A 230686-nucleotide genomic window follows, 5' to 3' on the forward strand; every position below is an offset into this window, starting at 1 on the left:
CAAGAAGATTTAAATCCAACATTGGCTCAAGATGATCGTGAACTGGATAGGCGAGAACAACTACAACTTAGCCAGGATAAAACCGATGAAATGAATGCTGTGTATGAAAATCGATTGAATGATATTAATCTTGAATTAGAATCCATCACGCATGCTAGACAATCTGCAGGTTATTGGGATCAGTCTGCCGATATTCTCAACAAAGATATGGCAGCCTTTAATCAACTGACTGCAGAAAAACATGAAATTTATGATGTATTAGATAAATCACTGCAGGAGTAAATTGTATATTTAGAAACTCACCCAGAATTAGGTGTATTTGTATCTAAAGTTTCCGATCAAGATTTATCTCAAATCGATAATTTCTTAGAAAAGATGAATCATAACGTGATACCTGGCAAAGAAGTCACTGATCAGGATATTGAAGATGTTTCACGTTCATTAAAAGAGATTGCTGATCAAGATAAATCCTGGATAGAAAAATCAGATGATACCATTAAAGAAGGGCTTAAAGTTGATAAAGATGACGGCCTTGCCTTAGCAACTGTAAAGCGAACTGGCGCTGTTACTTTGGGTGGCATCACTGGTACAGTAGATTTTGCCACAGATACGCTTGAGGGTTTATATCATTTAGCCGACAACTCAGCGAATTATCTATGGGGTAATGCTGTGGGTGCAGTCGATTTTTTAACAGACCATACTTTAAGTGATAATTTTGAATATGTTCAAAATATCAATATCCAAACCAATTAAACCCATGATCAAATTGGCAATACTTTAATAACCGGCTATGACATAGGAGTTTCTGGCTTTGCTGAAATGGGTGCTAATTACGTGGGCAATTCATTGAGCGCCATCGGTGAAGGTTGGGAAACTGGTGACGTTGATAAGATCCGCAGCGGTACAAAAGGTGTGATCAATACTGCAACATTTGTTGCCCCTGCAGCTGCAGCAACTAAATTAGGTGCTGTTAATGCATTGAATAAAATTGATCACTACATGGATGCTTCTAAAGTTGCTCATACCTTAGATAAAATCGAGGATGTTAGAGTGGTGGATGCTCTTAGCAAAGTGAATACACCACACATAGAAATGCTCTTGAGTAAATCAGAAGTCCCCACCGAAACATTGGCCCAGCATTTAAGAAATACTGATAACTACTTAGCAAGGCAAGGGAAAGAAAGTCATTTAGCTGAAGAGTTTTTAGAACATGGCAAATGGCCAGAACATTTACAAATACCTAGAGACCCTGAGTTCCTATTAGAAAATGGTAATATCAATTGGGAAAAATTTGCACCACAGAATGGATATACACTAGACATGAATGGGCAAGCAATTAGGGAAACTTTTATTCCACAAAAAGGTGAGATCATTGATCGTTACGGTTCTCCTAATGGTCGTTATACATCTCCAGTGGAAGATGGTGTGCCATATAGTTATGAAAAACGTTCATTACCTTATGTGGAAGATGCGAATATGTATCATCAATATGAAGTCATTGGTGATTTTAGTAAATTAGAAGAATATGTGATGAATACTACGAATGCTAATTTACGTGATGATATTTTAAATATTGTACTTGATTATAATGACGGTGATTTTAGTAAACTTACAGCAAAAAAAGGAATTGCAGCGGAAGCTTTTGGTAAAGGAAATGGTGGTGCTACTCAATATGAATTGCCTTTGAGTATTGAAAACTTATTAGATTTAGGGTTGTTAAAAGAAATTAAATAGAAGGAAAAATACTATGAGTAAATTATTAGATAAGGAAGAATTCTTAAAAATCTTGGAACAAAAAAGAATGGCTAAACATATTGATGAAAATGAATTCTTGAAAATTATGAGAGAAGAGGAACTACCTTCATGTTCTTGGTATCAAACTAATGGGTTTGAAATGGATCAAATTGGAATTATTTTTGAAAATGGAAAGTGGAAAACGTTTGTAACATCTGAAAGATGCGCCATATTAGATTCAAGTGTTTCAGAGTTTGATAATGAAAGCGATGCTTTAAATAGTTTACTTTTTAGATTACGAGCAAGAAAACGAATAATTGAAAAAAATAAAACACAAGGAATTACTATTAAATGACAAGAGAAGAAGCAAAGCAAATTATTGATTCTGAGAATCTTAGTTTTTATAACTGGTTTGAGCTTAGAGATGCACACTATGATGAAGTTGGAATTATTGTGAATGATAATAAGTGGGAAGTATATTCTAGTGATGAACGAGGATATATTGTCACAAAAAAATATTTGAGTGTGAATCTGATGCATTAGATAATTTTATAAAAAGATTAAGATCAAACAATAATTATTTAAAAGGAAAATACGTTATTCGATAAATTAAAACCTCACAAGGTATTTTCTAAGAAGCTTTTGGCAAAGGCAATGGTGGTGCAATACAGTATGAGTTTTCCCTTTCAGTACAGCAATTAATTGATTTAGGGCTTTTACGAGAGATACCTTAAGGGAGAGTAAAAAATGACAAAAGAAGAAGCTTTAAAAATTATTAAAGAAAAAAACTTAAATTTTTATAACTTTTTCCAGTTAGAAGCGTTGAAAGCTGATGAGGTTTGTATAGGAAAAGAAAATAGCAAATGGATTGTTTTTTTAACTACAGAACGAGCTGGTAAATTTGATCCATCTATTGCTATATATGATAATGAAAATAATGCTTTTGAAGATTTTATTAAAAGACTCAGATCATTTAATGAAAATTATTGATCTCTGTCTAACAGAAAAAATTTACCAGTTGTTCGGCAACAAATATCACATTATTTAGTGTTTGCATTACTAGTGCTTGGGGTGGAAAACTATCAACAATGAACTTAGAACCTTCCTCGGAGAACCATTTACAGAGAATGCTTTCACGTTCAACTTCTATTACTGCCATTTCAGGTCCACCAGACGCTAATGTAACAATCATACCTATAGAGAATGTCATAACAAATATCCTTTTGAATTGTAAAAGATAATAATGGCATTTATTTTTTACAATTCAAACTCCTGTGAATCTTATCTAAAACAGAGGTCTTTATGAGATTATTAGAACATGAGAAACAACACTTAGAACTTCTTGAAAATTTAATAAATGAGGCAGAAAAATATGAGGATAAAATAGCTATCCTCGAAAAAAAACAAAATTTCATTATCAGTTTAATGGAGCTGGAAAAACATAAAGATAAATACAGTCTTGATAATAAAATTCAGGATGATAGTTACTTTATAGAAAAAGGTCGTCATCAAGAATAATATCTTTATTTTTTTTGGTAACTAGATAAAACGGAAATTATTGCACGCTAAGGCATTTTATCTAGTCCAATAAGGGGGAGGATTTACGAGGCATTTCTAATTTTACCTTTAGAAAATCACTCGTATTTTACAAAACCAGCTTTTTTAGGCTGGTTTTTTGTTAATTGATCATCACCAAATTTTGAGAATATTGAAAAAATATGAAGAATTAAAATGTTATTAATTTACATTTAATGCAATTTTGTTTCGTTTAAAGTGATCGAAAAATTTATGTAGTTTTCATTATTTTGAGTTTTTTTATATTTTTCACATCGTGAAAAATAATATATCTAATTGATATTAAATGTAGTATATGATTTGTTTTTCGCTACATCAAAGCTACTTTTTGACTGTTCCATAAAAATGATCTAATCGGTCAAACCTTCAGAGGGAGGATTGAATCTTTTAATGAAGTCCATTATAAAAGTACGGCAGGCAGTTTTAAAGCTAATCACTTTTCTAAGGATAGATTATGAATATTCAAGCAGCATCTGAGTTACAACAAGATCGTAAGATCAAAAAATTATTGATCGCTAACCGATCAGAAATTGCAATTCGTATTATGCGTGCAGCATCTGAGTTGGGTATTAATACCATAGCAATTTATTCTGAACAGGATATTAAAGCTGTTCACCGTTATAAAGCAGATGAAAGTTATTTGGTGGGTTTAGGCAAGCCACCGTTGGCAGCATATTTGGATATTCAAGACATTATCCGTATTGCTAAAGAATCTGGTGCAGATGCCATTCATCCTGGATATGGCTTCTTAGCTGAAAATCCAGAATTGGCGAAAGCATGTAAAGAAAATGGCATCATTTTTGTTGGTCCAGATCAACGCATTCTAGAATTATTGGGCAATAAAGTTTCAGCACGTAATTTGGCTGTGTCAGCAGGTGTGCCTGTAATGCCAGCATCTAAGCCATTGCCTTATGATGATGAAGAAATTTTGAAAATTGCTGAAGAGATCGGCTATCCAGTAATGTTAAAAGCAAGCTGGGGTGGTGGTGGTCGTGGTATGCGTGTTGTGGAAGGTGCTAATAAGCTACTAGAAGCAATTGAAGTGGCACGCCGTGAAGCAAAAGCTGCTTTTGGCAATGATGAAGTTTATTTAGAAAAATTAGTTGTGCGTGCTCGTCACGTTGAAGTCCAAATCTTAGGTGATCAGGCAGGTAATATTGTTCATTTGTTTGAACGTGACTGTACTGTACAACGTCGCCACCAAAAAGTTGTGGAACGTGCACCTGCACCATATTTAGATGACAAACTACGTGCAGAAGTTTGTGGTTATGCTGTTCAAATTGGTAAAACAGCTAAATATGAGAATGCAGGTACTGTTGAATTCTTAATGGATGCGGATACTCAGAAATTCTACTTTATTGAAGTGAATCCTCGTATTCAGGTTGAGCATACTGTTACAGAAGCTATCACTGGTATTGATATCGTGAAAGCACAAATCGGCATTGCTGAAGGTTTAAGTATTGGTGCAAAACAATTAGAAGTACCAACGCAAGATAAGATCGAAATGAATGGTGCGGCATTGCAATGTCGTATTACAACTGAAGATCCTGCGAATGGTTTCGTGCCTGATCACGGTACAATCAATGCTTATCGTTCACCAGCAGGCTTTGGTATTCGTTTAGATGGCGGCACAGCTTATGCAGGTGCTGTAATTACACCTTACTATGATTCATTACTAGTTAAAGTCACAACTTGGGGCAGAAATAGTGCAGAAGCGATTTATCGTATGGATCGTGCTTTACGTGAATTCCGTGTACGTGGTTTAGCAACCAACTTATTATTTGTTGAAAACGTGATTAATCATCCATCTTTCATTAAAGGTGAATGTATTACACGTTTCATTGATGAAACACCTTCATTATTCCAATTCCCAGTTCGTCGTGACCGTGCAAGTTATTTGTTGAAATACTTGTCTGAAGTTCAAGTGAATGGCAATCCTGAAGTGGAAGGCCGTGAAATTCCTAAACATTTTGCAACACCAGTTTTACCTAATGTTAAACCTCGTGCTGAGGATAAAAATGTTAAAGGCACAAAAATTATCTTAGATGAATTGGGTGCGAAAGGCTTCAGTGATTGGATGCTTAAACAAAAAGAAGTTTTAATCACTGATACAACTATGCGTGATGCGCATCAGTCACTGTTTGCAACGCGTGTTCGTAGTCATGATTTATTGAAAATTGCACCCGCTTATCAAGAATTATTGCCTCAAATGTTTTCTATGGAATGTTGGGGTGGCGCAACATTTGACGTTGCAATGCGTTTCTTGAATGAAGATCCATGGGAGCGTTTGGAAAAATTGCGTGAAGCAATGCCAAATATCTTATTACAAATGTTGATTCGCGGTGTGAATGGAGTGGGTTATACAAGCTATCCAAACAATGCGATCAAGTTCTTTGTAGAACAAGCAGCGAAAAAAGGTATCGACTTATTCCGTGTATTTGACTCATTGAATATTATTGATAATATGCGTTACTGCATGGATTCAGTGATTGATACAGGTAAATTATGTGAAGCGGCGATTTGTTATACATCAGATATTCATGATGTAGCGCGTCCTAAATATCAATTGGATTACTACGTTAAATTGGCGAAAGAGCTAGAAAAAGCTGGTGCGCATATCATTGCAATTAAAGATATGGCTGGCTTATGCCGCCCATTGGCAGCAAAAGAATTAGTGACTGCGTTGAAAAATGAAGTGGGTTTACCTGTGCATTTCCATACGCATGATACTTCTGGTATTTCTGGTGCAAGCGTATTGGCGGCGATTGAAGCTGGCGTAGATGCTGTTGATGTTGCGATGGATAGTTTCTCAGGCTTAACAAGTCAACCACCAATGGGCTCAATCTTACGTGCTTTAGAGCATACAGATCGTGATCCAAAAATGAATTATGATGCAATCACGCAGATTTCTACATACTTTGAAGGTGTTCGCTCACTGTATGCACCATTTGAATCTGGTGTTCGTTCAGGTACTTCGGATGTTTATCGCCATGAAATGCCAGGTGGACAATATACAAATTTGAAGGAACAAGCGCGTAGCATTGGTTTGGAATCTCGTTGGGATGAAGTTGCAAGAGCATATTCTGATGTGAATACGCTATTTGGTGATATTGTTAAAGTAACGCCGAGCTCTAAAGTTGTGGGTGATATGGCATTGATGATGGTGACGCAAAACCTAACAGCAGAAGATGTTAAAAATCCTGAGCGTGAAATTGCATTCCCTGCATCAGTTGTCGGTTTATTCAATGGTGAATTGGGTATTCCAAATGGTGGATTACCAGCAGATTTAACTAAGAAAATCTTACAAGGCAAAAAACCAGAAGTTGTGAATGCAGGTAGCCAATTGCCAGAAATTAATTTTGATGCACTGCGTTTCGAATTGAGCAATAAGTTTAAATATGATGTATCTGATACAGATTTAGCATCTTATGTAATGTATCCGAAAGTATTCAGTGATTTCGTGAAATTCCGCTATGAATATGGTGATGTTTCTATCATTCCAACGAAGAACTATTTCTATCCAATGACAGAAGATGAAGTGTTCTCTGTACAGTTAGAAAAAGGTAAAGACTTGTTAATCAGCATGTTGGTTGTTTCTGAGCCTGATACAAAAGGCGAATGCCAAGTATTCTATGAATTGAATGGTGAACAGCGTATTTTCAAAACTTTGAAGAAAGGTTTAGAAGGCATTGGCGCTAAACGTGTGAAAGCGGATGCAGGCAATAAGAACCAAGTGGGCGCACCAATGCCAGGAATGATCGGCTTAATGCGTGTGAAAGTTGGCGATAATGTAAAAGAAGGTGATGCATTACTAACAATGGAAGCAATGAAAATGGAAACAATCCTACGTTCAGAGAAAATTGGCGTGGTGAAAAATGTCTATGTTCAAGCAGGTGATACAGTAGATGCAGGTGATTTACTAATTGTGATTGAATAACCATTCACTCGAATTGAATCTTAATTTGAAAGCCACTAATTTTACTCAGTGGCTTTTTATTTATTTGGCTGAATGAATAAACATATAATCACAATCACTCCTGAAATAACAGCGCCCAGCATTGCAATATTAAAGCCATAAGCCCAAGCTGATTGCACTTGGTTAATGGAAATATCGCTTGATATTAATCCTTGTGTAATGACATCATTCACCATGCTTTCATAATTAGGGAAGGATGATTGTAATGCTTGGATTGCGCTAGACGTCATGATTGCGCCTAGCAATGCAATGGAAATCGCCATACCTGTTTGCCTAAAAGCATTCATAATGGATGAAACTGAGCCTATTTTATCCTTTGGTGCATCTTTTAATGTCAATAAACTCACAGCAGGGATAGAAACTCCCATGCCAATGCCCATGATAAACATCGCAATCGCTATAAAAGTATAATGACTTTGTGAGGTAAATTGCACCATCATCAATGATGAAATGACAATTAACCCGAAAGCCACTAGTAATAAAGTTTGAGTTTTAAACATCTTGGCAATCTTGCCATAATTGATTGCAAAGATGCCCATTGCAATGAATTCTGGCACTAAACGAAAGCCCGTTTCGATCGCGCTGTAACCTTGTGCATTTTGAAAGAACAAGGAAAGAAAGAAAATATTGCTGTATGTTGCAAAGCCGATTACAAAGGCTGCAATGTTATTTCGACTAAATTCCCAAGACCTAAATAGTGATAATGGTACTAATGGTGCAATGATCTTGCTTTCCCAGAGGATGAATAGAATAAAAGCGGTGATAGAAAAGGTAAAAACTGTGACTAAAAACAGTAGAGAAGGTGATTGTGATAACTCAATGAGCCCAAAAGTTAATGTGCCCAACATAATCATGGTTAATAATTGGCCAATAGGATCAAGAGAAATCTCATGGTTTTTAGGTTCGGCTTTAATAGCGTATGTGCTCAATACAATGATCAATATACCAATAGGGATATTGATGGAAAATATCGTTGCCCAACCAAAATAATTGACGAGAATTCCACCCATCATTGGTCCAACAATCAATGCAATTGCAGTAGAAGATGACCAAATCCCCACCATTTTATTGCGGATATGATGATCTGAGAATGTCATCATAATGATGGACATAGCGCCAGGAATCAGTGCAGCGCCACCAATTCCTTGTGTAATTCTGCCTACAATTAACCATATGTTATTGGGTGATAGAGCACAAATGATGGAGCCTAATGTAAAAATGGCAACACCGATATTCCATATCTGTTTCTTACCAAAACGATCACTCATAACTCCAGAAGATAATATCAATGCAGATAATGTTAGTGCATATGCATCTACGATCCATTGTAGATCTGTCATTGATGAATTCAATTCTTGTTGAATGGCTGGTAATGCGACATTTACAATGCTGATATCCAGTGTAACCATAAAGGAACCTAGAGAAACAGCGATCATTGTGATGAATTCTTTTTGAGTCATTGAGAATATTTCCTATTTGTATCAATTTTCTGATTATATAAAACGACTGACCGTCGGTCAATGTGCTTTTTAAATAAATAATAGGTACAATATGCCATAGTTAAAATGCAGGAAAACCTATGAAAGTCACAAAATCTTACGATGAAAGACATGCTGAAATTCTCGAAATTTCTTTACAGCTATTTATAAAGCAAGGCATGAAAGAAACTACCGTGAATGACATCGTTAAAGCTGTCAATATTGCTAAAGGTACGTTTTATCATTACTTTGAATCTAAAGATGATTTGATCCTAATGTTGCGTGCGAATTATATGCGTGGCTTTTTAGCATTGACTGCGGACTATATTGCTCAATGTAAAAGTAGTGATTGGCATGGCAAAATTCATGCTTGGTGCATGGGCAGTATTCAGCATTATTATGATCATAAAGAAGAACATGATGCATTATTTCACCAGAATCATCATGTAGAAGATCGACAAGATCGCACAACAATTGTGAGATTTGTTGAATCTTTAATTATAGAAGGGAATGAAGTCAAAGCTTGGAATGTTGAATCGCCAGATTTAGCAGCGCTCTTGATATATCATGGCATGCATTTAGCACTCGATGAATGTAGAAATGATGACTTTGATTCCTTGAAACAAATAGCTGAGCGTTTTTATCAATTATTCATTAAAATGTTATCTTGATTGTTCATCATCGTTAGGTATGAATATGAAGAAATATTGGCAAGTTATTACTGCTTCAATAATAGTATTGTGTGCGACATCGTTCGCACAATCGTTAACACCAGATATGCAAAACTTTCTGCGTTTGGCCATTGATAAAAATGGTGATCAAAAAGGTTATACAATTGAAGATGCAGAGCAATATTTGGGTGTAACTTTCACAAAACAAGGTAAAAAATCCTATTCGAATCGTGTGATGGCAAATGATTCAGATCAATCTGTTTTTGAATATTCTGCAAGCAAAGGTAATCGCTATTTAACTTTGTACTTTAATGAACCTGTGAAAAATTTTGAAAGAACTATCAGTAGATTGCGTGATTATGAATCTTCATGGTTTGATACAGTGCAAGCTAATGGATTGCCAGTTTATTATTTCATTGGTAAAAATCCTAGTGAGCATATTAAAACGCGTAAATTGTATATTAGAATTTATGAATGCTCAGAAAAGCCACAAGAACGCTGCACACGGCAAGCACAACTTATTTTTGGACAAAGACGATAATTATGGTACTCAATAACGTAAAGAACTTGCTCACAGAGCAACGCAATAGCCGCAGTACAAATATTGATCAAATGAGCGCGTTAGAAATGGTTCAACTTATGAATCATGAAGATCAAAATATCATCAATGCTATTGCAAATGTTACTAAATCTATTGCTGCTGCTGTGGATATAATTGCTGAAGTGATACAAAATGGTGGTCGTTTAGTCTATATCGGTGCTGGAACATCAGGACGCTTAGGCGTATTGGATGCTTCAGAGTGTTTACCAACATTTGGCGTTGGTGAAGAAACAGTGATTGGCATCATTGCAGGTGGAGATCGCGCTTTACGCAATCCTGTAGAAAATGCAGAAGATAACAGGGAAGCAGTGATCACAGATTTGCAAAATATTCAGTTCAATAGCAAAGATATATTGTGTGCAATCGCTGCATCAGGCAGAACGCCATATTGTATTTCAGGATTAGAGTATGCCAAACAATTGGGTGCAAAAACCATTGCATTAGCATGTACTGAAAAAAATCCAATGTTTGAAATCGCTGACACTAATATTCCTGTTTTGGTCGGCGCAGAAGTGATCACAGGTTCAACGCGCTTGAAATCAGGTAGTGCACAAAAGATGGTTTTGAATATGCTCACAACTTGTAGCATGATCAAAATTGGTAAAACGTATGGCAATTTAATGGTGGATGTTAAGCCAACCAATGAAAAGCTTCATCATCGCGCAGTGAATATGCTATCTATGATTTTAGATATAGATGATGAATCGGCAGAAAATTTATTAAAAGCTGCCAATAATCATGTCAAAACTGCCATTTTAATGCATTTAAAAACCATTAATTATGATCAAGCTATTCAACTTTTAGCAGTAAATCAATCACGTTTATCAGAAGCTTTAAAGGATTAACCAAAGATGGCTTACGCAATTGGGATGATGTCTGGCACATCTTTGGATGGCATTGATGTCGCTTTGGTGGATATATCAGGTTATGATGAATCCACAAAGTGCGAATTGATTCATTATAAAAGCTATCCTTACGATGCAATCACTCAGCAGGAAATTTTAGCGGCAAGCCATATTGAAACTTCAAATGTTGCCTTAATTTGCTCATTGAATTTTAAATTGGGTAAGTTATACAGCGAAGCTGTTGCTCAATTTTTGAAAGAATTTAATGTTCAATCGCCGCTGGAATTCATAGCCATTCATGGGCAAACGATTCATCATTTACCCAATCCAACGAGTGGTTTAACACATTCTACTTTGCAAATTGGGGATCCTGCACAATTAGCCTTTGATCATAAAACAACAGTGATTTCTAATTTCCGTCCTATGGATATGATTGCAGGTGGCAATGGTGCGCCTTTAGTGCCTTATACGGAATACATTCTATTTCGTGATCCTAATAAAAATCGATTATTACAAAACATTGGCGGCATTGGTAATGTGACAGTATTACCAAAGAATTGCACAGAGGATGAAATGTTTGCCTTTGATACAGGTCCAGGTAATATGATGATCAATGCCGCTATGCAATATTTCTACCAAAAAGATTATGATCATAATGGTGAGGTTGCAAAAAGCGGTAAAATTATCCCAGAGCTCTTGAAAAATTTACAATTGATCCCATATTTTAGTGAAGCACCACCCAAAGCAACAGGCAGAGAATTATTTGGTGAGCATTTAGCGAACGAGATTTGTCAAAAATATCATCAATCCCCGAATGATGTTATCAATACATTCACAGAACTAACTGCTTGGAGTATTGCAGATAGCTACCAAAAATTTGTGATGCCAAAGCTGCACATTGATGAAGTTATCGTGGGCGGTGGTGGTGCATATAATCAATTTTTAATGGATAGATTACGTTATAATCTACCCAATATAGCTGTTAAGAGACAAGAAGATATTGGCTTAAGCAGTGAAGCAAAAGAAGCCATAGCTTTTGCAATTTTAGGGAACCAAACCATACATCGTCGCCCGAGCAATTTAATGAGTGCGACTGGTGCACAGGTACCCATTATTTTGGGTAATATCACACCAAATCCATGGAATTTTAAATTAGGGTGATCAGAATTGTGAAAAATTTCTTATACTTAATAGTAACAGGGGCTGTATTTCTCCTAACCGCTTGCAGCGACAATGATGAGTCTGCGAATCGCCACTATGCTGTGGAGCAGAAAAAACAAATGGAAGTCGAACTGAATAAAAGTTTAGAGAGAAATATGGAAAGGTTAGAGTCGCAAGAAGAGTATTAAACTTGAGTGTTTAGCTATTGAAGTTGAATAAATAATTACCATTGTATAACACATGGAATAGGCATGTAGGCCACTGAAATTTTAACTTCACAGGCAGTTATTATACTATGCTAAATATGGTATAATACTAAATTGCGTTTTTTACATTATTGGGGTTATCGGAATTCATATGAGCAAGCAAAATGCTTTAACTGTTACAGAACAACAAGAACGTATTAAGGAACTGATCGCTCAAGGTAAAGAGCAAGGTTACTTAACGTATGCTGAAATCAACGATCACCTTCCTGAAGATATTATAGATCCAGAACAAATAGAAAGCATCATTTCTATGATTTCAGAGATGGGCATCAAAGTTAGTGATGAAGCTCCCGATATGGACAGTTTGTTATTAACCAATGATTCAATTGGCTCTGATGATGACGCTGTAGATGAAGCTGCTGCTGTATTAGCTAACATTGATAGCAGTGAAATTGGCCGTACGACAGATCCTGTTCGTATGTACATGCGCGAAATGGGTACTGTTGATCTTTTGTCTCGTGATGAAGAGAAATCTATTGCGATTCGTATTGAAGAAGGCTTAAACAACGCACTTTTACATTTAGCAAACTTTTATCCAGCTGTAGATTTATTGATCCAACGTTATGAAGAAACTTTAGGCACAGAACAACGTTTGGCGGATATTGCAACAGGTTTTGTGGATGCAAGTTACTATTCAGAAGTCGTTGAAGATAAAGAGGATGAAGAATTAGAGATCGTTGATGATGAAGCGCCAGCAGAAGAAATCGAAGAAGATGATGAATCTGAAGGCGGTAGCGGTGCAGCTGCGGAAACCGGTCCAAACAAAGAACTCTTTGCTGAAAAAATTACTGAACTAAAAGCAATCATTGCTGAAATTGATGCACTTCGTGCTAATAAGCGTAAGAAAAATGCAGATGCTTTGATTGTAGAAGCTCAAGAACGCTTAAAGAGTAAATTCATCGAATTTAGATTGGCACCAAAAATGCAAGAAGATATGGTGATCTTATTGAAAGATACCATTGATACAATTCGTCCGCTTGAACGCAAAGCGATGAAAATCTGTATTGCAATGAGCAAAATGCCACGTGAAGACTTTATTAAAGGCTTCCCAGGTAATGAAACGAATAAAGAGTGGTTTGAAGAAGTTTCATCTAGCAAAGCTAAATATGCAAAAGCATTGGCTGAACATAAAGATGAAATGTTTAAAGTTCAAGATTCTTTATTAGAAATTGAAAAGAAACATGGTTTAACAATTTTCTCAATCAAAGAGATCAACCGTGAAATTTCAATCAACGAAGCGAAAGCGAAACGTGCTAAGCGTGAAATGATTGAAGCAAACTTACGTTTGGTAATTTCGATTGCTAAGAAATATACAAACCGTGGTTTACAGTTCTTGGATTTGATTCAGGAAGGTAATATTGGCTTGATGAAAGCTGTAGATAAGTTTGAATACCGTCGTGGTTTCAAATTCTCTACTTATGCAACATGGTGGATTCGTCAGGCGATCACTCGTTCGATTGCAGATCAGGCGCGTACAATTCGTATTCCTGTACATATGATTGAAACGATCAATAAATTGAATCGTATCTCTCGTCAAATGCTACAAGATATGGGCCGTGAAGCAACTCCAGAAGAATTGGCAGAAGCAATGGGCTTACCTGAAGATCGTATCCGTAAAGTATTGAAGATTGCTAAAGAGCCAATCTCAATGGAAACGCCAGTGGGTGATGATGAAGATTCACATTTGGGTGATTTCATCGAAGATACTGGTATGGTTTCTCCATTGGAAGCAGCAACAAGTGTTGGTTTAAGTGAAGCAACTCGTGAAGTATTGGAAAGCTTAACGCCACGTGAAGCTAAAGTATTGCGCATGCGTTTCGGTATCGACATGAATACTGATCATACTTTGGAAGAAGTTGGTAAACAGTTTGATGTAACACGTGAACGTATTCGTCAGATCGAAGCTAAAGCATTACGTAAATTGCGTCATCCAAACCGCTCTGAAAGCTTACGTAGCTTCTTAGACAACGAATAATTTCAAACCATTATTTTTTAATCATTATTAATATGTTAAAACCTCTTAAGTGATTAAGAGGTTTTAATTTTTTTAGAATATGAAAGACTATCATCGTTTTAGCGTAGCGCCCATGCTGAATTGGACAGATCGCCACTGTCGTTATTTTTATCGTCTAATGACAAAAGAGACCTTGTTATATACCGAAATGGTAACAACAGGCGCAATTTTGCATGGCGATGAAAAGCATCATTTGTTTTATAAACCTGAAGAAAACCCTGTGGCATTGCAATTGGGTGGCTCTGATCCTGTGGATTTAAAAGCTTGTGCAAAAATTGCAGAAGATTATGGTTACACAGAGATCAATCTAAACTGTGGCTGTCCATCTGATCGTGTGCAAAAAGGCCGTTTTGGTGCATGTTTAATGACAGAACCTGAATTGGTTGCAGAGTGTTTTGATGCAATGCAATCTGTAGTTTCTATTCCTGTGACGATCAAAAATCGTATTGGGATAGATCATCAAGATGATTATGAATTCTCTCATCGATTCATTGAAACCATTAGCAAAGCTGGCTGTGATACATTTATTGTGCATGCACGTAAAGCTTGGTTATCAGGTTTATCACCGAAAGAAAACAGGGAAGTTCCACCTTTAAATTATGATCGCGTGTATGAATTAAAAAATAATTTCCCACACTTAAATATTTTATTGAATGGTGGTATTCAATCTCCTGAAGAAGGTCTGAATGTAATGCAGAATTTGGATGGTGTAATGCTTGGCCGTGCCGTTTATAATTCGCCATTCATTTTGAATGATGTGGATCATCTATATTTTGGTGCAGAGAAATCTGAGAAATCACCTTTTGATATCGTTGCTGAATTAAAACCTTATGTGGAAGAAGAATTAGCCAATGGCGTTCGCATTCATCATATTGGTCGACATATCTTAGGTATTTTCAATGGCATACCGAAAAGTAGACAGTGGCGTCGTTATTTAAGTGAGAACATGTTTGCAGATAATGTAGGCTTTAATGTGTTTGAAGAAGCCGTGAAAAAAAGTTTCGACAGAACGCTTTAAATTCGTTGATTATGATATTATATAGCGCAATTTAACCGAGGATAAAAAATATGAAAAAAACCATTTTAGCAGTTGCTTTGCCATTAATCATTTATGGCTGTTCAGATAACAATGATAATGTACCAGTTGCAGAAAAATTCACAAGCTTTGAAAAGAGCTATATCGCTGCAACGAATACAGTGGTTAAGCAATCATCTGATTTCAGCATGGGTACAATGACGTACACAGCTAAATTAGATCAAGCGAATGATAAAGTAACTTTGAAAGATACTTTTAACTATTCTGAAAACCAAAACAGCGTATTGATTCAATACAACTTCTCATCTGATGCAAATGTTGATTTAGCAAAATATAACGCGAAAGATGGCGTTGCTAAAATTGCTGGTACAACAAATGGTAGCGTAACAGTAGAAATCCCACAAACTGGTGATAAAGTTGTTATCGATAACATTTTAGCAAATGCTAAATATGAAGGTGAATTGAATGAGAAGAACAAAGCATTCGGTTACACTGCAAAAGTTGAAAACAACACTGTACCAGTTTTAGTTTCTGATACTAAAATTGCTGAATTCACATTGACTGATTTAAACAACAACGTTGCAATCAACTTTAATGATGATTACAGCGCAGTTAAATCATTCAAATCAGGCTTTGAAGGTAAAGGCTTGAACTTGAAAGTTGTTGGCCCAATGGCTGAAGAAGTACAAGCATCTGCTGATGTGACTAAATTAGTTGGTTCATCTGAATATGTTGCTAGCCCATTGAAATATACATCAACAGGAACAGCTGCAACTTTTGATATTCAATTTGCATCTGGTAAAGATTCAGGTAGCGCTAAATTAAGCAATTTAGAAGCTAAAACTTCATTGCAAGAAAATGGCGGTTTAATCTCTGCAAACATTGGTTATAATGTTGGTGGAATCAGCGTTGTTAAAGATCAATTGGCTGCACTTGATTTCGGTTCATTATTTGTATCAACAGACATCAAAGGCATCAAAGATATCAAAAACTGGAAAGATTTAATCGAAAAAGCAAATGCATTGTCAACACAAGATCCATCTGACATTGATGAAGCAGAAGCAGTTAACTTCTTGAAAGACATCGCGAACATCTTCACTAAAGATACTCGCATTGAATCAGTCATTGAAAATAAATTAACAATTGGTGATGCTGTTAAAGTAGAAGTTGCTTTCCAAGGTAGCGAAGCTTTAGTTTCAGCTTTACAGGCTGGCCCAGATGCAGCAGCTGCACAATTCGAAGGCAAAAGCCCAGTTGAATTAATCGATACTTTCATTACTGAATTCAAATTCAAAGGTACAATCACTGAAGGTTACATGATTTCTCAATACGAGAAATACTTAACTTTGAATGGCCAAGATACAGCACAGGCTAAAGATGAAGTTAAAGGTGGAATCCAAATGGTGATGATGTTGGTAGCAATGCAAACAGCTCCATTGGGTGTTTCTCCAGTTAAATTTGAAGAAGGTACATTGTTCATCGATGTAGCATTCAAAGATGGCAAATGGAACATTAATGGTACAACATTAACAACTGCTGAAATTTTTGCTGCATTTCAGTAAATAGCATAACCTTTATGCAAAAGCCCTAAGTTTTTTAGGGCTTTTTTTATGAGATTTAATTCGAATCGTTCTATAATATGTGATTTGAAGAAGGAGTTAACCATGAGCTTGAAAGAGACTATTTTAGAAGATATCAAAAACGCAATGCGTGAAAAGAATAAAGAGAAGCTTGCGACACTCCGTTTAATCAGCGCAGAAATTAAGCAAGTTGAAGTTGATCAACGCATCGAAATGGATGATGCTGCTGTGACTGCTGTTTTGGTTAAAATGGTTAAACAGCGTAAAGAATCCATTGAACAATTTTTAAAAGCAGAACGTACAGATTTAGTTGCGCAAGAAGAAGCTGAATTAACAGTGATCATGCCTTATTTGCCAGAACAAATGAAACCTGAAGATATTGAAGCTGCAATCAGCCAAGCAATTGAATCAACTGGCGCAGTTGCAATGAAAGATATGGGTAAAGTGATGGCCGTATTGAAGCCACAGCTAGAAGGCAAAGCTGATATGGGCGAAGTTAGCAAATTATTGAAAGCAGCATTGAATAAATAGTGCAATGAGTAAAGGTTTTATCCCCAATCATTTTATTGATGAAGTTTTAGGTCGCGTTGATATCATCGAGATTGTGAATCAGCGTGTACCATTGAAAAAAATGGGCAACAGCTTTAAAGCATGTTGTCCTTTTCATCAAGAGAAAACCCCATCATTTATGGTTAACCAAAGCAAGCAGTTATATCATTGCTTTGGTTGTGGGGCTAAAGGTAATGTCATCACTTTTTTGATGGAATATGAAAAGCTTGAGTTTGTAGAAACGATTGAGTTTTTAGCCCATCATGAAGGAATGGTGATTCCTTATGAACGTAGAAGTAATGTTTCACCGGAAGCTGAACGTAAAACTCAAACAACATTAACTGCTTTGAATGAAGCCAACCTCTTTTTCCAAAGAGAATTGAAAAAGCCTGATCATCAAAAAGCACGTGATTATCTCCAAAAGCGAGATTTAACGGCTGAAGATATTGAGCGCTTCAATATTGGCTTTGCACCAGATAGCTGGAATGCATTATTGACGACTTTGAAAAGCAAAGGCGCCAATGAACAAATGCTGGAAGAAGCAGGTTTAATCATTCCTGCACAAAATAAGCCTAATCATTTTTATGATCGATTCCGTGATCGTGTGATGTTTCCCATTCGTAATAGAAAAGGTGAAACTATAGCATTTGGCGGCCGAATCATTGGCGATGGTGAACCAAAATATTTAAACTCACCTGAAACGCCAGTTTTCCATAAAGGCAAAGAGCTTTATGGTTTATATGAATTGCGCCGCGATGTTCGCAATTATAATGAGATTCTGGTAGTTGAAGGTTACATGGATGTTGTGATGATGTCGCATTTTGGCATTCAAAATGTAGTGGCAACATTAGGTACAGCAATGTCCAACACACAAGTTTCTAATCTTTTCCGTTATACACATTCCATTGTATTTTGTTTTGATGGAGATAATGCTGGGCAAAATGCTGCATACAAAGCAATGGAAAATGCTTTGCCAGTTTTGCATTCTGAAAAGGATATCAGATTCCTATTTTTACCTGATAATCATGATCCGGATAGTTATTTAAAAGCACATGGCAGGGAAGCATTTAATCAGCTGGTGCAAAATGCATTGCCATTATCTGAATATTTGTTTAATCATTTTGAGAATAAATATTCTTTAGAAACTATCGAAGGCCGATCTCAGTTATTATCTGACATGGGCACTTTGATTAATTCAATGCCAGATATTCCATTGCGTGATTTATTGCGTGCTGAATTGGGCAAAAAAACCAACGTTAATCGTAATATTTTGAATAAACATGTGGAACAAGGCAGAACAGTTAATCAGCGTTTACCACAGAATAATCAGAATCAAGGTAAAAACTTGGTTGAACGTGGAATAGTACTGTTATTAAATAATCTACAATTAGTTAAAACGATTCATAATTATGAGTTTTTGTTAGACAGTGAAGAAAAAGGTGCTAAAGTTTTATATCAGTTGATCACAACAATTTTGGATCATCCTGAAATTAAAACAACTGCACAATTATTGGGTAAATTCCAGGATAAACCTTGGATTCAATATGTTGAATCATTAAGTATTTTGGATCATATGCTAGAAGATTCATTGCATCAAACTGAGTTTGAAGATGCATTGAAACGTTTGGCACAACGCTTAGATCCTCGCAAACAAGTATTAGCCAAGTTTGCAAAAGGCTTATCATTGAGTAGTGAAGAACTCAAATTATTGAATAGTAAGAACTAAATATCATATTTAGTTCTTTAAGTCTTATGATTATGTTAAATTCTAAAAAGTAGGTTCAACACGCTGATTTTTATCAGAATTCCTAGTTTTCTTAGGCTGCTTTTGGTTAGATAATAAAGGCATAATCACCGTATGAATATGCTCCTGGATATTATCCAAATTATGTTCAAAAATAGCATGGTAAACTAAGCCCGCATATTCAACAGCTTGCTGTTTAATTTCATCACGTTCTTGATAGTTGCCACGGAAATGCCCACCACCATGATATTCAATAGCTGCGATCGGCATATAATCAGAATTCACAATACAGAAATCTACACGTTTTTGATTAATGCGATTGAAAGAGCTACGATCAGAGTTCCTGAGAATTTCACCTAAGCTAACTTGAGCAAAAACTTTATATTGGTTGTTAGATTGAATTTGAATATTTTCAACTAGGGCTTCGTAAACTTTAACTTCCTGCTTGTTGAGCAAGCGAACCGCTTCAAAGTTTGTATTATTGAAAAGTTGGCTTTTAAACTTGTTACTCAAATATATTTTGAGCAATGTAATACCAATGACAACTACAAAGACTAAAATAAAAAATGGAAGAAGTGGCTTGAAACCTGCGAAGATGCTACTGATGATTAATTCTGAATTCATTTTATTTCTACTAATAAACCAATTTGACGATAGAAGTAGTATAGCACCTACTTTAATAAAAACAGTCATTTTTAATTTCTACTTCTATATATTATGTTAAATTATAAAAATACTAAGATAGAATCTACAATAAATAACTAGCACATTAATGCACTTGCCAATATCCCATCACATCCACCAAATAAATATGCCACAAATCCCAATAGTGCTAAAAATGCTAACCAACCAAAAAACTCTAAAAAGAATTCTCTAACAAACTTCCATAGTTTTTTGCTCATCACATAACCTCAAATTTAACCAAAATCTACGTTGTTCAGTTTTCCTAGAACCTATAATCATACGTAAAGTTTAATTCTACGCGCGTACGATTAGCTCAATTTCAGTACAATTATACTGTCATATAGATATTTTCTATATAATCATCGTAACTTCAAATAGCACATTATTTTTCAAATAAAATCTGAAGCTATTTCTCTTTTAATATTTAGGAATGAACATGGATAAAAAGATCATTATTGTTGGTGCAGGAATCGTTGGTGTGACATTGGCATGGTATCTCACTCGCTATTCAAAAGCTAATGTTATCCTTTTAGATCAATCAATTGCTGGTCACGGTGCTACAAAATCTTCTTTTGCCTGGTTAAACGTTTCTTATAATCGTCCTGATTTTTATCAGAATTTACGGCTCAAAGCCTTAGATGAATGGCATGCACTCGATGATGCAACTCAAGGCAAACTCAATATTTCATGGAATGGTGCGTTAAGTTGGCACGATACTAATGAGCAAACTGAATCATTTATTCAATCTCATGTAGAACAACAATTTCCTGTTGAACCATTAACCACCAAAGAAATCACTCATAAAGAACCAAAATTATTGAACTACCCTGATATTGCTGCTTTTGTTAAAGAAGAAAGATCAGTTGACCAATTACATGTCATTAAAATTTTATTGGAAGAAGCTTGTCAAAATGGCTTAACTTATTTGCCTAACACAAATGTTGTGCAGTTATTAAAAAATGATAAAAATATTACAGGTGTTTTAACTGACCAAGAAGAGCTATACGCAGATCAAGTAATTTTATCAGCAGGTGTAAACAATACAGATCTTTTAAAGCCACTAGATATTGATTTACCACTTTTCCCTTCTCCTTGTATTCTTCTACATTTGAATCATCCAAATTCTCAAGAATTTATTCATCGTATAATTTCAACACCTGAAATGGAAGTTCGAGCATTTCATGATCATCAAGTGAGAGTTGCTGAAGATTATATTGATGATACAGTAGAAAATTCTCCTGAAGTGATTGCCCAAAATGCATTACAAACGATACAGAATAATTTTGCGTGGTCAGAACAATTAACATTAGATTCTTATTCTGTAGGAATTCGCCCTATGCCCAAAGATGAAATGCCAATCATTGGAAAAATTGGTGACTATTCAGGTTTATATTTAATGGCAATGCATGCGGGGATTGTACTTTCACCATTAATCTGTCGATTGGCCATGAATGAAATTCTCCATGATAAAGTTGAACAAGATTTGGAACCTTATCGATTATCCCGTTTTGGTAATTAAATTAATGGATTTGCATATATGGATAAAAATTCATAGAATGTAGAAAAACTATTACCTTATAAGTTATCTCTACTATGTTACCACGTCATAAACTTCCCTCTTTAAATGCATTACGTGCTTTCGAAGCTTCAGGTCGAAGGCTCAATTTTCGTGCAGCTGCTGAAGAATTAAATGTTACTCAAGGTGCTGTTGCTCAGCAAGTTCGCATGCTCGAGGAATATTTGGATATCGCATTATTTGTTCGTTTACCTAGAGGATTAGCATTAACAACTGAAGGCTCTATTTATCTTGTGAATGTCACACGGGCATTTGATGTACTCGCTGAATCTACAGAAGAAATTCTCAATCAACCGAAAACCATTACAATCAGTGTAACACCAACAGTTGCAACTAAAATTTTATTGCCCAATTTTTCGGATTTGTACAAAGCTTTGCCACATATAAAACTGCAAACCATGGCAACAGAGCATGTTGCAAATTTCGATCAAGATCAAGTGGATATCGCAATCCGATTAACTGAAGGTAATTTTTCAGATGATCTAGAAGCACAATTATTATTTCCTCAGGAATTGATTGCTGTTGCTAGCCCTTTCTTAATCAAAGAATTACCAGATATTGTGAATGTAGAACAATTAGCTAACTTGCCACTTTTACATGATGCTCATAATGCTTGGCCACAATTCCTGAATATTCATACAGAGTTGGCTGGACCAGTTTTTAACCAAACAGCTTTGGCTTTAGATGCTGCGTTAGCTGGTCAAGGCATTGCTTTAACATGTCGGGCATTTGTAGAACGAGATTTGGCAGCCAAAAGATTAGTACAAATTTACCCTAAGACAATGATCTTAGAAGCTAGCTATTATCTTGTGCGAAAAAAACCCTCACAATCGAGTGAGGATCTTAATGCATTGTGGCAATGGTGCTTGGATCATTTAAATCGAGCGAGCTAATCCACCATCCACACGGATATTTTGCCCTGTGATATATCCTGCACCATCCGATGCTAAAAATACCACAGTATTAGCAACTTCTTCCATTGTGCCATAGCGTTTCATTGGTACACTTTGGCTGCGTTCATCCAACATTGGCAAACTATCAATCCATCCTGGTAATACATTATTGAAACGTATGTTATCCATCGCATATTCATCTGAACACATTTTTGTAAAAGCTGCCAAACCTGCACGCGCAACAGCAGATGTTGGGAACAGTACACTTGGTTCAAAAGCCCATGTTGTAGAGATATTAATGATAGAACCTGATTTTTGTTGTTGCATAATCGGTACAACCAATCGCATTGGACGCACAGCATTTAAGAAATATGTATTAATACCTTCATGCCAATCTTCATCTGTTAGCTCTAAAATGCCTTTGCGTGGGCCATGTCCTGCGCTATTCACCAATACATCAATTCTTCCCCAGCGTTTCATGGTTTCATCCACCAAGCGTTGAATATCTTCTGATGATTGGTTGGATCCTGTGATGCCTAATCCACCTAACTCTTGTGCTAATGCTTCACCTTTACCTGAAGATGATAAAATGGCAACTTTATAACCATCCTCTGCTAATTTTCTCGCAACCGCTGCGCCCATTCCGCTACCTGCGGCTGTAATAATTGCAACTTTATTTGTCATAATCTTAATCCTCTTGATTCAGTTATTATTCACTTAGATTCTTGTTAATCTGAAATCAGTATAGATTTGAAAAATCAAAGCCACAAATGATTTTATTTCCATATAGTCAGTAGAAAAACTACTGCCTAATTATTATTGGAGCAAATTTACGCAGAATTTTTATACATCCTCCTTTCTATGTTATAAGCTCTACTATCAAATTTTAGGAAGGTGATTTATGCAAATAACAGTCTATGTAGCAAGTGCATTCAGCAAAGATAATCAAGGTGGAAATAAAGCTGGCGTTGTTTTGATGGATCAGCCATTAACAACAGCTCATAAAATGGCCATTGCGAAAGAGTTAGGCTATGCGGAAACTGCATATATATCACAATCATCACTTGCAGATTATAAATTGGAATATTTCACACCCAAGGAAGAAGTAGATTTATGTGGTCACGCAACGATTGGTTCATTTGTGATTTTAATGCATTTGAATATGTTGTCTAAAGATCACTATACGATCGAAACTAATAGTGGCGTACTTTCAATTACCATCAAAGATGGTTCTATTTTTATGGAACAAAACCAACCTCAATTCTATGATGTGATTCCTACGAATGAATTTACAGATTGCTTTGATAGTGAGAATATTAATGCTGAATTCCCTATTCAAATTGTTTCGACAGGATTGAGAGATATTTTGATCCCGATTCAGAGCGAAGCTCAATTACATAATCTGCAACCTAACTTTGATCAAATTAAAGAAATTAGCGAAAAATATGATGTAGTTGGTACACATTTATATACATTTGATGATGATCGTATTATCTGTAGAAATTTTGCACCGCTCTATGAAATTGATGAAGAAGCTGCAACAGGCACTTCCAATGGTGCATTGGCTTGTTATCTCCATCAAAAACATAACATCCAAAAAGAGCTTTATGTGTTTGAGCAAGGCTATTCTTTAAATTCGCCTTCTGAAATCCTTGTTAAATTAGCAACAAATAATGATAACGAGATCGAAAAAGTCTATGTTGGTGGTAAAGGCTATTATTGTGAAACTAAGGTTTTGGATTTATAAAATATAAGACAAAACTTAATAGTCTACGTTTTCATACTGATCCATACGATAACATTGAGTGCTAATCCACTCTTCATATTTCTCTTCATTATCAACTATTTTTAATAATTCCTCTAAGTCTGTATCAGCTAAAGATAAATGAAGTCCACTTTGAGCATATTTCCATGCCTGAGGAATTTCAATGATTGACAAATATTTATCAAAAGAATCAAATGCTAAACATATGTTTTTAAAGATATCATTATCGATAGGAAAATCATTAAAATGGATACTATTTTTTATCCCAGACATACTAGCCGGAATTATTCCAATATGGTCTAGATGAAAATAAAATGACTGCCCTTCTTTTTCAAAGCCGCCGTGAGCAAATGTATTTCTAAATTTCTCTTTGATATCAATTAAGGAATCGTAATGTATTTTTGCTTGTGCAGAATTAATATTAATAACTCTACGAAACTTATCAGACCAAATTGAGCCAACAAATTTAATTAAATTATCTTTTTTTCTATCATAAGAAACAAATGGAAATGCAAGTACTAATAAATGCTCTAATCTACTAAAATAAGAATCTATCATAGCCAATGCATTATATTGACCTTGTCTCTGCTTGTTATCATGTTCATGCATTTGTTTGAATAATATAGATATGATGGAAGACTGGTCTGTAACTACAGGTTCTTCTTGGGTTACAGACGAATATTCAAATGTAGCTCTTTCCCTAAAATATTGGTATTGATTATCAAGCTTATGAAAATAGTTAATAAGTGTAATATTTCCATTATGAATTTGCTCTTTAGAAAAATCACTTAGAAGTTCTTTTTCACAAAGACCTAATATTTTTTTTAGTTTACCTAGCACTTCTTTTGCTAATTTTAGTTCTTCATCACTTTGTGAATATAAACGCAAACCAAATTTTTCATGTTTAATAGCATATTGTTTTCCCTTATATCTAAATTCTATATGCCAATGTACTTTATCTCCTCTATACATATGAGGAAACTTACAAATATATGTTAGTAAAAATAATAATAAATTAGGAACAGGAAACACATTTTTGTCTATTGGATGATGAGAACATAATTCCAGCGAATTATTTGATGGCTTTGAAAAGTCTTTTAACTGCAACTTAATACGCTCTGTTATTTCCATAATTATTTACATTTGATTAATTTATATAGAATATACAACAAAAACTCCTTAGTACAAAACCAAAGAGCTTTATTTTTAAAAGATTACTTATTCAACAACTGCTCTATTTCCAACAATCTTTCTCGCCACTGTTTCTGTAATAGAGGCTTTTGATGTGTTGGCTTTCGTGCTAAATCATCATTAAGTTTTTGTTCTAATTCAACCCATTCACGTAATAACAGATCTTCATGAATATCTGCTTCATGTTCGGTATTAACTATTTCTGATTGAATTTCAAAAGCATGATCACAAGTATCCAAAGCAGTTGAACCCAATAAAACATGATACGCAGATTCAGGTTCGCTATATTCCATAAACTTCTGCTGATGAATCAACCCAAATCGTTGGCAACTATTTTCAATGAGCCATTGATCATGGCTGACTAATATGATTGCACCTTCAAACTGGGCGATTTGTTCTGCCAAAGCTTCCTTACCTTCCATATCCAAATGGTTCGTTGGCTCATCTAAGAACAATAGCTCATATTGCCCTAAGCTTAGCCCAATGAATAGCAAACGAGATCGCTCGCCACCGCTCAATGTTGAAACTTTTTGATGATGTCGATTGTAAGCAAAACCTGCGTTAATCAATGCCATTTTTCGATCATTTTCAGGTAAAGATGCAAAATTGGATAATGCATCCAATAAAGTATCAGTATCTAATAACTGTTGTAATTGCTGATCATAGTAGCCAACCTTAATCGCAGGATGAAAACGCGCAGCTTGTTCATCTATATTGCTGAGATATTTTTGCCACAATGATTGTAGAAAACTCGATTTACCACAGCCATTTTCCCCAATGATTGCAAGTTTATCACCACTTTTTAAATATAAATGCTCCAACTGAAAGAGAAAGCGCTCATTGCTTGGCGTATCAATAGCTGCATTTTCTAGCACAAGTACACGATCAGCTTTAATCCCCTTGCCATTCAGCTGTAATTGCCATTGATAACCTTCCGTTAATACTGTTTTTTGATCTTCCAAATGGGCGATTTGCTTTTCCATTTTCTTAGCTTTACGTGCAAAGCTTTCATTGTCATAAGTTTTTCCCCACAATGCTAAACGCTTGGCACTAAAAGTAATGCGATCAATCTCTTTTTGCTCCGCTTTATGACGATGTTCATCTGCAATATCCTGTTCAATCAATGCTTGCCTTGCTTCAGAACATGGCAATTGAAAATGATGTAGATTTTCATCACGCAAAATCCACGTTGTATTCGTCACTTGATCCAATAAGTTTTGATCGTGAGAAACTAACACAAATGTGCCACGCCAATTTTGCAAAAACTGAGTGAGCCACATAATCGTTGGTAAATCTAAGTGATTACTGGGTTCATCCAAAAATAATAAATCAGGTTGATTCATTAACGCACGACCAAGCAATAATCGTGTATGCTGCCCACCACTTAGTGTATTAATGCTTTGATGATATTGCGATTCATGAAATCCTAGTTCAGCCAGCAATATTTCTGCTCGCCAACTTTCCATCATTCGCTTATCTTCCGATAACTTACTTAATACTGCTTCTAATACAGTTGCATTTGTGAGACCACTTGGCAAATGTTGCTCAATGTATGCATAAACACAGTGATTTGCAAACGAGATATTGCCATGGCTTAATGGTAATTGCTGGGTGATTAAATGCAACAACGTACTTTTGCCACTGCCATTATGCCCAATTAAGCCGATTCGTTCGCCCAATTGAATGGAAAAAGAGATATTTTTAAATAATTTTTTAATTGAAGTTTCATAAGAAACTGATTGTACTGATAATAAAGTGCTCATAACTTACTCTCAAGTTAGTTTTTTCAAGACGAAAAAAACTATGGATTAATCATTGCGATTACCCAGTAAGCTGAATCAAATTTCTTTTGTTTAGTCTATTTGCTCAGGCCGAGTTATCGCAGTTTAAAACTGAAAGAACCTGAGCTATGGCGATTACCAAAGAAATGTGTATATTCGATTAATTTACACAAACTCATTGTTTTTAGCCTCCTTCTTTAAAATGAGCACATCAAAAAGTGCTGTGAATCATTCGCGTATTGTAATTCAATTAATCTAAGAGTCAATTCTAATAATTAGAACACTATTCTAAATTTACTCGCTATTAGCTGTATATGATCCCCTGTTTAATTCTGCTAGACTCCGATTGGTGTAAACATTTTTACACACAATAATAATTACAAAAAATGGTCATGTATTTGTTTAATCACAGAGGAGTTTTTATGCAGCAATCTTCACAAAAGCTCAAAAGAGCTTTTTTAGCATTGAGTGTTTCATTGGCTTTAATCACAACATCAGCTTTTGCTCATGATGTTGTTAATCCACATAAAGATGAGCCAATTGGTACAGTGCGTCAAGTTTATGATGGTGCGCTCACGCCAGATTTACAGGTGAATACTTTCCGTAATATTGATCGCCTATTTGCAACGGCTAAAGTTGCACATGATCCTAGCAATATAAAAATATTGCCACATGCAAAAGAAAAATTAGGCAATGTGAAATTCAAATCCCACGGCAAAGATTACGATCTTTATGATTATCTATCCATCAATAGAATCAGTGGATTAATCATCATTAAAGATGGTGAAATCGTATTGGAAGATTATGAATTGGGTAATAATGAAAATACGCGCTGGATGTCGATGTCCGTTGTGAAATCCATCACAGCAACATTGATTGGCATGGCAATTCAAGATGGTTATATCAAAAGTATTGATGATCCAATTGTAAACTACTTACCTGAATTAAAAGGTAGTAGCTACGATGGTGTAACTGTTAAGCATATTCTACAAATGGCTTCTGGCGTTGCTTGGAATGAAACTTATACAGATCCAACATCTGATCGTCGTAAGCTATTGGAAATTCAATTAGAACAAAAGCCAGGTGAAGCATTGAAGTTAATGGCAAGCTTGCCTCGTGCTGGTGAACCTGGCACAGTTTGGAATTACAGTACAGGCGAAACACAAGTTGCTGGTGCTTTAGTGAAAGCTGCCGTTGGTAAGCCAGTGAGCGAATATTTGTCTGAAAAGATTTGGACAAAAGCTGGCATGGAATCTGATGCAACTTGGTGGTTGGAATCTCCTGAAGGCTTAGAAGTTGGTGGCAGCGGTTTATCTGCAACTTTACGTGATTATGCTCGCTTTGGTTTATTGCTATTAAATGAAGGCATCATTGATGGCAAAGAATCGTTACCAAAAGGCTGGATGAAAGAAGCTGGTGCACAGCAAATGATCGGCGGTAAAAAAGTCAATTATGGTTATATGCTCTGGCCTGTTGTAAATTCAGATTATGCGACTAATGAAAGTGCTTATGAGGCTGTAGGAATTTTTGGCCAACATGTTTATGTGAATCCTAAAGAAAACCTAGTGATTGCTGTTTGGGGCGCTCAGCCAAAACCAACAACAGTAATTCCAATTGAAGATACTGATTTCTTTGGTGCTGTAGCTGATAAGTTAAAGAAATAAGCTTCAATCCCCAATATTTAATGAATACATTGCCCTACTTTTGTAGGGCTTTTTATTGGAATGCGTTGAAGTTTTTATTTATATTTAACCACATTGACCGACGGTCAGTCGCTTTATAGCTTATTAAAAAGCCCATCTATATCCTATAGATAGGCTTGATAAATTTTTGTAACTTTACTTAATCTGCTTTAAGCGATTGACATCACGAACTGCACCAAATGCTGCCGATGTTGCCAATGCACCATAAACTTGCAATGCAGCTGATATTTTACGTGAACGTTTTTCTTTCGGTACAAAGCCAAATTGAGCTTGCTCCACTAAACGTGCATCAATCACTTCTTGAGATAAATTTAAATGAATTGAACGGTTTGGAATATCAATGATCATCTCATCACCTGTTTCCACAATCGCAATCACACCACCTTCAGCTGCTTCTGGTGAAGCATGACCGATGGATAAACCTGATGTACCGCCCGAGAAACGACCATCCGTTAACAATGCACATGCTTTGCCCAAACCTTTTGATTTTAAATAAGATGTTGGATACAACATTTCTTGCATGCCTGGTCCGCCCTTTGGACCTTCGTAACGAATGATCACAACTTCATTAGCCTGCACTTCATTATTCAAAATTCCTTTAACTGCTGAATCTTGGCTTTCATACACACGTGCTTTACCTATGAACTTCAAGATAGAATCATCTACTCCCGCAGTTTTTACAATACAGCCATCTTTCGCGATGTTGCCATATAACACAGCAATACCACCATCTTGGCTATAGGCAAATTCGCCACTGCGAATACAACCATTTTGACGATCATCATCCAATGAATCGAAGTAACGATCTTGGCTAAATGCTTCCGTTGTGCGTACACCACCTGGTGCAGATTTAAAGAAATGATGCACATTTTCATCATTCGTTTGTGTGATATCCCACTTTGCAATCGCTTCAGCTAAATCTTTCGCATGAACAGTATGGCAATCTGTATGTAATAAATTCATACGCGCCAATTCACCTAAAATACCAATGATACCGCCTGCACGATGAACATCTTCCATATGATATTTACTGGTTGATGGTGATACTTTAGATAAATGCGGAACCTTACGTGATAAGCGATCAATGTCCTTCATTGAGAAATCAACGCCAGCTTCATGAGCAGCTGCCAATAAGTGCAATACTGTATTACTTGATCCGCCCATTGCGATATCCAACATCATCGCATTTTCGAATGCTTTGAATGATGCGATATTTCGTGGCAGAACATTTGCATTATTATTCTCATAATAATCACGCGTATTTTTAACAATTTGGCGTGCTGCTTCTAAGAATAAGCCTTCCCTATTTTTATGCGTTGCCAACATTGAGCCATTGCCAGGTAAAGACAAACCTAACGCTTCTGTTAAACAGTTCATAGAGTTTGCAGTGAACATACCTGAACATGAACCACATGTTGGGCAAGCATTTTCTTCGATCGCTTGTACTTTATCATCTGCTTCACGATCATCCGCTGCCATAACCATAGCATCCACAAGATCTAAGCGTAAATTTTCACTATTCCAAACGAGCTTCCCTGATTCCATTGGTCCACCTGAAACAAAAATCGTAGGAATGTTTAAACGCATTGAAGCCATCAACATTCCCGGTGTGATTTTGTCACAGTTTGAAATACAGATCATCGCGTCCGCGCAATGTGCATTCACCATATATTCCACTGAATCAGCGATTAAATCTCGGCTTGGCAATGAATACAACATGCCATCATGACCCATTGCAATACCATCATCCACCGCGATTGTATTAAATTCTTTTGCAACACCACCAGCTTTCTCAATTTCACGAGCAACCATCTGCCCTAGATCTTTTAGATGAACATGTCCTGGAACAAACTGAGTAAATGAGTTGACCACAGCAATGATTGGTTTCTTAAAATCTTCATTAGTCATTCCTGTTGCACGCCACAACGCACGTGCTCCCGCCATATTTCGACCCTGTGTCGAAATATGTGAACGATATTTTGGCATATTCTATCCCTGTTAAACTTTCTTGAAATTCTATTAAATTAATTACCAATAATGTCTGATCAAGTTCGGTCGTATGATCGTTTTATCCTGCCTTGTGGGCACGACATTACACATTAATTATATAGCACGCCTAGCGAGATAAAAGCAACTATATTGCAATAACCTTAAATTTTCGTGTTTATTATCCTAAATTTTTATCCTTTTAATGATTTTTTTTGTTAGACAAATGTAGTTTTATTGAAAATATTTTGCATTAAAAATAGTCAACTTATTTTCTTGTATTTATATGAATGATCTAAGCATACCAATGCTGACCAAAGGTTTTATCTAAAATTTACTGCATTCCTTTTTTCTTGAAAAACAGTTTTCATTTGCAAATTCTACAGAAATTTGTATCTTCTTACGTGAGGAGGCGTTTTAGATATTAAAAAAAATACGTACAAAATGCGTTGACGATTTAATTTAATAAATAATGACAAATTAAAAAATTTAGGAGGATTTATGGCTGAACCCATAAAAATTGATGATTCGAAGCTTCTCTATGATGAAGCGATTGTGAATCGTATTTATAATGATCAAAGATTTAAAGATATGGTTGCGGAAAAGCAAAGATTCAGTTTGATTTTGTTAACACTCACATTAGGCTTATATATATTAATCGTTGTAGCAGCAGCATTCGCACCTAACATTGTAGGCTTGCCATTGGCAGAAAAAATGGTTACGACATGGGGCATTCCAGCAGGATTCTTCTTGATTATTTGGACGATTTTAGTGACATGTTATTACGTGCATAAGACTAATACTTATTTCGATCCAAAAACTATCAGAGTATTGAAGGAGATCGGCAATGAGAAATAATATTCTAAGACAATTCTTATGCTTGATTGCATTTGGATTATTTGGTGTTGCTGTTGCTCAAACAACACAATCAGGTGGTAAAAACTGGACTGCAATCATCATGTTCTTCGTGTTTGTTGCAGCAACCATTGCTATCACTTTCTGGGCATCGAATAAAACTAAATCAGCATCAGACTTCTATACTGCTGGTGGCGGTATTTCTGGCTTCCAAAACGGTTTAGCAATCGCAGGTGACTATTTATCATCAGCATCATTCTTGGGCTTATCAGCGTTGGTATTTGCTTCAGGTTTTGATGGTTTGATTTATGCATTCGGTTTCTTCATCGGCTGGCCAGTTATTTTGTTATTGATGGCAGAAAGATTCCGTAACTTAGGCCGCTTTACATTTGCGGACGTAACTGCATTTAGATTACAACAAACACCTATTCGTATCTTGGCTGTATTCTCTACATTAACGATCGTATTGTTATATTTGATCGCCCAAATGGTGGGCGCAGGTAAATTGATCGAGTTATTGTTTGGTTTGAACTATAACATCGCAGTATTCATCGTGGGTATCTTGATGATGATCTACGTATTGTTAGGCGGTATGTTGGCAACAACATGGGTTCAAATGATTAAAGCTGTATTGATTTTGATTGGTGCGACATTCATGTCAATTGTAGTGTTGTATTGGGTAGGTTTCAACTTAGAAACTTTATTCGTAAAAGCAACTGAAGTACATCCAAAAGGCATCGAAATCATGGTTCCTGGTTTGAAATACCCTAACCCAATCGATACGATTTCTTTAGGTATTGGCTTGATGTTCGGTACAGCAGGTTTACCTCATATCTTGATGCGTTTCTTCACAGTTAAAGATGCAAAAGAAGCTCGTAAATCAGCATTGTATGCGACAGGTTTTATCGGTTATTTTTATTTGTTAATGTTCATCATCGGTTTCGGTGCGATCGTTTACATCATGAATCAACCTTCATACTCAACACCAGAAGGTGCGATCATTGGTGGTGCTAACATGGTTGCAATCCATTTATCACACGCAATTGGTGGCAATATCTTCTTAGGCTTCATGTCAGCAGTAACATTTGCAACATTGGTTGCAGTTGTTGCAGGTTTAACATTGTCTGGTGCTTCAGCAATCAGCCATGACTTCTATGCAAATGTGATCAAAAAGGGTAAGCCTGTGATGAAAACTGAGTTATTAGTTTCTCGTTTCACAACTGCTGCTTTAGGTGTAATCGCAATCTTGTTAGGTTTATTATTTGAACAACAAAATGTTGCATTCTTAGTAGGTTTAGCATTCTCAATTGCAGCTTCAGCTAACTTCCCATTGTTATTCTTATCTATGTACTGGAAAGGTTTAACAACTAAAGGCGCTGTAGTTGGTGGTGCGGCAGGTTTGATCACAGCGGTTGTTATGATCTTATTTGGACCAGAAGTTTGGATCAATGTATTGGGCCATGAAAAAGCATTGTTCCCATACAATAACCCAGCTTTATTTTCTATCCCAATAGCATTCATTGTAACATTCATTGTATCTTCAATGGATAAATCAAAAGCTGCTACTGAAGAGAAATCTAAGTTTATCAGCCAGTATGTTCGTTCTCACGTTGGTGGCGAAGGTATCTCTGAAGCAGTCCAGCAATACCGTCAAGTTAATCATCCTGAGTTCTTAGAAGAACAAGCAAAACAGTATGCAGAAACTAATTAACAATTAAATAAAACTTAATTGTTAAATTTAAAATCCTGACTAAAGCCTTAGTCAGGATTTTTTTAATGCCTTTGATACAATACAATCCACAATCAATATATATAATTGATTTATATATAATATATTTTCAATCTCAGTCAAACTTTTAAAGATAACTAAGCAATTTTTTCATGTCATCTATAAAAAACTTGAAAAGTATTGTAAAGATAATATAATAAATACAGTTTCAACATTCAATGGAACTGTTTTATACGATTACTCTCCCCCCCTTAAAAAGCCCTGATCATGTCCATGTCAGGGCTTTTTTCTATCTAGTTGAAAACATTTTTATTGATCATTTAGCTGAACTTTCTAACGTATAGTTAGCGCCTTCACCTTGGCCCAATGTTTTGACTAAAACTGGCATTAGCTTTTCTAATTCTTTTTCTAATGTATAAGGCGGATTCAAAATGAATAAGCCACTGCCATACATACCAAATTCATCATGTTGGCCTTCGTAAACAGATAAAGTAACATTTAAGAAATTACCATTTTTAAATGCTTTACCTAATTTATTGGGTAAATTCAAACTTTCATCGCGTGGCAATAATGGATACCAGATCATGTATGTGCCGGTTGCAAAACGTTTGTGAGCTTCTTGCAATGTATTCAAGACAGTTTTGTAATCACTTTTATCTTCATATGGAGGATCAATTAAAATCACAGCACGACGCGTTGAAGGCGGCAATAAACTGATTAAACCTTGAAAGCCATCACTTTTCTGAATTTGATATTTAACACCTTGACCTTTGAAGTTATTGATCAAGTGTTCACTGTCAGCAGGATGCAATTCAAAAAGCTTCACACGATCCACTGAGCGTACCAACTTCTGTGCAATCACAGGTGAACCTGGATAAAGCTTTTTATCCATTTGGAATTGAACTAAAAACTCTAAAAAGTTAAAAAGCTCTGCTGGCAAATTTTTCTCTTTCTGTAATAAGCCAATACCTTCATGGTATTCGCCTGTTTTCTCAGAAAACTCAGAATTAATATCATATAAACCCGCACCAGAATGCGTATCAATGTACCAATATGGCTTATCTTTCTCATTGTAATAATTGAGGACAGAAAAAAGGACGTAATGTTTTAGTACGTCCGCATGATTCCCAGCATGGAATCCATGTCTATAACTTAGCATAAATTATTTTTTAGACTCAGAATAAGTAATGTACAAAAGCGCAGCTATCATGATGATGGCGCCAATCCAAAATTGTGTACCAACTGCCCAACCAAAGAAGATAAAACCTAATAATGTATTTAAAGGTAATTTGATGTAATCAAAGGCCTGAACATAGATCGCATCTGCTGCTTGATAGGCCTTCACTAATGTGAAATGGGCAACCATGGTTAAAAAGCCTAAAGTCAATAAGTAACCCAATAATTCTAATGTGAATTCAAAGCCTAAACCTGCAATCCCATGAGAGAAATTGCTAGTTAGCGCAAGTATTAGATTAATTGGGAACATCAATAAATATAGGTAAAACAATAATGTTAATGGATGATCTTTATCTGTTAAGTATTTAATCAACAATGAATAGATAGCCCAAAACAGCGCTGCTGCCAATGGCAAAAATGCAATATAGTTCATTGTTTGATAACTTGGGCTCAAGATGAGCATTGCACCCATAAAACCAATGATCGTCACCACAATGCGCGTCACTGTGGCTTTCTCTTTCAAAAATAGAGCCGCACCTATGCTTGCAAATAATGGTGATGTCATTAACAACGCAACGCCTTCACCAATTGGGAATTGCAAGCTCAACGCTTTCACCCACAATTGAACACCTACAATGGCAGCCAAAATTCTTAATAGATGAATCCAAAATCGTTGCGTCGTTGCAACTCGTTTTAATCCTGCTTTTAAAAACATTGGAAATAAAAATAAGAAAGCAAAACTATATTGGAAAAATGCAGTCCATTCTGAACTTATAGGATATTGACCACTGATGAATGGTGTAATGACATTGATCGCAGCAAATGCAACACCTGTTGCTATCATCCATAAAGCGCCTTGAACTGATTTTTGCATTTTAAAGCTCTGTTCCCATGTAACCTAATGCATTCAATGAGCGTTCATCATCAGACCAACCTTGGCGAACTTTTACGAAAGCTTTTAAGAATACTTTTTTGTCATACAATTTTTCTAAATCTTGGCGTGCTTGCGTGCTTGCTTCTTTCAAAGTTGTACCATTTTTACCAATCACGATACCTTTTTGAGTTTCACGTTCTACCCAAACCACAGCATTGATACGAATCAATTCAGCTTCCTCTTCAAAGCTTTCAATTTCAACTGTTAACGCATAAGGCAATTCTTGGTTCAAGCGACGCGTTAATTTTTCACGCAACACTTCACTCGCTAAGAATGAGCTAGATGCTGTTGTAATTTCATCTTCACTGAATAAGAATGCTTGTTCTGGCAAATAATGTGTCAATGATTTCACCACCAACTTCATTTGCTTATCATCCAATGCAGAGATGGGTAAACATTCCACAAATTGATGCTTGCTCATCATTTCAGACAAGAATGGGAACAACTCTTCTTTATTCTTAATGTGATCAACTTTGTTAACCACTAAAATTACTGGCTTTTCAATGTATTTTAAACGTTTTAGAGCCAATTCATCATCTGGCGTGAATTTCAATGCTTCCACCATGAATAAAATCACATCAGCCATTTCTAATGAGCTTGTTGCAGTTTTATTCAAATGACGGTTCAACGCAGAGTGTTCTGCTTTATGTAATCCTGGTGTATCGATAAAAATTGCTTGGCAATAATGATCCGTATAAATACCTGTAATCGCATGACGAGTTGTTTGTGGCTTACTAGATGTAATACTGATTTTCTGCCCAATCAAACGATTCATTAATGTCGATTTACCAACGTTAGGACGACCTATGATTGAAACGTAACCGGCATGTTGATTCATAATAATTTCTCAAGCATCATTTGTGCGGCATTCTGCTCTGCACGTTTCTTGCTTGTTCCTTCTGCAATAGTTGTTAATGATTGAGCATGGCAAGCGATTTTAAATGTCTGGGCATGATCCTGACCTTCAATGGCAACCACTTCATACTCTGGAATATTTTGATTAATCGCTTGTAAGTGTTCTTGCAAACGACTCTTAGGATCTTTGACAGACTCTGTAACACATTTGAATGATGTTTCATGAATTGTGTGTAACTCAGAATCATAGAGTGTCAAAACGACTTTTTGAACAGCTTCAAATCCGCTATCAATAAAAACAGCAGCAATGATTGCTTCAACTGTATCTGCTAAGATACCAGCACGTTTTGCACCATCATTTTTACGCTCGCCATAACTGATCACCAAATGTTTTGGTAGCTCCAAAATTTTAGCGATCTTATGCAATGTACTTTCTTTCACTAAATGCGCACGAATATTAGATAACTCGCCTTCCTTTGCGTCAGGAAAACGTTCATACAGCGCATACGCAATGATAAAATTCAGGCAGCCATCACCTAAAAACTCTAAACGCTCATTGTGTGAGCGTGAAACGGATCTATGCACTAAAGCTTGCTTTAATAAAGCAAGATCTTTGAAGTGATAATTTATTTTTTTCTGTAACTGTTCCAACATAACTACTTAAGTATTGTAAAAATGTGGTCACAATCTTTCAATTGCGTCACACATTTATAGTTCATCCATATAAAATTGGCTTTACCAACGAGTTGATCGTCAGCAACAAACCCCCAGAAACGACTATCAGCACTGTTATCACGGTTATCACCAAATGCCAAATATTGACCTTCAGGCACTTTGAATGGGAATTGTTGCTTTAATCCCATACCATGATCAGCTGTTGTATTGTAAGGTGCAACTTGAATGCCATGTTCCACAATACCATCTTGAGATGGTAAAAATTCTGTATAAATAATCTCAGAAGTTGGCTCTAAAGCAGAGCCCACATATTCATATTTAACAGGCTCACCATTGATCGTTAAAACTTTATTTTTATAATCAACAACATCTCCAGGAATGCCCACAATACGTTTAATGTAATTGATGCGTGGATCTACAGGATATTTAAATACAGCAATATCACCACGATTAACACCTTCACCTTCTTCACTGAAAATACGTTTATTTGTAATTGGGTAACGCAAGCCAAAAGACCAACGATTCGCCACAATCATGTCACCCGCATACAAAGTTGGCTGCATTGAACCACTTGGAATGATGAAAGGTTCTGCAATGAAAGAACGCAATACTGTTAAAACTAATACAACTGGAAATAAAAATGCTGCCCAATCCACCACAACAGGCAATTTTGCATCCTTTTCTCTATTCTTCTTAAAATAAAGACGATCCACCAACAAAATAATGCCAGTGATAGGAACAGAAATAACTATCGCGATCGCTAAGTAATGTGTGAATTGGGAAAACATAATAATTCCTTATTTACTTACTACCAGTTTGTAAAACAGCCAAGAATGCAGATTGTGGGATTTCAACATTACCCACTTGCTTCATACGCTTCTTACCTGCTTTCTGCTTTTCTAATAATTTACGTTTACGGCTAACGTCACCGCCGTAACATTTTGCCAATACGTCTTTACGCATAGCTTTTACAGTGCTTCGTGCGATAACATTTGCACCAATGGCTGCTTGAATTGCAATATCAAACATTTGGCGTGGAATCAATTCACGCATTTTCTCAACCAATTCACGTCCACGATATACAGCGTTATCTTTATGAATGATCAAGGCTAATGCATCCACCATTTCACCATTGATCAACACATCTACTTTTACTAAATTTGCTGGTTCATAACGTACAAACTCATAGTCAAATGATGCATAGCCACGAGAAATAGATTTCAAACGATCAAAGAAGTCTAAAACTACTTCACTCATTGGCAATTCAAATTGCAATTGAACTTGAGAGCCTGCATAAACAATATTCTTCTGAACACCACGCTTTTCAATACATAAAGTAATGATATTACCTAAGTATTCTTGTGGCGTTAAAATATTGGCACGAATGATTGGTTCGCGTAACTCTTTAATTTTATTAGGTGGGGGCAAATCATTTGGGTTATCAATCATCACCACTTCACCATCAGTTTTTTCTAATTCATAAATTACTGTTGGCGCTGTTGTGATCAAATCTAGATCATATTCACGCTCTAAACGCTCTTGAATGATCTCCATGTGAAGCATACCCAAGAAACCACAACGGAAACCAAAGCCCAATGCTTGAGATGATTCAGGCTCAAAGTTCAATGAAGCATCATTTAATCTTAATTTTTCTAAAGCTTCACGCAAGTTTTCAAAGTCTGTTGAATCTACAGGAAATAATCCTGCAAAAACACGAGATTGAACTTTTTGGAAACCTGGTACTGGTTCAGAAGCAGGATTGTTTTCCAACGTTAATGTATCACCTACTGGTACACCATCAATATCTTTAATACCTGCAATTACAAAGCCCACTTGTCCTGCTGACAACTCTTTTTTGTCTTCACGTTTTGGAGTAAATACACCCACATGGCTCACTTGATAAACACGTTTACTGCTCATCACTTGCATTTTATCACGAGGGCGTAAAACACCATCAAAAATACGCACTAATGAGATAACACCAACATATGGGTCAAACCATGAGTCGATAATCAAAGCTTTCAAAGGTGCATCAGGATCCCCTTTTGGGGCTGGTACTTTTGTCACTAATTCTTCCAAAACATCTTCAACGCCCATGCCTGTTTTTGCAGAACATGTCACTGCATCCATTGCTTCAATGCCAATGATATCTTCGATTTCAGCTGCAACTTTCATCGGATCCGCCGCAGGTAAATCAATTTTATTCAATACTGGCACAACTTCTAAGCCATGATCTAAAGCTGTATAGCAGTTCGCAACAGATTGTGCTTCAACACCTTGCGCTGCATCTACTACTAACAATGCACCTTCACATGCAAATAAAGAGCGTGATACTTCATATGAGAAGTCAACGTGCCCTGGCGTGTCAATGAAGTTCAAGTGATAAACTTCACCATTTCTAGCTTTATAGTCTAAAGATACTGAGTGTGCTTTAATTGTAATACCACGCTCTCTTTCGATATCCATAGAGTCTAAAACCTGAGCCTCCATTTCGCGGTCGCTCAATCCATCACAAATTTGAATAAAACGGTCAGCAATCGTGGATTTACCATGATCAATGTGGGCAATAATGGAAAAGTTTCTAATGTTCTTCATGCAGTTAATTTCTATCAAATAAAGAGGAGAGAACTCTATATGATTTCTCTCCTGAATTCAAATTATGGACTGTAATTATAGATTAATTACTGAGCTTTTGTTGAGTTTTCTGTAAATACTCTCTATAAACCGTTTCAAACTCATCTGGTAATGGTTTTAAAAGGCCTAAATATTCATATAACTCAATTTGGTAGAGCTTATGTTCTGCTCTATGTTCTTTTGTACTGTATGGATAAGACAATGCATAAATAAAGACTAAAAAGCTCACTGCAAAAATGGCATAGCTCTTAGCATTAGGCGTTTCTGATGGCGAACCAAATTGGTTATTACCTTCCACGCCTGGCAAAGCAAATAATAAAATCGCCCCGCCAATTACAAATATGTACACGATCCATTTAATGATTGAGTCAATTTGTTGTATCAAATGTTTTTGCGAAGCTTCTGTTAGATAAGCATCCAATACTTTTTGCATAGAAAAAAAGTTTTGACTCATGGAGTTATTTTGCAGAAAATCTTTCGCAAATTTAATTTTTGCATCGCTTAATGCATAGTATTCATTAATGAAAAAGCTGATCATTAATGTACCTAATATGATTACCACAAATGCCATCGTTCCAATCGTAAGATTATCAATATCACAGAATCTTTGGCTGATGATCATAATGACGAACATGAAAGCAAAGAATACAAAAAAGAACGAAGGAATAAATCCGCCATTGCCCATATAAGACTTCAAATAAAGTGGCAATATATTTAGGCAAACTACTAAAATTGCCATTGCAAATGTGATACGACACAAAAATCTCAATCGCCCAATTCGCACGCCACTGTGAAATAATGGCGGCTCAACACCCACATCACGATCATCAATTTCGATATGCTCATGGCTCTTTTTAGTAATTCTTTTTAATTTTGCAACTCTATTCTCTTCTTCCATTTGAGCATCATCGTCACTCTTCATTAATGTGAACTCTTGAGCTTCTAGGAATCTGCTGCGAATATCATTTTGTTTTGGTTTAGCTGTTGTCGGCTGAACAGTCAAATCATCCAATGTATTTAATGTGAGAGAAATTTCAGTATCAGGTTGGTTTTGTATAGGTGCGGATTTTTTAGTTGGCATCTTAGGTTTTTGTGTAGGAACATCTGCAATTCCTGTATCAAAACTTGCAAAGTCATCCATATCTAAGTCTAAATCTATGTCAACTTCAACACCAGCTTCAACAAGCGCATCTTTATACTCTACAGCATCAGCGTTACTTAACCCTGAGATCAAAATCTTTTCTCGACCATTCAATGAAAAGAATTTCTGATGAATATCATCTATAGACTCATCGAACAATTCTGATAAATTTTCGAGTATTTCATTTTGATTAACATCAGGGTTAAACTTTCCTCGAAAAACTATTTTATATTTCATTCAATAAGCCTTTAAAAAACTAAACAAAAAACTTTATGTACATATATTATATGTAGTCGATAAGTATAAACCACTCAACAAAAAAAAAATACTGCTAAATTAGATCAATTTATACACAACAACACCCGCGCAACTTATTTCAAATAATATTATAATTATTTGGTAAAGTATTAACAATTAGCATCTTTTTTGACTGAATCACGGATTTTATCACTCTGATATAGCGTATTCTGGTTTTCCACCAAACTCAAATTCCATTTGATACATCATTTTCTAGAGGGTGTAATGCGCATTTTTTTATTTCTAATTTTATTTGTACAAGGTTTATTTCAAACCTCTTTCGCCTCATCCATCACAATTGATGGCACATCTTTATCCATTCTATACACAATCCCATTTGCTGGTTTAATAGCATCCATAGCTTTTTTACCTTTGTTTGCGCCACAATTATGGCTCAATCATTATGGGAAAATAACATTTGCATGGGGAATTGCATTTTTCATCCCGCTATTAATTACTTTTGGCACGCCCATCAGCGTTTCAGTCTTAACGGATACTATTTTATCAGAATACATTCCCTTCATACTACTTTTATTGACACTATACGTTGTCTCAAGCGGAATACAAATCTCAGGTACATTTGTGCCTAGCCCTGCATTAAATGTCACTATATTATTAATCGGCACAATGTTAGCATCCATTATGGGAACAACAGGTGCCTCCATGTTACTCATTCGCCCTATTTTGCAAGCCAACCAACATAGACAATGCAAAGTGCATGTCATCATATTCTTCATTTTCTTAGTGGCCAATATTGGCGGCGGTTTAACACCATTAGGTGATCCGCCATTATTCTTGGGATTCTTAGAAGGTGTAAGCTTCTTCTGGACACTACAATATATGTTAATGCCTGTAATCATTACTTCTGGCATTTTATTAATGCTCTTCTATTTAATTGATAGCAAATTATTTGAAAAAGAAGGCATACAAGCACAGCCATTAAAAGCTAATCATATTATTATCAAGGGACAATTCAACTTCCTATTAATTGGTGTTGTATTAGCTGGCATTATCATGTCTGGTTTTTGGAACCCAAATATCTATTTCAAAGTGCATAATACAAACATCGCTTTAGAAAATGTTTTCAGAGATATTATCTTTATTGTTGTTATTTTTATCTCTTTACGTTTTACACCTAAACTCTTACGCCAAGAAAACCAATTCAATTGGGCGCCAATCTTAGAAGTCGCAAAAATATTCTTAGGCATCTTCTTTACTATCACACCTGTAATTTTAATCTTACAGTCACCGGATCATCCAACCACAAAATTCTTAATGAGTTTTGCACATGATGACAATGGAGCACCGATCAATATTGTCTATTTCTGGATAACGACGACCTTATCAGCATTTTTAGACAATGCACCGACTTACTTAGTCTTCTTCAAAATGGCAATTGGTGACAATCCAGATGGTGCAAATTATTTAATGAATACAATCCCCACAACGTTATTGACGATTTCTATGGCAACAGTATTCACTGGACCATTAACTTATATCGCCAATGCACCTAACTTCATGATCAAAAGTATTGCTGAACAACAAGGCATTAAGATGCCAACATTCTTTGGTTATGCATTCATAGCAATTGGGACATTATTGCCTATTTATATTTTATTGAATGTTATCTTTTTAATGTAAATTTTAAAGTATCAAAAAGCATTATCCACCCAAGTAATCATTGGCGGTGTCTCGGATGTATCGATTCCGATCACATCAATCCTTGCACCGCCTTGATGATTAGTTTGTTGCAAATATCTTTCCGCTGTCTTTCTCACTTTTCGTTGTTTTTGAGGCGTAATGCTTTCTAAAGGATTACCATGTAATCGAGTATTACGAACGCGCACCTCTACAAACACAATCGCCTCACCATCCTGCATAACGAGATCAATTTCCCCCATTCTGCATAAATAATTTCGCATAATGAAACTCAAGCCTTGAGCCTCTAAATACTCACGCGCCAATGTTTCGCCCCATGTGCCAATTATTTGCGGTTCGCTCATTGCGTCATTTCCTGTATAATCTCAAACCTTAACTTTATGAATCAGAGAGCTCTATGTCAACTTGTTACGTTGTAGCGACCCCCATTGGCAACATTGAGGATTGGTCTCCACGCGCCATTGAAACCTTAAAAACTGTCGATTTGATCTTTACTGAAGATACAAGGCACTCCGCAAAACTCATGCAACTGTTCAGTATCTCAACACCAACGCGCTCGCTCCATGATCACAACGAAACAGATCGTATTGATGAAATTTTAAACTTATTGAACGATGACAAATCTATCGCCATTATCTCTGATGCAGGCACACCATTAATTTCTGATCCAGGCTTTAAAGTCGTTCGTGCTTTACGTGAACATGAACAAAAAGTGATTCCAATTCCTGGCGTCAGTGCTTTAATCACAGCATTATCTGTTTCTGGCATTGCAACAGATCGATTCAGCTTCGAAGGCTTCTTGCCTGCTAAATCTTCTGGCCGTAAAAGCAAAATGGATGCGTTAAGAAAAGATCCTCGCACATTAATCTTTTATGAATCTAGCCATAGAATCATTGAAATGCTCAAAGATGCTATTTCAGTCTTCGGTGTAGATCGTTATGCTTTCATTGGTAGAGAAATGACAAAACATTATGAAAGCTATCTTTCCAATACATTAGAAGAACTTTTAACCTATTACCAAACTCACAGTGATGAACAGCGCGGTGAATATGTTGTGGTGATTGAAGGCTCTAATGTAGAAGTTGAGCAATCTGAAGGCGTTAATTTAAATGAACTCCTAGAAATTTTATTAGCAGAATTACCGCTTAAACAAGCGGTGAGTATTGCGATGAAGATCACAAAACTATCTAAAAACCATATTTATCAAACTGCACTGACGATTCAAAATAACGTATAATCATCAGCGAATTTAAAGGAATAGAGAGTCAATAATGTTGGAATCATCTGTTAACACAAGCTCTAAATTTACAGCGGATGAGAAAAGTTTAACAGCAAAATTAGCTGGCCTTTTCTCTATTAGAATGCTCGGCATCTTTATCATTTTGCCAATTTTAGTAACGTACAGCCAAAGTTTAGAAGGCTCAACGCCAGTATTAACAGGATTAGTGTTTGCAAGCTATGCCATTACACAAATATTGCTTCAGCCTATTTTTGGCATTGTTTCTGACAAAGTGGGCAGAAAGCCCGCATTAATCGTTGGATTAGCATTATTCACATTGGGTAGTTTAATCTTAGTATTTGCTTCTAACATTTATATTGCAATTCTAGGCAGAATCATTCAAGGCTCTGGCGCTGTTTCTGCGGTTGTATTAGCAATGGCAACAGATCTAACAAGAGAACAGATTCGATCCAAAGTGATGGCATTCATTGGTGTCAGCATCGGCTTAACATTCGGTATCGCAATTTCCATTGCGCCTGTAATTTATTATTTAGCGAAAGGTTATGGTATTTTTGGTTTATGTGCAGCTTTAGGCGTTGCAGGCATTTATGTTGCCATTAAATACATCCCTGAAATTCCTGTGACTCCGAAAACGAGCGATCACAAAGAGAGCGTTAAAGAACTTACACACATTGCTTTTAAAGAAAATAACGTTGTGCGCTTATATTTTGGTGCATTCATGCTGCATCTATTATTAACCATGACATTTGCAACACTACCAATTCTCTTTAAGCAATTAGATATCTCTACAGTTTCTTCTGCATTTTATTACACAGCAACTTTCTTTGTTTCCATCATTGTGATGTTCATTTTTGTGGGATTAGCAGAAAGATTCTATAAACACCGAATTTTATTCTTATTTGCCATTGTTCTATTGGCCGCATCTTATTTATTCATGTTAGTTTCTGGCGATGGTAGCCGCTGGTTAATCATTACAAGCCTTGCACTATTTTTCTTTGGCTTTAACATTATGGAAGCATCACAACCATCATTAATGTCTCGCTTTGCAGATCAAAATTACCGCGGCACAATCATGGGCGTATTCTCTTCCTCACAATTTTTAGGCGCATCCATTGGTGGCATGCTAGGTTCAGTCATTAGCGGATATATGGGTGTTCTGTATGTTTTCTATCTCACATTTATCTTAACAGCGTTATGGTTTGTCATTGCATGGCCAATGCAGAATCCAATCAAGCCTGTTAAAAAACCAGAATCCGAAACAACCGATGAAGAAGTTATCGCATAATGGAAGAACTAAAGTTTAAAGTTGCACAAAAAATGGTTGGGTTGATTGATATGCCTTACCTATTTTTAAATTTCGATGGCAATAAAATTTTGTCAGATATAAACACATTAGGTAAAATAGCATCCATTACAACATTTTCTCAACATGTTGGGCCAATGAGAGAGGCTTTAGGTGCTGATTGCCCTAGAATCTCCACAATCATTAACTATCCAAATGGGGATTTCAACACTTACAATGCAATGCAAGAGATGAAAAATGCCATTGCTGCAGGTACAGATGAAATTGATTTAGTCTTTCCTTATCAAGCATTAGTGAATCGCCAAGCAGGATTATGCTTGCAATTTTTGACAAAATTGAAAGAAGCTTCAGGCGATTATCCCTTAAAATTAACCATTGAAGCTGGCATTCTACAAGATGCTAAATGGATTAGAAAAGCTTCAGAATTAGCTGTACGAAGTGGCATGAACTTTATCAAAACAACTTCAGGCCGTAATCGTCAGCAAGTAACATTAACTATGGTACAGATGATGTTGAATGTTATTCAAGACATGAACCCAAATGTCGGCATTCACATCCAAACCAATAATAATAGCTTCTCAGAAGCTTCACAGTATTTGGAAGAAGTCATCAATCGATTTGGCACATCGTGGGTTGACGCTTCACATTTTCGTTTGAGTGGTCCGAACTTAGAAAGCTCTGTTTTAGAGATTTTACAAGAAAACCACGACATTTCATTAGACTAGTTTGAGAATTTTATGAATCCACAATTAACCGTTGCACAAAAAAGCGTTTCAAAAGTTAGCCGCTTAATTAACCAAATTTTTGAGCAAACTGCAAAATTAAGCCAAGCACAACGTGAAGAAACTGAGCGTTTTACAATTTTTTATAAGCAAATCGAATCTGAAATTGCTAAAGAAATCTTGTACGCTTACCCTGACAATACTGTTGAAACTCGTTGCGATGGTATCCACGGTAAACCTAACAACAGAAACTATTGGTATGTTAGTGGCATCGTTGGCAAAGAAAATTTCCTAGGTGGCAACTCTGATTTTGCAGTATCTGTAGCTTACATGGTTGACGATAAATTGACAGCAGCATATATTTTCATGCCTGTATCACAAAAAGAGTACATGGCTGTAAAAAATGAAGGTGCAACTGTGAACGATCTCCGTATGCGTTTACCTAAGCACAGCGGTAAATTATCTGATGCTTTATTGGTGACAAACGACAAGTCTCTAGCTAAAGAATATGCGCTAATGACATCTCATTTGCATCATTTATCTTTAGGCGTTCGCGTAACTGGCAATACGGCTTTGGCAATCTGCAATATGGCTGAAGGCAAAGCATCTGCTGCTTGGTCAACAGAATTCAATGCTTGTGATCATTTTGCAGCAGTTTTAATTGGCTTAGAAAGCGGTGCATTGGCAGCTGATTTCCAAGGCAATGAAGTTGATTTAAGCTCTGAAAATGTTGCATTTGCATCACCAAAATTATTGAAACCTTTATTACAATCTATTCATCAAGCTAGATAATCTATGCGTAACTGGAAACTTCAACATACAAGCATCACTCTCAGCTTACTGGCACTACAAAGCTTTGCTTTTGCATTAACGATACAAGAACAAACGTACCATAAAGTTGATTTTGCTGTCGTTGAAGTTTCTAAAGATGATGATTTACAACTGTTTTGGAAACAACCCGATGCTGATCAAGCATATCAATCATTCAATGGGTTGACCAAAACATTAGCAAAACAGAAGAAAAATGTTCTGTTTGCCACAAACTCAGGCATATTTGGGCAAGATCAATCGCCCCTTGGTTGGCATGTTGAAAAAGGTGTGAAGTTACAAGCACTGAATCAAGTGACACGCAAAGATGCAACTGGCAACTTTTCATTGATTCCTAATGGCGTATTTTTTACAGATAAAACCGGCCAACATCATGTATTAGAAACAGAAGAATTTCTTAAAAATCAACACAAATACAATGCTGTTGATGCGACTCAATCAGGCCCAATGCTGATCATTGACGGCAAAATGCACCCAAAATTCTTTGCAGCTTCTGATAGCTTAAAATACCGCAGCGGTGTTTGTGTGAACAATGATAAAACCTATTTTGTCGTAACACAAAAGCCCATCAATTTTTATTATTTTGCTAAGTTTTTCCAAGATGAACTAGGCTGTGACAATGCGCTCTATTTAGATGGCACACTATCACAACTCTATTATCAAGGGAAAATTTATGGCGCACCCTTTTGGAATGTGCGCCCTTATGTGGGCATTTGGGCAGTTACTGAGTCTTCACAATAGGCAATGTTAGAATAATCTCTAAACCACCCAATTCGCCATTTCTTGCTTTAATTGAACCATGATGACTTTTCACCATGTGCCCTGCAATAGCCAAACCTAAACCCGCACCATGAGAATCTGCAACCTCGGTATTTTCAGAGCGATAGAAAGCCTCAAACAAGCGCTCTAAATCTGTTGGTTTAACGCCTGGCCCATCATCTGAAATCGTAATGTACAACTCTCCCTGATCCACTTTGAAAGCCACTTCAATTTTATGGCGAGTATAGTGAATCGCATTTCTTAGAATATTCTCTATCCCACTTCTGAAATTTTCTACATTCAATGACAGTTGAACATCTGGAATATCTTGATAGCTTAAAACCTTACCATTGGCTTCAGCTTCAAACATAGCTTCTGCTAAAAGCTCAATCAAAGCATCTTGTAAATGAGCTAACTCATATTTATCACGACTTAAAATTAGTTCACGTGATAATGACAACATTGCTTGAATACGATCTTCAATTAAAATTAAATTTTGCTCTATACGATCAATATCAGGCTCCAAAGAAGCATCAGCTTTACGGCGCAACATACCATTCGTTAAACGAATTCTCGTCAATGGCGTTCTTAATTCGTGGGACATATTACCAAAGAGGCGATTCTTCTCTGCCTCAGCCTCCTGTAATGCAGCAACCATTTTATTGAAGCTTTGACCTAAATAACCAAATTCAACCGCACCTTTTTCTAACTCAGGATCAGTTACCCAATCGCCTTCCGCTACTCTTTCAGAAGCTCTCTTTAATCGCAAAATTGGACGATACAACGAATATGTCAGAATAAAGATAAAGGGTAAACTCGCAAACATCATCATAATGATCAACAATGCTGGCGAGCTAAACATCTGACTCACATAATAGGATTGTGGTAGTTTAGGAAAGAGCAGATAAAATTGATAACGCAAGTTCTCAACTTCAAATGGCCCCATGATCATATTGGAGTTAATGGCTTGCTGATGCGGTTCATCTTCATCCACAACTGCTGTAATGAATTCACGATAATCTTGATTATCAACGCTCGCAATAGAATACGCTAAATACTCAGGATCATTGGTTTTAGGGATCGCAATGAATCGCCCTTGATTGCCATGTTTGGTGCGTAATAAGCGATATAAGCGTTGCTGAACTTTTTCTCTTTCAACGGTTGGCACTTCCCTAATTCTGCGTTGATCCAAGGTTGGAATAATGATCGCAACAGAAACCACTGCAATACAGTAGATCAAGAAAACAAAAAAGATTCGAACACTTAATAGAGAGAAAAACTTCCGCATAATTAATTACTCAATGAACATATAGCCTAAGCCATGAATAGTTTTAAACCAAGGCATACCATTATCACGATCTGGAATCTTTTTACGCAAATTACTCACATGCATATCAATCACACGATCAAATGCTTGATGGCGCTTCCCAAGAATTTCTCGACTCAACTCATCACGACTGATTGCTTTGCCACGATTTTTCACCATATATAGCAATAATGAGAATTCCGTATAAGTAAGATCAATTGGTTCACCAGAGAAAGTTGCTTGAAATTGTGTTTGATTCAATTCTAATTGATCAATCTTGATCACTTTAGAATCTTGAGGAATATCTTCCGCATTGGCACGGCGCAATAGAGCACGAATGCGCGCAATTAATTCACGATCATCAAAAGGCTTCCCAATATAATCATCTGCGCCCAATTCCAATCCTAAAACGCGATCAATACTATCGCCTTTAGCTGACAACATTAATACTGGCAATAATGGTTTAGTTTGTCTAATTTCACGTAATGTATCCCAACCATTCTTTNAGTAAGATCAATTGGTTCACCAGAGAAAGTTGCTTGAAATTGTGTTTGATTCAATTCTAATTGATCAATCTTGATCACTTTAGAATCTTGAGGAATATCTTCCGCATTGGCACGGCGCAATAGAGCACGAATGCGCGCAATTAATTCACGATCATCAAAAGGCTTCCCAATATAATCATCTGCGCCCAATTCCAATCCTAAAACGCGATCAATACTATCGCCTTTAGCTGACAACATTAATACTGGCAATAATGGTTTAGTTTGTCTAATTTCACGTAATGTATCCCAACCATTCTTTTTGGGCATCATCACATCTAGCACTAAAACATCTGGTGTTGTATGCTTCATGTATTCAATGCACTCTTCACCATTATTACAAACATCTACTTTAAAGCCTTCAAACGTTAATAGCTCCGAAATCAAAGATTGCAGTTGTAAATCGTCATCAACCAATAAAATGTGTTCCATAGTCATTATTCTCCTTGCTTTATCGCATTATAGCTTTAATTATTCACTTCAGATAAAGATTTACGCTCATTTACAATAGGTACACTCTCTTTTACATCCTGTATTTTACTATGTATTCAATCCGTAAAACATCATTCACTTGCTTATAAAGGACATACATCATGAAAAATAAAATCGCATTAACAGTGATCGCAATCGCCGCTTTATCTGGTTCAGCAATGGCGCAAATGCATCAAAATAACCAACGCCACAACATGGATGGCAACTGCGATTACATGAGCAAAGAAATTCAACTAACCGACGAACAACGTACGCAAATGAAAGCATTGCATGAAAGCATGAGGACAGAAAATCAAGCAGCACGCGAAGCACGTCGTACTGAAATGAATAAATTCTATGATAATCCTACTTTCAATGCTGATGAAGCAAAAGCACTTGCACAAAAACATAGAGATGATCGTGCTGTACGTAAAATGAAGTATCGCCATGCAATGAATCAAATTTTAACATCAGAGCAACGTGCTCAACACTCAGAAATGATGCAAAATCACCAAAATAATCGTCACATGAAAGGCCAAAAAGGTGAACATCGTATGGATAATCATGGCCACAAAAATTACCATAACAACTAATCAAATAGTTAACAGTAAAAAACCCGCAAATATGCGGGTTTTTCTATTTCACAAACATTATAACTTAAAGTTATATTTATAAATACACTTTCAAAGCAGCTTGAACTGCAGCGCCAGGATTAATGTTTGCACCATGGAACAATAACGTTGCTTCAAATGCCCCAAGCACATGCAAAACATTCTCTTTTCGGCTACTGAATCCCATATTACCAATGCGCCAAACTTTACCAGCCAATGAGCCAAATGATCCTGCAATTTCCACACCAAACTCATTCAACAACATTGTACGAACAGCATCACAATTAATGCCTTCAGGCACCATAATAGAAGTTACTGTCGCCATTTTTGTTTTAGGATTGCCATAAATCGCCAATCCCATTGCTTGAATCCCTGCTTCAATCGCCCTATTATTCAAAGCATGGCGATCCCATACAGCTTCAATGCCTTCATTAATCAATAAACGTAAGCCTTCATGCAAACCATAAACCATCGATGTTGCTTCTGTATGGTGATTGATACGCTCTTTTCCCCAATAACGTTGTAACTGGCTCAAGTCTAAATAGTTACTGGCAATATGGTTGTCGTTACGAATATCTTTACTTAAACCGAGCTCTTTTTGATAACGTGCTGTGAGAACTTGCTCAACACGAGCATTGTATGTCACTAAAGCTAAACCAGATGGCACGCTCACGCATTTTTGCGTGCCTGCAATTGCAATATCCACGCACCAATCATCAATCGCTAAAGGAATGCCACCATAAGTTGCGACAAAATCTACAACAAAGAAAATATCTTGTTCGCGACAAAATTTACCAACCTTATTAATTGCCTGCATTTGACCATTAGCGGTTTCACCATGAACTAACGCTACAATTTTTGGTTGATGCTTTTGAATGGCTTCAATGATCTCTTCTTGCTGAAATGGTTCATACCAATCTTTTTCTAAGTAAATCACTTCCGCTTTAGCACGTTCTGCAATTTCACCGAGCAAATAACTGAATCGCCCATAACATGGGATTAAAACTTTATCACCCGCTTCAATTAAGCCAATCAAAGCTGCTTCCAACCCTGCACGAGATGTACCATCCACAGCAAAAGCTTGCTCATTTTTTGTCTGAAATGGCACTTTAATCATCTCTTTCACATCATCCATAATCTTTAAGAAATATGGATCAAATTGCCCAATGGTTGGCGTTGCCATTTTACGTAAAACAGATGGATGAGCTTCAACAGGACCTGGTGTCATAATTGTGCGAATTGGTGTATAAAACTCTGAAATCATATTTTCCCTCCACTCAAATAAAATAATCACTACATGTAGTTTTATCATATTCATCAATAGAATAGAGAAGAAAATTAACTAATTTTCTTAATACAATTACAGAGAATTAGTTAAATCTATTAACGATTCTCAATAAAACTCATTTTATGTAGCAATATAATCAATAAATTAAAATCATATCACATTGTTTTAATTGGAAATTAAATAAAACTATAATTTATAAAACACAAAAACACATGAAAATTACAAAATAAAACTACAAAACTAGCAACAATATTCAAAACATGCTAATTTACAAAAGTTTTTATGAGAAAGTAAACTACATAATAAAAACATATTTTCATTGCAAACAAATTTTATTTGTAATATAAAAAATAAGAGCTTAAAAATATATGTGCTGTACCAAGTATTTTATAAGTTGCTAAGAATCCAAAATATATCAAAGGAATAAGGGGAAGTTATGAAAAAACAGTTATTAGGTTTAGCAGTTGCATCGACATGTTTAATGGGCGTTAGCTTCGCACAAGAGCTAACAGGTGTATTAAAAAAGATCAATGACACAGGCACGATCTCTGTTGGTCATCGCGAATCATCCATTCCTTTCTCATACTATGATAATAACCAAAATGTTATCGGCTATTCTCATGACATCAGCATGAAAATCGTTGAGAATATCGAGAAAAAACTTGGTAAGAAGCTGAACGTTAAACTTTCTCCAATCACATCACAAAACCGTATTCCGTTAGTGAACAATGGTACGATTGATATCGAATGTGGTTCAACAACTCATAATACAAGCCGTGCACAAGAAGCAGGATTCTCTAATACAATGTTCATCATCAACATTAAATTGGTTGCAGATAAAGATGCTGGCATTAAAGATTTCTCTGATTTGAAAGATAAAGTTGTCATTACGACAGCAGGTACAACATCTGAGCGCGTTCTGAATGAAATGAACCAAAAAGATAACATGAACATGAAAGTTCAATCTTTGAAAGATCACGGTGATGCATTCATGATGTTAGCTGGCGGTCGTGGTGCTGCATTCGTTATGGATGATTCATTACTTTATGGTGAACGTGCAAAATCACGTGATCCACAAAAATGGGTTGTCACAGGTACATCACAAGGTAAAGAAGCTTATGCTTGTATGTTCAAAAAAGATGATGCTGGTATCAAAGAGATTGCAGACGTAACCATCGCAGAGATGTCAAAATCTGGTGAATTGGAAGCGTTATACAACAAATGGTTCACTCAACCAATTCCACCACGCGGTGTTAACTTAGAGTTCCCTGTTTCTGAAGAAATGATCGAATTATTCAAAGCACCGAATGATAAAGCATTCCAGTAATCTTTAAAAATAAACAATAATAATTATTAGCAGTTATTTGTATCAAAGTCACCGCGCTTTTGCGGTGACTTCTTTGTGGGGTTCAAAATGTTTGGCTTAGACTTTAGTTTTCTATTCCAGCCCGCAGTTGGAACAGAAACATATTTTGACTGGATACTTGAAGGTCTAAAATGGACAGTGATTACATCATCACTGAGTTGGTGTTTAGCACTTTTTTGCGGAACCATTGTTGGTATTTTACGAACATTGCCTAACCGTTTTCTCAATTTCATTGGCGCATCTTACGTTGAGGCGTTACGTAACGTGCCAATCATCGTGCAACTTTTCTTTTGGTTCTACGTTTGGCCAGAATTATTACCAAAAAGCTTGGGACAATGGATTAAAGATTTAGATCCTCATGTCCAAATTTTAACAGCTGGTATTTTGTGTTTAGGTCTATTTACATCAGCGCGTATTGCTGAGCAAGTTCGCTCAGGGATTCAATCTTTGGCTGTTGGACAAAGAAATGCAGCTTTAGCAATGGGATTCACATTACCACAAGCTTATCGCTATGTGATTATGCCCCAAGCATTTCGCATTGTAATTCCACCGTTAACATCAGAATTGTTGAATATCTTCAAAAACTCAGCAGTATTACAAACTATTGGCTTAATGGAATTATCTCGCCAAGCAGCACAGATCAACGATTACACAGCGAAAGCTTATGAATCATTCATTGTCATTACTGTGATTTTCATCATCATCAATGTCCTTTTAATGTGGGGAATGCGTTTCATCGAAGTGAAAACCAAGATCCCTGGCTTAATTTCAGGAGGTCATTAATAATATGAGTGATTATACTTTCTTCTCTGTATTGGCAGATACATATCCTACGTTACTCAAAGGATTATGGGTAACATTACAAGTGACAGGCGTTGCTGTAGTTGTTGGTATTGTTTGGGGAACCATGCTTGCGATTATGCGCTTATTCATGCCAAAGCCATTTGCTTGGTTTGCAGCATTGTATGTAAATACATTTCGTTCCATTCCATTAATCATGGTTCTAATGTGGTTCTATCTCATCATCGGCCCAGGAATGCAGAAAATTTTTGGATTAGATGGTTCTAATACCAGTTTCCGATTAGTGCTTGCGATGGTTGCATTCTCACTATTTGAAGCTGCTTACTATTCAGAAATCATTCGAGCAGGTATTTCGAGCGTTAAAAGCGGTCAAAATTCAGCCGCATTAGCATTAGGTATGACGCGCGCCCAAGCATTGCGTTATGTGATTTTGCCGCAAGCTTTCAGAAACATGGTGCCATTACTACTCACACAAGGCATTATCTTATTCCAAGATACTTCCCTTGTTTATATTATTAGTTTGACAGATTTCTTCCGTGCGACAGATATCATTGGCTATAACAACGACTACAAAACTGAATTCATCATTTTTGCAGGTCTTGTATATTTCCTCATCTGCTTCTCTGTTTCAACTGGCGTACGTTATATTCAATCAAGGAACAAAATATGATTCACTTTCAAAATGTAGGCAAATACTACGGAAACTTTAAAGTACTCAATAACTGTACTGCTAATGTTGCAGAAAAAGAAGTTGTGGTTGTTTGTGGTCCTTCTGGCTCTGGTAAATCAACGCTCATTAAATGTGTGAATGCACTGGAACCTATTCAAGAAGGTGAGATCATCGTCAATGGCACAGATGTAACAGATAAACACACCAATTTATCTCATTTACGCTCACAAGTTGGCATGGTTTTCCAACACTTTGAATTGTTTCCACATATGAGCATTGAGAAAAATTTAATCATTGCTCAAATCAAAGTATTGAAGCGCCATCCAGATGAAGCCCATAAAATTGCCATGAATCTATTAGATCGCGTTGGATTATTAGCACATGCACATAAGCACCCTAGCCAAATGTCTGGTGGACAACAGCAGCGTGTTGCCATTGCTCGCGCTCTTGCTATGAATCCAGTTGTGATGTTATTTGATGAACCAACATCTGCGCTAGATCCAGAAATGATCCATGAAGTATTGGATGTTATGGTGGAATTAGCACAAGAAGGCATGACAATGATGTGTGTAACGCATGAAATGGGCTTTGCTCGCAGAGTTGCTGATCGCATCATTTTTATGGATCAAGGTGAAATCATTGATAATGTTTCCAAAGATGAATTCTTCAATGGTGAACCAAGTGATCGTGCAAAAGATTTCTTAAAGAATATCTTTCAGTTCGATTAGCGTCAATCTTTCTGAAAGATATTAACCACAAAAAAGGGAATCTAGTGATTCCCTTTTATTTATGCTTCATTGCCTAATTAAAACCAATCTTCGACATTATATAAAGATAGAAGTTTTTGTAATTGCTCAGATGGATGAGATAACTCTAGTTTCGGATAATCGCGCTTATAACTAATGAGCAATGCAACTAATGCGCTATCAAAACTAGAAATCATATCTAACTGCAATATTGATGGTGCATTTGCTTTAAACAATGAGCGAATAAATTTATCATTTGCAGGAATCGTGAATTTACTAAATTCACCTTGCAATTGATACGTTCCTGAATCATTTAAAGCAACACAACAGACATCCATAACATTACCTTATTTATTTTTTTGAGCCAAAGCGCTGATCATGCCATCAATACCTTTTGCATTCACTAATTCACGAATTTCACCACGATAGCTTGTTACAATGCTCACGCCTTCGATAGACACATCATAAACCAACCATTTACCACCTGATTTAATCATTGAGTAATTCACAGCAACAGGTTTATGACTAGATGAAGTGATTTCTGATTTTACAGTCACTTCATTTTTATTTTTAGCATTGGGTGGCAATGGGAATACATTCACTTTATCATCTGTATATTCCAACAATGCATTACCATAAGCATTGATCAATAATTTTTTGAACTCTTCCATGAACTTCGTTCTTTGTTCTGGCGTTGCATCTCTCCAAGAACGACCCATCACCCACTGTGACATTGTGTTGAAGTCAAAATATGGCACAGCTGTTTTTTCAATAAAGCTATAGAGCTTTTTAGGATCTTTCTTTAAAGTTGACTCTTCTTTCTTCAAAGCATTGATCAATTGAGTGGATGCTTTTTCAATTGTTTGCTCAGGTGTATCAGCTGCATGGCTCATTGAAAACAATGAAAATACACCCAACAAGGCTATAGATTTTAATATATTCATAACTTTCATACGTCTTCTTCCTATTAATAAGTATTCAAAAATAATTATAAAATAATTACTTCTGGTTCTAAACAAATTTTAAATTGCTCTTCCACAGCTTTCATCACTTTCAAGCTATGCTGATGCAGGGCATTGCCAGTTGCACCACCTAAATTCACTAAAATCAGTGCCTGTTTCTCATACATACCAACATTGTCATGATAATCACCTTTAAAACCAAGCATATCAATCAATTGACCCGCAGGTAATTTAACATGTTGATCATCATATGGATATGATGATAATTTTGGAAACTTTTGAATCAATTCTTCGAAATGAAGCTGTGTTACTACAGGATTCTTAAAAAAGCTACCTGCACTGCCAATTTCACCCACTTCAGGCAACTTAGATTGTCTTACTGCAATCACAGCTTGATAAATATCTTTTGGTGTTGGTTCTGTAATATTTTGGTTCAATAAATGATCCTGTAACGCAGGATAAAATCTTTCATATTTCACAGGTGCTTTTGATAAACGAAAATTAACACTGATAACTAATCGATCTTTTAACTCAGCTTTAAAGGCACTGTCACGATAAGCAAAGCGGCAATCTTGATTATCATAATATTCAAAAGCTTTGATTTGAAAATTATAAACGCGGACTTTTTCAATATAATCTTTAGCTTCTACACCATAAGCACCAATATTTTGTACTGGCGTTGCGCCAACTGTCCCNAGGTGCTTTTGATAAACGAAAATTAACACTGATAACTAATCGATCTTTTAACTCAGCTTTAAAGGCACTGTCACGATAAGCAAAGCGGCAATCTTGATTATCATAATATTCAAAAGCTTTGATTTGAAAATTATAAACGCGGACTTTTTCAATATAATCTTTAGCTTCTACACCATAAGCACCAATATTTTGTACTGGCGTTGCGCCAACTGTCCCTGGAATATATGCCAAGCACTCTAAACCAAACCAACCTGCATCAATCGCATACGTTACAAAATTATGCCAATTTTCACCTGCATGCGCACAAACTAGAACCGAATCATGATCCTCTTCAAGAACTTCAATGCCTTTTAAACAATTATGTAGCACTGTACCTGAATAATCTTTCGTGAATAATACATTACTACCACCGCCTAAATAAAATACAGGCTGAGCCAACTGATTCAACTCTGCTAATTGCTCAGTACTTTCAAGACAATAATAGTCATGGGCATGAGCTGCAACACCCAAAGTATTCAAATTCACTAAATTAAAATTATGTTGAATCATTATTTAATATCTTACTATTTATTTTGCTAGACGATTTAGAGCATTTTTAGCTTCAGAAACATTAGAATTTACCGCTCTTTCATACCAAGCTTTTGCTTCATCTAAATCACGTACAGATTCATACTCTTCAAAAATGCGACCCAAATTATATTCAGCATTAGGATCATTCTGTTTAGCAGCTTCACCATACCAGAAAATAGCACGTTCTAAATCTTGATCAACACCCATGCCTCGTTCAAAAGCACGAGCAACAGCGTTTTGTGCAACAGGATCACTAGCTTCAGCTGCAATGCGATAATAATCATAAGCTTTGAGATTATCTTTATCTGCACCTAAACCATTTTCATACAATAAACCTAAAGCAATATTGGCTTTCATGAATTGGTTATTAGCTGCGCGTCGATACCAAAATTTAGCTGTTTCATAATCCTGCTTAACGCCTAAAGCAGATTCATACATATAACCTAATTTATATTGTGCAGAAGGAATATCCTCATTGGCTGCACGTTGAAATAATAACAGTGCATCACCCACTTTTTTAGGATCATCACTGAACTGAAGATAATAATCCCCTAAAGGTTCATAAGCCAGTGCAAAATTCTCATTTGCTGCTGTTTGATAATATGCGACAGCTTGATTAATATCAGCAGGAACACCTAAACCTTTTGCATACATATGTGCCAATGCATATTCAGCAATTGGGTTATTTGCTTGTTTAGAAGCCTCAGTAAACCATGCCAACGCATTTTGTAAATGCTCATTATTCATATCATTATTATCTAAATAATGATTAAACAGATAGATATTCGCATCCTCAAAGCCATTCAAAGCTGATCTTTTATAAAATGATAGCGATTTTACTGAATCCTGAGGAACTTTGATGCCTCTTTCATATAACTGAGCCAAAATATAGTTAGCACGTGCATTATTACGTTCAGACATAATATTCAATACTAACAAGCCATTTTTAACATGCTGAGCATCTTGGCTTGTCAATAACAACTCTGCTTCTTCTAGGATTTCAAAATCTTTTAATTGAGCAGAATTTGGCAATACATCATCTAGTTGCTGGTTGTCTGGTGCTGTTTTTACAGAAACATTCTTATTTACAGCCGATGGCTCAAAAACTGACACAGAGTTAATAGCTCTCATGCTTTCAGCCTTATCATGATCCGCAAGATTTGTAGCATAAATAAAGAAGGCAATCAACCCTATAAATGCTACAACGAAAATTATGCTATTTCTCATTTTATTCTGCTAAAAATGGCACTTGATAAGTTTCAATTTTGCTTTGCTCATACAAACCTTGAATGAATAAAATTGTTTCAGCTTGTGCCATATCAGATTTTAAACGTTCTTTTAATTGAGCTTGTTCATCTGCACTGTATCCAGACAAACTACCAGGTTTTATATCTTTCACCATCACAGCAAACAATGTACCATTTGTTGCAAATGTATTCAATGTTGCAGGCGTTGTTTTTTGTGCTTCAAAACCTTTGATCAATGGCTCAATCAATTGAGGATTTTCTTGTGCTGTTGCAACAATCGTACGAATCTCCACATCATCAAAATTAACCGCATCAAGATTCTGTGCTGTTGTCACTTCATCTAAAGATTGACCTGCTTTTAATTGTTCATTCATTGCAACAATCATAGCATCACCTTTTTTCAATGTTTCGATTGCTGTTAATGTCTCTTGAATATCATCTTTTGCTTCATCCAAAGTTAATGGACGAGCATCTTCATATGCTTCAACACGAACGATACGAATGTCTTGATTATCTGTATGATATGCTTCTGAGTTTTTACCGCCAGTTAATACCATTTCTTGAGAGACAACTTGGAAAGTATTGGCATCTGCCAATTCGCCAGCTTTAGAAGTCATATTCAACCAATCAGTCATTGTTGGCTCAACATTAAATTCTTGTGCAACTAAGTCTAAAGTATCTGAGTTTTTCTCAGCCACTTCTTGGAATCTTTGAACATTGTCAGAAGTTAATGCTTCTTTTTTCTCTTTCAACAATGCTGCTTTTGCATCATCAATCATTGAGTCATCAGCTACATCACTACCATCATTGACAGTTAACAAATGAATCAAGTGTACTGCATTTTCGCTCATCACTGGTTTTGCATATTGTTCATCTTTTGCCATTGCAAACAATGCTTCATCCACAGATTGCATATTAGCAGATTTTTTCACAACACCAGTTTCATAGAATAAGCCATCAGATAATGCTGTGATTTGTGCTTTAGCATCGTCAAACGTTAATGAGCCATTTGTTAACTCATCATATAACTTGTTCAAAGTTGAAACTGCTGCTTCTTTTTCAGCTTCTGTACTGAATTGAATGATCAAATGATTCGCAGAACGTGTTTCGTTATCTTGTTGCTTTGCTTTCAATGCAAGAACGCGCTCTGTAATTTCTTCTTCTGAAACTGTCACATTATCTGTATTCACTTCTGGCAAAGTTACATACGCTAATTTCACACGTGGTTCAGTTAAATATTTTGCTTTATTTTGCTCATAATATGTTGCAATCATTTCATCTGTTACAGCGACATCTTTAGCAAATTGTTCCAATGGTAATGTGATAATCGCTAAATCACGATTTTCACGATCCACTTTAGCAAAGTCTTCTAAATTTGCTTCTGTGATAATCACAGAGTTGCCAATCGCAGAAACTAACAATTGCAAAGTTAGTTGTTGGCGAAGATTCTCTTCCCATTGTGCAGGTGTTAAGCCTTGTTGCTGTAAATACACTTGATAAAGATTAGGATCAAATTGACCTTCAGCATTGTGTAAGAATGTTAACGATTTAATCGCTGTACGAATTTCATCATCTGATGCCACAATGCCCATTTTTTCTGCAGCTTGAGCAATGACCATTTCTTGAATCAAACTATTCAAAACTTGTGTTTTAACAGTTTTTGCATCCACACCTTCAGGTAAAACGCCGCCATTATTTTGCAAATAATTAGTATAAGCATTCGACAAAACGCCCGTTGGAATTTTCTCACCATTCACTTTAGCTACGGTAGAATCATTGATACTGTTAAAAAAGCCAGAACCACCAAAACCAAAGAAAGAGATGATAATCCCTAAGAATAGAAACTTAGCAAATTTACTCGTCGCTCGTTCGCGAATATACTGCATCATAATTGTTTTTTTCCTAAAATATAATCAATTGATCATTCGAACTTAGCAATTCTACCAAACCTCAAGGCTGAATAAAACTCAATTTATCTGAAACGCTGATAAAGAGAATCAGGAATAATCCCCACAACATTCTCTAACCATTTTTCATCCAAGAGTTTTAATTGATGTTTTTTATCTTTTTCATTGCGCAGATTAGTCATCGCAGCTTCCAAAACTCTGACTTGCATCGCTAAGCGTGCATCTTTATCATCTTCTGGTGAAGCTTTATCCAATAGAATTTCACGATGCAACACAAGCTCAAAAGCCAGCGATTCAGCATGCGCAAGCTTTTCCATCAAAAATGCTTTAGCATTTGCCTGTCCTGCCACAATTTGCTCCAAGCACTTTAAGCGCTTTCTCAAAGCAGCATCAGCCACATCATACAATTGTTCATCAATTTCAATAGCCTCATCACGTGCTACTTGAGCTTCTAACTCACCCATTTGAGCCGAAGCATTTAATAAGGCTGTACGTTGATCAATTTCCTTTTGCTGATCCATTTGTTGCAATTGTTTATGTGCTTTATTCATGAGCTCTTTGAACTCATTCTCTAATTTCACGAAATCACGCTTAGCAACAACACCAATATCCATCCAACGATTATCGATATCATTCAATGCTTCTTCAACAGCATGAATATGACTATTAGCATTAATAGATGCACATAATGCTTTTAACTCATTCAATACAATGTGCTTTTGTTCTGCATTCGCTGATTTTTCACTCTCTTCAGCAGAAACGTATTCTTCGCGCAAGGCAAAGATCTGATCATTCACAACACGCAATTCCTTCCACAATAAATTTTCATCATGGCGTTTTGATCGAACAGTTGGATTGAATGATTTATTAAACTGCTTAGCTTTCTCAACAGCTTCTCTGATTTTTTCTTCATCCAACAATGTTTGCAACAAAGCAATTTCATCTTCACGGCGTTTTTTCTCTTTTTTACGCTCATTTTGCATTGCTGTATCTAAGGGTTTTAAAATTTGACGCATAGTGCGCTCTAATTTCTGTTTGTCTTTCGCCAAAAAGAGTGGCGCACCATAACTTAAAGCACCATCTGTTGAATATTGATTCAGATAGCGATTCCATTCTTGCAAGAATTTCTGGCGCATTTCAATCAAATTCGCCCAATTAGGATTTTGCCAATCGAGTTGTTCAATCAATTGAGATAAAGCATTCAATAGCTCTTCCGCTTCTTTCAAATAAACTGCACGAGCCTGATTATCATGATCTCGCTCATTGAGCAAGCGTTGATGCGCTGCTTTACACGCTGATTCAAAACGCTGATATAATTTCTGAGGAACACGTGCAATGCCTTTTTTAGATTGATTCCAATCTTCACGCAATTGCTTCAAAGTCACACTAATTAAATCAATTGAACCGTTATTTGCTAATTCTTCGGCATGATCACACAATGATTCTAAGCCTTGATAAATTCCCCAGCGTGCTGTATCTAATTGATCATACAAAGGCTGGCTAGCCTGTTTTAACAAACGCGTAAAATGTGTCGCATCTTTTGAATGACCAAGTGCTTTTAAATTATTTGTTAATTTTTGGCTCAATTGCTCAGCTTCTTGCAAACTACCTACGTTAATTAATTTTTCTAAACTCCCAAGATCTTGCTGAAATTGCTCACGATCAAAATCAATTTTAATTCGTTCAACTTTTTGTTGTACTGGGATTGTAGTGACTGGTGATTCATGCTTTTGCACTGCAAGCATATTTTGTGCTTTCTTTTTAACATGTGCGAGAAGTAATTCAATTTTCTGAATCAATGATTGGATATTCGCTCTCTCTTTCAATGAAAACAATGAGTCATTTGATAGTTCTTTTAATTGCGCCAACATTTGCTGTGAATCAGATAAATCATTATCTTGAACTTGTTGCTCTAATTGCGTAAGTGCAGCCAATTTTTCTTGTCGTAATTCATTCTGAGCATTATGGCGCGCTAAATAAGCCTCTTTAAAGGAAAGTTGCTCATTGCCCAATTGATTTTCATTCCACTCTTTTTCCAAAGCACTGAAAATATTCAATGGTGCCAATGGTTCTACTTCTGCCAATTCTGCATATTGTTTTAATAATTCTGCTTTTAATGCAGTTTTACGCTCAGCATCTTCTTGTTGCTGAATAGCATCTTTTAAATGCGCCAAAACCTTTTTATCTGTGATATTTGCTTTTTTCACTAAATGACTCAAAACTTCTAAATCATCAATCAGAACCAATTCTTCTACAGAAAATACATAATTTGCATCCACTAACTTTGGTAAATCTTTCTGCAAATTGATCATGGTAAACAATAACTGCTTCAATTGGCGATTATCACAAGCCATCAATAAATCAACTAAAGGAAAATCACGGCGAACCGTTGTTTTCATAAAACTTTGCACAGAAACTTCTAACGAATCCTGCTGTAAAAGCACTGCTGAGATCTGTTTTAAAACAGCAACCTTTCCTTTACTACAAGGTTCTTGCAGTAAAATTGCATAGAGAATATTCAGTTCGGTGATCTTTTGCAATGCAGCAATGCGCACATCCACATCTTTATCAGTTTGAGCAATTTTTAAAATCGTCTCTTTATCAAGTGCTAGGTTATGGATTGCTTCTATTCTTATATTGGAATTACGATGTTGCCATTTTGGCTTGAAGAAACCGAACATATTACTTTCTCGCTTTTTGAGTTACTGAACCTATATTTTCTAAGTCACTGACTGCAAATATTGCTAAATATCTATTTCTAAAAGGTTGATAATACTCTGCAATTTTACTAGTTCGTGGCGTCATGCTATCTAAATACACAACAATCCTACCACTTGGATACAAAGTTTTAAATCTCGTAAAGTCAATTTCATCGTTAATCACAATCAAAGGATCTTCCAATCGACCCAAAAAGTGATATTGCCCCATATAACGACCATTATTGGCAACAACATATCCTTTATCTTGATACCAGCTGATTCGCTCAGAAGCAGGCATCACATCATAGAAATCTCGTGCATTGCGAATCACGCCAAAATTAAAGGCTAATGTCAGCGCAACACTCATTAAAGCTAAAGTAATCAAACGTGTTTCTTTGGCGAATAGTAATAGCATCCCACTGAATACTAATAAACCAATGCCCCACAATGGCGAAACTGTAGATAGCCATTCAATCGCATTATTATCATCAATCCAAATATGCACAATAGATAAAACGATTAATAAAATACCTAATAACGCAATAACAATCGAAACCAAAACAACATCTTTGGGGCGATTCGTGATTGGAAAATAAATACGTGCAATCAATAAACAAAATGCAGGATAAATCGGGATCAATGGCACAATGGATGTTTTCATCGTAATCAACACAATAATGAGTGATGATACCAACCAAGATGCACAGAACTTAAACGCAGGTTCTCGTTTATCCACATAAGAAAAATTTTTATAAAGTGGCAACCAAAAGACCCAAGGGAATAAGACAATGATCAATGATAAAAATGTCATACCAAAAGGCATAGGATCATTGATCTGAGAGATCAATCTTGGCAATCCCATAATTGCAGTCAAAGATGGTGACATTTCATAGTATTGTGCTTTAACCCAATAACCCCAAGTCCAAAAGGTTAAAAATGCCACAATTAAAGCAATCAACGAATAAATATACATGCGCCAATATTTTTGCGCCCAAAATGGGAACATCAATAAAATTGGCAATGCGTAAATTAGAAATGAAACACCTGTGACTAAAAAACCCAAAAGCAAAGAAAAAGAAACAACAAACCACCAATAAGGATTGTATTTCCATGCTCGAATGAGAAAATTAATATAAAGCAACAAAAAGAAAGCAACATAAACTTGTTCAACATGCGCTGTTGCAAACACAGCCCACATTAGGCTTCCAATCAAAATTAATGGTGCATTTGCTCTAACTTTTGGCAGTTCTGGCCATAATTGTTTGGCAGCCAAAGCAGTTAAAAAAAGCGTACTGATACTAAAAACAGCCGCTAAAAAACGAATCGAAAATTCACTAACGCCAAATATCTTCCAAATAAATATTTCGAGCCAGTGAACTAATGGATAAGATTCATCCACTAATTCCCCATTTAAAGTGGGCAACCAAAAATTATCTGATACCCACATTTCCCAAGTAATGCCAACAGTCCCTAACTCATGATAAGGCAATAACGGCCTGCAAAACCATGCAGTAATGACAAGCGCCAACCAAATACCAATCCAGTTAAACGCTTGCTTACGAGTTATTTTAGGTGTTGACAACATAGATTACTTTATTGACATTTCTTACAAATGCCATACAAGGTAACTTTTGCCTCTTGGAATTGATATCCAAAACTTTTGGCAATTTCTTCACTTTTGATTTTAAAATCTTCTTTTTGGAACTCATCCACATAGCCACAACGCACACATACGATATGGCTGTGTTGATCACCGTTATCTAATTCAAACACAGATTGTCCTCCATCAAAGAAATGACGTTGAACTAAACCTGCTTGTTCAAACTGTGTCAAAACACGATATACAGTTGCCAAGCCAACTTCTTCACCTGAATCATTGAGTCTTTGGTAAATTTCTTCAGCGCTCAAGTGATCTTCAGTTGACGCTGTCACCAAAATATTCAAAATTTTAAGTCTGGGAAGAGTAACTTTTAACCCTGCATTTTTTAATTCTTCCGAACCCATTTAATCCGCCTATATAAAAGTAATCAACAACGATTAATTATAACATCAAATACAGAAATATTCCCTTTCTGCGTACTAATTAAAGATAGCATAACTTAAAGCAAATCATTTAGACTTTTATTTATGTGTGAAACCGAGTACTATGTGCGCATTTTTATAACTTGGAGCATATGTAATGCAACTAGGCACTCCGCTGTCTCAGTATTTAATCGAAGAACAACGCCTATACCCTGAAGCTACTGGCTCATTCACATTATTGATGAATGATATTGCACTCGCATGCAAGACAATTTCAGCAGCAGTTAGAAAAGGCGCTTTAGTTGATGTTTTAGGTAATGCTGAAAGTGACAACTGCCAAGGCGAGCAGCAAAAGAAACTAGATATTATTGCTAACGAACTATTTATTAAGAATAATATTTGGCGTGGTCACATTGCTGCAATGGCGAGTGAAGAAATGGAAGAAGTGTATCCAATTCCAGACGGTCAACCAAAGGGTAAATATCTTTTAGTTTTCGATCCATTAGATGGTTCAAGCAATATTGATGTTGATGGTCCAATTGGTACAATTTTCTCCATCATGCGTTCTGATAAAGAAAACCCAACAGAAGCAGACTTCTTACAGGAAGGCACAAAACAAGTTTGTGCTGGTTACTGCCTATATGGTCCTGCAACAATGATTGTAATTTCAATCGGTCATGGTACACACGCATTCACATTAGATCCAGACATTGGTGAGTTTGTTTTAACACACAAAGATATCCAAATCCCTGAAGATTCTGCTGAATATTCAATCAACCATTCAAACCGTTTAGGCTGGGAAAAACCGATGCTACAGTACGTAGAAGATCGTGAAGCTGGCAAAAATGGCCCTAAAGGCAAACGCTATACAATGCGCTGGGTTGGTGCAATGGTAATGGATGTTCATCGTATTTTAATGCGTGGCGGCATGTTTGCTTATCCTATTGATGAAGGCATTCGTGCAAAAGGCGGCCGCTTACGTTTAATGTACGAAGCAAGCCCTATCTCTTTCCTAGTTGAACAAGCAGGCGGCATCGCGACAACTGGTTACCAAAGAATTTTAGATGTTAAGCCATCTGGATTACATCAACGAGTTCCTGTTATTATCGGTTCTAAAAATGAAGTAATAGACATTTTAAACTATCACAAATCATACGCTGAACAGAATTCTATGGAATTCAATCATAAATGTAAATTATTCTCGTAGTTTATATTTTAATAAACAGAGAGTTAACTTTTATCATGATTTTATGAATAAATGTATCGTATAATGCGAGAGTTTTGATAAACAATTTGAAATGAGAATAGGTATTTATGGCAACTTATAGTACAAATGAATTTAAAGGTGGATTAAAGATCATGATCGACAATGACCCTTGTAGCATTGTTGAAAATGAAATGGTAAAACCAGGTAAAGGCCAAGCTTTTAACCGTGTTCGTTATAAAAACCTTAAAACTGGTCGCGTTATTGAAAAGACATTCAAATCTGGTGATACAGTTGAAGCAGCTGACGTTATCGATGTAGATATGGAATATCTATACAATGATGGCGAGTTTTGGCACTTCATGAACCAAACAAATTTTGAACAAGTTGGCGCAGCTGAATCTGCGGTTAGCGATGTTAAAAAATGGTTAAAAGAGCAAGATGTTTGTGTGATCACGCTTTGGAATGGCGTACCAATTTCTGTAACACCACCAAACTTTGTTGAATTAAAAGTTGTTGAAACAGATCCAGGTTTAAAAGGTGATACGGCAGGCACAGGCGGCAAGCCAGCAACTTTAGAAACTGGTGCTGTTGTTCGTGTACCTCTTTTCCTTCAAATTGATGAAGTTGTTAAAGTAGATACACGTACAGGCGAATATGTCTCTCGCGTGAAGTAATAGTTTTAGTCAGTATTCAGTATATTAAAAATACATATCGGAGAATGTGATGAGTGATAACAACAATGTCGATCTCAAAAGACGACGTGTTTTGACGCTAGCAACGTCAGCAGTAGGCGGTGCAGGGGCAATGTTCCTAGCCTACCCTTTCATTGCTTCTTGGATGCCTAGCGAAAAAGCAAAAAACGCTGGTGCACCTGTAGAAGTGGATTTATCAAAACTTAAACCAGGCGAGTTATTGCGCGTTGAGTGGCAAGGTAAGCCAGTTTGGATTTTGAGTAGAACTCCTGAAATGTTGTCTCTTTTAGAAAAAGTACCTGCAACTGATTTAGCAGATCCTGATTCTAAAATGGAACAACAACCAAGCTATGCAACAAATGCTTGGCGTTCTGAGAAAAAAGAGATCTTAGTACTTGTTGGTATCTGTACACACTTAGGTTGTTCACCAACTTATCGTCCGAATGTTATACCTGCTGAAAACTGGATGGGTGGCTTCTTCTGTCCTTGTCATGGTTCTAAGTTTGACTTAGCGGGCCGCGTTTATAAAAACGTACCAGCTCCAACTAACCTAATCGTTCCAAGCTACCAATTCTTAGAAGGTAATCGTCTAATTATCGGTCAAGATAAGGAGAGCGCATAATGGCATTCCAAGAAAATAGTTCTCAAAAAGGTATTGTAGGCTGGATCGACAATCGTTTACCTGTTGTTGAAGCAACTCGTAAGCACATGACACAATACTATGCACCTAAAAACTTCAACTTTTTGTATGTTTTCGGTGTGTTATCCATGGTTGTTTTGGTTAACCAATTAATTACTGGTATTTGGTTGGTCATGCACTATGTGCCTGATGCAACATTGAGTGAAACAGGCATGCCTATTGCATTCGCATCAGTTGAAACAGCAATCATGCGTGACGTAGACTGGATGTGGCTCATACGATATATGCATGAAGTTGGTGCGTCGATGTTCTTCGTTGTTGTTTACATTCACATGTTCCGCGGCTTGATGTACGGTTCATACCGTAAGCCACGTGAATTAGTATGGATCTTCGGTATGTTGATCTATCTATTATTGATGGCTGAAGCATTCATCGGATATGTATTACCATATGGTCAAATGTCATTCTGGGGTGCGCAAGTAATCATTTCATTGTTTGGTGCAATTCCATACGTTGGTGATACTTTATTAGAATTCATCCGTGGTGACTTCGTTATCTCTGCAGCAACCGTATCTCGTTTCTTCGCGTTACACGTTATTGCATTGCCATTGGTATTAGTATTCTTAGTAATTGGTCACATTTTGGCTCTTCATCATGTGGGTTCAAACAACCCAGATGGTATCGAAATCAAAGATCATTTAGATGAAGAAGGCAAACCATTAGACGGTATTCCGTTCCACCCTTACTATTCAGTGCACGATACATTTGCTGTAGGTATCTTTATGATCATCTTCGCATTGATCGTATTCTATGCACCAGAAATGGGCGGTTACTTCTTAGAAAAACCAAACTTTGAACCTGCTAACCCATTAGCAACACCTGCTCACATTGCACCTGTATGGTACTTCACACCGTTCTACTCTGTATTACGTGCGATCCCATCATGGTTCGGTACGCAAATTTGGGGTGTAATCGGTATGGGTGGTGCAATTGCTGTATTGTTCCTATTACCTTGGTTAGATCGTAGCCCTGTGAAATCTATCCGTTACAAAGGACCATTAACAAAAATCTTGTTAACATTATTTGTAATTTGCTTCTTAGTATTGGGATATTTAGGTGTTGTTGAAGCAACAGCTGGTAGAACATTAGTTGCAAGACTATGTACTGTTTACTATTTTGCATTCTTCTTATTGATGCCAATTTGGAGCAAGCTAGATAAAACAAAACCAGTGCCAACAAGGGTGACAATGAAATGAAAAAATTAAAACTTTTATTAATTACGCTCTCATTGATGTCAGCTACAGTTGCAAATGCAGAAAGCTTGCCACCTGTAAATCTCGATGTTAATGATAAAGCATCATTACAAAATGGTGCGGAATTATACATGCAGTACTGCCACAGCTGTCACTCGTTGGAATTCCAACGTTATAACGTGACAGGCCGTGACATTGGCATGACGGATGATTCGGTGAAAGAAAAATTGATTCACACAGGTAGCTTCTCTACTCGTGAGAATGAATTCCAACCAAGCAAAGTGGGTGATTTAATGAAATCATCTATGAATCGTTATGATTCAAACTTATGGTTTGGTAAAGCACCACCTGATCTATCAACAATCACTCGTGCGCGTGATGGTTCACCAAATGGTTCTGTTGAGCCACGTAAAAATGGTGCTGACTATATTTATCACTACTTGAACTCATTCTATTTAGATGATACTCGTCCATTAGGTGTGAATAACATTGCATTCCCTACAGTTGGTATGCCACACGCTTTGATCGAGCTTCAAGGTGAATACAAGCCAGTATACGAAGAGCGTTTGCCTGCAGGCTGTAAAACTGCTGATGATGCTGAATGTAAAATGCAATCAGTAGTTGTGGGCACAGAATTGGTTAAACCAGGTAAAATGACACCTGCTGAATACCAAGCTGCAACACGCGATATCGTTAACTTCTTATCATATGTGGCAGAACCTGCTCAAATCAAACGAGCACAGTATGGCCCATGGGTAATTTTATTCTTAGTTGTATTCACAGTATGTGCATACTTCATGAATAGAGAATACTGGAAAGATGTTAAATAATATGTAATTCGAAAGTGGGCTATCTTATAGATAGCCCATTCTTTTCATTTTGTTTGTGAGTAAAGGAATAAAATGTCTACACGTCGTTCAGGCTTTACGCTCTATCAAGAAAATGCATCTTTAGATGCTGATCGCATTGCAATTACACTATTAGAAAAAAATATTTTAAGCGATGCTGTTTATGTTGATATCACTAATCCACCAGAAGAACTCTTAGATATCAATCAACAATTAATTCTGCCAACTTTAGAAACAAAAGAAGTTACACTCTATTATTCCAGCATCATCTTAGAATTTTTAGATGAGCGTTTCCCTCACCCACCATTATTGCCTCACGATCCAATTAATCGCGGTAAATTTAGATTAATCTTAAAGCGTGTAATCAATGAATGGTATCCATTATTGGAAAAAGTGATCAAAAAAGGCGAAGCTGATAAAAAATCTAGCAAAGCCATCAATGATCTCTTATTACGTTATGATCCATTATTTGAAGGTAACATTTACTTTCAAGGTAATGATTTCAGCATGATTGATGCTTCTTTAGCACCTTTCTTTTGGTATTTAAAACTCTACCAAATCGATGTGCCTGAAAAAGCTACAGCAACAAAAGAATATAGTAGTAATATATTGAATAGAGAAAGTGTTCAACATTACTACAAATCAAAGGGATAAATTATGATGACTTCCAATAAGCCATATATCATCAGAGCGTTTTATGAATGGATTTTAGACAATAATGTCACGCCATACATTGCGATTGATGCTACATTGCCTTATGTTGAAGTTCCCGAACAATATATATCTGAAGGTAAAATCATTTTAAATCTTTTACCTTCAGCGATTCATAATTTAAGCCTTGGCAATGAATGGATTTCATTTTCCACGCGCTTCAATGGTGTATCTGTCGATATTAATGCACCAATTGGTTCTGTCATTGCAATTTATGCACGTGAAAATGGTCACGGCATTGAGTTCCCCGCAGAAGCATTAACAGAAGATCCTTTTGTTAAAGAAGAAGATGTTAAGAGCACCAAAAAAGAAGCTTCACCATTCTCTGTGGTGAGCAACGAGGACAAAGCAGAACCTAAAAAGTCTTCAGCAAAAAAATCAACAAGCAAGAAAACTTCTACTAAAAAGCCAAGTTTAACCATCGTTGAGTAATTACTTTCATCACTGGAGGTTATTATGTCTACTCTGCCCCGCATTGTTGTATTAACTGGCGCTGGCATTTCTGCTGAATCAGGCATTCGTACATTTAGAGCTGCAGATGGATTATGGGAAGAACATCGCATTGAAGATGTGGCAACGCCCGAAGGTTTTATTGCGAATCCTGAATTAGTTCAACGCTTTTATAATGAGCGTAGGCAATATCTTAAGCAGCCTGATGTTAAGCCAAATCTCGCCCACTTTGCATTGGTGGATTTAGAAAAAGCTTTGGGTAAAAATTTCCTATTAGTCACACAAAATGTTGATAATCTTCATGAATGTTCTGGCAATCAAAACTTAATTCACATGCATGGCGAATTACTGAAAGTACGTTGCGCTACTACAGATCAAATCCATGATTGGCACGATGACATTACAGAAAATTCACTATGTGAATGTTGCCAAACGCCAACACTTCGCCCACATATTGTTTGGCTTGGTGAAATGCCATTAGAAATGGATTATATTTATGATCAATTAGCACGCACTGATTTCTTTATCTCAATTGGCACATCTGGCAATGTTTACCCTGCTGCGGGTTTTATGAGCTACGCTAAATCTCATGGTGCTCATACAGTTGAATTAAATTTAGATCCAACGCTGGGTACATCACAATTTGATGAATCACATCAAGGCTTAGCGAGTAAAATCGTGCCTGAATACATTGAGAGATTTATACAAAATCTCAAACAATAAAAAAGCTGCTCAACGCAGCTTTTTGAATATTCACAATAATATAATCACAATCTCTACAAAACCTTATTGCAATATCTTGCCTTATGGACAAAATATTCGAAGCAGGCTCTATACAATTCGATTAATTATTTTTTGTTATTGAACATTTCTAATGATTTAACGATTTCTTTTTCAGCATCTTCTTTAGAACCGAAACCATCTAATTTAACCCATTTGCCTTTTTCCAAACCTTTGTAGTTTTGGAAGAAGAATTCGATTTGTTTAACCAATAATTCTGGTAAATCTTCGATTGATTGGATACTGTCATACATTGGGCACAATTTTGATACAGGTACTGCGATTAGTTTAGCATCACCGCCTGATTCATCTGTCATGTTCAACATACCTAAAGGACGCGCACGTACAACACAGCCGTGGATCAATGGGAATGGTGTTACCACTAAAACGTCTAATGCATCGCCATCATCACACAATGTTTGTGGAATATAGCCGTAGTTTGCTGGGTAACGCATGTTTGTACCCACAAAACGATCAACCCACACTAAATCATCTTCAATTTCGTATTTAACAGGATCAGATTCTGCTGGGATCTCAATAATACAGTTAAAATCTTCTGTGATTTTGCTTAAATCTTTAGCAGCTGGGATTGAATCAAAACTCATATGTAACCTCTATTTTATGATGAAAGATCAGAAACGCGCTATTATACATTTTTATATCCCCAACTTCCACGAAACAAAAGGCACAAAATGTTTTCTCGTTTAGTTTTATTGCTACCAGGCACAGTGAATTATGCAAAATTTGATCATTTCTTTCAGAAGAATGATTATATTATTGCTGTGGATGGTGGCATTGAACATAGCTTGCCATTAAATATTGAACCTAATCTGTGGGTGGGAGATTTTGATTCCTGCAAACTAGAGAGTAAAACACAATTTGCCCATATTCCAACAGAAGTATTTCCAACAGATAAAGATCTGCTAGATACAGAAATTGCCTTGAGTAAAACCAAAGATCTTAATGTTCATGAATGCGTAATGATTGGCGGAATGGGCGGAAGATTGGATCATCAATTAAGCTTATTCATGTTGTTAACCAATCATCCTGAATTACAATTCATTCATACAGATGGTGAAACAGAACTCTACTCTTTAAATCATACAATAGAGCATAAAATTAAAGCTGATTCATTCAAGCATGTCAGCATCATTCCAATTACAACTTTAGAAGATGTCTCTATTGCTAATGTGAAATGGCCGTTACACAATGTGATCTTAAAACCTGGCAAAGGCTTCTCCATCAGCAATGAGCCAACTGAGAAATTTATCCACTATTCCCAAAGCAAAGGTTTAGGTTGGCTTGTGCTCACAAACTAGCTCAATTGTCTTTCGGTATATAAAAGTGTATATTACGCTTTTACTCAATCAGTATAAAGTGGAGCTCGTATGAAAAAACAATTAATCGCGACCGCACTGCTCGCATCTATTTTCACAATGGCAAATGCTGAAGAAATCATGGTTTCAGCGGCAGCAAGCTTAACAGATGCTTTCAATGACATTGCTAAAAATTATGAAAAAGCACATCCTGAAGATCAAGTGATGTTGAACTACGCTGGCTCAGGCGCTTTATTACAACAAATGGAAAATGGTGCACCTGTTGATATTTTTGCATCTGCCGACCAAACAACAATGGATAAAGCCGTAGAAAAAGGTTTAATCAAAGATGGTTCACGCAAAACTTTTGTTAAAAACACATTAGTGGTTGTTGTGGGCAAAGACAGCAAATTAGCAGTCAAAACATTAGAAGATTTAAAAGCCACTGACGTTCATAAAATTGCTTTAGCAAACCCAGCAAGCGTTCCAGTTGGCCGTTATACAAAAGGTGTATTAGAAGCTGCAAACTTATGGGCAGATTTAGAGCCAAAATTCATTGAAACTGAAAGTGTTCGTCAATCATTGGCATACGTTGCGCAAGGTGAAACTGAAACTGGTTTTGTTTATGGTACAGATGCTGCAATTCTCAAAGATGAAGTGAATGTTGCATTCGTCGTGCCAACACAAACTGAAATCACATATCCAATCGCTTTAACCAAAGAAAGCAAAGATGGTAGCGCACGCTTCTATGAATTCATTTTCACGCCAGAAAGCCAAAAAATCTTAGAAGATTACGGATTCACTAAACCTTAATGCTCGAATCCATCTACCCGATTTTATTACTGACACTCAAAATTGCTGGCTTAGCAACGTTGATTGGTTCTGTGCTCGGTATTTTAATCGGGTTTTTCTTGGCCCGTACTGATTTCTGGGGCAAAAACCTTTTAGATACAATCTTAACGCTACCAATGGTTTTACCACCCACAGTTTTAGGTTATTACCTGCTAACTTTGATTGGGCAAAAAAGCTGGTTTGGCCAGTGGCTTTATGAAAGCTTTGGCATTCGGTTAATTTTCACATGGCAAGCTGCTGTCATTGCAGCCACTATTGTTGCCTTTCCATTAATATTAAAACCTGCACGCGCTGCCTTTGAAGATGTGAATCGTGAATACGAACAAGCTGCAAGCATGCTGGGCATTTCTCGTGTTGCAATTTTCTTTCGTGTCACATTACCATTAGCTTGGCGCGGAATTTTATCAGGCATTTTATTGGCATTTGCTCGAGCACTCGGTGAATTTGGTGCGACATTGATGGTCGCAGGTGCTACACAAAAAACACAAACATTATCCATCGCCATTTATCGCGCTTATAATTCATTTGATTATAAAACAGCTAACTATCTCGTACTGTTAACATCTGCTGTTTGCATTGTCATTCTAATGGCAGCAACATTCCTAAATCCTAGAAAGCCAAGGGCATGATATGAATATTGATTTTTCAGTTCATAAAACCCTCACAGCTTATAAGCGTTCATTCACATTGGATGCTACTTATCAAACAGAAGCCAATCGTTTAGTCATTTTAGGTGCTTCAGGTTCTGGCAAAAGTGTTTTACTCAAAACAATTGCAGGATTAATCACACCAGATTCAGGCAAAATTATTTTACAAGATCGTTGCTTATTTGATTCCAAAAATAAAATTAACCTCAAACCACAGCAAAGATCCTTAGCTTATCTCTTCCAAAGCTATGCGCTATTTCCTCATTTAAATGTGGCACAAAATATTAGCTTTGCGCTGCATCACTCCATCATCAATGGCCGAAAGCATTCTGTATCAGAAGCCGTGCAATATTGGTTGGAACTTTTTAAATTAGAAGGCATACAATTTCAATATCCTGATGAAATTTCAGGTGGACAAAAACAGCGAGTTGCTCTTGCCCGTGCTTTAATTGTGAACCCTAAAGCTATTTTATTGGATGAGCCATTTTCTGCTCTTGATACCAATCTCCGAGCAATCATGCGAAAAGAATTAGCTGAAGTACAAGAGAAACTCAAAATCCCTATGATATTGATCACTCATGATCCTGAAGATGCCAAAGTATTTGGCGATGCTATTATTGAGATTGAAAATGGGCATATTGTGAAAACCTCTTAAAGCTGTTTTTCACACAACAAATATTTATATAGCTCAGTCCTCTCAAAATTCATTTAAAAATAATACTCCTTACTAACAGCGAAGAGTATTATTGGGAATTTTTAAAAAATCACTATACAATAAAAATTTAATTCATATTTTAAGCAGAGAATGAATCATTACTTAGCATTTTTAATGGTGGGATTAGGCGGTGGCTTAGGCGCAATGAGCCGACATTTTACTGCGCTCATGATTAATCGCTTTTGGCAGCAATCATTCCCTTTAGCAACATTTTCCATTAATATCCTTGGATCCTTCTTAATTGGTATCTTAGCAACTTGGTTATTGCCGAAAATGGGCAATGACACATTATTAAAATATCTATTGATCACAGGCTTTTGTGGTGGTTATACGACATTCTCCACTTTCTCTATTGAAAATTTGCAATTACTCCAAGAAGGTAAAATATTTACGCTAGCTTTATATGTTAGCAGTAGTATTATTTTAGGCATTACCTTCGCACTGTGTGGCTTATTTGTTGGCCGTGCGATCTCTTAAATTTTAGTCTTTGAAGTTCACATGAAAAAACCATTTCCAGAAACATTATTGAATCAAATCCGTATCGTAATGGTACGAACATCTCATTCGGGCAATATTGGTGCAGCAGCTCGAGCAATGCGCGTAATGGGCTTATATAACCTAGTATTGGTTGAACCTAAACAATTTCCAAGCCAAGAAGCAATTTCATTAGCAAGTGGCGCTGTGGATGTTTTAGACAACGCAATTGTTGTGCCAACATTGGAAGAAGCATTAAAAGATTGCCAAGTTGCATATGCAACCACTGCTCGCCCACGCTATATTTCATCTAAATTGCACACAGTGGAAGAAGCAGCAATTGAAGCTTTACAAGGCATTAAAGATGAAGGACAGAAAATTGCTTTCGTCTTCGGTACAGAACGCACAGGTTTAACCAATGAAGAGATTGATCTTTGCCAACGCATGATGACAATCCCCAGTGAAAATAGTTATAACTCGCTCAACATCAGTGCGGCCATTCAAGTTGTGAGCTATGAATTACATAAAGCTCATAAACAAGCATTAGCATTACCATTGATTCAAGCAACTGAAGCGACAGATGAATTGGCAACAGGTGAAATGCGTGAAGGCTTTTATGAGCAGCTACAAGATATCCTATTCCAAACTAAGTTTTTAGATCCTGCTGAACCTAAAAATATCATGAAGAAGATCCGCCATTTATTCCAAAAACGCGATCTCACAGTTCAAGAAATTCATTTATTACGTGGGATTTTAACTTCCCTCAACAGAAAGATTAACCATGATTAAATATATCAAAGAAGACATCCAAACCATTCATGCTAAAGATCCAGCAGCACGTAATACCATTGAAGTATTGGTTGCTTATNATCAGTGCGGCCATTCAAGTTGTGAGCTATGAATTACATAAAGCTCATAAACAAGCATTAGCATTACCATTGATTCAAGCAACTGAAGCGACAGATGAATTGGCAACAGGTGAAATGCGTGAAGGCTTTTATGAGCAGCTACAAGATATCCTATTCCAAACTAAGTTTTTAGATCCTGCTGAACCTAAAAATATCATGAAGAAGATCCGCCATTTATTCCAAAAACGCGATCTCACAGTTCAAGAAATTCATTTATTACGTGGGATTTTAACTTCCCTCAACAGAAAGATTAACCATGATTAAATATATCAAAGAAGACATCCAAACCATTCATGCTAAAGATCCAGCAGCACGTAATACCATTGAAGTATTGGTTGCTTATCCTGGTTTATGGGCTTTGTGGGGACATAGAATTTCACATTATCTATGGAATCATCATTTAAAACTCATTGCGCGTTGGCTATCAACGGTAACAAGATTTTTAACAGGCATTGAAATCCATCCTGGTGCTAAAATTGGCCGTCGATTTTTTATTGATCATGGAATGGGCGTTGTGATTGGTGAAACCACTGAGATTGGTGATGATTGTACGTTATATCATGGCGTAACTTTAGGTGGGACAAGCTTAAATGAAGGCAAACGTCATCCTACTTTAGGAAACAATGTCATCATTGGTGCAGGAGCTAAAATTTTAGGCCCGATCACTTTAGGTGATAATGCAAAAGTGGGTTCTAATTCCGTTGTAACTAAAGCAGTACCTGAAAACTCAACTGCGGTTGGTATTCCTGCCCGAGTAATTAAAAAAGATACCATTACAGCAGAAATCACAAATAAGCTATTCACTGCTTATGGTGTTGAAAATGATACGCCAGATCCAGCAGCAACTGCCATCAATCTATTGTTAGATCATATTCAAAGCTTGGATAATAGCTTAAAGAATATTTGCAAAGAGTTAGAAGCACAAAATATTCAAATCTGCACTAAAGTGCCTAATCTTCAACAAAAAGAATTGGATGATCTCGAAGCATTTAGCCAATCACCTAAAGATCAATCATAAAATTGAGATAACAAAAAAGGTTAGAATTTCTCTAACCTTTTTTATTTAACCTAATTTTTTAATACAGCAAAATTAATTATTTTTGATCTTTCTTTTCAGAATGATCAGCCAACTCATCAATGATTTTATCTACTTCATCTTGAGTTTTTTCTTTAGCTTCTGTTGCTTGATCAACGACTTTCTCTTTGATCTCTTCTACTTTTTCTTCCGTTTTATCTTTGATGTCAGCAGCTTTTTCTACAACTTCATCTTTAACATTTTTAACTGTCTCTTTTACGTCTTTCACAGCATCCTCAGTTTTATGTGCAATTTCGTCCACTTGAGCATCTGCTTCAATCACTAAACCTTTGAATTTTTCTTTCAATGTAGAGATTTCGTTTTTACTCATGTGCTGATAAAGATCTTTTAGATCTGTGCCAATTTTATGAAGCATATTCTCGCTTTCTGCGAAGTGCTCTGTTTGTTGTTTTAATTTTTCTTTCACTTCATCCAATTCTTTATTCAATTTTGCCACAACATCAGCATTTGAATTACCCATGCGACCTACGATCAAACCAATCACGATGCCTGCAACACCACCCAAGATAAATGCAATTAAGTATTCGCCCATTTTAAACTCCTCAACAGATAGATTGATAACCATTAATCTTTAATATGATCCTTGATTATACTATTCATAGCCATTTAAAATTAATTATTTTCAGTCATCCAGAAAACTTATTGATTTGAAGTAGGCAAAAATCAATTATTTGTTGAAAACTATGCCTTAACTCCATACAATGATCTGCTTTCTTTTTAAAATTGTGTCTTTATATGAAAATCTTAATTCTAGGCGCAGGACAAGTTGGCTCTAACGCCGCAAACATTCTTTCACAAGAGGCAAAACACGAAGTGACAATTGTCGATGTGGATGCCAATGTTTTAGCGAATCTGCAGGATCGCTATGACATTAGAACGGTTGTGGGTAGTGCTTCTCTTCCTCATGTCCTAGACGAAGCTGGTGCAAAAGAAACCGACATTATCATTGCGGTAACCTCAAGTGACGAAGTGAATATGATTGCGTGCCAATTGGCGCATACATTATTCAATGTTCGATTAAAAATTGCCCGCATTCGCTCTCAATCATACATTGAATATGCTGATATTTTTGGTCATGAATTAGAAAAAGCCTTCAATATTGATGTGATCATCAGCCCTGAAATATTAGTGAAAGAGCGCTTAAAAAATATTATTAACTTACCTGGCGCACAGCAAGTTCTACGCTTTGATCGTGGTCGTGTATTAATCGTTGCGGCTGAAGCTGAAGAAGGTGGCCGTTTAGTAGGTTCGCCCATTAAAGATTTGCCCAACCACTTACCTAACATCGATGTTCGCATTGTTGCCATTTTCCGCGGTGATGAAGCATTAGAACTCAGTGGTGAAACAGTGATCTTAGAAGGCGATGAAGTTTATTATCTCTGCCCACAAAAACATGCAAAATTAGTCATGGCAGAAATTCGCCCTTCCACAAAAATTGCTAAAAAAGTGATGATCGCTGGCGGTGGCAACATTGGTTATCGTTTAGCAAGCGCATTAGAAGATGATTTGCGCGTTAAAATTATCGAAATCGATAAGAAAAGCGCCGCTCGCTTAACTTCACATTTAAAAAATGCTTTGGTGCTTAATGGCGACTGTACAGATGAATCTTTGTTATACGAAGAGAACATTGATCAAATCGATGTTTATTGTGCTGTTACAGAAGATGAGCAAACAAATATCTTATCCAGCATGCTTGCAAAACGCTTGGGCGCAAAACGTGTGATTACACTGATCAACCGAAGTGCATTTGTTGACTTAGTGGAAAATGAATCCAATATTGATATCGCTTTCTCACCACAACAAGTGACATTGGGTGTATTGTTAACCTACATTCGTAAAGGCGATGTTGTTCAACTTTATTCATTGGGCACAGGCGATTTAGAAGCGATTGAATTAGTTGCGCATGGTACACCAGAAACATCCAAAATTATTGGGCGTGTTGTGGATGAAATTGATTGGCCAGAAGGCATTACTTTAGCAGGTATCATTCGTAGACAGCAAGTTATCGTATCTCACAGAACTTCAATGATAGAAGAAAATGATCACATGATCTTCTTCATTTCAAATAAGCAAAGTATTCCTGATTTGGAATTCCTTTGCCAAATCAAAGGTAATAATGATTAACATTTCAGTAGGAGAGTTTATTAATGAGTAAAGTGAATAAGGTTGTTCTAGCCTATTCTGGTGGCTTAGATACATCTGTAATCCTAAAATGGTTACAAGATGAGTATCAATGTGAAGTTGTAACATTCACAGCTGATTTAGGCCAAGGCGAAGAAGTTGAACCTGCGCGTGCTAAAGCACAAGCAATGGGCGTAAAAGAAATTTACATCGATGACTTACGTGAAGAATTTGCACGTGATTTCATTTTCCCAATGTTCCGCGCAAATACAATCTATGAAGGCGAGTACTTATTAGGTACTTCTATCGCGCGTCCATTGATTGCAAAACGTTTGATCGAAATTGCTAACGAAACAAATGCAGATGCAATTTCTCATGGCGCAACAGGTAAAGGCAATGACCAAGTTCGTTTTGAATTGGGTGCATACGCATTGAAACCAGACGTTAAAGTGATCGCACCTTGGCGTGAATGGGATTTAATGTCTCGTGAAAAATTGTTGAACTACGCTGAAAAGAACAATATTTCTATTGATCGTGGTGGTAAAAAATCTCCATATTCAATGGATGCAAACTTATTACACATCTCTTATGAAGGTTTAGTATTGGAAGATCCATGGACTGAACCAGAAGCTGATATGTGGCGCTGGACTGTTTCTCCTGAAGAAGCGCCAGATACAGCAACATACATCGAATTAACATTCGAAAAAGGTGACGTTGTCGCAATCGATGGCGTTGCAAAATCACCTGCAACTGTAATGGCTGAATTGAACAAAATCGCTGGTGCAAATGGCGTTGGTCGTGTTGATATCGTTGAAAACCGTTATGTAGGCATGAAAGCACGTGGTTGCTATGAAACACCAGCAGGCACAGTAATTTTGAAAGCTCACCGTGCAATCGAATCTATCACTTTAGATCGTGAAGCTGCTCACTTGAAAGATGAAATGATGCCTCGTTATGCATCATTGATCTACAATGGTTACTGGTGGAGCCCAGAGCGTGAAATGTTACAAGCAGCAATCGACAAATCACAAGAACACGTTTCAGGCGTTGTGCGTTTGAAATTGTACAAAGGCAATGTCATCGTTGTTGGCCGTAAATCTGATGAATCATTGTTTGATGAAAGCATTGCAACATTTGAAGATGATGCTGGTGCATATGATCAAAAAGATGCAAGCGGTTTCATTAAGTTAAATGCATTGCGTTTACGTACTGCTGCTAAGCGTAAAGCAAAATAATTGCTCATTAATTAAATTCAAAAAACCTGCTTCGGCAGGTTTTTTTATTATCCAAATATTATTTCTATTATCTAAATCATCCTATTTTTATCAATCACAATTTATTTAATAAACGCTATAATACTGCATAACTATTAATATATTGGCACAGGAAGAATCTGATGGATGGTAAACAAAGAGTTGTGATAGAAGCCTTATTAGTCATGGCATTAATCATCAGTATTATGCTAATTTTCTTTCCAAGTGAAGTGCCAACTCGTAGATTGCCCTTTTTATATATCAACTCTCCACTTTTTCCATATGCTCGAGCACTTTTCCCAATCTTCACAGTTCTCTTATATATATTTAGGAAAAAATACAAAGGTGAGCTAACTATTGAACAAAAAATGGCACTATGGAGTGATAAAAAACAAGATAAATAGATTCTGTTGAATTTAATAATATCGATAATTCAAAAATATTGGTCGATGATCTGATCCTCGCCACCAACCAATTCGACTGCCGTCCATTTCCGAAAACTCTAAGTTTCTCACCAATATATGATCAATATTAATTAACCCTAATGACCACGTTGGGATTAATCTATTTTTAGTCTCAAATACTCTAGCCACACTCACAAAATCTTTAAAAACTGGTGAATATGGAGAAATATTAAAATCACCCATCACAACGACTGCATTTGATTTTTCATTGCCTATTTGTACTGCAAGATTCATCAAGCTTTCATCTCTAATATTGGCTAGTTCAGCATTAATTGGTGGCGGTGGATGAATACCATAAATCACTAATTCTTGATATTCTGCACGAACATAAGGATATTGCTTTAATCCTTTCATTGGATATAAAACCTCACAACGGTCGAATTTTAATGGGCTGTATAATGCTAAACCAAATGGTGAATCATCGGTTTTTCCACATTGGTATAAATTTTTATATTTTAATTTAAAAACATCATCCCATTCAGAGCCATATTCAATCGCAAATAAAACTAAATTAGGGTCGCTCATTTCTGCTTCTAATTTGATTAGCTCTTTCATCTTTTCATTATGATCGAAGCTCAAATTATAACTCACTAAATTGACCTGGTTTTGTGGCCAGTCTTTTCTAGATTGAACAAACTGCATTGGCTTCATGGAAATATATAGCAAGCTAAGAACCATCGCACAGAACAACACTTTAATGATGATTCTTTTGAAAACAAAAATGCCAACAACTGAACCAATCAAATAGAGCCAAGTAAAATGGCTAAATAAATCAAAAATCCAATATATTTTCCCAAGTTTCCCCAATACAAAAGCAGCTACAGATAATATTGCAATGATCCGTAATCTTTTTTTAATGCCCGCGATGATTTTGTGTTTATTATTCTTTTTCATCTTAATCCCTTATGACAGCGATTAAATTTTATTTAGATGCCACAAATTTAAATAATATAAAGGCAATAAGCAACGCCACAATGATAGGTAAAATCGCACCTACGATTGGTGGATAGCCAAAAATCAAAATCGTATGGCTCAATATTCTTGTGGCAAGATAAATGACCAAACCTATCATAATGCCCAAGAAGATTCTCATACCTAAATTGCCTTGTCGGTTTTGCGAGAAAATCAATGGTGCAACGATCACCAGCATTACAAAGTTCATCAATGGGCTGAAAATTTTCGTCCAAAATGCCAAACGATATTCTGAGCTATCCAAACCATTATTTTCCATATAACGAATAAAACGCCAGAGATTTTTGATGGACAAGTTTTCTGGTTTCGCAATCAATGCATCCAAAATGCGCTTATCAATTAAATTAGGCACAACAATATTAGATTCTGAAGAATGCACAATGATTTCATCTTCAAAAGTGACCTTCTGAATTTCAGGCATGATCCAATCTTTTCGATCTAATCGTGCATCAGGGGCTTGAATGATATTCTTAATTGTTTGCCCTTCAATATCAAACATTGTGATATTTTTGAGATTACCATCATGAATCGCAGATACATTCAAAATTTCTGAATTAGAAATTGCCCAGAAGCCATCTTGCACAACTGTTTTATTACTTTGTTTATTTTGATAAATTTCAGCTTGTACAGAGCTTTTAGGAATCACCACTTCACTCAGAAAGACGGAGAAAATACTCATAATAATGACAGTAAAAATCGCACCACGTAATATACGGAATTTACTCAAAGTCGCTGCACGCATTACAGTTAATTCATTGGTGGAAGCTAATTGCCCCAAACCAATGAGAATGCCCAGTAACAGCCCCATAGGAATCATCCGATTCAAACGAACAGGCANCAAAATTTCTGAATTAGAAATTGCCCAGAAGCCATCTTGCACAACTGTTTTATTACTTTGTTTATTTTGATAAATTTCAGCTTGTACAGAGCTTTTAGGAATCACCACTTCACTCAGAAAGACGGAGAAAATACTCATAATAATGACAGTAAAAATCGCACCACGTAATATACGGAATTTACTCAAAGTCGCTGCACGCATTACAGTTAATTCATTGGTGGAAGCTAATTGCCCCAAACCAATGAGAATGCCCAGTAACAGCCCCATAGGAATCATCCGATTCAAACGAACAGGCAAATCATACAAGAGATATAACAATACATCTGAAACCTTATAATTCTCTTGCCCAACATCACCCAATTCATTCAAGAACGTAAAAAATGTTTCAATGATTGATAGCAACACTAAGCTACCAATCACCGTGATGAAAGTTGTCCATAAAATATAGCGATCTATTTTTATCATCATTACATCCGCTTACTGAATCGATATGCAATCACAGCTGCAATCGCTAACATAACAACATGCACCCACCATAATCCCAACCAATATGGTGTAATGCCTTTTCTCATCCATGTTTGCGCAAGATTTAATAAGTTAAAGTAGATAACATAGATAAAAATTGCTGCTAATAAATTGCCAAATCGCCCTTGTCTTGGCCCTGAATGAGCTAATGCTGGAATCATCAATACAATGATCAATAAACTAATGGCTGATGATAATCGTCTTTCAAACTCCATTTGAAAGAAGATCAAATCTAATCGCTCTATCAAATCAGAACTAGAAAATGCTGCCATCTTAGGAATAACCTGCTCCCCACTGCCATCTAAACGCAAAATTATTTCTTGATAATTTAATACATCAACAGAGCCATTATTTGTAAAAGTATAACGATTACCATCTTTTAAAATTAAAAATCTAGTACCTAACTCAGGGGCAACTTCTTGACGCCCTGATTTTGCAAGAGTAATAGAGTATTCTCCATCTCTCCCCAATGTTTTAATGAATACATCTTGAATTTCCTGTTGATTCTCAGAAATTTCTTTGACATAGACAATATTCTTGCCACGAGACAACTCTTTAAATGTTCCAGCTTTAATAATTGTTAACTGTGCCTCTTCTCTTGCTTGCTGCTGAACATCATGAAAATGCATAGAAAAATAAGGTATCAAGAAAAAATTTAGCAATAACAAAATCGCCGCAAAAGGTATTGCCATTTGAAACAGTAAACGATATAACGCTGATAGCGGCATGCCCAAAGCGAACATTGCCGTCATTTCTGAATCTTTATATAAACGCCCAAATGCAGCAATGGATGCTAATAAAAAGCTTAACGGCACTAATTCTGCAACAAATCTTAAAATCTGTATCCCAATCATCGACAAGATAATATTGGGAGAAATTCCGCCATTAATCACTTCTGTCAATAACAACGCCAAACGCTGTACTAACAAAATGGCTAGCAAAACAATCAACGTAGCACTAAAAGTAAATAATATTTCACGTGAAATATAATGGCGGATAATGCGCATCAATTAATCCTTTGAAAGGGTTTGGCGATCGCTATAGAACTTGCGTTTAAACTCTTGGAACTTACCTGCATCCAAACTATCACGAACTTCTTGCATCAATTGTAAATAATAGTGAATATTATGAATACTATTTAAATGTGCACCCAAAATTTCTTTTGTTTTATCCAAATGGCGCAAATAGCTGCGTGAGAAATTTTGACATGTATAACACGTACAGCTTGGATCCACTGGATTGGTATCGAATTTGTATTTTTCATTACGAATGCGAACATCACCAAAACGCGTAAATAAATGGCCATTACGAGCATTACGTGTTGGCATTACGCAGTCAAACATATCAATACCGCGCTCAACACCTTCCACTAAATCTTCTGGCTTACCAACACCCATTAAGTAACGAGGTTTATCAGCACGCATTTGTGGTGTTAAATGTTCCAAAATGCGATGGCGTTCTTCCATTGGTTCACCCACAGCTAAACCACCTACAGCATAACCATGGAAATCAATGTCTAGCAAAGCTTCGATAGAACGTGTTCTTAACTCTTCGTGCATACCGCCTTGAACAATACCAAATAACGCATTAGGATTACCTTCAAACGCATCTTTAGAGCGCTTCGCCCAACGCATGGACATTTCCATTGATTTACGAGCAGTTTCATAATCAGCAGGATATGGTGTACATTCATCGAATGCCATCACAATATCAGAGCCTAAACGGCGCTGGATTTCCATCGATGTTTCAGGATCTAAAAAGCATTTACGACCATCAAATGGTGATCTAAACGTTACACCTTCTTCTGTAATTTTACGTAATTCTGCTAATGAGAATACCTGGAAACCACCTGAATCCGTTAAGATCGGTTTATCCCATTTCATGAAATCATGTAAATCACCATGCGCATTGATCACATCCAAACCAGGGCGCAACCATAAATGGAATGTATTACCCAAGATAATTTGAGCATTGGCTTCTAATAAATTCTTTGGCGTTAAGCCTTTAACAGTAGCAATTGTGCCTACTGGCATAAAGATTGGCGTTTCAACTACGCCTCTTTCAAATGTCAATCGACCACGGCGAGCATTGCCATCTGTCGATAATAATGAAAATTTCATGAATTCTAATGTCCTAATCTACAATAGGAATAAATATAAACCGTGAATTTTAACCTTTAATCCTGATTTTTTCAGAAAAACTTCATACAATGCTTTTATTTTGCGAATGAATTATGCCAAACGTATCTTTTTATGTGTTAGGAAGCAACAATATCAAAGACTTTTATAAAACAATCGTGCAATTGACAATCAAAGCCCATGAAGCAGAAAACCAAGTGCTGATTCACAGCAATCACCCTCAAATTTTACAACCCATTGATGATTATTTATGGTCATTTTCTGAAACTAGTTTCATTCCACATGTTTTAGTGAACACCGATGATGAAGTGGATGACATTGACCCAATCATTTTAGCTAGCTTTGAGCCAAGTTTGCCTAAAAAAGACTTATTGATTCAACTAGCAGATCAAGTCCCTCAAAATTTTAATCAATATAATCGAATCATTGAGATTCTGTACAACGAACCGAGTTATTTAGCACGTGGCCGTGAACGCTTTAAATTCTATCGCCAAAATGGGATTGAACCTAAAACAATCAAACTATAGTGGTTAATCCTATTGTAAATACTCAAGAATCTCGGGATGATCTTTATATTNTCAAAATTTTAATCAATATAATCGAATCATTGAGATTCTGTACAACGAACCGAGTTATTTAGCACGTGGCCGTGAACGCTTTAAATTCTATCGCCAAAATGGGATTGAACCTAAAACAATCAAACTATAGTGGTTAATCCTATTGTAAATACTCAAGAATCTCGGGATGATCTTTATATTTATCCATCAATTTTGTGCGCTCTTCAATGATGGCTAAACAAACACTATTCACATTTGCTTCAACATGATCTTTGTGGGATTTTTCTAAAGAAGGATCCCATAACTCAATCCATTTTGCACACTCTTTAGATTTTTCTGATAAAGCCAAAACATCTTCTGGCAATTCAAGCACTTCAGGCTCTTCTGCTTGAACATAATTTAATGATGCAACCATCAAGGTCACTATACAAAGTTTTTTGAACATTTATATAATCCTTTACTCTCTGCTGTCATGTACAGTCATCGCTGTACCTCTCAATTATGCTCAGCACTTTAACATAAAAAAGCGCCGTACATCATACAATGTACAGCGCTTTTTCGAGGGAAACTTACAAATTACCAATCGATAAATACTTAGTTTCTAAATAAGGCTCAATACCTTCGATACCGCCTTCTCGACCTAAGCCACTTTCTTTGAAGCCACCAAAAGGAACTTGCGCAGCACTTGGTAAACCATCATTCCAACCAATAATGCCAAAATCTAGATGATCTTGTAGATAAACACCTATTTTGTAATTATTCGTGAAATAGTAAGCAGCTAAACCAAATGGTGTGCCATTTGCAATTGCCAATGCTTCATCAATAGATTCAAAGCTAATGATTGGCGCAACTGGACCAAATGTTTCATCAGACATAATATCCATATCCAATGTTACATTGCCCAATACTGTTGGCTCCACAAAGAAAGTATTTTTCTCTGCATTCACAATAACATTGCCGCCTGCTAATACAGAAGCACCTTTTGCTTTAGCATCTTCAATTTGCGCAGCGACTTTATCAAAGCCTTTTTTATTGATCAAAGGACCAATATCAGTGCTTTCATCCATGCCATTGCCCATTTTTAATGCCTTGGCTGCTGCTGCAAATTTCTCACTGAACTCAACCAATACATTTTTATGAACGATGAAACGATTGGCACACACACAAGTTTGACCAGCATTACGGAATTTAGAAGCTACAGCTTGCCCAATCACAAAATCGATGTCAGCATCTTCACAGATAATGAATGGTGCATGTCCACCTAATTCCATGGAAACATGTTTCACAGTATTAGAGCTCTCGCTGATTAAGCGTTTACCCACAGGCGTTGAACCTGTGAATGTGATCTTGCGCACATATTGGCTTTCTGTGAATACAGGCCCAACTTTCGCGCCTTCACCAATCACACACTGTACAACATCTTTTGGAATGCCTGCTTCATGCGCCAATTCAACCAAACGAATCATGGTCAATGGTGTATCTTCCGCTGGTTTCACGATAAATGTGCAACCTGCTGCTAATGCAGGCCCTGCTTTACGAGTCATCATCGCAGCTGGGAAGTTCCATGGCGTAATTGCAGCAACCAAACCAACACCTTGGCGTGTGACAACAATGCGCTTATTGGTTGAACCCGCAGGAATTGTACGACCATAAATGCGCTTTGCTTCTTCTGCATACCAAGTTAAATAGCTCACAGCATAAGCAACTTCGCCCAACGATTCTTTATAAGGCTTGCCATTCTCTTCTGTCATTATTTTCGCAATGGATTCTTTATGCTGAATGATCAAATCAGCCCATTTTGAAATCAAAGCAGAACGCTCATAAGCAGAAGTATTGCGCCAAGCTACAAACGCATCATGACCTGACTTTAACTTTGCAACAATTTCATCCTGAGTGTCCATTGGCAAAGTTGCCAATAGATCACCTGTTGCAGGATTATACACTTTCAATTCATTCATTGAATTTCAATCCTTACCGACAATTATTTATTTGCTTCTACCAAACCAGCTTCTAAAATTGCTAAACCTTTAGCCAATTCTTCATCACTGATTGTTAATGGAGATAAGAAACGGATAACATTATAATTTAAACCTGCTGATAATAAGAGCAATCCATTATCATTTGCATATTGAGTAATGATTTTAGTACGTTTTGCATCTGGCAAGCCTGTGACAGGATCTGTCAATTCAGCAGCAACCATTGCACCCAAACGACGAATATCACCAATATAAGTATGAGTTTTCTGAGCTTCTCTCAAGAATGCTTCTAATTTAGCACCCAAAATCTCAGATTTTTCGTTCAATTGTTCTTCTTCAACGATATCCATTACAGCCAATGCAGCAGCACAAGCCAATGGATTACCTGCAAATGTACCACCTAATTGACCCGTAGTTGGCTCATTCACAATTTCAGCACGACCGACAACAGCACTTAATGGCATACCTGCTGCTAATGACTTAGATGTTGTCATCAAATCAGGCACAATGTCAAAATGTTCCATCGCAAATAATTTACCTGTACGACTGAAACCTGCTTGGATTTCATCAGCAACAAATACAATGCCATTTTCTTGACAGAAATTATAAACATGCTCAACAAAACGCTTAGGAGGAATAATGAAACCACCTTCACCTTGTACAGGCTCCATCACCACACAAGCAACCATGCTTGGGCAAGCTGTGCCTCTAAAGAATTCATCAAAAGCAGCAATCACTCCATCAATATACTGATCTTCACTCATGCCTTTTGGACGTTCATAAGTGAACGGGAATGGTGCTTGGAATACATCAGAGTTAAATGGGCCAAAACCTTCTTTATAAGGTTTTACTTTACTTGTCATACCCATTGTTAAATTTGTACGACCGTGGAATGCACGATTGAATACAACAACACCTGACTTACCAGTGAAACGACGAGCAATTTTTACAGCATTTTCTACGGCTTCAGCGCCTGAATTTAATAAGATTGCTTTCTTTTCATGATCACCTGCTGTAATTTCACAAAGTTTTTTACAAACTTGAATGTAACCTTCATACATCACAACGTTAAAACCAGGATGCGTGAAATGTTCCAATTGCGCTTTAACAGCTTCGATCACTTTTGGATGGCTATGACCAACGTTCATTACACCAATGGCACCTGCAAAATCGATATATTCTCTACCATCTTCCATCACCACTGTTGCATTTTTAGCTGTTACTGCAACATTTAAGTTACCAGTGCTCACACCACGTGCAACATATTTCTCACGCAATTCTTGTAAATTACTCACGATAAACTCCTACAAATTAAATAAATTTAAAATTTTTGAATGATTTAGTAGATAAAATTATTTAGGAACAAACACATTCAAGCTGATCAACATCTCTTCAATGGATGTCGGTAACAAATCGATGTTATATAGCAAATCACATACAGCATAGATGGCTGCAAAGCTATATAGTAAAACTATGATTGTTTGGATCACTGGGCTTGTAATGAAACGATTACACTGCCACTCAGGTGTGATATCACCATTTTTACGTGAGCTTCTAAGCATTAAGATAGGCACAATGGCTAGAATCACACCACCAACTGCACCTGCAAATTCTAATGCTCGGCCAAATGAAACCATTTCTCTATAAGCTAAAATGAATGGCGGTACAGAAATGATTGCTAAAACGGTTAAACGACGTAATTTATTTGTTTCTGAACCTAATTTGAATTGGTCGAAGATATTTGTGAAATAGCTACCGCCTAATCCCCAATAGGATGTCAACATTGCACACAATGCAAATAAGTTAGCCGTTAAAGCAGCCCAAGAACCTAAATAACGTCCCCAAGTAATGGTTGCGATTTCATCCACTTCATTGATGCCTGCCAATGAGATCACGGATAAAGCAACTGTTGATAACAATAAGAATGTACAGATCATGCCGATGACGATTGCTTTCGGCAATTGCTTTGGTTTATGTGCAAAGCCACGCGCAATTTCTGGCACAATGTATTGCGCTGAATAAGCGAATACAACTAAATAAATGATAGGAATCATGTAAGACCACTGGCCTTCCATTAAATTCTCAATTTTTGTATTCACATTAAAAATCGTTGCTAAAGATAAAACAATGATTAATACAACCATCGTAATACTGATATATTTTTCACCTTTACCAATTGCTTTTAATCCTGCATACAAGATACCAATCGCTGGCACTGCAAAAATTAAACTACCAAATTGGTTAGGAATGCCAAATAACTGGTTCATTAAGCGACCGCTGCCCGCCATATAAGCAATCAATGCACCTGTACTATTGGCAAAAATCGAGATAAAAATGAACCAAGAACCAATTCTACCAACATATTTGCGCGCCAAACCACTCAATTGAAAATGTGACTTTGTGCGTAAAGATGCTTCAGCAACATAAAGCATTGTGATAGTCGTAATGGTTCCAATCACAATCAACCATAAAAACAGTGGTAAAAATCCTGAATTTCTTGATGCATATGGAATAGCTAAAACACCCGCACCGATATTTGTACCCACAATCATTGCTACGCCTTCTAGCAATGTTAATTTTTTAGCAACCAATGTTTCTGTTGCTTCGCTGCTCTCTCGTTCGATAGGTTCTGCGCTCGCAAAACCATTTGCAGGCTCAACTAAGCCTCCAGTATTTATGGAATTCATATCCTCTCCTCATTTCTCTTTGGTGAGCTTCTTAATATTAGTATGCTAATTGTAGCTAGTGTGAAGTCTCATATATTTGCAATTAATCTCTATTTCAAGCCATTCTCCGAATATCTCTGCCTAACAATACCTCTCTAACTCATAATTTTTTCGACTGAGTGATAGTATTGCGTTCTGTAATTTATAACAATTAGATAAAAATAATGAAATATATGCTAAATTCATACGATCGTATGAAAGAGATTTAAAAGGCAAATATGCAACTCACCATAAGAAATTTAATCAACATGCCAGCGCTTAAAATAAAATTATTAAGTGAAGACAAAGGGATAGATAAAAAAATTGTCTGGGCACATACTTCTGAACTAGAAAATCCTAGTGAATGGGTTCAACCCAATTACCTCATCATGACAACAGGATTAGGCATCCCAAAAACTGCTGAGAAACAGAAAGACTACATCCAAAGAATCATTGATGCAGATTTATCAGGTTTGATGATTTCTGACAATATGAGTGCGCCTGAAGATTTAAGCACGTTGATTGATGTGGCCAATGCACACAAGTTCCCTGTACTGTTCATTGATTACCACACACCATTCATTGAGATTGCCCGCATCGTTCACGAAGCCAATAAAGATAAAAAAGATCTCATCAACCATCAACTCAGCAAAGTGCTTTATGAAAATACCCAAGAGCTAATCAAAGAGCATAATGTCAAAGATCTAATGGAGCGCATTCATAACCTTCTCAATATGCCACTTTATTTGATCAATATAGATAGCCCGACAGAAGCTCTGTTTAACTGCATACCAACACCAGCAGATATTCAAAGCCGTTTATTAGATTTTGATTTCAAGGCAACTGAGATTCAAAAAATCTATCAAAAATCCTCTGTGACTTTGCATGCGGTACCACTTAAAGCGCAAGGATTTACATTAATTGTTGCTGATAACAATATCAGTTTAGATTTATTACAAAATCTTGCTCTGCTCTTTAGCTTATATTTAGAAAGTAAAAAAGATCATTTCTACCAAAGAATCACACAAAGCGGTGAATTTTTAGATGATATTTTAAATGAAAATGTGAGTGAAAGTTACATTGATAAAAAATTACCAAGTTTTCACATTAAAACAAACAGTAGTTGCATGCTCATTGCTAAGCCCCACAAAAATATTAACTATAAGAAATTTTTGTTTAAATTTGGCATCAATGGATTAGTATTATTTAAGCAAGATCGTGTTGTATTAATGGCAGATAAAGCACATTTGACTAAGCTAATCCAACTCTTTCCCATGATTGGTATTAGTGACGTTATTAAAAAAACACACAGAATTCATGATGCATTTCAAGAGGCATCTTTAGCATTTAAAAACTGTTCCAAAGAATTTCCCGCACAATATTATGCAGAACAAAACTATTCCAAGCAGACATTGCCTAAAAGCATTGAAGAAGCTCAGAAAATATTTGAATTCAATTTAGGCATGCTTTATGCCAATGATTTAAATAAAAACACACGCTATATTCATACACTCAAAGCTTTTTTAGAAAATGATCGAGCTTGGGAGAAAACCTCTAAAATTCTACACATTCATAAACAGACATTAGTGTATCGTATTCAAAAAATTCAAGAAATGACGCAACGCCAGCTCAACTCTACTGCTGATATTGTTGAACTATGGATTGCTTTAAAAGCAGGAGAAATTTTAGGTATCATTGAAGAATAAATTATTTGGACAATTACACCAATATCTTAAAATAAGTACTAGAATGATTGTCTGACTATAAAATTCATTTTTTGAGGCCATCATGTTTGCTTATTACACTGCGATGAAACATTCCCACCTAATGTTTGTTGTCATCACATTGTGCTTACTGAATTTCCGATTCTTTTGGAAGCAATGTGCACCCAATAAACCTTTGCATAAGATTTTCCGCATTGTGCCACATGTCAACGATACGTTGTTGTTAATCACTGGTGCAATGATGGCTTATACAGTTAAATTTATCCCATTTGTTAATGCTAATTGGTTAGGTTTAAAACTGGTTTTGCTAGTGATCTATATTGGCTTTGGCTTTATGGCAATCAAATCTCCAGCAAGATCATCTAAAGCATTCTTAGGTTATGGGCTATCAATGTTGTCCGTTGGTTTTATGGTGTATTTAGCTTTAGCAAAACCTTTCTAAGGTAATAGTTATGACTGATCGTAAAAAAGAACTCAAAGAAACCCTCTCAGATTTGTCTTATTATGTCACTCAAGAAAATGGCACAGAAAGACCATTTACAAGTGAATACAATGATTTATTTGAAGATGGTATTTATGTTGATATTGTCAGTGGTGAAGCACTCTACTCTTCCAGAGATAAATTTGATGCTGGATGTGGCTGGCCATCTTTTAGTCGTTCCTTAGTTGATTTGGTTAACATCAAAGATCATAGCCATGGCATGATCAGAACAGAGATTAGAAGCCCAAAAGCAGACTCACATTTAGGTCATGTATTTCCTGATGGCCCTGTAGAAATGGGTGGTTTGCGCCACTGCGTTAATGGTGCAGCACTTAAATTTATTCCACTTGGCAACATGGAAAAACTAGGTTACAATCAGTGGTTCTTCTTATTTGAAGAATAAAAAAAAAGCTAATGATTTGTTACAAATCATTAGCGGAGTCAACGTTAAGTAATAATTATAATCGTTACTTCTTAATTAGGCGTTAAGAAGTAACTGTTCCTATAGTACGACCTTGGGCTTGCTATGTCTAAGTAATATAATTAATCAATGAATAGTAACTTATCTCACCTACATCTTTCATTACTATATAAATCATAATGTTAAGAAAAAAACCTCTTTTCTCATTATTTAATATTCTTATATTATTCAGATGATTTTATAACATTTTTTATTATAAATAATATTTATATATAAAATAAAATATATTAATGGATAAAATAACAAGAAGTTATACATATAACCGACTATTTTTTGATCAAACCATCATCAAATAATATTATGACCTGATGAAGTTTATTCCAAAAAATTAATACAAGAAGTTAAATGCTCTTTGTAAAATAAACAACAAGCACTGCCCATCCGAATTTAATCTGGGCATCTCATTCAATTGTATAAATACATCTTCTAATTTTGCTTGATCAGGCACCGATAAACCTTTCATAAGCGGCAAGGTTTCATCAAAAACCTCCTGCCAGCATAAATCGTTATTAAAAGGCAATTGGATATTCAAAAACTCTGCAACATCATCATAACAACGCTTTGCAGATTCAAGATTATGGCTAAAAATAATTGTAGTTGTCATACTCAGCAACTGCGACAAAGGCTTTTCAAAAATCTGAATCGAATCCAAGTGCGTTGAATAATCCAAGGTGCCTTCTTTACCAATTTTTGAGATATGTACACGCACAATCAAAATCATGCAATACTCAGACAATGAAACCTTGTTATCCATATCAATCAAAGTTTGGCAAATATCTTCAATATCTTGAATTTGGAATTTTGCCAAATGATCCATTTTGGGCAGTTCATTTGTTAAAGATTGTAACCGTTGTAGATCCGTCATTTTTTCTAAACGACTAGCTTCTCGAGTCACAAAATTAAATAACTGTGGCGATAACTTTGAACCCAGATAATCTAATTGTTTCTGACGAGTTTCTGCATCATGTGGTGCTATAAACGCAGCATAACATTTTGCCAATTTCATAAAAATATTCTGGCTATTTTTATCCAAGCCTAATTCAATCACAATATTGTGACTCGCATTATTGATCCTACTGGATGCATAATCATGCAATGCAGAGACCAAAATTCTGTCATCTTTTTCACTACTATCTACAAATTTCTGATCCAATACTTGCACCATAGATTTACCTGGGAAGCGATAAGCTGGCTGAATCTTACGAATGCGTTTTAATATTGGTGGATGTGTATCAAAAATACTGGTTTTCTCTTGATAATTCTGCAAATAAAAATGTGCAAATTCTTGATGTGTTGCATCTAATGCAGTTGTATTGTATTGCTCTTCATCACCTTCTAACAAAGCAATTTTTTCCAAAACTTGCACAATATAACGGCCACGTACAAAGCGCACAGATTCAGAATCAGCCAAATACTCTCGTTGACGAGAAATGATTGCTTTCACAATTCTCGCAGAAACTGCGCCAATCGCACCTACACACATAATCAGCAGGCTTAATATAATCACAGGAGACATAACAATCATAATAAACACAGGGAATAAGCTATTACCATCACCAAACTCTCTTGTCCCTGCACCGATTGTGCGCATGCTATAGCCTAAGCAAAATCGATTGATCGTATCAAAATCTCCCATAAAATGACGAGTAAAAAAGCTAAACATTGTATAACCATACAAATAAATACTCTGCAAACCATATAGCCAACCAATCAGTTTAAAATTCAAAATTGGATCTTTATGTAAAATATGGCTAATTTCATGCCCAATCAATGCTTGTAATTCTGAACGGGTTAAGCGACTAATCGAGCCTTCTGTTACAGCAATGGCTGTATCTTTCTTCCCAGTTGCAATCGCAAAAGCATTAATATCATATGATGGTAAAATAAATAAGCGCGGTAACAAAATGCCCGCAGCTACTGACATTTCTGTCACAACTTGCATATATCTTGCAACAATTGGGTGCTGATTAAACTGATTAATCTCAATCGCCCCAAGTTTCTGCATAACATAATCCACGCCTTCACGCATTTCGACAAACTTCGTCCAAACCATGATCAACATAAATACATTACAAATTACGATCCATACCCATGCATCCACAGGTGTTGCCCATGCTAAAACTAATCCCATTGCAATTGATGTGATTGTATAAACAGCCAAAAATGCCAATATAAATATGGAACTTTGAAGCAGATATGAACGTCTATTTTCCCAATTTTTCATGTGTATTACCTTTTAATCCTGTGCCTATCAACCTATTGTAATTATTGTGGATTAGGCTTATTTCATTAATACTTAGATATATTTCTTAATTTCATCCATCAAATTTTGTTGCTCATGTTTTGTGAAAAATGTCATCAATAAGCCTTGTGGGCTGATCAAAAAATATGGTCGACTGCCAAAATTAAAAAGCGTTAAACCATTTCTATTTCTAAATTTAAAACGCTCTGCAAAGGAAAGATGCGTTGTTTTATCAGGATCAATACAAATAATGTTAGGCTGTTCCTTAAACTGATCACTCAATTTAGATGGACCAATTAAAACTACTTGGATTGCGTCATCAAAATTTTCTTGGACTGCATGGATATTTTGACTTAATGCTTCCAAATCATCCTCATAATCCAATAAATCCACAAATAAGCTAAACTTACCTAATAAATCACTCGACGCTGACAATCCTTTATGTGATTGCCATTCGATATAAGGAATCGGCTCATTCAATGTTAATACACGATGGCCTTCAAAAATTGAACCACCTTGCTCTAAAGTTAAATAAGCTTTCAGATTTTCAAGACGACATTTCAGCGCTGTATTCGATAAACCCTTTAATTTTTGATAAGCACCTTTCACCAACCAACTTTCAGGATCAGCAATGCGAACAAATAACGGTGTATGAAAAACTAACTTCTCTAAAGCAATGCGTTCAAAATATAATTTAGATAAAGGCGGCACATAGAATTGCTTTAATTCTTGTATTAAAACTTTCACGTTACCTCCTTCCTAAACAATGATAAAGCTCCTCCATGACACAGGACAATGCTTTTTGATTTTGCATCACACAATTATATGCATTTTCACCCATTTCATCACGAAGCTTTCGATCTTCAATCAATAAGACAATTTTTTCATGTAAATCATCATGATTTAATACCATAATGGCATGGTTTTGTGTAAATAGATTAACCATATCTTGAATATTATCAATGTGTGATCCCACTGTAATTGCTTTATTCAAAAATGCAGGCTCCAGAATATTGTGCCCACCAATCGTCACAAAACTTCCTGCAACCGTTACAATATCAGCAGCACCATATAAATATAATAACTCCCCAATACTATCCCACAACCAAATATCATGATGCTCTAAAGAAAACTCATCAAAATTTGTTTCACTGCGCTTCTGATAACTGTAACCATAATCTTTCATTAAGCTTTCTACAGAAGCAAAACGCTCAGGATGTCTTGGTGCAATTGCCAATTTAATGTGAGGATATTGCTCATTGATTCTTCTGAATTCATTTAAGATGATCTTTTCTTCACCTTCATGTGTACTAGCAACGCACCACAATAAGTAGTTTTGCTTACCTGAAATCAACGTTTGAGCTTTGCAATTAAAATCATCAGGTAACACAGTGATATATTTCAAATTCCCCATCACTGAAACTTTTTGAGCACCCACAGCCATAAATCGTTTTTGATCATCTTCTGTCTGTGCCAATATTTTCACATTTTTTAATAAATGTTGAATGGTTGCGGGGATTTTTGCATAACCTTTTTGTGATCGATCAGATAAACATGCACTGATAATAAAGGTTGAAATGTTCAGTGTCTGACAAGCATCCAAAAGATTCGGCCAAATTTCTGTTTCCATAATCATCAATACTTTTGGCTGTACTTTCTTTAAAAATCGGCGGATAAAAAAGCCAATATCATGGGGTAAGAATGCGACAGAAACTGTATCACCAAAACTTTGTTCTATTTGTTTTCTGCCTGTCAATGTTGTGGTTGTAATTAAAATAGATTGATCAGGTAATTGTTTTTGAATTTCCAACACCAAAGGTGTCATTGCACGCACTTCTCCTAAAGACACTGCATGCAAAATAATATCATGTGGGCAAGCTGCTTTCGTAAAACCTAAGCGCTCAAATAGATAGCGACAGCCATGCCCAGATTTTTTATCTTTAAAATATCGAAACAATAAAACCCATGGCAGAATGATCCACCATAGGATTTTATAAACAATCAATAACATAAATAATTATAGCGCCGCTAAGCCTTCATAATTAGGATAGTTCATTTGCAAAATGCGCAAACGATCATTAGCCATGTCGTCTAAACCTAATGCACGATATGCTTTTACTTGGATGGCTAGTGCTTCTTGAACTGCTGGCGCGCCATCATAGTTATCAATCACGTATTGTGCACGGTTTGCTGCACCAATGTATGCTTTACGTTCCATATAGAAGTTAGCAATGTGAATTTCAGACATTGCCAAAATATTTCTTAAATATGTAACACGCTTTGCAGAATCTTCAGCATAAATACTGTTTGGATATTTATCCAAAATCACTAAGAAAGCTTCTAAAGATTCTGTTAACTGTTTCTGATCCACTTTACTATGATCTGGCGGTAAGAATTTATCGATGATTGAACGTGCTTTATCGAAATTCACTAAACCTTTGATGTACCATGCATAAGCAGTATTAGGATGATTTGGATATAATTTAATGAAGTCATTCGCTTCTTCTAATGCTTCTTTGTGATCACGATTCAAGTAATATGCATACATTTTATTCATTTTTGCTTGTTCTGCATAACTACCTTGAGGGAATCTTGCCTCAATGACGTCAAATCTCTCAATCGATTCTTTGTAACTACCGCCTTCTAAGCTGTTTTTACCTTCTTGTAGAAGATCACTGCCAGACATCATACGATAACGATCTTCTTTTTTGGTAGCTGAACATCCAACAATCAACAACATTGCGGATAAAAGTACGCTACAATGCACAACAGTTTTATTCATATCTCAAATCCATGTGATTTAGTGATTTAACAGAAATTTTAACCCGCTATTATACTCAAATTTATGCAAGCTACAGAAACTTTTTCATTAATTGTTCCCATGTCCTCCGCAGGCAACCGCTTAGACGTTGTTTTAAGCGAGCTATTGCCTAACTTTTCTCGCAAGAAAATTCAAGATGCCATCAAAAATGGTGACGCAACTTTGAATGGTAAAGCACCAAAAATTCGCGATAAAGTTTACGGTGGAGAAAACATTACCATTACCTTAATCTTAGAACAAGATTATTTGAATGATGCTAAAGCTGAAGATATTCCTTTAGACATTATTTATGAGGATGATGACATTTTAGTGATCAATAAACCTGCGGGTTTAGTGGTTCACCCTGCTGCTGGTAATCATGATGGCACATTATTGAATGCATTATTGCATCATAATGAACATGCACATCTATTGCCTCGCGCTGGTATTGTTCATCGTTTAGATAAAGATACAACTGGCTTAATGGTTGTCTCTAAAAATTTAGATGCTTATTATCATTTGGTTGAACAATTGAGCGATCATTCAATGGGTAGAACTTATCACGCCATCGCAAGCGGTGAAATGATTTCAGGTCAAACCATCGATGTCCCTATTGGTCGTCATAAAACTGATCGTAAAAAAATGAGCGCACAAGCGATTGGTAAACCTGCAATTACTCATTATCGAATTTTGGATCATTATCGTGCTCATACTTTGATTGAGTGCCAATTAGAAACTGGCCGTACTCATCAAATTCGTGTGCACATGAATTTTATCCATCATCCTTTATTTGGTGATAGCACTTATGGCTGGCGCTTAAAATTGCCATCAAAAATGGTGCCAGAGTTGGCAGAAGAACTACGCCAATTCAAGCGTCAAGCCCTACATGCGAAAAAATTAGAGTTGACTCATCCTAAAACTGAGAAGAGAATGGTCTTCGAATGTGATTACCCAGAAGATTTTGAAAAACTTATCAAGATCTTTAAAGAAGACCAAAAACAACTAGAGGATTAATCATGGCTATTGTCAAAATTGATGGTTTATCTGTTGTGCAACCTAATTGGAATGCACCTAAAAACATCAAAGCTTTTACAACCACTCGTTTAGGTGGCAAAAGCAACATACCGTTTGACTCTTTTAACTTAGGTTTAAATGTTGATGTGAATCGTGATGCAACCATTAGCAATCGCGAACAATTGATTCAAGCACTCAAACTGCCTGAACCTCCGCGTTGGGTTTCTCAAACTCATAGCACAATTGTTCATGATGTCAGCAAGATGGAAGCAACATGTGAGGCGGATGCCACTTTCACAACAGAGTCCAATCAAGTTTGTGCAATATTAACAGCCGATTGTTTACCCATTTTATTAACCAACGAACAAGGTTCGTTTGTTGCAGCAATTCACGCAGGTTGGCGTGGTTTATTGAATGGTATTTTAGAAAACACTCTAAAAGCTTCACCATTTTTAGATCACACAACCATTGCATGGCTTGCACCTGCTATTTCACAAAAAGCCTTTGAAGTCGGTCCTGAAGTGAAAGAAGCATTTTTAGACAGTGACTCAAGCTATGAGTCTTTCTTTGTGAATAGCTCAAGAGCCAACCATTTCTTTGCAGATTTATACGGCATTGCTCGTCAAAAATTAGAACAGTTTGGCTTAGCTAAACATCAAATTTCTGGCGGAGAATATTGCACTTATACAGATTCAACACATTTCTATTCATATCGTAGAGATGGCAAAGATTCAGGCAGACAAGCAACATTGATTTGGATGGAAGGATAATTCATGAAGTTAGCATATCCACTATCTATTGCAATATTAACAATGGCACTAACTGCTTGCTCAACTCTACCACCAACAGCACCCATAACTATTTCAACTTATGCCAATGCAGATTATGCAAAGCGTATGCACAAATATGATTGGGTTGCTGTGCAAATCACACCACAAAAATCAGCAGATGAAATTGCCATCAAAGTTTATTCACGCAATGATGTGAAAAAGCGCCAAACTTGTGGCTATGAAGGCAAGGCACAATGGAATGGCAAAGGAGAATATATCAGTAAAGAAAATATCGCATTTTCATTTGTAGATAATTCTCTAGTCATTACAGGGGAAGAAACTTCTCTATTCTACTATTGTTCGGGTGGCGCAAGTTTAGCAGGCACTTATGAGAAAATTTAACATTTCTAATGATTTAAAAAGGCGCACCTAGCGCCTTTTTTTAATCGTACTTTACAAATTAACAACAAGCCCAATCATATAAAACATTAGAAAAATCTCTATTTTTCAAATCTTCTTCAGAGATAAAGAATTGCATAGAACCGCAATCACCCAACATCACATCGCCCACGCTATCCAATTGGAATAATAAGATTGCTCTATCATCATTTTCATGGCGAGGATCTGATTGCGTTAACATTGGATACCCACCTATAGCATGACCTTGGCATACTTCAGATGCTTGATCATATAAAGCTTCCATAACATCCTCACCGCTTTCTTCATCTAACTGATTTTCAGTGTAATCATGGAATTTAAAAAGATTCTCATCATCCAATGTTGCAATTTCCAACGATGGAATTGTGTATTTCAATGAAGATGTGATGAGATAACTTTGATCCATGCCTAAAGCACCATAGCAATCATCATTTGCTATTTCTGCAAGTTCATTAAATTCAGCTAACGCCACGTTGTCATCACTCTTGATGATTTCAGGAAAATACACAACACGATAGCCTGTTTTACTGAAAGGCTCTTTAAATTCCAAACCCATCAAATCATCTGTTGCATCATTGAAAAAGCTCAGCATGCCAGTTCTTGGATAGTATTTTAAAACATGATCCGCATCACATGCTTCTGCTAAAGATGAATCTGCAAAAATTTCAGATAAATTCAATTGAGCAATCAGCGCCAAAGGCTGTCCATCTTTATTTCGCGGATATTCCTGTTCTTTAGGAAAATATGCAACACCGCCTAATTTGCTAGAATATGCCTGATCTTTAACATCTATCGATTCATCTGCTGACAAACTGATGGTTAATCGCTCTGACTTTTTTAGTAAATCAATCAATGCTTGTGTAATACTTCAGGATATTGAATTTTGGTGATCATAATGATCTCTTTCCCCATGAATAAAGTGCGTAGTATGCCATATTTATTTCTTTCAGAATTTTTTCTGAAAACCGTGTAGAATTCACGTTATTTAACTCACATAGTTTTTATTATTTAGAATTTTATGACTACCACCGAATTATATTCTTCCAAAACTTTCTTTATCCAAACTCAAGGCTGCCAAATGAATGAGTATGACTCAAACAAAATGGCTGACAGCTTGAAAGTTTTCTGCAAATTAGAAAAAACTGATGACGTAAAAAATGCTGACGTTATCATTTTGAATACTTGCTCCATTCGCGAAAAAGCACAAGAAAAAGTCTTCTCTGAATTAGGTCGCTGGCGCGAACTCAAAGCAGTAAACCCTAATATCATTATTTGTGTTGGCGGTTGTGTTGCTAGCCAAGAAGGCGAATTAATCCGTAAGCGTGCGCCTTATGTTGATATCGTATTTGGTCCACAAACATTGCACCGCTTACCTAAAATGTTGAATGATGTTTGGAAAGGCAATGGCGCACAAGTGGATGTTACATTCCCTGAAATCGAAAAATTCGACCATTTACCAGAACCTCGTGCAGAAGGCCCTTCAGCGTTTGTTTCAATCATGGAAGGTTGTAACAAATACTGTTCATTCTGCATCGTACCTTATACACGTGGTGAAGAAATTTCGCGCCCAGTTTTAGATGTGATTGGTGAAATCTCATTATTGGCTGAACAAGGTGTTAAAGAGATCAATCTTTTAGGTCAGAACGTGAACGATTATCAAGGTGAAATGCCAGATGAATCAATCTGCGATTTAGCTTTGTTAATCGAATATATTGCTAAAATTGATGGCATTGAGCGCATTCGCTTTACGACATCTCACCCAATTGCATTCTCTGATCGTTTGATTGATGTTTATGCTCGCGTACCTGAATTGGTTTCACATCTTCACTTACCTATCCAATCTGGTTCAGACAAGATTTTGATGGCAATGAAACGCAACCATACAGCGCTTGAGTACAAGTCAAAAATTCGTAAATTACAAAAAGTTCGCCCTGATATTTCATTATCTACAGACATCATTGTGGGCTTTCCTGGTGAAACAGCAGAAGATTTTGAAAGAACGATGGATTTAGTGAAAGAGATGAATTATGACATGTCATTCAGCTTCATCTATTCTCCTCGTCCTGGCACACCAGCATCTTCATTACCTGATGATGTTTCAATGGAAGAGAAAAAAGAGCGCTTAACTCGCTTACAAGCACAAATTACATCACAAGTGAATGCTATTTCAGAAGGCATGGTTGGCACTAAGCAACGTATTTTAGTTAGCCGCCCTTCTAAGAATGATCCAAAAATCTTAGCAGGCCGCACAGAAAATAATCGCGTTGTTAACTTTGAAGGTCCACATGAATTAATTGGTCAATTCTGTGATGTGATCATCACAGAAGCATTACCAAATTCTTTGCGTGGCCGATTAGTTTTAGAGTAATCTAATATAACCCATTGATAAAAAATATAGGAAGGATATTCATGAAAATTCAACCCGTTTCATATCAATTAAGTAGCGATGAAATTCAGTCGCTAGAAACTGATATTTTAGTTGTTAACTGCTATGAAGAAGAGTTATCTCCAGATGCAAAAGCTTTAGATGCCATGATGAACGGTGAATTACAAGCATTGCTAGATTCTGGTGAACTAACTGGTAAAACAGGTTCAATTTTCCCGATCTTCAAACCTGCAAATTTAAAAGCACGTTATTTGTTGATGGTTGGTTTTGGCTCACGCGAAAAATCATCCATTGAGACTTTAAGTAAAGCTGTGGAAGTTGCAACTTTATGGGCAAAGAAAACGCCAGCAACCAACATCACTTTCTCAATTCTAAGTAACTGTGGCAAAAAAACATATTCGATTCCTAAGATCATCGAAACTGTGAGCCATGCAACTTATACATTCAATGATTACAAGAGCAAGAAAGATGAGCAACATGCTCAAACTTACAGCATCAACGTAGCTGCAATCACTGAAGAAGTTCAAAATGCATTTACTTATGGTTTGGCATTAGAAAAAGGTGTAGATCTAGCAAAAGATTTAGGCAATACGCCTGCAAATCATTTAACACCAACAGATTTATCTGATGTTGCTGATAACTTGGCGCGCAAATATGATGACCTTCATTGCAAAATTTTGAACGATAGCGACATCAAACGTTTGGGAATGGGCGCAATTGTCGCTGTTTCACAAGGCAGCGTGGAAGCACCAAACTTCATTGTATTGGAATATCATGGTGCAGAAGATCGTGAAGCTGCTCCGATTGTTTTAGTTGGTAAAGGTGTAACATTCGATTCAGGCGGTATTTCATTGAAGCCAGGCGCAGGCATGGACGAAATGAAATATGACATGTGCGGTGCTGCAACTGTATTAGGCACAATGCAATCCATCGCTGAATTAGAATTGCCAATCAATGTTGTGGCATTGATTCCAGCGGTTGAAAACATGCCATCAGGCTCAGCAATTAAACCAGGTGATGTTGTAACATCTATGTCTGGTAAAACAATTGAAATTTTGAACACTGATGCTGAAGGCCGCTTAATTTTATGTGATGCATTAACTTACGCGGAACAATATGAACCTAAAGCTGTGATCAACGTTGCAACTTTAACAGGCGCAATCATTGTGGCATTGGGACATATCCCTACAGGTTTGTTTGCAAATAACCAAGAGTTAGCTGATCAAATCATCGAAAGTGGTAAAGCAACATCTGATCGCGTATGGCAATTACCAATTTGGGATGAATATCAACCACAATTGGATAGCCCATTCGCTGATATCGCTAACATCGGTGCAGGTCGCGCAGGTGGTTCTATCACTGCTGCATGCTTCTTGTCTCGCTTCACTGAAAAATATTCATGGGCGCATTTGGACATCGCAGGCACAGCATGGAACTCAGCAGGTACAAATAAAGGCGCAACTGGTCGCCCAGTTGGTTTATTGCTTGACTACATTGTAAAACAAAGCAAAGCCTAATTATTTGATAAATAAATCATATAATTCAATTTAATATTTTTGTGGCTATAGTAATATAGCCATTAACATTAGTGTAAATGCCCATTAAATAATCAAGGAGAAAATAATGGCTATTCGTGTTGGAATTAATGGATTTGGACGTATTGGTCGTTTTGTTATGCGTTTAGCACTTGAGCGCAATGACATTGAAGTTGTTGGTATTAATGACTTAATCGATGTTGATTACATGGCGTATATGTTGAAATATGATTCAACTCATGGCCGTTTCAAAGGCACTGTTGAAGTTAAAGATGGTCAATTGATCGTGAATGGCAAAGCTATTCGTACAACAGCTGAAAGAGATCCTGCTAACTTGAACTGGGGCGCAATCAACGTTGACGTAGTTGTAGAAGGTACTGGTATTTTCTTAACTGACGAAACTGCTCGTAAACACATCACAGCTGGCGCTAAAAAAGTTGTATTAACTGGTCCTTCTAAAGATGACACACCAATGTTTGTTATGGGTGTTAACCACGAAGCTTATGCAGGTCAAGACATCGTTTCTAACGCATCTTGTACAACAAACTGCTTGGCACCAATTGCTAAAGTATTGAATGATAACTGGGTCATCACTGAAGGTTTGATGACAACAGTTCACGCGACAACAGCAACACAAAAAACTGTAGATGCTCCATCTGCTAAAGATTGGCGCGGTGGCCGTGGTGCAGCTCAAAACATTATTCCATCATCAACAGGTGCAGCTAAAGCAGTCGGTAAAGTAATTCCTGAATTGAATGGTAAATTAACTGGTATGTCTTTCCGTGTACCTACACCAGACGTTTCAGTGGTTGACCTAACAGTTAACTTAGAAAAACCTGCAACTTATGCTGAAATTTGTGAAAAAATGAAAGCAGAATCAGAAGGTGCTTTGAAAGGTATTTTGGGTTACACAGAAGATGCTGTAGTTTCTACAGATTTCTTAGGTGAAACTTGTACTTCAGTATTTGATGCTAAAGCAGGTATCGCTTTGACTGATAAATTCGTTAAAGTAGTTGCTTGGTATGATAATGAAATCGGTTACTCAGCAAAAGTATTAGACTTAGTAGCTCACATCTCTAAGTAATTTTAATACTCAAACTTAATAGCAAAAAGCTTCGCAATGCGAAGCTTTTTTATTAACTTAATTTTAACTGCCCTAACTATTTTTCTATTTGCTGTGTAGCAACATCAAATAACTTTGTTGCTTTCACTTCATCAATATTCTTCTTCCCTGCCAAAATCATCGTTGTATGCAATTCATAATTTAATTGATCAAATACAGCTTTCACACCTTCAGAACCACCCAAAATCAACCCATAAAGAACGGGGCGACCGACAGCAATAATATCTGCACCAGATGCTAATGCTTTAAACACATGAGAGCCACGACGAATGCCACTATCAAAAATGATTGGTACACGCTTATTCACTTGTTTGGCAATCAATGGCAACATATCAAATGAAGATGGTGAACCATCCATTTGGCGACCACCATGACTTGACACCCAAATGCCATCTGCACCTGCTTGCACCGCAATTTCAGCAGCTTCTGGTGCTTGAATACCTTTCACAAATACCAATAAACCTTGGCTAATGGATTTAATGTATTGAATATCTTCGGCTGTGAAACTAATTTTACGCATTGCACGGGCTTCACTGTGCGTAATAGATTTACCTTCATAATATTCAGCTACATTTGGTGTTGCCATACTGTAATTATAGTTATTCTTTTTATCCGACTCACGATTTCCAGGCACACCTGCATCAATGGTTAATACAATGGCTTTAGCACCTGCTTTAACTGCTTTACTAATCATATGCTCATTGAATCCATTATCACGACTCATGTACAACTGGAAAAACCAAGGCGTATTCGGCGAAGCAGCAGCAATTTGGTCTAACATTACACTTGCATATGTACTAACGCCCATCATAGTGCCAGCTTTCCCTGCACCCGTAATTGTCGCTTTGTCAGCCACTTCATGTAATAAGCCATGTGCTGCCATCGGTGCAATAATGATAGGGCTTGCTAACTCAGCACCCAAAAAGGTCACTTTAGTATCTGCACCGTCCAATCCAGCTAGGCCATTGGGGATGATTTGCTTTTTATTGAATGACTCAATATTTGCACGCAAGGTTAATTCATCCTCAGCACCACCTTGAACGTAGCCAAATGCACCTCTATCTATTTTATCTGATGCTTCTTTTTCCAAAGTTTCCAAATTAATAATTTTGATTAGTCCTTCTGCATTACTTAACATATCCACTTCTCCATGATGATTGTTTGAATCATTCTAATGCTTAGCTAAAATTATATAAATGCAACAATAAGAAATAGATCGTTCCAAATAAAGAACAAAATAATATATATGAGAGAAAATATGTAAGTAAAATGTAATAAATGGATTATACTTCTCAACTGAGGATTAATTAAGCAAGAAAGTCCTTATAAACCTATATTATCAGGGACTTTTTAATGGTAATATCTTATACTGATAACAGGAAATTATGACTATTGTATTTATCTAAAAGGAGATCACATGTATAAAAAAATCCTATTGGCTGTTGATGGTTCTGAAAACTCTCTTCGTGCAACTGAAGAAGCAAAAAAAATCGCAAAAATTGAGACAGATGCAATTGTTGATATTCTTTACGTGAATGTTCCACCAAAAACTGCACGTGAAATTCTATTAGAACCTTCTAAAGAAGAACAAGACAAAGCAAGACAAGCTCGCATTAGCCCTGTAGAAAAAATTCTCAATGATGCTGGCGTTAAAAATAAAGTATCTATCGTGACTGGTGAAGCTTCACCAACAATCATTCAACACGCAAATACAACAGGTGCTGAAATCATTGTGATTGGTAGCCGTGGTTTAAATGCCGTACAAAAATTTGTGTTAGGTGGCGTTAGTAATGAAGTTGTTCAAAAAGCAACAATGCCAGTATTGTTAGTAAAATAACTACTTTCAAATCCTAATGACTAAAAAGCCCCTACTACAGGGGCTTTTCGTTAATGCTTAACAAACTTCATATTGTTTCACAAGATATTCTCGGATCTCTTTCAAAGCTTTCATCTGTACTCTACGTACTTTTTCGCTTGTCATATGTAAAATCTTACCAACTTCTGCATAAGTTTTAGAAATATCATCACGCAAACCAAAGCGCTCTACAATGACATCACGAGCCTCTTTATCCAATACACGCAAACCTTGCTCTAAAGTATTCATTAAAGAGTCTTCTTCCATCATACCCAAAGCGTTATCTGTGCGATTTTCACTCGATAACATATCTAATAATGAGCCTTGATCTTCATTCACTTCCATATCTAGTGATAAGACCATTTCATTGTCTAATAACAGTTCTTCAATTTCAGCAATTGTTTTATCACAAGCTTCTGCTAATTCAGCGTAAGTTGGCTCTCTATTCAATGTTACAGCCAATTCGCGTTGTACTTTCAAAACACGATTAATGGCTTTATGTAGATGAATTGGCAAACGTACTGCTCGGCCTGTATTCATAATGTCACGCTCAATCGCATGACGAATCCACCAAACAGCATAAGTTGAAAAGCGGTAATTCATTTCAGGATCGAATTTCTCAACAGCCTGCATTAAACCAAGATTACCTTCAGAGATTAAATCTGATAACGAAACATCACGATTACTATAACGTTTAGCAACAGCAATAACTAAACGCAAGTTGCTTTCAATCATTCTTTGACGAGCTTTTTCATCACCTTGCTGAACAAGATAAGCTAATTCTTTCTCTTCATCAGCTGTTAGCAATTCATTATTTGCTAACGCACTGAAATACATGCTTAAAGAATCTGAGACATCTATATTACTATGCTTATCATAACTAGTAATGATATTAGAAAACTCCTCATTAGCTTCGTTTGCTACATTTAATTGATCGTGTGGCATATCATTATCAAAATCACTATCTAATCCCTGCTTATTCATATACAACCCTTTTAATACTTATCTTAAATCGTTGTTTCTACGGGGACATAGTATATTCAATGAGATATCAGTCAAAATAAAAAACTTATATAATTATTATTTATAATTTTTATAATTAGATATTAGTTGCAAATGTATATTTAAATTATCAATAATACTTTCGTATAATTTCAATTAACAACATAATGCTTAATAAAATATACATTCAATACATTTATTAACATTTACCAAAATCTAAATTAACCTGATAATACAGACAATTGCTGAGGTATTAATAAAGCAATAACTTATGTAAATTTACATTAGAACTTTTCTAACAATAAGGAAAATTTACACCATAAATTTAATCAATTTAATGGCAAAGAAATATTGATCAATATTCATACAAAAAAATGGAAAGTTTTACCAATAATTCTCAAATTAACATTGAGCTGGATCAAATTTTTTCTCTTATACTGAGTTTAGTACATATATTACAAAATATATGACCGTATTTTATACAAAGCGAATTTTTGTGCGTCATACAAGCCACTAAATGTAACTTGAGAGTTATTTTCAACAATATAATCCAGATCTTGTGCCGTTGGTGATGTTTCGTAGATCACATTATTAGCCTTACCCATAGATAAAGACCAATTCTGCTCAGCTACCACATTGATCACACCACAGTCTTGCACCATATTTTGTAAGTATAGTTCAATAATCGCAGGAATTTCGTCAGCAGATAAAGTAATCACTTTTTCTTCACCACTGCCTGGAAATTTTCCTGAATAAGCACGGTATTGATTGGTTGCCAAAATAAATTCAGCATCATCAGCAATCAATTGATCTCGATAAGTTAAAAGGCTAATCCGTTCACTTTCAGGATTCACCAATACACAATCGCCGTTATAGCGACGAGGATAGCGAGCATCCACACGATACTTTATACCGCCTTTAATTACATCGCGATTGTAACCACGATGGTTTTGCCAATTGATGAGGCGCTGCNAAATTAACATTGAGCTGGATCAAATTTTTTCTCTTATACTGAGTTTAGTACATATATTACAAAATATATGACCGTATTTTATACAAAGCGAATTTTTGTGCGTCATACAAGCCACTAAATGTAACTTGAGAGTTATTTTCAACAATATAATCCAGATCTTGTGCCGTTGGTGATGTTTCGTAGATCACATTATTAGCCTTACCCATAGATAAAGACCAATTCTGCTCAGCTACCACATTGATCACACCACAGTCTTGCACCATATTTTGTAAGTATAGTTCAATAATCGCAGGAATTTCGTCAGCAGATAAAGTAATCACTTTTTCTTCACCACTGCCTGGAAATTTTCCTGAATAAGCACGGTATTGATTGGTTGCCAAAATAAATTCAGCATCATCAGCAATCAATTGATCTCGATAAGTTAAAAGGCTAATCCGTTCACTTTCAGGATTCACCAATACACAATCGCCGTTATAGCGACGAGGATAGCGAGCATCCACACGATACTTTATACCGCCTTTAATTACATCGCGATTGTAACCACGATGGTTTTGCCAATTGATGAGGCGCTGCTCTTCATCAGTCTCATGGATTTGAAAATAAATGCTGTTAGCGCATTCCAACCATTCTTTGAGCTCTTTGCCAGTTACTTTAATTAGCGCTAATTGATTGTTAAAAGGATAGAGATCTGCAACATTTTTAAAAGTAAAAACACCTTTTTCTATCCAAGTGAAATCATAAGGTGCATTCTTTCGCCCGCCCACTTTAAAAGCCGGCACAGCACTTAATAGTGGCAAATCAAAATATTCATTTTGCCCCAATTCTTGCAATAACTGCTTGGCATACCACAGTTGAGCATCTGCAACCAATTGCGTACAAGCATCATCTTGAATTAAAGACAATGAACTTGAAAAGAGTGTCTGATTTTGCCCAATTGGCGTATTCATACGCTCTTTAGCTAATTCATGTGCAGGCTCTATGAGTCGAAACAATGTCGATTGAAATTGCTCACGTTGTTGATTCTCTATCAGCGATGCTGAGCTTTGAATAATGCACCACTTCTGATCACAATATTCCAAATCAAAATCAATTACACCCAAATATTGCCCAAAGGAACCAGCCATTACAATTGGTAGATCAAAATGATGTTCATCATCAGGAAAAGTGCTATGTGCATGTCCTGCTACGATTGCATCAATGTCTTTAATCTCTGCTAAAAATTGAATTACATTCTCAGCACCTAATTCATAAGGACGAGTTGCAAAACCTGAATGTGCTAACACAATAATTAAATCAGCACCTTCTGATTTAATTTTAGGAATCATTGAAGTAATTGTTTCAATGATATCGCCTACATATAATTCTTCATGATCTTTTGCATAATCTGCAAAAACTTTATGATTCCACATTATCACTTGTGGTGGTAATGCGCCAATCACACCAATTTTTATTGTTTTAACTTCACCTGAATCTAGCGTGATGGCTTTATCTAAAATCACATAAGGCTGAATCCAAGGTTTATGACTATCATTCACAATATTAGCATTCACAATGGGGTATTGAACATCAGCCATCATTTTTTCTAGAAATTCGATACTAAAATCAAACTCATGATTCCCTAGCGTTCCCACATCATATTTGAGCTCATTCATAATATGAACGATGGGATTCATGTTCTCTAATGAATAATCACGAAGATAATTACCAATAGGATTGCCTTGTAGGAAATCGCCGTTATCCACTAATAATGTATTGGGGTGATTTGCACGAAGCTCTTGAATGACATCAGCCAAACCAATCAAACCAAAATCTGCCAAAACTTCATCACGATAATAATCATAATTCGTAACGTGAGCATGTAGATCTGTCGTTGCTAAAATTTTTAATTGGGCACGCTGTTTATTCAAAATGTTCTCATTCATCAATAATCATTATATTGCTTACTATATAACAAAACCGCCCAAAGGCGGTTTCGAAACTACTTATGATTGCTCACTTAATGCAGCCAACATATCTGCTTGATGCTCTTGGATCAATGGCTCAATCACTTGATCTAAATCGCCACCAGTGACATCTTCCAGCTTATACAATGTTAAGTTAATGCGATGATCCGTAATACGGCCTTGCGGATAGTTATAAGTACGAATACGTTCAGAACGATCACCAGAACCAACCAAACTACGGCGACTATCACTCATTGCTTTTTGCTCTTTCTCACGCTCAGCTTCTAACAAACGTGATGCCAATAAGCTCATCGCACGTGCACGATTTTTATGCTGTGAACGCTCATCCTGACATTCAACAACTGTTCCTGTAGGAATATGAATGATACGAATTGCTGAGTCAGTTTTGTTAACGTGCTGACCACCTGCGCCTGATGCACGGAATGTATCAATGCGCAAATCTGCAGGATTGATATTCACAGCTTCTGTTTCAGGTACTTCTGGCAAAATCGCAACCGTTGCAGCCGATGTATGAACACGACCTTGAGATTCTGTTTCTGGTACACGCTGAACACGATGCGCACCTGATTCAAACTTCAAGCGAGAATAAGCACCGTGGCCAATCACACGTGCAATGATCTCTTTAAAGCCACCATGCTCACCACGGTTTTCAGAGACAATTTCAACCTGCCAACGACGTCCTTCTGCATAACGTGCATACATATTGAATAAATCACCGGCAAAGATTGCGGCTTCATCACCGCCTGTACCCGCACGAACTTCTAAGAAGATATTGCTGTCATCATTAGGATCTTTAGGTAATAACAAAATCTGTAAATTCTTTTCCAACTCTTCTTGGCGTGCAACTAATAATGGCAACTCTTCTTTTGCCATTTCTTTCAACTCAGCATCGCCACTCTCTAGCATTTCTTTTGCTTCAGTTAAGTTAAATTCATTGGTTTTCCATGCTGTGAATTCATCCACAACAGGTGATAATTGTGCGTATTCTTGAGAAAGCTCACGAAACTTATTTTGATTGCTGATAACATCAGGCTCAGATAACAAAACACCCACTTCTTGGTGGCGCTCAATCAACTGATCTAATTTATGGATAATCGATGGATTCATAAAGTTCTACTATATTATTCTAGAAATAGATAAAATGGTTATTATCGCAAAATATTCGCGCTTCGTGTACCCGATAGGACAAAATTTATGAAATGGCTGCATGTTTTCTTAGCTTTTATGGCTGGAATTGTTTTTTACTTCACTTATCATCTTTGGTTTGATGAGGAACAAGGCGTTCACGCCATTACCAATTTAGAAGCGAAGATTGCTGATTTAGAAGTACAAAATAAAAAATTAGAAGATCGAAATCACTCTTTAGAAGTGACAATCTCCAGTTTAAAAAATGATGTGAACTCACAAGAGGAATTAGCACGTTATAAATTAGGATTCATACAGGAAGATGAAACCTTCTATCAAATCTTACCTGAGGAAGAAGAAAACAAAAATGAAAAATAATTGGGCCATTGCAGGGATTTCTGTTTGTTTTTTGGTTGGCATCATTGCATTTTATTTAGGTAAAAGCTTTCCTTTAATTGGCGGTGCTGTATTTGGTATCACGATTGGCATTGCTTTGAATGCAATTTTTTCCAAGCAATCTGAAATCATCAGCATCGGCACAAGCTTTACAGGCAAAAAATTCTTACATTACGCCATTATTTTATTGGGCTTTGAGATGAGCATTCAGGAAGTTGTTTCTGTTGGCCTAAGCTCATTATGGATTATATTGTTCACACTATTGGCAACCTTTATCACAGCATACATTGCAGCCAAAGCTTTGAAACTAGATTTTGTCACAGGGACATTGATTGGCGTTGGCACAAGTATTTGTGGCGGTTCAGCAATTGCCGCTACAGCACCTATCGTAAGTGCGAGCAATCAACAAATATCTTATGCGATTGCCACAATCTTTTTATTCAACATCATTGCTGTCTTTCTCTTCCCTGCATTGGGTCATTTACTCAATATGAGCAATGAAGCTTTTGGTATTTGGGCAGGTACAGCGATTAACGATACATCCTCTGTATTGGCTGCTGCATATTCTTACAGTGATGAATCAGGTGCATTAGCAACGATTGTTAAACTCACACGCACATTGATGATCATTCCGATTACATTTGGTTTATCCATTTATATGGCAAAAGCACAAACTGCCAATGCTGATTATAAATTTGAACTCACTAAAGCAATTCCCTATTTCATTACAGGCTTCATCATCACAACTTTGATTAATTCTTTAGGCTTCATTCCAACAAACATCACACACTTTTTAGCACAATCAGGCAAATTCCTAATCATCGTTGCAATGGTTGGCATTGGCTTAAATACGGATCTTGCGAAATTACTCAGAAATGGCATCAAACCCATTATCATGGGCTTAATCTGTTGGATTGTATTATCTATCGTTGCGTTGATTGTGATGTATTTTATGGGCTATATTTAACAGCAAGGAAAAATATCATGCGCCGTTATATGTACACAATTGCTCTTTTGATCATTGCTATCCTTATAACTATTACTGATGCAAAATCTTTGCAAGATGGTGATATTATTTTCCAAACCTCTCGATCTTCCCAAAGCCAAGCAATACAACTTGTAACAAAATCCAAATATTCTCACATGGGTATTATCTTTCATAAAAAAGGACAGCCTTATGTTTTTGAGGCTGTTCAACCTGTTAAATCAACGCCCTTAAAAGAATGGATAGCGCGTGGTGAAAAAGGCCATTATGTTGTTAAACGCCTCAAAAATTCAGAACAAGTGCTCACACCGCAAAATAAATTGAAAATGCAGAAAATTGCCCAAGGTTTTCTAGGCAAATCTTATGATCAAACTTTTGAATGGAATGACCAAAAAATGTATTGCTCTGAAATTGTATGGAAAATTTACCAACGAGCAACAGGTATCGAAATTGGCACATTAGAACGTTTAGGTGATTTCGATTTATCACATCCAATCGTGCAACAAAAAATCAAAGAGCGTTATGGCAAAAATATTCCCATGAACGAAACGGTCATTAGCCCTCAATCCATGTTTGAGAGCCCATTGTTGGAAACGGTGATTCAATATTAATGAACAATATAGATAACGGTACCTTATTTACAATCGTCAAACAACATGATGAATTAATGTCTATTCTTTCCTTTATACAAGGCTATCATCATCTCAATATTTATATTGGTGCAGGACTCATTAGAAACATCACTTGGGCTTATCTACATGATATTGATATTTCTATAGAATCATCTGACATAGATCTTGTATATTTTGATTCAGAAGATCACAACTTGATGCAATACCAAAGTTTCACAGAACACTTACAACTTCAATTTCCAAACATTCAGTGGGATATCACCAATCAAGCAAATGTTCACCAATGGTATGACAAATACTTTAGTAAAAAAATTGAAGCCTTCAGCTGTTTAGAAGAAGCAATTGCTACATGGCCTGAAACTGCCACTGCTGTTGCCATTAAGTTAAATAACAATAATGAATTAGATATTATTGCACCTTTTGGATTAGCTGATTTACTCCAAATGATCATCCGATGGAATCCTACCCTTGTAGATTACGCATACTATAAAAAACGGATTCAGCAAAAGCAATATTCAGCACAATGGCCTAAAGTCAAAATCATCTATTAAGCCAGCTCAAACTATTTCTATAACTAACTCGAAAAATCTGTACTCACAAAGTATTTATAGCGCATGCCAGGTGCTAAAAACTGGGCAACACTGATAATATTATTGCGATCCCATGTTCTTCTTGTAATGTATAGACATGGTTCACCTGCGGGGATTTCTAATAAATCCGCATGGATTTCTGTCGCAGCAACGGCTTCAATCGTTTGCTCCATACGGCTTAAGCCATGTTTCTCTAGTAAATAACCGCTTGGCGTAGTTTTCAGAAAGTCTTGCTCAATAAAATTTGGCACAAAAATCGGGTTCACATAGCGCTTTTCAATGATCAACGGCTGACCATTTTCATAATGCACTAAATGGCAAAAATGCACACTAGAACCTGTAAAAATCCCTAAACCCAATGCAACATTTTCATCTGCACTGACAACATCTTGCACCAATACTTTGATGGAATGTTTATTGCCACGCTTTGTAACTTCTAATGCAATATCCGTCACATTCGTAGCAGAGGCTGCTGCTTTCTCTGCTGTCACAAATGTCCCTTTACCCGGAATGCGTGTTAATACATTTTGCGCAGTTAAATCTGTAATGGCACGATTCACCGTCATTCGGCTCACTTCAAACATTGCAGACAGTTCCAATTCTGTTGGAATTTGCCCACCTTGTTTGAATAAACCTGAAGTAATTCCACTTAAGATGTAATTTTTTATATTTTTATATTTAGGAATTGCCATGGTGACTTTCTGCATAATTTCTCTTTAGCCAAATTAAGTTAATCAGTGATTTTCCTATTATTGCATACAACATAAAAGAAAGGTGCTAGATTTCAGTTTATCACCAAAACCTAGCACCTTTTTGTTTCACGCTAGAAATATATCACTTTTTAGCATCCTTCCCTCCGGGAAGGATGCGGATAAGCTTATTTTGAGCCGATTTACTATAAAAACTAATTATTTCTTGGTTTTCTCTGCAACAACACGCTTAACCAAGTCATCACAAGGAATGTATGGCAATGTGATATGGCCTTTGCCTGCGTAGTTTTTATTGTATTCAACGCTCGTTGCGATTGAGTTAGGATTTCTCGCCCAACTTCTTCTTGCAACGCCGCCCATTACATCCCACATCATTGCTGATTCGATGATCTTAGCAGCACGGTCAGAGCCATCCAATACCATACCAAAACCACCATTGATGGATTTACCGATACCAACGCCACCGCCATTATGCAATGCAACTAAGCTCATGCCACGTGCTGCATTTCCTGCGAAGCACTGAGTTGCCATATCTGCCATCACATTACTACCATCTTTGATGTTAGAAGTTTCGCGGAATGGTGAATCCGTACCTGAAACGTCATGGTGATCACGGCCTAACATGACTGGGCCAATTTCACCATTTTTGATCATTTCATTGAAGCGTAATGCGATCTTTGTGCGGCCTTCAGCATCTTGATACAAAATACGAGCTTGTGTACCCACAACCATTTTGTTCTTCTCTGCATCACGGATCCAGATCCAGTTATCACGATCTTGTCCACGGCGATTAGGATCAATACAATCCATTGCAGCTTGGTCAGTTTTGCGCAAATCTTCAGGATTGCCTGATAAGCAAACCCAGCGGAATGGACCATAACCGTAGTCAAACAATTCAGGACCTAAGATATCTTCAACGTATGAAGGATAGATAAAGCCATCTTTCTCATCGTAACCATTCTTAGAAACTTCTGTAACACCTGCATCATAAACAGATTTCAAGAATGCATTACCATAATCGAAGAAGTAAGAACCATTTTCTGATAATTTTTGAATCATTTCGAAATGCTTACGCAATGAAGCATTCACTAAACCAATAAATTTCTCACGATCATTTGCCAACATTGCTGTTCTTTCTTCAAAAGAAACGCCTTGTGGGCAGTAACCGCCATCATAAACGTTGTGGCAAGATGTTTGATCAGACAATAAAGGAATGTGAATATTGTTTTCTACCGCATATTCCAATAGATCCACAATGTTACCGTGGTAAGCGATAGAAATTGTTTCTTTCTTGTCCAAATACTCTTGTGCTGTATCAAATACTTCTTTCAAGTTAGAGCTTGCTAAAGAAACCCAACCTTGATCCAAACGTGTTTGAATACGAGAGAAATCCACTTCTGCAACGATACCAACACCGTTTGCAATTTCAATCGCTTTAGGTTGCGCGCCACTCATGCCACCCAAGCCACTTGTTACGAACAATACGCCTTTTAAATCTTGATCATCTTTCAAACCTAATTTCAAACGACCTGCATTTAAAATTGTATTGAATGTACCATGAACAATACCTTGTGGCCCGATGTACATCCAACCGCCAGCTGTCATTTGACCATAGTTAGCAACACCCATTTGTTCAGCAATTTCCCAATCTTTTGGATTGTCGAACATACCGATCATCAATGAGTTTGTGATGATTACGCGCGGCGCATCTGGTTTAGATGGGAATAAACCCAAAGGATGACCTGATTGCACAACCAATGTTTGGTCCTGCGTCATCACTTCTAGATATTTTTTAATGAGGCGATATTGCAACCAGTTTTGGCAAACTTGGCCAGTTTCACCATAAGTCACCAATTCATATGGATACAAGCTGATTTCAAAGTCTAAGTTGTTATCCATCATCACTTGCATTGATTTACCTTCAACACAAGCGCCTTTATACTCTTCTATGCCTTTACCATAAATGCGGCCTTCAGGACGGAAACGATAAGCATAGATACGGCCATAAGACACCAATTCTTCCATGAATTCTGGCGCTAATGTTTCATGCAATTCTTCAGGCACATAACGCAAAGCATTTTTCAAAGCCACTTCTGCTTGTGCTTGTGTTAGACGAAAGCCACGATTTGGTGCACGTCTATATTGTGGATCAAACGCTGGATATTCTGGCAATGTGTTATCTAATTTGATTTCCATCGCTTGGGACACATCATAATTCGTTGTCATTGTTACCCTCCTAAAAATATAAAGTAATTTATGCTAAACATTGTCTATACAAATATAAAGGATTTTTTTTGTTTGTCTAATAATAAAATGTATTCTTTCTAAATTCTATGCATCAATCAACTTATCATACTGAAAAATATTGAATAAATTAGATATAAACTTTCAATATAAATTACATTCTCACTTCATGAGAAAGCTTTAACAAAGTTGTATAGCAATTCCACTATACATTTTCAAAGAATATTAATATTAAAAATATAATTGATTTTAAAAGAATAAATTTTTTATTTGCATAAATTTCTTGATAATTACATTCTTTAATGATCTAATCATTTCAGTTTACAGACAAATGTCTATACATAATATTGTAGTCAAAAGCTTGTGAAAGCATTTTTAAGGGTTATACATTCGTATGATCTGAATCTATAATGTTGTTATTGAATTAGTATTGATAAAGGCGGATGGCAATGAAACTCCCAAATAACTGCACAATTTGGACTAATGGCAGATTAATGACAATGGATCCAACCATTGATCAAGAATATGGTTTATTGGATCAACATGACATCATCACTCATGATGATAAAATCATTGCGGTATTACCATCTGCAACTTATACAAAACCAGCTGATGCAACTACAGTTGATTTAGAAAACCGCTTAGTCACACCAGGTTTTATTGATTGCCATACCCACCTAGTATTCGGTGGCAATCGTGCGAAAGAGTGGGAAATGCGTTTAAATGGCGTGCCTTATATTGAGATCGCAAAACAAGGCGGTGGCATTAATTCAACAGTTCGTAATACTCGCGAATTATCTGAGCAAGCTCTGCATGATTTAGCTTTCCCACGCATGCAATCCTTGGCAAATGAAGGTGTCACAACCATTGAATCTAAATCAGGCTATGGCTTGGATCTAGAAAATGAACGTAAGCAATTAAAAGTATCACAAGACTTAGCTAAAAATTACCCAATCGAAATCGCATCCACACTATTATCAGCGCATGCTGTACCACCAGAATATAAAGACAAAGCAGATGAATACATTGATTTCATTTGCGAAACCATCATGCCAACATTATGGCAAGAAGGTTTATATGAAGCAGTGGATGTATTTTGTGAATCCGTTGGCTTCTCTCTAGAGCAAACTAAAAAAGTATTTGATCGCGCTAAAGAGCTAGGCATTCCTGTGAAAGGTCACATGGAGCAAATGTCTAACTTAGGTGGCAGTGAACTCATTGCTAAATACAATGGTTTATCTGTAGATCATATTGAATTTCTAGATGAAGCAGCGATTAAAGCCATTTCACAATCAGGCACAGTGGCAACACTATTACCTTTAGCTTTCTATTTCTTACGCGAAACTCAAAAACCACCCATTGCTTTATTAAGACAATATAAAGTACCAATGGCAATCTCTACAGACTTTAATCCTGGCACAAGCCCATTTACTTCTATCCGCTTTGCGATGAATGCAGCTTCTGTACAGTTTGGCTTAACACCTTTAGAAGTCATGGAAGGTGTGACAAGAAATGCAGCCCAAGCTTTAGGCCGAAAAGAGACACACGGACAACTAAAACAAGATTTTGTTGCTAACTTTGCAGTTTGGAACGTACAAAATCCTGTCGAAATATTTTATGAACTTGGACACAATCCACTCGTTCATCGCGTTTTTCATGGCAAAATCGCGCAATAACGCATAATACTTTGAGGAGAACACTATGCAGTTTTGGGAACAAACACCAGAGAACATTTGGCAAGGTCGCGATGATTCAGCGGAAAGCCCAAGTGCTAAAAGAATTTTCCAAACCGTTCAACAAGCATCTGTTTTTGCACCTGAAAAATATCCTAATCACATTGCATTGATGGGATTCATGTGCGACAAAGGTGTTGAACTGAATAAAGGACGCGTTGGCGCTGCAACTGCACCGAATATTATTCGCCAAGGCATGGCAAACTTTGCTGATCATGAAGCAACTAAACCTTTAGTGGATTTGGGCAACGTGATTTTCCAAGGGGATTCTCTACCTGCTGTACAAGCAGCATTTGCTGAGCATATCACTGCTTGCCATCAAAATGGCTTACCAACATTAGTGTTTGGTGGTGGTCATGAAACTGCTTATGCTCATGCCAAAGGTTTATATGATGCTTATCCTGATGCACGCATTGGCATCATCAACTTTGATGCTCACTTAGATGTTCGTAAAGCTAATACCGCATCGTCAGGAACACCATTTAAACAATTGGCAGAAGAGTGCCAAAACAGCAATCGCCCATTTAACTATTTATGCGTTGGTGTTAGCCGTGCTTCTAATACAAAAGCATTACTCGATACCGCCAATGAATTGAACGTTAAAATCATTTGGGATACAGAATGCACAGAAGGCAATATTGCAAATCTCAACAATCAAGTGAATGCATTCTTAGCTGATTTAGATGTTGTGTATTTAACCATTGATTTGGATGCCCTACCATTTGCAGAAATGTTTGCTGTATCTGCACCAAGTACTTTGGGCGTTCGCACACAAATTTATTTAATTTTGGCAGAAACCATCATCAGCTCCAATAAATTGAAAGCTGTTGATTTGGTTGAATACAATCCAAGTTTAGATCGTGACATGTTATGCGCTAAAACAGCAGCACGCATCGCATGGCACATCTACAATAGCTGGGCAAATAACTAAAATAATAACCCGCTCAAAAATATTATAAACATCGCCTTACACACAGTTACGTAAAGTAGAGGATCAATTATGACTGTAATTAAAATTGACGGAAATAGCTTAACGCTTGATAACGTTGTAGAAGTTGCTCGTTTAGGTGCAACTGTTGAACTAACCGCTGAATCCATTAAAAGTATTGATATTTCTCGTCAATACGTTGATGAATTAGTTGAATCTGGTGAAATCGTTTACGGTATCACAACAGGTTTTGGTAACTTCAGTAATGTTCACATTTCTAAAGATCAAGCCAAAGATCTACAGCGCAACTTAATCATCAGCCATTCATGTGGCGTGGGCGATTATTTGCCAACAGATGCAGTGCGTGCAATGATGCTACTTCGCATCAACAACCTAGCTAAAGGCTATTCAGGCATTCGCTTGAGCACAATCGAAACTTTGATGAACATGTTGAATAAAGGCGTTCATCCAAAGATTTTTGAAAAAGGCTCATTAGGCGCGAGTGGCGACTTAGTACCGTTAGCACACATGGTTCTACCAATGATCGGCGAAGGTGAAGCAGAATACCAAGGTGAAATTTTACCTGGTAAAGAAGCTATGGCAAAAGCTGGCATTCCAATCATTGAATTAACATCGAAAGAAGGTTTAGCATTGATCAATGGCACGCAAGCAATGACTGCTGTCGGTGCATTGACTTGTTATGATGCGATCAAACTATTGAAAGCAAGTGATATTGCGGTTGCTTTGACAATGGAAGCATTGAATGGCATCACAGATCCATTCATCCCTGAATTGCATGCACTTCGCCCACATCCAGGACAAGGTGCTTCAGCACAGAACTTATTATCTTTGTTAGCTAATAGTGAACGCACAACGCATCAAGGCGATATTCGCGTACAAGATGCTTATGTATTACGTTGCGCACCACAAATTCACGGTGCTAGCCATGATGCGATTGAATATGTACGTCGCAAAGTAGACATTGAAATCAACTCAGTAACAGACAACCCAATCATCCTAGTGGATAAAAAAATGGGGATTTCTGGCGGGCATTTCCACGGTCAGCCAATGGCATTGGCTTTCGATTTCTTAGGCATTGCTTTAGCTGAATTGGCTAACGTGAGTGAGCGCCGCATTGAGCGTTTAGTAAACCCTGCTTTGAATAACGGCTTACCTGCATTCTTGACAGAGCAAGGTGGTTTACATTCTGGCTTTATGATCGTGCAATATGCAGCGGCATCTTTAGTTTCTGAAAACAAAGTGCTAGCACATCCTGCAAGCGTGGATTCTATTCCATCTTCTGCAAACCAAGAAGATCATGTAAGCATGGGCACAATCGCTGCACGCAAAGCGCAAAGCATCTACAAAAATGCCAAAGCAGTTGTTGGCATGGAATTGATGTTAGCAAGCCAAGCAGTTGATTTAAACAAAAAAGATGCGGGTAAAGCTTTAGGCACAGGCACAAAAGCTGCGTACGATACTATTCGTTCACAAATCCCAACTTTGACGGAAGATCGCGTAATCTATCCTGACATCCACAAATCAGCAGATTTGTTAGAAACAGATCTAGTGGACAATGTAGAGAAAGCTCTCGGCTTCTCTTTAAGCTAATCGCATAAATTATTAGCAAATTCTTATTATAAATATAAGCCTAACAACTCTGTATGTTAGGCTTAGCAGATTTTTTCGTGCAAAAAATATTTTGCATATCCATTGGAGGATTTCATTAATGGCTACTCAACTGAAGAGAGGCTTAACTCCGCGCCATGTTTTATTCATCGGTTTAGGCTCCGCTGTCGGCACTGGCTTATTCTACGGCTCTGCCAATGCCATTCAAATGGCTGGCCCTGCTGTATTGATCGCATATTTATTATCAGGCATTGCTGTATTTATGGTGATGCGCGCTTTAGGTGAAATGATCATGTATAGCCCGATGCCTGGTGCATTTGGTGCTTATGCTACAAAATATTTAGGACCTTTAGCAGGTTTTTTCACAGGCTGGACATACGTTTTTGAAATGGCTTTAGTTTGTATTGCCGATGTGACAGCTTTCGCCATCTATATGGGCTTTTGGTACCCCGATGTTGCACCTTGGATTTGGGCACTGGGCATTACATTAGTTTTATGTGGCATTAATCTTTGCTCTGTTAAATTATTTGGCGAATTAGGCTTTTGGTTATCTTTATTAAAAGTACTCGCAATCGTTGCAATGATTTGTGCTGGTGGCTACATTTTATTATCAGGTATGGATGCAACAAGCTCCACTTTAGATTCAGCGCCTGCCATTAGTAATTTATGGTCACATGGTGGCTTTGCACCCAATGGCATTTACGGCATCATCATCGCCCTTAGCGTTGTTGTTTTCTCATTTGGTGGCATTGAAACTTTAGGCTTAACTGCGCTAGAAGCTGAAAATCCTGAGAAAACTTTACCCATGTCCATCAATGTTGTACCTGTACAAATCTTACTCTTTTACTTCTTAGCTTTAATGGTCTTGATGGCACTTTTCCCTTGGAATCAAATTGGTTTAGGCGCAAGCCCATTCGTAACAATTTTCAGCAGCTTAGGCATCGAATCAGCAGCAAATTTATTGAATATTGTTGTTATAACAGCAGCAGTTTCTGCAATCAACAGTGATATCTTTGGCGCTGGCAGAATGATGTATGGCTTAGCAGAACAAGGCCACGCACCAAAATCATTCAGCAAACTATCATCCAATGGTGTGCCAATTTATCCAATCATTGTTATGTTCTTTGTGATGATTTTGGGCGTTGTTTTGAATTATCTTTTCCCTAAAGGTTTATTCTTCGTGATCGCTGCCATGGCAACATTTGCAACTGTTTGGGTTTGGTTAACTGTATTAATTTCACAAGTTGCAATGCGTAAAAAATTATCGAAAGAAGAAACTAGTCAATTAAAATTCCCTGTGCCATTTTGGCCAGTTGGTCCAGCATTTGCTATTGGCTTCATGATCTTTGTGATTGGTATTTTAGGCTATTACGAGCCTGCACGAAAAGCATTGTATGCAGGTGGCATTTGGTTAGTTTTATTATTAACTTGTTATTATTTATGGGTTAAACCTCATCAAATGCAAGGTGACAATGAGCTATCAAACTTTAAACCCATTCAACAAGATTAATCTCCATTAGTCTTGATATCACAATCCATAGTCCACATAATAATATTTCACGATATGAATTCAATGGGATTATGGATTTCAAAGGGATGCTATGGAAAAAATTACATTTAAAGATTTAGTTGAAACACCATGGAAAAATGGTCAAGGCACGACACGCCAAATTGCTATCCATCCAAAAAATGCTGATATTTCTAACTTTCAATGGCGCATCAGTGCAGCAACTGTGAATGCTGTTGGCCCATTCTCTAACTTTGATAACGTTACAAGAAGCCTAGCACTATTAACAGGCGAAAAAATTACGCTCAACATCCAAGGGCAAACTGTAGAGCTTCACCGCGATGGGCAGCCTGTGACATTTAGCGGAACAGTGCCTACAGAAATGACAGATTGCCCTGCACCTGCTTTAGATTTTGGCGTGATGACCAATAATAATTTTGCCAAGCATTCTCTTGTCCATGCGGACTTTAATGATAGACAAACTTATCAAAGAAAATCATCCACAACTCTATTTCTTGCACTCAAACCTTGCCAGCTAGACAAAAATAGTCTCGATACATTCGATGCGATTTTATTATCAGAAACAGATCCTAATTGTGTTACTATTCAAACACAAACTAGAACAGCACCTTTATTGATTGCTGAAATTTCTGAATACTGTCCAGCGGAGCCACAATGAAAGCTATAATTATCCCTGCATTATTACTCGCATCATCAATTGCAACAGCAGAAGAGATCACTTACACCATTGATCCTACACATACAGCCACTGTATTTAGCTGGGATCATTTAGGTTATTCAACACCAAGCGCTAACTTTAAAGCAATTAATGGTGAAATTGTTTTTAATGATACCAATCCTGCGCAATCCAAAGTTAATGTAATCATTAACACAAAAAGCATTAATACTAATGTTGATATGTTTGACCTCAAATTACAAGATACTGAATGGTTCAATGGCGCTGAATTTCCAACCATTACTTTTGATAGTACAAAAGTAACGCCACTAGAAAATAATCAATACAAAGTAGATGGCGTTCTAACCATCAAAGGCATTTCAAAAGTTATCAGCTTAAACGCAAAGCTCAATAAAAAAGCCATTCATCCAATGGCGGGTGGCGAGGCGATTGGCTTCAATGCAACCACACATTTTAATCGCTCTGATTTTGAAATGGGTGATTATGTACCCGCTGTGAGCGACCAAATCAATGTGAATATCACAGTGGAAGCCATTGCTAAAGAATAATATTTCTATGAAGTGAGCAAAAATAGCGAATAGACAAATATTCGCTATTTTTTTTATCTGTGATTTTTCAATCCAACCATTTCCCATTTTTATAAATGGCTAAATATTTTTAGAGGTTATTTTCTAACTTTTTGCCTTTGAGTTTTCTTAATTTTCTTTGCTTTCTTAGATCTGTGATATGACCAAAATAATCCAATCACAACTAATATTCCTATAAAATCAATAAAGTAAATAACTACTGGCCAGCCTTTCATCGGTGGCTCGCCCTCTTTTAGCTTTTGAATATCTTCCGCTGTGATTTTATCATTATAATTCTGCCAATCTGAATTATGCATAATGAAGTTCGTTAATTGCGCAACCTCTTCATTATTGAATTTATCTTTGTAAGCTGGCATTTGATAAGCGATACGATCCGCATTATGTACTGATTCTGTGCCTGACAAAATCACTTGAGCCACATTCAATGTACGACCTTGCTCACCATTGCCTCGATTTGCCAACAATGGCGCTACATTTTGAGCACCTTCGCCCTGAATACCATGGCAAGCGGAACAATATTCTTGATACAGCCCATAACCTTCACTGTGCTTATCAGAGTTTGCAATAATTGCATTAACGCGCTCTGATGGCAATTGAATCGAGCGTAGATAAACAATCATACTGTGAATATCTTCATCAGTTAAATGGCTCAAACTATGCGTTGTTACATCAGACATTGGACCTGCAAAGGCATGTTGTGTATTTCGCCCTTCTTTCAACAGTCGAAATAACTCTTGATCATCATTTTCTTGCAATGTTCTTAAATTCGGTGCATACCAACCACCAAGTTGAGCTCCTGATAAGAATGTTTCACTTGTTTCATCTAAGCCTTGCTCAACCAAAGTCACTGAGCGAGGCGTATGACAAGTACCACAATGACCTAAGCCTTGCACCAAATATGCACCACGATTCCATTCATCAGTTTGATCAGGTTGCGGAATATATTTCCTACTATCTGTCAATAATGCAATCCAAATACTCATTGGGAAACGCATATTCAACGGCCATTCCATATCTGTAGGCAAATTTGGCTCTGTAATAGGCTGAACCTCATTCATAAAGTAATCATACAATACACGAACATCCGCATCATTCATTTTTGCATACGATACAAATGGCATTGCAGGATACAATGGATCACCCGATGGCTTTTCACCATGACGAAGCGCTTGTTCAAAATTTTCGTAAGTGTAATTGCCAATGCCATAGGTTTTATCTGGCGTAATGTTGGTGGCATAAATTGTGCCGATTGGCGAAGCTAAGCCATGCCCGCCAGCATAAGGCTTACTTTCATCATTCGTATGGCATGCCATACAATCACCTGCGCGAGCTAAATACTCACCTTGGCTCATATTTGCTGCGTCATTCGCCCAAACAAAACTACCGCACAATACAACCAATAACGTGCTCATTTTATAAAAATATGATTTCATAGCCATTCCTTACCCTTGCAACTCGCCAACAGCGCGATAAGCCGCATCAATTGCTGCATGCGCATAAGCGCCCCATTCAGAATCTGAATTGGCGATATAAATATTGCCAAAAGGCTTTTTAGCAACTGCCATCACTCTTTCAAAATACTTTTCATCATCAAATAACGAGTTAGGATAATAAGCATACCCATGAGACCAGCGGTTCACTGTAATGCCGATAATATCTTCTTGAAGAAAGCCATATTCACCAAACATATCTTGCAATTGCTGGCGAATGATCTTTTCATGATCATCAAATGTCATACCCAATAATTGAGAACGCCCCATTGCCGCCTGCTTTGTTGCAGGCAAACCACTATCTGGCATCGTGGGCACATAGATCATATGTACAACGATGGGATCTAAATCAGATTTTGCATGTTCATAGCCACCCATTGATACAGGATAATTTAATTTCACAGTGCTGTAAGGCGCACTTGGACAATAAATATTAGATGTGCCTGCCTCTTGAAAACAGAGCCAATTACTCAATGCAACTTTGGTATAAACGAGTGGTGCTTTCACATTGTGGCGCAATGCTACTTTCTGCTCTTCTGGCATAGTTGGCACCAGATAAGGGATCATCATGTTATAACATGCCATGATCGCCGCTTTTGCTCTTACCTTATGTGTTTTCCCATCTCGCAAATAAACAACATCAGTCTTCGTGCCATTTTCAACATTAACGGCGTTAATCACAGTAGAATTCAGGCGAATACGAACATTAGAGCGAGGGCTATCCAATTTACTGTAATCAAATTTAGCCATCACAACATCTTCCATCGTATTGCCTTTAGCAACAGGTGGAATCAATTGACGAACAATCAAACGAGCGATCGTTGCATTACCATCAGGGAAATGATGAATGTATAAATCATCAATAGCTGCTTGTACCTCTTCATCTAATGGATCAATACCCATTTTTTCAAAACCTGGTAACGCACAAGCACGCGCATCACTACAACTAATCGCATCAATGCCAACCGCCATAAAGTCATGCGTGGATTGCTGGAAAAATAGTACACCTTTTTCTGATAGCTTAACTTTATCTCGCAGGAACTGGCTATAGCTGTGAGAAACTAAGTAAGCTTCTTTCTCTTCAATGGTTAGATCTGATAAGTAATCAATCTCTTCTTTATGTAATTGTATAAGCTGAGCTTTATCATGATCACTCATTGGGAAATCGCCAATAAATTCATGATATGTTAAGCCATTTTTTTGATTTTTAGGCACATCATCCGCAACACCTTGCCCTGGATCACCGCTGACAATTTTATTCACGCCAAAGTGTTTTTGATCAAAGAAAACGGCTTTACTGAAACCGCGCTTGGGATAAAAGCCCACATCAAAATGATTTTCCAAACGCGTGAGATCAATGCCTAATTTGTGAATAAACTCTATCGCTTCTTGACTATAAACACTTCTCGGCGATTGTAAGGATTCACTGCCACCATAACTCATTAATATACTTTCATCTGTTGAAAATTCATTGCGCTTCGCATGACCACCAAAATCATCATGATTATCTAAAATTAGAATTTTCTTATCTGCACCAAAACGCGCTACATACAAATGCGCTGCCGTTAAGCCACTAATGCCAGCACCCACAATAACTAAATCATATTCCTCTTCGATCTCTTCTGGCATTGCAAATGAAGCACCTGCACGCCCTAATTTATGTGCAGATTCAAATGAACCATCATGACTGCCTCTCAAACCTGTTAACTTAGGTGGGTAATACTCCTCATCCAATACCATTGCTTGAATATAATCTGATGCATTTGTAATTTGTTGCAGTGGCGTCATGCCTGCGGCAATTGTTAAAGCCACGCCATTTAGAAAATCTCTACGAGTGATACGCATAAAAACCTTATTCTTAACCTTAAAAATACCTTAACGCTTTCTATTGAGAAGTGTTGAAGCCCCCTATATAAACAGATCATTGAATATAAAAAAAGAGATCCATTGACCTCTTTTTTTATTGTTTTGTTTATTAAAGGAATTTTTTTACATCAACCATCTGCTTTGGTGGTTAAAACACTCCAATCATAATCAATGTGATCTAAAAACAATCCAGATGCTGGTGCAGTCACACCACCTTGTTTGCGATCTAAACTTTCTAGTACCATTTTGGCATAAGTAGTGGGTGCCTTTCCGCTACCAACTTTCAATAATACACCCACAATATTACGCACCATGTGATGCAAAAAAGCATTGCCGTGAACATCTATATAAATATAGTCACCGTCTTGATGAAGATTGATAGAGAATATTTCACGAATAGATGTTGGCGCTTGGCATTCACTCGAGCGAAATGCATTAAAATCATGCTCACCCACTAAATCATTGGCAGCCAACTGCATTACATTCACATCCAAAGGATAATTAATGTGCGTTGTGTAAAAACGATCTATCACTGAACGATAGGGTTTATTACAAATCACATATTGATAAAATCTACCTTGCGCGCTGTATCTTGCATGGAAATCTAATGGTGCACGATAAACCGCATTAACGCCACAATCATCAGGTAAATTTGTATTAATGCCACGAATCCAAGAATAATCTGTACGTTCTGAAGTTGTGAAGAAATTCACCACTTGATTGCGTGCATGCACACCAGCATCAGTTCGCCCTGCACATATCAATTGAATAGAATGATTGGCAACTTTTTCAATGGCTTTGACTAAAACTGATTCCACAGAACGAACTGGCGGCACTTTTTGCGCCTGCCAGCCACGAAAGTTTGTGCCATCATAAGAAATTGATAGCACGATATTTTCTTGCTCAATCATTATTTATCGCGTACTCGCTTAGATTCAATGATTGTTTTCGAACGACTCATCTCTTCAATGAATGAAGAACCGCGTTTTAATGCAAGATTCACCAATAAAACATCCACAATTGCTAAGTCAGCCAAACGTGAAATCATTGGGATATATTCTTTCGTATCTTCTGTCGCACCAGATTCTAATACAACATCAGATAATTCACCCAATGGTGAATTCTTGCTTGTGAAAGAGATAATGGACGCACCATTTTCTTTTGCAAAAGCAACAGAGTCTAAAATATCTTGGCTTCGACCAGTGTGAGAAACCGCAATCATGACATCTTTTTTCTTCATCAATGATGCAGCCAAAGAATGAACATGGTGATCACTGAATACTGAAACTGTAATGCCCACACGCAATAATTTTTGCTGAATATCTAATGCAACAACGTTCGATGCACCATGACCAATGCACAATACATTGGATGATTTCATTAGAATTTTTACGGCTTGATCAATTGCTTTCACAGAAATTGATTCTTTCGTGCGCAATAAAGCAGCAGATGCTTGTGTAATCACTTTATTAACAATATCTTTCGTATTGTCAGATTCAGAAACATTACTATGAATGAATGGAACACCAGCATTCAGAGCGCCTGCAAGCTCTTGTTTAAATACATGATAACCATCAAATCCTAACGCACGGCAAAAACGAATAACAGTTGGTTCTGAAACACCCACAGTTTTTGCCAACATACCGATAGACAAAGAAGCTGCATCATTTGGGTGACTCATTATCCAATCCGCGACTAATTTTTCTGATTTTCTTAGCTTGTCACGATGGCTTTTAATATGTGAAATCACTCTTTTGTATCCTCCATATAAGCAACTTTTCGAGTTAATCCAGTTAAAGCGGGATAAGGATCTGTTACGACAAATGTTGGTATATTTTCTAGTAATTGCCCAACAGATGTACTGGCTTCAAATGATGCTCGAAATTCTGATTGTGCAAAAAACTCTAGAAACCTAGGAATAACCCCACCAGCAAGATAAACAGCCTTTGCTCCCGTAATTAAAGTGTAGTTTTTAGCTACTTTGCCAATCATAGCACAATATCTTGTAAAAAGTTGTACAGCAAATGCATCTTTTTTGTTGATTAAACGCTCAACTAGTTCAATAGGCGTTGGTTTGGCACCTATTTGTTCAGAAGTTGTATGTAAAAAATCGATAAGCTGCGGAATGCCTTTTTTGCCTGCAATAAAATCTTCGATGATTATTTTATTTTTATTAGAATTTTTTAAATAATCCCAAAAGTCCCTGATAAACTCATCATCCATCATCATGGATGAATGTCCACCTTCAGATGGAATCGCCAACCAATCATGATGATGAATCACTAAACTTGTGCCAATCCCTGAACCTAAAGAAATTGCCAATTTAGGAGCTTTTTCTAAAAGCATACCACCACCAATTTGTAGCAAAGATGTATCTGGTAAATGAGGTAAAGCATAGCCTAGCATCTCAACATCATTGAAAAAATGTACTTGAGCTGGCAATAGCCTTTCTTGAATGTCTGTGAGCTTAAATGCCCAATGATTATTCACAAACTGAATATCATTCAAATCAACTGGTGCTGCAATGGCTAACAAAATTAAATTTGGCAATTCTACATTTTGCTCAGCACAGTAATGGCGAATAATTTCATCAGGCCCATTAAAATCACCCGAGCGATAGATTTCAACGGCGTGATATTTTGTTAAATCATCACTGTAGATAGCAGCAACGCGACTATTAGTCGCGCCAATATCTGCAATTAAAGCATGAATCTGTTTAGTCACGTGGCAACCATTCATTCAATATCTTCAAAGCATCTTGCAAACCAATTGTATGATCTGTTGCTGAGAATAATTGCACAGTTGCTGGCATTGCAAACTCTTTCAAAGCTTCTTCCACTTTAAATAATGCTGATTTTGCAGGACCACGCTTTAGCTTATCTGCTTTTGTTAAGAGAATATGAACACGCAAATCCTGTGATTCACACCAGCGAAGCATTTGTTCATCTAAAACAGTCATTGGATGACGAACGTCCATCATCATGATTAAACCTGTTAGATTTTTACGTGTTTCAAAGTAACCTTGAATCACTGATTGCCAATGCAAACGAATGCGCTCAGGTACTTTTGCATAACCATAACCCGGTAAATCCACCAAAAAGTTTTGTGGATCCACTTCGAAATAGTTAATCAATTGTGTACGCCCTGGCGTTTTACTTGTACGAGCCAATGTTGATTGCGAAGTTAACGCATTCAAAGCACTGGATTTACCAGCATTAGAACGACCAGCAAAAGCCACTTCATGCCCTTCTGTTTCAGGCAGTTGGTTCAATTGATTCGCGCTCGTTAAAAATTTTGTCGCATGAAAGCGTTGAATTAAATTACTCATGTGTCTCTTTTTGAGGTTTTTGACTACATTCCTCTGCCACAATGGCAAGTACAGTCATGTATTTGTCGTTAACAGTTTGCATAAAATTAATCTCATCTACAGAGAGAGATTCTATTTGATGCGCATAAGCCTTTTCAGCAATTGCAGTGAAACGTTCAGCATTGGTATCACCCATCATGACAACAATGTTACTTGAAATACAACGGGATTCAAACTCTGTCATCTTCCCTTCTTCAATCTGTTTCGCTTGTGTAGCCATCAATCGTGCAATAATACTTTGCTGTGTAAATGAAAAAGGTTGTTGCATCTTTTCTAATGAATTAAACGTTAATTGTGCATTAGAAAATGATAGCGTGATTAAGGCTAAGAATAAAGTTATTCGTTTCATAGTTAATTGTCTATTCGTTAAATTAATCAATTTCGTGTGAGATAGGAAATATTATCAAAAATTTTTGTCTTTTGGGATGAGATACCTTTTATGCTATAATCTTTCCTTTTTTGGGAAAATTCCCATACCAATAGCCGTCAGGCATGATAAATGATTTCGAACGAATTTGCTCGTTTTTGTCGTATATCACTAATTTTTTCGCCCTTGCGATGAGGGCTTCACTTGAACAATCAAGGAACTTTTATGTCGAAAACAATGAGGACGCAAAGCAAGTATTTTACAAGCCTAAACATCCCCGTGTTCGTAGGCGCCAATATACTAATATTAGCTCTTTTATGCATTACAATTTTTGTCCCGAATACAAAAGACTTTTTCAGCGCGATTCAAACGTGGATCGTTGATAACCTTAAATGGTATTACATATTATCCGTCGCCATCATATTAGGCGCAGCTATATTCATTACATTCAGTCGCTTTGGTGACATTCGATTAGGGCCAGATCATTCCCGCCCAACTTATACAAATTTCAGCTGGTTCGCCATGCTTTTCTCCACAGGAATGGGGATAGGCTTAATGTTCTTTGGTGTTGCAGAGCCAGTAATGCACTATATCGCACCGCCAGTAGGTGAACCTGAAACCGTTAAAGCTGCAACAGAAGCGATGCGCTTAACCTTCTTCCATTGGGGATTACATGCTTGGGCAATCTATGCGATTGTTGGCTTAATCTTAGCGTATTTCTGCTTCCGCCATAAATTACCTTTAGCATTACGTTCTGCGCTTTATCCATTAATTGGTGAACGCATTTACGGTAAAATTGGTGATGCCATTGATATCTTTGCTGTTATCGGTACAGCATTTGGTGTGGCAACATCTTTAGGTTTTGGTGTAGAACAAATTTTTGCAGGTTTAGACTATTTAACAAGTTATAAATTATCTGCTTATGCACAAGATCCTAATGCTTTATTGTCTGTCACTGGCATTAAAATCGTCATCGTGATCATTGCAACAGCAGGTGCAACTTTATCTGTGAGTTTAGGTTTAGATAAAGGGATTAAAATCCTCTCTGAAACCAACCTATATATGGCATTAGCATTGATGTTATTGGTGCTATTTTTAGGTGGTAAAACTGTGATGTTGTTCCAAGCATACATTCAAAACATTGGTAGCTACTTATCTGATTTAGTGAACAAAACATTTAACTTATATGCTTACGAGCCAAAAGATCCTCGCGATTGGATCGGTGGTTGGACGATTCTTTATTGGGGCTGGTGGTTATCATGGTCGCCATTTGTGGGCATGTTCATCGCTCGTATTTCTCGTGGTCGTACAATCCGCACATTCTTATTGGGCGTATTATTAGTGCCAGCAGGCTTCACATTACTGTGGATGACTGTGTTTGGTAACTCAGCGATCGATATGATTCGTAATGATGGCGTGATTGCAATCACTGATGCGATTAATACCGATAAATCATTAGCGTTATTCGTATTCTTGGAAGGATTCCCTTGGGCTTCCGTATTATCAGGCTTAAGCATCGTGATGGTATTTGTATTCTTCATTACAAGTGCCGATTCTGGTGCAATCGTAATGGATATGCTCTCTTCCACTAAAACACAAACACCACTATGGCAACGTGTTTATTGGGGATCAATCACAGGCGTGATTGCCATTGTGTTGATGTCCGCCAATGGTTTGGAAGCACTACAAACTGCGACCATTGCCTCCGCATTCCCATTCAGTATTATTTTATTGATCTCACTGTATGGGTTATTTAAAGCTTTGCGCGTGGATTATGGTAAAAAAGAAATTCGCATAAATTCCATCAATAATGTACAAACAAGCGCAGCATCTGGCGGTTGGCAGAAACGTTTACGTAGTTTAGTGCTCTATCCACGCCGTGATCATGTGATTCGCTTTATTGAAGAAGTGGTTCAACCTGCTTTTGAAGAAGTTGCTGCTGAATTATCAAAGCAAGGCATTCAAACAACCATTACCAAAAAAAGCGATGATGATATTCTCTTTGAAGTGGAACATGGTAAAAATGATAACTTTATGTATCGTATTAAAGCTCGTCATTATTTGAAACCTAACTTCTCTTCCATTGAGGCATCGGACATTGATCCTGATTATCAGAAGTATTTCCGTGCGGAAGTGCATTTGGATAATGGTGCGCAAGGCTATGACATTATGGGCTACAGCAAAGAAAGCCTAAGCAATGACATTGTGGATCAATACACAAATCATTTACAATTCATTCATAACTTCCAATTGGAACATGATGTTAAATCTGTTTTGAAAGAAATTAACAATGGCAATGATACCAATGGAAACAGTGAAACAACAGAAGAACCTAGCAAAGCGTAATTAGCTCAATATTCTTCTAACAAAAAGCCCAAATAGAAAACTATTTGGGCTTTTTTATATTTCAAAATTCATCATAAGTTTTTTCAAACTGTCACATAAAATAGTTCAACTTCTCTTATCTCATGGAAAATATTATAAATATACCTACTTATTTTATAGCTAATACCACGGAGCATCCCATGAAATTAAAATCATTATTTATGACAGGCATTTTATCATCAGCAATGTTTGTATATTCTTAAGATCAAATTTAAAACCCTAAATAACGTTTTATTAAAACTTTTGCACTATAGGATTCATCACAAAACCTTTATTATAAGCTCTGCAAAGCTGCTTACAACTAGGATATTTCTCTTCCTTGACCCTGCTCTTGGCTTCTACTTTGGGATAGGCTTTGTGTTCTTGCAGTTTCTTCTAATGCTACTAAATTTTGCTTAGAAAAATCTTCAATCACACCAACTTCTTCAAGTTTTCCTTTATCTCTACAGAAAACCTTTAATCCATCATCCTCATTAAATTTTCCTAGCAGGTCATTAGTGCTATTAGCATAATGATCAAAACAACCTACTTTGCAAAAATCCATTGCATATGATTTGCCTGCAATCAACATTACAGGATTGCCATTCGCATTATTCTCTATGCTGATATCCGGCCTATTAGCGGATAGATTAATTTGGTTTTCATTATTAGATGATTGACTTTGTTCTAATTCTTGTTGTTTAGCTTCTTCAAACTGCTTTTTAAAGTTTTCAGTTTCACTGAATAGGTATTGAACACTATCTATCTTATCTTGGTGTTGATCTATTTTATCTTCAAGGTAATTTTGCCAATCCTCTGGTAGCTTACCTTTGATCTGTTCTCCATTTTCAGAAAAAAATGTGATTAATTCCGTTTCTACTGTTCTTACATTTTCTAAAACAGATTCTCTATTAATTTGGATATCTCTTCTAAATTCGTTCACTAAAGTTAAATTTTCACCTGTTAGATTTGCAGCAAGTGGATCATTCAATATAGATAGGTGCTTATTGTCATTCAGATCATTGACGAAATTACTCATGCTATGAACGCCGCCATAAGTAAAAGCCGCTACACCTAGCCACATTTCATTATTATCGACATCTTTATCGCCATACTTTAAGGTTTTTAGTAGGATTAATTCATCTTCGCGCGCATATAAAATTTCTTTACCTATGTGATGGTTAGCAATATTCACAACATCATTTGCCATCATGTGATTAGTGATATCACCATGGTATTCTCTAGGGACAGTTTTATATTCACCTTGTAAATTTTGATATTTCAAACCCACAGAGCCATAACCATTGAAAGTCATGGCTTTTAGCCCATATTCATAAGCACAAACCTCAGCAAGTGCACCACCTAAAGAGTGACCAGTGATGCTGACTTGAGGGATTGGTACATTGTTATCTTTAGCATAATCTTTAGAATATTGAAGAGCTCTTTCAGTTAATGCTAGAGCATGAGGAATCTGGAGATTAACATCTTGGGTTGCCATCAAATAATCCACTACCCCATCTTCCATAGAAGCTGTACCACGATGAGCTACAAAAATTTCACCAGTATTAATATCCTGATATATAGTGCCTTGGTAATCAGTCTTTTCGTCAGAATATTGTTCTATAACTTTAAATTTACCCAATTGAACTTGGTAAGTTTCATCAGTGTCTATATATTTTGGATCGATATCATTGTAAGCATCATCGGCTAAATTTGCATATTTTTGAGGAAAGTCTGACATCTCTAAATCTCCTCTAACTCAATATGAAATGTGAAATATTCTTCAGGCTGAAAAGCATCCTTTTTTATGCCACTACTTAAATAATTAGATAAATTTTTATTTTCTGGATATCTCTCTTTTAAATGACTTTTTTCAAAATATTTTTTATCTAAATCACTGTCTGAAATGGAAGCACTGAATCGGGTTTCTTCTTTTGCGCCTGTGGCTTTAAAAACGATTGAAGCATTGTTAAACCCCCAATGGCAAACACCCCCACCATAGCCATAATCCTCATCCAACATACCATCTACATAAAATTCCCCTTGATACTCAGTATCTGATATTTTCTGAAATTCAAGTGGAATTCTGTGTCGTGGCTGTAAAGAAGCCCCAGCAAAGCCCTTGAGTTGGTACTGACAATTAGTCGTTTGATAAATAGCATACGTATTTAAACTTTCGAGTTTTCCTGGTGCATTTTCAATTTTGATGGTGACTCGATACCCTTTTTGAGGATTGGGGTTTTCCTGAAAACGTTTTTCTTCTTCTTTTTGGGTTGAAGTATATCTTTGATTGTTATTCATAAATCCTTTTCCATAGCTCACGCTGATTAAAAATACAATTGGCAAAATCCATAGTTTGGTCCACATATTGATTATCCTTTTGGGTAACTGCTTAAGTTATTTTATTTCTAAATACTTTTTCTTAATTCAATGATTGATTCAATTAAGAAAAAATATTATGAATATTGTTTGCTAAGTTAGTATATTTTTGAGGAAAGTCTGACATCTCTAAATCTCCTCTAATTCAATATAAAATGTGAAATATTCTTCAGGTTTAAATCTTTCTTTTTTAAGCCCTCCTTGGCTTAAGTATCTTGGGAGTTTTTCATCTATAGGGTAATTCTCTTTCAAATGGTTAAACTCAAGTTGTTTTTTATTCAGATCGCTATCTGAAATAGATGCGCTAAATCTTGTATCATCTACATTTTCTGTTGCGGAAAATACAATTGAAACATTGTTAAAACCCCAATGGCAAATACCTCCGCCATAGCCATAATCTTCATCCAACATACCATCTACATAAAATTCCCCTTGGTACTCAGTGTCTGATATTTTTTTAAATTCAAGTGGAATTCTATGATAGGGTTGTAAAGAAGCCCCAGCAAAACCTTTGAGTTGGTACTGACAATTTCGTGTTTGATAGTTAGCATAGGTGTACAGCTTCTCAAATTCACCCGGTGCATTTTCAATTTTGATGGTAACTCGGTACCCTTTTTGGGGATTGGGGTTTTCCTGAAAACGCTTTTCTTCTTCTTTTTGGGTTGAAGTATATCTTTGATTGTTATTCATAAATCCTTTTCCATAGCTCACGCTGATTAAAAATGCAATTGGCAAAATCCATAGTTTTGGCTTCATTTTCCATCCTTTATGTATAACTTTGTAAAAAATCATATTTATAAATATGATTTTTTACTATTTCTATAATCGATACTTACAATTCATTGATAGCTTTGAATCTTTCAACCCTTTGCTTCTCAAGGGATTCGAACCATTCTGTAGATGGCTTTTTATAAATTCGTTCAGAAAATACATAATACGTAAGATGTCCATTTTTTACCATAAAACGATACATTGCATATTCTGTAATATTTCCACTCGTTATTAATTTTTCTAAATAGTATTCATTCTTTTTTTCATCTTTAGTCGCGGCTATTGTTGTTGACAATATAGGTTCCTTAGTATTTTGAGCTAGGTAGCTTAGATACCCATCCATTTTATCCACAGTGATCGTTTTTTGTTCCCAGTATGAAACCATGCTTTTGAAACTATTTAAGTCCTCTCCTTTGGGTAAAAACTCCACGACATTTACTTTTGCATCACTATTTTCATATGCTTGAGAATATTCAACACCTGCAAAATCAATCTTGTCAATTGTCTTATTCTCAGCAACTGAGATGTATACTAATTCTAAAAAAATTAAAAATATCAATACTATTTTTTTTATATCTTTCATGTTTATTATTTCCATAAAATTTAAAAACTGAGTGGATAAGATGACCACTCAGCAGGGTTAACTTAATTTGTACCCGAGCACAATTTACTCAGTCACAATTCTATTTTCTTTAATCAATCGTATTTCTCGGCGGCCGCCCAAAGCTTCAACGCCTTTCACAAGTGCATCTAAGCGATGAACAATATACTGTGGATTATTCATCTGCATTGTATCTTTCAAGCTATTCACGCCTTTAACCAATTCACCCATTTGTTTCGCCACATAACGATTCACATTTTGCAAATCATCGCTTTCTTTAAATTCATCGAGCTTTTCACTCAATTTCGCGATTTGTGCCGCAATATGTAATGAAGCCTGAGCATTGGTCTTGCTATTGTTACTGGAAACTAAAACGCCTGATAATTTAGTCACTTCATCTGCAATTTTCAAACTCGCATTCGTTGCATCTTGCTGATCGCCCATTAATCGAAGGCTTTCAGTTAATGACACTAAGTGATTCGCAAAATTCAGATCTTTCACGCTCATCGCCAATTCTGCTAATTGAGATACGATCTTCATACCTGTATCAGTTTCATCGCCACCCATGGATTTATTACGAGCAAAATCTCGTTTGATTTGTGCCCAGCGCTCTTTTTCTACATCTGTTAATGTGCCACGAATTTCATTGAGTTTTAATAAATTCTCTTCAGCACCCGATGTTAATAGCTGAGCTTCACCAATGTAGTGATCATTAATTACTTGGTTAATTTCTGCCTCATTCATTACTGCAGAAATTTTCTCCACCATTTTATTCATATTACGGTAGCTGCCTTGCAACTTAAATGGCGGTTCTGTGCGATATTTATCAGATTGTGCTGCACTCACAATGTATTGCTGATTCACCTTGAAAACGATTTCGCGAATGATCATCAAATGCTTCAATACAGTTGTGATTTCTGCAATCTCCGCACCACTATAATCATAACTCAATGCACTTGAATTAATCGGCTTGCCTTCTGCATGATCCATGAATTGATATAAATCTTTCAAATCACGAAGTGCCAAAGGTGACAATACTGCGTTCGATGTTAATGAGTTTTCGATATAACTTGAGATGAACGCATCCTGCATCCCACCCAAAACTTCACCTAAGTTATAAATATCCGCACGGTTTGCCAACATATCAGGAATTTTAAAGACTTCACCCGATTCTGTATAAGGATTCCCTGCCATCACAACGCAGAATTTCTTCCCACGCATGTCATAAGTTTTTGTTTTGCCATTCCAAACACCTTCAATTCTTCGTGTACCATCACACAATGAAATGAACTTTTGTAGGAATTCAGGATTTGTATGTTGAATATCATCAATATACAACATCACATTGTTGCCCATTTCAAAAGCTAAGTTAGCTTTTTCTAGCTCCTGCCTTGCTGTAGCATTCGGTGCTTGATCAGGATCTAATGATAAAACATCATGCCCCAAAGCTGGACCATTCACTTTCATGAAAATTAAGCCCAAGCGATTCGCCACATATTCCATCAATGTGGTTTTACCATAACCTGGCGGAGAAATGAGGAGCAATAAACCCATTAAGTCTGTACGGCGATTTTCGCCCACTGTACCCATTTGCTTCGCTAAGTTATCACCAATGATTGTGAAATAAACATCATTGATCAATTTATTGCGCACGAATGAGCTAAGCGGCTTTGCCTTAAATTCATCTAAACGTAATTTCTCACGCTGCTCTGCCAAAATTCCTTGACGAAGCTCTAAATATTTTCTAAATTCAGGCACAACATATAAACGATGGCGGCGTAATCGCTTAAAAAACTCATCCAAGTTAATCATCATTTTACCTTGAGAAACTCTAGAATGTTCGCCCAATAAATCTGTGATCTCAATGTCTAATTCAACTTCACTGAAACGCTGAACTACTTTACCTTCATTACCCAACATCAATAACATAATCGCCTCAGGAATGTAACGAACCTTATTCTCAAATTCAGGTAATGAGCATAAGCCTTTCAACCAATTCTCAATCAACTGCCAACGTGCATCAAATCGCCCATTCATACCTAACTGTGAATGGTTAAAGTTGTGCCACATATGTGCATCTTCAAGTTTCTTTTGCAATCCCGACGCTAGCTCTCGGCCATAACGGCTACAGAAGAATTCTTGTGGCGTTCTTGCTAGAACATAAATCAAGTATTCTGCTGCATGCTTAATGTTCAATGGTTCGTGCTTGATTGGATATTCCGCATAGAACATTGATAATGTTACTTCAATCTCTTCTTGAAGATCATCTAAGCCATCTTTATGCCCAAACAAAGTATAAATATCCATACTCGTTTTAGCGCGATCAATCCAAGAGCTTGCCACATCATCCTCTTGCTCAAAGTTCCAATACAACATGGCTAAGCTTCTCGCCATTGCGCTGAATCTTAATAGATCAGCACTTTCATGCAATGGGACAAGCTGCTTTAAGATCTGTACTGCATCGTGATCATGAATCCCTTTTTCATAACCATCACGATAGCGACTTGCTGCAAAATCACGCACCAATTTATCTAAATTTTCTTGAATGGAAATCGCTGCATGCAAAATGCCTGTGGTTAAGCCATCTTGATTATTTCTAGCCGCCACAATGATGCTATTGGCAAGATATTCACCACGATAAACTTCTGACGATTCTGATTCCATCGTCATGTTCCAGAATGGCTGATATTGCGCTAGGATTTCGTTATTGATGCGCTCTTGATAATCTGTGCCCGTTAATTGTAAATAGAGATAATTTTCTTTCGGTAAAATCGTCAAATCAGGTTCTTGTGTATTTACGCTGAAGCGATGTTTACCCAAGCGAATAACATTGCCGCCTGATTCAAAAATCTCTGATTTATCTCGGAGTGATCTGACTGCTTGATCTTTTGCACTTTTGAAGCGCGATTCAATGTCATCCGCTTTAACATTATCATGCAATTCACGGAGTTTTTCTGTGATGTCACGAATTTTCACAGCTAAAGCATCTGTTACGAAAAACGCATTCAATTCGGTTGCATCATTGAGCCGTGCCGTTCTTCTTGGAATGCTTTCTAAAATGCGATCTGCTGCAGTTTGTAAAGATTGTGCCCTACGCTGGCGTTCTTCTAATAGTTGTTGCTTATGTCCTTCGAAACTCTCTAAAACTTCATCACGCTTTGCAATAATGTCAGCTAAAAACTCATCACTTTCGCTGAATTGATTTTCAAGCTCTTCCAATTGCACCAATAAACGTGATAATTCATCATCGCAACGCTCTGGTGCCACTGCTAAATTTAAAGCATTGGCAACACTTTGGCTAAAAAGCTTAAATTGTGCACCAAATTGCGCCACCATTTCTGTGGAAGATAAAGACTTACGCTTTTGAATGATGCGCGCCTTCATCTGGTTTAATTTAGCATAAACCTCAGCAATGGATTCAACGATCTTAGTTTGCAATGTCACATCATCAAACTTCAATGTCGCCATCAAATTGGACAACATATCTAAATCACCCGACATATCATCAGATTCTGTCAGTAATGTTTGTAATTGTGCTGTGTTGATTGCTTGTTGCGTTGCAGTTTCTGTCGTTTGAATTTTGTCTAAAAATGGTTGCAATGAGCGATCATCTGCCAAAAATTCCGCAGTTGCGCGAGAAATTTGTGCTTGGCGCTCTTTCATTTGTGTTTCCATTGCATCAATCTCTTTCAGATCAATGTAACGATAACCACGCAATGTGACTAAGCGGCCAATTTGCATATTGATGGAATGTAGCGCTTCTACAAATTCATCAGTTTCCTGCCAGCTATCTGCATACAATTGCGATAACAATGTTTTTTGCATTGTCATCGCCTCACGCATTGCAGCATCAGATTGACGACGAATGGCTTCTACTTTCTCATATTCATCTAAAACCAATTCGCTGGTTTGAGAAATCGAACGCAAAATACCTGCAAATGGGAAATTCTTTTCATCATTGAGCCAGAAATAGCGATCAAATAACTGTTTCGTTGTTTCACTCAATAAGCTATAACGATCTGATGAAACACTCTGATCACCAATTTCACGCACAACATGATATAAATCGGAAATTCCGCGCACTAAATCAGGATTACCAATTCGACCTAATAAACTATTATTATTGGGTTGTTTTGCTGAATATTCATCACTGAAAAATGGTGTTTGCCAAATCTGCATAGGATGAACGCGTGTTGCTTCATGATCTGCGGTTTCAAAAACAACCATTCTGCCATCTTCAAACACAGCATAACCGAGCGCTAAAATAGGATTCCCTAGCGTTCGTTCAATCATATTATAGTTGAATAATGCTAAACGCCCTTCTGCACCATCATAGAAAATGTATAAAACATCTTCACCATTCGGCGATCTACGAATACGGCGAAAACGCATGCCACTCATATTATGCTCATACGTTTTAAAATCGCCACTTTGAAGATAATAACCACCAGGGAAAATAATCCCGTGATCTTCTGGCAATTGAATACATGCAAAGCCAATCGCATCAATGCGTTGAACTTTTTGCGTCATTGTATTGTAAACGAGATAGCGCCAAGTATCTTCGCGATATGGCAATACTTTTAGTAAGATCAATGATCCGACTTTTGCATACTCTATTTTGGCATCATTGATGGATTGATTTTTATCTAGAACTTCTTCACGATAAATTCCTAAGCCATCATTCGTATTATTTTCACATTTAACCGTTAAATCCCCGCCAATTGTTTCCACAAAAACGGTATCTAAAATATTAATGTGAGGAAAACGCCCATTGACGATATTTTCACGATCTGTCGTTATCCATTCAAAATCATAAGCTGGCGGCAATGAAATATCACGCTCACCACGATTATCAATGTATTCGATTTTCTGTTTATCACTAGAAATTGACCAACGGAAAACACGAATATCGCTTAATCGCTCACCCATTTGGAAGCTTGCCAACAGCTTGCCATCACGCTCAACTAATTGTAATAGCTGTGCATTTTTATAATAAGTGTAAAGCTCATTAAAATCTTGAACGAAACGATCTATGTTTAAAAATGTACCTTCTAACGGCACAGTTTCAACATCATAACTACCATCATGCTCAACTAAACGGTAGAGAGAGAAAACATCTTCAACGTGCGTTTCTTTCTTTAAACCTAAGAAAACGTTATAACCAAACAGTAACCAATCACCAAAGCGCACAATATCGCGTGCAATACAGTTGTTTTCGGTACGAATACGGATTCGCCCAATCACTTCCATATCACTTTTGCCAAACTCTTCTAAACGCTTGGAATTCAGCCCATCAATATTCTCTTGAAGTTCTGTTCCCAATGCATTTAGTCGACGGCTTAATATTTCATAAGCGCCACCTTCTGCAACTGCGCTGTCTAACACTTCTTGGTTTTGATCTTTCTGTTCGATTTCTGACATATTCACAACTTTATTTAAAATCAATCAACTAAACATAGCGAGCTAATCTCGCTATGTTCTGTTTATTTTCAAAGAAATGCATCAATGATTATGGTTCAGCCTGATCATCATTGCGTTCTTTGTTGCCTTGATAACCTAAAAACTGCGTTGCCAATGCATTCAAATCAACATTGCTTAAAGGATTACTTTGCGTTGCATTAGTGCCACCATTTTGTGCTGGTGCTTGAATACGGCTCAATACAGTTTGCAGTGCTGTTTGTAAAATTGGGCTTTGGTTCACAGAGCCTTCAATTGCTTTACCTACGCTAATTGCTTTAGAGAAGCTTTCGAAGAACTTGTCATTGCCGCCCACAATTTCCATCTTCGCATTACTCAATGCAGCGCCTAACACATCTGCTTGTTCGCGAGCGATTTCTTGATTTGCACTGATAGAAGCCATTGCTTGTTCGAAGCCTTTTTCCAATGCTAAACGGAACTCTTCGTGCGCACGTGAATCTTCCGTCATTGTGCCCATAGCATGGAATTTCTCCACCAAACCTTCTGCTTCTGCACGAAGTTTCTCACGAATAATAGATGCTTCCACCAAGCCTTGTTTTTCAACGGCTGTTGCTTTAGCTTCTACAACTTTAGCTTCTGCTAAACCTTTATCTTGAATCGCTTTAGCTTCTGCTGAGCCTTTCTCTTGAATACCTTTAGCTTCTGCAATGCGCATTTCACCTGCAACAAAGGCTTGAACCATACCTTCTTTCTCTTCAGCTTCTGCTTTCGCTAACATGACACGCGCTTCTGCTAAACCGATTGCAGCTTGCTCTGCTTCTGTACCTTCCGCCATACGTTTTTGAGCTTCAGCATCTTTCGTTGCTGCTTCCAAGTTCGCTTGGGCAATCGTGCTGATTTCAACTGCACGATGTTTTGCAGCTGTTTCATCCGCTTCTGCTTGCTTCACTTGCTTCACTAACTCTTCTTCAGCTTTGGCTTGTGCTGCCAAGATTTTCGTTTGTTTCTCACGTTCCGCAGCAGATATTTCACGAACTTCTTTAATGCGCTCTTCTTCAATCGCCACTGTTTTTTCAACAGAAATACGTTCACGAATCACATCAGCAATGATGCGTTTTTCTTCTTCAACTGCTTTATCTTTTTCAATCGTTTGCAATTCGATTTCGCGTTCACGTGCAACCACTTCCAATTCACGCGCACGAGTAACACGTTCTTCTTCGATTGCAACTGCACGCATACGATTTTGCTGTGCAACTTCAACTTCACGCTGGCGATTTTCTTCACGCACTTCAATTTCTTGCTGTGAAATGATGCGAGCTTGTTCTGCTTTTAAGCGCTCTTCTTCTTGAACTTTTAATGTTTCTGCTAATTCACGTGCACGAATCGTTTCAATTTCACGTTTTTGGCGTGCTTCAGCATCTGCTTGTTGGCGTTCTAATTCTAATTTAGCTTCAAATGTTTCAGTATCTTTCTTTTTCAAAGCCAATTCTAAATCACGTTCACGTTTGTTTGTTTCATCTTTATGAACGGCTGTGATTGCTGTGATTTTATTGATACCTTCCGCATCGAAGATATTGTTTGGATCTAAGTGACCAATTGGCGTTTGCTCCAAATAGTCAATTGCAACGTCTTCCAATGCATAACCATTTAAGTCTTTACCGATTACATCCACAATGCGCTCACGGAAGTTTAGACGATCTTCAAACAGTTTTGCTAAATCAAATTGCTTACCAACAGTTTTCAATGCTTCAGAGAATTTTGCACTGAATAATTCACTCACAGCATGGTGATCCGATGCACGATCTACACCAATAGATTTTGCAACTTTCAATACATCTTCTGTGGTTTCATTCACACGAATATAGAATGCAACAGCAATATCAGCACGCAAGTTATCTTTACAGATCAAACCTTCTTTACCACGGCGATCCACCAATAATGTCAATAAAGAGATCTTCATGAACTCTTTCTTATGAATGACTGGTAATACCAATTTACCTGTAAAGAATACTTTTGGTTTGCTCGTCGTATCATTCAGAATCAAAGCTGTGCCTTGCGGAACTTTCACATAGAATGCTTTGATGATTGCAAATAGACCAAAGATAACAACCAGTGAAACACCGATCACCGACAATACTAAAACAACAATTTCTGGCATACGACTTTCCTATCTTATAATTAATCTAAAAATAACTCTCGAACCTTATATTTCTTGTACTGCTAATTTTGATGCTTAAATTTGCCTAAAAATATTTCTTTTTGGGAATCACTTCATAATGATGATTGGCAGAATGATATTTAATAATAATCGCTTCACTACCGCGCGTTAATTGATTATTTTCATTGAGACAACGCACTTGTAGAATCATACCTGCACCACCATCCTCATAAGTCGCTTCACCTTTTTCAGCATTCACAATGCTACTGCGAACAATGACAACTTCGCCTAAGATATCTTTATGTGTCACTGCTTTATTTAATTTGGATAACCATTTGTTAAATGGTCGAAAAAATATGGATGTTGCAACTAAACCAACAACACCGCTCGCCAATACATTGGCTAAACCTACGCCATAATATAAAAGTGCAACATCTTTCATTGGCATCTGTAACATGCGGAAAATGAGATAGCTTGCGAGCCATGCAAATAAAGCAACAAATGTGGCAACCACAGTGAAAGGAATTTCATGTAATTTAAATTTTAATAATATGCCACCCAAAGCATTGAGCGAACCAACATCACCTTCTGGTGAAATATCTAAGCTATCCAATTGAAAAATATCAATGGCGCCAATCAGCCAGAAAATAATGCACAACAATAATAAAGTTGTATAGATCACAACTGGAAATGCAAAAATTGTCTCTAAAAATAGCATCATATTGCCACTTTCCTTCTTTGGTTTTTAACTATTTATACTATTCATAATTCTTTCGGCAACGAAATATAGCACATTATAAAAAATTTTAATTAAATGACCTATTTTATTTGCAATTACCTAATTATTATCAACATCACTACAATGATTATCTCAATCAATCCTCTCTATTAAACAATGTATAAATTGTATAATAAACACTGTTCAAATATCAAATAAAAAATAGCGCCCGAAAGCGCTATTTAGAATTCTGTATAATTAACCCTAAGGTAAATTATTTAACTGCGATAACTTCGATTTCAACAAACCATTCTGGCAAGTACAATGCTTTGATTTCGAATGTTGAACGAGCTGGTGTATTTGGCTGTGCTTCTGTACCAAAATATTGGTTGTAGCCTTTCATGAAACCATCAAAGTCCATTTTGCCAGTTTCTGGTGTTGCTACCAAGAAAGCTTGCATTTTAACAATGTCAGACATTTCCAAACCTTTTGCCTTCAATTGTGCTTCGATACCTTTAAGAACGCTAACAGTTTGTGCTTCTGTATTACCAAAAGTACCATCTTCCTGTTTAGCAGGAACAACACCACTTAAGTAGTAAGTTTTAGCTGTGCTTGGTACTTCAACTACTGTTGAAATTGGAAAGTTACCTGGAGCTGGTGTACGTACGATTTCATCTGCCATAGCGCCACCCATAAGAGTTGATGCACAAATTAATGCTGCTAATGTCTTTTTCATATTAATCCTTAACTAATTGCGTTCTCATGTAAATGATCAGTGATCATATAATTCACATAAATTGCGGTAAATATGATTCATATCAAATCATATTCCGAATGCTACTATACAGTGAATCAGGCATTACGTGTACTATTGATTCGATATTTCATCAAAATCTACAAATTAAATTCAAGCTATCCATTTGATAAAATTATCATTTTTAAAAGTTGTATATTATTGTAAATCTTGTGATGAACCATCGTCACCTGAAGGGAAATCGAGAGATTTCAGTACTTCCAAGCGTTTAATCCCATCTACATTAATCACAAGTCGAACCAATTCCGTCGCAATGTTATGATTATTATTCAAACGAATGCGACGAATCATATAAACATGATAAATTTTCTCGCCCAATACTGGCGTTTCATCTTCTTCTAAAAATGGCAACTCTTCAAAGGCAATATCAATATAACGAAGATAATCAGAAATATTAAATCTCGTAATATCCGCAATTGGAAAGCGCGTTTTCTCAAATAAATTTGGCTGATTATTCAACTGAACTTCTTTCTTGTAAAAAAGAATATCTTCATCACGATCATTATTCGTGAAAAAATCCTCATTGGTTGTTTGATGCACAGCTTTCACATCATCTGGCAATGCGCTGTGGGAAATGAATCGGAATGATTCTTTACAAATCCCGATAGGTTTTTTCACACCTTCTTTATAAATCAAAAGCTTTCGATCAGGCAACCAACGCTGAAACCATAGTTGCATCCTACGTTTACTGATATCTTTAAAGCGATCTCTAAAAATGTAAGCAAGCACCATTGCAATGAATACTTTGATACTGATGTCAGCATATTGCCCACCACGAATATTGAGCATCAAAAATAGCGTAATACTCATAGATATTGCTGCAATCGCAGCATAAATCGTGTGCAATAAAAGCGGTGCACCTTTACGATGATTGATATCTAAAAATAGATAACGATTAATGTATCTACGCAAAGAACTCCAGCGATGCAATACTTTTTCATTGCTCTCACCTGGTTTTGCAATACTTTCAGGATATTTTTCCTCACGATAATTAATCTCTTCTCGCCATGCATTGCTGATCCCTGCACGGCAAGGAATTGCACGCTCTGTGATTAATTTTCGTAAATAAAAAGTCGTCACCCAAGAGATATATTCATCACAATGCTCATAAGCCTTGGACACAATTTTGCCCTCGATTGCTCGGCAAACTGCTTCTAACTCACGATAAGCTTGGATCGTTTTTTCAATATCCACCAACAGCTGCTGAACATTCTCTTCTGTTTTTTGATTGGGTGCTTTTAATAGTGATTTAACAGCCAAACGAATGCTTCGTTTATAAGTTAACGCTGCACGCTTCAATGCGTTTTCATAGCTCTCAATTTCTGGTGTATTCACCAACCAATCTTTTAATTCATTGGATAGTTTTTCCAGCAAACCTTTTTTCTTATAAAAATATTTGAGCTTATGGGTTGCTGGACTTAAACGAACATAATTTTTTAATGATTTTTGGAACTCTTTTGCTGAGTAGGATTGCGGGTTAATTTGCAATGCAACTGGCAAAAAGAAATAGGTTTCTACTTGATACTTAATGTTCTTTGCTTTGGCATGATCAAAAGAGACTCTTTGTTTGATCTCAAACTGACGGTGGCCATGGATTTTCAATGATTCTTTAATCATGTGCACCTCTTTTTACTATTTTACTTTACATCTATCTGAACCTCTTGTTCTGTGACATTATGTAAATTCCCATCAATGTCTTCTTCGACAACGGGCTCAGCTTCTTTTTCATTTTTAATTTCATCACTATTCACAAAAGGATAAGCTTGGCTTTCAATCGTAAAGCGCAAAATACCATACAAACTTTTAATCAAACGGCGACAATAACTTAGATCATTCATCACAGAACTTGTGCTAAATGCATTCACTTCCGCATGGCTACTTGCCAAGAATAGTTCACGGCGGAAAACGCGTTCAAATTGCTTACTTTTTTCTGATAAATCATCAATCTTCACTAAAATTTCTTCACGCTTCACAGGATCAATCAAATCCTCATCTAGCGTGCTATAAATCGTATATAACGAACGCATATTTGTGTACACAAACAGCTTCAAGTCCTGATAGAAATCACGCATAATACTATCATGAACCGTTAAATAGCGATTAAAATTCTTTTGTAAATGGCGACCAGATTTAACAGCATCCACCAATGATAAAGCCACCATTTGGCAGTTTAAAAGGTAATCTTGATAATAATCGGCATCTTCTGAATCCGAAAAATCAATGCGGCTCATATAGATTAAAATGTCGCCATATAAACCTTTAACATAACGCTGATACAAGATATTTGCATCCACAGATGCTTTTGTGTGGCTCTCTAAAAAGCTTTGCTCATCAAAAGTTTCTTTGGTCACATCTTCCAATGGAATATTTAAAGATAAGCACAATACTTCACTGCTTACTTCACCTAAATGCTGAACCTCTTTAAACACCGCACCAACAGCTGCTGGTGGAACAGTTAATGACTGTTCGCGTAAGTATTTAGGCTGAATAGATTTGTCTAATTCAATGGGTTCATAAACTGTTTCGGCTGTTTCAACAACGACTGGTGCTTTAATTTCATTAGGTACAACTTTCTCTAACCAAACAATCAATTTACGCTGTAATTGCCAAAAGATTGAAACACCCAATACATTAAATAACGTGTGGAAAACAGCTAATTGAGTCAAATGATCTAAATCCAACTGTTTACCCAAATACAGTACGATATAAGTCAAAGGTTGTAACAAGATTAATGCCAATGAACCTGTCGTAAAGTTAAAGAGAATATGAGCAATGGCTAACCTTTTCCCTTCTCGACTGCCACCGATGAATCCAATCACAGCTGTTGTGACTGTACTTCCCCAAATTGCGCCCACAGTTAGTATAAAACTATCATCCAATGTGATTTGCTTTAAACCTAACGCCGTCAAAATCAACATAATGGTTGCATGGCTAGATTGTAAAACCATCGTTGCCAAGAACCCAACAGTAAGCAGAATCAAGAATCTTTGAATACCTGATAATTGAAATTTAGTTAAATCAAAGTCTGTTGTGAAATCAGAGAAGCCATTTTTCATGTGAGCAATGGCTAAAAATATAAAGGCAATGCCTAATACAACTCGGCCTAATGCTTTACTTTTATCACCATTGAAAGATGCTAAAACACCCAACACTAAAAGTGGATATGCAAATGGCGCTAAACTTACACTTTGCCCCGCCATCGCCAATAACCAAACACCTGTGCTGGAGCCTAAATAAGCACCCAGCATAATCATAAAACCACCTGCTAAAGTGATCAATGATGAGCTGATGAACGCAATGATTAACAATGAAACGATCGTGGTGGATTGCAATATCATGGTGGATGCAATACCAAAGACTAAACCTTTCCAACGCTTGGATGTACTTTTCGCCAATAACTTTTCAAGTTTACCACCTGCCAATTGTTGTAAACCATCTGTCATACATTGCATGCCAAATAAGAAAAATGCCAAGCCAGAACACAGCTCAATCCAGCTAGGATTGCCTTTAAAAGAGTATAAAAGTATTGCTGCGACTGCTAAAAATAGCGCATTTCGAATTTGATTCTTATCCATACACCACTTATTCAATTAGAATTATTTATTAGAGTATGCCATTGTAACGATGATTGCTTGTTTTTGGTAATTTTCTTTTAAAATAAAACTGTATTAAAAAAGCTTTCCATCCATTGGAAAGCCTTAATGATTAAGCCATTAATAAAATGATATTTTTATGCAATCTCACCATGTTTTTCTTTGTGAGATAACTCCACCATTTTATTATGCTGGTCCACAAAAACCACTTGCTGTTGCAATGTTTTTGCTTCTTCTGGCGTTACTAATGCATAGGCAATTAAAATCACAATATCTCCTGTTTGAGCATATCGTGCAGCAGCACCATTCAAACAAATTACGCCTGAACCTGCTTCGCCACGAATCGTATAAGTTTCTAAGCGTGAACCATTGTTCACATTCACAACTTGAACTTTTTCACCTTCCAATATATTCGCTTGATCTAATAAATCACCATCAATCGTGATGCTACCAACATAATTTAAGTTAGCTTCTGTCACTGTTGCACGGTGGATTTTAGACTTCATCATGGATAAAAACATGAGTTTACTTTTATTCCTTTAATTGTTGTTGAGATTGAGTGGATTTAAGATCCTTTTTGGACCAATATTACGCAAGAATTGCACCAGAGATATTATGCCAAACCGAAAAAATCGCCCCAGGAATTGCGGCTTCTGGGCTAATGTATTTAAACGCAATAGTCACAGCTAAACCTGAGTTTTCAACGCCGACTTCAAAGGTTGTCGCTCTGATCTTATCTTTTTGCGAGAAAATAATTTTTGCTGAAAAATAGCCAAACACTAAGCCAATCAAATTATGGAGCATCACCGCGAATAATGTGAGATAACCGTAATTGAACATCGTGTCCAAATTCACCGCAATGATGATGGAAATCACCTAAGCAATGAGCACTGTAGAAATCAAACCTGAAGCTTGGTTAATAGGATTTTTACCGTGATATTTCAACAATACCCCATTGATAGCAAAGCCAATCAATAATGGTAGGATCAAAATATAGATGATGTGCGTGAAAATACTCAATGCACTCACTTCTATATAACTGCCTGAGAAAATGAAAAACATCAGTGGCGTTAAAATCGGTGCAAGCATCGTATTCACAGTGGATAAAATCACTGAAAGCTCTTTATCACCGTTAGATAACAGTGTGAGAACATTTGAAGCAACACCTGTCGGACAACAGCCCACTAAAGTCAATCCAATCGCTAATTGATCAGGTAAATTCATAAGCTTACTCACCATAAAACCAATCATTGGCATGGATAAATAGCGTAAACCTACAATGAGCAAAATAATCTTTGGTTGCTTCAATGTTTCTTTAATGCGGAATGAATCTAAATTCATGCCCATCATTAACATAATGCCACCAATGATGTAGCTGATTAGCCAACCTTGCCCGTTGAGTAATTTCGGAAACATCACTGCGATCGAAACGCCGATCGCAATCAACAATAACAGCGGTTTATTGTTCATGACAATTTATACTTTCAAATTATCTAATAAACGTGTACTGCCCATTTTTGCAGCCGCTAGAATAATTAAAGGTTCTTTCGTGCTTTCTGCAATGGCAAGTGTTTCACGATTACGAATGGAAATATAATCCACAACCCAATCAGCATCCGTTAATTTTTGAATACAATCTTTTTCTACCCGACGAAGATCACAATCAGCATTTGCTGTAATTGTATCCTTCATAACTTGTAAAGATTGTGATAAATAAATTGCACGTGACTTTTCATCATCTGACAAATAACCATTGCGGCTTGATAATGCCAATCCTGTTTCTGCTCTACAAATTGGCACAGAGATAATTTCAATCGGGAAATTTAATTCAACAACCATTTCACGAATGATATGCAATTGCTGATAATCCTTTTCACCAAAACAAGCAAAGTTTGGTTGAACAATATTGAATAGTTTACTCACAACAGTTGTCACGCCATTGAAATGCCCTGCGCGCGTTGCACCACATAATTCATTTTGAATATCTGATGGCACAACTCGAACAGATTGTGAGCCATTCGGATACATTTCTAACGCCGTAGGTGCAAATACAGCATCAATGCCCAAAGCTGCTAATTTTTCACAGTCAGCATCCAATGTACGAGGATAACTACCAAAATCTTCATTTTCACCAAACTGAATAGGATTAACAAAGATTGAAACAATCACATAATCTGCAACTTCTTTGGCACGTTTTACCAAAGATAAATGTCCTTCATGTAGATTGCCCATCGTTGGTACTAACGCAACCGTTGTCATCTTATTACGTAAAGCGCGTAACTCTGAAATAGTCTGTATCACCTGCATATTCTTCTCCATTATCATCAGTTGACGAATGATTATACGCCTCAAACAAGAGATGTCTGCATCGTTTATGGACAAATGAATATGATCAATTGCTTACATTTAATTTTCAACCAACATTACTTTATTCAGTTAAAATCATCCCATCAATATCCATTTACTACGTTCCTTATGATTCATTTACTACGTTCCTTATGATTCATTACAAAAATCTAATCTCATCCTTACAAGATAGTTTTGTTTTTATTGGCAGCATGCTTATTAGCACTGCCCTTATCTATCCAATCATAGGTATTCAAGGTGGCATTGCATGGTCATCATTTGCAGTTTTATGTACTTATTCGCTCTATAATGCCAAACCTGATCGAAGCAATTTGTTATATGTATCATTTTGGATGCTTATCATTATGAGCAGCACATATATTGGCAGATTTTTACATCTTTCCCCTTGGTTTTATTTGTATTTATTCATCATTGCTTATTGCTATTATTTTTTCTTTGGCCGTGATCCTGTCTTTGATCGTGCCATTCGCTTTATCATCATTCTATCAACCATTGGCACGACCTTACCACACATCACTGAAGGCTTGCCACTGGGTGCTTTCATTGGAACTGTAACCGCACTGATAGTTTGCCATTACATGATGAGAAAACATTACGACTTAGCTGCATTTAAACAAGGAATTTTTACACAAGATTTATTTAAACTAGACACCAATATTATTCCGCGCGCATTCATATATAGCTTAGGTATGTTTATTTGCTTATGGTTGCCACTCTATTTTGGTTTAAATAAAAACTACTGGGCAACCTTAACATTCATTATGGTCATGACACCTAAAGCAGAAAATGTTGTACATAATACACTATTACGCTTTATCGGTAGCTTAGCTGCTGTTGCCTTATTATACTTGTTATTTCAACTACCTAATATTCATCAAGTTATTTTTATTGCTCTATTCTTATTCTCCTTTATATTACCATTATGCTTTGGTAATAATTTTGCGATCGTAACATTTGCAGTGACTTGTTACAGCTTAGTCCTTGTAGAAATTGCAGGTTATTGGCAAAATCCAACTTATTCATTATTGATTGATAGACTGCTAGAAACATTTATTGGTGGATTGATCGCAATTCTTATTAGTATTATTTTGAAATGCATACGTTCTAGCCACCGTCCACATTCATGAACCATTTAATTTCTGTGTAATATTTAGAAACTCTTTTCTGATTTCAGGATTATCAAATGTTGCAATTTCTGGTACTTGCATCGTGGAAAATGCTTGAAAATCACGTTGACTATCCTGCATTAAAGATAAAACATCCAGTGAGACTTTCACGGTTGAATAAGTATTCATGGCAATGGCTTCACGTGATTGTGCTTTTTTCAAAATCGCTTTAGAATTTTTTGCTTGATCTTGTAAATACTTCATATAACGATCGATCGCTTCTAATGCCAATTGGTTCGCTTCAATGTTTTTATCCAAGACCTTGCGCTGTTCTCTATCTGCTGTGGCTTTTAAACGTTTGGCATCTTCCAAGCTCTTTTTCGCTTCTACTTTATAAGTATCCAACTGCACCATATAAATTTTCTCTAATTTATAGATGAAGTTTTCCTGAATTTTCACAACCATGCGATGCAAAATTGTCGCCATACCGTAATAACGTTTCACAGCATCAAAATCTTGTGCATTGGTTTCCATTAGGTGCTGTAACTGTTTCGATACCGCTGTTGCACTATTGAATAACATGATGGCACGAATCGTATCTTCGCCCGTCACCGTTGTATAGAGGAAGTCTAATTGCTCAGGGTCTAATTTGACTCCAGCTTTTGCAAGCTCATCGCTCATGCCACTGCGTAATTCTAATAGGCTTTTTTCTAATTCCACTAAATTCTTTTCATGAGCTTCGATCAATTGGTCAAAATCTGCTCGTGTGGATGCTGTCCATGTTTTTAATGTATCAGTTGGCGTATATTTCATTAAAGTACTGGCTTCTTCAGAGACTGAAAACAAACGTTTTTCACGCAGTTCACGCAAAGTTTTACGCTCTTCACCAATGCGCTTTTCCACTTTAAAATAATTTTGACGCAATCCTACCAATTCAGGCAATTCTAAGCGCTCAATCAAGTCATCCAAATAATCATCAATATCCGCATTGGCAGAAGTTTTATCGCGCCCAAACCATTGACTTTCTGGTAAATCAAATGATTCACCTAAAACACTTTCTGCTTTATCCAAAATGGTTAAACCTTTATGATCCAACTGTGCAACGCTAACTTGCCCAATACAAGCCGATAAAAACAGTGCAATCACCGAATATTGGAATCCATTTTGCTTCATTTTAAATACACCAAACTTTATAATTCTGAGGTTAACATTATACAGCTAAAATACTTTTATCAAATTATCATGAAAATTTAGTAAAATAGATGACGATATCACTATGAGCACACAAAATTAGCTATGAAAATTCAAGCAGGTCGTACAAGAAAGATTTTCTATCACAGTAATCTTTTATTCAGCATTCGCATCATCATTGCCTTGCTTGGCACCACTTTAATCCCTGCGCTAATGGGAGAAACACGCACCATTATCCCTTTAACATTGGGGGTAATTGCAGCTGCCATTTCGGACATTGATGCTAGCCCAAAACAGCGTTTGATCAACCTTTCATTATTGTTAGTTTGTTTTGCCATTGCTGCATTTTCTGTGGAATTGCTCTTCCCTTATCCAATCTTATTTTTAATTGGGTTAATTTTATCAGGCTTCTCATTCACCATCATTGGTGCATTGGGGCAAAAGTTCTCTGTGATTTCTTTAGGAACATTGTTGATGGCAACATACACAATGCTAGGTGTTGGCTTATTTAAAGAGCAATATGTATTGTCATCTTTATTAGTATTGGGAGCTTTGTGGTACGGCATCATTGCTTGGATTGAGTCTATAGTACAGCCAATTCGCACAACGCATGAATACCTCAATCATTCTTTCAAAACATTGGGCAAGTTCTTGCATGCTAAATCCCACATGTTTGATCCAGATGAAACAGATAATTTTGAAATCCAAACTGCAGAATTAACAGCCATTAATCAATCCCTGATTAAATCCATGAATGAAAGTAAGCGCTCTTTATTCAACCGTTTGCGTGGTGATCAAGGGCATAAGCGCGTTCGCATTATGTTGAACTATTACTTTGTGGCGCAGGATATTCATGAGCGCGCGACTTCTTCTCACATTAGCTATCAAAAGCTAAGCAACCAACTGAAAAATAGTGATATTCTCTTCAGAATTTCGAGAATTTTAGCCTTACAAGGCAAAGCTTGCGCTCAAATTGCAGACAGCATTAAATATCGCCAACCTTATAATCACAGCCCTTTATTTGAGAAATATTTCAAATTATTGGAAGAATCTATACAAAATGCAGAAATTTCATCATCTTTGCGTTTAACTTTACAAAACATCATGAAAAACTTATCAGAAATTGATAAGCAGTTCCGCCAAATAAATCAAGTGAACTATATTTCACAAGATGCCATTGATAATAATATTGTGGAAGATGAGGTTTCAAGCTTTAAAGATGCTTATGATCGCATTAAAAAGCATTTAACCTTGAAGTCTGCACTATTTAGACATTCTGTGCGCATCAGTTTAGTATTTGCGATTGGCTACATCATTATCTTATTAACGCATCTGCCTCATGGTTATTGGATATTAATGACAGGTTTAGTCATTTGCCAACCGAACTATTCAACCACACAAAAGCGTGTATTAATCCGATTTGCTGGAACGATTTTAGGAATTTTCTTAGGCGTATTTTTCGTTTACTTGTTCAATACTTTGCCAACCCAAATCTTCGCCATCATCACAAGTGCTTGGTTATACTTCATCTTTAAAAACTCTCGCCAAGCTTCTGCCACTGTATTCATTACATTATTAGTATTCTTCAGCTTTAGCTTAACAGGCGAAAGCTCTTGGGATGTTGCTTGGTCACGAATCATCGCAACCATCATTGGTTCGGTTGGTGCATTATTGGCAGTATTTTTATTATGGCCAGATTGGAAATATCGCACATTACCAAGTTTAGTGGAAACAGCAAATCATGATAATGCCAACTATCTGAAACAAACCCATCGCCAATATCAAGAAACTCGCATTGATAATGTAGATTATCGCTATGCGCGCCGTGAAGCCTACGATAACTCAGCAGATTTATCTGAGCTGATCAGCATTATGTCCAATGAGCCTAAAGTTGACCATGATTTGATCGATAAAGCCTTTAGATTTTTAACACTGAATCATACATTCATTAGTTACATTGCAACTTTGGGTGTACATCGTGCATCTAAACTTTCTCCTGAAATCCAAGTGATTTTCAATAATATCGAACGTTTTATTTATGATGCACTTTATAATAACAATATCGATGTAGAACAATCCCAAGCATTTTGTGATGCACTGCAAGAAATGCTTGATACTTTCAATGATTACGATTACACCAACATTGATTATCAAGTCATTTTACAATTGCAACTGATGCTACAAATTTTGCCTGAGATTATTGAAACATCACAAGCCATCAGAACTAAAATCTAAGTTATTTACTCAAACTTATTTTAATGTGTGACAACATCTTTTGGTATTGTTGCATTTAAAAATTGCTGTTTGTATTTCATAAATAAGAAAAGTGCCAATAACAGTGCAACAATACTAATGCCTGCACCCACAAAACCAACAGATTCCAAGTTAATTTTAGTGATTACAATATTGCCAATCAATGCGCCACCGCCAATGCCAATATTAAAAATCCCAGAGAAAATGGACATGGAAACATCCGTTGCATCAGATGCTAAATCCAACACTTTCACTTGCAGAGCTAACATCACACACATACTTGCAATTCCCCAGAAAAATGAAAGAACAAATAACGCGATGGCAGATGATGCAATGGGCAATAATAAAATCGTACAAATTGTTAATAGCACAATGAATAACGGTAGAAAGGTTAAAGGATTACGACCATTGTATTTGCTAAATAAAATGCTTCCCACAATGCCTGCACCACCAAATACTAGTAATAATAACGTTGTGTAATTGGAAGAAACTTTAGCAATTTGTTCTGCGAATGGCTCAATGTAACTGTAAGCAGTGAAATGTGCTGTGACACAAATTGCAGTTAAAACAAAAATTCCCACCAAAGCAGGTCTTTTAAAGATAATAGGCAAACTCTTTAATGAGCCTGCGTTTTGGCTAGGTAATTTTGGTAATACTCGCATTAATATTATTAATGTCACCAATGCCAATCCCCCAATGCAGAGGAAAGTAAAGCGCCAACCAATGGCTTGCCCAATCAATCGCCCAATTGGAATCCCTAAAACTGTTGCTAAAGCTGTGCCTGTCGCAATAATGCCCAACGCTTGTGACTTACGACCAACAGGTGCAATTCGCACTGCTAACGCTGCTGTGATTGACCAGAAAATTGCATGGGCAATTGCGATGCCAATCCGCCCGATGATTAATGTCGTGAATGAATTCGCAAAGAAACAGATGATATGGCTAATGATGAAAATGACAAATATAAATAGCAATAAGCGCTTACACTCTACATTACCAACCATCAGCAAAAGCGGCAAAGATGCCAAAGCCACAACCCAAGCATAAATCGTAATCATAATGCCTGCTTTTGCGGCGGACATGCCAAAATCACGGCCAATATCCGTCAATAATGCAATGGGAATAAATTCTGTGGTGTTGAATACAAATGCTGCAAATGCAAGACTCATCACGCCCAACCAAGCTATATTAACATGGTGACTTTTCTGTACTTGCTTCACGCTCTATCCTTTTATTTTAAAATTTAAGCCATATATTTTAGTCCAATAAAAAATCCCCTGAATAATTATTTCAGAGGATTTTAATAACAAATTTCAATGCCTAGAATTTAAGGGTTATTTCTCGCCACTCAATGTCACTAAGATTTTTGATTGAGTTTTATCTGACACCAACGTTTTAAAGCCTTCTTCTACAATATCTTTAAACTCAATTTTTTTAGTGATAATTGAAGTCACATCCAATTGACCAGATGCCATTAAATCAATTGTTTCTTGGAAACTGGATGGTGAATAAGCAATGGAAGATGTCACTTTCACACCAGTATTGATCAACTGCATTGGGTGCCATGTGATTGGATTTGCAAAGATCGAAATGATCACCATTGTGCCACGTGGTTTTGTTGCATAGATGGATTGCTCCACTGTTTTTTGTACGCCAGCCACTTCAAAAGCAACATCCACACCGCGAGGAACAATTTTGCGAATCGCTTCCACAGCATCTTCTTTACCTGAATTGATGATGTGTGTTGCACCAATTTCTTTCGCCATTGCTAAACGTGAATCAGATAAATCTAGAGCAATAATTTTAGTTGCACCACCTGCTTTGGCAGCTGCAATTGTCACTAAGCCAATTGGGCCTGCACCAAATACTGCAACTGTATCACCAAAGCACAAACCACCTTCTTTCACAGCCTGAACCGCAACTGCTGTTGGCTCGATCAATGCTGCTGTCTCTAAAGATAGATTATCAGGCAAATGATAAACCGCTGATTCTGGTACATTCACAAAATCAGCAAAACCACCATCACAATGCAAGCCAATGAAGCTAAAGCCATCATAAATATCATCATATTCACTGCGCTTGCCGTGTGTGATTGTAGGGTTTACAGAAACACGATCACCCACTTTATATTTTGAGACATTTTTACCAACAGCTTCCACAACGCCAGAAAACTCATGCCCCATCGTTAATGGTGCAATTCCACCTGTTAATAAATCATTGGCTTTTGTTGGAATGAATACAGGGCCTTCTTCAAATTCATGCAAATCACTGCCACAAATCCCAGCCCAAGCTACACGAATTGTAACTTCATTATCTTTTAAAGATTTCAATTCACGATCTTCAATACGAATGTCTTCACGGCCATGCCAAACAGCTGCTTTCATCATTATTCTCCTGTTGGATAAAAAATTTAAATCATAGTTCTACAATAGCAGATATGCATGTAAAGGAAGGTTAATGAGAATAGTTATTATTGATATTTGTCAGGTTATAAAATATTAATCTTATGAATCTAACAATAATTGATTATATTTTTCTGGTAACAATGCATACTCCCCCCCATTTTGACTGATTAATAGCAAGGCCTATTCCACTCTTAATAATTGCTCCCCAAAAAATAACTATTCTCCCTAATGAATTATCATCAATACCATATTCTTTCTGATTTATTTTAGTATCTTTCAAATTAAAGTCTGCAATTGAAGAATGGCAGAATAATTCTGTCATTCTAATATTATGATCTTTTTTCTGACCTTTCACTTCCAAGCTTTTTATAACTCCTCAATATAACTGAGGAGTATCATTTTCCTTAGTGACATCTCGAATATCATGAATTAGATCGCATAACATTGTAGGCTGATTTGAGGAGAGCATAAAATAGTATTTATAATAATTTTTTGAGAAATTCCGACAAATCCCTCTAACCGTTGTTATTTGAGATGGTAATTCAAAAGTTTCTCCTTTATACCGAGAAATTGGTACTGATGATAAAGGACCATCAATATCTTCTATGTCAGGATGATATTCATTATTTTCACTCTCATTTCTATTTCTCTCTGAGGCGTGAAGAAATCCATGAATAATAACCAAATCACCTTGATCTATTGCTTGCTTAGCTTCCTCTTCATTGGCATATTTTTGTCCTGTACTGCTCAATGAGCTCAATGGACACTTAATATCACCATATGTAGGCAAATGTCTAAAAGTTGCTTGCCTACCATTACTAGTAACATCTTTAATAAGAGGATTGCGCGTTATTGGTGTATAACACAAAGGACAAAAAATAAAGTCTTTCATATCTAATTCAAATTCACTAGGTAATATTACTTGCCCTAACGATTTTAAAATCGAAATATTTTCTAGATCATATTCCCAATCTTTTAAGTATAAAGCAGTTTTAGTGTTCTTCATTATTATTCTCAAATTATAATAATCTAAATATATAAAAATTAAAAAGCCATTCTCTCGAATGGCTTCTGTTTCCTAAATGATTATTGGATAATATTAAATATTACCTACCATTTTTGTTGGGATCACCCATTCATCAAATTCTGCTTCTGTTAAGTAGCCTAATTCCAATGCAGATGCTTTCAATGTTAGGTTTTTCTGATAAGCATTTTTAGCAATTTTCGCTGCTTTATCGTAGCCAATGTATGGGTTCAATGCTGTCACCAACATTAATGAGTTATTCAACAGATCTTCAATGCGCTCTAAGTTTGGCTCAATACCAATAGCACAGTGCTCATTGAAGCTATTCATACCATCCGCCAATAAACGTACAGATTGTAAGAAGTTATCAATGATCATTGGGCGGAATACGTTCAATTCGAAGTTACCATTCATACCACCGATGTTCACAGCAACATCATTGCCCATCACTTGCGCACAAGCCATTGTCAATGCTTCACTTTGTGTTGGGTTCACTTTACCTGGCATGATTGAGCTACCTGGTTCATTTTCAGGAATGCGAATTTCACCAATGCCACAACGTGGGCCAGAAGCTAACCAACGAACATCGTTAGCAATCTTCATCAATGATGCTGCTAAACCTTTCAATGTGCCATGTGTATAAACTAAAGCATCTGTCGTGCCTAATGCTTCAAATTTATTTGGCGATGTAATAAAATCTTGCTTCGTGAATTCAGCAATCACACGTGCAACATTTTCAGAATATTTTGGCGGCGTATTTAAGCCTGTACCAACTGCTGTACCACCCAATGCTAATTCAGATAAATGAGGCAATGAACCTTTAATATGGCGATGAGCATTTTTAAGCATCTCAACCCAACCAGAGATTTCTTGACCCAATGTTAATGGTGTTGCATCTTGCAAATGCGTACGGCCAATTTTAACGATCATTTTGAAATCATTGGATTTTTTATCCAACACTTTTGTCAAAGATTCCAATGCTGGTAATAAATGTGTTTGAATCGCAACCACAGCAGAAATATGCATCGCCGTTGGGAATGTATCATTAGAGCTTTGTGATTTATTCACATCATCATTAGGGTGAATCAAGCGTGCTTCACCACGTTCGCCGCCCAATAGTTCACTTGCGCGGTTTGCGATCACTTCATTCAAGTTCATGTTGGTTTGTGTGCCAGAACCAGTTTGCCAAATTGCCAATGGGAATTCTGTCGCGTGTTTACCTTCAATGATTTCATCACAAGCTTCCAAGATTACTTTTGTTTTCTTTTCATCTAATAAACCAGCTTCATTATTCACAATCGCCGCTGAGCGCTTAACAATTGCCATAGCTGTGATTAAATCTTTCGGCATTTTCTCTGTAGAGATTTTAAAGTTCTCTAAAGATCGCTGAGTTTGTGCACCCCAAAGTTTCTCCGCAGGTACTTTAACATCACCCATTGTATCTTTCTCAATGCGAAACTCGTTTGACATCATATCCTCCATGATTTAATTGATGTAATGTAAATGTAGCTCATCAGGGACTTTAATTTATACCTATTTTGCAAATAAGCAACCTACATAATAAAATGATGATTTACATCTCAACAAAAAATAAAAATATTCGCTACAATATCGCCCTATTTTAATATTCAAAAATGAATGACCACTTTAGTGTAGGATGACTGAAATGACCAACTTTGACCAACTCTGGAAGCCTTTTGCGCTTTCATTTGATGCCCTTAAAACCAAAGAAGGCTTAGAGTCGCTTGACCAACTATTTTTAAATAGTTTATCACCCGAATTAAAAAATCAAATTGAAGCTTGGCGTAAAGCAGAAATAACGTTGAGCGAAATCGAAACTTCAGAATTACAAATCAAGATTGCTGAAGCGCTGAATCAATTTATCTCAAATACGCTACAAATTCAAAAAGATACTGAATTTTATTTTAACCAAGCGAAAGATGAAGCAACTGTATTACAGTTTAAAGATCGTTACATCCAACGTGGTGCAAAACGTTATAAACAAGAGATCGCTGAAACTTTTGATGCCTTGACTGATCGCTTAATGGCGAAAAGCAAAGCAACTGCTGAAACATTTGAATTTGATTTAGCAAAATATGCATTGGTACAAGAAGTTGGCTCTGATGAAGAAAAAGAGATCATCGAATGGGCTGCATTGGCATTAAATACAGAAGAAGGCCAAGCTGTGACAAAAGGCTGGGTTTCTTTCAAATTCCCAGAGCGTGTTGATCCTGCAAACTTAGTGAATAATGAAGAAATTACCTTTAAAGGCATTCCTGTGCTTCAAGGTAATGGCAAAGAGCGCCGCCGTGATGGCTTCCATTTAACAGATAATCGCATGTGCGATCATGATATCGCTGGCGAAGTGGATTACTGTAAATATTGCCATGATCATGAAGGCGATTTCTGCAGTAAAGGCTTCCCTGTTAAAAAAGCTCAGCCTGAATTGGGCTTGAAGAAAGATACATTTGGCAATACACAAACAGGTTGCCCTTTGGATGAAAAAATCTCTGAGATGATTACATTGCGTAAATCTGGTCATGTGATCGGTGCTTTAGCAATGATCATGATCGAGAATCCAATGGTACCTGCAACAGGTCATCGTATCTGTAATGATTGTATGAAGGCTTGTATCTATCAGAAAACTGAGCCAGTTAATATTCCGCAAATCGAAACGAACGTACTAACAAGCGTTTTAGAATTGCCTTGGGGTATTGAAATTTATGATATTTTCACGCGCTGGAATCCATTAAAACAATCTGCTTACCTGCCAACAGATGGCAATAATCGTAAAGTATTGGTATCAGGTTTAGGCCCTGCGGGCTTCACAATGACTCATTATCTATCACAAGCAGGTTGCCATGTTGTGGCTGTGGATGGTTTAAAAATTGAACCATTACCAGAAGCTATCATCAATGGTCCTGTTGAGCACTGGTCATCATTGGAAGAAGATTTAGCGAGCCGTATTTTATATGGCTTCGGTGGCGTTGCTGAATATGGTATTACAGTACGTTGGGATAAAAACTTCCTACGCTTGATCTATTTAGTGTTAGCGCGTCGTAACAATGTACAGATCTTCGGTGGTGTTCGCTTAGGTGGTACATTGATGTTGGAAGATGCTTTTGAATTAGGTTTCGACCACGTTTCAATGGCAGTGGGTGCAGGTTTGCCTCGTGTATTGAACATTGAAAATTCATTGGCTCGCGGTATGCGCCAAGCTTCTGACTTCTTAATGGCAATGCAATTAACAGGTGCTGCAAAGCAAACTTCCCTTTCAACATTGCAAGTGCGTATGCCAGCAGTTGTGATCGGTGGTGGTTTAACAGCTGTGGATTCCGCAACAGAAATGCAAGCTTACTACATCACACAAGTTGAAAAGGTACTGCATCGTGTGGATACTTTGGGTGAAGAAGCTGTTCGTGCTGCAATCTTTACACCAGAAGACCAAGACATTTTGGATGAATTCATTGCTCATGGCCGTGAAGTGAAAGCAGAACGTGAACGTGCAGCTGCCGCTGGTGAAGCACCAAACTTTACGCCTTTATTGCATAAATGGGGCGGTGTTTTATTGGCATATCGCCGTACGATGCAAGAATCGCCTGCTTATACATTGAACCATGAAGAGATCACAAAAGCATTTGAAGAAGGTATTTTCTACGGTGAGTCTTTAGATCCTCAAGGTGTTAATTTAGATAAATACGGTCACATCGAAACCATCACATTCAAAAAGAATGGTGAAGAAGTGATTATCCCTGCACGTACAGTGTTGGTAGCTGCAGGTACTTCACCGAATACAATCTATGCAACAGAACATGGCACAATCAAAGTTGAAGATAAGCACCACTTCCAAGGCTATGATTTATTAGGCAACAAAGTTGAATATGATCGTGAGAAAAATGTGAAAGATGATTTTGCACCATTCACATCATACGAACATAAAGATCATCGCGTTTCATACATTGGTGATACACATCCAACATTCAACGGTAACGTTGTAAAAGCCATCACAAGCGCAAAACGTACAGCGGATCAAGTAATTGAATCCATGAAAGCATTGCCAGCAAACCATTTATCGAATGATGAATTGAGTGCAACAATGACTGAAGGTTTAACAGTGACTGTTCAATCTGTGAATCGTGATAACCCTGCGGTTGCTGAAGTTTGGGTAAAAGCACCTTTTGTTGCGAAAAACTTCAAGCCAGGTCAATTCTTCCGCTTACAAACTTATGAAGTGGATGGACAGATCATTGAAGATACGCGCATGCAGATTCCACTGTTCACAGCATCGGGTACAGGTTCTAAAGATGGTGCAATTCGCTTAATGGTATTCCAATGGGGCGTTGCACCACGTTTGATCTCTCGTTTGAAACCTGGAGATCGTTTAGTATTGGCAGGCCCAACAGGCGCACCAACGGATATTCCAACGAATCAAAATATCTTAATCATGGCAGGTCGTTGGGGCACAGCAATCATGCTAGATTTAGCACCAGTATTACGTGAAGCTGGTAATAAGATCACTTATGTTGCAACGCTTGCCCAAGCTTCTGAAATGGACAAAATGGATGAGTTGGAAGCAAGTACAGATCAGATCATTTGGTGCGTACAAAAAGGCGATAAATTAGAAGCTCGTCGCCCACAGGATTCATCAGTTGTTGCAACAGATATGATCGAATTACTTGAAAATCTAAACGATGATGGCGTTGTGGATTTATCATCCATCGATCGTATGTTAGCGTTAGGTTCTACGGGTTTATTGAAAGGCTTACAGAAAGAATTGTCACCAGATGGTCGCTTAATTGACATCTTTAAACCCGATGTTCAAGTGATGGGAACGGTTGGTAGCCCAATGCAATGTATGATGAAAGGTGTTTGCGGTCAATGTCTACAATGGCAGATTGATCCTGTGACAAAACAACGTACAAAAGCAGTATTTACTTGTGCAGGTCAAGATCAAAACGTTAAAGAAATCGACTTAGATAACTTAACAGCACGTACAAGCCAAAATAGATTATTAGATGTGATCAACGTTGCTTGGTTCAATAGAATCCTATCAAAAGCTGATCAATAAAATACACTTTGTATTTAGAATTGATGATTGAATATATCTCGCCTTCGGGCAAGATTTTTATTTATATAACAATAAAAAAGGAGCTCAAAGCTCCTCTTTTAATACTTAATTATATACTTAACTTAATCTCTAAAGTTATTGAATGCTAATGGCAAATCTTTAACTTTTTCTCTTAATATCGCCATAGCTTCTTGCAGATCATCGCGCTTTTTACCACTCACACGAACGCTATCACCTTGGATCGCAGCTTGTACTTTCATTTTTTCATCTTTGATCACTTTTACAATTTTTTTGGCTTGATCTGTTTCGATACCAAATTTAATCGCAATGGATTGTTTAACAATCTTTCCTGATTTTTCTGATTTTGCATTCAAATCTAAAAAGCGAATATCCACATTACGACGAGCCATTTTCGAAACCACAACGTTCAAAACTTGTTCAAGCTGAAAATCACTGTCACCATAAAGCACAACGGTTTTATCATTCAATTCACATTTTGCTTCAGTGCCTTTAAAATCAAAGCGCGTTTCAATCTCTTTGATTGATTGATCCATGGCATTGCGAACTTCAACCATATCTGGTTCCATAACAATATCAAATGAAGGCATAATCAATTCCTTTTCTCTAAACATTAAATAGCCATAGATGATATCGCAAAACGCCAATCATTTCTGTAATGTTATGCTCATAGTCATAATTAGCTCATCCATAATCAATCATCTATAAAATTCAAAAGGGAGCCAAAGCTCCCTTTTCTTTATTCTGCGATTAATTCTAAATTATGCTTGTGCTTTTTGATAAGCAACACACATGGCATATATTTCATCTTTCAGTTGTAGCTTTTCCTTCTTCAATGAATCTAATGCGACATAATCCATACGATCTTTACCAGCTTTTGAAATTTTCTGATCCAGTGCGCTGTGCTTAGCAAACAGACTAGCAAAACGACTATTTTCCACTCTCAACTTTGAAATAATATCTCTATATTCGTGAAGCATAGAACCTCCTTTCAATTTGCGAATCGCAACTATTAAGATACAGATATTTAACTGACATTTGCATTTTGATATTTTTATGAGTGATAAAAGTCAAATTTCACCCAATAAAAAAGCCTTAGCACCAATGATTTTGCGCTAAGGCTTAAAATTGTAAAGACTACTTATTGCTTACTTTTTTCAAACATCATCTCAGCAATATTATGAGCATGATCACCAATTCTTTCTAAATTCGATAATAAATCAGTGTAAGTTAAACCAGATTTTGCCGTGCAATCACCATGGTTTAAACGATGAATATGCTGTTTTCTTAAATAGCGTTCCATCTCATCGATTTCATCTTCTAATTCATAAACGCGACGAGCTTTCGATAAATCTCCTTTATCTAATGCTTCAATCGACAGCGCCACCGAACGAATCGTTAATTCAAACATTTCATAAACTTCATTTCTTGCAAGTTCACTCAGTTCAATGTTGCGTTCATTCATGAAATTGATTTGCTCGATGATATTCTCTGAGTGATCGCCAATGCGCTCAATATCACAAACCAAGTTCAACATTGCTTGAAGCTCATTAGAATCTCTTGGTGTAATTGAATGTGGGAAAATCTTCACTAAATATTTAGTGATCTCTTCATCCAAAACATTAATATTTTTTTCTAAAATTTCAGATAACTTTGCATCTTCAGGATTATTTGTTTTCAAATAAGACAAAGCTGATTTCAAGCTATCCAAGCCCATATTGCCCATGTGAATCACTTCTTTTTTCGCTTGGCCAATCGCAATCGCTGGAGATTTCTCGATTAAGGTTTCATCCAAATACAGTGCAATTTTATCAGATTTCTTTTCACGCTCAGGCAATAACTTAGTGACTAAATATGCCCATAAACCAATGAATGGTAACTGAATTAATGTATTGGCTACGTTAAATGTTCCGTGTGCAAATGCGATCTGCATTTTTGGTTCTAAATGCAACATGCCTGTAATCCAGATCATGAAATGCGTGAATGGACCTAACAGAATTAGGAAAATGATTGTACCCACAACGTTGAATAATACATGCACTGCCGCCGCACGCTTTGCTACGATGCTTGCACCAATCGCCGCCAATACTGCTGTAATTGTTGTTCCGATATTATCACCGAATAATACTGGCAATGCTGCTTCTAAAGAGATTAAATTTTCAGCATACAAGCCTTGTAAAATACCAATCGTTGCGCTCGATGATTGAACGATCAATGTAAATACTGTACCCACGATTACGCTTAAAATCGGGCTATGGCTCATTTCTACGATCAATGATGTGAATACTGGCAAATGGCGAAGTGGTGCTAAGCCGCTGCTCATTAAATCTAAACCAATAAATAAACCACCAAAGCCGAATAGGATCTGACCAATATTCTGCACTTTCGCAGATTTAAAGAAGAACAACATCACTGAACCCAACAATAAGATTGGGTAAGCATATTCTCCAATATCAATACCGATGATGAATGCTGTCACTGTTGTACCAATGTTTGCACCCATGATTACGCCGATAGCTTGGCGCAATGTCATCAAGCCTGCACTCACTAAGCCTACTGTAATTACAGTTGTACCAGAGCTTGATTGAATTAAAACTGTAACAAAAATACCCGCCAAAATTCCCATGAATGGATTGGTGGTAAAGCGGTCTAAAATAGTGCGTAAACGGTTACCTGCGGATTTCTGTAATCCATCCCCCATAAACTTGATAGAGAAAAGAAATAAACCCAAACCGCCTAAAAAATGGAAAAGTATCTGTTGCCAATCCATGCATTACCCCGAAAATGAGTACAAAAGATAAAATAAAAGGCGCTATTCTAATCTATTATTTACTAGAATACGCCATTATCCTTCATTTGATCATTTAATGATCTGTTACTGATCAAGAATATAAAAAATAGTTTTGTGCTATATATCCACTGTCAGCGCTATAGAACTCGGATCAACTTCTGACAGAATATTGCCATCCATATCTACAATGACATTAAGCTTATGATTAGCCTGAAAAAACACCTGATTATTCACTTGATGCGCTTGCCTTAAAGATAACCAATCTTTTTTATGAGACCAAATAATGCTGCCATCTTTGCGACTCAATTTCTGCAATGTATATGTTTCATTATCCGCAATGGTTAGCTTCAAAGCGAGCATAATGCTCTCTTCATCCTGTGCAATGACTTCTGAATAAGCAGTATATTGGCGCTTTGGCGTAAAATCACGATATGATGTAATACGCGCTTGCTTTTGTGGATAAGGCAATAATAGAACTTTTCGATATGGGGACCGATCAGTGAATACGCCAGAACCACCATGATCTTTTGTCCATTGAAATTTAAAATATCCAGCAGGGTAATATTTGTCATGCTTTTGCTGATACTCAATCAACTGAATGATTTCATCAGAAAACTCATAACTTGCTTGGGAAAATTTATAACGTGTCACTGTTGTTGGATTTGGCAATTTTAAGTTAAATACTTCATGAGCTTTATCTTTCAGATAAACTTTTTGAATGTCAGAAAACAAAATATAAGATTGACCAAGATTATTCACAATCTCTAAAGCTTTATAGAAATTCTGATAATCAATCGAAGCAATACCACTTGTAAATTCAGGATGATCAATAAAATAATCAGCATCTACGCTCACAAATATTTGATTCACTTTATCAAAGACATACAAAAAATATTTATTCACGATCAATAACGCACCATGCTTTAAACTTGGTACCAATTGCACATCATAATCTGAATGCATGCCAGCGCCTTTAGTCGCAAAATTTACATCCATTGCTGTACGTTTAAGTTCCTTGCCTGTAATTGGATCAAACAATATTGTATAGAGCATGTACTCATTATTATTCTTGTACAACGCAACAACTGTTTCTACGCTATGTTCATCATCCACTGCAATCAAAAGATTCTGGGTGAAATAAGGTTGAATCTCGCGTGTTGTTTCAACTTTTGGCTCTATTTGTTTTGGCTCTGCCACCACAACATTGTTATAAGTTGGTTTAGGTGCTTGAAACAAAAATACTTGAGTTACTTGATACACAATAAAAAGTGCAATCAAACCCAATAGTACTTTAATAATCTTCTTGCCGATATCCGCATTATGATTGATAGAATTTCCATCAAGCTTATGATTATGGTTGATCGTAATATCATTACTATCCAAGAAAAAATTTGTCTGACAGTTATTACATAAGTAATAATCTTCTTTGATCATTGTAATTTTGTAACTTTCACACTGCGGACATGCTATTTTCTTGATTGTTTTTGCCATAATAAATATCTTTGGATAATCTGAGAACTAAATCGCATGCATTATAACTGTTTCCATCAGCAATGATATACTCTACATATTGCTTAATATATCTTCGATGTCATAACATTCAGGATGCCTTTGAATCACTGCAATCAGCTCATATATACTTGAAAAAACAGGCGATAAATCCATTTCATCATGATTCAACAAAGCCACTTGATATTGGTGCTTCCCAGCATGATAAACACAAATATAATTTGAATTATTATCCATCATAATGGGTAAAAGCTCAGAAAAATCATCAGGATATTCAGAGAAAAATGACATCATACTTTCAAACTCTTCTTGTTCTAATATCACGAAACCATCTCGACTGATAAAATTACCCAAGGCATCCACATCTCTACTTGGAAATTGATAGGTATTTAATAGATTTGTTATAAAACTCATAGCATTTTGCACCCAAATAATATTGATTATCTGTATTATATAAATAATCAGAAAAACTTAGGAATATTCTCTATGATTGCTTTTTTAACCAATGCTGCCATCCATAAAAATAAAATTTAGTGAATTATGAGCTTTCAATTAAACCCCAACCTTAAAAAATCATTACTGAAATTCATTTATGCATCTACTATTGTTGCATCATTGATCTTGGTCGCGGATATCACTCTGTTTGATATTCCTAATATTAATAGTGATCCTTTTACGCGTGGCAATCAGCTTCAATTTTGGATCTGTTTATACTTTTTATTTGATTTTGTTTTGCTATTTCTTTTAGCTGATAACAAATCCAGCTACCTGAAACGCTATGGCATTCTAGTTTTAATCTCCATTCCTTATATTAATATCTTTGAATATTATGATCTCAGTATTTCCCACCAGATTTTTTATCTCTTAAAATTCTTGCCCATTTTACGTGGCACAATCGGTTTATTCCTATTGGCAAAGCTACTCATCAGCAATAAAATCACAGGCTTATTTGTTTCCTATTTAGCGTTATTCTTCTCCATTGCCTACTTACAAACACTGATCTTCTTTGTGTTTGAAAATGGCATTAATCCTGATGTTAAAACTTATAGCGATGTGCTTTGGTGGGCTTCCATGACGGCCACAACATTAGGCTCGAACATTATCCCCATCACAACAGCTGGTAAAGTAAGCACTGCGATCTTAGCCATTACAGGCATTACCATCTTCCCTATTTTTACGGTTTATGTCACAAGTTTGGTGCAAAACCTCAACAGTAAACATAAAGTCACTGAATAGAAAATCAGCAAGCTACATTTGTATACCTTGAAATTCTAAAATTCGTCCACATTTTAATTGGACGTAACTGAAACAATGAACAAGGAGTTCAAATGGAACAATATCGTGGTACCACGATCTGTGCTGTGAGACGTGGCAATGAAGTTGTCATCGGCGGCGATGGTCAAGTTTCTCTTGGCAATACTGTGATGAAAGGTAATGCGCGTAAAGTTCGCCGTTTATACAATGGTAAAGTCATCGCTGGCTTTGCAGGCGGCACAGCAGATGCATTCACACTGTTTGAACGTTTCGAGGCTAAATTAGAACAGCACAATGGTCAATTGACACGTGCAGCTGTTGAATTGGCAAAAGATTGGCGTACTGATCGTCAATTGCGCCGTTTAGAAGCATTATTGATCGTTGCTGATCCTACAGCAATTCTTGTAATTTCAGGTAACGGTGATGTCATCGAACCTGAACATGACATGGCAACCATCGGTTCTGGTGGTGCATTTGCACAAAGTGCGGCCCTTGCCCTTATCTACAATACTGAATTAGATGCAGAATCCATCGTGCGTAAAAGTTTAAACATCGCAGCAGACATCTGTATTTACACAAATCACAATCAAACGATTGAAAAGTTAACGTTTTAGGAATTTATCATGAGTGAAATGACACCTAGAGAAATTGTCCAAGAATTGGATCGCTATATTGTTGGACAAAATGATGCAAAACGCGCTGTAGCGATTGCTTTACGTAATCGTTGGAGACGTCAGCAAGTGACAGGTGATTTACGCAAAGAAATCACACCTAAAAATATTCTAATGATTGGGCCAACAGGCGTTGGTAAAACTGAAATCGCACGCCGTTTAGCAAGCTTAGCTAATGCGCCTTTCATTAAAGTAGAAGCAACAAAATTCACAGAAGTGGGTTATGTTGGTCGTGAAGTGGATTCAATCATCCGTGATTTAGTGGAAGCTGCCATTAAAAAAGCACGTGAAGATGCGATTAAATTATCTCATCCAAAAGCTGAAGAAGCTGCAATCAATCGTATTTTAGATGTATTGATTCCACGCCCTAAATCGGTAGGCTTTGATAATGAGCCTGATGCACCAAGCACAGATAACTCAACAACACGTCAAAAATTCCGTGAAAAATTAATTCGTGGCGAACTCGATGATAAAGAGATTGAAATCGAATTGACGCAAAAGCATGCTTCTAGCATGAACATCATGACACCGCCTGGCATGGAAGAAATGGCAGAGCAATTGCAATCGCTATTCAGCCAAACAGGTAATGAACCAAAGCATAAGCAAAAATTGAAAATCAAAGGTGCCTTGAAATTGGTTCAAGACGAAGAAGCGCGCCGTTTAGTGAATGAAGAAGAAGTGAAAAAAGCTGCAATCGAAGCTGCGGAAAACACTGGCATCGTATTCATTGATGAAATCGATAAAGTTTGTCGCCGTGGCGAAACTTCTGGCACAGATGTTTCTCGTGAAGGTGTTCAGCGTGACTTATTGCCAATCATTGAAGGTAGCACGATCTCTACTAAATATGGTCCTGTAAAAACAGATCATATCTTGTTCATCGCATCTGGTGCTTTCCACTTGGCTCGCCCTTCTGATTTGATTCCTGAATTACAAGGCCGCTTACCAATTCGTGTGGAATTGAGTGCATTAACAGCGAATGATTTTGAGCGCATTTTGAAAGAGCCATCTTCAGCTTTGATCAAGCAATACAAAGCATTGCTACAAACTGAAGAAGTTAACTTAGAATTCACAGATGGCGCAATTGCTGAAATCGCTAAGATTGCTTACAACGTGAACGAGAAAACTGAAAACATCGGTGCTCGCCGTTTACATACAATCTTGGAACATTTGTTAGAAGAGATCTCTTTCACAGCATCTGATAAGAGCGGTGAAAATGTAACGATTGACGAAGCAATGGTTAAAAGCTCATTGGGTGAATTGTCTGACAATGAAGATTTGAGCAGATTTATTCTCTAATTCCCTGCTTTAAATAAACTCAATAAAAAAACCTCGCAATGCGAGGTTTTTTATTAAATCGGCACATAGCCTGTTTGTTCAATAATCTTTTGCCCTTGTTCTGATAAAATCCATTGAAGCAATTTTTCCACATCTGGATTATTATTATCTTCTAATGTCACAGCATAAAATGATGCAGTTAAAGGATATTCGCCAGATTTAATCGTTGCTTTAGAAGGTAATATTCCATCAATACTTAATAATTTAACCTCATTGTTTGCTAGCATTGATTGCACAAAATAGCAAAATGAAAAACCCATTGAATTAGCATAGTTTCTATAATCTGCTGTTTGATTAATAATTCCTCCCATGCCTTGTACAACATCTTCTTTAGGTGGAGAAATAATTGGAATATTTCCCATAAATTTCAGGAATGCACTTTGACTGCCACTTCCCTCATTGCGCTGAAATGCTCGAATAGCTTCATTCTTGCCACCTAATTCCTGCCAGTTTTTAATTTTACCGCTGTAAATATCTCTTATCTGTTCTGTCGTTAAATCATTCACAGGATTATTACTATTCACAAAAAAGACAAATGCATCTTGACCAATCGGAGTAAATTTCATAGTTACATTATTATTTTTCGCATCTTCCAACTGCTCCTTTGAAGGTGAAACTACAAAAATCATATCTACTTTACGACTAATTAATCGCTGATACGCATAAATTGTATTGTTGTAACTAACTGCGCTCTCATGAAGATTATAATGTCGTTGAGGATATACTGCTTGTGCAAATGCAGCATACACAGGATATAATGCTCTAGCCCCATCTAACTTTGGCAATGGATCAGTTAATTTTAAAGTGCTTGGTTCATCTAAATAAACTGATTTTGTATTTTCTGTAAATGGCACATAATCATATATCTCAAGGCTTTTCTCGCTTACTCTCGCAAAACTATTATCATACATTCTATAGAAGTCTTCGACCATCACAGGTGTTGCTAATATCCCGACAAATCCACACCACAAATAGATTTTGATTTTTCGTGAATATCGCTTCATAAACAAAGATACAATCACTAATGGAATGCCTAATATCGTCAATCCAAAACCTGCATATACTTTAATCTGGCTCCCAGAAAAACTACCGATAATTAATACTAGAAATGATGCAAATAAGAAAGCTGCGACCAATATTAATAAAACAAAAATTTTCCATGCTATATGAGTACTGCCGTTATCAATTCTTAGCTCATTCTGTTTGTTATCTTCTTTATCAGTTTCCATAAAAAAACCTCATAATTTTTGCTATAGCAGAATCTTATGAGGTTTAGGAATTTTAATCCAATTATAAATTTATTAGAAATTCTCTGAATTTTCCAATTGCTTAACTTTAGTATCCAATTGATCTTGGATCTCTTCCACTAATTCCTTGTCGTTTTCTTCTTCAGCGGCTTCTAATTTCGCTTCATCCACCAAACATTCAGGATTATAGATAGAGATCACTTCTTGACCATCTTTATCTTCAGTCACAATGTACTTCATGCCACTGTAGTTCATTTTGTGGCACATTCTTTGATACCAGCCAGCAAAACCTTCAGTTGGTTCATTAGGATTATGATAATAAGCATTCATCACACCTGGTAAACCTAAACCGCACACTAAACCTGACAACAACACACATGTAAATGTATAACCAATCAAAATACTGCTGTAGTTAGATAATTGTGGAACATTTGCAACGGCCAAAACCAATGCCAATGAAATACCACCACGAACACCGCCCCAAGATAAGATTGCTAAGCTACCGTGATAGCTTTTTCTTCTCACTGATCTAAATGGTACGAATGCTAAGAAGTTACCTGCAAAACGTGATAAATGAAGGATGATAAATGCAACGACACCGCCCAATAACAAATCGCTATTGAAATCGATGATGAATAATTCCATACCAATCAATGTGAATAAGAACGAATTAATGATGCCTTCAACTGTATGCCAGAAATGGTTGATTTCGTTTATTTCTTGTTCTTTTAAAATATCCTGCCAGCGATTACCCACAATCAAACCGCCCACAACACAAGCGATTGGACCAGAAGCATGCGCATACAATGCCACTAAGTAAGAACCTGTTGCTAAGAATGCTGTTGATAGAATCAATGATTCCATTTCATGTTTGCCATCTAACAATCTCAATACGAACAGACCAAATACAACACCGATGATCACAGCAACGAATACTTCATAAGCTAAATCGGCAAAGAAAGCTTCAACTGTGAATTCTCCACCTTTAACGATTGCTAAAATACTCATGAACAATGCGATACACACAGCATCGTTGAACAATGATTCACCTTCTAATTTAACCATCAAATGATGTGGTGCCTTCACTGAACTTAAAACACCTTTAATGCCGATAGGGTCTGTCGCACCCAATGCTGCACCCAATAGTAATAATACTAACCAGCTAACAGGATCACCCACTAAAATTTGGAAGCCATACAATGTGAAACCAAAGAACATTGCACATAAAACCAAAGCGATACTTGCTAAAATTGCGATTGGCTTAAAGTATGTTCTTAAATCTGAGAGGCGGAATTTCAATGCTGATGATGTCAAAATGAAACAGATCACACCATTGATTAAGAAATCGTAAAAATCAATGCTACGAACCGCAGATTCGATCTCTACAATATTAATTTTAACATAAGCATTATTACCAAATAAGCTCACTGCCCATTGTAATAAGAAAACGAAAATTGCAGAAACAATTGGCACACCAATTGCAGCAGGTAACTTTAATATGCGCTTATTAAAGAGTGCTGTAGCGATGGACAGTAGAAAAACTACCGTGAAAATCTGTAAAAAATAGAAACTTCCCATATTATTATAAATTGCCTATAGTTTTGAAATGAAACAATTATAATCGCTGAGCGCTCATCTGCATAAATAATTTTTCAAAAATTGGCACTTTTTCAAGATTTAATTGCGTGACACAAAAACTGCTCAATAAAATTGAGCAGTTCATCATTTTCTTATTGGGAATATCAGGTTAAATATTACAAGATTCAGCAACTTCTATGCGCTTTTGTAATCTCTGCACAAATAACGCTGTGAGCAATACAAATACACTGGATAATAACGCAACCATAAAGCCTGAATGTACGCTGTATTCATCGATCACAAAGCCTGCCATTGCAGCACCTAATGCAACGCCAATACCTAAACCTGATAATAACCAAGTTAAACCTTCGGTTAACTGTTCATCTGGCACATTTTCTTCAATCAAACTCATCGCTGTAATCATCGTTGGTGAGAAGAAAAATCCTGCCACAAATACAGTGATGGATAATGATGTAATGTTCCATACAATCAATAAAGGAATACTAGATAACATCGTGGCAATCGAAGCCATCATCAAACGCTTTGCCAATGATGTTTTAAATTGCATCATGCCAAAGATTAAACCTGCAGCACATGAGCTCACTGCATAAAATGATAAAACTAAACTCGCAGTTGCTGGCATATCTTGGGCCTTAGCAAAGGCAACGCTTGCCACATCAATTGTACCGACAATGATGCCCAAGAAAATCATCAATAATGTTAACGCTTTAACCATCGTTAAACGGAAAACCGAAGCATTGTAAATCTCTACATCACTCACAGCTGGCTCTGTCTTTTTCTGTACTACGAATGCTGTTACGCCCAAGGTTAAAAATAACATCGCCAATAATGGGCCTGCTTGCGGAAATAATCCCACACACAATCCTACTGATAATGGTGGTCCAACAATGAAGCACAATTCATCTAATACACTTTCTAATGCATAAGCCGTTTGTAGTTCTGGTTTACCACGGTAAATTTCTGTCCAACGTGCACGAACCATTGCAGACATATTTGGCGTAAATCCACCCAATACGGCGAAAACAAACAACAACCATGATGGTAATTGCCAATGTGCCACAGCTAATAAACTCAAAATGCTCAATAAAGCAATCATTGCGGCATAAGGTAAAACCTTGCTCTGCCCATAGCGATCCACTAAACGTGAAATGCGTGGCGCAATGATGGCACAGCTCAATGTAAATACAGCAGCAACACCGCCTGCTAATGTATAGCTTGCGTTCATTTCAGATAGCATTGTGATGATGCCGATCGCCGTCATCGAAACAGGTAATCTTGCTAATAATCCCGCCAATACAAATCCCTTGGCGCCTGGGGTTCTCAATAAAGTGGCATACGAAGCCATAAGTGAATCCTCAATAATGTTTTATTCACATACATCACGTATGTGATTTGCGAATTGTATTTGCATACGCGATGTATGTCAATTACAATGTTGAAAATTTTTTAGATGGATCAGGAATGAAAAAAGCCACCAATAAACGCGCACAGATGATGGAAGAAACACAGCTAAAATTGCTATCTGCTGCTCGAATTGCATTTGCAGAACAAGGTTATGCAAATACATCAATGGATGAATTTACAGCTTCTGTAGGCTTAACACGTGGTGCTTTGTATCATCATTTTGGTAGCAAAAAAGGCTTATTTGCGGAAGTTGTAAAACAGATTGATGCGGAAATTGATGTAGAATTACTACAAATTTCTGATGAAGCTGAAAACCCTTGGCAAGGCTTATATAATCGTGGGAAAGCTTATTTAGAAATGGTGCTGGATCATGAAATTCAGCAGATATTATTGATCGATGCAAAATCCGTTTTGGGCAGTGAATTAACCCATATCCAGATGCAATGCATTGAATCTGTTGAGCAACTATTATGTAAAGGCATGGCCGAAGGTTACATTCAAAAAACCAATGCCAATGCGCTCGCAGTATTCATTAATGGTGCTTTAACGGAAGCTGCTTTTTGGATCGCCAATGATGAAAAGCCCCAAGCGCGATTGCCTGAGGCGATTAATTGTTGGACAACTTTGATGAATGGCTTACAAGTTAAAAGCTAACTTCGTGATCTAAAACTCAAAAGGAATCATGGATTCAATGATGGATTTAAACTCTTCTTTGCTGAGATAACCCTGATATTCATCGACAATTGTACGTTTTGGTAACACATGAACATCTTCAAATGTTTGGATCTCGCGCACTAAAATATCTTTAAGCTTTTCAAATTGCTCTTCTGATAAATAAGGCTGATGCGCCAATAAGGATTGATGCAAAGCTTCTTTAATGGAGAATTTTTCATCTTCTAAATCAAAGAAGCTTAAATCCGTTAAGGCTTCTAGAAAATGTCTGAAAATAAAATCCACAAAGTTTTTTGCTAAATACGTATATTCATTGTAATCATGCGGGAGATAAATCACGACAGGATCAACGCCATCGTTATCTTCTTTCGGATAAGCTACACAATAATAATCGCCCGCGCCGCTCATTGCAAAAGGAATACATGTGAATTCTTCAGGGGAAAAATCATCATTCACCCATTCAGCCACTTCTGCAATGCTGTTATCTTCAATCAATTCAAATTCATTGCTCAAAAATAACAGCGTCGGATGTTTTAAACGCTCTGCATAATATGTGCCGTACCACATGGAACCATATTTGCCCGTTTCCAATAAACCATCTTGGCATAATCTCAAATACACTTCTGGCAATTGCACGCCATAAATTGCTTCGACCGATTCCAGATGCTGAATATCCATTTTAAAATATAAACCTTATGTCTCTGATTAAATTAATGGCAGAGCATTATACGCCGATTAATATTAAAGTGTATTTTGAATTAATTTTCCCAATAAATCACTTCATTCGCTTCGATTCTTTTCGGTACTGACCATTTAAACAGCATCTTCAATAAGCGATCATTGCTCAATGTACTATCGCGCTTTTGGTTCCTTGAAAGAATCGTTTTTTCATCTGCTTCTAAATAGACAATTTTAACGCTCGTGTTATAAGCATAGAGCAAATTCAAGGCTTTTTCTCGCATCTCTTTCGATAAATGCGTGGCATTCCATACAAATGGTTCTTTTTTACGAAGCCATGCTTTCACTTGATCTTGCACATAATGTGTCACCATTCCTTCATTCTCCCCATGGCGCAGTTTCAAATGCACACGAGCATCATCATACGAAGCCACAGGTAAACCTTTGCAATGTTTTTCCACCCAATGATTTTTCCCGCTTGCTGGCAAGCCTGCCATTAGAATGACTTCACTACCACCTTCATTGAATAATGGGAAATCAGGCTGAACATTCGCACCACGAAAATAATGCACGCGCGTATGATCATCCACAAAATGCTTCGGTTGATGTAATACATCATGCTCTTCACAAAATAGGCGAAACAACTCTATTTCATCGAGCATTTGTACTTTATGTTCATAATCCCTGCCCTGCATATCTGCTTTTGCTAATAGATATAAATGCCACAAGGAAATATCCCAAGATAAACGATTGACCACAAAAATAGGATCTTCTCGCTGATCATCACTCAACAACCAAAATGGCAATTGATGCACTTCGATGAGATTGCAAATCGCCTCTCGGATTGTAAATGGCACTTGTAAGCGCCATAAAATAATCCGAGCATCGAGCATACCACGTTTAGAATGCCCCGGTTGGCGAATGCGCCCAGAATCAGGATCAATCACCGTTGTATCTGGTTTTGCAATATCATGCAAAAGTGCAGCCATGAATAAAATAAACTGCTCTTCTTCCGATTCCTTTTGGAAATTTTCATCATTCAATAATGCATTCACCACTAATTCTGTATGAATCCAAACATTGCCTTCGCCATGAAAATAAGGATCTTGTGGGCAATCTTGCAATGCATATAAATCAGGAATGATTTCTGCAAAATCATCCAAATTAAATGCTATATCAATCACATTTCTCACCAATTGATACAAGTTTTTATAATTGCCTTTTACTGTGAGCAAGGACATAAAACTTCCTCCATAGAAACATTGTGTTGCCAAAACTCTGTGATTTGCGGTGCAAAAATATCTACATTATTTCGCAATTGATTCGGAATAAAATCCTGCAAAGCATGATGTTGTTTGGCATCCATAATCGCTTGCACAAAGTCATGACGAACCCATTTAATGCGATCAATCGTTTCTTTTGCGCTTTCCACTTTAAGATATAAACCTTCCATCAATAATGAGGGATCACATTGCGATTGTGAGCGAGCAAGGTCAAAGCCTTCCCTTTTCACAATACTTTCAAACACAGTTTGGCATTCTGCTGTTTTTGCTAAAGATTGCGTCACATTCTCCAACAAATCCTTTAAAGATTTCGGTGCAAAGCCAGCATATAACACAGGCACAGATAAAACTGGGCCATCTTTTAATAATAGTGCGCGTTCATAAGTGGATAAAAAGCATTGTTGCTTTCGATCCCAAATATCGAACTCGCAGAAATAATGAGGTAAATGATCATAAAAAATTGAGTGCTTTTTATGTAACCATTCCCCAAATAAAATATAACGATCTTCCAATCGATCCAATAGCCACAACTCGTGCGCAACCGCCCATTGTTTAAATAGATTAAACTGGCGCTCTCGCCCGCCACCTGTTAAATAATGCCCGCGGGATTGCAAGCGCAATTCCCCTTGCTTAGAAAAACTAATGGCAGCATTTCCGCCATCGAGCTTTTCTTCCACAACGATCCATTGACCGATTAAGCTTCGATAAGCCACTTGATCATGATCTGTATCGCCATCTTGCAGGCGCGAACTTTCTAAATGTTTTGTGCGTGGGTATTTGATGAAATCTGATTGAAAATCGTCTGAATTATGATTGTGTCTCATATTTATTCTCCAATGATATGGAATAAAAAATGACAACAATTCACCTTCAAACGTAAAATTTGAATGTATCGATAGATATTAGATTTTTTACAATCAATTTGAATAAATTGCTGTCGGTATTATGCGTTGATTAAAGCCACGAGCATTGGTATCACCTTTTTTGTTGGTTCTTCTTGGTGAAGATACGTTGAATAAATAAGAGTGCGCATTATTCACATTTGGGGCTTAGTTGTCAAATTAATACTAATTGGTTAATTCCAGCTCTACTTTTTTAAAGCCGATAATACACGAGGCTTATCGTAAGTTTTAATTCTTATTCTATTATTCTTCGTAATCAAATCTATCGCAAAAATAAAAGTCGCCTTATCTTTACAATTTTGCATCATGATTTCACTAACATACCAAATATTTTCATGTTCTTTTACAGTAATATCAGCTAATAATTCACTGCCTGACTTTCTTCTGTAATTACGAAAAGCAATAATTGCAGCCGTTAAACCAACTGCAAGAGCTGTTAATTGCATCTGCAAAGATATTCTTTTGTCCCAATCGGTAATTTCTAAGATTGGTAATAAATACATTTGAGCAAAAACTGAAATAAAACAATACGCAATAAATGCACCACCAATGATTTGCGTATCTAAATCTCGTTTCTTTTCGTAACACCAAAAGATAAAAGTTGCTATAAACACAAATAAGATTAATACAAAAATAATAGCTTCAAACATTAGGTTTTATTTCATTATATAAAGATGCGAATATCCTATCATAAGACATAAAAAAATCCTTCTAAAGCAACATTTAGAAGGATTTTAATACAATATTAAGAACTAAAACTACTTACTCAAGCTATCAATTTCGCCATTACGTAACCATTCTGCGATCTGTTTTGTGTAATAGCTCACAATGATATCCGCGCCAGCGCGTTTAAATCCGATCATCGTTTCTTTAACCACTGCTTTTTCATCCAATGCGCCAGCCAATGCTGCAAATTTAATCGCCGCATATTCACCGCCCACTTGATAAACAGCCACAGGCAAATTCGTTTGTTGGCGTAAACGCGCCACCAAATCCAAATATGGTGTGCCTGGTTTAACCATCAAGATATCCGCGCCTTCTGCTTCATCCAATTCAGCTTCGATCATAGCAGAACGACCATTTGCATAATCCGCTTGGTAAGCATTACGATTGCCTGATAATTCTGAGTTTACAGCTTCTCTGAATGGACCATAAAACGCTGATGAGAATTTGATTGCATGCGCTAAAATGCTCACATGTTCAAAGCCTGCTTCATCCAATGCTTCACGAATTGCTGTGATTTGCCCGTCCATCATTGCTGATGGCGCTAACATATCTGCGCCTGCTCTTGCCGCTGTTACAGCTTGTTTGCCTAAGTTTGCAATCGTTTCATCATTGTTCACATGGCCATGTTCACACAAAACGCCACAATGACCATGATCAGTATATTCACAGAAACAGATGTCAGGAATAATGATCATATCTGGCGCTGCTTTACGGATCGTTTTGATCATACGCGCCAATAAACCTTCATCATTCCAAGTATCGCTACCGATAGAATCTTTATGATGAGAAATACCAAATGGCATGATGTACTTAATGCCAAGCGCAGCAAGTTCTTTCACTTCTGCTTCTAGTTGTGACTCAGGATAACGATAAACGCCCGGTAATGTTTTCAACTGAATCGCTTCTGTTAATCCTTCCTCGATGAAAATCGGGTGAATTAAATCGTTCAATGAAAAAAAGTTCTCCTGTACCAATTGACGAATCGCCGTATTACGACGCAAACGACGAGGACGATACAAAGGATTAACGGTTGTCATGTTTTTCTCCTAAAATTTTTGATTTTGTGCACGATGACGAAGTGCATGATCCAACAATGTAATCGCCATCATTGCTTCTGCAATGGGCGTTGCACGAATGCCAACGCAAGGATCATGACGGCCTTTGGTTACCACCGTTACATCCTCACCATGAACATTCACACTACGTCCTTCTAAACGCAAACTTGATGTTGGCTTCAATGCTATTTTAGCAATAATTGGCTGTCCTGAGGAGATGCCACCCAAAATTCCACCTGCATGATTGCTTAAAAAGCCATTATCGCTTGTGATCTCATCACGGAATTCTGTACCTAAAGCTTCAACACAATCAAAGCCATCGCCGATTTCTACGCCTTTTACAGCATTGATGCTCATGAGTGAATGAGCCAATTCTGCATCCAAGCGATCAAAGACTGGCTCACCGAATCCTGCGGGTACATTTTCAGCAATCACAGTCACTTCAGCACCCACTGAATCACCTGATTTACGAAGTGCATCCATGTAGTTTTCTAAATTTTCTACATCCGCTTCACATGGCCAAAAGAAAGGATTAGTTTCAATCACAGATTGGTCAAATGCTGTAGGTTTATTTGGGCCCAATTGCGACAAATAGCCAAAAATCTTCACGCCAAATTGCTCTGCCAATACTTTCTTTGCAATCGCACCTGCTGCTACGCGCATTGCAGTTTCACGTGCGCTAGAACGACCACCACCACGATAATCACGAATGCCATATTTAGCATGATAAGTATAATCTGCATGACCGGGTCTAAATTGATCAGCAATGTTGCCATAATCTTTAGAGCGCTGATCTTCATTGCGAATCAACAAAGCAATCGGTGTACCTGTTGTTTTACCTTCAAAAACACCCGATAAAATTTCCACCAAATCAGCTTCACGACGCTGAGTTGTATGGCGTGAAGTCCCTGGCTTACGGCGATCTAAGTCAAATTGTAAATCTTCCGTTGTTAATTCAATGTTTGGCGGGCAACCATCAATGATGGCAACCAAGCCCGGGCCATGGCTTTCGCCAGCCGTTGAGACGGTAAATAACTTACCAATGCTGTTTCCTGACATAATGACCTTCTAATCTAAAAAATTCTTATCTACGCATCGCGATGGCAACGCGGTTCATTGCGTTCATATTACTGATGATCATTGTCATATCACTGATCTGAACATCGCTATAAAATGCCTTCACTGATGCAAAATCTTCATCTGGAACATGAGTTTGGCTTATATTCGTCAAACTATCTGCCCAGTTCAATGCTGCACGCTGTTCTTCGCTAAATTGGCGACTACATTGCCATGCAGCAACCTCTTGAATGAATCTATCAGGCATTGACAATTTCTTCAATTCTTCTGAGTGAGAATGCACACAATAGCTACAACCATTCACTAAAGAAACGCGTAATTCCAACAAAGCAATCATCACATGATCGATGTTTTCGCTCGCTGCGACCGCTTGTTTCACTTGCACAAAGCCTGCAAATGCTTCCTTTGATAATGCCACATAATGTAGACGTTGTTCGTTCATGATCACGCTCCTTTCTTTAATATCCAATTTTTACCTTCAACCATTCGAGTGATCAACATGGCACAAACATTATTTCCTGTAGAGTTCAAAAGTGTTGCAGGGATATCGATGATAATACTAATCACTAAGATAATGCCAACATATTCAACAGGCACACCAAATAAAGTACAGATTAAAACTTCCGCTGTCATCCCACCACTTGGAATTGCACCGATCACAATGCCAACTAACAGCGCAACCAAAATCACAGCTAAAAACATCATGGGTGTATCAAATGAAATACCTAATAATGTGAGCAAAAATAGAATTTTAAAAACACCGCCCATCACAGAGCCATCTTTATGAGTATTAGCACCCAATGGAATTACCGTTTCTGCAATGTCATTCGGCACATTCATTTGCTTCGTTGCAATCAAGTTCACAGGGATACAAGCGGCGCTTGATGTGGTTGCAATTGCTGTCAATGCTGGTGTTAATGCCGTTGACCAGAATGCTTTCACGCCTGCTTTACCTGCTGCCAACCAAGCATAAATTGTATTTAAGCCAAAGAAAGCTACGATTGTGAGAATGATATAAAGTAATAATACTTGTGCATAAGCACCCACGATTCTTGGCCCCAATTCGCCCACAATATCTGCAAAGTAACATCCCAAACCAACGGGCGCTGCATACATGATGATTTTAACGAGCTTTAAAACCACTTCCATCCCAGATTCTAATAAAGCTGCGATTGGCTTTGCTTTGTCGCCCACTAATACGATGGAAATGCCTAAAAAAATCGAGAAGATGATCAAAGCTAATAGGTTATTTCTTCTGAATAGATCCAAGAAATCGCCCGCTGTTAATGTTCTCACAAACATGTCGCTCAAACTCACAGCCCGAACTTCCAAAGCTTTGCCTGATAATTCCATTAATTCTTGTAAGTTAAAACCTTTCACAGGCTCGTACCACAAGAAGCCAAAATAACTGATGATTCCCATCACAGTTGCGGTACCAACAAATACAAACAGCGCACTGAATAGTATTTTCTTTAAACGTGCGGTTTGATTCGTTTTAGTGATGGATGAAGTAATACTGAAAAACACCAAAGGCACAATTGTAACAAACATCATATTCAAGAATATTTGCCCGATTGGCTTAAAAGATGCTGAAGTGAACTGCCAATTGTGACCAAAAAGCGATAATGAAATGCCTTCAGGGCCTAATAAGTAACCAACCAAACCACCAATAATGATGCCGATGATAATGGTTAAAGAAGAGAGATAATTTTTGAGGAAAGCCATGGAATATCTACTTGATTTGATTAAATGAAGTTTAAAAAAAAGCACACTGACCAAATTATAATGGAAAGTGTGCCTGTTGATTCATTTAATATTTATGATTCTGATTCAGCATGCAATTTGAACTCATCGTGCAATACACGCACCGCTAATTCAGCATATTTGCTTTCAATGATCACAGAAACTTTGATTTCTGATGTAGAGATCATCAAAATATTGATCTCTTCTTGTGCCAAAGCGTGGAACATTCTGCTTGCTACGCCGCTGTTTGAACGCATACCAACGCCAACAATAGACAATTTAGCAATATCCGTGCGACCAAATACTTTTCTTGCTTTCATTGAATCAGCGACGTTTTGTGTGATCATCAATGCACGATCATAATCAGGTGCATTCACTGTAAATGTGAAATCTGTTGTACCATCTTCGCTGATGTTTTGCACGATCAAGTCAACATCAATGTTTTCTTGACCAATGGCATCTAAAATATTAAACGCAATTCCAGGAGTATCTGGCACGCCCAAAACAGTAATTTGTGTTTCGTCACGATTGAGCGCAATGCCCGTGATAATATCAGATTCCATGTATTCATCCTTCTCTTCAAACGTAATTAATGTGCCTTCCCCTGGTTCTTCCAATAAAGAAGATAAAACACGCAGAGGAACGTTATATTTTCCCGCCAATTCTACTGAGCGAATTTGTAATACTTTTGAACCTAAGCTTGCCAATTCAAGCATCTCTTCAAAAGTGATCGTATCTAATTTTCTTGCTTTCTTTTCAATTCTTGGGTCAGTTGTGTAAACGCCATCCACATCTGTATAGATCTGACATTCATCTGCTTTAAACTGTGCAGCCAAAGCCACTGCTGTCGTATCCGAACCACCACGGCCTAAAGTAGTGATTTCTCCTGTTGCTGTTACGCCTTGGAAGCCTGCAACAACCACAACGTAGCCTGCATCTAGATCCTTACGGATTCTATCTTCTGCAACACTTTCGATTTTTGCTTTGGTATGAACATTATTTGTCAAAATGCCAGCTTGCGTGCCCGTGTACGATTTTGCTTTAATGCCCATTGCGTTCAATGTCATACTCAATAAAGCAACTGTTACTTGTTCGCCCGTAGATAAAATTACATCCATCTCACGTTGATTCGGAAACTGGTCAATAGACTTAGCTAAATTGAGTAAGCGATCTGTTTCACCAGACATTGCTGATAAAACGATTATGAGATCATCCCCCTTGTCTTTGAATTTTTTGATTTTATTAGCAACGTTACGAATTCTTTCAAGGTTTGCGACTGATGACCCACCAAATTTTTGCACTAATAAACTCATAAAGATCTCTACTCTAAAATAATGTATAAAATGTTAAATAAACCCGCTGTGTAAAAACGCAACCTTAGCAAAATAGCAAGTACAAATTACAAATACAAATACTTTTTAATCTCTGATGTCAGTAATTGCAAAAGTGCCCATTTTTTCTGAGTGCAAATAGTTAATTAATGCTGCCGCAGTTGCTTCTGGCGAGCTTAATTTCCCTGTATTTTTATAGTCGATGAATCGATCTACATTGGGGAAATATTCTTCTGAATGGCTACGAATTGTGGATTGCATGCCTGTATCAATAATACCTGGTGCAATCGAGGTAGCTTTCACTGGGTTTGTTTTAGTAGATTGCTCTTTCACAAGCACTTCTGTGAAGCGATCAACGGCTGCTTTTGTGGCACAATAAACGCCCCAACCTTCGTAAGCATTGCGCCCTGCACCAGATGAGATATTCATCACAAATTTTTGACCATTGAAATTATCTGTCAATTCAACAAATGCACTTGTCAGTGCAATGACAGCGCCAACATTGAGCATTAAAGCTTGTGATAATTGGCTAGCGTTGATTTTCCCAACAACGCCCATTGGCTCAACTGTGCCTGCATTGTTAATTAAAGTCACAGATGTTGCTGTTGCTAAACGAGAACTCAACCAATCCGTCACCACTTTAACGCTTGCTGTTTCATCCGTTAAATCTACAGTGATTAAGTTTTGCAACACATTAGGATTGGTGCGTGCTAAACGTAACACGTCATTATTGTTATCTTGCTCTAACTGATTTGCCAAAGCTTCACCAATGCCTTTGGATGCACCTGTGATGATATATAACGCTTTCATAGTCATTCCCTCTAAAAAGAATGACTATAGCTAAGAATTTTGAGGTTTACAAATCGATCCATTGATCCTGCAATCAATTATTTCTTCATGATCTCTTGGCACTCTTTTGAAAGCTCTTGCTTGCTATCTGCTTGTGCTTGGCATTTAGTTACTTCATCAATGTAGTTACTGAGCTGTGCACTGCTTTCAACTTCAGCAACGCTATCTTTTGTAGATAAAAATTGCATGCCAAAGCCAATGATCATAATCACAATGATTAAAATAATCGCAGGTAAAGTTTTTTTATTAATCTTTTTCATACAAACTCCTCTGATACCTATAATTATTTAAATTTTAAATGTTAACTTCAAAAAGTCCAGTTTAATAGGTTTGTAAATAAATCTGATGAAATTTAGAGCCAATAAATAACAATTCGTAAATGGAATTTATTGAAAAATTACAATTAAGCAATTAAATTTGAAAAATAAAGATTCCTTTCGGAGCTTTTTGTTAACTGAAACATCTATTATTTTATTTAGTCTTTATCAAAATATATTCATCATTATTTCCCCACCGCTCACTTTCTGTATCTAATCTAATACATGGAGTATCACCACAAACTTTAATATCTGTTTTTAAAATAACATTTTTATTGTTGATCATTTCATTTAAACTCTCATTCTTAGTTTTAAGAAATTGATAACGCTGAAATTCATCGCCAGAAATTTTAAATGTTCCACCAATTAATATAATTAACCCGATTAATAAAATTATTAATGATTTCCAAGAAAGCCATTTTGTTTGACCTATAAGGTTTTTTTGTGAGTTTTGAAATTCATCCATAGTATTAAGTAAAATATTTGTACTCTGTTTAATATTTTCCTCAATATCATGCGTACTCATTTNACATCTATTATTTTATTTAGTCTTTATCAAAATATATTCATCATTATTTCCCCACCGCTCACTTTCTGTATCTAATCTAATACATGGAGTATCACCACAAACTTTAATATCTGTTTTTAAAATAACATTTTTATTGTTGATCATTTCATTTAAACTCTCATTCTTAGTTTTAAGAAATTGATAACGCTGAAATTCATCGCCAGAAATTTTAAATGTTCCACCAATTAATATAATTAACCCGATTAATAAAATTATTAATGATTTCCAAGAAAGCCATTTTGTTTGACCTATAAGGTTTTTTTGTGAGTTTTGAAATTCATCCATAGTATTAAGTAAAATATTTGTACTCTGTTTAATATTTTCCTCAATATCATGCGTACTCATTTCAATAGATGATTTAATGGATTGCTTCATTGTATTGGAAAGTTCTTGATGAGCTTCTTGTGTTATTTTCTTAATATAAAGTTGATAATCATCAATGATTTCCTTGAATTCAGCACTACTATTTTGAGCTTCCTGACTATATGCCTCAATGTTTTTTTTCAGCAAAATAGATGCATTAGCCAGTTGTTCTATTAATTTTAACGAAGCTTCAGTTTCTTTATTCATAATTAACCAATCTCAATACCAGATTCTTTATTCTTAACTTGCAAATTTTGCTCAACTTTCAAACTAGCCTCTGCAATTTTCACTTCTTCAACCCCTTGATTGAGATTATCAGTGAATTCTTTACCTTCTTTTGTTTCAGCAACAGTCATCATGACATCCAGATTAAATCCAAATGGATTATCTTTGGAGTTCTCTAAGTTAGCTAGCAATAGGTCTACGGTTTCATTACCTGTATTTAATGATAGAGGAGAAATCACTTCCTCACGCTCCGTATTATCAAGAACTCTATCCACATGAGATATTTCTGCTGTTGAAGATAAAACATATTGCCATTCTGTTTGTATTGATCCTTCGGGATTAACTGCCGTTATAAATCTATCATAATCATCTCGATGAATAGTTTGGCATCCTGCAGAGTCAGTACTATTTCTTGATCCCGCATGGATTTTAAAAGTATTATTTAAATCTACTATTCCGCCAATGTCTTGACTATCAAACCAGCCATCACCATTTACATCACGCTCTACTAATCCAGTTCCGTGATCACGGATAAATTCATTCGTTGGTCTTAATGAAAAATTATCTCCTTGGCCACCTGGTCTAGCATGAGTTGTTGCTCTCATAGTAATGGTATTATCATCTCTTAACCTCCCCATATCTAACGTACCATCAGCATTAATATCAACACCACTAGGCGCTCTAGATTTTATACTTGTATCATTACGATAATGAGCATCATATTGAGCTGTTGGTTCTGTTGTTGCTCTATTAAATTCTTCAATATGCTTTGCACCATCATTATCTTGCCATAGCACAATTATTCGATCATCATACACTCCGCGTCCAGCATTAGCAGTCGTTTGATTTTCATTTCTTAATCCAAGAATAACTCTATCATTATCATCTAATGCATTTACAGCGGATGCATTACCTCTTAAACGTGTAATCCCATTGTAAACATCAAATTTTTGATCATTTGTTAATGCTGACATCTCATCTTCAGACGGAATCCTTGGAGAATCTTTAGAAAAACTTAACTGTGTTCGCATATTAGGGTCTAATTGTTGATAATTCTCAATATTTGCTTCATTAATCTGAAGAGCTATCAATCGATCATAAGCTTCTCTAACAGCTAATGGTTCTGTTGCATGAAATTCTGACCATAAACGATGCGCTTCTATTACATTACCTTGTTGTGCCGTTTGCACTACAGAGTCTGCAGAATCTTGTATATTAATATTTGATCTTAAATTATCGTCACTCATAGTATTTCCTTTACAAGTTAGTTAATTGTACCTTTTGTAATAATTAAATTATTAATTTCATTTCTAGACAAAGGGATATTAAATTTTTGAATAGCTTCTTGGCATGCCTTTGATAGCAATATTTTTTTAATATAATTAGAATTATTTTCTTCAAATTTTAATTTCTTATCTACACAAGAAAAGCGAATTTTAGGCATACTAGGATTACTAATATATACCAAAGCTTCAATATTATTATTTCTTTTTATTTCAAACACTTCAATTAAAATCTCAGTATTTTTCTTATCTTTAATTATATATGGAATATTTAATATATAATTCTCATCAAAATCATCACCTAAAAGATTATCATCTATAGCTTTACTATCCTCTAAAGACAAGATCTCTATTTTAAGATCTAAAAGCTCATCTACTTTTTTATAGCCATTAATCGATGAGCTATGATAGCTAATACTTTGATCTTTTAACTCCTCAGTACACATCAATTCCAAGGGTTTATCTAAAATAGGAAAGGATATTGGAGTAAGCATTTGAGTCTGTGCCTTTTGATCAACACAGGTAATTTCAGCAAAAGAAAAAAAAGCATTATTCACTAATACTATTAATAATAATTGAAAAAAAAATTTTCTCATTTTTTATCCTTTATATTCACAAAAGAACTTTTATTCTAAAGTAACTACAGTATAGAATTTATTCTTTTAGTATTGTTAAGTGATTAATATTTTATAGTATATAAGCCTGAAAGTATAATTGAACATAGTTATTTATAAACAATAAAATATNATTCACTAATACTATTAATAATAATTGAAAAAAAAATTTTCTCATTTTTTATCCTTTATATTCACAAAAGAACTTTTATTCTAAAGTAACTACAGTATAGAATTTATTCTTTTAGTATTGTTAAGTGATTAATATTTTATAGTATATAAGCCTGAAAGTATAATTGAACATAGTTATTTATAAACAATAAAATATTTAGCCTATATATAGCTAGACATACCATCAAATGTATTTTAGGGCTATTGCCATGCAAGCTTTTTGGTATAGTTTGAGTTTCTTTAGATATAGTATCAGATATTCTACATCGCTACTTGTGACACAAAATCCACAGCTACAAACGCTCAATCGCGAAGGCTTCTGAAACTTTGAAAAATATTGATAACACTCATCAATAATTTTTTGCATTTCATCGCTCATAATTCGCCCTTTAATTTCTTTGGTATTCTTCGTAACATTTATAGTCTTTTTCAAATTACATTGGATTTTATCATGGAACGCAAACCCAACTATTTTTACCTATCTGCTGCGATGATCATTGATGAGAATGATCGCTTATTGCTAGTTCGTAAACGTAATACAGTCAAATTCATGTTGCCAGGTGGGAAAATAGATCACGGTGAAAGCGCCATTGAGGCTTTGGTTCGAGAATTACAAGAAGAGATTGATTTAAATATTCAAGAAAGTGATGCAACTTTCATTCAAGAATATGAAGCTGTCGCTGCCAATGAGCCTGATTACAGAATCCAATCGCAGTTATTCCAAGTGATGTTGCCTGCCAATATAATCATCGAGCCACAAGCAGAGATTGAAGAGATCGTTTGGCTAAAGCCAAATCATATTCCTGCCCTACAATTTGCACCGTTAGTTGAAGAGAAAATCCTACCGTTATGGCAAGATTTCTTAGATAAAAAAAGATAATCGCCCCTGTAAAATATATCTCCGTGTAATCACCCCTGTTTTCTCCTATAATAGTATTATTTGCACGGAGGCTTAAAAATGTCAGATACAGGTATCAATTTCACAGATGCAGCAGCATTGAAAGTTAAATCATTGATTGATGATGAAGCTAATCCAAACTTGATGTTACGCGTTTACATCCAAGGTGGCGGTTGCTCAGGTTTCCAATATGGTTTTACATTTGCGGAAGAGCTAGAAGCAGGCGATGTGGAAGTTGAAAATCAAGGCGTAAAATTATTGGTTGATCCATTGAGCTACCAATATTTAGTGGGTGCTGATATCGATTATGTTCAAAACCTTCAAGGTGAACAATTCGTAATCCGTAATCCAAACGCGACAACAACTTGTGGTTGTGGAAACTCATTCAGCGCTTAATCTTTTCATAAGATTTTAATAATAAAAATAAAGGAGCATTAATGTCTGGTATATCAATTGTTATTTTATCGATCGTTGCCGCAGTGATCGTTGTTGTATTTATGGGTGTGAAAATCATCCCACAAGGACAACAAGCAACTGTAGAACGTTTTGGTCGTTATTCACGTACATTGCAACCAGGCATTAATATCATTGTGCCTGTCTTTGATCGCATCGGTCGTCGTTTAAATATGATGGAACAAGTGATGGATGTCCCTTCACAAGAAGTGATCACGCGTGATAATGCGATGGTTCGTGTGGATGGTGTAACATTCTTCCAAATCAATGATGCAGCACAAGCAGCTTACCAAGTGAATAACTTAACGTTATCCATCATCAATCTCATTATGACGAACATTCGTACTGTAATGGGTTCAATGGATTTAGATGAATTATTATCTAAACGTGATGAAATTAATGCTCGTTTATTATCTGTTGTGGATCACGCAACAGCGCCTTGGGGTGTAAAAGTTACGCGTATCGAGATTAAAGACATTGCACCGCCACGTGATCTTGTAGATGCAATGGCAAGACAAATGAAAGCGGAACGTGAAAAACGTGCGAACATTTTGGAAGCTGAAGGTTTCCGTCAGGCTGAAATTTTAAAAGCTGAAGGTGAAAAGCAAAGTATGATCCTAGATGCAGAGGCGAAAAAAGCTGCTGCATTCATGGAAGCTGAAGCACGTGAACGTTTAGCTGAAGCTGAAGCTAATGCAACGCGCATGGTTTCTGACGCAATTTCTGGTGGTAATATCCAAGCCATCAACTACTTCGTAGCACAAAAATATGTGGAAGCATTTGGTAAAATTGCTGAAAGTGATAATGGCAAAATCATCATGATGCCAATGGAAGCAACAAGTGTTGTGAGCTCATTAGCCGGCATTGCAGATTTAGTTAAATCAACTTCTAGCAAATAATATTGGAGATACACACGCGATGGCAATTTTAGTCAATTGGTTCACATTGGGTATTATCTTAATCATTTTAGAAATGCTTTTACCTGGCATGTTTTTAATGTGGTTTGGTGCAAGTGCATTGATCGTTGGCGTGATCACATTGATCATCCCAATGAGCATGAATGCTGAATTAGCTCTATTTGCCATCACTTCTGTATTATCTGTGATTGCAGTCATTGTGATCATGCGTAGAGTTTCACCAAATACGCAATCCACTGTAACGCATAATCTCAACCAAGCACGCGGTTCAGAATTGGTTGGCATGGCTTTCACTTTAGATTCAAAAGTTGTGAATAATGAAGGTAAACTCAATATTGGTGATTCAGTTTGGCTCATTAAAGGCCCAGATGCAGAAGCTGGCACACACATTGAAATCACTCACATTGAGAATAATACATTAACATTTAAGATCATTGACTAATGGCTTTTAAATCCATGAACAATCAGCAATTTCAGCCGATAATGCGCCACTGGCGCATTATCTTTTTCCTATGGATTATTTTAACCATTTTCACAAGTGCCTTTGGGATTAGCGCCCTTGTCACATCGCCAATGCACCCAATCTATTTTGTGCTTGTGGCAATATTGCCTTCCACCCTATTTCTGATCATCTCTTTGATCACATCACATTCTATTTTCAGCCAGATTTTCATTAGCTTGAAAAACCTCATTTTTAAAAATGATTCGGCAATCACTTTCCAAAGTAAGTTGCCCATTCGTTACATTGTGCAATTGGTTTCCAATGCAACGTGGATCACAATTTTACTGACTAGCATTGTCGTACTCTTTTTCAAATTCACCTTTCAACATGTGGATTTTTATTTAGGTAATACATTCACAGAAAGCAAAGAGATCACAGAATCAGTGATCCGTTATTTAAATTTCTTCCCTGAAAAATTAGGATTGATTAGCTTTGATTACAAAATTATTGAAGCAAGTTTTATCAAAGATGGTTTAAATGATGCTGCGCGCTCTTTATGGGCAAAATGGACAATCATCATGATCTTATTTCATGGTTTATTGCCACGCATTTTGGTGTTTACCTATTACGTTGTGCGTAGTTTATTGCATTCAACGCCACAAGCAACTGTTAGCCAGCCAATCGTTTTAGATCAAGCTGAAGAAAAACCTTTAGTGATTCGTGCGCCTAAAGTTGAAGTGCATGGCAATGGACATTATCAAGTCGCCTTAGATATTACAGATCAAATCCGCTTAAGCTCTGATGTGATTAAGTTGAATGACATTGAAGCTTTTCAGCAATTTGAACTCAAACATAAAGCTGAACCCATTGAAAAAATAGAAGTATTTGTGGATGGTAATTTAATGCCAGATCGTGGATTATTAAGACGAATGATCCGCCTATTGAATTTAGCAGAACATGCAACCATTCATGTATTAACGCAGGACGAATATCAAAAATCCATGTGGCACAAACATCTATCATCCGTTTTAGTGGAAGGCGAAGCAGCAAATTATGACATCCAATAACATCACCATTGCCATTGTTGGCCATACAAATACTGGTAAAACATCGCTAGTACGCGCTTTGACACGACAACGCAATTTTGGTGAAGTTAAAAATGCGCCTGCAACTACGATTGATGTCACAAATATATCGCTACAATCTGCTGATTTTACTTTCAACTTTGTCGATACACCAGGCATTGAAGATGCCATGAGCATTTTGGAGTTAATGCCAAGTGCTTCCCTACAGACATCTAAGTCTGATGAGAAAAAAGCTCTATTAGAATTGATGCAAAACCCACATTACAAAGCAGATTTTGATCAAGAGTTTAAAGTGCTGAATCAAATGCTCAAAAGCGATATTGCCTTTTATGTGATCGATGTTCGCCAGCCTTTTTTACCGCGCTATCATTATGAATTGATTCTCCTTCTCAAAACTCATATTCCAATTTTGCCAATTTTGAATTTTACGCAAAATGCACAGTACATTGATGATTGGAAACGTGAACTCAAGGCTAATGGCTTACATCATTATCTAGAGTTCGATACGATCTTATTACCACGCAAACAGCGCTTATATGAACAGATCGCGATTATGTTCCCTGAACATTATCAAAGCATTCAATCTTTCATTACTGCGCAAAATGCATTGGATAATGAACGCACAGAGAAAGCTTTCGTTCTACTTGCTGATTTCTACTTTGATCTAATGACATTACGCGTTAAAGCCGATACAAAGCAAATTGACACACAAAGCATCAATGCACAGATTGCGACTGCCATTGCAAAAATTGAGAAGAAATTCATTGATCAGTTATTGGCGCTTTATAATTTCAATCGTGAAGATATCCAATACATCACATTGCATACAGAAGCCAATGCAACCACGCAGGATATGTTCACGCTAGATGAATTTGGGCAGTTCTCTATCCAGTTTGGCAAAGGTGCAGCTGCGGGCGCAACTATGATGGTGGGCGTTGATTTAGTGAGCGGTATGACAACACTTGGCATTGCTTCTGCAACTGGCGCTGTAATTGGCGGTGTTTTCAGCTCATTATGGAATTATGGTGAACGCATCGTGGATAAATGGCGTGACATTGAATATTTCTACATTGATCAGCCAACAGCTGTGAAGTTAATGCTGAATCTTTTATACATCATCGAGCGCTTGAATGATCGTTCTCATGCAGATTTAAATCCGATCATGATCAACAATGAAACAGAAAATTCAGCTGATATTACCAACTTCATGAAACAAACTGAAAATCTACGCGCTTATCCTGAATTACACCAAAAGAGCGATTCTAAAAAAGATAAGCTCTTGCAAAAAGTAGTAAAAGCAATACAATCATCGTTTTCTAATAAAGGATAATTATAGGTAATTTAATAAGGAAAAATAATGGGAACACCAAGAAACTGCCCTTTCTGCAATACTGTATCAACAATCAGAGATCATGACATTAGCAAAGATCATCATCAATTTTTCTCAAATAAAGATGATGTTCACTATCAAGTACGTACATATGCTATTACATGTCCACTTGAAAGCTGCAGAGAAGTAGAAATTGTTTTTGAAAAATGGAAAGCCATAAAATATGGACACACAATACATGGAGAAGATAAACCTATACAGTGGCAGAAAATTTATCGAAAAAATATTGAACCGGAAGTAAATATAAAGGTATTTCCTGATTATATTCCTGAGCAAATTTTACAAGATTATAAAGAAGCAAAACTCATTGCTATTTTATCCCCTAAAGCATCTGCTACTCTAGCCCGTCGCTGTTTACAATCCATGATCAGAGATTTTTATAATATTTCTGGCAAAAAATCTTTGCACCATGAAATAGAAGAGATCAAAGATAAAATTGATCCTGATATGTATGAAGCAATTATGTCTTTAAAATCTATTGGAAATATAGGTGCTCACCNGTTTACAATCCATGATCAGAGATTTTTATAATATTTCTGGCAAAAAATCTTTGCACCATGAAATAGAAGAGATCAAAGATAAAATTGATCCTGATATGTATGAAGCAATTATGTCTTTAAAATCTATTGGAAATATAGGTGCTCACCCCGAAAAAGATATTAACCTAATAATTGATGTTGAGCCTGAAGAAGCAAATGAACTCATTGCTTTAATAGAAATGCTAATTGAGGATTGGTACATTACTCGATATAAACGTCAAGAAAGAATTAACGGCATTAAGGCAATGAACGATGAAAAACAAGCCGAAAGAAAAGGAACCATAACATCACACCAAATTGAATAGATAACAATATTGTGCAACAAAAAAGCCTCATTTCTGAGGCTTTTTTGAATCTGAGTTTATGAATTACTTCGCTTTTGGCTGTTTCAAAAGTTCAATGTAATCACTCATAATGTTCACACTTTCATCCAATAAAATATCTGGTGTTGTATCTTTCAACAATTTTGTATGAGTGCCATCTTCATTTTTATACTGCTCTAATGTTAATGGCTCTAAGTTATACATTCTGCGAATTTCATTGCTACTTTTGAAAGAATCATCTTCTTGCTCTTTCAATTCCTTACGGCGCTCATCCAAGTTCAATGACAATGTTTTCACATCCCACAATGCTTGAATCTTATCGCGCTGTTCTTGGAAGATTTTAAGCTTTTCATCATCTTTCAAGCGATTATTATGTTCTGCTTGCAATGGTTTCGCATATTCAGCCAAAGTTTCTGTGATCACTAAATCCTTACTCGCAGGAATCTGATCCCAAGGTAAAACATATTTTTCCTTAGATTCACCAATATCTGCAGGATTATAAATCTGTGGCAACACAACATCAGGTACAACGCCTTTCTCTTGTGTACTTTCGCCATTCGCACGATAGAACATTGCGATCGTTACTTTACTCTGCCCTGGCTTTTCTGATTTCGCTAACCAACCTTCTAAAGGCAACAATGACTGAACTGTACCTTTACCAAACGTTGTATTACCTACGATCAAACCACGGCCTTGATCTTGAATACTACCTGCAAAGATTTCACTTGCTGAAGCGCTCAAACGATCTGTAATCACCATCAATGGACCATCGTAGATTTTCTTCTCTTGCGTGCTGTTGCGCGTTTCGATTGAACCGTTATAGTTTTTCACTTGCACAACAGTTTTCTTAGGTTCGATAAAGAGCGCTGATAAATTAATCACTTCTTCCAATGAACCACCGCCATTGCCACGAAGATCGATCACTAAACCATCAATTTGATTTTTGTCTTGAAGCTCTTTGACAAGCTTCTTAATATCACGCGTTGTACTTCTAAACTCTTTCTCACCGCCTTTGCTACCTTCAAAATCACTGTAGAATGCAGGCAAAGTAATCACACCAATTTTCTGTGTTTGATCACCTTTTTTAATCTCTTTCACATCAGATTTAGCAGCTTGCTGTTCTAGTTTCACTTGATCGCGAACAATGCGCACAACCTTTTCAGGTCCTTTGCCTTTATTACCCATGATTTGTAAACGAACAACTGTGCCTTTTTTACCACGGATTTTATCAACCACATGATCCAAACGCATGCCAACGATGTCTAAAAATTCACCATCATCGCCTTGGGCAACGCCGATCAATTGATCACCAATTACTAATTGATTCGTTTGATCCGCAGGTCCACCTGGTACAACTTCCATAATGGAAATACCATCATCATCTTGGCGCAATACTGTGCCAATCCCTTGCAATGACAAACTCATATTAATATTGAAGTTTTCCATTGTGCGATGGGACAAATAGCCAGAATGTGGGTCAAATGCCAATGCAACAGTATTCATGTAGATTTCAAAAATATCATCCACATCCACTTGCATTAAACGCTCATGACGTGATGCATAGCGTTTCTTTAATTTTGCACGCGCTTCATCCAATGTTAATTCTTCATCAGACACTAACAAATTGATGAGCTCGTTTTTAATGCGCTGATACCAAATCTCGTCCAATTCTTGAACAGTTTTGGCATAAGGTTCATCTTTACGATTAATTAGAATTTCTTCTTTCTTAGTGAAATCGAAATCACGATCAATCAATTGATTCACAGCTGTTTGGCGATCATCCAAACGCTGAATCAAAGTATTGTACATTTCAAAAGGAAAGCGCAATTCTGCTTTCCTTAAGTAATCATCAAATAACAGTTTGTGCTTATCAAACTGATCAATATCAGATTGCAAAAAGTAAACACGCTGAGGATCCAACGAGTTTAAATATAACGAGTAAACACGTTCAGATAAAACATCATCCAATGGAATCTTTCCGTAATGGAATTGAGACAATGCCACTGCATTGGCAGAGCTGATCCTCTCAAATCTTTTATTCGGAGTAATTTTTGGGAGTTGTTTTTCCTGAGCTGTTGACGCAGGAATGGATTGAATTTCTGACGCATTGACATTACCGAAAAGTAAAATCGCAACGACAGATGCAATCACGCCTAATTTTTTTTGTTTAATCGTCATATTTTTTTGTAACCTAGTATTTATCAATCCATTCTACCCGTATTTTTTCTCGAAGTCAGACATAAATTCACACAAAACTTTGACGCCTTCTAACGGCAAGCCATTATAAATACTTGCACGCATACCGCCAACTGCGCGATATCCTTCCAAATTAATCAAGCCGTGTTCTTTCGCCTGTGCTAAAAAGATGGGATCTAATTCTGGATTTACAATAGTAAATGGAATATTCATGCGAGAACGTGCATTTTTTGTCACAGGATTGCGATAAAAATCACTGGAATCAATAATGTTATAAATCATTGCAGCTTTTTCGTTATTGATTTTTTCAATTGCAGAAACACCGCCTTGATTTTGCAACCAAGTCAATACCAAGTCAATCATATACATAGAAAATGTTGGTGGCGTGTTCACCATGGAGATATTTTTAGACTGTAATTCGTAGTTGAATACATCTGGCGTCATTGGATTAGCTTTACCCAATAGATCTTCACGTACGATGACTACTGTAATGCCTGATGGACCGATATTCTTCTGTGCACCTGCATAGATTAAACCGAATTTAGAAACGTCAAATTCGCGGGATAAAATATTTGAACTCATATCCACAACAGTTGGTGCATATTCGCTTTGCACTGCATAATCGAACTCTACACCACTAATTGTTTCGTTATCACAGTAATGAACGAATGCTGCATCTTTAGAAAACTTCAATGAGCCTTCTTCAGGTAATGTATCTTTTGCAGTTGCAAGCACATTAATCTCAGCATATTTAGCCATAGCTTTCATGGCTTTATTTGACCAGTTGCCTGTATCAATTGCATCAACTTTTGTTTGATTGCCCAACAAGTTCAATGGAATCATTGAAAACTGTGCGTATGCACCGCCTTGCTGGAAGATGATTTTATAATTCTCTGGAATGTTCAACAATGAACGAATTTTTTGTTCACTTTGAACCATAATTGCTTCAAAATCTTTACTTCTATGGGAAATTTCCATCACAGAAGCGCCTAAACCATGCCAATTTAAGAATTCTGCCTGTGCTTGTTTCAATACAGCTTCAGGTAGAGTTGATGGGCCTGCACAAAAATTATAATTACGTTCCATATCCTATCCAGTGTCACAATATTCACAACAAGCCTACACTATACCGAAAATAAACTTAATAAATGTAATTATTCAAATAAATCTAGATGGGAATAATTGGCATAGGATTTCACAAAGGTTTCTGATAGAATTAGTGGCTTAATTTTAAATTGGTCATGAGGATTCTAATGTCTTTTAACAACGAGATTCATAACCTTAATCTTGTGCCTATGGTTGTCGAGCAAACGGCTCGTGGCGAACGCNCGCCTTGCTGGAAGATGATTTTATAATTCTCTGGAATGTTCAACAATGAACGAATTTTTTGTTCACTTTGAACCATAATTGCTTCAAAATCTTTACTTCTATGGGAAATTTCCATCACAGAAGCGCCTAAACCATGCCAATTTAAGAATTCTGCCTGTGCTTGTTTCAATACAGCTTCAGGTAGAGTTGATGGGCCTGCACAAAAATTATAATTACGTTCCATATCCTATCCAGTGTCACAATATTCACAACAAGCCTACACTATACCGAAAATAAACTTAATAAATGTAATTATTCAAATAAATCTAGATGGGAATAATTGGCATAGGATTTCACAAAGGTTTCTGATAGAATTAGTGGCTTAATTTTAAATTGGTCATGAGGATTCTAATGTCTTTTAACAACGAGATTCATAACCTTAATCTTGTGCCTATGGTTGTCGAGCAAACGGCTCGTGGCGAACGCTCATTCGATATTTATTCACGTCTATTAAAAGATCGCGTGATCTTTTTGTGTGGCCCTGTGGATGATTACAGTGCAAACGTGATCGTAGCGCAAATGCTCTTTTTAGAAGCAGAAAACCCTGATCGTGACATTCATTTATACATCAATTCACCAGGCGGTTCAGTAACTGCTGGCATGGCGATTTATGACACTATGCAGTTCATCAAGCCAGATGTTTCTACTATGGTGATTGGGCAAGCTTGCAGCATGGGTGCATTCCTATTGGCTGCTGGTGCTGAAGGCAAGCGTTTATCGCTACCAAATTCTCGTGTGATGATTCACCAACCTTTAGGTGGTTATCAAGGTCAAGCAACTGATATTGAAATTCATACGAAAGAGATGCTTTATATTAAAGATCGTTTGAATAAAATCATGGCGCATCACACAAAACAACCCTTGAAAAAAATTGTGAAAGATACAGATCGTGACAATTTTATGAGCGCAGAAGAAGCTCAAAAATATGGCTTAATCGATACTGTTGTTTCTCATCGTTAATTTAAAGAAAAAATTATGACAGACTCTCCGAAGAAAAAAGGAAAAGTATTGCGTTGCTCATTTTGTGACAAATCACAAGATGAAGTATTGAAACTCATTGCAGGCCCAAGCGTTTACATCTGTAATGAATGTATTCATTTATGTGGCGAACTCATCACTGAAGAGTTTGCAGAAGAGTATCAAAAGAAACCTCTACCGAAACCAAAAGAGCTTTATGAAGCACTGAACGAATATGTGATCGGCCAAGATTTGGCTAAGAAAACATTGAGCGTTGCGGTTTATAATCACTATAAGCGCTTAGAATCTAAGACTGTTCGCAGTGATGTTGAATTAACAAAAAGTAACATCTTGTTAATCGGCCCAACTGGTTCAGGTAAAACATTATTGGCAGAAACATTAGCGAAAATGTTAAATGTACCGTTTGCAATTGCAGATGCGACAACATTAACAGAAGCTGGTTACGTGGGTGAAGATGTTGAAAACATCGTTCAGCGTTTATTGCAAAATGCTGACTTTGATGTAGAACGTGCACAAACGGGTATTATCTATATCGATGAAATCGACAAGATCACGCGCCGTAGTGACAATCCTTCAATCACACGTGATGTTTCTGGTGAAGGCGTTCAACAAGCATTGTTAAAAATTATTGAAGGCACAGTTGCGGCTGTTTCACCACAAGGTGGACGCAAGCATCCTAATGCTGAATTGATCAATGTGGATACTCGCAACATTCTATTTATTTGTGGTGGTGCATTCTCTGGTTTAGAAAAAATCATCAGCATGCGTCAAAACAAAGGCGGTATTGGCTTTACTGCTGCATTGAAAGAATCTGAAGAGAAACGCAATTTATCTGAATTGTTTGCGCAAGTGGAAGCAGAAGATTTAACTAAATATGGTTTGATCCCTGAGTTCATTGGTCGTTTACCTGTGATTGCAACATTGGAAGAGTTAGATGAAGCTGCGTTGATTAACATCTTAACGCAACCTAAAAATGCAATCATTAAGCAATTCGAATACTTATTCGAAACTGATGATGTTGAATTAAGCGTGACAGAAGAAGGCTTGAAAGCCATCGCTGAATTAGCAATTCAACGCAAATTGGGTGCACGTGGATTACGTAGCATCATTGAATCTACTTTACTAGATACAATGTTTGAAATTCCATCAAAAGCAAATGTGGCAAAAGTGATCATTGATCGCCCTCAAATTGCCGATAAAGTTGCACCACTGATTGAGTACAAAACAGAAGAATCATCCGCATCAACAACTAAGCGTACAACCAAACGCACAAAGGCCGCACAATAGTCATGAGTGATCAATTAACGAATCCCCCTTTAATGTCTCTTAGATTTAGGGGCTTCTTACCTGTTGTGATTGACGTTGAGACAGGTGGTTTGAATCCAAAGAAAGATGCGCTTTTAGAAATTGCCGCGGTATTTTTGGATATTGACAAAGATGGCATGATGAAAACTACTCATCATGTCGCTGCAAATATTGAGCCGGCGCCAAATTTGGGTATCAATCCTGAATCTATGAAGATTAATGGCATCAAGTTGGATAATCCTTTCCGCATGGCGATTTCTGAAAAAGAAGCAATGGTGAAAGTATTCAATGCTGTGCGCGAAGAAGTAAGAAAACAAGGCTGTACTCGTGCAATTTTAATTGGACACAATGCTCACTTTGATTTAGCTTTCTTAAATGCAGCGATTGAAAGATGTGACATTAAGCGCTCACCTTTCCATCCATTTTCTGTATTAGATACTGTAAGTTTAAGCGCATTAGCATACGGTCAAACCGTTTTAGCTAAATCAGCGATTGCTGCAGGCATGAAATGGGATGCAGATGGTGCTCACTCAGCATTGTATGATACGCAACAAACCGCAGAACTATTTTGTAAAATCATGAACATGTGGCAAACACATGTGGGTTTTGATCTACAGCCAGTTCTTTAAAAGGATTGATTATGTTTAAACAGTTGATGAATTCAGTCAAGTCTAATCTTGAAGCTTTGGGCGATGATGCTCGATTAATCCAAGATGTTTCTATGGGATTAGAAAGAGAAGGATTACGCGTTGATCAGCAAGGCAAACTAAGCCAAGCTCCGCACCCTATCGCATTAGGCTCAGCGTTAACCAATGCAAATATCACTACAGACTTTGCAGAGAACTTGCTTGAATTTGTCACCAATGTTTATCATTCGCCTGAAGATCTATATCAAGCTTTAGATGAAATCCAAGCTTTTACAGCAGAAAACTTGGGTGATGAGTTGGTTTGGCCAGATTCCATGCCGCCATTAATTGATAATGTAGATGAAATTCCGATTGCGCAATATGGCTCATCCAATGCTGCGAAAATGAAAACCTTATATCGCACAGGCTTGTCACATCGCTACGGTAAGATGATGCAATCCATCGCGGGCATTCACTTCAACTTTTCATTGAGTGATGAATTCTTTGTCGCATTACAAAAAGCAACAAAGAATGAACAATCTTTAACGGATTTCAAATCTGACCGTTACTTGCATTTAATGCGCTCAGTATCACGCTTTGGTTTTTTAGTACCTTATTTCTTTGGTGCATCACCATTGATGCCGAAGAGTTTCTTATCTGGTAACAATAATGATCGCTTTGAGAAGTTTGATGATGAAACTGTGTACATCAAAGAGAGCACTTCCCTACGTTTATCTGACATTGGCTACAGTAATAATAAATGCAAATTCACAGTATCTTTCAATTCATTGAAAGATTATGTTGCAGACATTGAGCATGCGATTTTAACGCCATGCGATAAAGTTTCACACATCCCTATCAAAAAAGATGGTGAATATCAGCAAATCAACAATCATATTCTACAAATCGAAAATGAATATTACGCAAGCATTCGCCCAAAACAAGTTTTAAAATCAGGTGAAACATTGCTTGCTGCATTAAAAGATCGTGGCATTGGCTATGTGGAATTACGCTCTGTTGATATCATGCCGACCATTTCTACAGGAATTTCTGTCGAAACAATTAGATTCTTACAAGCTTTCATGACGACATGTTTATTAACGAATGCTGATCCGTTATGCAATATGGAATATGAGCAAAACCAAAGAAACCTTGCCTTAATTGCTGCAAAAGGCAGAACAAAAGACTTAAGCTTAAATGTTCAATATCAAGAACAACCGCTTCAAGAGCTACTGCAATCACTATTAGAATGGATCAAACCTGTCGCAGAAATTCTCGGCCCAGAATATAGCGCAACAATTGCGCCATTAAGTGCAATGATTACTGATAGTAATTTAACGCCATCTGCTAAAATATTAAATGAGCTCGCAAGCTCATCTATTCAGTATAATGACTACTGTATTGAGAAAGCAACGCAATACAAAAATCACTATTTAACTGAAGAAGTTTTATCAGATGAAAAACGTGAAGCATTCAAAATGCTAGCTCACAAAAGTGTTGAACGTCAAAAAGCATTAGAGGCAGAACCTCAAGCTGATTTTGACGAATATTTGTCGAACTATTTTAAGTCCATCTAGGAAATTGTAAATGACACCCCTTCCTCCTATCGGTTCTCCGTTTTTATATACTGTTTTTACCATTGCTGTATTGATCATGATCGCAGTAGATATGCTTGCCCTGAAACAAACGGGTGATCATAAAGTCAGCGTCAAAGAAGCATTGATGTGGACAATTGTTTGGGTAACTGTTGCACTATTATTCAACGTTTGGCTGTATTGGTATTTAGCCCACGGCGAATTCCCTGATTTAAATTTGACAGCTGAAGCACAACAAGCAATGGCTGTTGAAGCATCTATGGATTACTTAACGGGCTATGTCCTTGAAAAATCCTTATCCATTGATAATATTTTCGTATTTTTATTGATCTTTAGCTTCTTTAAGATCCCAGCTAAATTCCAACGCCGCGTATTGGTTTACGGAATCTTCGCTGCAATCGCATTGCGCGTGATTATGGTACTAATTGGCGCATCATTGATCTCTCAATTTGAGTGGATTTTGTATGTATTTGGTGCATTCTTAGTTTATACAGGTTTCACGATGTTTAAGAAATCTGATGAGGAAGAAGATTTAAACCAAAAATGGTTCATTCGCATGATCAAAAAGCGTATGAAATTCACAGATAGATTGGATGCAGAACATTTCTTCACGAAAGAAAATGGCGTACGTTACGGAACTCCATTATTGTTAACGCTAATTGTTATCACAATTTCAGACATCATTTTCGCTGTTGACTCTGTGCCTGCAATCTTCGCAATCACTAAAGATCCTTTCATCGTTATGACTTCCAACGTATTTGCAATCTTAGGCTTACGTGCGATGTACTTCTTATTGGCAGATATGGCAGATCGTTTCGCATTCTTACAGTATGGATTGGCAACAATTTTAGTATTCATTGGTTGTAAAATGTTACTGCTCGCTTTTGACTTCCACATTCCAACGTCGATTTCATTATCCGTTGTATTGGTTGTATTAGTTGGATCAGTATTAATATCCCTGAAATCCAAACCTAAAACAGAATAAACATAAGCCTCACTACAAATGTAGCTGAGGCTTTTTAAATTTAATCTTTATTACTTCTAGGAGTTTTTCTAATGTTAGAGCGATTATTTAAACTGAAAGAACATAAAACCAATGTTCAGACAGAAGCCATTGGCGGGATGACAACATTCCTAGCGATGTCTTACATCATCTTTGTTAACCCAATCATCTTATCAAGCACAGGCATGGATAAAGGCTCAGTATTTGTTGCGACATGTATCGCAGCAGCACTCGGTACTTTCATCATGGCTTTCTTAGCAAACTACCCAATCGCTGTAGCACCTGGCATGGGCTTGAATGCATTCTTCGCTTTCACAATCGTTGCAACAATGGGCTTCACTTGGCAGCAAGCTTTAGGTGGCGTATTTGTTTCAGGTATCATCTTCCTGATTCTAACAGCAACAGGGCTAAGAACCTGGATCATAGAAGGGATTCCCAAATCCTTACGTTCATCAATCGCCGCAGGTATTGGTCTATTCTTAGCATTCATCGGCTTACAAACTTCAGGTTTAGTTGTAGATAATCCTGCAACTTTAGTGCAATTAGGCTCATTAGCAAATGCTTCAACATTGTTCTGCGTATTAGGCTTCTTAATCATTGCTGTATTGGATGCATTGAAAGTAAAAGGTGCAATTTTAATTGGGATCTTAGCAGTTTCCGTATTAAGCATCTTAACTGGCAATACAGAGTTCACTGGCGTTGTTTCTATGCCACCATCAATCGCACCTACATTCTTCCAAATTGATTTCAGCAAAGTATTGGAAGCTGGCTTTTTACAAATCATCTTAACATTAGTATTGGTTGAATTATTTGACGCAACGGGCGTATTAATCGGTGTAGCAAAACGCGCTCACATCTTAGATGACACATCACCACAAAACAAAAAACGCTTTGCACGTGCATTGTTTGCAGATAGTACATCAATCTTAGCAGGTAGTATGTTGGGTACAAGCTCAGTAACTGCTTATGTTGAAAGCGCATCAGGCGTACAAGCTGGTGGCCGCACAGGTTTAACAAGTGCAACAGTTGGCTTATTATTCTTAGCTGCATTGTTCTTCTCACCATTGTTAACAGCTGTACCTGCTTATGCAACAGCACCAGCATTGATCTACTTAGCGTGTATCATGTTACGTGAATTAACAGAAGTTGAATGGGATGATTTAACAAATGCAATCCCAGCTGCATTAATGGCATTCACAATGGCATTTACTTATTCAATCGCTAATGGCTTTGCTTTCGCATTCATCAGCTATGTTGTATTGAAAGTATTTACAGGCAAATTTAAAGATGTTCACCCTGCAACTTACATCATCGCAATCTTATTCTTGGTAAAATTCATTTTATCGAACATGGGTCATTAATCTAAATTTATAGGTTAATATCTCAATCCCGCCAAAACTGGCGGGATTTTTTTGTATCCTTTACAAAATTCTGACAAATACATGAAGCTTTTTTCAACTGATCCTTTACAATATCGAGACTTAATCGTGTATTCATGGATTGGACAATGAACAACTACAAAATTCCCTTGCTTTTCACATTATTAATATCCCTTTCTTTATCATCGATCGCTTACAGTAAAAGCATCAGCGTAGAAGTTGCGGATACACAAGAAACATCTAAGCAAGAATATATCCATGCTGTTGGTACGTTATTACCATTTGAACGTGTGATTTTACGCCCTGAATTATCGGGGAAAATTACCTCTGTTAATTTTGAAGAAGGCTCTTTAGTAGAACAAGGCCAAGCACTCATTAAATTTGATGATCGCTTAGTGAATGCCAAATTAAAAAATGCCCAAGCCAATTTAAGTAATGCAGAACAAAATGTTAAGCGTTTAGAAGCTTCTCGTGGCAGTGCAACTGCACAACAAATTGATGCTGCAAGAACAGCAAAATTACAAGCAGAAGCTGAATTGGAAATGGCACAAATCGAAGTAGACCACACAACTTTAACAGCACCATTTAAAGGGAAAATGGGGTTAATCAACCAATATGCTGGCAGCTATATTCAAACAGGTAGCGACTTAACCACCATTGTTAATACAGAAAAATTAAAACTAGAATTTAACTTACCTGAAAGATTGGCGCACACCGTTGAATTGGAACAACCTTTACAATTTTCTGTCGATAACTTCCCTAAAAAGAAATTTACAGCAGAAATCTATGCATTAAGCCCTGAAATTGAGCAAGAAGGTCGCTCTTTAATCGTGCGTGCCATTTACGACAATCAAGATCAAAGCTTATTACCAGGGATGTTTGCGAGAATTTCATTAGAAATCCCATTGGGTTACAACGTTATCATTGTGCCTGAAGAAGCAATTTTCTCTGCGGAAGGTAAACAGTATGTTTATCGTGTTGTGAAAGAAAATGATCAATACATCGCAAAATTAACAGAAGTCATTTTAGGTGAGCGCTCAAGCTATGCTGTTGAAGTGATTCATGGCTTAAAAAATGGCGATCAAGTGGTTAAAGTTGGCCAAGCTCGTATTCATGATGGATCTGCGATCAATCCTGTAGAACCTAAATAATCTTGGAGAGTCACTATGAAAATTTCTGATATCTCCATCAAACGCCCCGTATTTGCGATTGTACTCAATATTTTAATCATTCTACTTGGTGTTGTGGGTTTAACACGAATGAGCATTCGTGAATATCCTAACATTGATTTGCCTGTCATCAGTATTCGCACAACTTATAGCGGTGCAAGCCCTGAAATCATAGAAACACAAGTTACAAAAGCCATTGAAGATGCTGTAACAAGTATTGATGGCATTGATTTTATGACATCAATGTCACGCCGTGGCATGTCATTTGTGAATATTTCATTCCAACCCAGTAAGAATATCGAAGAAGCAGCCAACGACGTGCGTGATCGCGTTGCACGTGCCAAATATTTATTACCTGATGATGTAGATGAGCCCATCATTAACAAAAGTGACTCAGATGCTGATCCTGTAATGATTTTAACGCTCACAAGCGATAAATTATCCTCCATTGAACTCACCAAAATCGTTGAAAATAACATCAAGCCACAAGTTGAATTATTGGAAGGAGTTTCTAATCTAGAAATTTGGGGTGGCCGAGATCCTGTAATGCGCGTATGGCTCGATCCTGAAAAAATGTCTGCTTTTGACATCGCCATTACTGATATTGAAGCAGCGCTTCGTGCGCAGAATGTCGAAATTCCTGCCGGTAGCATTAAAAGTAATGCACGTGAATTGGATATCGTTGCACAAACAGATTTAAACACAGTAGATGAATTCAATAATATTATTGTCAAAACCACGAATCAGTCGAATGGCAGTGGCGTTGGCAATCAACACATTGTGCGTTTAGGTGATTTAGCTAGTGTAGAATTAGGCGGTGTTGAAGAAACTTCTCGCCCGCGCATGAATGGCAAACGTGGCGTTGGTATTGCAATCATTAAGCAATCTGTAGCCAACCCATTAACAATCTCTTCAGCCATTCGTGAAGTATTGCCAACCCTGCAAGAAAGCTTGCCTGATGAAGTTAATTTAGAAATCAGCTCTGATAACTCAATCTTCATCAATAAATCACTACAATCTGTATATTCCACAATCATTGAAGCACTGATTTTTGTTGGTATCATCATATTCTTTTTCTTACGTGATTGGCGCGCGACGATTGTGCCGATGGTTACAGTACCAATTGCATTAGTGGGCACACTCTTTGCAATGTATTTATTGGGTTATTCCATCAATACATTGACAATGCTCGCCTTTGTACTCGCAATCGGCTTAGTAGTTGATGATGCCATTGTTATGCTGGAAAATATTCATAGACACATCGAAGCTGGCTTATCGCCCATCAAAGCTGCATTTGTGGGTTCCAAAGAAATTGGATTGGCAATTATTGCAATGACCATCACATTGGCCGCTGTATTCTTACCTTTGACTTTTACAGAAGGCCGCATCGGCAAGTTATTCATTGAATTTGCTGTAACGCTATCCATTGCTGTGATCATTTCAGGCTTCACTGCCCTAACATTATCACCGATGATGTGCTCTCGCTTATTAAAAGCAGATCATGAAAAAGGTAAGTTATTTAATGCCATTGAAAATATGTTTGTCGCTTTCACCAATGGCTATACCAAAATATTACGTTGGGTTTTACCTAAATCATTACTTGTGATCATTGGAATGATCATCACTTTGGGTGCGAGCTATTTTATCTACATGCAATTACCACAAATGTTGTCACCAACAGAAGATCGTGGCTTTATTCGTGTTTCAGCCATTACACCAGAAGGTGCAACGGTTGATTTTACAGATCGCTACTTTACTGAAATTGAAGATCTATTACTGACTGAATTACCTAAAGCCACTGTATTTGTTGTATCAGGCGTAGCTTCTGGCGGTATTGGCAATATTACATTGGAAGATTGGGATTTGCGTAGTGAATCACAAATGTCCATAGTGCAACGATTGAATCAACAATTTAAAGACATAGCTCTTGGGCTTCGTGTATTCGCAAGTAACCCACAATCACTAGGCCAAGATAGTCGCTCAAAAGAAGTGGAAGTTGTGATTCGTTCCACTGCATCATTTGAAGAGCTAGATCAATATGTTACACAAATTATGCAAACACTGAATAATGATCCAAGATTAGTTACCCCTGATAACAATCTTCGTTTAAACACACCTCAATTAGAAGTGGATGTGGATCGTGAAAAACTAGCGTTATTGGGCATCGATGTAAATGCTGTTGGCCGAGCATTAGAAACAGCTTTGGGCGGGCGAAATATTACACGATTCAAGGAGGGCTCTGAGCAATATGATGTTTTAGTACAAGTGGAGCCAACTAATCGTAACGAACCTAGAAACCTAAAAAATATCTATGTGCGTTCTAATAAGAATCAAATGATTCCTTTGTCCAACTTTGTCACAATTCGTGAAACTGTTGCGCCACAATATTTGAATCACTTCAACAAATTACGCTCCGTAACTATTTCTGCCAACTTAGCAGAAGGCATTTCACAAGGTGATGGTATCAATATTGTAGAAAATGCTATCCGTGATGTAATGCCAGATACAATGTTAGATTACACAGGTGGCGCTCGCGAATTTAAAAGTACAGGCAATGCCATGGTTGCAATCTTTTTATTGGCACTTATGTTCATTTACTTAGTGATGGCAGCACAATTTGAATCATGGATTGATCCATTCATTATTTTATTGTCAGTACCATTAGCAGCTTTAGGTGCCCTACTTGCTCTATATTTAACTGGCAACAGCATGAATATTTATAGCCAAATAGGATTGGTAACATTGGTTGGTTTAATCACCAAACACGGCATTTTATTGGTTGAATTTGCGAATCAGTTACAGGATGCGGGCAAGGATAAATTAACTGCCATCATTGAATCTGCAAGCTTACGCTTACGTCCAATTTTAATGACAACAGGCGCTATGGTTTTAGGTTCTATTCCATTAGCTTTAGCAACTGGTGCGGGTGCTGAATCCCGTTCAACCATTGGCTGGGTAATTGTTGGTGGCTTATGTTTAGGCACATTACTCACAGTATTCATCGTGCCTTCAATGTATCTATTACTGAGCCGACATAAAAAGCTCATCAACTTTGATCATGAGTAAATAGCATTATCTTTGTTGTACAAAATAGCCTCAAAACTGAGGCTATTTTTATGCTTAACGCTTTCTTGATCTTAATCTCGTAAATAGAAACCAAACATGCTAGAATTCCACAGTTTATCGATAAGTTTTATCTACTAAAGGGAACTCATGTCAGAAGAAGTGATTCGTACCAACTTTATCCGTCAAATTATTGACAACGATTTAAGTACTGGTAAGTATAAGAGCCCATCTGAAGTCCATACTCGTTTTCCACCAGAACCGAATGGCTACCTTCACATTGGGCATGCAAAATCAATTTGTTTAAACTTTGGCATCGCTCAAGATTACCAGGGTAAATGTAACTTGCGTTTTGACGATACGAATCCGTGTAAAGAAGAACAAGAATTTGTTTCTGCCATTAAAGCTGACGTTGAATGGTTAGGCTTTGAATGGAACGCGGAATGCTACGCTTCTGACTACTTCCAGCGTTTTTATAATGCCGCGATTTTATTGATTAAAAAAGGCTTAGCATACGTAGATGATTCCTCTGCTGAAGAATTGCGTGCGATGCGTGGCACATTGACAGAACCAGGTCAAAATTCACCTTTCCGTGAGCGCTCTATTGAAGAAAACTTAGATCTATTGGAACGCATGAAAAAAGGCGAATTTCCTGATGGCTCTAAAATCTTACGCGCCAAAATTGATATGGCTTCACCGAATATGAATTTGCGTGATCCTGCTTTATATCGTATTCGTCACGTTGAACATCATCAAACAGGCACAGATTGGTGTATTTATCCGATGTATGACTTTGCACATGCATTAGGCGATGCTTTCGAAGGCATTACGCACTCAATTTGTACATTAGAATTTGAAGATCACCGCCCATTATATGATTGGTGCATTGATAATTGCGAAATCGAAAAGAAACCTCATCAATATGAATTCTCTCGCTTGAGCTTGCAATACGCAATCACATCTAAGCGCAAATTAACGCAATTAGTAACTTCAGGCACAGTCAATGGCTGGGATGATCCACGTATGCCAACTATTTCAGGTTTACGTCGTCGTGGCTGCCCACCTGAAGCACTGCATTTATTCTGTGAGCGCATTGGTGTAACAAAATCTGAAAACTCCATCGAAATGGAACAATTAGAACAATGTATGCGTGACATTTTGGATGATAAAGCAGAACGTCGCATGGCAGTTTTAGATCCAATTTTAGTGACATTGACAAATTTTGATGAACACTTAGATTTAGAATTGGCAAATCATCCTAAAAATGAAGTTTTAGGCAAGCGCATTACGCCATTCTCTCAAATTTTATACATTGATGAAGCTGACTTTGTATTATCCACTGAAGATAAAAAATTCAAACGTTTAATTTTAGGTGATTATGTTCGTTTGCGTGGAGCTTACATCATCAAAGCAACAGATTACAAAGCTGATGCTGATGGCAACATCACAGAAGTGATTGCTGAAATCGTTCCAGATACTTTAGGTAAAAATGCCGAAGGTATTAAAGCTCGCGGTGTTATTCATTGGGTTTCTGCAAAAGATGCAGTGGATGCACAAGTGAACTGCTATGAAAGATTGTTCACAGTGCCTCATCCTGATCGTGAAGAAGGTGAAATTTTTGATTATGTGAATCCAGATTCATTGATCATCAAAAATGCAAAAGTTGAACCTGCATTGCAAGATGCGCCAGCAGAAGTTGCATATCAATTTGAACGTGAAGGCTATTTTGCACGTGACAGTAAAGAAGATTCATTGGTTTTCAATCGAGTCGTAACATTAAAAGACAGCTTCGGAAAATAACCAATGTCATTTTTTAACGCAGTAACAGAGCAATTCCAATTGGTATTGCTCTATAAACAGATCTTGTGGGAAGGTTTCCTTCTCACAATCGAATTGGGAGTTTTCTCCTTAGTCGTAGCAGTAATTTTGGGAATTTTGGCAGCATTAGGATCTTTCAGTCAATCCCGCTTTATTCGTGGCACAGTCGCTGCATACACAACCATTATCCGTGGCATCCCTGATATTGTTTTAATCTTCTTGTTCTACTTTGGCATGCAGACATTATTAAACAAGATCACAGAGTCCATGGGCGTTAGCCAAATCAACATCAGCCCTTTTGTTGCAGGTGTTGCAACTATTGGCTTCATGTTTGGTGCATTCATGGCAGAAAGTTTCCGCGGTGCATTATTATCAGTACCAAAAGGGCAACGTGAATCAGCATTAGCATTAGGCATGTCCCCTGCTCGTGTTTCATTCAAAATTGTGATCCCCCAAGCAGTGCGCTTTGCATTACCAGGTTTAAATAACAACTGGTTAGTATTATTAAAGGCAACAGCACTAATCTCATTGATTGGCTTACCTGACTTTGTATCCATCGCTTTAAAAGGTGGGCAATCTGTTAGAGCGCCATTTACCTTCTTAATCACAGTTGCTATTGGCTACTTAGTCTTAACCTCTGTATCCATTGTTGTTGTTAAATGGTTAGAAAAACGCTTCTCCAAAGGTGTTTCAACGGGAGCGTACTATGAATAGTTTATTTGCAGAGTATGCACCACTCTTCGCTAATGGCGTTTGGGTAACATTACAGTTAACATTCATCTCATCATTCATTGGTTTAGTTTTTGCACTGCCTTTAGCTTTTGCTGCACTCTCTAGAAATCCTTTAATTTCTACGCCTGTTGCATCTTTTAGCTATTTCTTCAGAGGCACACCATTACTGATTCAAATCTATCTTTTGTATTATGGATTGGGGCAATTTTCAGCAGAACTTCGCCAAATTCCATGGCTATGGAACATTGTTAAGCAACCTTATTGGTGCGCAATCATCGCATTCAGTATGAATACATGTGCTTATACCATTGAAATATTCAAAGGCTCATTCAAAAATACTCCAAAAGGTGAAATTGAAGCAGCAATCGCAATGGGCATGAGCAAATGGCAAATTTTCTATCGCGTGATTTTCCCATCCGGTTTTAGACGTGCATTACCTGCATACAGTAATGAAGTGATCTTTATGTTGCATGGTACAGCTCAAGTATTTGTGATTGCTTTGACGAATTTAGATATTTTGGGGGTAGCTAATCGAATGAAAAATGTGACATTTTTACAATTCACACCTTATTTGATCGCAGCATGTTTATATTTAGCCATCACATTCTTGTTAATCTTTATTTTCAAAAAGTGTGAAAAGCGCTGGTTATCTTACCTTCAGCCAACTAATTAAAGGCAATGTCGCTTTGACTTCCTGTCAAAAATGACGATAATGGTACGTGCACAAACTAAGGACTACAGGCAATGATGAATCTTCCAAATTTACTGACTTTATTTCGAATCTTCATTATTCCTGTATTCGTACTGGTTGCCTTATTGGATATGAAATCCACCTTCTTTGGCATGCCATTGCAAAACTTCTTAATGTGGTTGTTGTTCGCTTTAGCAGGTGTGACTGATTACTTCGATGGTTACTTAGCAAGAAAGCTCAATGTGATGTCTCCATTTGGCGCATTCTTGGATCCAGTTGCAGATAAACTCATTGTGGCTGTTGCCTTGATCATCATCGCTGTAGATAACCCACAATCCCTCATCATAGTTCTTAGCACCATCATCATTATTTGCCGTGAGATCACAATTTCTGCATTGCGTGAATGGATGGCATCTTTAGGGCGCAGAAACTCTGTTGCTGTTTCTTGGATTGGTAAATGGAAAACAACCTTCCAAATGGGTGCAATTGGCTGCTTATTATTTAAAGCAGATTTCTTTGGCTTACCAATCTTCTTAATCGGCGAAGTTGGCTTAATCATCGCCGCTGCTTTAACAATCTATTCCATGGTGGACTATCTAGTTCTCGCTTATCAAAGTGAAAAGAACCATCAAAAAGAAGGTTAATTAACCTTCTTTCATTACTGAGCCACAATCTCTAATAAATTTTTCAATGATCATCACTAAACGCAATTCATTTTGTGGTGTTTCCATTGTTTCACATACTTGATTCATTCTAAAATTGACCCAAGTTTCCAATGGTTGCTGGCGAAGTAAATTAGCGGCTTCATTCATAAACCACAAAATATATGGCGAGCCTTGTAATCCTATAGAAAGCTTTGTAACTTGATCTTCTTGCACCAAAGCTTTAATACTAAGCTCGACATCATCACGCTTTAATTCAAAAGCATGACTTTCTTGAAAGTTAAAACGATCCAATAGCTTAAGATTAATATCACCTTTCACATGGATGGCTGGCAATACATTTTCACCACGCTCAGCATGTGCAATTCTCTGCAATTGATCAATGGATTTTACTAGATCATTCACAGCACGTTTAAAGTCATATTCTAATAAATTACGCCCTAAACTGATGCGCACGCTTTCTCTCGCATGTTTATTGCTGTAACCCAATTCTGTTAGTACATGAGATGGCAGTGTTTCATCGCTATTACATGCTGATCCACGCGAAAAACATAAATAAGGCACTGCTGCCATCAAAGTTTCGCCATAGACATCTGGCACATGGATATTAATGATTGCTGGCATCAATTGATTTTCTTTGCCATTTCTAGTCACACCTAAAGGCGATAATGCCTTCATCAAATACTCTAAGCGTTGTTCATTCTGAGTTTGCTCTTTGCCATAATGAGATGATAATAATTTAACTGCACGCGCTAAACCCATGATTTGATGGTTTGCCAATGTCCCCACATGATTGCCCAATTCAGTTTTTGCACCATCCAAAACTTGTGCCATTGGAATTTTTGGGAAATCACGTTTATACAAAACACCAATGCCTTTTGGACCATAAATTTTATGGGCAGTAAAACTTGCTAAATCTACTAATGACAAGTCAATTTTAAAATGCGGTAGAGCCTGTGTTGCATCCACATGTAATAACACCTTATGTTTGCGTGCTACTTCACTAATTGCAGGAATATCGTAAACATCACCTGTTTCATTATTCACCCACAAACTGGTCATTAAAGCTGTTTCAGGCGTAATCGCTGCTTCAAACATTTCAGCCGTAATCAGCCCATTTTCATTGGGTGCTAAAAATGTCACATCAAAGCCTTCTTGCACTAAAGCTTGTGCCGTATTCAATGTTGCTTTGTGTTCTGTCGTAATGGCAATCAGATGTTTTTTAGCGGTTTGTGCACGCATCACACCCTTCAATGCTAAGTTAATAGATTCTGTCGCACCATTTGTTAATGTTAAACAGCTTTGCTCCACGCCTAGAAACTTAGAGATTGCCTGCAATGATTCTTCCACATAATGATTGGCAGCATAGCCGTACATGTGCTCACTGCTTGCATTTCCCCAAACTGTATTTAAGCCAAGCATCATGTGCTCGACAACTTCATGAGCTGGAGGTGTTGTAGCTGCATAATCTAAGTAAATAATTTTTTGATCCATCGCTACTTCACCTCTTTTTCATGACAAACATTACATCTTGGATTACGTGCAAATTTAAACATCTGCCAATCACCTGTTAATGCGTTATAAACTTTCATTTGATTAACTTTAATCTCTAAACCTAGAATAACTTTCAAAGCTTCTTGTGCTTGCATTGCACCCACAATTTGTAAAACAGGGGAAAAAACTCCCAATAAAGCGCAAGCACCATCATCACTGTGCGCACCCTCAAATAAGCAGTGATAACAGCCACTTTTTTCATCTCTAAAATCATAAATGGCTAATTGCCCTTCAAAGCGTACAGCCGAACCAGAAATAAGCGGGATTTTATAATGATGTGCAACCACATTGATCGCCTGACGAATTGTAAAGTTATCTGTGCAATCCAAAATCATATCCATATTTTTAGCCAAATCTAATAGCAATGCTTCATCCGCTTTTTCAATCACAGCATGAATCGTAACATTAGGATTTAAACTATGAAGATGCTTTTTAAGTATTTCTGCTTTATTCTCGCCAATATCCTGAGTTTCAAAATGAATTTGACGCTGTAGATTAGATAAATCAATGACATCGAAATCAATCAATGTGATTTCACCAACACCTGCCGCCACTAATAATGGCGCAGCTGCATTACCCAAACCGCCACAACCGACGATTAAAATACGAGATTGCTGAATTTTTTCTTGCCCATCCAAATCAATTTCGGACAATAAAATGTGCCGAGAATATCGGAGCAACGCTTCATCATTTAACATTGGCATCACATGAGAATAATTAAACCCCCTATTATATACCCATCAACTTTTAATATTCGTTAAATATTTACCTATAAGCATTCTTGCCTGTGATGATAATGTGGAAACTTGAAAGAGCCACCATGAAATAAACAACATTACTAAGAATTAATATGATGTTTAGAGATCAAAATGATAAAATGCCCGATTCCACAGCTTTCAGTTATTTGTTGTATTTAGGTAGATCATGACACAATCAGTTACTCAGAAAAAATTAGAAAAACGTTTACGCCGTTTAGTTGGCACAGCCATTATGGATTATAAAATGATCGAAGATGGCGATCGCATCATGGTTTGCTTATCAGGCGGAAAAGATTCCTATGCGTTATTGGATCTTTTATTGAAGCTCAAAGAAAAAGCACCTGTCAATTTCGAAGTTTTTGCTGTGAACTTAGATCAAAAGCAACCTGGCTTCCCTGAGCATGTTTTACCTAACTACTTAACAGAATTGGGCGTGCCTTTTGAGATCATCACGCAAGATACTTATTCTGTTGTGAAAGAATTAATCCCAGAAGGTAAAACAACTTGTAGCCTTTGCTCACGTTTGCGCCGCGGTATATTATATAGCTACGCTAAAGAAAAAGGCTTCAATAAGATTGCTTTAGGGCATCATCGTGATGACATCGTGGAAACAATGTTTATGAATATGTTCTTTGGTTCGACATTAAAAGCAATGCCACCAAAATTACAAAGTGATGATGGCGACAATATCGTGATTCGCCCATTGTCATATTGTTCAGAAAAAGATCTAATCAAGTATGCAGAAATGCGTGAATTCCCTATCATTCCATGTAATCTTTGTGGCTCTCAAGATGGATTACAACGCCAAACCACTAAAATGATGCTACAAAAATGGGAAGATAAATATCCTGGCAGAATCGAAAATATTTTCAGATCCATTAAAAATATCAAGCCATCGCAATTGGCTGATACTGAATTGTTTGATTTTGAAAAATTCACAGTAAAATCAGAAACACCAGAAGCTACATCTAAAAGTGATGTCAATTGGTTGGCGTAATTTATGCTATGCTGAATCCTGCAAAATAATCTCAGGAGGAAATATGAAAGCCGTTGTTATTAGTGAATTTGGTGCACCATCTGTTTTAAAAATTGAAGAGCGTGCAATTCCAAATATTGACGATAATGAAGTACTCATTAAAGTTAAAGCAGCTGGCATCAATCGCTTAGATGTTGCGCAGCGTAAAGGCAATTATCCTGTACCAGATGGTGTTGTTGCAGATATTTTAGGTTTAGAGGTTGCAGGCACAATCGAGAAAATTGGTACAAATGTTACAGAATGGAAAGTGGGTGATGATGTATTTGCACTCATTTCTGGTGGTGGCTATGCTGAATATGTTAACGCACCTGCATCAATCTGTATCCGCAAGCCTGAAAACTTATCCTATGTAGAAGCAGCTTCCCTGCCTGAAACGGTTTACACCGTTTGGAGCAATGTCTTTGATCGTTGCCGGTTCCAATCAGGTGAAACATTCATGGTGCATGGTGGCACAAGCGGGATTGGTATCACAGCGATTCAATTAGCCAAATTATTCGGCGCTCAAAAGATCTACACAACCGTTGGCAGTGATGATAAAAAAGCTTTCTGTGAATCTTTAGGTGCAACAGCCATCAATTACGAAACAGATGATTTCGCTGATCATGTCAAAGATGTTGATGTCATTTTAGACATCATTGGTGGTGAATATTTTGGTAAAAATATCAATGCTCTCAATACTGATGGCCGATTGGTTTACATCAATGCAGCCAAAGGCTTTAAAGTTGAATGTAATTTATTAAAGATCATGACTAAACGCTTAACTTTAACTGGTAGCACCTTGCGTTCTCGTGAATTACCTTTCAAAGAAGCATTAACACGAGCATTAAAAGAGAAGTTTTTGCCACTCGTAGAAAATGGCTCGTTTAAACCTGTGATTCATGCAACATTTCCATTATATGAAGCAGATCAAGCTCATGAACTGATGGAGTCAAGCACTCATATTGGCAAAATTATGCTCAAACTCGATTAATTGAGCAATTATCAACTATAAAGCTTGCACCTTTAAAAAGTAATCTATATAATCACACACCTATTTACTCATAGGCATATAGCTCAGTTGGTTAGAGCACCACCTTGACATGGTGGGGGTCGATGGTTCGAGTCCATTTATGCCTACCAGATATTTGGGCCTTTAGCTCAGTTGGTTAGAGCTCTCGACTCATAATCGAGCGGTCGCTGGTTCGAGCCCAGCAAGGCCCACCACTGATTGCTAAGCAAACAGAAAAAAGAGCATTTTTACAATGCTCTTTTTTTATTGCCAAATCCCCGCGCAACTGTAGATTCCCATATGCATTCTCCTGCATTTATGTTTATAATGTTCCTTTCGAAAATAGCATATTTTAAGGAATAGAATGTCTTTTCGCACTCATATCATTACGCTGTTATCACTCACAGTTTTATGCTCCACCGTTTCTGCACAAAATATTAAATATGTCACAGACCAGCTACAAGCACCGATTAGAGCTTCTGGCAGTGACAACAGCCGAATTGTCAAAATGCTGACATCTGGTGAAAAAATTACAATATTGAATGAAAACAAGCAACATTATGAAATTCAATATGGCGACAACAATGCTCGCGGTTGGATTCATAAAAGCTTCGTAATGAATGATCCTGCAGCACGTGAATTTGTTGAAATGGCAAAACAAGAATATGCTCCATTACAAGAAAGCATTGCAACATTGAATACTGAGAATGATGAAAAAGATCAAATCATCACTTCTCTCAAAGAGAATCAAAAGAAGTTAGAACAAGCATTATTGGTTCAAACTAACCGTGTGACACACCTTGAACAAATCAATAAAAATGTCATCGATATTGATAATGACAACCAATTATTGACGCAAGTAAACATGCAACAAGAATTAGAATTAAAACAACTCAAAAGTGAAAACTTCACACTTAAAGAAAATAAAAGAAGTGATGAATGGCTAAAAGGCGCAAGCATCCTTTTTGCAGGCATCGTTTTAGGCACATCCATTTTGCCAAGGCTACTTCGTTATCGTAATCAAAAACGTAACTGGAGCCGATATTAATTCATATCAATAAGGAAATTATTACATGAGCACTTTAAGTCTTCGACCACTTGAGAAAGAGGACCTTCGGTTTGTGCACCATTTAGACAATAACGCATCCATCATGCGTTATTGGTTCGAAGAGCCGTATGAGTCTTTCTTAGAACTCTCAGATCTCTACGACAAACATATTCATGATAAAAACGAACGCCGTTTCATTCTACAAAAAACGGAAGATAAAGAACCTGTTGGCTTAGTTGAATTGGTGGAAATTGATTACACGCATCGCCGTGCTGAATTCCAAATCATCATTGCGCCTAATCATCAAGGCCAAGGCTATGCAAGAACTGCAACGAAGTTAGCAATGGATTATGCATTCCATACATTGAACCTATATAAATTGTATTTAGTTGTGGATGAAGCCAATGAAAAAGCCGTTCATATCTATACAAAATTAGGCTTCACAGTAGAAGGTGTTTTACGCCATGAATTTTTCTCAGCGGGCGCTTATCGTAATGCAATTCGCATGTGTATTTTCCAAAATGAGTACATGAAAGCCTTTGAAGGACAAAAATAATCTATGACTAAACTGTTGCAAAGCTTTAAGCCTTATTTTTCACCTAAAATTCTAGCGGTTGGTTTTTTAAGCTTTGCTTCAGGTTTGCCAATATTGATGACACTGTCAACATTGACTTATTGGCTATCTAAATACGGCGTCGATAAAAAAAGCATTGGGTTAATCAGCTTAGCTGGTTTACCTTATGTTTTTAAATTTCTATGGGCACCTTTTTTAGATGCAAAACTCCCTTTCATCTTAGCCAAATTAGGCAGGCGCAAAAGCTGGATTGTTTTATTTCAATTCTGTTTAACAACCGTCTTCTTTGGGCTATCTCTGGTCAATCCTAATGATCATATTGGCATCATTTCTATTTTAATCTTATTACTCGCAGCATCATCTGCAAGCCAAGATATCGTCATTGATGCTTACCGTATCGATACTCTTTCAAATGATGAACAATCTTATGGCTCAAGCCTCTCGCAAGTGACTTATCGCATGGCAATGCTAATTATGGGGGCAGCTGTTTTATTCGCATCAGACTATATTAATTGGCCAACCATTTTCTTGTTAGTGACAGCTTTATTTGCAGTCATTACATTGATAACAATATTTCTAATCAAAGAAGAAGCTGATCATTCTGACTCATCACAACACGAAAAAATATCAGCACATTCTACGTTAGCTGATTATATTCTGATTCCTTTTAAAAATTTCATTACGCGCCCACAAGCTATTTTAATCCTAATCTTTATTCTCTTTTTCAAAATGCCTGATGCTATCGCTGGCGTATTGATTTCAGCATTCTATAATGAAATGGGTTATACAGGCGCACAAATCGGTTTAATCAGCAAAGTCTATGGCCTAATTGCAACTCTATTGGGTGCATTCATCTCCGCGAACATTATCTCTCGCATGAGCCTATATAACGCTCTAATTTGGTCATCCACATTAATGGGATTAACAAATTTAGGCTACATTTTAGTTTTGCATTATCCAACAGCATTATCTTTAACTTTAGCTATTTCACTAGAAAATTTTATTGGTGGCTTTGCAAGCGCCGTATTCATCACATATTTAAGCTTATTATGTAATCGCGCATATTCTGCGACACAATATGCAATGCTAAGTGCCATCGCCGCATTCTCCTTGCGCATATTTGGCTCGTTCTCAGGCTTTGCTGTCGAAGATTATGGTTGGCAGAGCTTCTTTATATTTACGGCGTTTTTATTTGTACCAGCATTGTTTGTTTTAACAATGATTAAAACTAGTATTTTACAGCTACAAATCAGTAGTGCAGCTAAACAGGACCAAACATAGAATCAATACTTATTAATATTTGGTTATTCAAGCAAAAATAAAAGGAAGGCATTGCCTTCCTTTTTTGCCATCTGCTATTTATGCTTACTATTTATTTTCTACATTATCAGTAGCCTTATGTATTATCCCTGTGAAAAATTTACGCCTATGATTCTTATTATCTACTGCTATTTGCTTTTCTCTCTTAGGAATTAATTCTAAGATTATTTCTGAATACCTGTTATCACTTGACGATAATTCTTCAGCAATCGCTATCCACATATAAGCATCCATATCGCTTTGTTCTACACCATCACCTTTAAAATACATTTCACCCACTTGAAACATTGCATCAATATAACCTGCAGATGCAGCTTTAAATAGGTTAATAAATGCTGCCTCAGGATCTTTTATAATTTCAAATTTAATACCTTTGGCACCTATTCTTTGCATCATACCCACGGAATACAACACAGGGGTATAATCTTGTAAACTTGCCAAATAACAATAATCTATTAGCTTACCATTATCAGGTTCAACCATCTCCCCCACACTATATAAATCAATTAATGTAATTAAAGTTGCCAAATGCCCAGATTTAGCATCATAGTTAATATTAGCTTCAAATAACTCCAAAGCTTTTAGGATATCTTGCTTCCCAAAGTTTGGCGTCAAATATATATGACCTAATGTATAACGTGCATCTTGGCTATTTTCTACAACGGCCTTCTCTAGGTATATTATTGCCTGATTAATATCACTATCAATTACAGATAATCCATTTTCATCCTGATATCCTGCAAAATACAGATCTCCTAACAATGCAATAGCAGGCAAATACTCACTATCTGCAGCTTTCTTAATATAGACCAAACCCTCAGAACTTTTTGCTTGGTTTAATAAATAAAAACCATACTGCAACTGAGCCTCACGCCACCCTAAGTCGGCTGATTTTTTTAAATATTCATAGCGCTTTTTTTCATCTTTATTGGTACCTAGCTCATCATCTCCAACACCATAATACATAGATGCAATATAATATGCTTCACTATTGCTAGGGTCGTTATTAATAGCTTCTTTAATTTTTGATATATTACGTTCATTTAATAATCGTTGAAAATCTACTGCTTCCTCTGCAAATACATGCGTTATCAATAAACTAGAGATCAATAATGTTAAACTTATCTTCTTCATAATTCCTCAAAATACTGTATGTTAATATAAGTGCTCTCGTGTGCAAATAAACTGCGAGCTTTTAATAAATTTGCGATCCAATTTTTGATAATACCCCCTATCATAAGGCTGATTGTGCAAAATATTTGATAATAACTCATCCTGTTTTGTCAAAGTGCAATACCCTTGCGCTATAGTATTTTGATCTACACCAAATTTTGATAAGCTGGCAATATCTTTTGAATAGTGTTCACACCATGCTTGCAACATCTTAATAACAGGAGCATCTGATGGTGCTAATGTAATCGGCCATACAATCTTTTCATCATGATTGACCACATAAGGATTGCCTAAAAAATCCTCTGTCAATAAAGACCACTGATCAAAATATACAGAACGATCTTTATTTAAAAGAATTTGCAACTCCCCCTCTTTATTCCAAGATGTTTTTAGTGTATTTAGATCAACTAATGTATTACTAGTTAATAATGCAACATCTTCTGAATTACCCTTATCAAAGGTTAATTTATTTTTAAATCCTCCCTCAACAAATCTAATTTTACTTTGACCATACCCAGAATCTTGAAGGTTTTCTTTAAAAGACTGCCCATCTAAGCTATATGAAGGCTCTATATTTAATATATCTAGCAACATCGGTGTAATATCAACAGATTCAATTTTTAAATCACGAATACCAAATTCTAAATTAATTAAAGGAGAACTACTAAAGATTGAAAACATTAAATTTGTTGATGAGGGATTTAATGCGCTATTTCCATAGAATCCTTCCAAATGCGGAAAAGCCTCTCCATCATATCTTATATAAGAATCTTTAGCCATTACAAACCCTTGCCCATGGTCAGATCCTACTACTAAAATGGTATTTTGCATTCTCCCATATTCTTTTAAAGTACTAATCACAGAAAACAACTGATCCTCTACAACATTCATTGATGCTAAATAATATTTGCAAGCATCCGCATAATCTGTCCCTGAAAGATTTGAGACAATAGCCTTAGAATACTCAGTCTCATCACGATACGGCGTGTGCGGAAGATCTAAACTCATAAATAAAAATAATGGTTTAGATTTATCTGTAAAATTTAACCCATTCTCAATTTTATGAACAAGTGCAGAAGTATCATATAGCGTATCTATATTTCGATCTGCATATAGATATGGAAAAAACAACTCCCCTACCCTAGTGTTTGCAAATAGTAAGGGTAACGGCATAAAGCCACCAAGCTCCAATGGGATCATATTAATATTAGCCAATCCTGATGACCATAACTCTTCAAAGCCATAATCTTCATCAAACCCCCAAAATTGCCCTCCATCCACAGCTAAACGCGTTTGGTAGCCATTTTCTTTTAAAATATTAGGTAAAGTCTCATTATAATTCACATTTTGTTTTGCAAATAAATTATCTCTTATACCATTATTGATAGCATGCTTACCTGTTAATATTGCTATAGCAGAAGGAAAAGAGCGGCCTACAGACACGGTAACATCTTTATAAAATACACCTTGCTCTTCTATCATTTTATTGAGTTTCGGCATAATATCAAATGGCGCACCACCAGCTTTCATATGATCTGGCCTTACAGCATCTAACAAAATATAAATAACATTTGGTTTATCTAAATTTTCAACTTCCTTTACAGATGTCATTGTTCCCCATATATAAGGATAATAAGATAATCCAGCTAAAATAATATATAGAGTTGCAAAACTCTTCCAATACTTGAGATTAAGAAATAAATAACCAAGCGCAGCAATACCTAAAATCACTACACTGACCATCCATAAACTTTCTTCTATACTTTCAATGTTAAATGGGTGGTATAAATAACTTGGATAAATGATATCAAAACGTTCTTTAGCCAATACCATCAATGCACCAAATGTCAGATATAAGAATGCTAATAAAGAAATGTTAGGTAATTGACTCCAATGTTTCTTTAAATTCTTAAAAAGAAAATAGCCCAAAAATGCAAAAATAGCATTAATCGCGATGATATTAAAAACATACCAGATAGAGTCTAACCAATAGGGAATATTTTCTAACACTTTAGAAAAATCAAATGGAACAATTTCAGGCTTTGCGCCACTTGCTAATACAGTTTGAACAATTGTAATACTAGCATCCACAAATGTTGCTATCAACCAAAGCCAACACCATTTTTTCATTATTATATTCCTATCATCATTGTATTCATAAAATTATAACAAAAACCACCCTCAGATGATTTTCATATAATTTCAAATCGCCCTTAAAAAAATTTTTAAGGGCGATCAACCTAATTACTTAGCGACAATATTCACTAATTTTTTAGGAACAACGATCACTTTCATGATCTGCATGCCTTCAAAATGGCGCTGTGCAGCTTCATTTGCCAATGCCATTGCTTCGATCTCTTCTTTTGAAGCTGAAGCTGCAATCACAAATTCACCACGTAATTTACCGTTCACCTGGATCACGTAGTTGATTTCATCACGAACCAATACAGATTCATCCACAGTTGGAATTTCTGCTGTTTCGATTTTACCTTCAAATACATTGCTCCAGATTTCATGCGTAACATGCGGAATGATCGGGTACAACAAACGCAACATAATGGAGAAACCTTCATTACGCACATATTTTGCCGCTTCAGTATCATCCAATTCTCCCAATGCGTTCAACATTTTCATACATGCAGAAATCACTGTATTGTATTGGTAACGATCATAGTCAAATAATGCTTTCTTCAATTCTTCATGCACAATGCGGCGAATATCTTTCGATGCTTTATCCGATGAATCATAATCCACTTTCGCTGACAATGAATTTTGGAATTCATGACCAAATGCCCACAAACGTTTCAAGAAACGCTGAGCGCCTTCAACGCCTGAAACTGACCATTCCAATGATTGCTCTGGTGGCGCGCTGAACATCATGAATAAACGCGCTGTATCTGCACCATATTCATTGATGATGAATTCAGGATCCACACCATTGTTCTTAGATTTACTCATCTTCTGAACGCCGCCATAAACAACAGGCTGGCCATCCGCGTTTAAGATATAAGTTGTTTCACCGTCTTTGACAACTGGTGTCACATCATCCAAGTTATACCAAGTATAACCTGTAGAAGCATGGCGGTAGAATGATGGAGAAATTACCATGCCCTGCGTTAACAACGCCTTGAATGGTTCTTTCGGTGCTTTAGCAGGATCGCCTAACAAACCTTCATCACGCATCAATTTATGGAAGAAACGTGAATACAACAAGTGAAGAATCGCATGCTCAATCCCACCGATGTATTGATCCACTGGCAACCATTGTTCAGCACGCTCATCCAACATCGCTGTATTGCAATCATATGATGCAAAACGTGCATAATACCAAGATGAATCCATGAATGTATCCATTGTGTCAGTTTCACGGCGAGCCGCTTTACCACATTTAGGACAATCTACATTCAAGAATGCTTCATTTTTATGTAAAGGATTGCCTGAACCATCTGGAATCAAATTATTTGGCAATACAACTGGCAAATCTTTTTCTGGCACTGGAACATCGCCACAACATTCACAGTGAATGATAGGAATTGGGCAACCCCAATAACGCTGACGAGAAATACCCCAATCGCGTAAACGATACTGAGTTTTAATGAAGCCTAATTCTTTACCTTCTAAGAACTTAGCAATCGCTTGCGTTGCTTCATCAAAACCTAAACCATTGTAATCACCTGAATTGATCAATGGGCCATGTTCTGCGTAAGCTTCCTGCCATATTGTATAGCTTTGATCTTCAGCATTATTTTCAATGACAGGTTTAATGGGCAAACCATATTTTGTTGCAAACTCAAAATCGCGTTCATCATGCGCAGGCACAGCCATCACAGCACCTTCACCATAAGTGATGATCACATAGTTCGCGACCCAAACTGGCAATTGATCACCAGTAATAGGATGTGTAACGAAAGCACCTGTTGCCATCCCTTTCTTCTCTTGGGTTGCAATGTCAGCTTCGTTTGTAGCACCTTTTTTACACTCTTCGATGAATGCTTGTAATTCAGGGTTATTTGCAGCAGCTTTTTGTGCAATGGCATGCTCTGGCGCAACTGCAACGTAACTTACCCCCATCAATGTATCTGGGCGAGTTGTAAATACACGCACTGTACCTTCTTCATAAGGGAAACCGATTTCCATCCCTTGTGATTTACCGATCCAGTTTTTCTGCATGATTTTAACTTGTAACGGCCAATCCGTTAAAGTATCTAAATCTTCTAATAATTCATCAGCATAATCAGTGATTCTAAAGTAGTACATTGGGATTTCACGACGCTCAACTTCCGCGCCAGAACGCCAACCTTTACCATCAATCACTTGCTCATTAGCCAAAACTGTTTGATCAATCGGATCCCAGTTCACAATGCCGTTTTTACGGTAAATGATGCCTTT

Annotated in this window: 213 protein-coding genes, 2 tRNA genes and 2 pseudogenes (1 of these 217 cut by a window edge); 109 read left to right on the forward strand and 108 right to left on the reverse strand. The window is 36.8% G+C overall.

Features of this window, described 5'->3' with window-relative positions; translation table 11 throughout:
* The 6 genes from BZK16_RS14240 to BZK16_RS04410 all read left to right on the forward strand — a co-directional run.
* Positions 1-282: hypothetical protein (locus BZK16_RS14240; RefSeq protein ID WP_158076806.1), on the forward strand; the 282-nt coding region annotated here is incomplete at its 5' end.
* 93 nt (positions 283-375) lie between these two features.
* Positions 376-753 (forward strand): hypothetical protein, encoded by a 378-nt coding sequence (locus BZK16_RS04390; protein WP_077927689.1) that lies wholly within the window; start codon positions 376-378, stop codon positions 751-753.
* 66 nt (positions 754-819) lie between these two features.
* A complete protein-coding gene (locus BZK16_RS04395; RefSeq protein WP_077927690.1) occupies positions 820-1734 on the forward strand; it encodes a TNT domain-containing protein in 915 nt (304 codons plus the stop codon).
* Positions 1735-1747: 13 nt separating this feature from the next.
* The gene (locus BZK16_RS04400; protein WP_077927691.1) at positions 1748-2089 is read left to right on the forward strand and encodes a hypothetical protein; all 342 of its coding nucleotides are present in this window, start codon (positions 1748-1750) and stop codon (positions 2087-2089) included.
* Complete coding sequence (locus BZK16_RS04405; protein WP_233145196.1) at positions 2086-2277, forward strand: hypothetical protein; 192 nt, start codon at positions 2086-2088, stop codon at positions 2275-2277. Before BZK16_RS04400 ends, BZK16_RS04405 begins: the two co-directional genes overlap by 4 nt.
* Positions 2278-2481: 204 nt before the next feature.
* A complete protein-coding gene (locus BZK16_RS04410) occupies positions 2482-2724 on the forward strand; it encodes a hypothetical protein (RefSeq protein ID WP_077927692.1) in 243 nt (80 codons plus the stop codon).
* Between the two features lie 7 nt (positions 2725-2731).
* Here the strand turns inward: BZK16_RS04410 and BZK16_RS04415 are convergent, their stop codons facing one another.
* Positions 2732-2944, reverse strand: a complete 213-nt coding sequence (locus tag BZK16_RS04415; protein ID WP_077927693.1) for a DUF2158 domain-containing protein — start codon at positions 2942-2944, stop codon at positions 2732-2734.
* A 92-nt stretch (positions 2945-3036) separates the two neighbouring features.
* On the opposite strand from BZK16_RS04415, the gene BZK16_RS04420 reads away from it, so the two are divergent.
* Positions 3037-3252: a hypothetical protein gene (locus tag BZK16_RS04420; protein WP_077927694.1), complete on the forward strand. Its 216-nt coding sequence runs from the start codon at positions 3037-3039 to the stop codon at positions 3250-3252.
* A gap of 511 nt (positions 3253-3763) precedes the next feature.
* Complete coding sequence (locus BZK16_RS04425) at positions 3764-7246, forward strand: pyruvate carboxylase (RefSeq protein ID WP_077927695.1); 3483 nt, start codon at positions 3764-3766, stop codon at positions 7244-7246.
* A 56-nt stretch (positions 7247-7302) separates the two neighbouring features.
* Here BZK16_RS04425 and BZK16_RS04430 read toward each other — a convergent pair whose 3' ends face one another.
* Positions 7303-8745, reverse strand: coding sequence for an MFS transporter (locus BZK16_RS04430; RefSeq protein ID WP_077927696.1), 1443 nt, complete (start codon positions 8743-8745; stop codon positions 7303-7305).
* A gap of 119 nt (positions 8746-8864) precedes the next feature.
* On the opposite strand from BZK16_RS04430, the gene BZK16_RS04435 reads away from it, so the two are divergent.
* From BZK16_RS04435 to dnaG, 9 genes are all read left to right on the forward strand, one after another.
* Positions 8865-9434, forward strand: coding sequence for a TetR/AcrR family transcriptional regulator (locus tag BZK16_RS04435; RefSeq protein WP_077927697.1), 570 nt, complete (start codon positions 8865-8867; stop codon positions 9432-9434).
* A gap of 25 nt (positions 9435-9459) precedes the next feature.
* Positions 9460-9975 carry a hypothetical protein gene (locus BZK16_RS04440; protein WP_077927698.1) on the forward strand — a complete coding sequence of 172 codons (516 nt, stop codon included), beginning with the start codon at positions 9460-9462 and terminating at the stop codon, positions 9973-9975.
* A gap of 2 nt (positions 9976-9977) precedes the next feature.
* On the forward strand, positions 9978-10880 hold the full coding sequence (gene murQ / locus BZK16_RS04445; RefSeq protein ID WP_077927699.1) for an N-acetylmuramic acid 6-phosphate etherase: 903 nt from the start codon (positions 9978-9980) through the stop codon (positions 10878-10880).
* Between the two features lie 6 nt (positions 10881-10886).
* Positions 10887-12041, forward strand: coding sequence for an anhydro-N-acetylmuramic acid kinase AnmK (anmK, locus tag BZK16_RS04450; protein ID WP_077927700.1), 1155 nt, complete (start codon positions 10887-10889; stop codon positions 12039-12041).
* A 357-nt stretch (positions 12042-12398) separates the two neighbouring features.
* Complete coding sequence (gene rpoD, locus BZK16_RS04460; protein WP_077927702.1) at positions 12399-14282, forward strand: RNA polymerase sigma factor RpoD; 1884 nt, start codon at positions 12399-12401, stop codon at positions 14280-14282.
* Between the two features lie 79 nt (positions 14283-14361).
* Positions 14362-15339, forward strand: coding sequence for a tRNA dihydrouridine(20/20a) synthase DusA (dusA, locus tag BZK16_RS04465; protein WP_077927703.1), 978 nt, complete (start codon positions 14362-14364; stop codon positions 15337-15339).
* A 50-nt stretch (positions 15340-15389) separates the two neighbouring features.
* Positions 15390-16919 (forward strand): YdgA family protein, encoded by a 1530-nt coding sequence (locus BZK16_RS04470; RefSeq protein WP_077927704.1) that lies wholly within the window; start codon positions 15390-15392, stop codon positions 16917-16919.
* A 102-nt stretch (positions 16920-17021) separates the two neighbouring features.
* On the forward strand, positions 17022-17468 hold the full coding sequence (locus tag BZK16_RS04475; protein WP_077927705.1) for a GatB/YqeY domain-containing protein: 447 nt from the start codon (positions 17022-17024) through the stop codon (positions 17466-17468).
* 4 nt (positions 17469-17472) lie between these two features.
* On the forward strand, positions 17473-19212 hold the full coding sequence (gene dnaG / locus BZK16_RS04480) for a DNA primase (RefSeq protein ID WP_077927706.1): 1740 nt from the start codon (positions 17473-17475) through the stop codon (positions 19210-19212).
* A 42-nt stretch (positions 19213-19254) separates the two neighbouring features.
* Here dnaG and BZK16_RS04485 read toward each other — a convergent pair whose 3' ends face one another.
* Together BZK16_RS04485 and BZK16_RS14245 are read right to left on the reverse strand one after the other, a co-directional pair.
* The gene (locus BZK16_RS04485; protein WP_158076807.1) at positions 19255-19854 is read right to left on the reverse strand and encodes a DUF2726 domain-containing protein; all 600 of its coding nucleotides are present in this window, start codon (positions 19852-19854) and stop codon (positions 19255-19257) included.
* A gap of 137 nt (positions 19855-19991) precedes the next feature.
* Complete coding sequence (locus tag BZK16_RS14245; protein WP_158076808.1) at positions 19992-20132, reverse strand: hypothetical protein; 141 nt, start codon at positions 20130-20132, stop codon at positions 19992-19994.
* Between the two features lie 218 nt (positions 20133-20350).
* Between BZK16_RS14245 and BZK16_RS04490 the strand changes: the two genes are divergently transcribed.
* Together BZK16_RS04490 and BZK16_RS04495 are read left to right on the forward strand one after the other, a co-directional pair.
* Positions 20351-21433: an NAD(P)/FAD-dependent oxidoreductase gene (locus BZK16_RS04490; protein WP_158076809.1), complete on the forward strand. Its 1083-nt coding sequence runs from the start codon at positions 20351-20353 to the stop codon at positions 21431-21433.
* A gap of 74 nt (positions 21434-21507) precedes the next feature.
* Positions 21508-22383 carry a LysR substrate-binding domain-containing protein gene (locus BZK16_RS04495; RefSeq protein WP_077927709.1) on the forward strand — a complete coding sequence of 292 codons (876 nt, stop codon included), beginning with the start codon at positions 21508-21510 and terminating at the stop codon, positions 22381-22383.
* Here the strand turns inward: BZK16_RS04495 and BZK16_RS04500 are convergent.
* On the reverse strand, positions 22366-23067 hold the full coding sequence (locus BZK16_RS04500; RefSeq protein WP_077927710.1) for an SDR family oxidoreductase: 702 nt from the start codon (positions 23065-23067) through the stop codon (positions 22366-22368). The genes BZK16_RS04495 and BZK16_RS04500 overlap by 18 nt on opposite strands.
* A 217-nt stretch (positions 23068-23284) precedes the next feature.
* Here BZK16_RS04500 and BZK16_RS04505 point away from each other — a divergent pair, with 217 nt between their 5' ends.
* Positions 23285-24130 (forward strand): PhzF family phenazine biosynthesis protein, encoded by an 846-nt coding sequence (locus BZK16_RS04505; protein WP_077927711.1) that lies wholly within the window; start codon positions 23285-23287, stop codon positions 24128-24130.
* Positions 24131-24145: 15 nt separating this feature from the next.
* Here the strand turns inward: BZK16_RS04505 and BZK16_RS04510 are convergent, their stop codons facing one another.
* A complete protein-coding gene (locus BZK16_RS04510; RefSeq protein ID WP_077927712.1) occupies positions 24146-25279 on the reverse strand; it encodes a hypothetical protein in 1134 nt (377 codons plus the stop codon).
* 83 nt (positions 25280-25362) lie between these two features.
* The gene (locus BZK16_RS04515; protein ID WP_077927713.1) at positions 25363-27102 is read right to left on the reverse strand and encodes an ABC-F family ATP-binding cassette domain-containing protein; all 1740 of its coding nucleotides are present in this window, start codon (positions 27100-27102) and stop codon (positions 25363-25365) included.
* A 440-nt stretch (positions 27103-27542) separates the two neighbouring features.
* Here BZK16_RS04515 and BZK16_RS04520 point away from each other — a divergent pair, with 440 nt between their 5' ends.
* The gene (locus BZK16_RS04520; protein WP_077927714.1) at positions 27543-28784 is read left to right on the forward strand and encodes a serine hydrolase domain-containing protein; all 1242 of its coding nucleotides are present in this window, start codon (positions 27543-27545) and stop codon (positions 28782-28784) included.
* A 174-nt stretch (positions 28785-28958) separates the two neighbouring features.
* Here the strand turns inward: BZK16_RS04520 and ilvD are convergent, their stop codons facing one another.
* A complete protein-coding gene (gene ilvD / locus BZK16_RS04525) occupies positions 28959-30809 on the reverse strand; it encodes a dihydroxy-acid dehydratase (RefSeq protein ID WP_077927715.1) in 1851 nt (616 codons plus the stop codon).
* A 501-nt stretch (positions 30810-31310) separates the two neighbouring features.
* Between ilvD and BZK16_RS04530 the strand changes: the two genes are divergently transcribed.
* Together BZK16_RS04530 and BZK16_RS04535 are read left to right on the forward strand one after the other, a co-directional pair.
* Positions 31311-31667 (forward strand): DUF485 domain-containing protein, encoded by a 357-nt coding sequence (locus BZK16_RS04530; protein ID WP_077927716.1) that lies wholly within the window; start codon positions 31311-31313, stop codon positions 31665-31667.
* Positions 31657-33375, forward strand: a complete 1719-nt coding sequence (locus tag BZK16_RS04535; RefSeq protein WP_077927717.1) for a cation acetate symporter — start codon at positions 31657-31659, stop codon at positions 33373-33375. The genes BZK16_RS04530 and BZK16_RS04535 overlap by 11 nt, the downstream gene beginning before the upstream one ends.
* A 334-nt stretch (positions 33376-33709) precedes the next feature.
* Here BZK16_RS04535 and BZK16_RS04540 read toward each other — a convergent pair whose 3' ends face one another.
* From BZK16_RS04540 to BZK16_RS04570, 7 genes are all read right to left on the reverse strand, one after another.
* The gene (locus BZK16_RS04540; RefSeq protein ID WP_077927718.1) at positions 33710-34552 is read right to left on the reverse strand and encodes a 23S rRNA (adenine(2030)-N(6))-methyltransferase RlmJ; all 843 of its coding nucleotides are present in this window, start codon (positions 34550-34552) and stop codon (positions 33710-33712) included.
* Between the two features lie 3 nt (positions 34553-34555).
* Positions 34556-35443 (reverse strand): DMT family transporter, encoded by an 888-nt coding sequence (locus BZK16_RS04545; protein ID WP_077927719.1) that lies wholly within the window; start codon positions 35441-35443, stop codon positions 34556-34558.
* Position 35444: 1 nt separating this feature from the next.
* A complete protein-coding gene (era, locus tag BZK16_RS04550; RefSeq protein WP_096777497.1) occupies positions 35445-36347 on the reverse strand; it encodes a GTPase Era in 903 nt (300 codons plus the stop codon).
* Positions 36338-37012 carry a ribonuclease III gene (rnc, locus tag BZK16_RS04555; protein ID WP_077927721.1) on the reverse strand — a complete coding sequence of 225 codons (675 nt, stop codon included), beginning with the start codon at positions 37010-37012 and terminating at the stop codon, positions 36338-36340. Before rnc ends, era begins: the two co-directional genes overlap by 10 nt.
* Positions 37013-37014: 2 nt before the next feature.
* Positions 37015-37821 (reverse strand): signal peptidase I, encoded by an 807-nt coding sequence (lepB, locus tag BZK16_RS04560; RefSeq protein WP_077927722.1) that lies wholly within the window; start codon positions 37819-37821, stop codon positions 37015-37017.
* A 13-nt stretch (positions 37822-37834) separates the two neighbouring features.
* Positions 37835-39628 (reverse strand): translation elongation factor 4, encoded by a 1794-nt coding sequence (gene lepA / locus BZK16_RS04565; RefSeq protein WP_077927723.1) that lies wholly within the window; start codon positions 39626-39628, stop codon positions 37835-37837.
* Positions 39629-39710: 82 nt separating this feature from the next.
* Positions 39711-41045, reverse strand: coding sequence for a hypothetical protein (locus BZK16_RS04570; protein WP_077927724.1), 1335 nt, complete (start codon positions 41043-41045; stop codon positions 39711-39713).
* 285 nt (positions 41046-41330) lie between these two features.
* Here BZK16_RS04570 and BZK16_RS04575 point away from each other — a divergent pair, with 285 nt between their 5' ends.
* Positions 41331-42746, forward strand: coding sequence for a sodium:proton antiporter (locus tag BZK16_RS04575; RefSeq protein WP_077927725.1), 1416 nt, complete (start codon positions 41331-41333; stop codon positions 42744-42746).
* 11 nt (positions 42747-42757) lie between these two features.
* Here the strand turns inward: BZK16_RS04575 and BZK16_RS04580 are convergent, their stop codons facing one another.
* Positions 42758-43108, reverse strand: a complete 351-nt coding sequence (locus tag BZK16_RS04580; RefSeq protein ID WP_077927726.1) for a YraN family protein — start codon at positions 43106-43108, stop codon at positions 42758-42760.
* Positions 43109-43161: 53 nt separating this feature from the next.
* Between BZK16_RS04580 and rsmI the strand changes: the two genes are divergently transcribed.
* From rsmI to BZK16_RS04605, 5 genes are read left to right on the forward strand one after another with little or no spacing between them, the layout of a single operon-like run.
* Entirely contained in the window at positions 43162-44001 is an 840-nt protein-coding gene (gene rsmI / locus BZK16_RS04585) for a 16S rRNA (cytidine(1402)-2'-O)-methyltransferase (protein ID WP_077927727.1), read from the forward strand.
* A 34-nt stretch (positions 44002-44035) separates the two neighbouring features.
* Positions 44036-45289 carry an MFS transporter gene (locus BZK16_RS04590; RefSeq protein ID WP_077927728.1) on the forward strand — a complete coding sequence of 418 codons (1254 nt, stop codon included), beginning with the start codon at positions 44036-44038 and terminating at the stop codon, positions 45287-45289.
* Positions 45289-46032 (forward strand): deoxyribose-phosphate aldolase, encoded by a 744-nt coding sequence (locus BZK16_RS04595; RefSeq protein WP_077927729.1) that lies wholly within the window; start codon positions 45289-45291, stop codon positions 46030-46032. The genes BZK16_RS04590 and BZK16_RS04595 overlap by 1 nt, the downstream gene beginning before the upstream one ends.
* Before the next feature lie 12 nt (positions 46033-46044).
* Positions 46045-46821 (forward strand): inositol monophosphatase family protein, encoded by a 777-nt coding sequence (locus BZK16_RS04600; RefSeq protein ID WP_077927730.1) that lies wholly within the window; start codon positions 46045-46047, stop codon positions 46819-46821.
* Positions 46822-46824: 3 nt separating this feature from the next.
* Positions 46825-47598 (forward strand): phosphodiester glycosidase family protein, encoded by a 774-nt coding sequence (locus tag BZK16_RS04605; protein ID WP_077927731.1) that lies wholly within the window; start codon positions 46825-46827, stop codon positions 47596-47598.
* On the opposite strand, the gene BZK16_RS04610 is transcribed toward BZK16_RS04605, so the two are convergent.
* Genes BZK16_RS04610 through BZK16_RS04620 form a run of 3 tightly spaced genes read right to left on the reverse strand, consistent with a single transcriptional unit; the run spans position 47579 to position 49902 of the window.
* Entirely contained in the window at positions 47579-48904 is a 1326-nt protein-coding gene (locus BZK16_RS04610; RefSeq protein ID WP_077927732.1) for an ATP-binding protein, read from the reverse strand. The two genes, BZK16_RS04605 and BZK16_RS04610, sit on opposite strands and share 20 nt — an antisense overlap.
* Before the next feature lie 6 nt (positions 48905-48910).
* Positions 48911-49366, reverse strand: a complete 456-nt coding sequence (locus tag BZK16_RS04615) for a winged helix-turn-helix domain-containing protein (RefSeq protein ID WP_233145197.1) — start codon at positions 49364-49366, stop codon at positions 48911-48913.
* Positions 49366-49902, reverse strand: coding sequence for a response regulator (locus tag BZK16_RS04620; protein ID WP_456300680.1), 537 nt, complete (start codon positions 49900-49902; stop codon positions 49366-49368). Before BZK16_RS04620 ends, BZK16_RS04615 begins: the two co-directional genes overlap by 1 nt.
* A 155-nt stretch (positions 49903-50057) precedes the next feature.
* Between BZK16_RS04620 and BZK16_RS04625 the strand changes: the two genes are divergently transcribed.
* Complete coding sequence (locus tag BZK16_RS04625) at positions 50058-50528, forward strand: Spy/CpxP family protein refolding chaperone (RefSeq protein ID WP_077927733.1); 471 nt, start codon at positions 50058-50060, stop codon at positions 50526-50528.
* Positions 50529-50604: 76 nt separating this feature from the next.
* Here the strand turns inward: BZK16_RS04625 and BZK16_RS04630 are convergent, their stop codons facing one another.
* Positions 50605-51810 carry a pyridoxal-phosphate-dependent aminotransferase family protein gene (locus BZK16_RS04630; protein ID WP_077927734.1) on the reverse strand — a complete coding sequence of 402 codons (1206 nt, stop codon included), beginning with the start codon at positions 51808-51810 and terminating at the stop codon, positions 50605-50607.
* Between the two features lie 460 nt (positions 51811-52270).
* On the opposite strand from BZK16_RS04630, the gene BZK16_RS04635 reads away from it, so the two are divergent.
* The 4 genes from BZK16_RS04635 to BZK16_RS04650 all read left to right on the forward strand — a co-directional run bounded on the left by BZK16_RS04635 (position 52271) and on the right by BZK16_RS04650 (position 55399).
* The gene (locus BZK16_RS04635) at positions 52271-53161 is read left to right on the forward strand and encodes a glutamate/aspartate ABC transporter substrate-binding protein (RefSeq protein ID WP_077927735.1); all 891 of its coding nucleotides are present in this window, start codon (positions 52271-52273) and stop codon (positions 53159-53161) included.
* Positions 53162-53248: 87 nt separating this feature from the next.
* Positions 53249-53983, forward strand: coding sequence for an amino acid ABC transporter permease (locus BZK16_RS04640; protein WP_077927736.1), 735 nt, complete (start codon positions 53249-53251; stop codon positions 53981-53983).
* A gap of 4 nt (positions 53984-53987) precedes the next feature.
* The gene (locus BZK16_RS04645; RefSeq protein ID WP_077927737.1) at positions 53988-54671 is read left to right on the forward strand and encodes an ABC transporter permease subunit; all 684 of its coding nucleotides are present in this window, start codon (positions 53988-53990) and stop codon (positions 54669-54671) included.
* Positions 54668-55399: an amino acid ABC transporter ATP-binding protein gene (locus BZK16_RS04650; protein WP_077927738.1), complete on the forward strand. Its 732-nt coding sequence runs from the start codon at positions 54668-54670 to the stop codon at positions 55397-55399. Before BZK16_RS04645 ends, BZK16_RS04650 begins: the two co-directional genes overlap by 4 nt.
* Before the next feature lie 77 nt (positions 55400-55476).
* On the opposite strand, the gene BZK16_RS04655 is transcribed toward BZK16_RS04650, so the two are convergent.
* From BZK16_RS04655 to fur, 9 genes are all read right to left on the reverse strand, one after another.
* On the reverse strand, positions 55477-55755 hold the full coding sequence (locus BZK16_RS04655; protein WP_077927739.1) for an STAS domain-containing protein: 279 nt from the start codon (positions 55753-55755) through the stop codon (positions 55477-55479).
* A 9-nt stretch (positions 55756-55764) separates the two neighbouring features.
* A complete protein-coding gene (locus BZK16_RS04660; protein WP_077927740.1) occupies positions 55765-56370 on the reverse strand; it encodes an MlaC/ttg2D family ABC transporter substrate-binding protein in 606 nt (201 codons plus the stop codon).
* Between the two features lie 35 nt (positions 56371-56405).
* Positions 56406-57104, reverse strand: coding sequence for a UDP-N-acetylmuramate dehydrogenase (locus BZK16_RS04665; protein ID WP_077927741.1), 699 nt, complete (start codon positions 57102-57104; stop codon positions 56406-56408).
* Positions 57019-57624, reverse strand: coding sequence for an FAD-binding protein (locus BZK16_RS04670; RefSeq protein WP_077927742.1), 606 nt, complete (start codon positions 57622-57624; stop codon positions 57019-57021). The genes BZK16_RS04665 and BZK16_RS04670 overlap by 86 nt, the downstream gene beginning before the upstream one ends.
* 18 nt (positions 57625-57642) lie before the next feature.
* Positions 57643-58872, reverse strand: a complete 1230-nt coding sequence (locus BZK16_RS04675; RefSeq protein WP_077927743.1) for an SEL1-like repeat protein — start codon at positions 58870-58872, stop codon at positions 57643-57645.
* Position 58873: 1 nt separating this feature from the next.
* Complete coding sequence (locus BZK16_RS04680; protein WP_077927744.1) at positions 58874-60781, reverse strand: SurA N-terminal domain-containing protein; 1908 nt, start codon at positions 60779-60781, stop codon at positions 58874-58876.
* A gap of 83 nt (positions 60782-60864) precedes the next feature.
* Positions 60865-63480, reverse strand: a complete 2616-nt coding sequence (locus tag BZK16_RS04685) for a DUF349 domain-containing protein (protein ID WP_077927745.1) — start codon at positions 63478-63480, stop codon at positions 60865-60867.
* 1 nt (position 63481) lies between these two features.
* Complete coding sequence (locus BZK16_RS04690; protein WP_077927746.1) at positions 63482-65083, reverse strand: ArnT family glycosyltransferase; 1602 nt, start codon at positions 65081-65083, stop codon at positions 63482-63484.
* Positions 65084-65091: 8 nt separating this feature from the next.
* Positions 65092-65502, reverse strand: a complete 411-nt coding sequence (gene fur, locus BZK16_RS04695; RefSeq protein ID WP_077924854.1) for a ferric iron uptake transcriptional regulator — start codon at positions 65500-65502, stop codon at positions 65092-65094.
* A gap of 175 nt (positions 65503-65677) precedes the next feature.
* Here fur and BZK16_RS04700 point away from each other — a divergent pair, with 175 nt between their 5' ends.
* The 8 genes from BZK16_RS04700 (at position 65678) to cobB (ending at position 72044) form a co-directional block, all read left to right on the forward strand.
* A complete protein-coding gene (locus tag BZK16_RS04700; RefSeq protein ID WP_077927747.1) occupies positions 65678-66727 on the forward strand; it encodes a class 1 fructose-bisphosphatase in 1050 nt (349 codons plus the stop codon).
* Positions 66728-66834: 107 nt separating this feature from the next.
* Positions 66835-67401, forward strand: a complete 567-nt coding sequence (gene efp / locus BZK16_RS04705) for an elongation factor P (protein WP_077927748.1) — start codon at positions 66835-66837, stop codon at positions 67399-67401.
* Between the two features lie 49 nt (positions 67402-67450).
* Positions 67451-68041, forward strand: coding sequence for a ubiquinol-cytochrome c reductase iron-sulfur subunit (gene petA / locus BZK16_RS04710; RefSeq protein ID WP_077927749.1), 591 nt, complete (start codon positions 67451-67453; stop codon positions 68039-68041).
* Positions 68041-69315: a cytochrome b gene (locus BZK16_RS04715; protein ID WP_077927750.1), complete on the forward strand. Its 1275-nt coding sequence runs from the start codon at positions 68041-68043 to the stop codon at positions 69313-69315. The genes petA and BZK16_RS04715 overlap by 1 nt, the downstream gene beginning before the upstream one ends.
* The gene (locus BZK16_RS04720; protein WP_077927751.1) at positions 69312-70142 is read left to right on the forward strand and encodes a cytochrome c1; all 831 of its coding nucleotides are present in this window, start codon (positions 69312-69314) and stop codon (positions 70140-70142) included. The genes BZK16_RS04715 and BZK16_RS04720 overlap by 4 nt, the downstream gene beginning before the upstream one ends.
* Before the next feature lie 72 nt (positions 70143-70214).
* Positions 70215-70814, forward strand: coding sequence for a glutathione S-transferase N-terminal domain-containing protein (locus BZK16_RS04725; protein ID WP_077927752.1), 600 nt, complete (start codon positions 70215-70217; stop codon positions 70812-70814).
* Positions 70815-70817: 3 nt separating this feature from the next.
* Positions 70818-71303 (forward strand): ClpXP protease specificity-enhancing factor, encoded by a 486-nt coding sequence (locus tag BZK16_RS04730; protein ID WP_077927753.1) that lies wholly within the window; start codon positions 70818-70820, stop codon positions 71301-71303.
* 24 nt (positions 71304-71327) lie between these two features.
* Positions 71328-72044 (forward strand): Sir2 family NAD+-dependent deacetylase, encoded by a 717-nt coding sequence (gene cobB / locus BZK16_RS04735; RefSeq protein ID WP_077927754.1) that lies wholly within the window; start codon positions 71328-71330, stop codon positions 72042-72044.
* A 125-nt stretch (positions 72045-72169) separates the two neighbouring features.
* On the opposite strand, the gene ppa is transcribed toward cobB, so the two are convergent.
* On the reverse strand, positions 72170-72706 hold the full coding sequence (gene ppa / locus BZK16_RS04740) for an inorganic diphosphatase (RefSeq protein WP_077927755.1): 537 nt from the start codon (positions 72704-72706) through the stop codon (positions 72170-72172).
* An 87-nt stretch (positions 72707-72793) separates the two neighbouring features.
* Between ppa and BZK16_RS04745 the strand changes: the two genes are divergently transcribed.
* The 7 genes from BZK16_RS04745 to cysE all read left to right on the forward strand — a co-directional run bounded on the left by BZK16_RS04745 (position 72794) and on the right by cysE (position 78031).
* The gene (locus tag BZK16_RS04745) at positions 72794-73420 is read left to right on the forward strand and encodes a thiamine diphosphokinase (protein WP_077927756.1); all 627 of its coding nucleotides are present in this window, start codon (positions 72794-72796) and stop codon (positions 73418-73420) included.
* A 69-nt stretch (positions 73421-73489) separates the two neighbouring features.
* Positions 73490-74230: a molybdate ABC transporter substrate-binding protein gene (gene modA / locus BZK16_RS04750; RefSeq protein WP_077927757.1), complete on the forward strand. Its 741-nt coding sequence runs from the start codon at positions 73490-73492 to the stop codon at positions 74228-74230.
* Positions 74230-74898 (forward strand): molybdate ABC transporter permease subunit, encoded by a 669-nt coding sequence (gene modB / locus BZK16_RS04755; protein WP_077927758.1) that lies wholly within the window; start codon positions 74230-74232, stop codon positions 74896-74898. Before modA ends, modB begins: the two co-directional genes overlap by 1 nt.
* 1 nt (position 74899) lies before the next feature.
* Positions 74900-75571, forward strand: coding sequence for an ATP-binding cassette domain-containing protein (locus tag BZK16_RS04760; protein WP_077927759.1), 672 nt, complete (start codon positions 74900-74902; stop codon positions 75569-75571).
* A 150-nt stretch (positions 75572-75721) separates the two neighbouring features.
* Entirely contained in the window at positions 75722-76108 is a 387-nt protein-coding gene (crcB, locus tag BZK16_RS04765) for a fluoride efflux transporter CrcB (RefSeq protein ID WP_077927760.1), read from the forward strand.
* 21 nt (positions 76109-76129) lie between these two features.
* On the forward strand, positions 76130-76894 hold the full coding sequence (locus BZK16_RS04770) for an RNA methyltransferase (protein ID WP_077927761.1): 765 nt from the start codon (positions 76130-76132) through the stop codon (positions 76892-76894).
* A gap of 375 nt (positions 76895-77269) precedes the next feature.
* The gene (gene cysE / locus BZK16_RS04780) at positions 77270-78031 is read left to right on the forward strand and encodes a serine O-acetyltransferase (RefSeq protein WP_077927763.1); all 762 of its coding nucleotides are present in this window, start codon (positions 77270-77272) and stop codon (positions 78029-78031) included.
* Between the two features lie 76 nt (positions 78032-78107).
* Here the strand turns inward: cysE and BZK16_RS04785 are convergent, their stop codons facing one another.
* Positions 78108-78641, reverse strand: a complete 534-nt coding sequence (locus BZK16_RS04785) for a ZapG family protein (protein WP_077927764.1) — start codon at positions 78639-78641, stop codon at positions 78108-78110.
* Between the two features lie 203 nt (positions 78642-78844).
* On the opposite strand from BZK16_RS04785, the gene trkA reads away from it, so the two are divergent.
* The 3 genes from trkA (at position 78845) to BZK16_RS04800 (ending at position 81887) form a co-directional block, all read left to right on the forward strand.
* A complete protein-coding gene (gene trkA / locus BZK16_RS04790) occupies positions 78845-80233 on the forward strand; it encodes a Trk system potassium transporter TrkA (RefSeq protein WP_077927765.1) in 1389 nt (462 codons plus the stop codon).
* Positions 80234-80256: 23 nt separating this feature from the next.
* Positions 80257-81465 carry an argininosuccinate synthase gene (locus BZK16_RS04795; protein WP_077927766.1) on the forward strand — a complete coding sequence of 403 codons (1209 nt, stop codon included), beginning with the start codon at positions 80257-80259 and terminating at the stop codon, positions 81463-81465.
* Positions 81466-81626: 161 nt separating this feature from the next.
* Positions 81627-81887, forward strand: a complete 261-nt coding sequence (locus tag BZK16_RS04800) for a hypothetical protein (protein ID WP_077927767.1) — start codon at positions 81627-81629, stop codon at positions 81885-81887.
* Positions 81888-81899: 12 nt separating this feature from the next.
* On the opposite strand, the gene BZK16_RS04805 is transcribed toward BZK16_RS04800, so the two are convergent.
* The 4 genes from BZK16_RS04805 to tgt form a co-directional block, all read right to left on the reverse strand.
* Positions 81900-82841 carry an endonuclease/exonuclease/phosphatase family protein gene (locus BZK16_RS04805; RefSeq protein WP_077927768.1) on the reverse strand — a complete coding sequence of 314 codons (942 nt, stop codon included), beginning with the start codon at positions 82839-82841 and terminating at the stop codon, positions 81900-81902.
* A 28-nt stretch (positions 82842-82869) separates the two neighbouring features.
* A complete protein-coding gene (gene lptG / locus BZK16_RS04810) occupies positions 82870-84225 on the reverse strand; it encodes an LPS export ABC transporter permease LptG (RefSeq protein WP_233145198.1) in 1356 nt (451 codons plus the stop codon).
* Positions 84225-85289 carry an LPS export ABC transporter permease LptF gene (gene lptF / locus BZK16_RS04815; RefSeq protein WP_077927769.1) on the reverse strand — a complete coding sequence of 355 codons (1065 nt, stop codon included), beginning with the start codon at positions 85287-85289 and terminating at the stop codon, positions 84225-84227. The genes lptG and lptF overlap by 1 nt, the downstream gene beginning before the upstream one ends.
* 3 nt (positions 85290-85292) lie before the next feature.
* Positions 85293-86402, reverse strand: coding sequence for a tRNA guanosine(34) transglycosylase Tgt (gene tgt / locus BZK16_RS04820; protein ID WP_077927770.1), 1110 nt, complete (start codon positions 86400-86402; stop codon positions 85293-85295).
* Positions 86403-86515: 113 nt separating this feature from the next.
* On the opposite strand from tgt, the gene BZK16_RS04825 reads away from it, so the two are divergent.
* Positions 86516-86947, forward strand: coding sequence for a DNA polymerase III subunit chi (locus BZK16_RS04825; RefSeq protein WP_077927771.1), 432 nt, complete (start codon positions 86516-86518; stop codon positions 86945-86947).
* Positions 86948-87011: 64 nt separating this feature from the next.
* Positions 87012-87128, forward strand: a pseudogene (locus BZK16_RS14130) (DNA polymerase III subunit chi); the annotation flags it as partial.
* Positions 87129-87137: 9 nt separating this feature from the next.
* Here the strand turns inward: BZK16_RS14130 and BZK16_RS04830 are convergent.
* The 4 genes from BZK16_RS04830 to BZK16_RS04845 form a co-directional block, all read right to left on the reverse strand.
* On the reverse strand, positions 87138-87422 hold the full coding sequence (locus BZK16_RS04830; RefSeq protein WP_077927772.1) for a hypothetical protein: 285 nt from the start codon (positions 87420-87422) through the stop codon (positions 87138-87140).
* A gap of 124 nt (positions 87423-87546) precedes the next feature.
* The gene (locus BZK16_RS04835; RefSeq protein WP_077927773.1) at positions 87547-88935 is read right to left on the reverse strand and encodes an NAD-dependent succinate-semialdehyde dehydrogenase; all 1389 of its coding nucleotides are present in this window, start codon (positions 88933-88935) and stop codon (positions 87547-87549) included.
* A 23-nt stretch (positions 88936-88958) separates the two neighbouring features.
* Positions 88959-90248: a 4-aminobutyrate--2-oxoglutarate transaminase gene (gabT, locus tag BZK16_RS04840; RefSeq protein ID WP_077927774.1), complete on the reverse strand. Its 1290-nt coding sequence runs from the start codon at positions 90246-90248 to the stop codon at positions 88959-88961.
* A 57-nt stretch (positions 90249-90305) separates the two neighbouring features.
* Entirely contained in the window at positions 90306-91640 is a 1335-nt protein-coding gene (locus BZK16_RS04845) for an aromatic amino acid transport family protein (RefSeq protein WP_077927775.1), read from the reverse strand.
* A 257-nt stretch (positions 91641-91897) separates the two neighbouring features.
* Between BZK16_RS04845 and BZK16_RS04850 the strand changes: the two genes are divergently transcribed.
* The 3 genes from BZK16_RS04850 (at position 91898) to msrB (ending at position 94266) form a co-directional block, all read left to right on the forward strand.
* Positions 91898-93364, forward strand: coding sequence for a PucR family transcriptional regulator (locus BZK16_RS04850; RefSeq protein ID WP_077927776.1), 1467 nt, complete (start codon positions 91898-91900; stop codon positions 93362-93364).
* An 82-nt stretch (positions 93365-93446) separates the two neighbouring features.
* Positions 93447-93824 carry a SirB2 family protein gene (locus BZK16_RS04855; RefSeq protein WP_077927777.1) on the forward strand — a complete coding sequence of 126 codons (378 nt, stop codon included), beginning with the start codon at positions 93447-93449 and terminating at the stop codon, positions 93822-93824.
* Positions 93825-93834: 10 nt separating this feature from the next.
* Positions 93835-94266 carry a peptide-methionine (R)-S-oxide reductase MsrB gene (gene msrB / locus BZK16_RS04860; RefSeq protein ID WP_077927778.1) on the forward strand — a complete coding sequence of 144 codons (432 nt, stop codon included), beginning with the start codon at positions 93835-93837 and terminating at the stop codon, positions 94264-94266.
* Positions 94267-94672: 406 nt separating this feature from the next.
* Here msrB and BZK16_RS04865 read toward each other — a convergent pair whose 3' ends face one another.
* The 4 genes from BZK16_RS04865 to BZK16_RS04880 all read right to left on the reverse strand — a co-directional run bounded on the left by BZK16_RS04865 (position 94673) and on the right by BZK16_RS04880 (position 99368).
* Complete coding sequence (locus BZK16_RS04865; protein ID WP_077927779.1) at positions 94673-96568, reverse strand: M48 family metalloprotease; 1896 nt, start codon at positions 96566-96568, stop codon at positions 94673-94675.
* 72 nt (positions 96569-96640) lie between these two features.
* Positions 96641-97333 carry a hypothetical protein gene (locus tag BZK16_RS04870; protein ID WP_077927780.1) on the reverse strand — a complete coding sequence of 231 codons (693 nt, stop codon included), beginning with the start codon at positions 97331-97333 and terminating at the stop codon, positions 96641-96643.
* Position 97334: 1 nt separating this feature from the next.
* Positions 97335-98597, reverse strand: coding sequence for a 3-deoxy-D-manno-octulosonic acid transferase (locus BZK16_RS04875; protein WP_077927781.1), 1263 nt, complete (start codon positions 98595-98597; stop codon positions 97335-97337).
* Positions 98598-98603: 6 nt separating this feature from the next.
* Entirely contained in the window at positions 98604-99368 is a 765-nt protein-coding gene (locus BZK16_RS04880; protein ID WP_077927782.1) for an outer membrane protein assembly factor BamD, read from the reverse strand.
* A gap of 63 nt (positions 99369-99431) precedes the next feature.
* Between BZK16_RS04880 and rluD the strand changes: the two genes are divergently transcribed.
* From rluD to BZK16_RS04895, 3 genes are read left to right on the forward strand one after another with little or no spacing between them, the layout of a single operon-like run.
* Complete coding sequence (gene rluD, locus BZK16_RS04885; RefSeq protein ID WP_077927783.1) at positions 99432-100400, forward strand: 23S rRNA pseudouridine(1911/1915/1917) synthase RluD; 969 nt, start codon at positions 99432-99434, stop codon at positions 100398-100400.
* A gap of 2 nt (positions 100401-100402) precedes the next feature.
* Positions 100403-101170 carry a peptidoglycan editing factor PgeF gene (gene pgeF / locus BZK16_RS04890; protein ID WP_077927784.1) on the forward strand — a complete coding sequence of 256 codons (768 nt, stop codon included), beginning with the start codon at positions 100403-100405 and terminating at the stop codon, positions 101168-101170.
* A 3-nt stretch (positions 101171-101173) separates the two neighbouring features.
* Positions 101174-101572: a hypothetical protein gene (locus BZK16_RS04895; RefSeq protein ID WP_077927785.1), complete on the forward strand. Its 399-nt coding sequence runs from the start codon at positions 101174-101176 to the stop codon at positions 101570-101572.
* A 58-nt stretch (positions 101573-101630) separates the two neighbouring features.
* On the opposite strand, the gene BZK16_RS04900 is transcribed toward BZK16_RS04895, so the two are convergent.
* Complete coding sequence (locus tag BZK16_RS04900) at positions 101631-102461, reverse strand: YwqG family protein (protein ID WP_158076810.1); 831 nt, start codon at positions 102459-102461, stop codon at positions 101631-101633.
* 165 nt (positions 102462-102626) lie between these two features.
* Between BZK16_RS04900 and miaB the strand changes: the two genes are divergently transcribed.
* The 3 genes from miaB to gap all read left to right on the forward strand — a co-directional run bounded on the left by miaB (position 102627) and on the right by gap (position 106613).
* The gene (gene miaB, locus BZK16_RS04905) at positions 102627-103976 is read left to right on the forward strand and encodes a tRNA (N6-isopentenyl adenosine(37)-C2)-methylthiotransferase MiaB (RefSeq protein ID WP_077927787.1); all 1350 of its coding nucleotides are present in this window, start codon (positions 102627-102629) and stop codon (positions 103974-103976) included.
* Between the two features lie 41 nt (positions 103977-104017).
* Positions 104018-105511, forward strand: a complete 1494-nt coding sequence (locus BZK16_RS04910) for a leucyl aminopeptidase (RefSeq protein WP_077927788.1) — start codon at positions 104018-104020, stop codon at positions 105509-105511.
* A 106-nt stretch (positions 105512-105617) separates the two neighbouring features.
* Complete coding sequence (gap, locus tag BZK16_RS04915; protein ID WP_077927789.1) at positions 105618-106613, forward strand: type I glyceraldehyde-3-phosphate dehydrogenase; 996 nt, start codon at positions 105618-105620, stop codon at positions 106611-106613.
* A gap of 76 nt (positions 106614-106689) precedes the next feature.
* Here gap and BZK16_RS04920 read toward each other — a convergent pair whose 3' ends face one another.
* Positions 106690-107790 (reverse strand): alpha-hydroxy-acid oxidizing protein, encoded by a 1101-nt coding sequence (locus BZK16_RS04920; RefSeq protein WP_077927790.1) that lies wholly within the window; start codon positions 107788-107790, stop codon positions 106690-106692.
* Positions 107791-108069: 279 nt separating this feature from the next.
* Between BZK16_RS04920 and BZK16_RS04925 the strand changes: the two genes are divergently transcribed.
* A complete protein-coding gene (locus BZK16_RS04925) occupies positions 108070-108489 on the forward strand; it encodes a universal stress protein (protein WP_077927791.1) in 420 nt (139 codons plus the stop codon).
* Between the two features lie 57 nt (positions 108490-108546).
* Here BZK16_RS04925 and BZK16_RS04930 read toward each other — a convergent pair whose 3' ends face one another.
* From BZK16_RS04930 to prfA, 3 genes are all read right to left on the reverse strand, one after another.
* Positions 108547-109491 (reverse strand): sigma-70 family RNA polymerase sigma factor, encoded by a 945-nt coding sequence (locus tag BZK16_RS04930; RefSeq protein ID WP_077927792.1) that lies wholly within the window; start codon positions 109489-109491, stop codon positions 108547-108549.
* Positions 109492-110538: 1047 nt separating this feature from the next.
* On the reverse strand, positions 110539-112404 hold the full coding sequence (locus BZK16_RS04940) for a bifunctional 2',3'-cyclic-nucleotide 2'-phosphodiesterase/3'-nucleotidase (protein WP_077927794.1): 1866 nt from the start codon (positions 112402-112404) through the stop codon (positions 110539-110541).
* 60 nt (positions 112405-112464) lie between these two features.
* Positions 112465-113553, reverse strand: coding sequence for a peptide chain release factor 1 (gene prfA / locus BZK16_RS04945; RefSeq protein WP_077927795.1), 1089 nt, complete (start codon positions 113551-113553; stop codon positions 112465-112467).
* An 87-nt stretch (positions 113554-113640) separates the two neighbouring features.
* Here prfA and BZK16_RS04950 point away from each other — a divergent pair, with 87 nt between their 5' ends.
* From BZK16_RS04950 to BZK16_RS04965, 4 genes are read left to right on the forward strand one after another with little or no spacing between them, the layout of a single operon-like run.
* Positions 113641-113949: an FtsB family cell division protein gene (locus BZK16_RS04950; protein ID WP_077927796.1), complete on the forward strand. Its 309-nt coding sequence runs from the start codon at positions 113641-113643 to the stop codon at positions 113947-113949.
* Positions 113939-114934 (forward strand): YeiH family protein, encoded by a 996-nt coding sequence (locus BZK16_RS04955; protein ID WP_077927797.1) that lies wholly within the window; start codon positions 113939-113941, stop codon positions 114932-114934. Before BZK16_RS04950 ends, BZK16_RS04955 begins: the two co-directional genes overlap by 11 nt.
* A 17-nt stretch (positions 114935-114951) precedes the next feature.
* The gene (locus BZK16_RS04960; RefSeq protein ID WP_077927798.1) at positions 114952-115563 is read left to right on the forward strand and encodes a YiiX family permuted papain-like enzyme; all 612 of its coding nucleotides are present in this window, start codon (positions 114952-114954) and stop codon (positions 115561-115563) included.
* On the forward strand, positions 115563-116135 hold the full coding sequence (locus BZK16_RS04965) for a nucleotidyltransferase family protein (RefSeq protein ID WP_077927799.1): 573 nt from the start codon (positions 115563-115565) through the stop codon (positions 116133-116135). Before BZK16_RS04960 ends, BZK16_RS04965 begins: the two co-directional genes overlap by 1 nt.
* A 23-nt stretch (positions 116136-116158) precedes the next feature.
* On the opposite strand, the gene BZK16_RS04970 is transcribed toward BZK16_RS04965, so the two are convergent.
* Positions 116159-116881 (reverse strand): UTRA domain-containing protein, encoded by a 723-nt coding sequence (locus BZK16_RS04970; protein WP_077927800.1) that lies wholly within the window; start codon positions 116879-116881, stop codon positions 116159-116161.
* A gap of 201 nt (positions 116882-117082) precedes the next feature.
* The gene (locus BZK16_RS04975) at positions 117083-119110 is read right to left on the reverse strand and encodes a urocanate hydratase (protein ID WP_077927801.1); all 2028 of its coding nucleotides are present in this window, start codon (positions 119108-119110) and stop codon (positions 117083-117085) included.
* A gap of 461 nt (positions 119111-119571) precedes the next feature.
* On the opposite strand from BZK16_RS04975, the gene hutI reads away from it, so the two are divergent.
* The 6 genes from hutI (at position 119572) to BZK16_RS05005 (ending at position 126170) form a co-directional block, all read left to right on the forward strand.
* Positions 119572-120804, forward strand: coding sequence for an imidazolonepropionase (gene hutI / locus BZK16_RS04980; RefSeq protein WP_077927802.1), 1233 nt, complete (start codon positions 119572-119574; stop codon positions 120802-120804).
* Positions 120805-120829: 25 nt separating this feature from the next.
* Positions 120830-121792: a formimidoylglutamase gene (hutG, locus tag BZK16_RS04985; RefSeq protein ID WP_077927803.1), complete on the forward strand. Its 963-nt coding sequence runs from the start codon at positions 120830-120832 to the stop codon at positions 121790-121792.
* Between the two features lie 69 nt (positions 121793-121861).
* Complete coding sequence (hutH, locus tag BZK16_RS04990) at positions 121862-123400, forward strand: histidine ammonia-lyase (protein ID WP_077927804.1); 1539 nt, start codon at positions 121862-121864, stop codon at positions 123398-123400.
* 118 nt (positions 123401-123518) lie between these two features.
* Positions 123519-124928 carry an amino acid permease gene (locus BZK16_RS04995; protein WP_077927805.1) on the forward strand — a complete coding sequence of 470 codons (1410 nt, stop codon included), beginning with the start codon at positions 123519-123521 and terminating at the stop codon, positions 124926-124928.
* 91 nt (positions 124929-125019) lie between these two features.
* The gene (locus BZK16_RS05000) at positions 125020-125604 is read left to right on the forward strand and encodes a HutD/Ves family protein (protein WP_077927806.1); all 585 of its coding nucleotides are present in this window, start codon (positions 125020-125022) and stop codon (positions 125602-125604) included.
* Complete coding sequence (locus tag BZK16_RS05005; RefSeq protein ID WP_077927807.1) at positions 125601-126170, forward strand: YceI family protein; 570 nt, start codon at positions 125601-125603, stop codon at positions 126168-126170. Before BZK16_RS05000 ends, BZK16_RS05005 begins: the two co-directional genes overlap by 4 nt.
* A gap of 116 nt (positions 126171-126286) precedes the next feature.
* Here the strand turns inward: BZK16_RS05005 and BZK16_RS05010 are convergent, their stop codons facing one another.
* From BZK16_RS05010 to BZK16_RS05040, 7 genes are all read right to left on the reverse strand, one after another.
* Complete coding sequence (locus BZK16_RS05010; RefSeq protein ID WP_233145199.1) at positions 126287-127648, reverse strand: c-type cytochrome; 1362 nt, start codon at positions 127646-127648, stop codon at positions 126287-126289.
* Between the two features lie 3 nt (positions 127649-127651).
* Positions 127652-129544 carry an NAD(P)-binding protein gene (locus BZK16_RS05015; protein ID WP_077927808.1) on the reverse strand — a complete coding sequence of 631 codons (1893 nt, stop codon included), beginning with the start codon at positions 129542-129544 and terminating at the stop codon, positions 127652-127654.
* 149 nt (positions 129545-129693) lie between these two features.
* A complete protein-coding gene (gene truA, locus BZK16_RS05020) occupies positions 129694-130476 on the reverse strand; it encodes a tRNA pseudouridine(38-40) synthase TruA (RefSeq protein WP_233145200.1) in 783 nt (260 codons plus the stop codon).
* Positions 130476-131315 carry a MurR/RpiR family transcriptional regulator gene (locus BZK16_RS05025; RefSeq protein WP_077927809.1) on the reverse strand — a complete coding sequence of 280 codons (840 nt, stop codon included), beginning with the start codon at positions 131313-131315 and terminating at the stop codon, positions 130476-130478. Before BZK16_RS05025 ends, truA begins: the two co-directional genes overlap by 1 nt.
* Positions 131312-132289, reverse strand: coding sequence for a glucokinase (locus tag BZK16_RS05030; protein ID WP_077927810.1), 978 nt, complete (start codon positions 132287-132289; stop codon positions 131312-131314). The genes BZK16_RS05025 and BZK16_RS05030 overlap by 4 nt, the downstream gene beginning before the upstream one ends.
* The gene (gene yihA, locus BZK16_RS05035; protein WP_077927811.1) at positions 132282-132893 is read right to left on the reverse strand and encodes a ribosome biogenesis GTP-binding protein YihA/YsxC; all 612 of its coding nucleotides are present in this window, start codon (positions 132891-132893) and stop codon (positions 132282-132284) included. The genes BZK16_RS05030 and yihA overlap by 8 nt, the downstream gene beginning before the upstream one ends.
* A complete protein-coding gene (locus BZK16_RS05040; protein WP_233145201.1) occupies positions 132886-133281 on the reverse strand; it encodes a hypothetical protein in 396 nt (131 codons plus the stop codon). The genes yihA and BZK16_RS05040 overlap by 8 nt, the downstream gene beginning before the upstream one ends.
* 255 nt (positions 133282-133536) lie before the next feature.
* Between BZK16_RS05040 and BZK16_RS05045 the strand changes: the two genes are divergently transcribed.
* Positions 133537-135645: a BCCT family transporter gene (locus tag BZK16_RS05045; protein ID WP_198932435.1), complete on the forward strand. Its 2109-nt coding sequence runs from the start codon at positions 133537-133539 to the stop codon at positions 135643-135645.
* A gap of 340 nt (positions 135646-135985) precedes the next feature.
* Here the strand turns inward: BZK16_RS05045 and BZK16_RS05050 are convergent, their stop codons facing one another.
* From BZK16_RS05050 to panC, 14 genes are all read right to left on the reverse strand, one after another.
* Positions 135986-137404 (reverse strand): alpha/beta hydrolase family protein, encoded by a 1419-nt coding sequence (locus tag BZK16_RS05050; protein WP_077927813.1) that lies wholly within the window; start codon positions 137402-137404, stop codon positions 135986-135988.
* Between the two features lie 2 nt (positions 137405-137406).
* Complete coding sequence (locus BZK16_RS05055) at positions 137407-138030, reverse strand: hypothetical protein (protein ID WP_077927814.1); 624 nt, start codon at positions 138028-138030, stop codon at positions 137407-137409.
* Between the two features lie 141 nt (positions 138031-138171).
* On the reverse strand, positions 138172-138798 hold the full coding sequence (locus tag BZK16_RS05060; protein WP_077927815.1) for a hypothetical protein: 627 nt from the start codon (positions 138796-138798) through the stop codon (positions 138172-138174).
* A 76-nt stretch (positions 138799-138874) separates the two neighbouring features.
* A complete protein-coding gene (locus BZK16_RS05065) occupies positions 138875-139396 on the reverse strand; it encodes a hypothetical protein (RefSeq protein WP_077927816.1) in 522 nt (173 codons plus the stop codon).
* An 84-nt stretch (positions 139397-139480) separates the two neighbouring features.
* Positions 139481-144835, reverse strand: a complete 5355-nt coding sequence (locus BZK16_RS05070; protein WP_077927817.1) for a DNA repair ATPase — start codon at positions 144833-144835, stop codon at positions 139481-139483.
* Positions 144836-144923: 88 nt separating this feature from the next.
* On the reverse strand, positions 144924-146990 hold the full coding sequence (locus tag BZK16_RS05075) for a hypothetical protein (protein WP_077927818.1): 2067 nt from the start codon (positions 146988-146990) through the stop codon (positions 144924-144926).
* Between the two features lie 85 nt (positions 146991-147075).
* Positions 147076-147711 carry a hypothetical protein gene (locus BZK16_RS05080; RefSeq protein ID WP_077927819.1) on the reverse strand — a complete coding sequence of 212 codons (636 nt, stop codon included), beginning with the start codon at positions 147709-147711 and terminating at the stop codon, positions 147076-147078.
* Positions 147712-147982: 271 nt separating this feature from the next.
* Complete coding sequence (locus BZK16_RS05085) at positions 147983-148444, reverse strand: RidA family protein (protein WP_077927820.1); 462 nt, start codon at positions 148442-148444, stop codon at positions 147983-147985.
* Between the two features lie 216 nt (positions 148445-148660).
* Positions 148661-150139, reverse strand: coding sequence for a hypothetical protein (locus BZK16_RS05090; protein ID WP_077927821.1), 1479 nt, complete (start codon positions 150137-150139; stop codon positions 148661-148663).
* Positions 150140-150159: 20 nt separating this feature from the next.
* Positions 150160-152097 carry a Na/Pi cotransporter family protein gene (locus BZK16_RS05095; protein WP_077927822.1) on the reverse strand — a complete coding sequence of 646 codons (1938 nt, stop codon included), beginning with the start codon at positions 152095-152097 and terminating at the stop codon, positions 150160-150162.
* 155 nt (positions 152098-152252) lie between these two features.
* Positions 152253-152636, reverse strand: a complete 384-nt coding sequence (gene panD / locus BZK16_RS05100) for an aspartate 1-decarboxylase (protein ID WP_077927823.1) — start codon at positions 152634-152636, stop codon at positions 152253-152255.
* A gap of 67 nt (positions 152637-152703) precedes the next feature.
* A complete protein-coding gene (locus BZK16_RS05105; protein WP_158076811.1) occupies positions 152704-152964 on the reverse strand; it encodes a hypothetical protein in 261 nt (86 codons plus the stop codon).
* A gap of 27 nt (positions 152965-152991) precedes the next feature.
* Positions 152992-153585, reverse strand: coding sequence for a bile acid:sodium symporter family protein (locus BZK16_RS05110; RefSeq protein WP_077927825.1), 594 nt, complete (start codon positions 153583-153585; stop codon positions 152992-152994).
* A gap of 6 nt (positions 153586-153591) precedes the next feature.
* A complete protein-coding gene (gene panC / locus BZK16_RS05115; protein ID WP_077927826.1) occupies positions 153592-154422 on the reverse strand; it encodes a pantoate--beta-alanine ligase in 831 nt (276 codons plus the stop codon).
* Between the two features lie 404 nt (positions 154423-154826).
* Between panC and BZK16_RS05120 the strand changes: the two genes are divergently transcribed.
* On the forward strand, positions 154827-155609 hold the full coding sequence (locus BZK16_RS05120) for an FUSC family protein (RefSeq protein WP_233145202.1): 783 nt from the start codon (positions 154827-154829) through the stop codon (positions 155607-155609).
* Here BZK16_RS05120 and BZK16_RS05125 read toward each other — a convergent pair.
* On the reverse strand, positions 155604-156761 hold the full coding sequence (locus BZK16_RS05125) for a hypothetical protein (protein WP_077927828.1): 1158 nt from the start codon (positions 156759-156761) through the stop codon (positions 155604-155606). The two genes, BZK16_RS05120 and BZK16_RS05125, sit on opposite strands and share 6 nt — an antisense overlap.
* 123 nt (positions 156762-156884) lie before the next feature.
* Here BZK16_RS05125 and yccS point away from each other — a divergent pair, with 123 nt between their 5' ends.
* Positions 156885-159014 (forward strand): YccS family putative transporter, encoded by a 2130-nt coding sequence (gene yccS, locus BZK16_RS05130; RefSeq protein ID WP_077927829.1) that lies wholly within the window; start codon positions 156885-156887, stop codon positions 159012-159014.
* A gap of 20 nt (positions 159015-159034) precedes the next feature.
* Here the strand turns inward: yccS and BZK16_RS05135 are convergent, their stop codons facing one another.
* From BZK16_RS05135 to fumC, 5 genes are all read right to left on the reverse strand, one after another.
* Positions 159035-160252, reverse strand: coding sequence for a sugar transporter (locus BZK16_RS05135; RefSeq protein WP_077927830.1), 1218 nt, complete (start codon positions 160250-160252; stop codon positions 159035-159037).
* Between the two features lie 114 nt (positions 160253-160366).
* Complete coding sequence (locus BZK16_RS05140) at positions 160367-161416, reverse strand: 2,3-butanediol dehydrogenase (protein ID WP_077927946.1); 1050 nt, start codon at positions 161414-161416, stop codon at positions 160367-160369.
* 142 nt (positions 161417-161558) lie between these two features.
* Complete coding sequence (locus BZK16_RS05145; RefSeq protein WP_077927831.1) at positions 161559-161798, reverse strand: hypothetical protein; 240 nt, start codon at positions 161796-161798, stop codon at positions 161559-161561.
* A gap of 15 nt (positions 161799-161813) precedes the next feature.
* Complete coding sequence (locus BZK16_RS05150) at positions 161814-162443, reverse strand: hypothetical protein (protein WP_077927832.1); 630 nt, start codon at positions 162441-162443, stop codon at positions 161814-161816.
* Between the two features lie 93 nt (positions 162444-162536).
* Positions 162537-163931 carry a class II fumarate hydratase gene (gene fumC, locus BZK16_RS05155; RefSeq protein ID WP_198932434.1) on the reverse strand — a complete coding sequence of 465 codons (1395 nt, stop codon included), beginning with the start codon at positions 163929-163931 and terminating at the stop codon, positions 162537-162539.
* A gap of 196 nt (positions 163932-164127) precedes the next feature.
* Here fumC and BZK16_RS05160 point away from each other — a divergent pair, with 196 nt between their 5' ends.
* Complete coding sequence (locus BZK16_RS05160; protein WP_077927834.1) at positions 164128-167529, forward strand: FAD-dependent oxidoreductase; 3402 nt, start codon at positions 164128-164130, stop codon at positions 167527-167529.
* Between the two features lie 122 nt (positions 167530-167651).
* Here BZK16_RS05160 and BZK16_RS05165 read toward each other — a convergent pair whose 3' ends face one another.
* The 5 genes from BZK16_RS05165 to BZK16_RS05185 all read right to left on the reverse strand — a co-directional run bounded on the left by BZK16_RS05165 (position 167652) and on the right by BZK16_RS05185 (position 172261).
* Positions 167652-168137 carry a YajQ family cyclic di-GMP-binding protein gene (locus BZK16_RS05165; RefSeq protein ID WP_077927835.1) on the reverse strand — a complete coding sequence of 162 codons (486 nt, stop codon included), beginning with the start codon at positions 168135-168137 and terminating at the stop codon, positions 167652-167654.
* Positions 168138-168308: 171 nt separating this feature from the next.
* Positions 168309-168527 (reverse strand): YdcH family protein, encoded by a 219-nt coding sequence (locus tag BZK16_RS05170; RefSeq protein WP_077927836.1) that lies wholly within the window; start codon positions 168525-168527, stop codon positions 168309-168311.
* A gap of 161 nt (positions 168528-168688) precedes the next feature.
* Complete coding sequence (locus BZK16_RS05175) at positions 168689-170317, reverse strand: Na/Pi cotransporter family protein (protein ID WP_077927837.1); 1629 nt, start codon at positions 170315-170317, stop codon at positions 168689-168691.
* A 138-nt stretch (positions 170318-170455) separates the two neighbouring features.
* Positions 170456-171829: a hypothetical protein gene (locus tag BZK16_RS05180; RefSeq protein WP_077927838.1), complete on the reverse strand. Its 1374-nt coding sequence runs from the start codon at positions 171827-171829 to the stop codon at positions 170456-170458.
* A gap of 72 nt (positions 171830-171901) precedes the next feature.
* Entirely contained in the window at positions 171902-172261 is a 360-nt protein-coding gene (locus BZK16_RS05185; protein WP_077927839.1) for an SMI1/KNR4 family protein, read from the reverse strand.
* A 126-nt stretch (positions 172262-172387) separates the two neighbouring features.
* Between BZK16_RS05185 and BZK16_RS05190 the strand changes: the two genes are divergently transcribed.
* The 3 genes from BZK16_RS05190 to hslU all read left to right on the forward strand — a co-directional run bounded on the left by BZK16_RS05190 (position 172388) and on the right by hslU (position 175068).
* Positions 172388-173083 (forward strand): ion channel, encoded by a 696-nt coding sequence (locus BZK16_RS05190; protein ID WP_077927840.1) that lies wholly within the window; start codon positions 172388-172390, stop codon positions 173081-173083.
* A 92-nt stretch (positions 173084-173175) separates the two neighbouring features.
* Positions 173176-173715, forward strand: coding sequence for an ATP-dependent protease subunit HslV (gene hslV, locus BZK16_RS05195; protein ID WP_077927841.1), 540 nt, complete (start codon positions 173176-173178; stop codon positions 173713-173715).
* A gap of 9 nt (positions 173716-173724) precedes the next feature.
* Complete coding sequence (gene hslU / locus BZK16_RS05200; protein WP_077927842.1) at positions 173725-175068, forward strand: ATP-dependent protease ATPase subunit HslU; 1344 nt, start codon at positions 173725-173727, stop codon at positions 175066-175068.
* Positions 175069-175121: 53 nt separating this feature from the next.
* On the opposite strand, the gene BZK16_RS05205 is transcribed toward hslU, so the two are convergent.
* From BZK16_RS05205 to BZK16_RS05215, 3 genes are all read right to left on the reverse strand, one after another.
* A complete protein-coding gene (locus BZK16_RS05205; protein WP_077927843.1) occupies positions 175122-176336 on the reverse strand; it encodes a PstS family phosphate ABC transporter substrate-binding protein in 1215 nt (404 codons plus the stop codon).
* Between the two features lie 72 nt (positions 176337-176408).
* Entirely contained in the window at positions 176409-177932 is a 1524-nt protein-coding gene (locus BZK16_RS05210; protein ID WP_077927844.1) for a cation:proton antiporter, read from the reverse strand.
* 169 nt (positions 177933-178101) lie between these two features.
* Positions 178102-179298, reverse strand: coding sequence for an MFS transporter (locus BZK16_RS05215; RefSeq protein ID WP_077927845.1), 1197 nt, complete (start codon positions 179296-179298; stop codon positions 178102-178104).
* Between the two features lie 116 nt (positions 179299-179414).
* Here BZK16_RS05215 and BZK16_RS05220 point away from each other — a divergent pair, with 116 nt between their 5' ends.
* Complete coding sequence (locus BZK16_RS05220; protein ID WP_077927846.1) at positions 179415-180011, forward strand: TetR/AcrR family transcriptional regulator; 597 nt, start codon at positions 179415-179417, stop codon at positions 180009-180011.
* Positions 180012-180020: 9 nt separating this feature from the next.
* On the opposite strand, the gene BZK16_RS05225 is transcribed toward BZK16_RS05220, so the two are convergent.
* From BZK16_RS05225 to BZK16_RS05295, 15 genes are all read right to left on the reverse strand, one after another.
* Positions 180021-180707, reverse strand: a complete 687-nt coding sequence (locus BZK16_RS05225; RefSeq protein WP_077927847.1) for an SMI1/KNR4 family protein — start codon at positions 180705-180707, stop codon at positions 180021-180023.
* A gap of 80 nt (positions 180708-180787) precedes the next feature.
* On the reverse strand, positions 180788-181948 hold the full coding sequence (locus tag BZK16_RS05230; RefSeq protein ID WP_077927848.1) for an ATP-binding protein: 1161 nt from the start codon (positions 181946-181948) through the stop codon (positions 180788-180790).
* Positions 181930-182814 (reverse strand): RNA ligase family protein, encoded by an 885-nt coding sequence (locus BZK16_RS05235; protein WP_077927849.1) that lies wholly within the window; start codon positions 182812-182814, stop codon positions 181930-181932. The genes BZK16_RS05230 and BZK16_RS05235 overlap by 19 nt, the downstream gene beginning before the upstream one ends.
* Before the next feature lie 263 nt (positions 182815-183077).
* Complete coding sequence (locus tag BZK16_RS05240) at positions 183078-183542, reverse strand: hypothetical protein (RefSeq protein ID WP_077927850.1); 465 nt, start codon at positions 183540-183542, stop codon at positions 183078-183080.
* Between the two features lie 108 nt (positions 183543-183650).
* Entirely contained in the window at positions 183651-184655 is a 1005-nt protein-coding gene (gene hemB, locus BZK16_RS05245) for a porphobilinogen synthase (protein WP_077927851.1), read from the reverse strand.
* A gap of 9 nt (positions 184656-184664) precedes the next feature.
* Entirely contained in the window at positions 184665-185732 is a 1068-nt protein-coding gene (gene aroC / locus BZK16_RS05250) for a chorismate synthase (protein WP_077927852.1), read from the reverse strand.
* A 25-nt stretch (positions 185733-185757) separates the two neighbouring features.
* Positions 185758-186192, reverse strand: coding sequence for a carboxymuconolactone decarboxylase family protein (locus tag BZK16_RS05255; protein ID WP_077927853.1), 435 nt, complete (start codon positions 186190-186192; stop codon positions 185758-185760).
* 2 nt (positions 186193-186194) lie between these two features.
* Complete coding sequence (locus BZK16_RS05260; protein ID WP_077927854.1) at positions 186195-187475, reverse strand: dicarboxylate/amino acid:cation symporter; 1281 nt, start codon at positions 187473-187475, stop codon at positions 186195-186197.
* A 92-nt stretch (positions 187476-187567) separates the two neighbouring features.
* Positions 187568-188806, reverse strand: a complete 1239-nt coding sequence (locus tag BZK16_RS05265) for an aspartate kinase (RefSeq protein WP_077927855.1) — start codon at positions 188804-188806, stop codon at positions 187568-187570.
* A gap of 105 nt (positions 188807-188911) precedes the next feature.
* Positions 188912-189634, reverse strand: coding sequence for an SDR family NAD(P)-dependent oxidoreductase (locus tag BZK16_RS05270; RefSeq protein ID WP_077927856.1), 723 nt, complete (start codon positions 189632-189634; stop codon positions 188912-188914).
* Positions 189635-189711: 77 nt separating this feature from the next.
* Positions 189712-189933 (reverse strand): hypothetical protein, encoded by a 222-nt coding sequence (locus BZK16_RS05275; RefSeq protein WP_077927857.1) that lies wholly within the window; start codon positions 189931-189933, stop codon positions 189712-189714.
* A gap of 211 nt (positions 189934-190144) precedes the next feature.
* Positions 190145-190516 carry a hypothetical protein gene (locus tag BZK16_RS05280; protein ID WP_077927858.1) on the reverse strand — a complete coding sequence of 124 codons (372 nt, stop codon included), beginning with the start codon at positions 190514-190516 and terminating at the stop codon, positions 190145-190147.
* Positions 190517-190531: 15 nt separating this feature from the next.
* Positions 190532-191128 carry a hypothetical protein gene (locus BZK16_RS05285; protein WP_077927859.1) on the reverse strand — a complete coding sequence of 199 codons (597 nt, stop codon included), beginning with the start codon at positions 191126-191128 and terminating at the stop codon, positions 190532-190534.
* 2 nt (positions 191129-191130) lie between these two features.
* Positions 191131-192393 carry a hypothetical protein gene (locus tag BZK16_RS05290; RefSeq protein ID WP_077927860.1) on the reverse strand — a complete coding sequence of 421 codons (1263 nt, stop codon included), beginning with the start codon at positions 192391-192393 and terminating at the stop codon, positions 191131-191133.
* A gap of 17 nt (positions 192394-192410) precedes the next feature.
* Positions 192411-193025 carry a hypothetical protein gene (locus BZK16_RS05295; RefSeq protein WP_077927861.1) on the reverse strand — a complete coding sequence of 205 codons (615 nt, stop codon included), beginning with the start codon at positions 193023-193025 and terminating at the stop codon, positions 192411-192413.
* Between the two features lie 640 nt (positions 193026-193665).
* Between BZK16_RS05295 and BZK16_RS05300 the strand changes: the two genes are divergently transcribed.
* The 8 genes from BZK16_RS05300 (at position 193666) to BZK16_RS05335 (ending at position 199243) form a co-directional block, all read left to right on the forward strand.
* Positions 193666-194094 (forward strand): NUDIX hydrolase, encoded by a 429-nt coding sequence (locus tag BZK16_RS05300; protein WP_233145203.1) that lies wholly within the window; start codon positions 193666-193668, stop codon positions 194092-194094.
* 78 nt (positions 194095-194172) lie between these two features.
* Positions 194173-194508: an iron-sulfur cluster insertion protein ErpA gene (gene erpA, locus BZK16_RS05305; RefSeq protein ID WP_077927862.1), complete on the forward strand. Its 336-nt coding sequence runs from the start codon at positions 194173-194175 to the stop codon at positions 194506-194508.
* A 41-nt stretch (positions 194509-194549) separates the two neighbouring features.
* Positions 194550-195464 carry an SPFH domain-containing protein gene (locus BZK16_RS05310; protein WP_077927863.1) on the forward strand — a complete coding sequence of 305 codons (915 nt, stop codon included), beginning with the start codon at positions 194550-194552 and terminating at the stop codon, positions 195462-195464.
* A 19-nt stretch (positions 195465-195483) separates the two neighbouring features.
* Positions 195484-195924 carry an NfeD family protein gene (locus BZK16_RS05315; protein WP_077927864.1) on the forward strand — a complete coding sequence of 147 codons (441 nt, stop codon included), beginning with the start codon at positions 195484-195486 and terminating at the stop codon, positions 195922-195924.
* 14 nt (positions 195925-195938) lie between these two features.
* A complete protein-coding gene (locus BZK16_RS05320; RefSeq protein WP_233145204.1) occupies positions 195939-196991 on the forward strand; it encodes a DUF2868 domain-containing protein in 1053 nt (350 codons plus the stop codon).
* Positions 196978-198339: a GTPase/DUF3482 domain-containing protein gene (locus BZK16_RS05325; protein ID WP_077927865.1), complete on the forward strand. Its 1362-nt coding sequence runs from the start codon at positions 196978-196980 to the stop codon at positions 198337-198339. Before BZK16_RS05320 ends, BZK16_RS05325 begins: the two co-directional genes overlap by 14 nt.
* A 27-nt stretch (positions 198340-198366) precedes the next feature.
* A complete protein-coding gene (locus tag BZK16_RS05330; RefSeq protein ID WP_077927866.1) occupies positions 198367-198930 on the forward strand; it encodes a DUF4145 domain-containing protein in 564 nt (187 codons plus the stop codon).
* A complete protein-coding gene (locus tag BZK16_RS05335) occupies positions 198911-199243 on the forward strand; it encodes a DUF4145 domain-containing protein (protein WP_077927867.1) in 333 nt (110 codons plus the stop codon). Before BZK16_RS05330 ends, BZK16_RS05335 begins: the two co-directional genes overlap by 20 nt.
* A 63-nt stretch (positions 199244-199306) precedes the next feature.
* Here BZK16_RS05335 and BZK16_RS05340 read toward each other — a convergent pair whose 3' ends face one another.
* The 3 genes and pseudogenes from BZK16_RS05340 to BZK16_RS05350 all read right to left on the reverse strand — a co-directional run.
* Positions 199307-201439, reverse strand: coding sequence for a carboxy terminal-processing peptidase (locus BZK16_RS05340; protein WP_233145205.1), 2133 nt, complete (start codon positions 201437-201439; stop codon positions 199307-199309).
* A gap of 33 nt (positions 201440-201472) precedes the next feature.
* Positions 201473-202543 (reverse strand): 3-phosphoserine/phosphohydroxythreonine transaminase, encoded by a 1071-nt coding sequence (gene serC / locus BZK16_RS05345; protein ID WP_077927868.1) that lies wholly within the window; start codon positions 202541-202543, stop codon positions 201473-201475.
* A gap of 235 nt (positions 202544-202778) precedes the next feature.
* Positions 202779-203009 (reverse strand): annotated as a pseudogene (locus tag BZK16_RS05350) (aminotransferase class V-fold PLP-dependent enzyme); the annotation flags it as partial.
* 167 nt (positions 203010-203176) lie between these two features.
* On the opposite strand from BZK16_RS05350, the gene clpP reads away from it, so the two are divergent.
* The 12 genes from clpP (at position 203177) to pgsA (ending at position 217828) form a co-directional block, all read left to right on the forward strand.
* The gene (gene clpP, locus BZK16_RS05355) at positions 203177-203785 is read left to right on the forward strand and encodes an ATP-dependent Clp endopeptidase proteolytic subunit ClpP (RefSeq protein WP_077927870.1); all 609 of its coding nucleotides are present in this window, start codon (positions 203177-203179) and stop codon (positions 203783-203785) included.
* A 15-nt stretch (positions 203786-203800) separates the two neighbouring features.
* Positions 203801-205090 carry an ATP-dependent Clp protease ATP-binding subunit ClpX gene (clpX, locus tag BZK16_RS05360; protein WP_077927871.1) on the forward strand — a complete coding sequence of 430 codons (1290 nt, stop codon included), beginning with the start codon at positions 203801-203803 and terminating at the stop codon, positions 205088-205090.
* Between the two features lie 2 nt (positions 205091-205092).
* Entirely contained in the window at positions 205093-205737 is a 645-nt protein-coding gene (gene rnt / locus BZK16_RS05365) for a ribonuclease T (RefSeq protein ID WP_077927872.1), read from the forward strand.
* Positions 205738-205748: 11 nt separating this feature from the next.
* Positions 205749-207311: a glutamate--cysteine ligase gene (gene gshA / locus BZK16_RS05370; protein ID WP_077927873.1), complete on the forward strand. Its 1563-nt coding sequence runs from the start codon at positions 205749-205751 to the stop codon at positions 207309-207311.
* A 10-nt stretch (positions 207312-207321) separates the two neighbouring features.
* Complete coding sequence (locus BZK16_RS05375) at positions 207322-208314, forward strand: TerC family protein (RefSeq protein ID WP_077927874.1); 993 nt, start codon at positions 207322-207324, stop codon at positions 208312-208314.
* 71 nt (positions 208315-208385) lie between these two features.
* Positions 208386-209693 carry an NCS2 family permease gene (locus BZK16_RS05380; protein ID WP_077927875.1) on the forward strand — a complete coding sequence of 436 codons (1308 nt, stop codon included), beginning with the start codon at positions 208386-208388 and terminating at the stop codon, positions 209691-209693.
* A gap of 146 nt (positions 209694-209839) precedes the next feature.
* Complete coding sequence (locus tag BZK16_RS05385; RefSeq protein WP_077927876.1) at positions 209840-210862, forward strand: efflux RND transporter periplasmic adaptor subunit; 1023 nt, start codon at positions 209840-209842, stop codon at positions 210860-210862.
* Positions 210863-210877: 15 nt separating this feature from the next.
* Positions 210878-213946, forward strand: a complete 3069-nt coding sequence (locus tag BZK16_RS05390; RefSeq protein ID WP_077927877.1) for an efflux RND transporter permease subunit — start codon at positions 210878-210880, stop codon at positions 213944-213946.
* Positions 213947-214093: 147 nt separating this feature from the next.
* The gene (locus BZK16_RS05395; protein ID WP_077927878.1) at positions 214094-215743 is read left to right on the forward strand and encodes a glutamine--tRNA ligase/YqeY domain fusion protein; all 1650 of its coding nucleotides are present in this window, start codon (positions 214094-214096) and stop codon (positions 215741-215743) included.
* Positions 215744-215746: 3 nt separating this feature from the next.
* Positions 215747-216475, forward strand: a complete 729-nt coding sequence (locus BZK16_RS05400; protein ID WP_077927879.1) for an ABC transporter permease — start codon at positions 215747-215749, stop codon at positions 216473-216475.
* Entirely contained in the window at positions 216468-217166 is a 699-nt protein-coding gene (locus BZK16_RS05405) for an ABC transporter permease (RefSeq protein ID WP_077927880.1), read from the forward strand. The genes BZK16_RS05400 and BZK16_RS05405 overlap by 8 nt, the downstream gene beginning before the upstream one ends.
* Positions 217167-217237: 71 nt before the next feature.
* Positions 217238-217828: a CDP-diacylglycerol--glycerol-3-phosphate 3-phosphatidyltransferase gene (gene pgsA, locus BZK16_RS05410; RefSeq protein ID WP_077927881.1), complete on the forward strand. Its 591-nt coding sequence runs from the start codon at positions 217238-217240 to the stop codon at positions 217826-217828.
* Here pgsA and BZK16_RS05415 read toward each other — a convergent pair whose 3' ends face one another.
* Both BZK16_RS05415 and BZK16_RS05420 read right to left on the reverse strand, forming a co-directional pair.
* Positions 217829-219340: a cysteine desulfurase family protein gene (locus BZK16_RS05415; protein WP_077927882.1), complete on the reverse strand. Its 1512-nt coding sequence runs from the start codon at positions 219338-219340 to the stop codon at positions 217829-217831.
* Between the two features lie 2 nt (positions 219341-219342).
* Complete coding sequence (locus tag BZK16_RS05420) at positions 219343-220098, reverse strand: HesA/MoeB/ThiF family protein (protein ID WP_077927950.1); 756 nt, start codon at positions 220096-220098, stop codon at positions 219343-219345.
* Positions 220099-220324: 226 nt separating this feature from the next.
* Between BZK16_RS05420 and ttcA the strand changes: the two genes are divergently transcribed.
* From ttcA to BZK16_RS05455, 7 genes are all read left to right on the forward strand, one after another.
* The gene (gene ttcA / locus BZK16_RS05425; protein ID WP_077927883.1) at positions 220325-221155 is read left to right on the forward strand and encodes a tRNA 2-thiocytidine(32) synthetase TtcA; all 831 of its coding nucleotides are present in this window, start codon (positions 220325-220327) and stop codon (positions 221153-221155) included.
* A gap of 43 nt (positions 221156-221198) precedes the next feature.
* Positions 221199-222164 (forward strand): NAD(P)H-quinone oxidoreductase, encoded by a 966-nt coding sequence (locus BZK16_RS05430; protein WP_077927884.1) that lies wholly within the window; start codon positions 221199-221201, stop codon positions 222162-222164.
* A 72-nt stretch (positions 222165-222236) separates the two neighbouring features.
* Positions 222237-222313: transfer RNA gene (locus BZK16_RS05435), tRNA-Val, on the forward strand.
* A gap of 7 nt (positions 222314-222320) precedes the next feature.
* Positions 222321-222397, forward strand: a tRNA-Ile gene (locus tag BZK16_RS05440).
* 149 nt (positions 222398-222546) lie between these two features.
* Positions 222547-223230 (forward strand): TIGR04211 family SH3 domain-containing protein, encoded by a 684-nt coding sequence (locus BZK16_RS05445; RefSeq protein WP_077927885.1) that lies wholly within the window; start codon positions 222547-222549, stop codon positions 223228-223230.
* Between the two features lie 25 nt (positions 223231-223255).
* Positions 223256-223786, forward strand: coding sequence for a spermidine N1-acetyltransferase (gene speG, locus BZK16_RS05450; RefSeq protein WP_077927886.1), 531 nt, complete (start codon positions 223256-223258; stop codon positions 223784-223786).
* A gap of 3 nt (positions 223787-223789) precedes the next feature.
* Positions 223790-225085 (forward strand): AmpG family muropeptide MFS transporter, encoded by a 1296-nt coding sequence (locus tag BZK16_RS05455; protein ID WP_077927887.1) that lies wholly within the window; start codon positions 223790-223792, stop codon positions 225083-225085.
* Between the two features lie 87 nt (positions 225086-225172).
* Here the strand turns inward: BZK16_RS05455 and BZK16_RS05460 are convergent, their stop codons facing one another.
* From BZK16_RS05460 to leuS, 3 genes are all read right to left on the reverse strand, one after another.
* Entirely contained in the window at positions 225173-226258 is a 1086-nt protein-coding gene (locus BZK16_RS05460; RefSeq protein WP_077927888.1) for a tetratricopeptide repeat protein, read from the reverse strand.
* 21 nt (positions 226259-226279) lie between these two features.
* A complete protein-coding gene (locus BZK16_RS05465) occupies positions 226280-228427 on the reverse strand; it encodes a sulfatase-like hydrolase/transferase (RefSeq protein WP_077927889.1) in 2148 nt (715 codons plus the stop codon).
* 114 nt (positions 228428-228541) lie between these two features.
* Positions 228542-230686 carry the 3' portion of a leucine--tRNA ligase gene (gene leuS / locus BZK16_RS05470; protein WP_077927890.1) on the reverse strand. 438 nt of this gene lie beyond the right edge of the window, so only the last 2145 of its 2583 coding nucleotides appear in the window; its start codon lies beyond the right edge, outside the window; the stop codon is at positions 228542-228544.

The sequence above is a fragment of the Wohlfahrtiimonas populi genome, from assembly GCF_002006795.1.
Taxonomy (GTDB): Bacteria; Pseudomonadota; Gammaproteobacteria; order Cardiobacteriales; family Wohlfahrtiimonadaceae; genus Wohlfahrtiimonas; species Wohlfahrtiimonas populi.

Bases quoted from the DNA above. Each gene is read 5' to 3' on its own strand.
- BZK16_RS05415 (WP_077927882.1), bottom strand. From the start codon at position 219,340: ATGGATCAAAAAATTATTTACTTAGATTATGCAGCTACAACACCTCCA.
- speG (WP_077927886.1), top strand. From the start codon at position 223,256: ATGAGCACTTTAAGTCTTCGACCACTTGAGAAAGAGGACCTTCGGTTT.
- hutI (WP_077927802.1), top strand. From the start codon at position 119,572: ATGGCAATGAAACTCCCAAATAACTGCACAATTTGGACTAATGGCAGA.
- BZK16_RS04580 (WP_077927726.1), bottom strand. From the start codon at position 43,108: ATGAGCGAACCGCAAATAATTGGCACATGGGGCGAAACATTGGCGCGT.
- hemB (WP_077927851.1), bottom strand. From the start codon at position 184,655: ATGACAACCGTTAATCCTTTGTATCGTCCTCGTCGTTTGCGTCGTAAT.
- BZK16_RS04650 (WP_077927738.1), top strand. From the start codon at position 54,668: ATGATTCACTTTCAAAATGTAGGCAAATACTACGGAAACTTTAAAGTA.
- BZK16_RS04505 (WP_077927711.1), top strand. From the start codon at position 23,285: ATGCAAATAACAGTCTATGTAGCAAGTGCATTCAGCAAAGATAATCAA.
- BZK16_RS05150 (WP_077927832.1), bottom strand. From the start codon at position 162,443: ATGAAGAACACTAAAACTGCTTTATACTTAAAAGATTGGGAATATGAT.
- BZK16_RS04805 (WP_077927768.1), bottom strand. From the start codon at position 82,841: ATGAAAAAGAATAATAAACACAAAATCATCGCGGGCATTAAAAAAAGA.
- BZK16_RS04835 (WP_077927773.1), bottom strand. From the start codon at position 88,935: ATGAATGAATTGAAAGTGTATAATCCTGCAACAGGTGATCTATTGGCA.
- dusA (WP_077927703.1), top strand. From the start codon at position 14,362: ATGAAAGACTATCATCGTTTTAGCGTAGCGCCCATGCTGAATTGGACA.
- BZK16_RS05075 (WP_077927818.1), bottom strand. From the start codon at position 146,990: ATGCCAGAAATTGTTGTTTTAGTATTGTCGGTGATCGGTGTTTCACTG.
- BZK16_RS04435 (WP_077927697.1), top strand. From the start codon at position 8,865: ATGAAAGTCACAAAATCTTACGATGAAAGACATGCTGAAATTCTCGAA.
- BZK16_RS04535 (WP_077927717.1), top strand. From the start codon at position 31,657: ATGAGAAATAATATTCTAAGACAATTCTTATGCTTGATTGCATTTGGA.
- BZK16_RS05405 (WP_077927880.1), top strand. From the start codon at position 216,468: ATGAATAGTTTATTTGCAGAGTATGCACCACTCTTCGCTAATGGCGTT.
- gshA (WP_077927873.1), top strand. From the start codon at position 205,749: ATGTTTAAACAGTTGATGAATTCAGTCAAGTCTAATCTTGAAGCTTTG.
- BZK16_RS05005 (WP_077927807.1), top strand. From the start codon at position 125,601: ATGAAAGCTATAATTATCCCTGCATTATTACTCGCATCATCAATTGCA.
- BZK16_RS05040 (WP_233145201.1), bottom strand. From the start codon at position 133,281: ATGAAACGAATAACTTTATTCTTAGCCTTAATCACGCTATCATTTTCT.
- clpP (WP_077927870.1), top strand. From the start codon at position 203,177: ATGTCTTTTAACAACGAGATTCATAACCTTAATCTTGTGCCTATGGTT.
- erpA (WP_077927862.1), top strand. From the start codon at position 194,173: ATGTCAGATACAGGTATCAATTTCACAGATGCAGCAGCATTGAAAGTT.
- BZK16_RS04490 (WP_158076809.1), top strand. From the start codon at position 20,351: ATGGATAAAAAGATCATTATTGTTGGTGCAGGAATCGTTGGTGTGACA.
- rluD (WP_077927783.1), top strand. From the start codon at position 99,432: ATGCAAGCTACAGAAACTTTTTCATTAATTGTTCCCATGTCCTCCGCA.
- BZK16_RS04500 (WP_077927710.1), bottom strand. From the start codon at position 23,067: ATGACAAATAAAGTTGCAATTATTACAGCCGCAGGTAGCGGAATGGGC.
- BZK16_RS04850 (WP_077927776.1), top strand. From the start codon at position 91,898: ATGCAACTCACCATAAGAAATTTAATCAACATGCCAGCGCTTAAAATA.
- efp (WP_077927748.1), top strand. From the start codon at position 66,835: ATGGCAACTTATAGTACAAATGAATTTAAAGGTGGATTAAAGATCATG.
- BZK16_RS04955 (WP_077927797.1), top strand. From the start codon at position 113,939: ATGAAAAATAATTGGGCCATTGCAGGGATTTCTGTTTGTTTTTTGGTT.
- BZK16_RS04540 (WP_077927718.1), bottom strand. From the start codon at position 34,552: ATGCTAAGTTATAGACATGGATTCCATGCTGGGAATCATGCGGACGTA.
- BZK16_RS04600 (WP_077927730.1), top strand. From the start codon at position 46,045: ATGAATCCACAATTAACCGTTGCACAAAAAAGCGTTTCAAAAGTTAGC.
- BZK16_RS05300 (WP_233145203.1), top strand. From the start codon at position 193,666: ATGGAACGCAAACCCAACTATTTTTACCTATCTGCTGCGATGATCATT.
- BZK16_RS05205 (WP_077927843.1), bottom strand. From the start codon at position 176,336: ATGGAAACTGATAAAGAAGATAACAAACAGAATGAGCTAAGAATTGAT.
- lepB (WP_077927722.1), bottom strand. From the start codon at position 37,821: ATGTTTTCCCAATTCACACATTACTTAGCGATCGCGATAGTTATTTCT.
- BZK16_RS05460 (WP_077927888.1), bottom strand. From the start codon at position 226,258: ATGAAGAAGATAAGTTTAACATTATTGATCTCTAGTTTATTGATAACG.
- BZK16_RS05420 (WP_077927950.1), bottom strand. From the start codon at position 220,098: ATGTTAAATGATGAAGCGTTGCTCCGATATTCTCGGCACATTTTATTG.
- hslV (WP_077927841.1), top strand. From the start codon at position 173,176: ATGGAACAATATCGTGGTACCACGATCTGTGCTGTGAGACGTGGCAAT.
- modA (WP_077927757.1), top strand. From the start codon at position 73,490: ATGAAAAAACAATTAATCGCGACCGCACTGCTCGCATCTATTTTCACA.
- ilvD (WP_077927715.1), bottom strand. From the start codon at position 30,809: ATGCCAAAATATCGTTCACATATTTCGACACAGGGTCGAAATATGGCG.
- BZK16_RS05010 (WP_233145199.1), bottom strand. From the start codon at position 127,648: ATGGCTATGAAATCATATTTTTATAAAATGAGCACGTTATTGGTTGTA.
- BZK16_RS05255 (WP_077927853.1), bottom strand. From the start codon at position 186,192: ATGAACGAACAACGTCTACATTATGTGGCATTATCAAAGGAAGCATTT.
- crcB (WP_077927760.1), top strand. From the start codon at position 75,722: ATGAATCATTACTTAGCATTTTTAATGGTGGGATTAGGCGGTGGCTTA.
- BZK16_RS05285 (WP_077927859.1), bottom strand. From the start codon at position 191,128: ATGAATAAAGAAACTGAAGCTTCGTTAAAATTAATAGAACAACTGGCT.
- cysE (WP_077927763.1), top strand. From the start codon at position 77,270: ATGATTAAATATATCAAAGAAGACATCCAAACCATTCATGCTAAAGAT.
- BZK16_RS04685 (WP_077927745.1), bottom strand. From the start codon at position 63,480: ATGTTCGGTTTCTTCAAGCCAAAATGGCAACATCGTAATTCCAATATA.
- BZK16_RS05265 (WP_077927855.1), bottom strand. From the start codon at position 188,806: ATGAGTTTATTAGTGCAAAAATTTGGTGGGTCATCAGTCGCAAACCTT.
- BZK16_RS05310 (WP_077927863.1), top strand. From the start codon at position 194,550: ATGTCTGGTATATCAATTGTTATTTTATCGATCGTTGCCGCAGTGATC.
- murQ (WP_077927699.1), top strand. From the start codon at position 9,978: ATGGTACTCAATAACGTAAAGAACTTGCTCACAGAGCAACGCAATAGC.
- BZK16_RS04995 (WP_077927805.1), top strand. From the start codon at position 123,519: ATGGCTACTCAACTGAAGAGAGGCTTAACTCCGCGCCATGTTTTATTC.
- BZK16_RS04545 (WP_077927719.1), bottom strand. From the start codon at position 35,443: ATGCAAAAATCAGTTCAAGGCGCTTTATGGATGATAGCAACAGGTGTT.
- BZK16_RS04470 (WP_077927704.1), top strand. From the start codon at position 15,390: ATGAAAAAAACCATTTTAGCAGTTGCTTTGCCATTAATCATTTATGGC.
- BZK16_RS04770 (WP_077927761.1), top strand. From the start codon at position 76,130: ATGAAAAAACCATTTCCAGAAACATTATTGAATCAAATCCGTATCGTA.
- panD (WP_077927823.1), bottom strand. From the start codon at position 152,636: ATGTTTTTATCCATGATGAAGTCTAAAATCCACCGTGCAACAGTGACA.
- BZK16_RS04700 (WP_077927747.1), top strand. From the start codon at position 65,678: ATGCAACTAGGCACTCCGCTGTCTCAGTATTTAATCGAAGAACAACGC.
- BZK16_RS05180 (WP_077927838.1), bottom strand. From the start codon at position 171,829: ATGGCAAAAACAATCAAGAAAATAGCATGTCCGCAGTGTGAAAGTTAC.
- BZK16_RS04405 (WP_233145196.1), top strand. From the start codon at position 2,086: ATGACAAGAGAAGAAGCAAAGCAAATTATTGATTCTGAGAATCTTAGT.
- BZK16_RS04745 (WP_077927756.1), top strand. From the start codon at position 72,794: ATGTTTTCTCGTTTAGTTTTATTGCTACCAGGCACAGTGAATTATGCA.
- BZK16_RS04800 (WP_077927767.1), top strand. From the start codon at position 81,627: ATGGATGGTAAACAAAGAGTTGTGATAGAAGCCTTATTAGTCATGGCA.
- BZK16_RS04680 (WP_077927744.1), bottom strand. From the start codon at position 60,781: ATGATGCAGTATATTCGCGAACGAGCGACGAGTAAATTTGCTAAGTTT.
- BZK16_RS04425 (WP_077927695.1), top strand. From the start codon at position 3,764: ATGAATATTCAAGCAGCATCTGAGTTACAACAAGATCGTAAGATCAAA.
- BZK16_RS04415 (WP_077927693.1), bottom strand. From the start codon at position 2,944: ATGACATTCTCTATAGGTATGATTGTTACATTAGCGTCTGGTGGACCT.
- BZK16_RS04785 (WP_077927764.1), bottom strand. From the start codon at position 78,641: ATGGGCGAATACTTAATTGCATTTATCTTGGGTGGTGTTGCAGGCATC.
- hutG (WP_077927803.1), top strand. From the start codon at position 120,830: ATGCAGTTTTGGGAACAAACACCAGAGAACATTTGGCAAGGTCGCGAT.
- BZK16_RS04730 (WP_077927753.1), top strand. From the start codon at position 70,818: ATGATGACTTCCAATAAGCCATATATCATCAGAGCGTTTTATGAATGG.
- BZK16_RS04420 (WP_077927694.1), top strand. From the start codon at position 3,037: ATGAGATTATTAGAACATGAGAAACAACACTTAGAACTTCTTGAAAAT.
- BZK16_RS04875 (WP_077927781.1), bottom strand. From the start codon at position 98,597: ATGTTATTGATTGTTTATAAAATCCTATGGTGGATCATTCTGCCATGG.
- BZK16_RS04965 (WP_077927799.1), top strand. From the start codon at position 115,563: ATGAACAATATAGATAACGGTACCTTATTTACAATCGTCAAACAACAT.
- BZK16_RS05185 (WP_077927839.1), bottom strand. From the start codon at position 172,261: ATGAGTTTTATAACAAATCTATTAAATACCTATCAATTTCCAAGTAGA.
- BZK16_RS04940 (WP_077927794.1), bottom strand. From the start codon at position 112,404: ATGAATGAGAACATTTTGAATAAACAGCGTGCCCAATTAAAAATTTTA.
- BZK16_RS04390 (WP_077927689.1), top strand. From the start codon at position 376: ATGAATCATAACGTGATACCTGGCAAAGAAGTCACTGATCAGGATATT.
- BZK16_RS05280 (WP_077927858.1), bottom strand. From the start codon at position 190,516: ATGAGTACGCATGATATTGAGGAAAATATTAAACAGAGTACAAATATT.
- BZK16_RS05230 (WP_077927848.1), bottom strand. From the start codon at position 181,948: ATGTCCTTGCTCACAGTAAAAGGCAATTATAAAAACTTGTATCAATTG.
- BZK16_RS14245 (WP_158076808.1), bottom strand. From the start codon at position 20,132: ATGAGCAAAAAACTATGGAAGTTTGTTAGAGAATTCTTTTTAGAGTTT.
- BZK16_RS04925 (WP_077927791.1), top strand. From the start codon at position 108,070: ATGTATAAAAAAATCCTATTGGCTGTTGATGGTTCTGAAAACTCTCTT.
- BZK16_RS05095 (WP_077927822.1), bottom strand. From the start codon at position 152,097: ATGGATAAGAATCAAATTCGAAATGCGCTATTTTTAGCAGTCGCAGCA.
- cobB (WP_077927754.1), top strand. From the start codon at position 71,328: ATGTCTACTCTGCCCCGCATTGTTGTATTAACTGGCGCTGGCATTTCT.
- BZK16_RS04655 (WP_077927739.1), bottom strand. From the start codon at position 55,755: ATGGATGTCTGTTGTGTTGCTTTAAATGATTCAGGAACGTATCAATTG.
- BZK16_RS04410 (WP_077927692.1), top strand. From the start codon at position 2,482: ATGACAAAAGAAGAAGCTTTAAAAATTATTAAAGAAAAAAACTTAAAT.
- BZK16_RS04605 (WP_077927731.1), top strand. From the start codon at position 46,825: ATGCGTAACTGGAAACTTCAACATACAAGCATCACTCTCAGCTTACTG.
- BZK16_RS05080 (WP_077927819.1), bottom strand. From the start codon at position 147,711: ATGATGCTATTTTTAGAGACAATTTTTGCATTTCCAGTTGTGATCTAT.
- BZK16_RS04485 (WP_158076807.1), bottom strand. From the start codon at position 19,854: ATGAATTCAGAATTAATCATCAGTAGCATCTTCGCAGGTTTCAAGCCA.
- BZK16_RS05210 (WP_077927844.1), bottom strand. From the start codon at position 177,932: ATGGGAAGTTTCTATTTTTTACAGATTTTCACGGTAGTTTTTCTACTG.
- petA (WP_077927749.1), top strand. From the start codon at position 67,451: ATGAGTGATAACAACAATGTCGATCTCAAAAGACGACGTGTTTTGACG.
- serC (WP_077927868.1), bottom strand. From the start codon at position 202,543: ATGGAACGTAATTATAATTTTTGTGCAGGCCCATCAACTCTACCTGAA.
- BZK16_RS04855 (WP_077927777.1), top strand. From the start codon at position 93,447: ATGTTTGCTTATTACACTGCGATGAAACATTCCCACCTAATGTTTGTT.
- BZK16_RS05225 (WP_077927847.1), bottom strand. From the start codon at position 180,707: ATGGATATTCAGCATCTGGAATCGGTCGAAGCAATTTATGGCGTGCAA.
- BZK16_RS05340 (WP_233145205.1), bottom strand. From the start codon at position 201,439: ATGACGATTAAACAAAAAAAATTAGGCGTGATTGCATCTGTCGTTGCG.
- BZK16_RS04825 (WP_077927771.1), top strand. From the start codon at position 86,516: ATGCCAAACGTATCTTTTTATGTGTTAGGAAGCAACAATATCAAAGAC.
- BZK16_RS05385 (WP_077927876.1), top strand. From the start codon at position 209,840: ATGAACAACTACAAAATTCCCTTGCTTTTCACATTATTAATATCCCTT.
- BZK16_RS04630 (WP_077927734.1), bottom strand. From the start codon at position 51,810: ATGATTTCAGAGTTTTATACACCAATTCGCACAATTATGACACCAGGT.
- BZK16_RS04590 (WP_077927728.1), top strand. From the start codon at position 44,036: ATGTTGGAATCATCTGTTAACACAAGCTCTAAATTTACAGCGGATGAG.
- BZK16_RS05375 (WP_077927874.1), top strand. From the start codon at position 207,322: ATGACACCCCTTCCTCCTATCGGTTCTCCGTTTTTATATACTGTTTTT.
- BZK16_RS05125 (WP_077927828.1), bottom strand. From the start codon at position 156,761: ATGAAGCAAAATGGATTCCAATATTCGGTGATTGCACTGTTTTTATCG.
- BZK16_RS04645 (WP_077927737.1), top strand. From the start codon at position 53,988: ATGAGTGATTATACTTTCTTCTCTGTATTGGCAGATACATATCCTACG.
- BZK16_RS05110 (WP_077927825.1), bottom strand. From the start codon at position 153,585: ATGAACAATAAACCGCTGTTATTGTTGATTGCGATCGGCGTTTCGATC.
- aroC (WP_077927852.1), bottom strand. From the start codon at position 185,732: ATGTCAGGAAACAGCATTGGTAAGTTATTTACCGTCTCAACGGCTGGC.
- BZK16_RS05190 (WP_077927840.1), top strand. From the start codon at position 172,388: ATGAGCTTTCAATTAAACCCCAACCTTAAAAAATCATTACTGAAATTC.
- BZK16_RS05290 (WP_077927860.1), bottom strand. From the start codon at position 192,393: ATGAGTGACGATAATTTAAGATCAAATATTAATATACAAGATTCTGCA.
- tgt (WP_077927770.1), bottom strand. From the start codon at position 86,402: ATGAAATTTTCATTATTATCGACAGATGGCAATGCTCGCCGTGGTCGA.
- hslU (WP_077927842.1), top strand. From the start codon at position 173,725: ATGAGTGAAATGACACCTAGAGAAATTGTCCAAGAATTGGATCGCTAT.
- BZK16_RS05315 (WP_077927864.1), top strand. From the start codon at position 195,484: ATGGCAATTTTAGTCAATTGGTTCACATTGGGTATTATCTTAATCATT.
- BZK16_RS05380 (WP_077927875.1), top strand. From the start codon at position 208,386: ATGTTAGAGCGATTATTTAAACTGAAAGAACATAAAACCAATGTTCAG.
- rnc (WP_077927721.1), bottom strand. From the start codon at position 37,012: ATGTTGGAACAGTTACAGAAAAAAATAAATTATCACTTCAAAGATCTT.
- BZK16_RS04400 (WP_077927691.1), top strand. From the start codon at position 1,748: ATGAGTAAATTATTAGATAAGGAAGAATTCTTAAAAATCTTGGAACAA.
- BZK16_RS04960 (WP_077927798.1), top strand. From the start codon at position 114,952: ATGCGCCGTTATATGTACACAATTGCTCTTTTGATCATTGCTATCCTT.
- BZK16_RS04725 (WP_077927752.1), top strand. From the start codon at position 70,215: ATGTCTACACGTCGTTCAGGCTTTACGCTCTATCAAGAAAATGCATCT.
- BZK16_RS05090 (WP_077927821.1), bottom strand. From the start codon at position 150,139: ATGATTAAAGAATCATTGAAAATCCATGGCCACCGTCAGTTTGAGATC.
- clpX (WP_077927871.1), top strand. From the start codon at position 203,801: ATGACAGACTCTCCGAAGAAAAAAGGAAAAGTATTGCGTTGCTCATTT.
- BZK16_RS04510 (WP_077927712.1), bottom strand. From the start codon at position 25,279: ATGGAAATAACAGAGCGTATTAAGTTGCAGTTAAAAGACTTTTCAAAG.
- BZK16_RS04910 (WP_077927788.1), top strand. From the start codon at position 104,018: ATGAAAATTCAACCCGTTTCATATCAATTAAGTAGCGATGAAATTCAG.
- fur (WP_077924854.1), bottom strand. From the start codon at position 65,502: ATGGGTTCGGAAGAATTAAAAAATGCAGGGTTAAAAGTTACTCTTCCC.
- rnt (WP_077927872.1), top strand. From the start codon at position 205,093: ATGAGTGATCAATTAACGAATCCCCCTTTAATGTCTCTTAGATTTAGG.
- BZK16_RS04865 (WP_077927779.1), bottom strand. From the start codon at position 96,568: ATGAAAAATTGGGAAAATAGACGTTCATATCTGCTTCAAAGTTCCATA.
- gap (WP_077927789.1), top strand. From the start codon at position 105,618: ATGGCTATTCGTGTTGGAATTAATGGATTTGGACGTATTGGTCGTTTT.
- BZK16_RS05240 (WP_077927850.1), bottom strand. From the start codon at position 183,542: ATGTTTGAAGCTATTATTTTTGTATTAATCTTATTTGTGTTTATAGCA.
- BZK16_RS04950 (WP_077927796.1), top strand. From the start codon at position 113,641: ATGAAATGGCTGCATGTTTTCTTAGCTTTTATGGCTGGAATTGTTTTT.
- BZK16_RS04975 (WP_077927801.1), bottom strand. From the start codon at position 119,110: ATGACAACGAATTATGATGTGTCCCAAGCGATGGAAATCAAATTAGAT.
- dnaG (WP_077927706.1), top strand. From the start codon at position 17,473: ATGAGTAAAGGTTTTATCCCCAATCATTTTATTGATGAAGTTTTAGGT.
- prfA (WP_077927795.1), bottom strand. From the start codon at position 113,553: ATGAATCCATCGATTATCCATAAATTAGATCAGTTGATTGAGCGCCAC.
- BZK16_RS04640 (WP_077927736.1), top strand. From the start codon at position 53,249: ATGTTTGGCTTAGACTTTAGTTTTCTATTCCAGCCCGCAGTTGGAACA.
- trkA (WP_077927765.1), top strand. From the start codon at position 78,845: ATGAAAATCTTAATTCTAGGCGCAGGACAAGTTGGCTCTAACGCCGCA.
- BZK16_RS04675 (WP_077927743.1), bottom strand. From the start codon at position 58,872: ATGAGAAATAGCATAATTTTCGTTGTAGCATTTATAGGGTTGATTGCC.
- BZK16_RS05455 (WP_077927887.1), top strand. From the start codon at position 223,790: ATGACTAAACTGTTGCAAAGCTTTAAGCCTTATTTTTCACCTAAAATT.
- miaB (WP_077927787.1), top strand. From the start codon at position 102,627: ATGACTACCACCGAATTATATTCTTCCAAAACTTTCTTTATCCAAACT.
- BZK16_RS04625 (WP_077927733.1), top strand. From the start codon at position 50,058: ATGAAAAATAAAATCGCATTAACAGTGATCGCAATCGCCGCTTTATCT.
- hutH (WP_077927804.1), top strand. From the start codon at position 121,862: ATGACTGTAATTAAAATTGACGGAAATAGCTTAACGCTTGATAACGTT.
- BZK16_RS05395 (WP_077927878.1), top strand. From the start codon at position 214,094: ATGTCAGAAGAAGTGATTCGTACCAACTTTATCCGTCAAATTATTGAC.
- BZK16_RS04845 (WP_077927775.1), bottom strand. From the start codon at position 91,640: ATGAATTCCATAAATACTGGAGGCTTAGTTGAGCCTGCAAATGGTTTT.
- BZK16_RS05400 (WP_077927879.1), top strand. From the start codon at position 215,747: ATGTCATTTTTTAACGCAGTAACAGAGCAATTCCAATTGGTATTGCTC.
- BZK16_RS04635 (WP_077927735.1), top strand. From the start codon at position 52,271: ATGAAAAAACAGTTATTAGGTTTAGCAGTTGCATCGACATGTTTAATG.
- BZK16_RS05065 (WP_077927816.1), bottom strand. From the start codon at position 139,396: ATGAAAGATATAAAAAAAATAGTATTGATATTTTTAATTTTTTTAGAA.
- BZK16_RS05325 (WP_077927865.1), top strand. From the start codon at position 196,978: ATGACATCCAATAACATCACCATTGCCATTGTTGGCCATACAAATACT.
- BZK16_RS05430 (WP_077927884.1), top strand. From the start codon at position 221,199: ATGAAAGCCGTTGTTATTAGTGAATTTGGTGCACCATCTGTTTTAAAA.
- lptF (WP_077927769.1), bottom strand. From the start codon at position 85,289: ATGCGCATTATCCGCCATTATATTTCACGTGAAATATTATTTACTTTT.
- BZK16_RS04615 (WP_233145197.1), bottom strand. From the start codon at position 49,366: ATGTTGTCAGCTAAAGGCGATAGTATTGATCGCGTTTTAGGATTGGAA.
- BZK16_RS04595 (WP_077927729.1), top strand. From the start codon at position 45,289: ATGGAAGAACTAAAGTTTAAAGTTGCACAAAAAATGGTTGGGTTGATT.
- BZK16_RS05070 (WP_077927817.1), bottom strand. From the start codon at position 144,835: ATGTCAGAAATCGAACAGAAAGATCAAAACCAAGAAGTGTTAGACAGC.
- modB (WP_077927758.1), top strand. From the start codon at position 74,230: ATGCTCGAATCCATCTACCCGATTTTATTACTGACACTCAAAATTGCT.
- panC (WP_077927826.1), bottom strand. From the start codon at position 154,422: ATGCAGGTGATACAGACTATTTCAGAGTTACGCGCTTTACGTAATAAG.
- BZK16_RS04575 (WP_077927725.1), top strand. From the start codon at position 41,331: ATGCGCATTTTTTTATTTCTAATTTTATTTGTACAAGGTTTATTTCAA.
- yccS (WP_077927829.1), top strand. From the start codon at position 156,885: ATGAAAATTCAAGCAGGTCGTACAAGAAAGATTTTCTATCACAGTAAT.
- BZK16_RS04520 (WP_077927714.1), top strand. From the start codon at position 27,543: ATGCAGCAATCTTCACAAAAGCTCAAAAGAGCTTTTTTAGCATTGAGT.
- BZK16_RS05390 (WP_077927877.1), top strand. From the start codon at position 210,878: ATGAAAATTTCTGATATCTCCATCAAACGCCCCGTATTTGCGATTGTA.
- BZK16_RS04530 (WP_077927716.1), top strand. From the start codon at position 31,311: ATGGCTGAACCCATAAAAATTGATGATTCGAAGCTTCTCTATGATGAA.
- BZK16_RS05215 (WP_077927845.1), bottom strand. From the start codon at position 179,298: ATGGCTTCGTATGCCACTTTATTGAGAACCCCAGGCGCCAAGGGATTT.
- pgsA (WP_077927881.1), top strand. From the start codon at position 217,238: ATGATGAATCTTCCAAATTTACTGACTTTATTTCGAATCTTCATTATT.
- rpoD (WP_077927702.1), top strand. From the start codon at position 12,399: ATGAGCAAGCAAAATGCTTTAACTGTTACAGAACAACAAGAACGTATT.
- BZK16_RS04895 (WP_077927785.1), top strand. From the start codon at position 101,174: ATGAAGTTAGCATATCCACTATCTATTGCAATATTAACAATGGCACTA.
- BZK16_RS05295 (WP_077927861.1), bottom strand. From the start codon at position 193,025: ATGAGAAAATTTTTTTTTCAATTATTATTAATAGTATTAGTGAATAAT.
- BZK16_RS05060 (WP_077927815.1), bottom strand. From the start codon at position 138,798: ATGAAGCCAAAACTATGGATTTTGCCAATTGCATTTTTAATCAGCGTG.
- BZK16_RS05335 (WP_077927867.1), top strand. From the start codon at position 198,911: ATGATCAGAGATTTTTATAATATTTCTGGCAAAAAATCTTTGCACCAT.
- truA (WP_233145200.1), bottom strand. From the start codon at position 130,476: ATGATTGAGCAAGAAAATATCGTGCTATCAATTTCTTATGATGGCACA.
- lepA (WP_077927723.1), bottom strand. From the start codon at position 39,628: ATGAAGAACATTAGAAACTTTTCCATTATTGCCCACATTGATCATGGT.
- BZK16_RS05140 (WP_077927946.1), bottom strand. From the start codon at position 161,416: ATGAAAGCAGCTGTTTGGCATGGCCGTGAAGACATTCGTATTGAAGAT.
- BZK16_RS05320 (WP_233145204.1), top strand. From the start codon at position 195,939: ATGAACAATCAGCAATTTCAGCCGATAATGCGCCACTGGCGCATTATC.
- BZK16_RS04495 (WP_077927709.1), top strand. From the start codon at position 21,508: ATGTTACCACGTCATAAACTTCCCTCTTTAAATGCATTACGTGCTTTC.
- BZK16_RS05055 (WP_077927814.1), bottom strand. From the start codon at position 138,030: ATGTGGACCAAACTATGGATTTTGCCAATTGTATTTTTAATCAGCGTG.
- BZK16_RS05045 (WP_198932435.1), top strand. From the start codon at position 133,537: ATGAGGACGCAAAGCAAGTATTTTACAAGCCTAAACATCCCCGTGTTC.
- BZK16_RS05445 (WP_077927885.1), top strand. From the start codon at position 222,547: ATGTCTTTTCGCACTCATATCATTACGCTGTTATCACTCACAGTTTTA.
- BZK16_RS04830 (WP_077927772.1), bottom strand. From the start codon at position 87,422: ATGTTCAAAAAACTTTGTATAGTGACCTTGATGGTTGCATCATTAAAT.
- yihA (WP_077927811.1), bottom strand. From the start codon at position 132,893: ATGAGTAATTTAATTCAACGCTTTCATGCGACAAAATTTTTAACGAGC.
- anmK (WP_077927700.1), top strand. From the start codon at position 10,887: ATGGCTTACGCAATTGGGATGATGTCTGGCACATCTTTGGATGGCATT.
- BZK16_RS04610 (WP_077927732.1), bottom strand. From the start codon at position 48,904: ATGCGGAAGTTTTTCTCTCTATTAAGTGTTCGAATCTTTTTTGTTTTC.
- BZK16_RS04440 (WP_077927698.1), top strand. From the start codon at position 9,460: ATGAAGAAATATTGGCAAGTTATTACTGCTTCAATAATAGTATTGTGT.
- BZK16_RS05000 (WP_077927806.1), top strand. From the start codon at position 125,020: ATGGAAAAAATTACATTTAAAGATTTAGTTGAAACACCATGGAAAAAT.
- BZK16_RS04430 (WP_077927696.1), bottom strand. From the start codon at position 8,745: ATGACTCAAAAAGAATTCATCACAATGATCGCTGTTTCTCTAGGTTCC.
- ppa (WP_077927755.1), bottom strand. From the start codon at position 72,706: ATGAGTTTTGATTCAATCCCAGCTGCTAAAGATTTAAGCAAAATCACA.
- BZK16_RS05235 (WP_077927849.1), bottom strand. From the start codon at position 182,814: ATGAGACACAATCATAATTCAGACGATTTTCAATCAGATTTCATCAAA.
- BZK16_RS05270 (WP_077927856.1), bottom strand. From the start codon at position 189,634: ATGAAAGCGTTATATATCATCACAGGTGCATCCAAAGGCATTGGTGAA.
- BZK16_RS04660 (WP_077927740.1), bottom strand. From the start codon at position 56,370: ATGAAAGTTATGAATATATTAAAATCTATAGCCTTGTTGGGTGTATTT.
- BZK16_RS04970 (WP_077927800.1), bottom strand. From the start codon at position 116,881: ATGCAGAAAGTCACCATGGCAATTCCTAAATATAAAAATATAAAAAAT.
- BZK16_RS05085 (WP_077927820.1), bottom strand. From the start codon at position 148,444: ATGAAAAAGACATTAGCAGCATTAATTTGTGCATCAACTCTTATGGGT.
- BZK16_RS05175 (WP_077927837.1), bottom strand. From the start codon at position 170,317: ATGGATTGGCAACAGATACTTTTCCATTTTTTAGGCGGTTTGGGTTTA.
- BZK16_RS04930 (WP_077927792.1), bottom strand. From the start codon at position 109,491: ATGAATAAGCAGGGATTAGATAGTGATTTTGATAATGATATGCCACAC.
- BZK16_RS04880 (WP_077927782.1), bottom strand. From the start codon at position 99,368: ATGAATAAAACTGTTGTGCATTGTAGCGTACTTTTATCCGCAATGTTG.
- BZK16_RS05050 (WP_077927813.1), bottom strand. From the start codon at position 137,404: ATGTCAGACTTTCCTCAAAAATATGCAAATTTAGCCGATGATGCTTAC.
- BZK16_RS04920 (WP_077927790.1), bottom strand. From the start codon at position 107,790: ATGTTAAGTAATGCAGAAGGACTAATCAAAATTATTAATTTGGAAACT.
- BZK16_RS04715 (WP_077927750.1), top strand. From the start codon at position 68,041: ATGGCATTCCAAGAAAATAGTTCTCAAAAAGGTATTGTAGGCTGGATC.
- fumC (WP_198932434.1), bottom strand. From the start codon at position 163,931: ATGTCAAACGAGTTTCGCATTGAGAAAGATACAATGGGTGATGTTAAA.
- BZK16_RS04720 (WP_077927751.1), top strand. From the start codon at position 69,312: ATGAAAAAATTAAAACTTTTATTAATTACGCTCTCATTGATGTCAGCT.
- BZK16_RS04475 (WP_077927705.1), top strand. From the start codon at position 17,022: ATGAGCTTGAAAGAGACTATTTTAGAAGATATCAAAAACGCAATGCGT.
- BZK16_RS04760 (WP_077927759.1), top strand. From the start codon at position 74,900: ATGAATATTGATTTTTCAGTTCATAAAACCCTCACAGCTTATAAGCGT.
- BZK16_RS05165 (WP_077927835.1), bottom strand. From the start codon at position 168,137: ATGCCTTCATTTGATATTGTTATGGAACCAGATATGGTTGAAGTTCGC.
- BZK16_RS05260 (WP_077927854.1), bottom strand. From the start codon at position 187,475: ATGGCTTTCCTCAAAAATTATCTCTCTTCTTTAACCATTATCATCGGC.
- BZK16_RS04395 (WP_077927690.1), top strand. From the start codon at position 820: ATGGGTGCTAATTACGTGGGCAATTCATTGAGCGCCATCGGTGAAGGT.
- BZK16_RS04570 (WP_077927724.1), bottom strand. From the start codon at position 41,045: ATGAAATATAAAATAGTTTTTCGAGGAAAGTTTAACCCTGATGTTAAT.
- BZK16_RS04690 (WP_077927746.1), bottom strand. From the start codon at position 65,083: ATGTTGTCAACACCTAAAATAACTCGTAAGCAAGCGTTTAACTGGATT.
- ttcA (WP_077927883.1), top strand. From the start codon at position 220,325: ATGACACAATCAGTTACTCAGAAAAAATTAGAAAAACGTTTACGCCGT.
- BZK16_RS05275 (WP_077927857.1), bottom strand. From the start codon at position 189,933: ATGAAAAAGATTAATAAAAAAACTTTACCTGCGATTATTTTAATCATT.
- BZK16_RS05120 (WP_233145202.1), top strand. From the start codon at position 154,827: ATGAGCAGCACATATATTGGCAGATTTTTACATCTTTCCCCTTGGTTT.
- BZK16_RS05015 (WP_077927808.1), bottom strand. From the start codon at position 129,544: ATGCGTATCACTCGTAGAGATTTTCTAAATGGCGTGGCTTTAACAATT.
- BZK16_RS05170 (WP_077927836.1), bottom strand. From the start codon at position 168,527: ATGCTTCACGAATATAGAGATATTATTTCAAAGTTGAGAGTGGAAAAT.
- rsmI (WP_077927727.1), top strand. From the start codon at position 43,162: ATGTCAACTTGTTACGTTGTAGCGACCCCCATTGGCAACATTGAGGAT.
- BZK16_RS05220 (WP_077927846.1), top strand. From the start codon at position 179,415: ATGAAAAAAGCCACCAATAAACGCGCACAGATGATGGAAGAAACACAG.
- msrB (WP_077927778.1), top strand. From the start codon at position 93,835: ATGACTGATCGTAAAAAAGAACTCAAAGAAACCCTCTCAGATTTGTCT.
- pgeF (WP_077927784.1), top strand. From the start codon at position 100,403: ATGGCTATTGTCAAAATTGATGGTTTATCTGTTGTGCAACCTAATTGG.
- BZK16_RS04795 (WP_077927766.1), top strand. From the start codon at position 80,257: ATGAGTAAAGTGAATAAGGTTGTTCTAGCCTATTCTGGTGGCTTAGAT.
- BZK16_RS04515 (WP_077927713.1), bottom strand. From the start codon at position 27,102: ATGAGCACTTTATTATCAGTACAATCAGTTTCTTATGAAACTTCAATT.
- BZK16_RS05465 (WP_077927889.1), bottom strand. From the start codon at position 228,427: ATGAAAAAATGGTGTTGGCTTTGGTTGATAGCAACATTTGTGGATGCT.
- BZK16_RS05160 (WP_077927834.1), top strand. From the start codon at position 164,128: ATGACCAACTTTGACCAACTCTGGAAGCCTTTTGCGCTTTCATTTGAT.